We start from the raw sequence: 230,686 nt of genomic DNA on the forward strand, positions 1-230,686 counted from the left end.
GCTTGGCGTTGGTTGTCCAAGTTTAAGGTGGTAGGCTGGAATCTTAGGTAAATCCGGGATTCTAAGGCCGAGAGCTGATGACGAGTGTTCTTTTAGAACACGAAGTGGTTGATGCCATGCTTCCAAGAAAAGCTTCTAAGCTTCAGGTAACCAGGAACCGTACCCCAAACCGACACAGGTGGTTGGGTAGAGAATACCAAGGCGCTTGAGAGAACTCGGGTGAAGGAACTAGGCAAAATGGCACCGTAACTTCGGGAGAAGGTGCGCCGGTGAGGGTGAAGGACTTGCTCCGTAAGCTCATGCCGGTCGAAGATACCAGGCCGCTGCGACTGTTTATTAAAAACACAGCACTCTGCAAACACGAAAGTGGACGTATAGGGTGTGACGCCTGCCCGGTGCCGGAAGGTTAATTGATGGGGTTAGCTAACGCGAAGCTCTTGATCGAAGCCCCGGTAAACGGCGGCCGTAACTATAACGGTCCTAAGGTAGCGAAATTCCTTGTCGGGTAAGTTCCGACCTGCACGAATGGCGTAACGATGGCGGCGCTGTCTCCACCCGAGACTCAGTGAAATTGAAATCGCTGTGAAGATGCAGTGTATCCGCGGCTAGACGGAAAGACCCCGTGAACCTTTACTATAGCTTTGCACTGGACTTTGAATTTGCTTGTGTAGGATAGGTGGGAGGCTTTGAAGCGTGGACGCCAGTTCGCGTGGAGCCATCCTTGAAATACCACCCTGGCAACTTTGAGGTTCTAACTCAGGTCCGTTATCCGGATCGAGGACAGTGTATGGTGGGTAGTTTGACTGGGGCGGTCTCCTCCTAAAGAGTAACGGAGGAGTACGAAGGTGCGCTCAGACCGGTCGGAAATCGGTCGTAGAGTATAAAGGCAAAAGCGCGCTTGACTGCGAGACAGACACGTCGAGCAGGTACGAAAGTAGGTCTTAGTGATCCGGTGGTTCTGTATGGAAGGGCCATCGCTCAACGGATAAAAGGTACTCCGGGGATAACAGGCTGATACCGCCCAAGAGTTCATATCGACGGCGGTGTTTGGCACCTCGATGTCGGCTCATCACATCCTGGGGCTGAAGCCGGTCCCAAGGGTATGGCTGTTCGCCATTTAAAGTGGTACGCGAGCTGGGTTTAGAACGTCGTGAGACAGTTCGGTCCCTATCTGCCGTGGACGTTTGAGATTTGAGAGGGGCTGCTCCTAGTACGAGAGGACCGGAGTGGACGAACCTCTGGTGTTCCGGTTGTCACGCCAGTGGCATTGCCGGGTAGCTATGTTCGGGAAAGATAACCGCTGAAAGCATCTAAGCGGGAAACTTGCCTCAAGATGAGATCTCACTGGAACCTTGAGTTCCCTGAAGGGCCGTCGAAGACTACGACGTTGATAGGTTGGGTGTGTAAGCGCTGTGAGGCGTTGAGCTAACCAATACTAATTGCCCGTGAGGCTTGACCATATAACACCCAAGCAATTTGCGTCGAAGAGACCAGATTGCGGTGTGTGAAGACGAAACGAACCGAAAGTTCGATGTTCACAAACACCGAAAGCTATCACATACCCAATTTGCTGAAGCGAGGCCACAAGGCCACGAGTCAGTACCCGAATTTCTTGACGACCATAGAGCGTTGGAACCACCTGATCCCATCCCGAACTCAGCAGTGAAACGATGCATCGCCGATGGTAGTGTGGGGTTTCCCCATGTGAGAGTAGGTCATCGTCAAGATTAAATTCCGAAACCCCAATTGCGAAAGCAGTTGGGGTTTTGTTTTGCCCGCGGGAAAGTTCGTACAGCATTCAAGGATGTCGTCCGGCTGTCATACCCTGTCGACAATGCTAAGGTTCTGCCCTGGCTTTTGTACTTCTCCAAGGAAACCCTTATGCCGGACGCACAGTCCCTCAACGCTGCATTCATGGTGGTCCAGAGCAATAGTCTGGACGAACTGCGCAGCCTTGTGATCAGCATAATGCGGCGCTATCCACTGGCCCCGCTGGAAAACGAAATCGCTCTGGTGCAGAGCAACGGTATTGCGCAGTGGCTCAAACTGGCCTTGGCTGAAGATCCAGAGGACGACGACCTCGGAGGTTGCGGTATTGCTGCCGCGATAGATGTGCAACTGCCGGGCAGTTTCATGTGGCAGCTTTACCGCATGGTATTGGGTCGAGATGAAATTCCTCCCAAATCCCTGCTCGATAAGGCCCCGCTGACCTGGCGCCTTATGCGTCTGCTGCCACAGGTCATTGATCGCCCGCATTTCGAGCCGTTGCAACGCTTCCTTACCCATGACACTGACCTGCGCAAGCGCTATCAATTGTCCGAACGCTTGGCGGATCTGTTCGACCAATATCAGGTGTACCGGGCCGACTGGCTGGAAGACTGGGCCGAAGGCCGGCATCAATTGCGCACTGTCAGAGGTGAAGTAAAACCACTGCCCCCGACCAGTTGCTGGCAGGCAGAACTATGGCGTGCGCTGCTGGATGACGTGGGTGAGCAAGGTATGGCGCAGAGTCGTGCCGGCGTTCATCAACGGTTTATTGAGCGCATCAACAACCTCAACGAAGCACCTGCGGGATTGCCTTCGCGAGTGATCGTTTTCGGGATTTCTTCGCTGCCAGCCCAAGTACTTGAAGCGCTGGCCGGGCTCGCGCGTTTCAGTCAGGTTCTGCTGTGTGTACACAACCCGTGCCGGCACCATTGGGCCGACATTGTCGCCGACAAGGATCTGCTGCGCCATCAATACAAACGGCAATCGCGCAAGACCGGAATGCCAGCAGTGCTGGATCCTGAAACACTGCATCAACACGCCCATCCACTATTGGCTGCGTGGGGCAAACAGGGCCGGGACTACATCAACCTGCTCGACAGTTATGACGATCCCAATAGCTATCGGGCGGCTTTTCGCGACGGCCGCATAGACCTGTTCAGCGAAACTCAGCCGCACAATCTGCTCAATCAACTCCAGGACGATATCCTGGAGTTGCGCCCACTCAACGAAACCCGTGAGCACTGGCCTGCTGTCGATCTGGCACAGGACGAGTCGATCCGCTTTCATATTGCCCACAGCGCACAACGTGAAGTCGAAATACTGCATGACCAGCTCCTGGCACGCTTCAGTGCCAACCCGGATCTGCGTCCGCGCGATGTGATCGTCATGGTGCCTGACGTCGATAGCTATGCCCCGCATATCCGCGCAGTATTTGGTCAGCTTGACCGGCATGATTCGCGGTTTATTCCCTTCACGTTGGCGGATCAGGGGCAACGTGGCCGTGATCCACTGCTGATCGCGGTCGAACACCTGCTCAAGCTTCCCGACAGTCGTTTCCCGGTCAGTGAAATTCTCGACCTGCTCGACGTTCCTGCACTCCGCGCTCGCTTTGGTGTAGAAGAGCGCGACCTGCCGACACTGCATCGCTGGATCGAAGGCGCGGGCGTGCGTTGGGGCATGAATGCCGAGCAGCGAGCGGGTCTGGGTTTACCCGACGAGCTTGAGCAAAACAGCTGGCATTTCGGTCTGCGTCGCATGCTTCTGGGCTACGCCGTCGGCAGTGCCAATGCATGCGAAGGGATTGAACCCTACGATGAGATCGGCGGACTCGACGCCGCACTGATCGGGCCGTTGGTGGCTCTGCTCGATGCGCTGGAACTGGCCCACCAGCAGCTCACCCAACCCGCTCAACCCAAGGAGTGGGGATACCGTTTGCAAGCGCTGATGCAACTGTTCTTCAAGGCCAGTAACGAGCATGACGACTACTTGTTGACCCAACTCGAAGAGCTGCGCGAAACCTGGCTGGAAACCTGTGAGGCTGTAGGTCTGGCGGATGAGCTACCACTGACCGTGGTTCGTGAAGCCTGGCTCGCCGGCCTGGACCAAGGGCGTTTGTCTCAGCGGTTTCTGGCCGGTGCCGTGAATTTTTGTACGCTGATGCCCATGCGCGCCATTCCATTCAAACTGGTCTGCCTGCTGGGGATGAACGACGGCGACTATCCCCGCGCGCAGCCGCCGCTGGACTTCGACCTCATGGGCAGCGACTACCGTCCGGGAGATCGCTCACGACGTGAAGATGACCGTTATCTTTTGCTTGAGGCGCTTTTGTCGGCGCGCAATCAGCTGTACATCAGCTGGGTGGGGCGCAGCATCCGCGACAACAGTGAACGACCGGCCTCCGTGTTGATTGGCCAACTGCGCGATCACCTCGCCAGCGGTTGGCGATTGCTCGACGAAAATCGCGATCTGTTGAGCGACATGACGCAAGAGCACCCGCTGCAACCGTTCAGTGCGCGCTATTTTCATGAGGGCGACCAACTCTTCAGCTATGCCAGCGAATGGCAGGTTCTGCATCAACAGCATGAGCCTCAAAACGAAGCGCAGTTACTCACTCCTTATGTGCAAGAAGACCCGTTGAGCCTAGCGTTGTTGCAGGACTTTTTGCGCAACCCGGTCCGGCATTTTTTCACGCAACGCCTCAAGGTGTATTTCGAAGCGGCCGAAGCCCCCCTGGCCGATGAAGAACCCTTCGTGCTGGACGCATTGCAGCGTTACACGCTCAGCGACAGCCTGCTCGAAGCTGCTCTCAGGCAACCGGACAATGTCGAACAGGCGCTGACTGCCCAGGCACGACGTCTGCAAAACAGCGGTCTGTTGCCAATGGCCGGGTTTGGCGAGTGCCTGCAGCGAGAGCTGATCGAACCTCTGCCGGATCTACTGCAGCGTTATCAGCAACTGCTGACATTGTGGCCGACCCCGTTGAGCAGTGCCACGCCGGTCAACCTTGAATTGCAGGGCTTGCGACTCGAAGGCTGGCTCGCCGGTTTGCATCAGCGCGCCGATAGTGGCCTGTTGTCGGTCACGACCATTCCCAACAGCATTGGCTCGATCAAAAGCCGAAAATGGCATCGCCTGACCAAACCCTGGGTCAATCATCTGGTGGCCTGCGCCAGTGGACTTTCCCTGAGCACCGCATTGGTGGCCAGCGATGACACGCTGCTGCTTGAACCGATGGAGCCGGATCGAGCGGTACGTTTCCTCGGTGATTTGCTCCTCGCCTGGCAGGCCGGGATGCGTCAGCCACTGCCGATCGCGGTAAAAACTGCCTTCGCGTGGCTCGCTCAGAGCGACCCGCTGAAGGCCGAAGCGGCCGCGCGTAAAGCCTATGAAGGTGACGGGCAGACCAGCGAAGGCGAGCGCCGCGAGAGCCCGGCGTTGTCACGGCAATTTGCCGATTTTGAGGCATTGCTTGCCGATGAGACGTTCTCCGGTTGGTGTGACGCCTTGTATCGCCCGTTGTTTGAAGCGCCCTGGCGTTCGCTGTCCACCGAAGGGGCTCGCGCATGAGTACCAAGACACCCCTCGCACTGGCATTCCCGCTACAGGGCAGCCAGTTGATCGAAGCCAGTGCCGGTACCGGTAAAACCTTTACCATTTCGGCTTTGTATCTGCGGCTTATCCTCGGGCATGGTGACGAGGCGTGTGGATTCGGCCGAGAATTGTTGCCACCACAGATTCTGGTGGTGACCTTCACCGATGCCGCGACCAAGGAACTGCGGGAGCGCATACGCACGCGTCTGGCTGAGGCCGCTCGATTCTTTCGTGACGAAACGCCTGCGCCCGACGCGCTGATCGCCGAATTGCGTGATCAATTCGACTCCCCACAATGGCCCGGTTGCGCCAACCGCCTCGATGTCGCCGCGCAATGGATGGACGAGGCAGCTGTCTCGACGATCCACAGTTGGTGTCAGCGCATGCTGCGTGAGCATGCGTTCGACAGCGGCAGCTTGTTCACCCAATCCCTGGAAACCGATCACAGCGAGTTGCTCGGCGAAGTGCTGCGCGATTACTGGCGGCTGTTCTGTTACCCGATGCAGGGCGATGCCTTGAATTGGGTTCGCAGCAATTGGGGTGGGCCGGCGGCGTTGTTGCCTCGCGTGCGCGGCCTGTTCGCCAGCGAGCGTGACAGCGACGAGGGCAAGGCGCCTGCGGAGCTGATCGATGAATGTCTGCAAGAACGCCGTGCCGCGCTGATCGAGCTGAAAATGCCATGGCGTCAGTGGGCAGACGAATTGCTCGCCATCTGTCATCAAAGTGTTGCGAGCAAAACTGTCGACGGTCGCAAGATGCAGGCGCGTTACTTCGAACCGTGGTTCGAAAAGCTCAAGGCATGGGCCGAAGATGAGTCCCTGGAGCAACTGGATATCGGCACCGGTTTCACCCGACTGACTCCCGACGGGATGGCCGAAGCGTGGAAAGGCCAAGCTCCCAGTCACCCCGGCCTGGACGCGATGCCAAAGCTCAAGTCGAGCCTCGATGCATTGCCAACCCCTGATGCCGCAGTGTTGCAACATGCCGCCAAATGGGTAGGCGCGCGCTTTGAAGAAGAGAAGCGGCGTCGCGCCGAGATGGGCTTCGACGACATGTTGTTGCGCCTGGATGCCGCTCTGCAATCCGACGGAGGCGAACGTCTTGCGACGTTGATTCGCGAGCAGTTCCCGGTCGCGCTGATCGATGAGTTTCAGGACACCGACCCGGTGCAGTATCGAATCTTCGAAAGCATCTATCGCATCGAAGACAATAGTCCTGAAACCGGCCTGTTCCTGATTGGTGATCCGAAGCAGGCGATCTACGCTTTCCGCGGTGCAGACATCTATACCTACCTGCGTGCGCGTCAGGCCACCACTGGCCGGCTGCATACGCTGGGCACCAACTTCCGTTCCAGCCACGGCATGGTCAACGCGGTCAATCATGTTTTCGCACGCGCCGAGTCCCGAGAGCAGGGCCGCGGGGCGTTTTTGTTCCGCGAGAAAAACGGCGACAACCCGGTGCCGTTCCTCCCCGTCGAATCTCAAGGTCGCAAGGAACAGCTGCAAGTTGCCGGGCAAGCTGTCGCGGCGTTGAATGTCTGGCACTTGTCCACCGACCAGCCACTGTCGGGTGCGGTCTATCGTCAGCAGTTGGCGGCAGCGTGCGCCAGCGAAATCACCTCGCTGCTCAATGGTGGGCAAAACGCTAGCGCAGGGTTCATTCAGGACGGCAAAGACTTCAGAGGCCTGAGGCCGTCCGACATCGCGATTCTCGTGCGCGACGGCAAAGAAGCCCAGGCCGTGCGCGGAGAACTCGCCGCCCGTGGCGTTCGCAGCGTTTACCTGTCGGACAAGGATTCGGTATTCGCGGCACAAGAAGCCCACGACCTGTTGTCCTGGCTCAAGGCCTGTGCCGAGCCGGATGTCGAACGCTCCCTGAAAGCCGCATTGGCCTGCATCACCCTGAACCTGCCATTGGCCGAACTGGAACGTCTGAACCAGGACGAACTGGTCTGGGAAACCCGGGTCATGCAGTTCCGTGGCTATCGCGAGCTATGGCGCAAGCAAGGCGTGCTGCCGATGTTGCGCCGCCTGCTGCACGACTTCCATCTGCCGCAAACCTTGATGACGCGCACCGATGGCGAGCGTGTCCTGACCAACCTTTTGCACCTGTCGGAATTGATGCAGCAAGCAGCAGCGGAGCTGGACGGTGAACAAGCGCTGATTCGCCATCTGGCTGAACTGCTGGCAGTGTCTGGCCAGGCCGGCGAAGAGCAGATTCTGCGTCTGGAAAGTGATGAGCAATTGGTCAAGGTCGTGACCATCCACAAGTCCAAAGGCCTGGAATATCCATTGGTGTTCTTGCCGTTCATTTGTTCGGCAAAACCCGTGGATGGCAGTCGCCTGCCACTGCATTACCACGATGCAGAGGGCAAGGCTCAGATGAGTTTGAAACCAACTGCCGAGTTGGTAGCGCAAGCGGACGATGAGCGTCTGGCCGAAGACTTGCGCTTGCTCTACGTTGCGTTGACTCGCGCACAACATGCCTGCTGGTTGGGCGTGACGGATCTCAAACGGGGCAATAACAACAGCTCGGTGCTGCACCTCTCGGCGCTGGGTTATCTGCTTGGTGGCGGCGCATCGCTTGGCGAGTCCAGCGAACTGAAACGCTGGCTGCAAGACCTGCAACTAGACTGCCCGGCTATCCATATCAATGAAATGCCCCAACCTACCGACGAGCATTACCAGCCGCCACGCAATGACGCCGTGCTGAGTGCCACACTGTTGCCCAAGCGCAAGGCCAGCGAGAACTGGTGGATCGCCTCCTACAGCGCTCTGCGCATCAGCGACGTGTTGAGTGGCGGCAGCGATGAAGCACCGGACAGCCCACAAGCGCAAAAGCTGTTTGATGACGAACGCCTCGACCCCGATGCGCCGCGGGAAATCATTGCCGGCGGCGCCGATATCCACCGCTTTCCGCGCGGTCCCAATCCGGGAACATTTCTCCACGGTTTGCTGGAATGGGCGGGAGATGACGGCTTTGCCGTTTCCCGCGAGGCGCTGGAGGATGCGATTGCCCGACGCTGCAACCTTCGCGGTTGGGAGGGTTGGATCACCACCTTGAGTGACTGGTTGCAGCATTTGCTCAAATCGCCACTACCGATTGCCGGCGGGCAGCCACCGGTTGTACTCGAACAGCTGAAGCAATATCGGGTCGAAATGGAATTCTGGTTCGCCAGCCATAAAGTCGATGTACTCAAACTCGACGAACTGGTGCGTCAGCATACGCATCGGGGCGTGGCCCGCGTGGCAGCCGAACCGGTGCAACTCAATGGCATGTTCAAAGGCTTCATCGACCTGACCTTTGAACACGATGGCCGTTATTACGTGGCGGACTACAAATCCAACTGGCTCGGTGTGGATGATCAGGCCTACACGGAGCAGGCCATGGAACAGTCGATCCTCGACAACCGCTATGACCTGCAATACGTGTTGTACCTGCTGGCGTTGCATCGCCAGCTCAAGGCGCGGCTGCCTGATTACGATTACGACCGACATGTCGGCGGCGCGTTGTATCTGTTCCTGCGTGGCACGCGTGCTGACAGTCGTGGTGTGTATTTCGCCCGTCCCCCTCGTGAACTGATCGAGCGTCTCGACCGTATGTTTCAAGGAAAACCCGAACCCAAGTCCGAACCCGCCTGGGAACAGGGAGTCCTGCTATGAGCCGCACCTTTGCCGATCTGCTACCCATACCGCTCGCAGCCGACAGCCTGTCGAGGCTTTCGCCGCTGACCAGCGCCGATGACCTGTTGATATTGCTGACTCGTTGGGTCGAGCGTGGCTGGCTGCGTGCGCTGGACAAAGCGTTCGTCGCGTTCCTGCACGAACTTGAGCGCGACACGGATCCGCTGGTGCTGTTGGCTGCCGCCCTGACCAGCCATCAACTGGGCCACGGTCATGTCTGTCTTGATCTGTACGAAACCCTGAAAGCTCCTGACTTCGCGCTGTCACTGCCCCCCGAAGGCGACGTGCAAGGCGGTGTGCTGTTGCTGCCGTCGCAATTGCTTGAGGCGCTCGACGGTGCTCATTGGTGCAGGGTGCTGGCGGGCAGCTCCTTGGTCGCGCTGGCGGCGGATTCCAGCGATTTCGCACAGCAACGCCCGCTGGTATTGTCGGGCAAACGTCTGTATCTGCGACGCTACTGGACCTACGAGCGGCGCATTGATACGGCGTTGCGCCAGCGCCTGGAGCAAGTCGAACCAACACCGGACGATCTGCCGCAGCGCTTGAACGAACTGTTCGGATCAGCCAGAACCGGCGAGGTAATCGACTGGCAGAAACTCGCCTGCGCCCTTGCCACTCGCGGTGCCTTCAGCATCGTCACCGGCGGTCCGGGTACCGGCAAAACCACCACGGTGGTGCGTTTGCTGGCCCTGCTTCAAGCGCCCGCAGTCGCTACCGGTCATCCGCTGCGGATTCGTCTGGCGGCACCGACAGGCAAGGCCGCGGCGCGGTTGACCGAGTCCATCAGCCAGCAGGTGCAGTCGCTGAAAGTTACCGAAGAGGTGCGGGCGAAGATTCCTTGTGACGTCACCACCGTGCATCGCTTGCTGGGCAGCCGTCCCGGCACCCGCCATTTCCGCCACCACGCCGGCAATCGCTTGCCACTGGATGTGCTGGTGGTCGACGAAGCCTCGATGATCGACCTGGAAATGATGGCCAATCTGCTCGATGCCTTGCCACCCCATGCACGCCTGGTTCTGTTGGGCGACAAGGACCAACTGGCCTCTGTGGAGGCCGGCGCTGTACTGGGGGATTTGTGCCGTGACGCCGAGGGTGGCTGGTACAGCCCGCAGACCCGACAGTGGCTGGAGTCGGTCAGCGGTGAGTCGTTGCAGGGCAGCGGCTTGCATGAAGACGTCGATGGCGCCCACCCGCTGGCCCAGCAGGTGGTCATGCTGCGCCACTCCCGGCGCTTCGGCGAGGGCAGCGGGATCGGTCAGCTCGCGCGTCGGGTCAATCAACAGTTGCCGGATGAAGCGCGTCAGTTGCTCACCGCCGGACACCATGACGATGTGTATTCGTTGCCACTCAAGGGTGAACACGATCACAAGCTGGAGCGCCTGCTGCTGGAAGGGCACGGCGACGGCCCGCAGGGTTACCGCCATTATCTGAGTGTGCTGCGTGATCAGCGCCCACCCTCGGCTCGGCCCCTCGAACATCCGGACTGGGTCGTTTGGGCCCGCGAGGTCTTGCAAGCTTTCGACACTTTCCAGTTGCTGTGCGCCGTGCGCAAAGGGCCATGGGGTGTCGAAGGTCTGAATCAACGAATCACCGCCGCATTGCTCAAAGCACGTCTGATTGAAAACGATCAGCAATGGTACGAAGGCCGTCCGGTTCTGATGACTCGCAACGATTACGGTCTGGGCTTGATGAACGGCGACATCGGGATCGCCCTCAAGCTGCCCGAGCGCGAAGGGCCGGACGCGGGAAAACCGGTATTGCGCGTGGCGTTCCCGCGCAACGACGGGCAGGGTGGCGTGCGTTTTGTATTGCCAAGCCGCCTCAACGACGTCGAAACCGTCTACGCCATGACGGTGCACAAGTCTCAGGGCTCGGAGTTTGCCCACACCGCGCTGATCCTTCCCGATGCCTTGAACCCGGTGCTTACCAAAGAATTGATCTACACCGGCATCACCCGCGCAAAGCACTGGTTCACCCTGATCGAATCCCGCCCGGGGGTGTTCGAGGAGGCAGTGCAGCGCAAGGTCAAACGCCTGAGCGGGCTGATGCTGGAACTGGAAGAGGGTGCCGTGCCTCGGGGGTGAAAATCCAGACGATTGACGGCGATTACTGACCGACCGGTCAGAGGTCGCTGTCTCGCTGGCGTTCCAGTGCTGTGCTATCGTTGCGGCATCATTTCGCTACGATCCAAGAGAATCCCTGCATGAAGGTGTCTGTCTGGGCGACAGGGCGCGTAGTTGTCTGCAAGCACGCGTTGCTTGTCGGTCTGCTCTGGTTGTTGACGGGTGCGGCTGTCGCACAGTCGCAAGCGCCGACGGGCATGGCCGAACAACGGGCCAAATCTGTCACTCAGGTCGTTCTTGGCATTCTCAGCTACGCGCGCTGGCCGGTGGAGCCGGCGCAATTGCGCCTGTGCATCGTTGGCCCGACCGAATACACCGACGACTTGGTCAAAGGCACCACTCAAGCCACCGGCCGGCCGGTGACCGTACGTCGCCTGCTGGCCGACAACCCGGCCATCATCAGCGAATGCGATGCGGTGTACATCGGCAAACTCACGACGGATGAACGCGCTCGCTTGTTCTCTTCGCTGATCGGTCACCCGGTATTGAGCATCAGCGAAGGCGGCGATCAATGCACGGTCGGCAGTCTGTTCTGTCTACGCATTGGCGATGAACAGGTGTCTTTCGAGGTCAACCTCGACTCCGTTGCCCGCAGCGGCGTGCGTATTCACCCAAGCGTGCTGCAATTGTCGCGTCGCAAACCGGCGGCGCCATGAAACTGTTCCGAGCGGAAAAACGCCCGACGTTGGGGTCGGTCATCGGCCGAGGGCATTTGATTGTTGCGCTGGTGGGCGTGGCGATGGCCAGTGTTTCGCTGACGTTGCTCGGCGTACTGGCTTTACGGGTGTACGCCGATCACAACCTGCACTTGATCGCCCGTTCGATCAGCTACACCGTGGAAGCTGCGGTGGTGTTCAACGACAAGACGGCCGCCAACGAATCGCTGGCGCTGATTGCTTCCGCCGAAGAGGTCGCTGATGCCCAGGTGCTGGACAGCCAGGGACAACTGCTCGCGCATTGGCAGCGACCGGAAAACGGCTTGTTCTCTGAGCTGGAAATGCAGATCACCCGCGCCGTCCTGGAGAAACCCATCAGCCTGCCGATCGAGCATCAGGACCGTGAAATCGGTCGCGTATTGCTCACGGGTCATGGCGGTAGCCTGATGCGCTTTCTGCTCAGTGGTCTGGCGGGGATCATCCTCTGTACCGCGATTAGCGCCTGGGTCGCGCTCTACCTGGCGCGGCGCCAGTTACGCGGCATCACCGGCCCCCTGCGCAGCCTGGCCGCCGTCGCCCACGCCGCACGCAGTGAACGCGCGCTGGACCGCCGTGTGCCGCCGGCGAAGATCGCCGAACTCGACAACCTCGGCAATGACTTCAACGCCTTGCTCGACGAACTGGAATCGTGGCAAACCCATCTGCAAAACGAAAATGAAACCCTCGCTCACCAAGCCAGTCACGACAGCCTGACCGGTTTGCCAAACCGCGCCTTTTTCGAAGGGCGGTTGATCCGCGCGTTGCGCAATGCCGGCAAACACGATGAGCGCGTGGCCGTGTTGTTTCTCGACAGTGACCGTTTCAAAGGCATCAACGACAACTTCGGCCACGCCGCCGGTGATGCGGTGTTGGTGGCCGTGGCCAACCGCGTCCGTGCGCAATTGCGCGAAGAGGATCTGGTGGCGCGGCTGGGCGGTGACGAGTTCGCGGTTCTGCTCACGCCGCTGCACAAGGTCGAAGATGCCGAGCGAATTGCCGACAAGATCCTCGCCAGCATGGACATGCCCATCGCGTTGCCGGGCGACACCAGTGTGGTGACCTCGCTCAGTATCGGCATTGCGGTTTTTCCCGATCATGGTGCCACGCCGGGGGCCTTGCTCGATGCCGCCGATGCTGCGATGTATCAAGCCAAGCGCCTGTCGCGCGGCGCCCAATTCACGGCCGGGGCGGAGCACCCGGTCGATTCCGTGCAAACCAGGAGCTGACTCTCGTGTCCACACTGACCATTCGATCTTTTTACGCTGTGCTGTTGATGGCCGTACTGGCCCTGACCGGTTGCCAGACAGCGCCGCAAAAAGGCCTGACCCCGGCGCAAGTTGCGGTCCTCAAACAACAGGGCTTTGAATTGACTGACGAGGGCTGGGAGTTTGGCCTGTCCGGCAAAGTGCTGTTTGGCAGCGACGTCGAAAGCCTGAACACGCAAAGCACCGAGATCGTTGAACGCATCGGCAAGGCATTGCTGGGCGTCGGTATCGAGCGCGTGCGCGTCGACGGTCACACCGATGCATCGGGCAAGGAAACCTACAACCAGCAACTGTCCCTGCGCCGTGCGAAAAGTGTCGCCAACGTCCTGCGCACAGTCGGCATGAAGGACGAGAACATCCAGCTGCAGGGCCTGGGCAGCAAAGAGCCGGTGGCGTCCAACGATACGGCAGCGGGTCGCACGGAAAACCGCCGGGTCTCGATTGTGGTCAGCGCCGACTAATCGGCGAACTGCATGTCGCGGGTTTGCCCCATCAGCAGGCCCTGATTACGCTCGGTCACCTCGCGGATGTAATCCCACAACAGGGTGATCCGCTTGAGCTTGCGCAGGTCCTCCCGGCAGTACATCCAGAACTGCCGGGTGATGTCGATGTCCTCCGGCAACACCGGCAGCAGGCGCGGGTCCTGCGCGGCGAGGAAGCACGGCAGAATCGCCAGAGAACGCCCCTGCTGTGCGGCGACGAACTGCGCAATCACGCTGGTGCTGCGCAAATGCGCACTGGCGCCTGGCAGCACGTTCGCCAGGTACAGCAGCTCCGAGCTGAACGCCAGGTCATCCACATAACTGATGAATTGATGCTTGCTCAAATCGGCCGGGCGGCGGATCGGTGGGTGTTGGTCCAGATAGTCCTGGGTTGCGTAGAGCTGCAAACGGTAGTCGCATAATTTGCAGCAGACGTACGGTCCATGCTCCGGGCGTTCCAGGGCAATGACGATATCGGCCTCGCGCTTGGACAGGCTGATGAAGTGCGGCAGCGGCAGGATGTCCACCGAGATCGCCGGGTAGGCGTCGACGAAATGGCTCAGCTGCGGGGTGATGAAAAAACTGCCGAAGCCTTCGGTGCAACCCATGCGCACGTGCCCGGAGAGTGCCACACCAGAGCCGGATACCTGCTCGCAGGCCATGTGCAATGTGCTTTCAATCGACTCGGCATAACCGAGCAAGCGCTGACCTTCGCTGGTCAGGACGAAGCCACTGGTGCGCGACTTTTCAAACAACAGCGTGCCGAGTGCCGCTTCCAGCGAACTGATCCGCCGCGACACCGTGGTGTAGTCGACAGCCAGCCGTTTGGCCGCGGTGCTGGCCTTGCGGGTGCGGGCGACTTCGAGGAAAAACTTGAGGTCGTCCCAGTTCAGCGAACCGAGGGAGGTGATGTTTTTTTGCATGATGGACGGGCTTATATGTGCGTTCTTATTAGAAGTTTGCACATCTATACTCCAAAAACAGTCCGACAACCAATTCGTGACACACGCCTCATCTCAAGGCGAACCTTTCGCCTTGGCTCCTACGATAAAAACAAGTTTCGGAGACCAGCATGAACGCATCGCTTACGCCCAACGACACCACGCTGCAGAAGGTCAAACTGCTGATCGACGGCGAGTGGGTCGAGTCGCAGACCACCGAATGGCACGACATCGTCAACCCGGCCACCCAACAGGTGCTGGCCAAAGTGCCGTTTGCCACCGCCGCTGAAGTCGATGCCGCCGTCAGCGCCGCCCAGCGCGCTTTCCAGACTTGGAAACTGACTCCGATCGGTGCGCGCATGCGCATCATGCTCAAGCTGCAAGCGCTGATCCGCGAGCACTCCAAACGTATTGCCGTCGTCCTGAGTGCCGAGCAGGGCAAAACCATTGCCGACGCCGAGGGCGATATTTTCCGTGGCCTGGAAGTGGTCGAGCACGCGTGCTCTATCGGCACGCTGCAAATGGGCGAGTTCGCCGAAAACGTCGCCGGCGGCGTCGATACCTACACCCTGCGTCAGCCGATCGGCGTGTGCGCCGGCATCACGCCGTTCAACTTCCCGGCGATGATTCCGCTGTGGATGTTCCCGATGGCCATCGCCTGCGGCAACACCTTTGTCTTGAAGCCTTCGGAGCAGGATCCGCTGTCGACCATGCTGTTGGTCGAGCTGGCAATCGAGGCCGGTGTACCGGCGGGCGTGTTGAACGTGGTTCACGGCGGTAAAGATGTGGTCGATGGCCTGTGCACGCACAAGGACATTAAAGCCGTGTCCTTCGTCGGTTCGACGGCCGTCGGCACCCACGTTTATGACCTGGCTGGCAAGCACGGCAAACGCGTGCAATCGATGATGGGCGCGAAGAACCACGCCGTGGTGCTGGCCGATGCCAATCGCGAGCAAGCGCTGAATGCGCTGGTCGGCGCCGGTTTCGGTGCCGCCGGGCAACGTTGCATGGCCACCTCGGTGGTGGTGCTGGTCGGCGCGGCGAAACAATGGCTGCCAGATTTGAAAGCGCTGGCGCAGAAACTCACCGTCAACGCCGGTAATGAGCCGGGCACCGATGTCGGCCCGGTGATCTCGAAGAAAGCCAAGGCGCGAATTCTCGACCTGATCGAAAGCGGCATCAAGGAAGGCGCCAAGCTTGAACTGGACGGCCGCGACATCAAGGTGCCGGGCTACGAGCAAGGCAACTTTGTCGGCCCGACCCTGTTCTCGGGCGTGACCACCGACATGCAGATCTACACCCAGGAAATCTTCGGCCCGGTACTGGTGGTGCTGGAAGTCGACACCCTTGATCAGGCGATTGCGCTGGTCAACGCCAACCCGTTCGGCAATGGCACTGGCCTGTTCACCCAGAGCGGTGCGGCGGCGCGTAAATTCCAGACGGAAATCGACGTCGGCCAGGTCGGCATCAACATTCCGATTCCAGTGCCGGTGCCATTCTTCAGCTTTACCGGTTCGCGCGGTTCGAAACTCGGCGACCTTGGTCCGTACGGCAAGCAAGTGGTGCAGTTTTACACGCAGACCAAAACAGTCACGGCGCGCTGGTTCGATGACGACAGCGTCAACGACGGCGTGAATACCACCATCAACCTGCGCTGAGGAATCGATCATGAAAATCGCATTTATCGGTCTGGGCAACATGGGCGCGCCAATGGCGCGCAACCTGATCAAGGCCGGCCACTCGCTGAGTCTGGTCGACCTGAACAAAACCGTGCTGGCGGAACTGGAGCAACTGGGCGGCAGCATTCGTGCTTCGGCCCGTGAAGCTGCTGAAGATGCCGAACTGGTGATCACCATGCTGCCGGCGGCGGTGCATGTGCGCAGTGTCTGGCTCGGTGAGGACGGTGTGCTGGCTGGCATTCGCCAAGGTGTGCCAGCGGTGGATTGCAGCACCATCGATCCGCAGACCGCTCGCGATGTAGCGGCCGCTGCCGCGAAACAAGGCGTGGCCATGGCCGACGCGCCGGTGTCCGGTGGCACGGGCGGTGCCACTGCCGGCACGTTGACCTTCATGGTCGGTGCCACCCCGCAACTGTTCGCCACCCTGCAACCGGTGCTGGCGCAAATGGGCCGCAACATTGTGCATTGCGGCGAAGTCGGCACCGGGCAGATCGCCAAGATCTGCAACAACCTGCTACTGGCGATTTCGATGGTCGGTGTCAGCGAGGCGATGGCGCTGGGCGATGCATTGGGCATCGACACCTCGGTGCTGGCCGGGATCATCAACAGCTCGACCGGGCGTTGCTGGAGTTCGGAGATGTACAACCCGTGGCCGGGCATCGTCGAAACGGCGCCGGCCTCGCGTGGTTATACCGGTGGGTTCGGTGCGGAACTGATGCTCAAGGATCTGGGGCTGGCGACCGAAGCGGCGCGTCAGGCGCACCAACCGGTGGTGCTCGGCGCGGTGGCGCAGCAGTTGTATCAGGCGATGAGCCAGCGCGGTGACGGCGGGAAAGACTTCTCGGCGATCATCAACAGCTATCGCAAGCCTGCAATTGAAGGGCAGCGCTGAACAAACTGTGGGAGCGAGCCTGCTCGCGATGACGGCGGTTGCTTCAACAAGGAAGTGACTGACGGTCCGCTTTCGCGAGCAGGCTCGCTCCCACAGGGGAATTGCGTATATCAGAAATTGTTTGCCGGGAAATCACGTCGGGTGATCTCCCGGCTTTTTTGCATCAGGCAAACACGAAATATTTACGCACGGTCTCGACCACTTCCCACGTGCCTTTCATCCCCGGCTCAACCACGAAAATATCGCCAGCACGCAGGTGGATCGGCGCCATGCCGTCCGGAGTAATCACGCAGTAGCCTTCCTGGAAATGGCAGTACTCCCACTTCACATAATCGACGCGCCATTTGCCCGGGGTGCAGATCCACGTACCCATGATCTTGCTGCCGTCTTCGCTGGTGTAGGCGTTGAGGTTAACGGTGTGCGGGTCGCCTTCGAGTTTTTCCCATTTGCAGGCATCGAGTACCGGCAGCGGATGAGTGTCGCGTAGAACGGTAATAGGGGCGGTCATGTGTCGGCTCCAGACAAGGCGATCAAGCGGAAGCTGCACCCTATAGCGCCGTGCTTCTGCCCAGATGTCTGTGCTCGACATGCAGATATCCATAAACGCTGCCAGGTTTACGGATGGAGACGTAAACCTTCCAGCAAAATCAATTAACGGCAGTATTGATCTAAAACAAAGGCTATGAAGTTATAACTATTTTACTTGTCTGGTTTTTACTTTTAGTACGTCTGTTCCGTTGCGTCCTTAGTTGCTTTCGATAGTCAGCCTGCCCGATAGCGCGGGCGCCCCACCATACCCCGTCTTTGTTAAGTAAATAAGTCGTTCGCCGCACCAAGGAGGTGCGGTGTCTGTGGGGTTTTGCAGACTTTTTTCGAGTTGTAAAAAAACCTTGAATAGTTCGTTGACTCTCCCCTTAAGGGCAGAGTTTAGATTCCCGCCGCGTGAGAAGTTGCTGTGGGAAAAGTTACTTTTCATAAGTCGAATTCATGAAGTAGTCACGACATATAGGGAGATAGAAATGAACAATCCATTGGACTTGGAACATGTCGTTGCCAGCACTCGCGAAATCCTCGCACAGCTGTTGGTGATGGATGCGAATGACATCGAAGAAAACAGCAGCATCGTCGAAGACCTCGGTGCCGACTCGCTGGACATCGTCGACCTGAGCTTCCAACTGGGCCGCCAATATGGCTGCACACTGCCGAAAACCAGCGTGCTTGACCATGCGGTGGCGGTTTGCGGGGATGCCAGCGAGTTTCTCGCCAACGGCCGCATTACCGAAAGCGGCAAGCGCCTGCTTGAGCAAAGCCTCAGCGCCTACACCCCGGATCAACTGAAGGCGGGCATGCAACCGGCTCAGGTGTTCGCCGCGACCACCGTGCGTAACTGGGCCAACCAGTGCCGCAATCTTTTCAACTACCTGCCGGCCACCTGCCCGGATTGCAACGCTCACCAAGCGGTTCTGAACGAACGTCAACAAGTGGTCTGCGGTGCGTGCAGTGCACGTCTGGTGCCGGCGGATGGCGATGAAGTGTCGCGTCAATTGGTTGAGCAGTTTGTCACCACTCACGCCAAAGAAGCGGTGTAGGAGTTCTCATGCGGGCACGAGAAGTCTATGTGGGCGGGTTCGGTCTGGTGGCGCCGATGGCGCTGGACGCTGCCACGTTGTTCGAGCGGATTTGCCGGAAGCAATCCTGTGTCCGCGAACATCCTCGGTTCAAGGCGCTGGGATTCAACAACAGCGCCGCCGGTTTTATCGACGATACGCAGTGGCAGCGGATCGGGGCCGGTTTCGGTGGCAACGCGGCGCTGCACCCACGGCAAAGTGTGCTGGCCGAATACGTTGCCCGACAGGCGCTGGAGCATGCCGGTCTGACACCGGCAGACTTTGCCCACAGTCGCAGCGGTCTGTTTCTGGGCGCCAACAAGTACTGTGCCGACAGCCACGACCTGCAGCGGCTCAGCCGGTGCATGGATGAGGCCGGACGCGTCGACCTCGACCGTCTGCTGGACAGTCCGGCAGCGTCCAGCGCGACTTTCACCCGGCGGGTCGATCAACAGACGCAGCACCTGGCCGATCGGCTCGGCATCCGCGATCACATCTCGACCCATTCCGATGCCTGTGCCGCCGGCACCATGGCCATCGGCAGTGCTTACCGGGCGATCGAGCGCGGAGAGATCGATCTGGCTATCTGCGGCGCCGTCGAACTGATGGCCAACGAACTGCCTTATTACATGTTCAACAGCCTCGGCGCGCTCTGTCAGGCCGACTTGCCGGCGAGCGAACAAAGCCGCCCGTTTATGCCTGACCGTAGCGGTTTTGTCCTCAGCGAAGGCTCGGCGATGGTCATTCTCGAATCCGCTGAACACGCCCAACGGCGCAAGGCTGCGCCACTGGGCCGGGTGTTGGGTTACGCGAATGTCTGCGAGGCGCAGAAAATGACCTCCAGCAGTCGCGACGGCAGTAAATACGAGGAATGCATGGAAGCCGCAATCGAAGACGCCGGGCTGCTGCGCAGCGCCGTGCAACACGTCAACACCCACGGCACCTCCACGCAGGCCAATGACAGTTGTGAAGCGTTGGCGCTGCAGCGTCTGTTCGGCGGCTGCCAGGACTTCATGACCTTCACCGCCAACAAGTCCGCCATCGGGCACTCCCTGGCAGGCAGTGGTGCGATCGAAGCGGTGCTGTCGCTGATGAGCCTGCGTGACGGTGTGCTGCTGCCGACCCTGAATTACGACCCCGAGCGTGCCGAATACCCTTCGCTGAAGTTCTTGAGTGAGCCGGTGCGACAGCCGATCAGCGTGGTGATGTCCAACTCGTTCGGCTTTGGCGGCATCAACAGCTCGCTGGTTCTGGGGAGGGCATGACATGAACCGAGCCATCTACCTGAATGCCGCTGCGGTGCTGAATGTGGCGGGCAGTGAATGCGCTGACTTGCTCGGCACACCCTGTGCGGCGCAACCGTTGGCATTTGACGCACAGCGTCAGGCGTTTGCCTTGCCGACACCGCGACTGGCCAGTGACCTGTTTGATCGCAAGATCCAGCGCAGCGTCGAACCGCAGGGCTTACGGCTGTTGCATTGTGCTGCACGGCTTGCGCCAGCGCTGGCGGCGCTGCAATTGCCCGCGTCACGCATTGCCCTGACAGCGGCCATTCCTGAAGTCGACGCGCCGAGTCCTTGCTGGGATGCGGTGCAGGCGATCATCGAACAGCCGCAAAAACAACTGGCGCAGTTATTGGCCAACACACCGCCCCTGCATGCGCTGACCCTGCTCAACAGCAGCGTCATGGCCTATGTGGCTGAAGCATTGAATTGCCATGGGCCAATGGGTGGATTTTGTTCTCAGGACAACGCCGGGCTGGATGCGCTGATCGAAGCTTGCCAGCAGATTGGCGAGCGACATGCCGACGCCGCGTTGGTGGTCAGCAGCAGCCCGAACCTGACCCCGGCCCTGTATCTGCGCGAGCCCGATCAGGCGAACGAAGCGATTTTCGGTGAGGGCGCCGCCGCGCTGTTGCTGGCGTCGACACCGCCGCCGGGTGCGGCACACGCCGTGCGCATTGCCGGATTTGCCCGCGGTTACAGCAACGATCCGCAACGCTCTGTGGCGGTGGGTCGGCGCGTCATCGATCAGGTCCTGAGCGTCGAAAAACTGCGGGTCGGCGACGTCGAGCATATCGTCGGCAATTGCGCTGACGGGCAAGTGATGAAGTTGCTCGAAGCTTTCCCGCGCGAGATTCGCAGTACCCGCGCCATGACCGGCGAACTGGGCGCCAGCGGCTTGCTGACAGAGGCCGCACTGACTTTGCATCTCAGCGGTGATACGGCGGCGGCACCGGGTTACACGCTGCTCGTCAGCCACACTCGCGCCGGTCACTGGGGCGCATTGCTGTTGGCCAGTGAAACCATGGAGAAGCACGCATGAGTGCGACACGGATTGTGATCACCGGCATGGGCGCCGTCACCGGTTTCGGTTTCGAATGGCAGACCCTCTGGGAAAAAATGCTCGGCGCCGAACATTGCGTGCGGCCATGGCAGCCGGACGACTTGCAAGAGGCGTCGTTCGCGGTGCGTTATGCCGCGCCTGTCGACATGCGCCTGTTGCCGGAAAAACTGCACAGCCATCCGGCCTGGACGATGCCGCTGGAAAAGCGCAGTCGGTTTGGCTGGGTGGCTGCCACGCAGGCAGTCGGTGACAGCGGCTTGCAGCCAGAACAGTTGCGTGGCGCGGCGGTGCTGTGTGCCTCGGGAGCACCGCAGCACATGCTCGCCGACATGCTGCTGACCGAAGCCCCGAATGGTGGCACCCCGAGCTGGTCGTACCTGATGCCACGGGCCGGGCAAGTGAATGCCGATGGCTCACTGCGCCAGAGCAACGATCGTCTGGCGCGGGTAATCGCCGACGACCTGGGCTGTGAAGGACCGGTGATCAATATCAGCAGTGCCTGTGCCGGTGCTTCACAAGCCATTGGCAATGCCTTCCAGATGATTCGTCGCGGAGAAGTCAGCGTTGCGCTGGCGGGTGGCGCCGACTCGGTGCTCAACCTCGACACCATGGCCGCGTTGTATCTACTCGGTGCCGCGTCGGGCGAGCAGCGCTGGGGCGCGGATCTGTGCCGTCCGTTCGATCGTGACCGCAGCGGTCTGATTGCCGGCGAGGGCGGTGGTTTTGTCGTGCTGGAAAGCCTCGAACATGCCTTGGCCCGTGGCGCCACGCCGTATGCCGAGGTGTTGGGTTTCGGCAGCAGTCTGGACGCCTACAAAGTCACCGCACCGCAGCCGGAAGGACGCGGCGCGGCACTGGCTATGCAGGCCGCGCTGGACGACGCCGGTTTGCGTGCACAGCAGATTGATCTGATCAACGCCCACGGCACCTCGACACCGCTCAATGACGTGGCCGAGACCCTGGCGATTAAAAGCGTGTTCGCCGAACACAAGCACTATCAAGCCTTGGCTGTCAGCGCCAACAAATCACAGTTCGGTCACCTGATCGCAGCCGCTGGCGCACCGGAATGCATCGTCACCGCGTTGGCCTGCCTCAACGATCTGGTCACGCCAACAGTGAACCTGCATGACGCCGACGAACAGTGCGATCTGGATTACTGCGCCGGGCAAGCCGTCAGTCGCCGAGTGGATTACGCGCTGAGCAATTCCTTCGGTTTCGGTGGCCTCAATACTTCGCTGGCCCTTGGCAAATATCGGGAGCAGGGACAATGACTGACACCACTGTACGTGTCGCGATCGCCGGCAGCGGCTGTGTCTTGCCCACCGGCTGGGGCGTTGAGGGTTTCTGGTCGTCGGCCCGCGGAGGGCGTAGCGCGATCTCGCCCCTGAACTCGTCGTTGTTCCACAGCGAGCGGGTCATTGCGTTCGGGCACATCGCTGATCGAGATCATCAACGTAGCCGTCAGGACGTTGCGCAAAACCTCCAACGTTACTGCCCGCCGGCGGTGATCTGGGGCGTCAGTGCGGTGCGCCAGGCGTTGGCCGAGGCCGAGCTTGAACCGGGCCGCGACAACGTGCGTTTTGGTCTCTATTGCTGCCAGGGCGGTTACACCCATCCGTCGCTCGCGTCTTACGGCGAACTGTTGCACGAGTGTCAGACCGAGAGCGGTGCCGACATGCAGCGTCTGGCCAAACGCGTGTTGCAGGAACGTGCACTCGATCCGTTCCTGGTGCTCAAGAGCCTGAGCAACGGTTTGCTCGGCGTCGTCAGTCTGGCCTTGAAGCTTGAGTGCGAATGCAACGCCTACATGCAAGGCGTGGCCGGCAATCTGGCGGCGCTGCGCGAAGCCTGCGCGGCGTTGCAGAGCGGGCGGATCGATGCGGCCATTGTGGTGGGCGCGGGCAGTGAACTGGATCCGCTGGCCCTCGCCGCACTGGCCGAGGCGGGGGTGATCAGCACCGACGGTTCGCCAAGCCTGCGTGCCTTTGATCGCCAGGGCCGTGGCGGCATTGCTGGCGAAGGTGCGGCGGCGCTGGTACTGCGCCGCGCCGATGACTTGCCGGCTGGGCCGCAAACTTGCCTGACAGCACTGTTCGCCCATCCGCGTCTGGACTCGCTGAGCTTGCCCGACAAACAGGTGGATCTGCTGATCAGCAGCGCCACTGGCGATCCGCACAAGGATGCCGATCTGGCCCGCACGCTGGCGCGAACCGGCGCCGCGCACATCACCAGCAGCACGCCGCTGACCGGCATGCTCAGTGGTGCACCGAGCCTGGTTGACCTGATCTTTGCCCGGCAGGCTTTGCAGGCGCAGAGCATCCCGCCGGTCAGTGGCCTGGAGCAACCGCTGGATGCGCATCTGCCGTTCGTTATCGGCGGGCCGCGCGATGCCGTGCTGCACGATTGCCTGGTCATCAACCGCGACGACAACGGTTTTAGCGCCGGTTACCAACTCGAATTTCACGCGGCTGACTGACCGTCGGCACGCAACGAAACGCAGCTGATTTTTTACTCAAGGGATAGAACTGTCATGGATTACCGCGATTACGTACGGCCGAAATTCGTTGAATTGATGCAGGCCCTGGGCCTGGAATGCCAATTCCACAGAGCGCTGGGCAGTAAATTGTTTTACCGCGACCGCCAGGGCGAAGAGGTGACGGTTACTGACTTCCTCGGCGGTTACGGCGCCGCGCTGTATGGCCACAACGATCCGCAATTTGTCGATCAACTCGTCGACCTGCTGCGTGCCGATGTGCCGTTCAATGCGCAGATGTCGGTGCGCGGTGCAGCGGGGCAGTTGGGGCGTGAACTCAGTGAAGCGTTCAACCGTGAACTGAACAACAGCGAACGCTACATTTCGACCTTCTCCAACAGCGGTGCCGAGTCGGTGGAAATCGCCGTCAAGCACGCCGAATACCGTCGTCAGAAAAACCTGCAGAAGCAATTCGACGAGCGTGATTTCACTCTCGCCAATCTGGTCGCCAGCGACAAGGCTTACGTCGAGCTGGACGTCGACGATCTCGATTTGCCCGTCGGCCTGCTGCCGCAGAATCTATCCTGCGTCACCGTGCGCCAAGTGGCCGAAGCGGTGCGTCAGCACAACCTGGCGCAACTGCATGTCGAGCCGGTGTTCCTCGCTGTGCGTGGCAGCTTTCACGGCAAACTGGTGAACACCGTTCAACTGACGTACGGCAAGCAGTACCGCAAACCGTTCGCCCGTTTCGGCCTCAACGTCGAGTTCATCGACCCGCAGCAACCCCAGCAATTGCAAGAGCTGCCGGCCCGTCATATCCGTCATTGGTTGAGCCTGGAATGGAGCGGCGAAACCCTGCAGGTTCGCCGTGAGGCGTTCAGTGCGATCACCGCTGTATTGCTGGAGCCGATCCAGGGCGAGGGCGGCATCAACGAGTTTGCCAATGAGTTTTATCTGGGCCTGCGGCGTCTGTGCAACGAGCAGCAATGCCCGCTGATCATCGATGAAGTGCAATCCGGTTTCGGCCGCACCGGCACTTTGCTTGGCGCCAGCCATTTCAACTTGCAGGGTGATTACTACTGCCTGTCGAAAGCCTTGGGCGGTGGCCTGATGAAGATTGCCGCGACGGTGATTCGCGCCAGCCACTACGAAAACGATTTCAGCTACATCCACAGTTCGACCTTTGCCGAAGATGACGCGTCCTGCCATATCGCCCTGTCGGCCTTGCGCCGTCTGTTCGAGAACGACAGCGCGATGCTCAAGGACGTGAACAAGAAGGGCGAGTACCTCAAGGCTTCGCTGCTGGAACTCAAAGCAGCGTACCCGGACGTCATCGCCGACGTGCGTGGGCGCGGCTTGCTGCTGGGCTTCGAACTGCACGACCTGACCGGCACCAGTTCACTGGTTCAGGCATCGGCGCAGTACAACGATGCGCTGGGCTACATCATCGCCGGCTACCTGCTGCAATTCGAATCCCTGCGCGTGGCGCCGTCGGGCAGCAACGCCAATGTGATTCGTCTGGAACCGCCGGTGTGCATCACCTTCGAAGAAATCGACGGCTTGATCGGTTCTTTGCAGAAAGTCTGCGACATGTTGCGCCGCCGCGATGCCTTCCCGCTGGCGGCTGGTGTGTGTGCCGACAGCATCGCGCAAGTGCCGGCCCGCGAGGTCAGCTTCAAGGAGGATGAAAGCCTCCCAAAGTCTGATGAGAACGTGCGCGTGGTGGCGCGCGTGGCGTTCATCAACCATCTGATTGATTCGGACATGCTCAGCGACGTCGATCCTTCACTGTCGACCCTGAGCGCTGAACAGAAACGCGAGTTCATCAAACGCATGGCCCCCGAGCGCCGTGCCGCGCCAATCGGACCGGTGCAGATTCGCTCGAAACTCGGCACCGCCGTGGAATTCACCCTGTACCCGCTGTGCATGGATTCCGATGCGATGGCGGCGTACATCGCCAGCGGTGATCTGCAAACCATCCGCGAAGAAGTCGGCAACCGCATCAAGGATGCCCGCGCCGATGGCTACACCGTCGCCGGGCTGGGCATGTACACCTCGATCGTCACCAACAACTGCCAGGCCCTGCAGATTCCTGACATGGCGCTGACTTCCGGTAATGCACTGACCATCGGCATGGGCCTGGAAGCCATCGAACAGGGCTGCAAGCAACAGGGCCTTGAGCTGGGCGAGCAGACTGCAGCGGTAGTCGGCGCTGCCGGCAACATCGCTTCGACCTATGCCTCGTTGTTGTCGACCAGTGTCGAGCACCTGATCCTCATCGGCAGCGGTCGCGACGGTTCGCTGCGCCGTCTGGAAAAAACCGCGCAACAGATTTACGCCGAAGCCGCCCGCGCGATTCTCAAGGGTGTCGCCGAACACGATCGCCTCGCCCGTCGCCTGCAGCAAATTGATGGAATCGATGGACTCTTGCAGGCCCACGGCAGCAGTGCCGATCTGGGGCTGCGCGTAGCGAAACTGGTCGAAGAACGCTTGGGCGCGAACGCCTTCATCACCGTCAGCAACGATCTTGATGTGCTGAAACAGGCACGCATCGTGCTCTGCGCGGCGAACGCACCGCAGCCGTTTCTCTTTGCCGAGCACTTCGCCGAAAACAGCGTGATCTGCGACATCGCCGTGCCGCTGAACGTCGACCAGAACCTCGCCAGTCAGCGCTCCGACGTGCTCTACATGCACGGCGGCATCGTGCAGACGCCGCTGGGCGATGGCCTGGTGAAAAACGTTCGCGCCTATCTCAAGCAAGGTCAGTTGTACGCGTGCATGGCCGAGTCGGTGCTGATGGGCCTGTCCGGTATGAAACAGCACTACTCCTACGGCGACATCAGCCGCGAGCAAGTGCAGCAGATTCGTGCACTGGCGGCGACTCACGGCTTCAGCCTCGCGCAGTTCAAAACCGACAACTCGCTTTAAGGAACGGTCATGCCGAATAAAGTAGCAGTAGTGACCGGTGGCAGTCGCGGCATCGGTCGGGCGATTGTCCAGACCCTGGCCGGGGCGGGTTATCAGATCGCGTTCAGTTACGTGCGCGATGAAGTCGCCGCGATGGCTTTGCGCGATGAGGTTCAGGCGTCGGGCATCGATTGCCTGGCGTTGCAGTGCGATGTCAGCAGCGGCGACAGCATCAAGGCGTTTTTCGAACGGGTCGAGGAGCATTTCCAGCGTATCGATCTGTTGGTCAATAACGCCGGCATCACCCGTGATGGCTTGCTGGCGACGATGTCGACGCGCGACCTGGTCGAGGTGATCCAGACCAACCTGATCGGCACGATGCTGTGCTGTCAGCAGGTGGTGCCGGGCATGTTGCGCCAGCGCAGCGGTTGCATCGTCAACATCAGTTCGGTGGCGGCGCAGAAACCCGGTAAAGGCCAAAGCAACTATGCCGCCGCCAAGGGCGGAGTCGAATCGTTGACCCGTGCCTTGGCGGTGGAGCTGGCGCCGCGCAACATTCGCGTCAACGCGGTCGCCCCGGGCATCGTCAAGACCGAGATGAGTACGGCGCTGATTGGCAGTCAGGAGGAAGAAATCCAGTCGCGTCTGTTGATCAAACGCTACGCCGAACCGGAAGAAATCGCCGAAGCGGTGCTGTACCTCGCCGATCGCGGTTTGTACCTGACCGGGGAGGTCCTGTCGGTTAACGGCGGGTTGAAAATGCCATGAGCCGGACGATTCTGATTACCGGAGCGGCGAAAGGCATCGGTCGCGCGGTCGCCGAAAATTTTGCCGCCGACGCCGGCAATCGCCTAATCCTGCTGGATCTCGATCTGGCCGAACTGCAGCGCTGGGTCGACGAGCAGCAGGAGCAGATCAAGGCGCGGGTCGAAACCCATGCGGCGAACATTGCTGACCTGCCGGCCATGGAGGCGTTGTTCAAGACCCTCGGTTCGCAAGTCGAATACGTTGATGTGCTGGTCAACAGCGCCGGCATCTGCAACGAGAACGAACCGGAAGATCTGCACAACTGGCACAAGGTGATTTCGGTCAACCTCAATGGCACGTTCTACGTGACCTCGTTGTGTCTGGCGCTGATGCCTGACCGTGGGCGGATTATCAACATGTCGTCGATCCTCGGCCGTGCCGGCAAGGTGCGCAACACCGCGTACTGCGCCTCCAAGCACGGCATCGTCGGCATGACCAAGGCGCTGGCGTTGGATCTCGCTTCGCGGCAGATCACCGTCAACGCGATTCTGCCAGCGTGGATCGACACGCCGATGTTGCAGGGTGAACTGGCGACGCAAGCGGCGATTGCCGGGCTGACCCAGGAACAGATCGTACGCAACGCGAAGAAGAAACTGCCGATGCGCCGTTTCATCCAGAGCGAGGAGGTGGCGGCGATGGTGCGTTACCTGGCCAGCCCCGAGGCTGGCGGGGTGACCGCGCAGAGTCTGGTGATCGATGGCGGTGTCGGGTTGGGAATGTAGCGATGCCTCGATTTCACAACAGTCACATCGTGTGTGCGGTATGGGCGTGCATGGCTGCGCCCACCGCGATGGCCGAATTTACCGTCGCTGATCTGAAGCCCGATTACGCCGACGGTGAAGTCGGCGTGGCCACGGCCATGCGTCTGCACGGCGACGACCAGATCACGCAAAAAGCCGTGTATTTCAAAGCCAACCTGGAAGACAACTGGGAGGGCGGTTACTACAAGGCCAAGGGCCGCGTGCGTTACGACGCGCGCTACGACGGCAACAATCCGTACAGCGAACGGGCACGCGACAAATACCGTTTCGACGCCGATTGGCGGCACCTCTACGTCGGCCATTCGCTGGGTGACGGAGAGGTGACAGTGGGCTGGCAGCAAGTGGTCTGGGGCCGCGCGGATGAATTGCGTGTGCTCGATCAGATCAACCCGCTGGACTATCGCGACGGTCTGACGCCGCTGCTCGAAGACAGCCGCATCGCCGTGCCCATGGTGCGCTTTGCGCAACCGGTGGGCGAGTGGGAACTGGAGGCGCTGTGGATCACTGACTTCGTGAAAAACCAGGCGCCGGTTGAGGGCAGTGAATTTGCCGCGCCACTGTTTGCTACGCCGGACCCGCAGTATTTCCTGCTCGATTCCAAGCCCGGCTATGACGGCGACAAAGGCTATTCCTATGGCCTGAGCGCCAACGGCCGGATCGGTGCGGTGGACACCAGTTTTGTCGCCTTGAGCGCCCGTCAGCAAGACCCGGTGTACGCGGTCGAAGGCCTCGCCGACGACGGCCGCACGCGGCTGGAACGGCAGTTTCCCCGTTACACCATGGGCGGTGCCGGGCTGGCGATCGACGCCGGGCACAGCATCGTGGTGCGCAGCGAGGTGGCGTATTTCGACAACTGGCGCGTGACCAATCCGACCCGCGCCTACGGTGCCGACAGTACGCCGATGGTCAAGTCGCTGCTGGGTGTCGACTACCTGTTGCGCGACTGGCTGATCTCCGCGCAATGGCAGGAACAAGTGCTGCTCGACTGGCAGGACGGCATGTTGCAGGACAAACACGAACCGCTGTTCACCCTGTCGGCCGAAGGCACTCATTGGCAAGACCGCCTCAAGAGTCGTCTGGTGGTCGCTGGCTCACCGCCGTTTCAGGATGACGCCTTGCTGCAAGGCATCTTCACCTACAAACCGGTCGACTACATCAAGCTCGGGCTGGAAGTGGATGTGTTCTTCGGCAAGCCCGAGAAGACTTTCGGCGAGTACAGCAAGCGCGATCAAGTACGGCTGTCGGCCGGTTATCTGTTCTGACCCATCACGCCTGCCGCTCTCGCGCAGGTGCACTCATCCAACGAAAAGGAAGTTGTTATGTTGCCGTTTTTGAAAAGTCTGACCACCGCCGCACTGATCCTCGGTAGCGCCTGCGCCAGTGCCGCCGAGGCTGGCAATGCCGATGAGATCATCCGTCAGGTACGCGATCGCAATGACGGGAACAGCTTCATGTCCCAGGTCTCGCTGATCCTGCATGACAAGAAAGGCAATACCCGCGTTCGCGAGTTCACCTATCTGCAAAAGGATTACCCGGACAGCGACAAGTTCAGCATGTACTTTTCTGCGCCGACTGACGTGCGTGACGTGGCCTTCCACATCGAAAACCCGCACGAAACCCTTGGCCTGGAAGACAGCCAGTGGATGTACTTGCCGGTCAGCCGCCAGACCCGCCGCATCTCCACCACCGACAAGCGCGGCTCGTTCATGGGCAGCGAGTACTCGTACGCCGATCTGGACAAGATCCGCGTTAAAGACTACTCGCAGAAACTCGTCGGCGAAGAACAGATCAAGGGCCGCGACTGCTACGTGATCGAGCGCGAACCGGCGTCTCCCGAGGTGCTGGCCAAGACCGGTTACAACAAGCTGAAGGTGTGGATCGACAAGCAGAATTTCCTGGTCATGCGTCAGGATTTCTTCGACGTCAAAGGCGTGTTGATCAAGCAGATGCGCACGCAGAAAGTCGCGACCATCGATTCGATCGACAGCATCGTGCTCAGTGAAACCGAGCACTTCATCGACGGTACGCGTTCGGAAATGCGCTTCAACCAGTTGCAGTACAACGTTTCTCTGGAAGACCGCCTCTTCACCCAGACCGCCATCAAACGCGGGCTGAAAACCGGTGACCTGCCGGACTTTGCCGTGTCTGCCCGCTAAGCGCCGACCCCGACGACCTGGAACCGCATGATCATGGAAAGATATCTGAATTTCGTCGAGCGCTATGCGCGGGCGATTGTTTTCCTGCTGGTGGCGATTACGGCGTATTTCACTTATACGCTGGGCGCGCTGGTGTCCGACACCAACCCTTATCTGCTCAAGGAAAGCCACCCGGCGCGCAAGACCATCATCGATTTGCAGGGTGAGTTCACCGGCACGTTCGACTCGGTCATGGTGGCGCTGAACAACCCGCAAACGGTGTTCAACAAATCGACGCTCAACGCGCTGTTTTCGATGTCGCAATCGGTGCGCAAGATGATTCTGGCCAACGATGCCGACAAGGAGCAGTTGGCGCAAATCGTCGCCCGGCATGCAGGCGACAGCCGTGCGCAGTTGTTGACCCGGGATATTCTCGAGGATGGCTTTTCGCAGAACGATTACGCCAACGCCAAGGCATTGCGTGATCATGCCCAAAGCCAGAACTGGGACGCCCATGATCAGTTGTTCCTGACCTTTCTCGCCGAGCGGATCAACCCGATCCGCGAAATGGCCTCGATGGGCGACCTGGAAAACATCGTCCTGACCGACGACGGCGAGCTGTTGATCCACAAAACCCTGAATGCCTATGACATGGACCCGGCGCTGGTCGAGTCGCAGATCATGGGCAACGAATTGATGGTCGACGGGGTGGTGTCCAAGGACAAGAAAGTCGCGATGCTGGTGGCCGAACTCGGCACCAAGCAGGACGACGCTCAGGCGCAACTGCGGGCTTATCAGATCGTGCGCGGCATCGTCGCGCAATATCAGGCCGAACACCCGGAGTACAAGGACGAAATCTTCATTGCCGGCATGCCGATCTTCATCGCCGCGCAACAGGAAATCATCGATCACGACCTGGCCGTGCTGTTCCCGATCGTGTTTTTGCTGATTACCTTGCTGCTGATTTTCTTCTTCCGCAAACCACTGGGCGTGCTGTTGCCGCTGTTCAACATTCTGTTCTGCACCATCTGGACCTTGGGCCTGATGGCGCTGTTGCGGGTGCCGTTCGACCTGCTGACCAGTGTGCTACCGGTGTTCCTGTTCACCATTTGCTGCTCGGATGCGATCCACGTGATGGCTGAATATTACGAGCAGAAAAACGCGGGCAAGAGCAATCGTGAGGCCAACCGTGAAACCCAGCGCTTGATGGTGGTGCCGGTGGTGTTGACGACCGTGACGACCATCGCCACGTTCATGATTTCCACCACCAACAACATTGTCAGCATCCGCAATTTCGGCGTGTTCATGTCGATCGGTCTGACCGCGGCGCTGATCATTTCGCTGTTGCTGATTCCGGCGTGGATTTCCATCTGGGGCAAGGATCAGCCGCAGCAGGCCAAGGCTGAGGTACACAAGGAATCGATCATCTCGCGGTATCTGGTGGCGTTCTGTGCCTGGATGATCCGCTTTCGCAAACCGATCCTGATGGTCATGCTGCCGCTGTTGGCGCTGGCCACCGTGTTCACCTTTCGCGTCGATATCGAAGACTCCGGCATCGCTTACTTCAAGCCGGAAAGCCACATTCGCGTGTCCGATCAGTTCATCAACCACGCCAAAGTAGCGGGCACGGCGCCGGGCTGGATCGCGATCGACAGCAAAGAACCACGCGGCGTGCTGACCACCGAAGTGGTGCAGTTCATCGACAAGCTCGACCACTTCATCAAACAGCAACCGAACGTCAGTTACGGCTACTCGCTGGCCACCTACGTCAAGCGCATGAACCTGGTGCTCAACGACATGAACCCGGAGTATCTGCGCGTACCGAATGCCGTTGAGAAGGTCACGTCGGTCAATGACGACGGGCAGGTCGAGCAGTTTGAAGTGCCGGGCAATTCGCTGATCGAGCAGCACGTGATGCTGTTCGAAAACGGTGGTGGTTCGGACCTGAACAACGTGCTCAACGCCGATTTCTCCAAGGCCTTGACCCTGTACACCATGACCTCGTCGGTCGCCAGCGACTATCAGGGCATGCTCGACCGCCTCGATGCCTGGTTGCTGGTCAACAAACCGGCCAACCTGGAGGTGACCCACGCCGGCACGCCGTTGATCTGGACGGGCGTCCTGCAGGAAATCACTCAGGGCCAGGTGCTGAGTTTTTCCCTGGCCTTGCTGGTCGTCACGCTGATGATGATGTACTGGCTCAAATCGGTGCGCCTCGGTGTGCTCGGCATGCTGACCTTGCTGACCACGTCGGTGACGGTCTATGGCTTCATGTTCCTGTTCGGCATTGAGCTGAACATCGGCACGACGCTGGTGACGTTCCTCGTGGTCGGCGTGGTGGATTACGCGGTGCACCTGCTGTCGCGGATCAAGTTGCTGGTGCAGCAGGGCAATGAGATCGACGCGGCTATTTTGCAGGCGATGCACAGCGTCGGCCGCTCGACGGTGATCAACGTGGTGATCTTCTCCGTAGGCTTCATGGCATTGCTGTTTTCCGACTTCAAGCCGATTGTCGATCTGGGTGCACTGGTGGCGATGGCGCTGTTTTCCAGCGGAGTCATGACCATTGTCCTGGTGACGCTGGTGTCACCGTGGTTCTTTGCGGCGATAGCACCGGTGCATGCGCCGGTTCAAGCGCTGCGCACAGAAGGGGAGGCGGTACCGGGCTGATTCGCCAACGACCGGGCGCGCCTGCCCTGAGACGACAGGCGAACCCGGTCATGCGGCGCAGCAGGGTTTTCAGTTCAGTGTATTGACCGGGTTTTTTTCGCCATAGCGGGCGCTGCGCTCGAACTGACATTCCTGGCGGGCGTCGTTGAGGTTGTGTTCAAACGCCTCAAGGCCATCATGCAATTGCTGCAAATCGCCGATCTGGGTCACCAGTTCGGCTTTTTTTTCGGCAATGGCTCGTTGCGCCATGTCCCACGGGAATTCGTCGCCGCGGTAGTTGTTGAGGATCACCTGCAGCTCTTTGAGCTTGAAGCCCAATTGCTGGGCGCACTTGATGAACGTCAACACCTCGACACTTTGCTGGCTGTAGATGCGGTATTTGCCTTCACGCTTGGGCTCGGGCAACAGGCCGATTTCTTCGTAATGGCGAATGCTTTTGACTGTGGTGCCCGACAGTTGGGCGGCTTTGCCGATATACATAAGGTCCGTCTCGATGATCAAACATAGCGTAGCGCGATCAGGCGTCATGCCGGATCGGCGGCGATTATATGTCCAATACCATCAGAAAATGGCAACTGCGCGTAAATGACGTGCACAGGCGACGGACGGGCTTGAGAAGGGAGCCCGAAGAGGCACTGACGGCGGCTTGTGCGCCGTCAGTTGAGGCGGCAGGAAAGCCTTAGACGGCGGCGGTCACGCGCGCCTGTTCCAGCCAGGCATCGCGCTGGTTTGGCTTGGAGCCAAGGATCGGCCCGAAGGTCAGCGTCTTCAGTGGCTTGATGCCGCAGAATTCCAGCGTGGTCTTGCGCATCTGATTCAGCCCCGGCATCCCATAGATCCATTTGTAGTACCAGTACGGCGTGTCCATGGTCACCAGCAAATGCGCGGTACGGCCCTTGAGCAGCTTGTCGGGGAAGGCTTTGCCTTCGCGATATTTGAAGGCGAAACCCGGCAGGAAAATCCGGTCGACGAAGCCTTTCAACAGTGCCGGAATCCCGCCCCACCAGATCGGATAGACGAATGTCAGGTGCTCGGCCCAGGTGATATCGGCCTGGGCTTGCAGCAGGTCCGGCTCCAGTGGCTGCACCTTGTTGTAGCCTTCGTGCAGGACCGGGTCGAACTCCAGCGCATCCAGACGCAGCAGCCGCACGTCATGCCCGGCGTCCTTGGCGGCCTGAACGTAAGTCTCACTCAATGCCCCGCAAAAGCTGTCGGTGGAGGGGTGACCCAGTATCACGAGCATTCGTTTGCTCATTGTGTGTACTCCTGAAATGAAGCTCGCAGGATAGAGTCTGCCCCTAGCGGTAGAGTCAAGGCACCAGCGCATCAAACAAGGCCCGGGCGTAACCGGGCAGGTGGTCGAAGTCCCGCGCACACAGTTGCAAGGTGCGATGCGCCCAGACTTCGTCCAGCGGCCGGCACGTTACCGAGTGCACCGCCGCCCAGCGCTCGATGGCCACCTTGGGCACGATGGCCAGCCCCGCACCTCGCGCCACCATGCGCATGACGCCCTCGAAGCCATCGGCACGGATCCGGATCGACATGCGCTGGCCGATGTGCAGCGCTTGTTCCTCCAGGTGAATCGCCAGCGCGCTGTGGCTGCCAAGCGCAACATAGTCGTGCGCCAGGGTTTCACCAAACGTCAACGACGCCTGACTCGCCAAAACATGCTCAGGGGGCAGGATCAGCACCAATGGATCGTCGCGAAAGGGCCGGGTCTGCAGACCGTGGGTGTCGACCGCATCGGAGACGATCCCGAGGTCCGCCGCGCCTTGGCGCAAGGCATGGGTGATGCGCGCGCTGGGCAACTCCTGCAAGTCGATGTCGAGATTGGGATGATCGCGCAGGAAGTCCGCGAGTACTTCCGGCAGGTATTCGGTGATCGCCGTGGTGTTGCACAGCAAACGCACCTGACCTTTGACGCCTTGGGCATAGTCGGCCAGATCCTGCTGCAGGCGTTCGGCCTGTTGCAGGAGGATGCGCGCGTGCTGGGCCAACGCTTTACCGGCCGGCGTCGGGGTGACGCCACGACGGCCGCGTTCGAGGAAATCGATGCCGAGCGAGGCTTCCATTGCGCGGATTCTGGCGCTGGCGGCGGCCAGGGATAAATGGCTGCGGACGGCGCCAGCGGTGATGTTGCCGGTGTCGAGGATGTGCAGGTAGAGGCGCAGGTCGGTGAGATCGAAGTGCATGATTGGCAGCCTCTGGTTTTTGTGGTGTCTGGGCTGGCCCCATCGCTGGCAAGCCAGCTCCCACAGGTTTCAGGGTTGATCTCTAAATGTGTGAACAACAAAAATACTGTGGGAGCTGGCTTGCCAGCGATGAGGCCAACAGCTTCAAAAAAATATCAGCCTCTTGTCCAGTGAGAGGCACCCTCAGTATATGGCAGATTTTCAGCCAACCCCGACTGGCGCACAGTAGCGCCATGCACACACTCACAGATTTCTACCAACACCTCGGCCTAGCCCTGTCCCTGCTGGTCATCGTGACGTTCATGCTCGCCGGCCTGATCAAAGGCGTGATCGGCCTCGGCCTGCCTACCGTCGCCATGGGCTTGCTCGGTCTGGCTATGGCACCGTCGCAGGCAGCCGCATTGCTGATCATCCCGGCAACCCTGACCAATGTCTGGCAACTTGCTTTCGGCGGTCATCTGAAAGGACTGATCAAACGCCTCTGGCCGATGCTGCTGATGATTTTCCTCGGCACCGGAATAGGCACGTTATCGATCGGCATGGCGGGCGGGCATTGGGTGGTGCGCGGGCTCGGCGCGGCCCTGTTCCTCTATGCGTTGAGCGGTTTGTTTCTGCCAACGCTGAGCGTCAATCCACGCCATGAAGGTTGGCTGGGGCCGGCGTGTGGTTTGATCACCGGTGTCATCACCTCGGCCACCGGCGTCTTCGTGATTCCGGCGGTGCCGTACCTGCAAGCGCTGGGCTTGAATCGCGATCAACTGGTGCAGGCACTGGGCCTGTCATTCACCGTTTCGACGCTGGCATTGGCCGCTGGATTGCTCTGGCGTGGCGCCCTCGGTGGCGGCGAACTGAGTGCTTCGCTGCTGGCGCTGATCCCGGCCATTCTCGGTATGTTGCTGGGCCAATGGCTGCGCGAACGGATCAGCGCCGTGTTGTTCAAACGGGTGTTCTTTGTCGGTATGGGCGCGCTCGGCGCCCACTTGTTGATCAGCGGTTAGCCGAGGCTTCGCTGAGCATTTCGATCTGGCGGATATCGAAATCGCGCTCCAGATAGTCCATGCGCTGTTCAAAGAAAGCCTTCATGTGCGGCAAATTCGAATGCACGTCCAGGTGCGCCTGGGAGGCCCAGATCTCGTAGAAGATAAACAGCGTCGGATCTTCCTTATCACGCAGCATGTGGTACTCGATGCAACCTGGCTCGGCGCGGCTCGGTTCGACGTAGGCGCGAAACAGCGCTTCGAAAGCCTCGGCTTGTTCCGGGCGGGTCTTGGCGTGCAGGATAAAACCCAAGCGTTCACTCATCACAACGACTCCTCACATTCAGAATGCCGCGGATGTTATTGCAACAATCGGCGATGGATTCGTGCTTTTTGATCAAATGTATTTTGCGCAATCAGGCCTTATTCCGCGCGAGGCGGATCGTTAATCTGCCGCCATTCCAGTTTCCCTTCTCCATCCAGCCCAATGGCTGCGCCGAGGCTTTCTCATGAAAAAAGTGCTGTTGCTCAATGGCGGTAAAAAATTCGCCCACTCTGACGGTCGCTACAACGCCACCCTGCATGAAGCCGCGTTGAGCGTGCTGGATCGCGGCGGTTTCGATGTGAAAACCACCCTTATCGACGAGGGCTACGACGTTGCCGAAGAAGTGGCGAAATTTCTCTGGGCCGACGTGATCATTTATCAGATGCCGGGCTGGTGGATGGGCGCGCCATGGACGGTGAAAAAGTACCTCGACGAAGTCTTCACCGAAGGCCACGGCAGCCTCTACGCCAGCGATGGCCGCACCCGTTCCGATGCGTCGCAGAAGTACGGCAGCGGCGGTCTGATTCAGGGCAAGCAATACATGCTGTCGCTGACCTGGAATGCACCGCAGCAGGCCTTCGATGACCCGACTGATTTCTTTGAGGCCAAAGGTGTCGACGCGGTGTACTTCCCATTCCACAAGGCCAACGAGTTTCTCGGTATGACCGGGTTGCCGACGTTCCTTTGTGTGGATGTGATGAAACGGCCGAATATCGAGGCTGATGTGGCGCGTTATGAGCAGCATCTGACCGAGGTGTTTGGCCTCAAGGCTTGAGTGTTTCAAGCTACTATCGGTGGTAATAGCAAAAGATCGCAGCCTTCGGCAGCTCCTACAGGAACCCATTTCCATGTAGGAGCTGCCGAAGGCTGCGATCTTGGCGATTTCAAAGAGGACACCCGTGAAAGCCAGATCCGATGAGTTGCAGATTTTCGTCTGCGTGATCGAATGCGGTTCGATTTCCGCCGCCGCCGAACAGGTCGGGCAAACGCCTTCTGCGGTCAGTCGCACATTGTCGAAGCTGGAAGCCAAGCTCGACACCACGCTGATCAACCGCACCACGCGGCGCATGGATCTGACCGAAGAGGGCAAGTATTTCTTCGAACAGGCCAAGCTGATTCTCGATCAGATGGATCAACTCGAAGAACGCCTGTCCTCGCGTCAGCAAACGCCGTCCGGGCGCCTGCGGATCAACGCCGCGTCACCGTTCATGCTCCACGCAGTGGTCCCGTACATCGACGAATTCCGCCGCCTCTATCCGGACATCCAGCTCGAACTCAACAGCAATGACCTGATCATTGACCTGCTGGAACAAAGCACCGACATCGCCATCCGTATCGGCACCCTCGCTGACTCGACGCTGCACGCGCGCTCGCTCGGTTGCAGTCCGCTACTGATCGTCGCCAGCCCCGCGTATCTGGAAAAGCATGGCGCGCCACAGCAAGTCGCCGATCTGAGTGAACATACCTTGCTCGGCTTCACCCAGAATGAAGGTCTCAACCAATGGCCGCTGCGCTATGTGCACGGTGACCGCTGGCCAATCACCCCGGCCATCAGCTCCTCCAGCGGCGAGACCGTGCGCCATCTGGCGCTGGAAGGGCAGGGCATCGCTTGCTTGTCGCACTTCATGACCATCGACGACATTCGGGCCGGGCGCCTGAAGGTCCTGCTCGGCGAATTCAACAGCGGTTATCGCCAGCCGATCAACGCCGTGTACTACCGTAACTCCCAACTGGCGCTGCGCATTCAATGCTTCCTCGACTTCATCCAGAGCAAACTCGCCGCTTACGCCAGCGCCGATTTCAAGGGCTGATTCGTGACCTCTGCGCAAGAGTGAATTGGTCGAGGGCGGGTTTTTCCCTGCGGCTCACGGGCAGATACTCGTCCCATCACTTACTCACGCAGGGAGTTTCTCCATGAACGTATTCGTCACCGGCGCTGCCGGTTTTATCGGCGGCTCCATCGCTAGCGGTCTGGTCAAGGCCGGGCATCAAGTCACCGGTCTGGTGCGCAACCCTGAACAAGCGGCTGAGCTCGAGGTACTGGGCATGACCCCGGTCATCGGCACCCTCGACGACAAAGCATTGCTCGCCGAACAGGCCCGTGCTGCCGACGCAGTAATCAACGCCGCCAGCAGCGACCATCGCGGCGCCGTCGAAGCACTGCTCGATGCTTTGCGCGGTTCCAACAAAGTGTTCCTGCACACCAGCGGTTCGAGCATCGTCGGCGATGCATCGGGCGGCAAGTCCAGCGATGTCATCTACTACGAAGACAACTTGCCAGAGCCGACTGTCGACAAAGCTGCGCGCGTGGCAATCGATAACCTGATCCTCGCAGCGGTGCAGGACGGCGTGAACTCGGCGGTGATCTGCAACACGCTGATCTACGGCCACAGCCTGGGCGTTATCCGCGACAGCGTGCAATTGCCGCGTCTGCTCAAACAGGCGCGTAAAAGCGGCGTGGTGCGCCACGTCGGCACCGGCCAGAACATCTGGTCCAACGTGCACATCGAAGACGTCGTCGCCCTGTACCTGCTGGCGCTGACCAAGAACGTACCGGGTACTTTCTACTTCGTCGAAAGCGGCGAAGCATCGTTCATCGACATGACCACCGCCATGGCCGAAGCCCTGAACCTGGGTCAACCACAAGACTGGCCACTGAAAGACGCCGAAGCCGAATGGGGCTACGAAATGGCCAATTACGGCCTCGGCTCCAACAGCCGCGTACGCGGCAAACACGCCCGCGAACTGTTGGGCTGGGCGCCGAAGCGTACGTCGGTGGTTGAATGGATTCGTAACGAAATGGTGTGATTGCAGTTTGAGCCCCGCCGGGCTTTGTGATCACCCTTTAGAACGGCTGCCATCGTGCAGCCGTTTTCGTTTCGGGCTTTGCGCTTGTGTCACGTCAGACCTATGGTGCTCTGAACATTGCCAGTTCAGCAGGTACAAGGATGATTAACCGTTATGACGCAGAAGGGGCGCAAAGCAGCTTTCAGCCCGGCTCGAATGAGCAAGTGCTGAGCAATAAACTGGGAGTTATCGAACCCGAAGACATGGATGATGCAGAGCTGGTTTTGTTGGAAAAGCTCTACCAATCTGTGCTCATCGAGCATTTGCCTGATCGGTCAATCACTGTTCAGGATCTGAAGGATTGGCATCGACACTGGCTCGGGAACATCTATCCATGGGCGGGCGATGTCCGTGCGGTAAATTTGGGCAAGGATGGATTTTTCTTCGCCGCTGCGCCGCAAATTCCTCGGTTGCTCGACGTATTTGAAAGGGACTGTCTTTCCAAATACACGCCATGTCGGCCCGATCTGGACGAGAACCTGATTCGCGCCATTGCTGTCACGCACGTCGAGTTCATCCTGATTCATCCCTTTCGTGAAGGTAACGGACGCTTGTCGCGATTACTGGCGGATGTCATGGCCGTGCAGGCGGGCTACGTGCCGCTGGACTACAGCAGTTGGGAGCGGAATAAAGAGGCTTATTTTGCAGCCATCAACCAAGGGCTGAAATGCAACTACGAACCCATGGAGTATTGGGTACGACAGGCGTTGTGGACTTGAGGCGGGGCTACTTGGCCAGGGACAAATGCAGAAATTTACTGGATCTGAGTTTGAGTTTGCGCTCAATGGTCTCCACGCTTTGACCCGTCTCGATGGCTGTCGAACTGGCAACTGCGCGGATCAACGTTTCGGTTGTCAGTTTTTTTTTGGTGCGAGGTGTGGGGCTCATGGCAGGGACTCCGCGGAGGTTGTCAGGCGAGTATAGCGCTTGGCTGGATTTGAAAAATATAACGTATGGCTGGACACCGAACCGGTGGGAGCTGGCTTGCCAGCGATAGCGGTCGGCCAGTCAGCATTTAAGTTGAATGTGCAGCCATCATCGCTGGCAAGCCAGCTCCCACAGGTTTTACGCATTCTGTCTGGAGGAATGCGATCAAAACTGTGGGAGCGAGCCTGCTCGCGAAAGCGGTGGATCAGTCGGCAAAGATGTTGAATGTGAAGCCGCCTTCGCGAGCAGGCTCGCTCCCACATTGGTTTCTCGTTCACCGAAAAAGTATGTAAATCCCGCCCCGAAATTTTCATTAATCAAGACAAAACATATCTGTTAGCGACATCCCTTGCCTCTCCACGAAAATTACTTTCATGTGGTTTGAAATCTCGATCTCGAAATGATTTATGAGTTTCACAACCCATTCGAACGTGACCCTTTCGAGGAGTACCGCATGACGCCTTCCTTCGGCTATTGGCTGCTGGTCTATGCCGCCGTCGCCATCATTGCGCTGATCGTGTTGATTGCCCGTTACCGGCTCAACCCGTTCATTGTCATCACCCTGATTTCCATCGGCCTGGCACTGGTGGCGGGGATGCCGCCGTCGGGTGTGGTAGGGGCGTATGAGGCCGGGGTGGGCAAGACGCTGGGGCATATTGCGCTGGTGGTCGCGCTGGGGACGATGCTTGGCAAGATGATGGCCGAGTCCGGTGGCGCCGAGCAGATGGCGCGTACGCTGATCGACAAGTTTGGCGAGAAGAACGCGCATTGGGCGATGGTCTGCATCGCTTTTCTGGTCGGTCTGCCGCTGTTCTTCGAAGTCGGTTTCGTCTTGCTGGTGCCGATTGCGTTTACCGTGGCACGGCGCGTCGGCGTGTCGATTCTGATGGTCGGTTTGCCGATGGTCGCCGGCCTGTCGGTGGTGCATGCGCTGGTGCCGCCGCACCCGGCGGCGATGCTCGCGGTGCAGGCCTATCAGGCGTCGGTCGGGCAGACCTTGCTGTATGCGATTGCCATCGGCATTCCCACCGCGATCATTGCCGGGCCGCTGTACGCCAAATTCATCGTGCCGCGCATTCAACTGCCGGCAGATAACCCGCTGGAAAAACAATTTCTCGACCGCGAACCGCGCGACAAACTGCCGGGTTTCGGCATCACCATGGCGACCATTCTATTGCCGGTGGTGCTGATGCTGATCGGCGGCTGGGCCAACCTGATTTCCACCCCGGGCAGCGGTTTCAATCAGTTCCTGTTGTTCATCGGCAACTCGGTGATTGCGCTGCTGCTGGCGACCTTGCTGAGCTTCTGGACGCTGGGCATCGCCCAGGGCTTCAACCGTGAATCGATCCTCAAATTCACCAACGAATGTCTGGCGCCGACCGCCAGTATCACCCTGCTGGTGGGCGCTGGCGGTGGCTTGAACCGCATTCTGGTCGACGCGGGCGTCACCGATCAGATTGTCGGTCTCGCCCACGAATTCCACCTGTCGCCGCTGATCATGGGCTGGTTGTTCGCGGCGTTGATGCGCGTCGCCACCGGTTCCGCGACCGTGGCCATGACCACCGCGTCCGGCGTGGTCGCACCAGTGGCCATTGGTCTGGGTTATCCACACCCTGAACTGTTGGTGCTGGCGACCGGCGCTGGCTCGGTTATCTTTTCCCACGTCAACGACGGCGGCTTCTGGTTAATCAAGGAATACTTCAACATGACGGTCGCGCAGACGTTCAAGACCTGGACCGTGCTCGAGACGTTGATCTCGCTGGTCGCTTTTGGTCTGACCGTCGGCCTTTCTTACCTGCTGTAACCGGAGCCCGCCGCCCATGGACATCCTCTACCAGATCCGCGCCCGCCAGGATTCCTTCAGTGCCGGCGAAGGGCGCATCGCCCGGCTGATGCTCGACGACGTTGGCTTCGCCGCGAGCGCCAGCCTCGAAGACCTCGCGCAACGTGCCGAAGTCAGCACCGCCACGCTGTCGCGTTTTGCCCGCACCGTGGGCTGCCGCGACCTGCGTGATCTGCGCCTGCAACTGGCCCAGGCGAGCGGCGTCGGCAGCCGATTTCTCGACCCGGCGGGCACGCCTGAGCAGTCGGCGTTTTACGGGCAGATCGTCGGCGATATCGAAACCACGCTGCGCCAGCATCTGGCCGGATTCGACGAATCGCGCTTTGCCGATGCGGTGAAAATGCTCGGTCAGGCGCGGATGATTCACGCCTTCGGCATGGGCGGTTGCTCGACCCTGTGCAGCGACGAATTGCAGGTACGCCTGGTGCGCCTCGGCTACCCGATTGCCGTGTGCCATGACGCGGTGATGATGCGCGTCACTGCAGCCAGCCTGAACGCCGAGCAAGTGCTTATCGTCTGTTCGCTGACCGGCATCACCCCGGAGCTTTTGGAAACTGTCGAACTGGCGCGTAACTACGGCGCGCGCATTCTCGCCATCACCCGCGCTGATTCGCCGCTGGCGCAACTGGCCGACATCGTCCTGCCGCTGCAAGGCGCAGAAACCTCGTTCATCTACAAACCGACGGCAGCGCGCTACGGCATGCTGCTCGCCATCGACGTGCTCGCCACCGAGCTGGCGCTGGCCAGTCCTGAAGACAATCAAGAACGTCTGCGGCGGATCAAACTCGCCCTCGACGAATACCGTGGCGGCGACGATCACCTGCCGCTGGGAGACTGACATGCTGTACGACACCCTGATTCGCAATGCCCTGATCATCGATGGCAGCAACGTGCCCGGCTACAAGGCCGACGTGGCGACTCGCGATGGCCGCATCGAGCGTATAGGCGACTTGCATGATGCCTCGGCGACAGAAGAAATCGACGCCGCTGGCCGCGTGCTGGCGCCGGGTTTCATCGATGTGCACACCCACGACGACACCGTGGTGATTCGTCAGCCAGAGATGCTGCCCAAGCTCAGCCAGGGCGTGACCACGGTGATTGTCGGTAACTGCGGGATCAGCGCCTCGCCCGTGACACTGAAGGGCAATCCGCCGGATCCGATGAACCTGCTCGGTACAGCGGCGGCATTCGTTTATCCACGCTTCAGCGATTACCGCGCGGCGGTCGAAGCGGCCAATACAACGCTGAACGTTGCCGCGTTGGTCGGCCATACGGCGCTGCGCAGCAATCATCTGGACGACCTGTTCCGCACCGCGAAGCCGGATGAAATTGCCGCGATGCGCGAGCAGTTACGCGAAAGTCTTGAGGCCGGTGCATTGGGTTTATCCACAGGCCTGGCGTACGCCAGCGCCTACAACGCTTCCACCGATGAAGTGATGCAACTGACTGAAGAACTGACGGCGTTCGGCGCGGTGTACACCACGCACCTGCGCAGCGAATTCGCCCCGGTTCTGGAAGCGATGGAAGAAGCGTTCAGCATCGGCCGTCATTCGCGTTCGCCAGTGATCATTTCCCACCTCAAATGTGCCGGCGTCGGTAACTGGGGGCGCAGTCCGCAACTGCTCGCGTCGTTGGAAGAGGTCGCCAAAACTCACCCGGTCGGCTGCGATTGCTACCCGTATGCGGCGAGTTCATCGACACTGGATTTGAAGCAAGTCACCGATGCGCATCGCATCACCATAACTTGGTCGACGCCGCACCCCGAGGTCAGCGGTCGCGACCTGATCGACATCGCTGCCGAATGGAATCTGCCGCTGCTCGATGCCGCCAAACGCCTGCAACCGGCCGGCGCGGTGTACTACGGCATGGACGAGGCGGATGTACGAAGAATCCTCGCCCACCCGTTATCGATGATCGGGTCTGACGGACTGCCCGAAGATCCGTTCCCCCATCCGCGCCTGTGGGGGGCTTTCCCACGGGTGTTGGGCCATTTCAGTCGTGATGTCGGGCTGTTTCCGCTGCACACGGCCGTACACAAGATGACTGGGCTGTCGGCGGCGCGGTTTGGTTTGAAGGAGCGCGGCGAGATTCGTGAAGGTTATTGGGCGGATCTGGTGTTGTTCGATCCGGCGACCGTGCGTGATGTCGCGGACTTCAGTGATCCGCAACGGGCTGCGCAGGGGATTGATGGGGTTTGGATCAATGGCGTGTTGAGTTACCGCGATGGACAGGCGAATGGCAGGAGAGAAGGGCGTTTTCTGGCACGCGAAGGTGATTTGCGCCAAGGGTTTCATTGATTTTGATGGCGCCAAAAGATCGCAGCCTTCGGCAGCTCCTATAGTGGAACGCATATACCTGTAGGAGCTGCCGAAGGCTGCGATCTTTTGACTCACGTCTCATAGTGGCACTCTGAGATTAAAGAAAGTCATCAACAGGCCGAATTGCTGACATCCACCCCGTCTACACTGTCGGGCTAATCAGTCAGGGAGCACCCCATGAGCTTCGGCAAAACCACCCCGATCCTGCGGATCTTCGATGAAGCCAAAGCCGTAGAATTCTACGTCGACTTCCTCGGCTTCAAGATCGACTGGCAGCACCGTTTCGAGGCGAACTTCCCGTTGTATCTGCAGGTGTCCCGTGGCGAGTGTGTGCTGCACCTGTCCGAGCACCATGGCGATGCGACGCCGGGTTCGGCGCTGCGTATCGAGACGGATGAGCTGGAGGCGTTTCAGCAGCAGTTGGTGGCCAAGGATTACAAGTTTTCGCATCCGGGTATTCAGGCGATGCCGTGGGGGAGCCAGGACATGACGATCGTTGATCCGTTTGGTAATCGGCTGGTGTTTACCAATGCGATTTGTCTCTGAGCTGAACAGCCCCTCACCCTAACCCTCTCCCACAGGGAGAGGGGACTGACCGAGTTGTCTGACGCTATACACCGACCTGAAAGATCTGCAGCGATTATGGATTCACAGCAGCACTTTCAGGTCGGTGTATTTAGCGAACATCCCACTGTTGGCCCCTCACCCTAGCCCTCTCCCAGAGGGAGAGGGGACTGACCGAGTTGTCTGACGCTATACATCGACCTGAAAGATCTGCAGCGATTATGGATTCACAGCAGCACTTTCAGGTCGGTGTATTTAGCGAACATCCCACTGTTGCCCCCTCACCCTAGCCCTCTCCCAGAGGGAGAGGGGACCGACCGAGTTGTCTGGCGCTATACATCGACCTGAAAGATCTGCAGCGATTATGGATTCACAGCAGCACTTTCAGGTCGGTGTATTTAGCGAACATCCCACTGTTGCCCCCTCACCCTAGCCCTCTCCCAGAGGGAGAGGGGACCGACCGAGTTGTCTGGCGCTATACATCGACCTGAAAAATCTGCAGCGATTGTGGATTCACGGCAGCACTTTCAGGTCGGCGTATCTAATCAAGATCCCCCGTTCGGCCCCCTCTCCCTCCGGGAGAGGGCTGGGGTGAGGGGGAAATGACACACCACAAAAAGAAGCCCGCCATCCAACCCTTCCAGTTGGGGTAGCGGGCTTTTTCGTTACTCGGTCGGCACTAACCTGTCCAACACGCGATTGACGGCCATTTCCGCCACCATCACCACTTGCGCAATACCCTGCAGTGTCTTGCGGTGTGTGCCTTCAACCTGCGCGGCATGGTTGTTGAGCATGACGGTCGCCGAGCCAAGAGTTTCGCTGGCGTCGGCCAGCAGGGATTCGGTGCCTGCCTCGGGGTTGGCCATGTACAGCGTGTTGGGGGAGTAGGGCGTTGCCATGAGGTCGGCGTTCGTCGGACCGAGGTAGTGGTCGAGCGCGCGCTCGGCGGCTTCGTGGAATTTCTTTGAATCGGGGGATTCGTAGGGGGAGGCCGGGTCGGTGACCGGCGGGTTTGGCGTTATCTTGAACATAGCTGTGTTCCCTTTGTTGAGCGGCAACCCTTTGGCTACTAAACGAAAGGGTGGCAGCTGTACGCAGGTTAGTAGACCGGGGAACTCAGCTAAAAGCCGGCGCGCCGAAGCGCCCTGCGTACAGCCACCATCAAGCTCAGGTACGCGAGTACCTGTGATGAATGTACGACCAGCAGAATTACCGCCGGGCTACTAAACCCGATCACTGGGAATCAGTGACGCAATCAAGTTACGCAGCATGCTCAGGGCGCACAAGCCGGCGGATTCTGGCTTAGGCGTAGGTTACGGCGCAAGGATTTGTGGGCTGTTTCGCGTAACGCTGAGTGTCTTTAAACACCTGTGGTGCGGGATGTTTATTGCGTTCAAGTATCGAAGATTTACCTGTAGGAATTCTGGGCTGCCACTGACGCCATCGCTGGCAAGCCAGCTCCCACAGGTTTATGTGCAAGCCATGGATTTTGTGGACGACTTGGGCACTATGGGAGCTGGCTTGCCAGCGATGTGGCCGGAATATTCACCCGCGATGCATCTGCCGAAACTCCCCCGGCGGCATCCCGCGTCGGCTCTTGAACGTGCGATGAAACGACCTCGGTTCGGTAAACCCCAGATACTGCGCAATGTCCTGAATCGGCAAGGTGCTATTGAGCAAATAATGCTCAGCCAGCTCCTGGCGCAAATCATCGAGAATCTGCTGATACGACGTCCCCGCCTGATGCAATTGCCGCTGCAACGTGCGCACGGAAACAGCGAGCTGTTCGGCGACCTGTTCTTTGCGCGGCAACCCCTCCTTGAGCAACTGCCGCAGGATGTTTTTTACCTGCTGCTCAAGCGACGCATCCTCCAGCGTCGCCATCAAGCCCAGCGCATGTTCTTCCAGCGTTCGCAGCAACTGCGCATCGGCCTGGCGCAACGGCAACTGCAAATAAGCCAGCGGCACGACCAGCGCCGAATACGGCTGATCGAACAACACCGGGCAATCGAAAAACGCTTCATATTGCGCTGGTGTCGCTTCGGCCGGGCACGAATGTTCGAGCCAGACCCCGGCCGGCGACATCTGCGTGTCGGCGATCCAGCGCGCATAGTGCAGCCACGAACCGAGCACGTTTTCCACCAGATGCCGGCGGATTCGCGGGCGCTGATAACGGCAAGTCCAGATCAGATGCACATGGCCGTCCTGTACCTCGGCGCGGCTGACGCCCATGTCGCCGACCAGTTTCTCGAACGGCATGATCCGGCTCATCGCATCGCCCAACGTCGCGCAGTTCATGGTGATGTAACCGAGCACGCTCCACGAATTGGGCAGGACGAAATTCGCCGCGTTGAGCCCGAACAGCGGATCGCCCGAGTGTTCGCAGAAATAATCCAGCAAGCGTTCATGCGCTTCACCGGGCAAACGCAGGGTGTTGTCGCTCAACTGCTGCGCCTGCAAATCCGCTGCCGCCAACGCCGGCTCGATGGCCATGCCCAGTTGTTCGGCATGGCGCAGGTACTTGAGCAGTGGCGGAACCGAGGTGTAGCCGAGCGATTGCATGATCCCATTCCTTTGATCAACGGCAGCGGAGGCGGACGAAATAGCCTGAAAGGTAATTTGAAACCCCGACTAAAGTAAATGGCTGACGCTTGCGCGACGTTTGACTCAATTGGCTACACGAACTGGCCGGATGCGACCGTGACACTTGGCGGCCGCTGGCTAGTATGGAGGCCTGAAATATCACTGATCTGACGGCAAGAAGGACACACGCATGCGACGCTGGAACGGCTGGGGAGATGCAACCACGGTGGTCGAACTGCCGGCCCAGGGCGCGGAGTTTCTTCATGAGCGCCTGGGCGAGGGGCGCGCGCTGCCCGATGCGACGCTAGAGGCGGCGCTGGCGCGTGTGCCGAATTCGCGGTTGCAGGCGCACACTTTGTACAGCGTCGATGCCCATGACCGTTTACTGCATGCGCGGGGACAAAGCCTGCCGGACTGGCTGGCGTTGCGCGAAGGTGCGCTGGGCAATTATCCCGATGCGGTGGCCTTTCCCGAGACCGCCGAGCACATTCGCCAGTTGCTGGCGCTCGCCCATGAACAAGACTTGTGCCTGATCCCGTATGGCGGCGGCACATCGGTGGCCGGCCACATCAATCCACCGGATTCGGAGCGGCCAGTGGTGACGGTGTCGCTGGCGCGGATGAACCGCCTGATCGACCTCGATGAACAGAGCCTGCTGGCGACGTTCGGCCCCGGCGCGAGTGGGCCGCAGGTCGAAAGTCAGTTGCGTGCGAAAGGCTACACGCTGGGGCATTTTCCGCAGTCGTGGGAGCTGTCGACGCTGGGCGGTTGGGTCGCCAGCCGCTCAAGCGGTCAGCAGTCGTTGCGCTATGGCCGGATCGAGCAGTTATTCGCTGGCGGAACGCTGGAAACCTTCGCCGGGCCGATGCATATCCCAACCTTTCCGGCCTCTGCCGCCGGGCCTGATCTGCGCGAAGTGGTGCTGGGTTGCGAGGGCCGTTTCGGGATCATTTCCGAGGTCCAGGTGCGGGTCAGTGCGCTGCCTGCCGATGAGCGTTTCTACGGTGTATTTCTGCCCTCTTGGACCAAGGCACTGCAAGCCATCCGCCAATTGGCTCAGGCGCGCGTTCCGCTGTCGATGCTGCGCCTGTCCAACGCCGTGGAAACCGAAACGCAACTGGCGCTGGCCGGTCATCCGCAACAAATCGCCTGGCTGGAAAAGTATCTGAAACTGCGCGGCGCCGGTGCGGGCAAGTGCTTGCTGACCTTCGGCGTGACCGGCAATCGTCGGCAAAACGCGCTGTCGCTGAAACAGGCGCGACAACACCTCAAGGCCTTCGGCGGCGTGTTCACCGGCACCTTGCTCGGCAAGAAGTGGGCGCAGAACCGCTTCCGTTTCCCCTACCTGCGCGAGAACCTGTGGAACGCCGGTTACGTGGTCGACACCCTCGAAACCGCCACTGACTGGAGCAATGTCGACCACCTGCTCAACCTCGTTGAAAACAGCCTGCGCGAGGCCTTGGCCGCCGAAGGCGAGCGAGTGCACGTGTTCACCCACCTGTCCCACGTCTACGGCGAAGGTTCGAGCATCTACACCACTTACGTGTTTCGCCCAGCAGCGGATTACCCCGCGACGCTGGCACGCTGGAAAGCGCTGAAACACGTGGCCAGCCAGACCATCGTCGACAACCACGGCACCATCAGTCACCAGCACGGTGTCGGCAAGGATCACGCGCCGTACCTGCTGCGCGAGAAGGGCGCATTGGCGATGGACACCTTACAGGCGCTGAGCAAGCACTTCGATCCGGCCGGGCGCCTCAACCCCGGCACGCTGCTGCCGGAGTGACGGCCATGAGTCAGGACTGGAACGCTGCGTGGCGCCAGCAGATTCTGCCGACGCTGGCCGAGGAAACCTGGGATCTGATCGTCATCGGCGGCGGTATCAGCGGCGCCGGCATCCTGCGTGAAGCGGCGCGTCGAGGCTGGCGCTGTCTGCTGCTGGAACAACGCGATTTCGCCTGGGGCACCTCAAGTCGATCGTCGAAAATGGTCCACGGCGGTTTGCGTTACATCGCCAAGGGCCAGTGGCGCCTGACCCGCGATTCGGTGCGCGAACGTCAGCGCTTGCTCGACGAAGCGCCGGGGCTGGTCGAGCCGATGAGTTTCCTGATGCCGCACTATCGCGGCGGCTTTCCCGGGCCTCGTGTACTGGGCGGTTTGCTGAGCGTGTACGACGCCTTGGCGGGACGGCGCAGCCATCGCTTTCATGATGCGCAACAACTGCGTTATCTGGCGCCGGGCGTGAGGGAAAACGACTTGCTCGGTGGCACCTGTTTTGTCGATGCGCTGACCGATGATGCACGGTTGGTGATGCGTGTGTTGAGCGAAGCGCGGGCCGATGGCGCTTTCGTGGTCAATGGCGTGCGCGTCGAACAACTGCTACGTGAAAACGGCCGAGTGTGTGGCGTTCAGGTCGAGGATTGCGAGGCCGGTTCGTCACTGCAATTGCGCTGCGGCGTGCTCGCGGTGGCTACCGGCGCCTGGGCTGAACGCTTGCGCCCGGCAGCGGCGCCACGGCAATTGCGGCCGTTGCGGGGTAGTCATCTGTTACTGCCAGGTTGGCGTTTGCCGGTGGCGCAGGCGTTCACTTTCATGCATGAGCGCGACCGGCGTCCGGTGTTCGTTTTCCCGTGGGAAGGCGCGACGGTGGTCGGCACCACGGACCTCGATCATCGTGAGGATCTCGATCAGAGCGCGAGCATCAGCGGCGAAGAACTCGACTATCTGCTGGCGGCTTGCACGCAACAGTTTCCCGGAGCGCAAGTGAACGCTTCGGACGTGCTGTCGACATGGTCGGGCGTACGTCCGGTAGTCGGCAGTGCGGCGGGCAATCATCAAGACAAACCGTCGAACGAAACCCGCGAGCATGTGCTGTGGCAGGAGCCCGGTTGCGTGACCCTGGCTGGCGGCAAACTGACCACGTTTCGCCCGCAAGCCATCGAAGTGCTTAAGGCCTGCGCGGCGATGCTCGAGCGTCCTGTCGTTGACGACGCCGCGCCAGTGTTTGCCGCTGTGCCTGCGCTGGCGATCCCTGAATTGAGCAACCATCAGTGGCGACGCCTGGCCGGACGGCATGGCCGCGACCTGCCGAGGCTGGCGCAACTGATCAAAGAAGTCAGCCACGAAACGGTCGATGCTACGGACACGTTGTGGGCAGAACTGGCCTTCGCCTGCGAAGCGGAAATGGTCTTGCACCTCGACGATCTGCTGCTGCGCCGCACGCGTCTGGGCCTGCTGTTGCCGCGCGGTGGCGAAGACTATTTTGTCGCCATCCGCCAACTCTGCCAGCCTCGACTGGGCTGGAGCGACGAACACTGGCAGCAGGAAGAACAGCGTTATCGGGCGTTGTGGCAACGCCATCACGGTTTGCCGGATGCCACGCCTTGATGCCCCCAGAAGAGAGCTCCATGGATAACCACCCGAACAAGCGTTACCTGCTGGCCATCGACAACGGCACCCAGAGCGTGCGTGCGCTGCTCTTCGATTTGCAGGGCAATCTGCTCGGCAAAGGCAAGGTCGAGTTGCAGGCGTATTACTCGACGCAGCCGGGTTGGGCCGAGCAGGATCCGGAGTATTACTGGGCGAAATTGGGGGAGGCGTGCCAGCAAGTCTGGGCGCAGACCGGCATCGACCGTACGCAGATTGCCGGCGTTTCCCTGACCACGCAGCGCGGTACGGTGATTAACGTCGATGCCGAGGGCAAGCCATTGCGCCCGGCGATTCTGTGGCTCGATCAACGCCAGAGCGAAGTCGAAGGCGGGATTAAAGGGCCGTGGGGCTGGCTGTTCAAACTGGTCGGCGCGCAAGCGACTGTGGATTATTTTCGCGCCCAGGCCGAGGCGAACTGGATCGCTCAGCATCAGCCGGAAGTCTGGGCGGCAACAGACAAGTTTTTGCTGTTGTCCGGGTTTCTCACCCATCGATTGTGCGGACGTTTTGTCGACTCGATCGGCTGTTGCGTTGGCTACCTGCCGTTCGATTTCAAACGGCTGAAATGGGCCGCACCGAGTGACTGGAAATGGCAGGCGTTGGCGGTACGTCCCGAGCAACTACCAACCCTGCACAAACCCGGTGAAACCCTCGGCTACATCACCGCTGAAGCCGCTCGCCATACGGGTATTCCCGAAGGCTTGCCGCTGATTGCTGCGGGGGCTGACAAGGCCTGTGAAGTGGTCGGGTCCGGCGTGGTCGATGCGAGCACGGTGTGCTTGTCCTACGGCACCACGGCGACGATCACCAGCACCCGATCGCGCTATCTGGAAATCGTCCCGTTGATCCCACCATATCCATCGGCGGTGCCGGATCAGTACAACTGCGAGGTGATGATTTATCGCGGTTACTGGATGGTCAGTTGGTTCAAGAACGAGTTCGGTTTGCGCGAGATGCAGCAGGCCAAAGAGCAGGGTATCGAGCCTGAGCAGTTGTTCGATGCACTGGTTGATGCGGTGCCGCCGGGTTCGATGGGCCTGATGCTGCAACCGTATTGGTCGCCGGGGATTCGAGAGCCGGGTGTCGAGGCGAAAGGCGCGATGATCGGCTTCGGTGATGTGCATACCCGTGCGCATATTTATCGGGCGATTCTGGAAGGGCTGGCGTATGCGTTGCGCCAGGGCATGGAGAATATCGAGCGGCGTTCGAAGGTCTCGATCAAGCGGTTGCGCGTGGCCGGTGGCGGCTCGCAGAGTGATGCGGCGATGCAGCTGACGGCGAACATTTTCGGCCTGCCTGCGGAGCGTCCGCATGTGTATGAGGCGTCCGGTCTGGGCGCGGCGATTTGTTGTGCGGTGGGGTTGGGGCTGCATGCGGATTTCCCTACGGCGATCGCTTCAATGACCAGAGTAGGGGCTGTCTTCACCCCACAACCCGATGCGCAAAAAATCTACGAGCAACTGTACAAAGAGGTCTACCTGCGCATGTATCGCCAACTCAAACCGCTGTATCAGAGCATCCGCAAAATCACCGGTTACCCCGCCTGAAAGAACACCACAAATCCCCTGTAGGAGTGAGCCTGCTCGCGATAGCGGTGTGTCAGTCAACATCTATTTGACTGACACACCGCTATCGCGAGCAGGCTCACTCCTACAGGGGCGGTGGTGTTTTTGATATCGGGTAATTGGCGCCATCGGAGACTTTTTCTGGTGAGATCGGACAGTGTCAGCGGCGGGGGCGGTTGTTAGGCTCATCCCCCACGGCACCGCCAATAAGAACGAAAAGCAATGAAGCTGACCTTCCTCCTGTTGCTGCTTTGTGCAACCGCCCCGAGCGCCTGGGGCTGGTCGAACCATACGGTCGGCAGCTATCTGGCGTTGCAGGATCTGCCGGCGTTGCGCGATGCACCAGCGGTTGAAGTCGAGCCACTGGAGCAGTTTCTCACCGAGCAATATCCGGCCGTGCTGGCATTGTTGGAACAACAGGAAAGCTTCGCCCGCGCGCACTTCACTCAGTACCCGCCACGACCTGACAACCTGAAATTGCCAGCGGTGCCAAGTGACAATCTGCGCCACGACTTTCTCACGGCACTGCGCATCAACCCCGAGATTAATCTGGCGATGGTCATCCAGCCATTACCCGGTAAAGACCTCCCCGAACGTGAACATTTGCAGGCCAATCAAGTCATGGTCGAACAAACCCTGTCACCGTGGAATCGCCAGCGTTTCATCGTGGTCACCGATCATGAAAAAGTCGCAGCCCTGGCCGTGCTCGCCAGCGCTGCTGATGAGCCGGATTACGGCCACGACATCAATCTGTTCAGCGACAACCCTGGCAACGTCGGCGCGCTCTACGGCTTCGGCCCGCAACCGTTCGGCGATGCGCGTTTCCAGTACAGCTCGCAGGCGCCGTTTCATATGGGCTTCTTCCACGAAAGCGCGGTGGTGTATGCGGCTGCCGGTTTCCTCGAACGCAGCTGGCCGGACTGGCGCGCGTATCAGTACATGGGCCTGGCGCGACTGGCGTTTGCCAGCGGTCATCGGTATTGGGGGTATCGCTTTCTCGGCTGGGGACTGCACCACATTCAGGACCTGACCCAGCCGTATCACGCCAAACCATTGCCGGGCGTCAACCTTGCCAATCTTCTTCTGCTGGAAGGCAAGGCAATCGCCGGTTTCGCCGCCGACAAACAAGCCTCCATCGAGCGCGTCGCGACCCGGCACATGGAAGTGGAGAAATATCAGTCGACCTGGCTGCGCCGCGTGCTGCGTGCCGGTCAGCCGCATCCGATGCTCGCGGCTTACGCCGATGTGGCTCAGGACAAAAGCTACCCGCCGTACTCGGTCGACTACCTGCGCGAAGTGGTCAGCGCCGAAGCCGTCAACGACTCCGCCGCCTTCGACGAAGCCATCGGCCAGTGGCTGGAAACGGTGCCCGTCAGCAGTGATTTCAGCAGCGGCAATCAGCTGCAACGCGAAGACTTCGACCACCCGGCACTCAACCAGCAGTTGTTCAGGTTGCTCGGACATTTCGGCGCTCACAGCCGGATTTACGTCAGCGCGGGTTTGGCGCCGTAGTGCGCCGCAACGCACACCACAACAATAAAAAACAGGCAAGGAGGAACAGATGATCAACACTCGATTGCGCCTGACGGGCGCCGCGCTCCCCGGTGTCGGCCTGGCAGGGCTGCTGCAGTTGTGCGCAGTCGATGCGGCGCACGCGGTGGAGTTCAGCCTGATGGACAAACAGGTCACCGGCTCCCTCGACACGACCTTGTCTTACGGTCGTTTGTGGCGGGTGCAGGGCCGCGACAAGACTAACGATGACGTCAACACCAACGACGGCAATCGCAACTTCGATACCGGGCTGGTTTCCGAGGTGTACAAGATCACCTCCGAGCTTGAGGCCAACTATCAGAACTACGGCGTGTTCGTGCGCGGCACCGCGTTCTACGACACGCAACTGATGGACAAGCGCAACGACTACTACGACAACAACAGCCCCTCGCAACCGAGCCAGAGCTACCCGCAGGACAACCATTTCACCAGCCAGACTCGCGACATCGCCGGCAGCCGCATCGAGATGCTCGACGCCTACGTGCACGGCAGCTGGGACGTCGCGCAGATGCCGGTGACAGCGCGCGTCGGTCGGCAGGTATTCAACTGGGGCGAGGGGATTTTCTATCGCGGCGGGATCAACACCACCAACCCGGTGGATGCCGCCAAGTACCGCTTGCCCGGCGCCGAAGTCAAGGAAGTGCTGGTGCCGGTCGAGGCGCTGAGCTTCAACATCGGCCTGACCGACTCGCTGACCATGGAGAGTTTCTACCAGACCAACTGGAAGGAAACCCGCATCGACCCGGTCGGCACCTTCTACTCGCAGACTGACCTGTTCGCCGACGGTGGCAACACCGGTTACAACAACTTCAGCGGCACGGCGCTCGACACGCCGGTTCCGGGTTCGGCAACGTCATCGGTTTGTACAGCGCGCTGGGCAATAACCCGTTGCTCAACTCCGCCCTGCAAACCACAGGCCTGTACGCCAACGGCGTGACACCGGCCTACGGCAACACACTGAAAGTGGCGAGCATCGGCAAGGACTACAACGCCCGCAACGATGGCCAGTTCGGTTTTGCCTTTCGCTACATCGCCGAACAGCTCAACAGCACCGAGTTCGGTTTGTACATGGTCAACTACCACGCCAAGGAGCCAACCATCGCGGCGGACCTGGGCGGCTACAAAGGCATCGACATGGACGCGCTGACCAACCTGTTGTCCGGTGTCGCCGGCAGTCAGGCCGGGGCGCTGGCCAATGGGTTGGCGACTGCCGACGTGATGGGCAATATCCAGGCGCATCGGCGTTATGCCGAAGACATCCGTATGTACGGTTTCAGCTTCAACACCACATTGGGCGAGGCGTCGGTGTTTGGTGAAATTGCTTATCGGCCGAATCTGCCGATCGGCGTTGCGGCGACCAACGATTTGATTGGCGACCTGGCCAACGGCGCGGCGGCGGCAGTGACGGGCAAGTCGATCAACGTCGGCGGGCAGATGGTCACCCTCGACAGACAGATCAATAACGCCGAGCGCGTCGAAGCGTTCAACACCTCGCTGGGGACCATCTACAACTTCGGCCCCACGGCTTCGTTCGACTCGCTGTTCGGCATCTTCGAACTGGCCTCCGAACACCTGCGCGGCAGCAGTCTGCAGTACACCGCGTATGACGGCAGCCGTCGCTTCTACGCCGGCACCGGTAACTATTCCTATGTGTCTGGCGGTGATCGCGACGATCAGGTCAACCGCAATTCCTACAGCTACACGGCGATGCTCAACGGCACCTGGAACGATGTGTACGCCGGGGTCAACGTCTCGCCGTACATCGTTTACAAGGACGACTTCGAGGGCAACAGCTATCAGGCCGGCAACACCATCGAAGGTCGCAAGGCTTACACGCTGGGGATCAAGGCCAACTACCAGAACAAGCTCGAAGCCGAACTGCAATACACCGAGTTCTATGGCGGCGGGCAAAACAACGGCATTCGCGACCGCGACAACGTCGGGTTCAACCTCAAGTATTTCCTTTGATTGCCCAGAACAAAACTTGCGGCACCCCGTCCCCCTGTGGGAGCGGGCTTGCCCGCGATGACGGCAGCACATTCGACAACAGTGTTGGCTGACCCACCGCTATCGCTGGCAAGTCGAGTCGTCGCACCGCAGCTCCCACATGTTTTTGTATTTTGGAGAAGATCATGGTTCACACGTCAAGATTGACCAAGGCTTCGCTAGGGCTTGTTTTAGGCCTTGCCGCCAGCACCGCTCTGGCCGCCATCACCCCACAACAAGCCGAACAACTGAAAACCACCCTGACCCCCATGGGCGCCGAGCGTGCCGGCAACGCCGCCGGCACCATCCCCGCGTGGACCGGCGGCATCACCCAAGCCCCGGCCGGCTACAAACCCGGCCAGCACCACCCCGATCCCTACGCGGCGGACAAACCGCTGTTCACCATCACCAAAGCCAATCTCGACCAGTACAAAGCCCACCTCAGCCCCGGTCAGATCGCGCTGTTCAACAGCTACCCCGACACTTTCCAGATGCCGATCTACCCATCCCGGCGATCCGGCTCAGCGCCGCAATGGCTGTACGACAACACCCTCAAGAATGCGACCTCGGCCAAATTGCTCGAAGGCGGCAGCGGCTTCTCCGATGCTTACGGCGGCGTGCCGTTCCCGGTGCCCAAGGACGGCGTTGAAGTGCTGTGGAACCACATCACTCGCTATCGCGGTATCTACGTCGTGCGCCGCGCCTCCGAAGCGCCGGTCCAGCGCAACGGCAGTTTCGCGCTGGTGACCTCGCAGCAGGAAGCGCTGTTCAATTACTACCGCCCGAACGGCCAGTTCGCCGACCTGAAGAACATCCTGTTCTACTACCTCGCCTTCGTGAAAAGCCCCGCACGATTGGCCGGCGGTGCCGCACTGGTGCACGAAACCCTCGACCAACTCAAAGACGCACGCCAAGCCTGGATCTACGACGCCGGCCAACGTCGCGTGCGCCGCGCACCGAACCTCGCCTACGACACGCCGATCGCGTCCTCCGATGGACTGCGCACCGCCGACGACACCGACCTGTTCAACGGCTCGCCGGACCGCTACGAGTGGAAGCTCAAGGGCAAACAGGAAATCTACATCCCCTACAACAACTACAAAGTCGCCAGCCCCGAGGTGAAATACGCGCAACTGCTCACCCCGGGCCACCTCAACCCGCAATACACCCGCTATGAACTGCACCGCGTGTGGGTGGTGGAAGGCAACCTGAAACCGGGCTCGCGGCACATCTACTCCAAACGCGTGCTGTTCCTCGATGAGGATAGCTGGGGCGCGGCACTGGTCGATCAGTACGATGGGCGAGGGGAGTTGTGGCGCGTATCGATGGCCTACCTGAAAAACTTCTACGACCTGCCGACCACGTGGAGTGCGCTGGATGTTTTCCACGATTTGCAGGCGCGTCGTTACTACGTGCAGAACCTTGATAACGAAGAAGCGGAGACGGTGGATTTCGCGCAGCCGGTGCCGGAGGATGCGTATTTTATGCCGTCGGCGTTGCGGCAGCGGGGTACGCGGTAAGTGATTGCGCTGGCTGTTCTTGGGCGGATGGATGTTAGTCTCGATCAATGATTTTTAGTTGATAGCAGGAGTCATCATGGCCAGCATCACAATTCGAAATATTGATGGTCCGCTCATGGATCAGTTACGGATTAACGCGGCCCGGAACGGAAATTCCATCGAGGAAGAAGCTCGCATGATTCTGGGGCGAGCATTGATTAGAAGGGATAGCGCTGGAGGCTTGGGTAGCCGGATTCGCCAGCGCTTTTCCTCGGTCGGAGGGATCGACCTTGGTTTGCCTTCACGGCAGGAAAAAGCCAGGGTTATGGATTTTCCAGATTGCTGATGCTCGAAATGCGCACGCGCTGAAGAATACCTTCATGTAGGAGCTGCCGAAGGCTGCGATCTTTTGATCTGGCTTCTGATTTGTTCAAAAGCGAAGATCAAAGGATCGCAGCCTGCGGCAGCTCCTACATTAGGCGGAGTTTTTTCCGGGACATCGGGGTGATGGGGCGGACGCAATCGCGAGCAGGCTCACTCCTACATGGGAATTGGCGTCGCCCACATAATCTGTGATCGACGCGTTACCTGTAGGCCTTCGCCTGCTCGCGATTCGGTTGTAGCTTCAGCGCGAAATCAGGATCAGACGCGGAAATGGCTGACCATCTGCTGCAACTGACCACCCAAACGCGCTAGTTCAACACTCGACGCCGCCGTCTCATCACTCGCCGCAGCGGTCTGTTCCGACACGTCGCGTACGTTGATGATGCTGCGGCTGATCTCTTCAGCCACTGCACTTTGCTGTTCAGCCGCAGCAGCGATCTGCTGGTTCATCGACTGGATGTTCGACACCGTGCGGGTAATGTTTTCCAGCGATGCACCAGCCTTGCGCGTCAGGGCCACGCTGCTGTCGGTCAGGGCGCGGCTGTTGCTCATCACCGCCGAAACCTGCTGGGTGCCGTTCTGCAGACCGGCGACCAGGCCTTCGATTTCTTCGGTGGATTTCTGCGTACGCTGGGCCAGACCACGAACTTCATCGGCGACCACGGCAAAACCACGACCGGCTTCACCGGCACGCGCGGCTTCGATCGCGGCGTTGAGGGCCAGCAGGTTGGTCTGTTCGGCCACTGCCTTGATCACGTCCATGACGCTACCAATCTTGTCGCTTTCCTGTTGCAGCACGCTCATGGCTTCGGTGGAACGCACCACTTCGCTGGCCAGACGTTCGATCTGGGCGATGGCTTCGTTGACCACTTTGTCGCCTTCACGGGCTTCGCCGTCAGCGGCGGCAGCGGCTTGTGAGGCTTCTTCGGCGTTGCGCGCGACTTCCTGCACGGTGGCGGTCATTTCGTGCATCGCGGTGGCGACCTGATCGGTCTCGACTTTCTGGCTGTTCACACCGGCGCTGGTCTGCTCGGTCACAGCGGACAGTTCTTCGGCGGCGCTGGCGATCTGGGTGACGCCGTCGCGGATGCCGCTGATCAAGTCGCGCAGGGTCACGCCCATGCGCGCGATACCTTGTTGCAGTACGCCGAGTTCGTCGCGGCGGGTGACGGTGACGTTCTGGGTCAGGTCGCCGCTGGCGATGCGCTCGACCACGGCGAGGGTTTCTTGCAGCGGACGGGTGATCTGACGGGTGATGATCACCGCAGCAATTACGCCAACCAACAGTGCCAGCAGGGTGCTGATCAACTGGAAAGTACGTGCCTGAGCGCTTTCTACATCACGACGATCAAGCTGGATCTGATACAGCTGCTCGCTCGTAGTGACGATGGCGGCGCCCTGATCAGTCATTTCTTTGCGCGCCTGCACCGCGTCGGTGTTGGCGTTTTTGTACGCCATCAATGCGCTGCGATAGTTGACCAGTGCGGTTTCTAGCTGACGCAGGGCGTCTTGCTGCGAGTCAGCAAAATGCACGTTCAGTTGCTTGAGGCTGGCAATGGCGGCGTCAATCTGGCGGACGGCTTTCTGCTCGGTTTCGGCGTTGCTGGTGGCGGTGTAGCCGCGCACTTCGTAGCGCGCGAGGATGAACGCTTCCTTGGCGGCGGTGATCGCCTGGAACTGTTCGAAACGCTGTTCGCTCATGTCCATCTGCTGCACGCGCTTGCTGATCGACTCGATCTGGTTGTACGCGGTCTCGGCACTCACGCTCATGCTGTCGCGCGCGCTGTTGCCGGTGCGGTAAGCGTTGCGCATTTTGTTCAGCGAGGTCTGGTATTCAGCGATGGTCGCTGCCTGCTCTTTGAGCAGTTTGACGTTTTCCGGGCTCTTGAAGCTGTTGATCAGCTTCTGTTGCTGCGCGGCGAAGCTTTCGAGGGTGGTTTGCACATTCTGTGCGGCGGTTTCATCGCCATTGGTCAGCATGTATTGCAGGCGCACCACGCGCAGTTTGGTCAAACCGGCATTGAGCTGGGTGATGTCACTCATCCAGTTGCTGCGGTCGATCAGGCCACCGAGGCTGGTCCAGCCCGTCAGGGCCAGCACGCAGGTCAGGGCCAGCACGAGGCCGAAGCCCAGGCCCAGTTTCATGTTCACGCTGATGTTGCCGAACCAGCTATTCATCAAAAATCCTCCAGAAACGTTGGGTTTCTTGTCGTCGGTTAGGCTGGAAGATTGTTGTTTTTTTGAGCCAGCAAGGGTGTTAGCAGGACTGTATCGGCCGCATTTCCCAGAGCTGAAAGGATTTTGTCCTACGGAATTTGTAACACCGGATCCCAAGACTTTTTTCACATGGGTTTCACTGGCTGCCCACGCGCGCCTCTGTACCTTCGCCGCATCGAATGAACCCGAGATGCACAGTGGCGAGGCGGTTTTTGTGGAATTGAGACTGAGTCTGTTCGGCGTCAAACGCTCGATCGATCTGAGCTTTTTAGCGCGTTTTCGCAACACTTGGGTGGTGTTGGCGGCATCAGTGTTGGTGATCCCGCTGACTCTGTGGTTGCTGGCGCCGGCGGCGGTGCCGGACCTGGCCCACGGCAATGTCGCCGGTGCGCAAGCGTTGGCGACAGGTTGGGCTAAGGGCGAGATGATCGTGCTGGTGCGTCATGTCGAGCGCTGCGATCACTCCAAAGCTGCCTGCCTGAGTGGCAATGACGGTATTACCGATCGCTCGCGCAGTGTCGCGGTGGCGGTTGGTGCCGGGTTCGAACAACTGGGCCTGAACAACGCCGACATCTACAACAGCCCGTCTATGCGCACGGTGCAGACGGCCGGCTACATGTTCAATCATGCCGCCAGCGGTGACGACTGGTTGATCAACTGCCGGGGGCGCATGTTGCAGGATGCGCTCGCCCACAAGATCCCGGGGCGCAACCTGATTCTGGTGACCCACAGCGAGTGCATGGCGCAAATCGAGAAAGACCTCAACGTACCGACTTCGAGCGCGGGTTATGGCTCGTCGTTGTTTGTCTCCGCTGCCAGCCCGGCGGCTCCCAAGATGCTCGGCTTTATTGAAGCCTCCGACTGGCGCACGGTGAATACCCGATGAAATCCCGCTTCTACGCTTACAACTTTGGTATTCCGCTCGCTTGTGCGGCGCTGGTGTTCCTGATGTTCGACATGACCAAAATCGACATCGCCTTCAGCAACCTGCTGTTCGATCCGCTGACCCAGACCTTCCCGCTCGACAAAATCCACTTCTTTGAAAAGCTCACGCACAAATGGGCGCGGATCATTCCCAACTGGACGGCGGAAATCGCCCTGATCGGCGCGCTGCTATCGGTGCTCTGGCCATTGGTCAATCCGCAGAAACGTCCGCGACTCGGCGCAATACTGGAGCGCAGCAAAGTCGCGCCAGTGCTGCGATTTGCCGCTGATCACCGTAGGGATTTTCTGTTTGTGGTGGTCGCATTTGCCGTTTGCACCGGGGTGATTCACTTCCTCAAATCCCACACCAGCGTTTACTGCCCGATCGAGACCACGCTGTACGGCGGCAAAATGGCTCACGTTGAGTGGTACAGCAATTTTCAACTGTTCCATGAAGCGGGTAGTGGCCGGTGCTGGCCGGGTGGCCATGCGTCGGGCGGCTTCACCATGCTGGCGCTGTATTTCGTGGCGAGACGTTATCAATGGCGTTTTTCCAGTGCCATCTTGTGGGGCTCACTGTTGCTGGGGTTCGTTTATGGCACTACTCGCGTCCTGCAAGGCTGGCACTACATGTCCCACACCTTCTGGGCCGGAATCTTTGTCTGGCTGGCGTGTTTGCTGACAGCGTTGACGTTCTATGGGCGGGCTCGGCTGGATTTGCCAGTGCTGGGCAAGCGTGAGCAGAAAGCTTTCAGTGCTGAGGTCTCTATCTGAGCCCGTTCGAATCAAATGAAAAACCCGCCAATCATCGGCGGGTTTTTTTATGGGGCTGCGCAGGCCCTCAATAGCCGACGAAGTAATACGGTTGTCGTCCGACTATCATGGTCTTGAGCACTTTCAGTGGGGCGGCGGGTTCGCTGTCGCCGGCCATCACCACGACATGCGAGGGTGATGCCGCGAGAAAATTTCGTAACTGCGCTTCGGTATCCAGGCCTTTGAGTACTTGCTGGGTATAGAAGACCGTAGCGCCACCGACCCGCTCATTGGCCTGAAACAGCGCGACTTGATGCCCGGCGGTTTGCAGCGATTGAATCTCTGCACTCAACGGCAGGAACGAAAGCTTTTTGTCGGCATGAGGCAACGCCCACTGCGCGGCGGCGAGGTAACTGCCGATCACCAGCGTGAGCACACCGACTGCCAGTGTCTGACGCTGCCGGGCAATTCGGCCTACGAATCCATTACCGGATTCATACTGCTTCAAGCGCTCGAACAGCACGCCTGCATACTCCGCTGCGATCACCGCGGCGGCCGGTGTCATCGACATCAGGTACACCGTGCGTTTGCTCGACGCCAACGTCAGCATGATGAACTGCGCCACGATCCACAGGCTGAAAAACAGCAGGTAACGGTTGGCCTTCAGGTGTTTGCGGAAATGCCAGAGCCCCAGGTACACCAGAATATTCCACGGCAGAAAGGCTTCCGGCAGTTTGGCGAGGTAGTAGTAGAACGGTTCGTAGTGCCCGGCCTCGACGAACGAACCGCTGAAGCGCCCGACGCTGTTGGTCAGCAGCACCTCTTTGACGGCCTGCGCGCCGCCGTGCTGGAAGAGGATGACGAGCCAGATCAGCAGCGGAATCAAACCGAGCAGGGTCAGGAAACCCGGTCGCAGCCAGTCAGCGATTTTCAGTCGTTTGTCCATCAGGTTGTCGGCCAGCAGATAGGCAAAAATCACCACTCCCGGCATGGCCAGCCCCAGCACACCTTTGCTCAACGTGGCGATGGCGATCCCGACGACAAACAGCAGCGAGTTGCCCAGAGTCGATGCCCGCTGCGCCTGATAAAAGGCCAGCAGCGCGGTGGTCACGCCGAGTGCGAGCAGCGCATCCTCACCGACGCCGCGCACATTGCTCCAATAACTGGCCATGGTCGCGAGCAGAATGCCTGCGGTCCAGGCAATCATTTTCGGTCGCTCGAAACGCCGTAACATGCCGTACAGCAGCATCACACTGAGCAAACCGGCAACGGCCGACGCCAGCCGCACGGCCCACGGTGAAACACCGAACAAGCGCATGGCGCCAGCATCCAGCCACAGGCTCAGCGGTGGTTTTTCCAGAAACGGTTCGCCGAACAACCGAGGCGTCACCCAGTCGTCGTCCAAGTGCATCTCCATGGCGATACCGGCGACGCGGGCCTCAGTGGAGCCTTGCAATTGGTGGCCACCCAGCGCGAAGAAAAACAGCAGGGCGGCAAGCAGAAACAGCGAAGTGGCGGCACGCGACATGGGGTTCAGGCAACCGGAAGGGGCGGGAGGCCTGAGCATACGTCGGCAATCCTGAACAAATTGTGAAGCTAGGCCAGTTGTCGCGACCAACGCTTCTCCGGCGTTTCGAACAGCCGATTGACCAGCGCCGTCAGCACATGATCCTGCCAGCGCCCGGCAATGTTCAGATACGCCTTGGCGTAACCCTCACGTTCGAAGCCCAGGCGCTCAAGCAAGCGCGCACTGCGCTCGTTACCGGGAATGTAGTTGGCCATGATCCGGTGCAGATTCTGGGTATCGAACATGTAAGCGATGCCAGCCTCCAGCGCTTCCTGCATCAAGCCCTGACCCTGTTGGGCCTCGTCGATGTGATAACCCAGATAACACGCCTGAAAGGCTCCGCGAATGATGCCGCTGAAATTGCAGGCGCCGATCATCTGCTGGCCATCCGGGCTCAGCAGCGCGAAATGCATGGCCAGCCCGGCCTCGAATGCACTGGCCTGTACGTCGAGGCGCCGGCGAATTTGCTCAGTGGAAAAATATTCGGTGGTGCGGATCGGCGACCATGGCGCGAGGTGGCGCTGGTTGCGCTGGTAGAACTCGCTTTCCAGCTCGGCCTGCTCCGGTGCAAGTATCGCGAGCGTCAGGCGTTGGCAGGGCAGGGTCAACAGCGGCATCGGGCGCTCCGGCTTGTGGGATCTGCTCGCAGAGTCGCGCAATCACTGGGGTTACGGCAAGTTGTGACGAAGAAGGGGTTTTGTTTCAGGCAAAAAAAAGCCCGCAGGAGCGCGGGCGAACCGTAGTTTCTTGAATGAGCGAGCGGACTGTACAAGGCTTGGCCGCGCAGCTGCAGTGAAGAAAAATTCATCTCGATGGGCGGCTCCAATGCAGTCCGATGCGCAACCGAGCGCCGGGGTTTCGCCCGTCAATGGCGGGTTTCAGGCCCGGTAGTGTTCAGCGGTTTCTGCGGATCAAGATTGTCCCGTGCCCGACAAATCAGGATCTCGGCCAGTGCGCTCAATTGCTTCATGGCCACCGCCACATGGCGTTTCGAACCATCGAACTCATCGGCAAAGGTTGCGCTGATGGCCGCGAGGGAATCGAGGATCTCACTGGCGTGGGTGAGCAGGGTCAGGGTGTCGACATCGTCGCGCACCCTGATGAGCTGATTGAGCGGGATGCTACGGCGCCGCTTGTGCGCTTCGCTGCGTGCGCTGGTATTCGATGGCGGTTGGGTGCTGGACGTTGGCGCATCGGACGGTGCCGGGCCAACCAGCGAAAGGCGGGGGATTTTCTTCATGACGTAGCTCCGTGGAGTGAACATTCACTGCAATTGCGGCTGCCAAACCGTCCGCTGGATGGCAGTGGTCATGGAGCGTAACGCCCTGAGGAACTGTGCACCAGTTCATCAAAGTCGACGCGTGTTGCGGGAATTTTCCTAGGACGTTCGATGTGGGAAGTAGGGTGTGGCGACAAAGCCCATGGCAGTCGCGGTGATCTCAAGGCATATGGTCAGCGGCAAAGTCTGCCTCTGATCGGGCACGCAACTGCCCCTTGCGACAGGCCGTCTGGAAGCGTTCGAAATCACGTTCGTTCTGCGCGGTGTAATGTTGCGCGTACTTCAACAGCGCATCCGCCAGCGCATCGCCTTTGCCGATGTAGCCACTGATCTGCGCAGCGAGACCGGAGGCCTTGGCATGTGCTCGAGCGAGGGCGCGGCCGCAAACGCGACCGTAGGCAGCAAAGGTTTCACCGTCGAAGTTTTCCAGTTCGGCAGAGATCTTCATGTCGCGTAATTGCCGCACGTAGAATTGCCGACCGCTGGGGCCGGTCGTCCAGCCCAGAAACAGGTCGCTGGCCGCCTGCATCAGGCGCTGCCCCTCGACCACGCGCTGCCCTTCATGACGCACCCTGGATTTGCTTTTGACGTAGTCGGCGAGCACCGAACGCCGGGCTTCCTTGAATTGCAGGAACAGCGGGAACTCCTGATCGTCCGTCAGCAGCGCCACCAGACAACGCGTGCCGACACTGCCGACGCCCACCACTTTGAACGCCAGATCCTGCACGTGAAACCGCGACAACAACTCGCGGCGGTCGGGTTGCAACGTGCTGCGATACTCGCGCATGAAGGTGCCGAAGAGCGGCCGCCAGTCCGCGAGCCGCAGCCAGTCATCCTCGGCATCCAGCAGCGTGGTGTTTTTGTGCAGGTGAAAAATTTCCGGCAGGTCATCGCGAATGATCAGACGCCCGTGGGTATCGCGCTCGCTGATTTTCGGCAGCAGCTCGGCGTGTGTGCGCCGTTCGGCCTTCTCGATGGCGCGCTCCACATGTTCAAGGGTACTTTTGCGTGCCTGCGCCAGCAGGTCGTTGTAGCTGATCGACTCGTACCAGTTTTCCAGCGTGCTCTGCTCGGCGCACTCCAGAAGCGTGGTCTGATAGGCGCCGACCATTTCACGACACACCTGTTCCTCGACCGACTCACCGTGGCGCAGGTCGCGGGCGGCCACCACGCAACTTGCCGCCAGACGCTTCAGATCCCACTCCCACGGCCCGGGATGTGCTTCGTCGAAATCGTTGACGCTGAACAGCAGATTGCGCTCAGGCGTGGCGAAACCGCCGAAATTCATCAGATGGCTGTCACCACAGATGGGCAAGTTCAGGCCCATGTTCGCCGTGCCCGACAAATCGTGCGCCTGCAACAAGGCATTGCCGCGAAAGAACGTGAACGGCGACACCAGCATGCGCCCGTAACGCAGTTCGACCAGCGACGCGACGCGGCCCTGGCTGGAGGCCTTGATCAACGGAATCGGGTCACGGTTCATTTTGCCGGTGGATGCCTGAGCGCTGCGCGAGCACTGCTTGCGGGCGTCTTTGCCTTGTTGCATGCGGTCTTTGAGTGCGGTCATGGGGGCTCGGTGTGGCGGAAGGGGCGCTGTAAGTGTAGAAGCGCTTTTGGGGTTTATCCGTTGGCGTGAGCCCGGTGACGTCAACTCAATACTCCGCCACCTTATCTTCGCGCAAAACCCACCCGGCCTCGCCCGCCATCAACGTGTATTGAACCTGGCGCATCTTCCCCGTGCGGCCTGCGCCTGCGTCAGTGCTGTCATACACCGGGAAGCGCTGCACCAGCGCGTTTTCCACCACTGCAAACGAATCCTCGCCCTGATAGCCTTCGGCGATTTTCGGATTGTCGCTGACCGGCGGCAGGTAAATTTCGCTCAGGGATTTCTTGTTGTTGGCGGAATAGGCGATCAGATCGCTCGGCATGCCGCGTCCGGGCGAGCGGGTAAACACGTAGAGTTCGGGGGAGCCGTCGTTATTGAGGTCAGCAACCTCGGCACGCACGACCTCACCGGTGAGCGCCCGGCTGATGACCGCGTTATCGATCTCCAGACCTTTGGGGGTGATGCGCAGCGTCGGTTTGCCATCGACCTGTTCGGTGCTGACGTGAAAGGCAATGCCCTGCCATTCCAGCGTCTGCTCGAATGGCTGTCTCCCGCTGGTGGCGTCGCCATTGACCCGTCTCAGAGACAGCTCGTAGTTGGCCACTTCGTTGCGCCGTGCGGCATTGCGCATGAGATAGACCTGAACCGTGTACTCGCCATCGGCCGGCAGTGTTCCGAGGAAATGATTGCCCATGATCGAACCGTTGAACAGCGCGTAATCCGCGCCCTTGGCGGTGATGTTGAAGTAAGCGGAGGTGTTGGACGGTTTGAAATCGACGGTGAGCAACTGGCCGGCCTTGGCGTTGAATCTGTACTCCGCCGTCTGGTCGCCCTTGATCGACTGTTTGCGCTGAACACTGTCGGCGCTGGTTGGGAAATCGATCGGTTCGACGCGCACAGCGCCAGTATCTGCTGCGAGGACCGGCAGAGAAATCAGTGCGGCCAACGCGGCGGCAATCCAGGTTTTCATCTTCAACTCCATTGCATCTCGATGTACGCAGCATAGAGGCTGCGTCGAGCAGGCCCCCACTGATTACGCGGTTTATATGTTGCTGGATTTGAGCGCGTGCTTGAGGTGATGTTTCTGACACGAATCAGCTGTTCACATAATTCTCACCTCAGTTTTGCCATGATCATTACCGGCATTCCATCAGCCCGAGTGAGTGATTCCGTCATGAATGTGAGCGTTCTCTACGCTTTGGTTGCGGCAGCATTGTTTGGCGCCAGTACGCCACTCGCCAAGCTCCTTGGCGTACAGATTTCACCGATTCTATTGGCCGGTTTGCTCTATCTGGGCAGCGGTCTGGGTTTGGCCGTCCTGCGTTTCGCCCGCGATCGAGGCTGGCAGCGTTCCGGACTGGGCACAGGCGAATGGCCGTGGCTGGTCGGAGCGATTGGCTTCGGCGGTGTGCTGGCGCCAGTGGCATTGATGTTCGGTTTGACCAGAACGTCCGGCGCGAGCGCGTCACTGATGCTCAATCTGGAATCAGTGCTCACGGCACTGCTGGCCTGGGTCGTGTTCAAGGAAAACGCTGATCGACGAATCGTGATCGGCATGCTCGCCATCGTGGCCGGCGGTGTCGTGTTGTCATGGCCGCAAGAGGCCATGTCGGCGCAGGACTGGACAGGCCCGCTGGCCGTCGCCTTCGCCTGCTTTTGCTGGGCCATCGACAATAACCTCACGCGGAAAGTCTCTGCCTCGGACGCACTGTTCATCGCCGGCAGCAAAGGCCTGGTCGCCGGTCTGGTCAACTGCGGCCTGGCCTTGCTCATCGGCACGCAAATGCCTGCGGCCACCACGCTGGTGCCCATCCTGCTGGTCGGATTTCTCGGCTACGGCGTCAGCCTGGTGATGTTCGTCTTCGCCCTGCGCGGGCTGGGCAGTGCACGCACCGGCGCATACTTTTCCACCGCACCGTTTCTGGGCGCAGCGATCTCGATTCTGCTGCTGGGCGAGTCGGTATCGCTGATGTTCCTGCTCGCAGCAGCGTTAATGGCCGTGGGGGTGTGGATTCACCTGATGGAGAACCATATTCATGAGCATCAGCACGAACGGCTCGAGCATGATCATCGCCATACCCACGACGAGCATCACCAGCATACGCACGGGGCTGACTGGGATGGAACGGAGCCGCACAGTCATCCGCATGTGCATACGCCGATGCGGCATAGCCATGCGCATTTTCCGGATGTGCATCATCGGCATGAGCATTGATTAAATGTCTGAAGTCTGGCGATTGATATCATTGTGATATCATTTTTTTGTCTTCAGTCTTTCATTCGAGTCATTCCATGAAACCCTTTTTCCTGCTGCCCCTTGTGACCCTGTTTTCTGCTTTCAGCGTTGCCGCTGCACCCTCACCGGTAGCGTCGTTTGCCGCTTGTGACGATCACTCACTGGCCGTTGTGCAATCACCTTTGATCAAGGATCTGGTGCCAAGCACCGTTGAAAATGGCCAGATCAGATTGTCCGGCGGCACCAAGAGCGACATGGGCCAGCGCTGGATGTTTGCCAAGCCAGTCGAGATCGATGGCATGTCGTTGACCGGCTTTTACGCCGAAGACATGGACCTGATGGGCACGCGCATCATCAGTTGGGGCTTCTACGCCAAACAGACGCCGAACGAACTCCACACTCAACTGGAAAAAGCGGGCGGGCCACGCCTGGACATGTCGCAGGGACTCTACGCTCGCGCGGAAATCTGGTCTCATGGCAAATCCAGCTGGCAGCCGGAAGATCCTGCCGCCACTGCCGGTAAGCTGGTGGTCGACAGTGCCGAGCGGGTGTTCTTGATTGAACCGGCTCCGGAAGAGCTGAGTGCTGGGAGTAAGGGGATGTTTACTTGCTCGATTCAGGGCAAGGTTAATGAGGCGATGCTTAAGTCTAGTCGTCCGGATTTGCTTGGCGTTGCTCATTGATTGTTTATGAGTGCAGGTATGGAAAAGGACGACATTAGGTCGTCCTTTTTTTGGGGTGGGTAAAGCATTGCCGGGGTATCGAGCCTGATCGAGTGCAGGCTGCGGTCTTTAGTGCGCAGCGTGGTAGATGCCCAGATGCGACAAAGCCCGCACTTGGCGGGCTTTGTCGTTGAGAGTTGGTGGGCCGGGGGGATTTGAACCCCCGTCCTGGGCACGGACGACGATGGCTGTAGGCTCAAAGTTGGCATAAGGCTTTCATTATGCTCAGTATCACTGCCCGCCTGGGCAAGCGTTGTGACACCATCCCAGCCATCCCAGCCATCCCAGCGGACTTCGAGCACGGCAAACGCTGGTACTGCCTCCTTATTCATCTCCAAGCGGCTGATGTATCGCCGAAGCAGCACCGCATTGTTTTGCTCAGCCGGGCGCGGGTCGGCAGACTCTTCCTACCTTTAAAGGAGTCGACCTGCTCTTGAAATGGCGGATTGCTATGGGATACTGCCATTGCTGCACCTATTCAATACGGAAGCCTATGGAGGGCGTTAAATGAGCATCAATCAAGACCTGGAAAGAGTTTCCCGTGATGCCCAGACGGTGATGCTTTTAACTATCTTTGCAACTTCTGCCGTTTCGGAACCTGATTTCGACAAAGGTAGTTATTTGATAAAGCTTGAAGGCAGCCTCGACAAGATGGAGAAGGCGAAGAAACCGTTCGACAAGGATCTTCTCGAAATGGCCCGCATCGTGATCGCAGCAATCAAAAAACCCTGATTACACCATAGAGATCAACCAGACCCACCGCCGTTTTTTATCACTCACGGAGTTGAAGATGGGAATATCGCTTTATTACGATTTCCAAGAGTGCCAATGCCTAAACACTACAGGGCAACTTGTAACTATCCCCGCAGGGCGTTACGTCGTCACCGAGCTGAGTTCGGTAACTGTCGTTGTAGGCTCAAATAGCCTTGACCTAGAAAAAAACGCTTTCAACCAACTCAAAGCACAGCGAAAAGTCAACATACCGCTGGGCTAGTAGCTCTGCACAGAGATTTTGACCGGTGGAACACGGTTGCTTGGACATGCGCGATACCTGCTGCTTTTACAAGTACGGTGATCAACTGGTTAAAATCTCTACAGAGCCATTAGCCGTTCACCCTTTGCGATAATGGTGGTTTAGAGAATACTTGCTTTGCTTTCATCCCTGCCAGAGCGTCAGATGCTGGCATCCATCGTCCATATACCTTGGCAAACATGGTCCAATCGGTGTGCCCCATCTGTTTAGCCACCCACATTGGATGCTCACCAGCCGACAGCATCATCGACGCGTAGGTGTGGCGAGTCTGATAGGGCCGGCGGTAGCGGACGCCAGCTTTTTTCATCGCTGGTACCCACATTGCTTTCCGGATCGGGCCATCGCCCGCCCCTCGCTCCAGTGTGCGCGGGTTCTGAAACACCTCGGCATCTGCGAGGAACGTGTGCGCCTTCTGCGCCACCATAGCTGGATGAAGCAGTTTCACGCTGCGCCTACCTGCAGCGGTTTTCGTCGTCTCGGCCTCCTTTTCCAGTCTGGGTCATTGCGCGACTCACCATGACCTCTTCCCGCAGCCAATCGATATCGCCCCAGTCCAGTGCGACGAGCTCGCTGGTGCGCAGCCCGGTCCATAAGGCGAACTGCATCATGTTGCGCGCCTGGCCGGTGAGGGCGCCCAGCACTGCCTGCTGTTCCTCTGGGCTGAACGGATCGACGTCATCCTCTTTTGGCGGCGCTGCCTTGCGCGTATAAGTCCAACCCGCCAATGGGTTTTGCTTGATCAATTCCTCCTCAGTCGCATCGTTAAGTGCGGAGCGGAGACAGCTCTGTATATTGCTGAGTGTCTTGTTGCCCACCTCCAGTGTGTCCAGCCAGCCTGACCGATGACTTGGCGCTGGTGATCGATGGCGCCGTGGCACGTCTGATCAATCGGGACTCGCAGATGGGTGATTTCATCTGGCTCTACTTCGTTGCGAGTGGCCGGCACTGCGTATCGCTCGGGCGGCTGGCATCGGTGAAGCCAAGGCTCGGGAGGTGATCAGGTCCGGAGTAGCATGGGGTGATTGCGCGCTGGAGCGAATTATAGAGGCTGCGTAAAAAGTCTTTCCACGCGGATAAACACCTGTTTTCATGGCATCGTGTTCAGCTTTTCAAGCGCGACTCCAAGACAAAGAAACCCCGGCCAAACGCTGGATTTTTTGCTTTCCATCAGATGTGAAATCATCATTCCCTACTTTTCTGTTGGGGAAAAATAATGAACCGTAATGCGCACATTGAGATAAGAAGGATGGCTGATGCCGTTGAAGACATGGCAACTCAGCAGTTTGCGAACGATCGGTCCAGGTTTGATCCTTTCGAGACATCCCTTGATTTCGTCGACGATCAACCTGATCAAATTAAATTGATCAGCGAAGCCCTTCGATTGAGTTTGAGCGAGACATACAGCCCGTCGAGAGTACATGTCAGCATTGCCGAATCACATTATTTGTTGAAAATCGATAAAAACTGGCGTCCAGCTTCGTAAAGACCAGACACAGTGTCGGCACTCTCGAATATGACGAAAAGAAAAAATACGTCTATGGTCTGAATGCCGCGAGTAGCGCTTTGGCTGCCTGCAATGACTGAGATGAAGAAATGGAATTTTCAAATTCTGAAAAGCTGATCGTCGCTTTACTCACGGAGATCCATTCCGCGCTTAAGATTAAAGATGGCCTTGATCCAGATTTAATTCAGAGTGCCGTTTCATCCGGGCAAACATGGGCACTTCATTGGCAGTACCCAGGATTGTTTCAAGGTGCGAATGACACGCCGAATGAAGTTTTAGAGGTTGCTAAGATCCTGGATCTTTGGGAACGGCTTGAGCGTTCTTATGCCGCCTATCCTGCAGATGCTCGCGAAGAGCTTGCCGGTCTGTCTATCTACGGTGAGAACGTGCGCTTTCTTGGCTTCGACGGAAATGGTGGGGACGGTTACTCGGAAGCACACATTTTGATCAATGACCTAGGTCGCTGGGGATCTTTTAAAGGCCGAGACCTCAACTCCCACGCGCCGATGCGAGATGCATACGTTAGGATGTTGGGCACTCTCGAAGACATGAACAAAGGGCCAATGGATTACGCATTTTCGGTAGAGGAAGCCGCACAGCTTCTCAATTCAATGACCCACCCTTCGAATCGGTGACTCTCGTTCTAACTGAAAGCCCGGCCATTGAGTCGGGCTTTTTTCTGCATGTTGTTTGTAGTGTTACTCTCGACGCACGATCAGGGATTGGCCCCTGCTCAATATCGAGACTGAATAATGGAACGTGACAAAACAGTTGCCCTGGGACTGCTGACTAGCATTCAGGATTTAGACGGTATTCATGGCGTTGATGAGCGGAACCTTGAAGCCAGTATCTACGGGGAAAACCACAACTTTGAAAATACCGATTACTACCACTTGGGATTGCTTGTAAGTGGCGGATTTCTAACTGCAGAGCAGCAAGAACTGACACACGTCACTACGTACAGATTGACTTGGTCAGGACACGATTTGATCGACCAGCTCCAAAAAGAAATCTTCAAAATTTAAGCGACACACCCTCTTCAAGCCTCGCCATCGTGCGTAATGCTGTTCACTTAAGCGGAGCAGCCTTACGGTCCACCGGAAACCGGGTTTTTGAGATCTTCACCGTCCTTGGCCTCGAAGGCCTTGGGCGGTGATCCAGAAACAGCCCGCCAACGCCTTTTCTAAGTTCCGCCAACCGTCTACCCGTCGCTGAAACAGGATTGGCTGCAGCCATCACGATCAACTGCACGGCGATGTACTGGCAAACCGGCTTGAAACGGATGTCCGACGGCGCTCGACCAAGCGCCACTGCTGCCTGACTTGCCTCCCGACGAATCACGTTGTAAGCCAGCAACAACCCCCACACTTCCTGGTAGATCAGATCGATCTTTTTGCTGCGCAAGGTCATTGCGTTTTGCTGTATTGAGCTTTTGATATCCCTGAAGCCCAATTCGATTTCCCAGCGCTCCTGATAAAGCTTGGCAACAGACTTGGTGCTGTAGATCTTGGCCGGCAACGACGTCATGACTGTTTTTACTTTGCCTTGAATTTCATAACTGACTTCACGCGCCTCCCAGTGTGTGGGAAGAGTCGGATTTCGCTTTCTGGCTTGCGGCGACACTTTCATACGCACCAAACGGTCGTGCTGGTTGTAACGGGCTATCTCCTCGCAAACCAATCCCTTTTTTGCCGGAATCAGCCAGTGGCGCTGGTTGCCGTCTCCTCTCAGGCTGAGCATGAGATCGGCGCTCCAGAATCCCTTATCGAACAGCGTCACGGAGTGGTCCGGGATCTGCTGCAAAAACTCATCGGCCAGACGCATTTCGCTGCGTCGGTAAGGGCTAAGCTGTGCATCCAGGATCAGGTGTGAACGCACATTCATCAGCGCCACCAGGCGCAGCATGGGAAAGGGAGTCTGGCGGTCGGTCGAGGTGTTTCCAGAACCGAAATGGTCTCGCAACTCCGGCGTATCCGGCGTGCGCAGAAGCGCACCATCGACTGCAAATACTTGCAGATCCTGCCAGGCATCATCGGGATAGCGCTGCGCGCCCCATTGAGTACCCGTTTTGCGAAACAACCACTCAACCGGGTCGGCCCCCAGCCGCTTGCGGGCCTCGGTCACACCGCTACGGGCCAACAGATGGTCAGAAGCCAGACCTTGGGCGCAGATGTTCAAACGTCGGGCGACCTCATGAACGGGCTCGTCGCGAAACAATGCCATGCCTAGCACCAGCCAGAGCACTTGGTCGGCAGGCAAGCGACGCCGCCGGATAGTGGCCTGGCTAGACAGATCCAGCGCAGACACAACCCACTCGATGGGAATATTTTGAGTGAAAGTACTCAAGTCACAGAAGTTGAAAAGGTCGCCGAGGTCGAGCAAGTCCTGTTGAACAGACATAAAAAATCCGATGCCAGAGGTCTGGCATCGGATTTTCGAAGAAGCCCGGCGAGGATTCAAATGCTTAAGTGAACAGCATTACGCCATATCGGCGGGCCTTTTTCGTTTTCGGCTCCACCACACCCATCTCTCTGAGCTGGGAGTGGTCTATGAGAGTCAACAAACCATCTAGGCTACGCCGATTCTACGTGGGCGCGTGTCGTCCAACCGCTCGCGAGATGCGCGCAAAACCATGGACACGAAGGAGTTCGAGGGTGGTTCATGCAGCCTTACGAGCCAGACTTGACCCTGCGCATGCTCAAAGAATTATCGCCATCACCGACGCCGGCGACCGCGGACTGATAGCGCTGCAGGCGTGTCAGGCCTATGTCAGGACTATTTCTCACTGACATACATTCGCGGAGGCAAAAATGAGCACGACCTCAATCCGTATAAGAAAGGCGGACCAGGTTAGCGTTCGTTTGGCAGACCCCGAGACTTGCTCCGTCAGGTGGATTAGTTTAGAAGGGGCAGGAGTAAGGCCGTTACAGCAGGTGCAGCGATCTGCGCGGCGGTTTGATAACCAGAAATCATATCGTTAACCTTGCCCAATACGTCAAAGAATTTTTGAATGATCACTTTCCCCGATTCTGCCTCAGCGTTGATCGGTCCGCTATTCCGGTGAATAGAACCAATTATCGCGTCCATTGCATCTTCAAGCCCTGACATCCCCTCTACACGGAATTTCATGAGAGCTGCTCTGAGTGACTCAAGATGCTTGATGAATAGACTTTTCAGCTCTGCGCTAAGGTCGGAGGTCAAACACTCTTCTAAGAGTACATCCAGTTTTTGGACAAAGTCTCGAATTTGCTCGGAGCCTTCAGCGGATGCTCCGGGATAATACTGTGACATTGCATAAACACCGAAATCGAGAGCTACCATCGTGCCGTCGTCTAGGTAAGGCTTGAACTGCGCCCACGGCCTAGCCAGATGCTGGCTTTTTAATAGCTTGTCAATTCTGTCTAAAGGCGCAAGAAATCTTGTCTTATCCCCTGGTATGAACCTCTCAGCTGCAGCTCTTGCTTCAGACACAAGATCCAGCAACGCGCTAAAATGGTTCACAAGTAGAGCTGAGTTCGATGCGTCGCACTTGAATACGCTAGCCCAGACATCAATTGTTGCGGCAGTCCCAGAGAGGTTGCGTGCCGCGGTGAGCTGCTCGTTCAGGCGGTGAAACGGATTTTGGATTTCGTCCATGCTCTGTCCCTTGAAAAATTCACGCTGTATGTAAGCTAAATGCTGTCATTAAGCTGGCATAACCGAGCCAAAACCACCCATCCAAGCACAAAAAAGGCACTTGCGATATACGCTAAGTGCCTAATTTATAAATCTTATTTGGTGGAGCCGGGGGGATTTGAACCCCCGTCCGCCAGTACTCCGCTGTCGGTACTACATGCGTAGCCGTTTCTATTAAGTTAACCCTCAGCGACCCGAAGGGCAGGGTGCTTTGGGCGAGTTGTGTAAGTTTTAGCCGCTTCGTCCACAACGTACTGCACGGCGATTCTGTTCTATATGACAATCATTTCGGGTTTACAGACATCCCCTGATGATTGCTGGACCCGAAGGTACCAGGAGCATTGTCAGCTGCAATTAAGCAGCGAGAGCAACACCGTATTGGTCGTCATTGGCAACTATAAGTAGTTGCAACAGTGGATTTACGACTTCTGTTACCAAGTCGGCATGCACCTAAAGTTTCGCAACCGGCGTCGAATCCTAAACGGCCCCGAACTCATTGCTCAGTACATCTGTTTGAGCAACAAGCGTGTGCAGTGTACGCCAATCGGCCCGCAAGGCCAACCCGAAGGTTGGCCGGGACGCTGATCAGTTGTTGGTACCGGTGGACTTGCGCAATTCCACGATGGTTTGCGACGTTTCCGCAATGCAATCGTCGATTTTGCCTTGAGCCTTGAGCGCCTCGGCCTTGCTCACACTGGCGTTAGCACGCTGACTCAGTTCCGGGTTCGCTGACAGCTGCCCCTTGGCATTGTTGATGGTCTGAATATTGGCATCGCACAGGTCGGCAGGCTTGCCGTCAGCAAACGAAGCGGACGCCATCATCGATGCAGTAACGAACAGACCTAACAGTACAGAACGTTTCATGTGTATCTCCTTGAACCGAGTGGGTCCAGACTTCGCTGGCCGTCAGGACGGGCAACCGTATGGAAGAAAAACCCCGATCAGTCGGGGTTATTCTGTGGACTACAGTCGAACTCAAGGGTTCTATTTTTCTTCAGCGAGCCTTCGCCCGGGTCACTCGATCCACCAGATAGACCAGTCCGTGGTAGTCAATTCCGCCATGTTGCGTCAGACCGATCTCACAGGTGCGGCTGGTGGAAATCCCCTCGCTGCAATGCTGCACCGCGTCCTTGAGCGTGCGCAGCGAATGGCTGTTCAGCTCCGGCGTGGTGAAGCCTTTGTCCCCGGCAAACCCACAGCAATGAATGCCTTCCGGGATCACCACGTTGTTGCTGCACTTGCGCGCCAGATCGATCAACGCCTGGCTTTCGCCCAGATGCTGCGTGCTGCAGGTCACGTGTACGGCAATCGGTGCCTCTTGCGGGGTGAAGTCGAGTCGATCAAGAAGGTGCGTTCGGATGAAGCGCACCGGATCGTACAGATCAAGACGAACATCACCGACATCCTGCACCAGGCGCAACGTGCACGGACTGGTGTCGCAGTAGATCGGATCGAGTCCGCCGCGACTCGCATGCAGCAGTGCGCTGATCAACTCTTGGCGTTTGTGTTCGGCCTGTTCGGCGTAGCCTTTTGAGGCGAAGGGCTGGCCGCAGCAGAGATTGTCCTGATTGTCCGGGAAGACCACTTGGTAGCCGGCCTTCTCCAGCAAGCCACGGGTTTTGTCGTAGAGCGACATTTGCTCTTTGTCACCCGCCGCCGGGCCCATCACCCGCGACACACACGCGGCCAGATAGACAACGCGCGGGCGCTCGTCCGACATGCTGGGGCTGAAGCGAATGGCCTTCTCCGGTTGCGGCATCGCATTCGTCCACAACGGCACCTGGCCTTTGGACAGGCGCGTAATGGTTGCCGAAAGTTTCGCCAGACGCGGCGCGCCGAGCATCATTCGTGCGCCGTTGGCCACATGCAGGGTGAAGCGTGCGCCTTGCAGGGTCTTGGCGAAATTTCCTTCGATCCAGTCAGCGGTTTTCTGATGCGTCGCGTGTCGGCCACGGAGCTTTTTCACCAGCTCACCGGTATTGATGCCTACAGGGCAACGTTGCGCGCACAGACCGGTGGCGGCGCAGGTTTCGATGCCTTGGTACTCGTAGGCTCTTTCCAGCTCGGTGGTATCGACGCCGGCACGTTTTTTCGCCTGAATATCGCGCCAGATGACAATGCGCTGGCGCGGGCTGAGGGTCAGGCCTTTTGACGGGCAGACCGGTTCGCAGAAGCCGCACTCTATGCACTTATCGACAATCTCGTCGGCTGCTGGCAGCGGCTTCAGATGTTTGAGGTGGATCTGCGGATCTTCGCTGAGCACCACGTCGGGATTGAGAATGCCATTCGGGTCGAACAGACGTTTGAGCTGCCACATCAACTGATAGGCGTCGCTGCCCCATTCCAGTTCCACGAACGGCGCCATGTTGCGGCCGGTGCCGTGTTCGGCTTTCAGCGAGCCGCCGAATTCCACTGCGACCAGTTGCGCGACGTCATCCATGAACGCTTGATAGCGTGCGACTTCTTCTGGGTTGTTGAAGCCTTGGGTGAAGACAAAGTGCAGATTGCCTTCCAGTGCGTGTCCGAAAAGGATCGCTTCGTCGTAGGCATGTTTGTCGAACAGCTCGATGAGGCGATTGACGCCGATCGCCAGTTGTTCGACCGGGAAGGTCACGTCTTCGATGATCACCGTGGTGCCGGTTTTGCGCACTGCGCCGACGGCGGGGAAGGTGTCCTTGCGGATCGCCCAGAGCTTGGCGTTCTCGGCAGGGTCTTCGGTGAAGTCGACCTGCTTCTCCACTGGGAAGCCGCTGAGCGACGCCATGATCTGCCCCAGTTGCTCCTGCAGCAAAGTGGACGATGCGGCGCGGGATTCGATCAGCAGTGCGCAGGCATTGTTCGACAGCTGTTGTACGAAAGCAGGCATGCCCGGTTTGTCTTGCACCGAGCGCAGGCTGCGTCGATCGAGCAGCTCTACGGCGGACACCGGTTGGCTTTTCAGCACGGTGACCGCGTTGCAGCAGGTTTCCACATCCGGGAATACGATCAGCGCCGAAGCCTTGTTTGGGTGATCGATCACCGTGTCGTAAGTCACCGCGCTGATAAAGCCGAGGGTGCCTTCGGAACCGACCAGCAAGTGGCTCAAGATATCCACAGGCTCATCGAAATCCACCAAGGCGTTGAGTGACAGGCCGGTGGTATTTTTCAGACGGTATTTGTGGCGGATTCGTGCAGCCAGTTCGGCGTTGGCGCGGGTCTCGCGGCCCAATGTCGCCAAGCGTTCGAGCAGATCGCCGTGGCTTACGCGGAATGCCGCGACACTTGTAGCGTCTTCGGTATCCAGGCGCGTGCCATCGGCCAGCACCAGGCGAATCCCGGCCAGCGTGTGGTAGGTGTTTTGCGCGGTGCCGCAGCACATGCCGCTGGCATTGTTAGCGACGATGCCGCCGATTTTGCAGGCGTTGATCGACGCCGGATCCGGGCCGATCTTGCGCCCGAACGGTGCCAGCCATGCGTTGGCCTGTGCGCCGATCACCCCGGGTTGCAGGCGTATTTGCGTGCCTTGGCCGCGAATCTCGCGAGCGTTCCAGTTATCCCCAAGCACGATCAAAACGGAATCGCTGATCGCCTGACCGGAAAGGCTGGTGCCCGCCGCACGGAAGGTCACTGGAACATGGTCGCGCTGAGCCAGTTTTAGCAGCGCCACCACTTCATCTTCGGACTCGACGCGGATTACCAGTTGCGGGATCAGTCGATAAAAACTGGCATCCGTACCAAAGGCCAGAGTCGATAACGGATCATCAAAACGGCGCTCGGCCGGAATCAGTTGTTGCGCATCACGCAGGAAATTCACCGGAAGCGTCATTGGTCCTCCAGGATCAGCACCACGAGGTCTTTCGGGCCGTGGGCGCCGTAAGCCAGCACTTGCTCAATGTCAGCGGTTTTCGACGGGCCGGACACCAGCAACGCATTGGTCGGCATGCCCTGGGCCCACGCGAATTCCTCTTGCACCTGATAGAAGTTGTCACGGATTTCGCTGGCCTTGAGCAGGGCGAAATGCACCGGCGGGACCAGGCTCATCAAACGCGGTTCTTCGCGGGTTGGCCAGAGGATCAGGCTGCCGGTGGCGGCGATTGCACCGAGGGTGCCGGTGAGGCTGGCCGGGGTGTCGTTGAACAGTTCGGCTTTCCACTCTTCCATTGGCCGGTCGTAGGATTTCAGTGTCGGCAGATCAGGATTGTTCGCCCAATGCTGTGTGATTTTCTGCCCGTGCGCTGTCGTCGGTGCGATCAACAGACTCGGCAACTGGCGGTCGCGCAACAATTGCGCAAGCAGTGCCGGCCATTCTGCGTCGGAGGTCAGGTGGATTTCGGTGTGCACCGCTTCCATCAATTTGCGCAGTTGCGGGATGCGTTGTTCGGCGCTGTAGGTGTAAGGCTGCGTCACCAGATCGACATCGAAGTTGTCGGCAATCGGTGTGGCGCCAGTCAGACTTTTCCGCAGTTTGCCGAGGATATTTTGCTTGGCGCTCATCAGCGGTCTCCCTGTTTGGCCAGATGCTCGCGGGCCATGTCGTGCAGTGAGCGGGCAGCGGGTTTCGGCGCGCTGTGATTTTGTGTCCATGGGCCGACATTGCTCGGGGTCAGGGCACGCAGGCGCGTGGCGAAGAAGCCGAACAATCGATACAAGGTCGGCGAGCTGTTGAGCTTGGCCCAGGCGTTCCAGATGAAACGTTCCTTGCGCGAATACTTGCTGCCCTGACCGCGCATCACTTGATTCGGGCTGTCCGGGGCTTTGACGTTCTCTTCGCGCAGGCGCCGCAGGATTGCCGGGATCGGAATTTTTACTGGGCACACTTCACCGCAGGCACCGCACAGCGACGAAGCGCTCGGGTGATCGGGGACTTTGGCCAGACCGACCATGTGCGGGGTGATGATTTTGCCGATCGGTCCCGGGTACACCTCGCCATAGGTGTGGCCACCGACGCGGGTGTAGACCGGGCAATGGTTCATGCAGGCGCCGCAGCGGATGCAGTTCAAGGTCTGACGCAGTTCACTGTCGGCGAAGGCCTGACTGCGCCCGTTGTCGAGCAGCACCAGGTGCACTTCCTGCGGGCCGTCGAGTTCGTGCTCCTTGCGCGGGCCGGAGATCATGTTGACGTAGGTGGTGATCGGAATGCCCAGCGCCGAGCGCGTCAGCAGTGACAGCAGCGGCACCACGTCACGCAGGTTTTCCACGACTTTTTCGATGCCGGTGACGGCGATGTGCACCGGCGGCACGGTGGTGGTCATGCGGCCGTTGCCTTCGTTTTCCACCAGCAGCAGGGTGCCGGTTTCGGCGACGGCGAAGTTGACACCGGAGACGCCGATGTCCGCTTCGAAGAATTTCTGCCGCAGGACTCTGCGACCGATCTGAATGAGTTGGTCAACGTCCTTGGTGTATTCCACGCCAAGTTTGTCGTGGAACAAGGACGCGACCTGACCGGCATTCTTGTGGATCGCCGGCATAATGATGTGTGAAGGCTTCTCGTGGTCGAGCTGGACGATGTATTCCCCCATATCGGACTCCAGACATTCAATGTCCCGAGCCTCGAGGAAATGGTTCATCTCCATCTCTTCGCTGACCATCGATTTGCCCTTGATCACTTGCCGCGCCTCGTGAGCGCGGATGATCGATAAGACGATGCCATTGGCCTCGTCCACCGTTTCCGCCCAGTGCACTGTCACACCGTTGCGGGTCAGGTTCTGTTCCAGTTGCTCGAGCAGGTCGGGCAACTTGGACAGCGCGCGGGCCTTGATCGAATTGCCCAGTGCGCGCAAATGTTCTCTTTCGTGGGCATCGCTGAAAGCGGCTGCCCGCTTGGCCATCAGTGAGTCCATGGCAGTACGGAAGTTGTTCCGCAGTTGCTGATCACCCAGAGCATTGTGTGCCCGGGTGCGGAAATCTTCTTCTACGGCGACCGTAGGAATAATCGCGGAAGTGCTCATTGCGCACCTCCGGTTCGTTGCCACAGAAAGCTGGCGAGATGTTGCCCGCGTAGCGCTTCTTTTTGTTTCTCCAATGCGCCGTTGATGTTCATCAAACAGCCACAGTCGGCGCTCAACACCTTGTGCGCGCCTGAATCCTTCAGCGCTTGGGTCTTGTCAGCCACCATCGCGCCGGAAATGTCTGGCATACGGACGCTGAATGTCCCACCGAAGCCACAGCATTCGCTTTCGTGGTCATGGTTGACCCGTTCCACGTTGCTCAACTGCGCCAACAACTCGCGGCCGTGCAGGTGGGTGTTCATTTCGCGGCGTGCCGAACACGAAGTGTGCAGCGCGACTTTGACCGGTTCACCGCTGTCCTTGAGTTGCACCTTGCAGACGAACAGCAGAAATTCGGCCAGTTCATAGGTGCGGGCCGCGAGGGCCAGAACCTGTTTCAACGTCTCCGGTTCGTCCTTGAACAAGTCGGCGTAATGCTCGCGCAGCATGCCAGCGCAGGAACCCGACGGCACCACCACCGGATAATCCCCGGCAAACAGCGCCAGTTGCGAGCGCGCTACCGTCCGCGCCTGCTCGGTGTAACCCGAGGTGTAGGCCGGTTGGCCGCAGCAACTTTGCCCTTGCGGATACTCGACCCGGATCCCTTCGCGCTCCAGCAAGTGGATCGCGTCCATCCCGGCTTCGGGGTAGAACAGGTCGACCACACACGTGCCGAACAGGTAGACCCGCGACGGTTTCTCGCTGGGGTATTGCCGAGGTTCGGGCAGTGGCGGTGCCACGCGGGTCGCGTTTGGCACAGCGTTGTAAAAAAGCTCGCTCATCAGGCGTGTCTCCGGGTGGGCCCGGTTATCCGTCTGTGCGGCTGCTGAATATAAAGAGCGTTGCTTTCAGCAGCCTTACAGACCGGGTTGTGAATTGCTGACGCCGGCATCACGTAACCGGCGTCGGTTTTTTCCATGCTTCTTGTAGGTTTAGTGCACCAGCATGCCGGTGAACCAGTAGGCCTGAGCCAAGGTGATCAGACCGACAATCGTTGCAAAGAATAGGCTGTGCTTGAGGGTGAAGCGGAACAGATCCGATTCCTTGCCCACCAGTCCGGTCGCGGCGCAAGCCACGGCGATCGATTGTGGCGAGATCATCTTGCCGGTCACGCCGCCGCTGGTGTTCGCTGCCACCAGCAGGGTGTCGTTGACGCCGATCTGGTGAGCGGTGGTCGCCTGCAGCGAGCTGAACAGGGCGTTGGATGAAGTATCCGAACCGGTGAGGAATACGCCCAGCCAGCCGAGGAATGGCGAGAAGAACGGGAACGCTGCGCCCGTACCGGCCAGCACCAGCGCCATGGTCGAAGACATGCCGGAGTAGTTGGTGACGAAGGCGAACGCCAGCACCATGCCGATCGACAGGATTGGCCAGCGCAGTTCGTAGAAGGTCTCTTTCAAAGTGGTCAGACCAGTTTTGAAATTGATCTTCAAGACCAGCATCGAGATCAGCGCGGAGAAGAAAATCGCCGTGCCGGTCGCGGAAATCGGATCGAGTTTGAACACCGCTGGAATGGCAGTCGGGACGGCTACGATCGGTGCGGTTTTGATCACTAATTGATCAAGGTGTGGGATCGCGAAGTTGAACACCCAGCTGTACATCGAACCGCCAGCGGCGAACATCGCCTTGAAAGGCTTCAGCGTCCAGATCGTTACCAGCACGGTGAGGATCAGGAACGGTGACCAGGCTTTGAAAATTTCCCCGAGGCTGTAAGGCGACGCCACGGTGGTGCGCTTCTGGCCGAAACCGCCGACGCTGGCGGTGATCGCTGCGCTCGACGTGGCGCCGGCGATTTGCGCGCCTGCGGTGCGTTTTGGCTGCCAGATTTTCAGGAACAGGGTCAGCGATATCAGGCTGGCCAGCGCCGAGGTGATGTCCGGCAATTCTGGCCCAATGAAGTTCGAGGTGAAGTATTGGGTGATGGCGAAGCTCAGGCCCGCAACCAACGCCGCTGGCCAAGTTTCACGTACGCCGCGCAGGCCGTCCATCATGAACACCAGCCAGAACGGCACGAACAGCGACAGCAGCGGCAGTTGGCGACCGGTCATGGCGCCGATCTTGAACGCGTCGATACCGGTGACTTGGCCGGCGACGATGATCGGGATCCCCAGTGCACCGAACGCTACCGGTGCGGTGTTGGCGATCAGGCACAGGCCAGCGGCGTACAGGGGGTTGAAGCCCAGTCCGACCAGCAACGCGGCAGTAATCGCCACGGGTGCGCCGAAACCGGCGGCACCTTCCAGGAACGCTCCGAAGCAGAAACCGATCAGCAGCACTTGCAGGCGCTGGTCGTCAGTAATCGATAACACCGAGCTGCGAATGACCTCGAACTGACCACTTTTGACCGTCAGTTTGTAGAGGAACACCGCCGCGACAATGATCCAGGCAATCGGCCACAGGCCGTAGGCGAAGCCATACCCGGCAGCGGCGAAGGCCATGTCGACCGGCATGTGGAACGCGAAGATCGCCACGGCAATCGACAGGCCGAGGGTGATGCTCCCGGCCACATGGCCTTTGAGGCGGAACACCGCCAATGCGAGGAAAAAGAACACGATGGGAATGACGGCCGCGAGTGCGGACACGCCGAGACTGCCGAGCGGGCTGTAGAGCTGTTGCCAGGTTTGCATATGAGGTGGCCCCTAATTGTTGTTGGTCAGGCACTGTCAGCGTTCTTGGATAATTGGTAAGACCAATTTACAATCGCTGTTGGCTAGGGTAAAAGCCTTGGTGTCGGTGTGTCAATTTGTCGCCCTGAAACTTTTGTCGAACAAGCGGTGCAGATCGCATCTGATCTGGTTTGCGCAAGTGGTGTCTGGTAGGTGTCGGCAAGGCGCCGATAGGCCAGAATAGAGAGCCCGGCGAGCGGTCGGGATCGTGGAGAAATGAGTTATGGGGTTTGATCAGATACGTCAGCGCCGTTTGTCTGACGATATTGTCGAGCGACTTGAGGGGATGATCCTTGAGGGCACACTGAAGTCCGGCGAACGGCTGCCGGCGGAGCGCACGCTCGCCGAACAATTTGGCGTATCACGGCCGTCGCTGCGCGAAGCGATTCAGAAACTTGCGGCCAAGGGGTTGCTGGTCAGTCGTCAGGGTGGCGGCAACTATGTGGTGGAAAGTCTGGGTTCGACGTTCAGTGATCCGCTGTTGCAGCTGCTTGAAAGCAACCCCGAGGCACAACGCGATCTACTGGAGTTTCGGCATACTTTGGAGGCATCGTGCGCCTATTACGCCGCATTGCGCGCCACCGATGTCGATCGTGAGCGGCTGACCGCCGCGTTTGAAGAGCTGCAGGACTGCTATTCGCGTCACGATGAAGTCAGCCGGGCGGAGGAGGGCGCGGCGGATGCGAAATTCCACCTGGCGATTGCTGAAGCCAGTCATAACGCGGTGTTGCTGCACACCATTCGTGGCTTGTTTGATCTGCTCAAGCGTAACGTCGTTACCAACATCGGCGGCATGTATAAGCAGCGCACGGAAACCCGCGACATGCTGATCACCCAGCATCGGGAATTGTATCTGGCGATTATTGAAGGTCGCGCGGAGCAGGCGCGAGAAGTCTCCAGCCGACATATCTTGTATGTGCAGGAAGTGCTGGAAGAGGTGCGGCAAGAGGTTCAGCGCATGGCCCGGGCGGAGCGGCGCAAGGGGATGTGATTTTCAAAGCAAAAGATCGCAGCCTGCGACAGCGCCTACATTGGAATATGTATTCCCCTGTAGGCGCTGTCGCAGGCCGCGATCTTTGCTTTCGGGGGGAAGACTAGTCTTCCTTGCCCTTGTTGCGCACCGCGCGCTGCAATTCACGACCAGCATCGCGCTCGCGCTCGGTATCACGCTTGTCGTATTCCTTCTTGCCCTTGCCCAGAGCAATTTCGCACTTGACCATGTGCTTGCTCCAGTACCAGGACAGGCAGACGCAGGCGTAACCCTTTTGCTGCACAGCGGCGGCGAGCTTTTCCAGCTCGCGGCGGTTGAGCAGCAATTTGCGTGTGCGCACCGGGTCAGCGATGACGTGGGTACTTGCGGTCATCAGAGGCGTGATGTGGCTGCCGAGCAACCATGCTTCGCCATCCTTGAGCAGAACGTAGCTGTCGACCAGCTGTAGCTTGCTTGCCCGCAGACTTTTTACTTCCCAGCCGGCCAGGACCAGACCAGCCTCGAACTTGTGCTCGATGAAGTAATCGTGTCGCGCCTTTTTGTTCTGCGCGATGGTCCCTGTTGGGTGTTTCTTCTGTTTAGCCATAGGGGCGGCATTATATGGAGATAAACCGCCGTCGGCTACGGTGATGCTGCGTGCTTGAGCAGGTTGAGTGAATCCCGGACAATGCGGCCTCTTTTTCTAACGCTTGGGCGTGATAAACGATGTCGACAGACAAGGTTTCTGTCCACGGCAGTTGGGCTAGCCGCTGGGTATTCATACTCGCCGCGACCGGTTCGGCCGTGGGACTGGGTAGTATCTGGAAGTTCCCCTACATGGTCGGGGTCTACGGCGGCGGCGCCTTTGTGCTGATGTTTCTGGCGTGCATCGCGCTGATCGGCATCCCGGTCATGCTCGCTGAAACCCTGATCGGCCGGCGCGCCCGCCAGAGTCCGGCGAACGCCTTGAAGGTGCTGGCACTGGAAGCCGGGCACTCGGGCAAATGGTCGTGGGGCGCATTTGCCGGGATGATCACGGCATTGTTGATCCTGTCTTTCTATAGTGTGGTCGGCGGCTGGTCGCTCGACTACATTGTCGATATGGGTCGCGGCGACTTCCAGGGCGCCACAGCCGATCAAGTCGGCGCTTATTTCGGCAATGTCATCTCCAATCCATGGCGTCTGACACTTTGGCATACGATTTTCATGCTGCTGTCGGCATTCGTCATCGCCAAGGGGGTGGTCGCCGGGCTTGAGCGCAGCCTGCGCATCATGATGCCGCTGCTGTTCGTGATGATTCTGGTGTTGCTGGGTTACAGCATGACCACCGGGCATTTCATGGAAGGCGTGCATTTCATGTTCGACTTCCACCCGGAAAAAGTCCTCGACGGCTTGTTGCCGGCCATGGGGCACGCGTTCTTCTCGCTGAGCGTCGGTGTCGGTTCGATCATGATCTACGGTGCTTATATGCCGAAGAGTTCATCGTTGTCGGGCACCGTTGTCGGCGTGGCACTGCTCGATACCTTTGTTTCGCTGATCGCCGGTCTGGCCTTGTTCCCGATTGTATTTGCCGGAGGCCTGAACCCTAGCGAAGGGCCGGGGCTGATGTTCGTCAGTCTGCCATTTGCCTTTGGTAACGTGGCGTTCGGTCAGTTGATGGGCGTGGTGTTCTTTGTGCTGGTGGCGATCGCTGCTTGGAGTTCGGCGATCTCCCTTCTGGAGCCGATGGTTGCCTATCTGGTTGAGCGGACCAAAGTCAGCCGCGCGTGGGTGACTTTCTGGCTTGCCTTCACTTGCTGGTTCGTCGGTCTGGGCACGGTGTTCTCCTTCAATATCTGGAAGGAAGCCAAATTTTTCGTGAACGAAGGCGGGATGTTCCATCTCTACCAATGGGGTGCGCAGAGCGGTCTGGACTTCTTTGGTGTGATCGATTTCTTCACCTCACGGATCATGCTGCCGCTCGGTGGCCTGTGTTTCGTGCTGTTTGCCGGATGGGTGATGGGGCGTGAAGCGGTACGCGACGAGTTGTCGATCCGCAATCCGCTACTGTTCGCCCTGTCTTTGTTCTTGATGCGCTACGTGGCGCCCATCGGCATTCTTGTAGTGTTTGCCGCTCAGCTCTGGAAGTAACGCTCACATGACGACACATATTCAACGATCGGCGTTGCTGCCGTACCCGGCGCAATTTCTCTATGACTTGGTCAACGACGTGGCGCGCTACCCGGAATTTCTGCCGTGGTGCTCCTCGGCGGAAGTGCTGGAAAGCTCGCCGGAGCATATGCGCGCCAGTGTTGGCGTAGCCAAGGGCGGGCTCAGTCAGCATTTCGTGACGCGTAATACGCTGGTGCCGGGGCAGTCGATTGAAATGAACCTGGAAGAAGGCCCGTTCAATCAGTTGCACGGCGTCTGGGTGTTCAAGGCTTTGAACGAGAAGGCCTGCAAGATCAGTCTGGATCTGTCGTTCGATTACGCCGGGCCGCTAGTGCGCGCGACGTTGGGGCCGCTGTTCAATCAGGCTGCGAATACGCTAGTGGACGCGTTCTGCCAGCGCGCCAAGCAGATGCATGGTTGAGCCGGTGATCGAGATAGAGGTGGTATACGCGGCCGTGGATCGTCAGGTATTGCGCTCATTCAGCGTCAATGAAGGCGCGACGGTGCGGGCTGCGGTGCTTGCATCGGGTATCGCTAGCGAGTTTCCCGAGTTGAATCTGGCGGAGTGCCCGCTGGGCATCTTTGGCAAAGTGGTTGCTGACCCGGACTCGCGGGTTATTCAGGCAGGGGAGCGCATCGAGATTTATCGCCCATTGCTTGCCGATCCGAAAGAGGTTCGACGCTTGCGAGCAGCCAAGGCTGCCGAAGCCAAGGCTCGAAACGCGTAAAAAGCCAAATTGCAGGCAATAAAAAACCCGGAATTTCCGGGTTTTTTATTGCCTCGCCAATTATTGCGGCGAGGTGTCCAGCGGCTCAGGTGTCGGAACCGGAACGGTTTCCACACCATCGACGTCCTTCTGGATCTGATCCAGCAAGGAACCTGGCTTGACCGGTTTTTCCGGTTCTGGCTTCTCGGCGTTTTCAGCAGGAGCAGACACGGTCGTGCCACTGTCCTTGCCGAGAATGGCTTCGTCACGGCTTACGCCCGGCATAAAGTCACCGGACAGGCTGACAAGCTGGTCGTTTGAGTTGAAAATAACGCTGATGCGTTCCTGTTGGCGTTCACCGCCACCCGGTTGCAGGCTGTACAGATAATCCCAGCGATCGGCATGGAACGTGTCGACAAGCAGAGGGTTACCCATGATAAACCGTACTTGCGGCCGGGTCATTCCCGGGCGTAACTGGTCTATCATGTCCTGCGTGACGACATTGCCCTGCTGGATGTCGATTTTGTAAACCCCGGGGAATGAACAACCGGCGAGTGCGAGCAGTCCCACAAAGGTGAAACTGGTTAGCAAGAGCTTGGTGTTTTGCATCGGTGGGCGACTTCCACTATCTTGGCTGGGACAACGTAAACGCCGATCATACCCGCATTAAGAGAAGCTGCGAAGCAGCATCGCGAGAAAGCTGACCATGGTTGAAAATAGCGAACTACGCAAAGCCGGCCTCAAAGTGACCCTGCCACGGGTCAAGATCCTGCAAATGCTCGACTCCACCGAGCAGCGTCACATGAGTGCCGAGGACGTCTACAAGGCGTTGATGGAAGCTGGCGAGGACGTCGGTCTGGCCACGGTTTACCGTGTTCTGACCCAGTTCGAAGCGGCTGGCCTCGTGGTCCGTCACAACTTCGACGGCGGCCATGCGGTATTCGAATTGGCCGACGGTGGCCACCACGACCATATGGTCAACGTGGAAACCGGTGAAGTCGTCGAATTCGTCAGCCCGGAAATCGAAAAGCTCCAGAAGGCAATTGCCGAGGAGCACGGTGTTGATCTGGTAGATCACAATCTGGTGCTGTACGTGCGCAAGAAAAAGTAAGCATGTCGCGCGAATTTCACATTCGCGAAACGAACGAAGGCGACCCAAGGGTCGCCTTCGTGCTTTCTGTCATTGCTAAACCTTGGCAGTGACCACCATTTTTTTCGCGTGGGCCAGGGATTCCTTGGTCAGATCGATGCCGCCGAGCATCCGTGCCACTTCTTCTATACGGTCATTCTTGCTTAGTTTGGAAACGGCAGTGTGCGTCGCCTCTTCACCGCGCACCTTGTGCACGAACAGATGCTGATGGCCTTGCGCGGCCACTTGCGGCAAGTGCGTGACAGTCAGTACCTGGCCGCGATCGCCGAGACGGCGCAACAGTTGGCCGACAATTTCTGCGGTCGGGCCACCGATGCCGACGTCCACTTCGTCGAATACCAGCGTCGGAACACGGGATGTCTGTGCGGTGATGACCTGAATCGCCAGGCTGATCCGTGACAGCTCACCGCCGGAAGCGACTTTCGCCAGCGCCTTCAGCGGCTGGCCCGGGTTGGCGCTGACCAGCAATTCGACCTGCTCCAGCCCGTTGGGCAATAACTCGTCGCTGCTGTTGGCCTTCAATTCGATGGTGAATCGTCCCCCCGGCATGCCCAGTCGCTGAATTTCCTGCTCAACAGCACTGGCGAGACTGCCGGCAGCCTGATGACGCAAATCGCTCAGTTCTCGGGCTTTCTCCTGATAGTGGCGGGCGTAGGAGGCCAGTTCTTCACCCAGGCGCTCAATGGATTCGTCATTGGCGTTGAGGGTTTCGATCTCATCCAGCAGTTTCTGCTGCATTTCGCCGACTTCGGTGGGTTGAATCCGGTGTTTGCGCGCCAGGGTATAAATAGCGTCGAGACGTTCTTCCAGATATTGCAGGCGCGCCGGATCGGCATCGAAGTTATCGAGGAAGCGATTGAGTTCGCCAACGGCTTCTTCGACCTGAATCTGTGCGCTGGTGAGCAAACTGCTTGCTTCGCCCAATGCGCCAACGGAATTGTTCACGCTCGAAAGGCGATTAAGGCTGGCGGTCAGTGCATTCAATACATTGCCGGAATCGCTTTCGCTGCATTGTTCGACCACTTGCCGACAAATGCCCAGCAAGGTTTCGGCGTTGGTCAGGTTTTTGTGTTCCTGCTCCAGTTGCTCCAGCTCGTTATCACCGAGGCCGAGGTTTTCCAGCTCTTCAAGCTGATAGCTCAGCAATTGATGGCGTGCGCGTTGTTCGTCGCCAGAATTGGAGAGGCGCTCCAGCTCCTGGCGAGTCTGGCGCCAGCGCTGGGCGGCGAGCTGAACCTGGCGGGCCAGGTCGGTAGCGCCGGCGTACTCGTCCAGCAAGCGGCGGTGAGTATCGGTTTTCAGCAGGGACTGGTGTTCATGCTGGCTGTGGATATCGATCAACAACTCGCCCAATGACTTGAGGTCGCCGAGCGGGCAGGGAGTGCCGTTGATGTAGCCGCGTGAACGACCTTCGGAGGTGATCACCCGGCGCAGAATGCACGGGCCGTCGGTCTCCAGGTCACGCTCGGCCAGCCACGTGCTGGCTTCAGGAATGTCAGCCAGATCGAAGGTCGCAAGGATATCGGCCTTGTCGGCGCCGGGACGAACCACACCGCTGTCGGCGCGATCGCCGAGGGTCAGGCCCAGTGCGTCGAGCATGATCGACTTGCCGGCGCCGGTTTCACCCGTGATCACGCTCATCCCGCGATCAAGTTCGAGATCGAGATGTTCAACGATGGCGTAGTTATGTACGGACAGGTGCACCAGCATAAAGGCCGCTCCCAAGCTAAAGGTCTGGTTATTTATACAGTGTTTTGTTTCGCGCTGACAATGCCCTCCCTTAGCTCGATTTGCTTGAACCACAAATCTGCTTAGTGCATCGAGGAATGAGGATTCGGCACTTTTTTGTAGGGTTAATGTTTGAAGGCCCTTGAAGCCTGATTTTGCGGCCCCATATATCGGGGCAGAAGCGCGAGTCAGGCTCGCGGACGAAATTGAAAGGAGAACTCTATGGCTGACGAACAGACAGTAGATACGCAAAACCCAGAAGCCAATCAGGCGCCCGAAGGTTCGGGTGATGACCTGGCGACCCGTGTACAAGTGCTCGAAGAGCAATTGGCCGCCGCGCAGGATCAATCTCTGCGTGTTGCTGCTGATCTGCAGAACGTCCGTCGCCGTGCCGAGCAGGACGTCGAGAAGGCGCACAAGTTTGCCCTGGAAAAATTTGCCGGCGACCTGTTGCCGATCGTCGACAGCCTGGAGCGCGGCCTCGAGCTGTCGAACCCGGACGACGAAAGCATTCGTCCGATGCGCGAAGGCATCGAGCTGACGCTGAAAATGTTCCACGACACCCTCAAGCGTTATCAGCTGGAAGCGATCGATCCGCACGGCGAACCGTTCAACGCCGTTCAGCATCAAGCGATGGCCATGCAAGAAAGCGCCGACGTAGAACCGAACAGCGTTCTGAAGGTGTTCCAGAAGGGCTACCAGCTCAACGGTCGCCTGCTGCGTCCGGCCATGGTTGTGGTCAGCAAGGCGCCTGCGCCAATTTCGCCTTCGATTGACGAGAAGGCTTGAAATTAGCCGCAAGGCCCCCATTTAGAAGTCAAGCGTTTAAGTATTACCGCAGTCAGCCACCACTGCTGCGGCAAAAAAATCCAAAGTTTCGGGAGAGTTAACATGGGCAAAATTATCGGTATCGACCTGGGGACCACCAACTCCTGCGTCTCCGTGCTGGAAAACGGCAAAGCAAAAGTTATTGAAAACGCTGAAGGCGCGCGTACCACGCCGTCGATCATCGCTTACGCCAACGATGGCGAAATCCTGGTAGGTCAGTCGGCCAAGCGTCAGGCTGTGACCAACCCGCACAACACCCTGTACGCAGTAAAGCGTCTGATCGGTCGTCGTTTCGACGAAGAAGTTGTGCAGAAAGACATCCAGATGGTCCCTTACAAGATCGTCAAGGCTGACAACAACGACGCCTGGGTTGAAGTGAACGGCCAGAAAATGGCGCCGCCACAAATCTCGGCTGAAATCCTGAAAAAGATGAAGAAGACCGCCGAAGACTATCTCGGCGAGACCGTGACCGAAGCGGTGATCACCGTTCCGGCCTACTTCAACGACAGTCAGCGTCAGGCGACCAAAGACGCCGGCCGCATCGCGGGTCTGGACGTAAAGCGCATCATCAACGAACCGACCGCAGCTGCTTTGGCTTACGGTATGGACAAGGCTAAGGGCGATCACACCGTGATCGTTTATGACCTGGGTGGCGGTACTTTCGACGTTTCCGTGATCGAGATCGCTGAAGTTGATGGCGAGCACCAGTTCGAAGTTCTGGCCACCAACGGTGACACGTTCCTCGGCGGTGAAGACTTCGACATTCGTCTGATCGACTACCTCGTTGACGAATTCAAGAAAGAAAGCGGCATGAACCTCAAAGGTGACCCGCTGGCCATGCAGCGCCTGAAAGAAGCCGCTGAGAAAGCCAAGATCGAGCTGTCGTCCGCTCAGTCGACCGACGTCAACCTGCCGTACATCACTGCAGACGCGACCGGTCCTAAGCACCTGAACGTGAAGATCTCGCGTGCCAAGCTCGAAGCACTGGTTGAAGACCTGGTTCAGCGCACCATCGAACCTTGCCGTATCGCCATGAAAGACGCCGGTCTGGACGTTGGCGCGATCAACGACGTGATTCTGGTCGGTGGTCAGACCCGTATGCCGCTGGTACAGAAGCTGGTTACCGATTTCTTCGGTAAAGAAGCTCGTAAAGACGTTAACCCGGACGAAGCGGTTGCCATGGGTGCTGCGATTCAGGGCGCCGTTCTGGCTGGTGACGTGAAAGACGTTCTGCTGCTCGACGTTAGCCCGCTGACCCTGGGTATCGAAACCATGGGTGGCGTGATGACCGCGCTGATCGAGAAAAACACCACGATTCCTACCAAGAAATCGCAAGTGTTCTCGACTGCCGACGACAACCAGGGCGCTGTGACCATTCACGTGCTGCAGGGCGAGCGTAAGCAAGCCACTCAGAACAAGTCCCTGGGCAAGTTCGACCTGGCCGACATTCCACCTGCTCCACGTGGCGTGCCGCAGATCGAAGTGACCTTCGACATCGACGCTAACGGCATCCTGCACGTTGGTGCGAAAGACAAGGCTACCGGCAAGACCCAGTCGATCGTGATCAAGGCCAACTCCGGTCTGTCCGACGAAGAAATCGAGCGCATGGTGCGTGACGCCGAAGCCAACGCTGAGGAAGACCGCAAGTTCGAAGAGCTGGCCGCTGCCCGTAACCAGGGTGACGCACTGGTTCACTCGACGCGCAAAATGATTGCTGACGCGGGCGACAAAGTCACCGCCGAAGAGAAGACTGCGATCGAGGCTGCTGTGGTTGCTCTGGAAGCCGCTGTCAAAGGCGACGACAAGGCCGCTATCGAAGCCAAGGTTGAAGAGCTGTCGAAAGTCTCCGCTCCGGTTGCTCAGAAGATGTACGCCGAACAGGCGCAGCCAGCTGATGGCGCAGCCCCGCAAGGCGAATCGGCTGAGAAGGCTGACGACGTTGTCGATGCAGAGTTCGAAGAAGTCAAAGACCACAAGTAAGTTGTTGGTCGGCCGGTTGACTGCCTTTAGGCAGTGACTGGTAGGATGTCGCCGCGCGGGAGCTAGCTCCCGCGTTGGCGTATCTGGAATACGCGAATTTTTACAGCATGCGACAAGGTTCGGATGTTGGCGGTATGGCCGGGAATGCTCCTGCTTTTCGCGCCGCAAGTACCGCAAGAAACAAAGACCAGGATCGTTGAATTGACGTGAGTTGGGTCCGGGCCTGTATTGGGGCTCAACGAGTTTGGCCATCCTCAGGAGGGGTTTGCCGAACGTCCTCAAGAGTGCAGAAGACTTATGGCAAAGCGTGACTATTACGAAGTGTTGGGTGTTGAGCGCGGCTCAAGCGATGCGGACCTGAAGAAGGCTTACCGTCGTCTGGCGATGAAGCACCACCCGGACCGTAATCCCGATGACAAAGCGTCGGAAGAAATGTTCAAAGAGGCCAACGAGGCCTATGAAGTGCTGTCCGACTCGAGCAAGCGTGCGGCGTACGATCAGTACGGCCATGCCGGCGTCGACCCGAGCATGGGTGGCGGTGGCGCCGGTTTCGGCGGTCAGAACTTCTCGGACATCTTTGGTGATGTTTTCAGTGATTTCTTCGGTGGCGGTCGCGGTGGTTCCCGTGGCGGCGCTCAGCGTGGCAGCGACTTGCGCTACACCCTGGAGCTGAATCTGGAAGAAGCGGTGCGCGGCACGTCGGTGAATATCCGCGTTCCGACACTGGTCAACTGCAAGCCGTGCGATGGTTCCGGCGCTAAGAAAGGCTCGTCGCCATCGACCTGCCCGACCTGCGGCGGCATCGGTCAGGTGCGCATGCAGCAGGGCTTCTTCTCGGTGCAGCAAACCTGCCCGCGTTGCCATGGCCAGGGCAAGATCATTTCTGATCCGTGCGACTCCTGCCACGGTGACGGCCGTGTTGAAGAGTACAAAACCCTGTCGGTCAAAGTGCCGGCTGGCGTCGATACCGGTGACCGCATTCGCCTGTCCGGCGAAGGCGAAGCGGGTACGCAGGGCGGCCCGACGGGCGACCTGTATGTGGTTATCAATGTCCGCGAGCACGACATCTTCCAGCGCGATGGCAAGCATCTGTTCTGCGAAGTGCCGATCAGCTTCGTTGATGCGGCGCTGGGCGGCGAGCTGGAAATTCCGACCCTCGACGGTCGCGTCAAACTGAAAATCCCTGAAGGCACCCAGACCGGCAAGCAGTTCCGCGTACGCGGTAAAGGCGTGGCGCCGGTACGTGGCGGCGGTGCGGGCGATTTGATGTGCCGCGTTGCGGTGGAAACTCCGGTCAATCTGAATCGTCGTCAGCGCGAACTGCTGGAAGAATTCCGCAGCTCGCTGGCCGACGACAATAGCCACTCGCCGAAAACCACCGGTTGGTTCGACGGTGTGAAGCGCTTCTTCGGCGATCTGTAAGGAGTCGGCATGCGACGTATAGCTGTGATGGGCGCTGCTGGGCGCATGGGTAAGATTCTGGTCGAGGCCGTGCAGCAGCGCGCGCCGCTGACCGGTTTGACCGCCGCCGTGGTTCGTCCTGGCAGCACGCTGATCGGCGTCGATGCGGGGGAGCTGGCCTCGCTGGGGCGTATCGGTGTGCCGCTGTCCGGGCATATCGAAGCTGTGGCTGAAGAGTTCGATGTGTTGATCGACTTCACGCTGCCGGAAGTGATGCTGAAAAACCTCGCGTTCTGCCGCAAGGCCGGCAAGGCCATGGTCATTGGCACCACCGGGCTGGACGCGGCGCAGAAGCAGTTGCTGGCCGACGCGGGCAAAGATATTCCGATCGTGTTCGCGGCCAACTTCAGTGTCGGTGTCAATCTGTCGCTGAAACTGCTCGACATGGCGGCGCGCGTGCTGGGTGATGAGGCGGATATCGAAATCATCGAAGCCCATCACCGGCACAAGATCGATGCGCCGTCGGGTACGGCGTTGCGCATGGGTGAAGTGATTGCCAGTGCGCTTGATCGTGATTTACAGAAAGTCGCGGTGTACGGTCGTGAGGGTCATACCGGCGCTCGTGAGCGTGAAACCATCGGCTTCGCCACCGTGCGTGGTGGTGATGTGGTGGGTGATCACACCGTGTTGTTCGCCTGCGAAGGTGAGCGCCTGGAGATCACGCACAAGGCGTCTAGCCGTATGACGTTCGCCAAGGGCGCGGTGCGTGCCGCGCTGTGGCTGGACGGTCGCGAGCCGGGTCTGTATGACATGCAAGACGTGCTTGACCTGCGTTGATACACTGCTGAACCCGGCGCAAACGCCCTGTTTGCGCTGGTTTTTCTCCGCTCGGCGACGACCTGTCGCATTCTCCGGCCTTTTAGGCTCTTTAGCGGTGGACCAAAAAAGCCTTTTTCTGTAAGCTACAGCTTTAGTGTGTCCACTAAAAGCGCGCAGAATAATTCAGTGAAGAAGCGGGGTGACGTGTCCATACGTCACTCCGCTTTTTTACAACCTGCGATCGCCCTTTCATGCGTTATTTACGGGAGGTCTTCTTGACTAAGCCAGCCATACTTGCCCTTGCTGATGGCAGCATTTTTCGCGGCGAAGCCATTGGTGCCGACGGTCAAACCGTTGGTGAGGTGGTGTTCAACACCGCAATGACCGGCTATCAGGAAATCCTTACCGATCCTTCCTACGCCCAACAGATCGTTACCCTGACTTACCCGCACATCGGCAACACCGGCACCACGCCGGAAGATGCCGAGTCCGACCGCGTCTGGTCCGCTGGCCTGGTCATTCGTGACCTGCCGCTGGTAGCGAGCAACTGGCGTAACACGATGTCCCTGTCCGACTACCTGAAAGCCAACAACGTTGTGGCAATCGCCGGTATCGACACCCGTCGCCTGACCCGCATCTTGCGTGAAAAAGGCGCACAGAACGGCTGCATCATGGCCGGCGACAACATCTCCGAAGAAGCGGCCATCGCCGCTGCGCAAGGCTTCCCGGGCCTGAAAGGCATGGATCTGGCGAAAGTCGTCAGCACCAAGACTCAATACGAGTGGCGCTCGACTGTCTGGGATCTGAAAACCGACAGCCACGCGACCATCGACGCTTCCGAGCTGCCTTACCACGTGGTTGCCTACGACTACGGCGTCAAGGTCAACATCCTGCGCATGCTGGTTGAGCGCGGCTGCCGCGTCACCGTCGTACCTGCGCAGACGCCTGCCGCTGATGTGCTGGCACTGAAGCCGGACGGCGTGTTCCTGTCCAACGGCCCTGGTGATCCAGAGCCATGCGACTACGCGATCAAGGCGATCAAGGAAGTGCTGGAAACCGAAATTCCGGTATTCGGCATCTGCCTCGGTCACCAACTGCTGGCTCTGGCCTCCGGCGCCAAGACCCTGAAAATGGGCCACGGCCACCACGGTGCCAACCACCCGGTGCAGGATCTGGACACTGGCGTCGTGATGATCACCAGCCAGAACCACGGTTTTGCGGTAGACGAAGAAACCCTGCCAGCCAACGTGCGTGCGATCCACAAATCGCTGTTCGACGGCACCCTGCAAGGCATCGAGCGCACCGACAAGAGCGCGTTCAGCTTCCAGGGCCACCCTGAAGCGAGCCCGGGCCCGAACGATGTCGCGCCACTGTTCGACCGCTTCATCAACGAGATGGCCAAGCGACGCTAAGCGTTCGCCTTGAGACTGTAGAGAGAAGCCCTCGAGGGCGGCCCCGACACCGGCGGCCCCCTCGGGACTTCAGAAATCGATCAAGACGGCTTGCCGACTGACCTGCGGATTTGAGTGACAAACCCATGCCAAAACGTACAGACATTAAAAGCATCCTGATTCTCGGCGCTGGCCCGATCGTTATCGGCCAGGCCTGCGAATTCGACTACTCCGGCGCCCAGGCCTGTAAAGCCCTGCGCGAAGAGGGTTACCGCGTCATCCTGGTGAACTCCAACCCGGCCACCATCATGACCGACCCGGACATGGCCGACGCGACCTACATCGAGCCGATCAAGTGGCAGACCGTTGCCAAGATCATCGAAAAAGAACGCCCGGACGCCGTGCTGCCAACCATGGGCGGCCAGACTGCTCTGAACTGCGCCCTGGATCTGGAGCGCGAAGGCGTTCTGGAGAAGTTCGGTGTGGAAATGATCGGCGCCAACGCTGACACCATCGACAAGGCTGAAGACCGTTCGCGTTTCGACAAGGCGATGAAGTCCATCGGCCTGGCGTGCCCGCGTTCCGGTATCGCCCACAGCATGGAAGAAGCCAACGCGGTTCTCGAAACCCTGGGTTTCCCGTGCATCATCCGTCCGTCCTTCACCATGGGCGGCACCGGTGGCGGAATCGCGTACAACCGTGAAGAGTTCGAAGAAATCTGCGCCCGTGGTCTGGACCTGTCGCCGACCAAAGAGCTGCTGATCGACGAATCGCTGATCGGCTGGAAAGAATATGAAATGGAAGTTGTCCGCGACAAAAAGGACAACTGCATCATCGTCTGCTCGATCGAAAACTTCGACCCGATGGGCGTGCACACCGGTGACTCGATCACCGTTGCTCCAGCACAAACCCTGACCGACAAGGAATACCAGATCCTGCGTAACGCCTCCCTGGCGGTACTGCGCGAGATCGGCGTCGAGACTGGCGGCTCCAACGTGCAATTCGGTATCTGCCCGAACACTGGCCGTATGGTCGTGATCGAAATGAACCCGCGCGTATCGCGTTCCTCGGCACTGGCTTCGAAAGCCACCGGTTTCCCGATCGCCAAAGTCGCGGCCAAACTGGCTGTGGGTTACACCCTCGACGAACTGTCGAACGACATCACCGGCGGCAAGACCCCGGCGTCCTTCGAACCGTCGATCGACTACGTCGTCACCAAGCTGCCACGTTTCGCCTTCGAGAAATTCGCCAAGGCTGACGCACGCCTGACCACGCAAATGAAGTCGGTTGGTGAAGTCATGGCCATCGGCCGTACCTTCCAGGAATCCCTGCAGAAAGCCCTGCGCGGTCTGGAAGTCGGCGTTTGCGGTCTGGACGAGAAGCTCGACCTGAGCAACCCGGAAAGCATGAGCGTGCTCAAGCGCGAACTGACCGTGCCGGGCGCCGAGCGTATCTGGTACGTGGCAGACGCTTTCCGCGCTGGCCTGTCGGTCGAAGACATCTTCGGCATGAACATGATCGACCCGTGGTTCCTGGTGCAGATCGAAGATCTGATCAAGGAAGAAGAGAAGGTCAAGACCCTCGGTCTGTCCGCTATCGACCGCGACCTGATGTTCAAGCTCAAGCGTAAAGGCTTCTCCGATCAGCGTCTGGCCAAACTGTTGGGCGTGACCGAGAAGAACCTGCGTACTCATCGCCAGAAGCTGGAAGTGTTCCCGGTCTACAAGCGCGTTGACACCTGCGCCGCCGAGTTCGCCACTGACACCGCTTACCTCTACTCCACCTACGAGGAAGAGTGCGAAGCTGCGCCGTCGGGTCGCGACAAGATCATGATTCTGGGCGGTGGTCCGAACCGTATCGGCCAGGGCATCGAGTTCGACTACTGCTGCGTTCACGCTGCTCTCGCCCTGCGCGAAGACGGCTACGAAACCATCATGGTCAACTGCAACCCGGAAACCGTTTCCACCGACTACGACACTTCCGACCGTCTGTACTTCGAACCGGTAACTCTGGAAGACGTGCTGGAAATCTGCCGCGTCGAGAAGCCGAAAGGCGTGATCGTCCAGTACGGCGGTCAGACTCCGCTGAAACTGGCTCGTGCCCTGGAAGCCGCTGGCGTGCCGATCATCGGCACCAGCCCGGACGCCATCGACCGCGCTGAAGACCGTGAGCGTTTCCAGCAAATGGTTGAGCGCCTGAACCTGCGTCAGCCGCCAAACGCCACCGTGCGCAGCGAAGACGAAGCTGTTCGTGCTGCCGCGAAGATCGGTTATCCGCTGGTGGTGCGCCCGTCTTATGTACTGGGCGGCCGTGCGATGGAAATCGTTTACAAGGAAGACGAGCTCAAGCGTTACCTGCGTGACGCGGTGCAAGTGTCCAACGACAGCCCTGTGCTGCTCGACCACTTCCTCAACTGCGCCATCGAAATGGACGTGGATGCGGTCTGTGACGGCAAAGATGTGGTGATCGGCGCGATCATGCAGCACATCGAACAGGCTGGCGTTCACTCCGGTGACTCCGCGTGCTCGCTGCCGCCGTACTCGCTGCCGGCGCACATCCAGGACGAGATGCGCGAACAGGTCAAGAAAATGGCTCTGGAACTGGGCGTTGTCGGCCTGATGAACGTGCAGTTGGCGCTGCAAGGCGAAGACATCTACGTCATCGAAGTCAACCCGCGCGCTTCCCGTACCGTACCGTTCGTGTCGAAGTGCATCGGTGTCTCCCTGGCGATGATCGCTGCCCGCGTGATGGCCGGTAAGACCCTGAAAGAAATCGGCTTCACCAAAGAAATCATCCCGAACTTCTACAGCGTGAAAGAGGCGGTGTTCCCGTTCGCCAAATTCCCTGGCGTTGACCCGATTCTCGGCCCAGAGATGAAGTCGACCGGTGAAGTGATGGGCGTCGGCGACACCTTCGGTGAAGCATTCGCCAAAGCCCAGATGGGCGCCAGCGAAGTGCTGCCGACCGGCGGCACTGCGTTCATCAGCGTGCGTGACGACGACAAGCCACTGGTTGCAGGCGTGGCCCGCGATCTGATCAACTTGGGCTTCGAAGTGGTAGCCACTGCCGGCACTGCCAAGCTGATCGAGGCCGCAGGTCTGAAAGTGCGCCGTGTGAACAAAGTGACCGAGGGTCGTCCGCACGTGGTCGACATGATCAAGAATGACGAAGTCACCCTGATCATCAACACCACTGAAGGTCGTCAGTCGATCGCTGATTCGTACTCCATTCGTCGTAATGCCTTGCAGCACAAGATTTACTGCACAACCACTATTGCTGCTGGCGAAGCTATCTGTGAAGCGCTGAAGTTCGGTCCTGAAAAAACCGTGCGCCGCTTGCAGGATCTACACGCAGGATTGAAGGCATGATCAAATACCCAATGACCGTCCAGGGCGCCAAAGCCCTGGAAGAAGAACACGCTCACCTGACCAAGGTCGTCCGTCCGAAGCTCAGCCAGGACATTGGTACGGCTCGCGAGTTGGGTGACTTGAAGGAAAACGCTGAATACCATGCTGCCCGCGAACAGCAAGGCATGGTCGAGGCGCGGATTCGTGATATCGAAGGCCGGATTCAGAATCAGGTCATCATCGATGTCACGACCATTCCGCATACTGGCAAAGTGATTTTCGGTACCACCGTCGAAATCGCCAACGTCGAGACTGACGAAAGCGTCACTTACCACATCGTGGGTGAGGATGAGGCTGACTTCAAACTTGGCAAGATTTCGGTCGGCTCGCCTTTGGCCCGTGCCTTGATTGGCAAGGAAGAGGGCGATGTGGTCGCCGTGAAAACGCCAAGCGGCGTGATCGAGTACGAGATTGTCGAAGTCCGTCACATCTGAAAAAGGGCGCCCGCTGCATGCGGGCGCCATGCTTTGGCAGCTGACCCAGATGCTTTGGGTTGGCGGTCTATGGCTGATTCATCTCGGTTTGCAGCCGGCGTTGGGCAAGATTGGCTTGGCACCGCTGCTGATCGATGAGGTGGCCAGTGCATTCGAAGTGCTGGTGGTGGGATTCGCCGCCGCATGCGTGATCTTTCAGGCGCTGGTGCTGGTTCAAGCTGAGGGTCTTGCCAGTCTATGGCGGGATTTTCGCGGGCAGGTGTTGCTGATGGCGTTGTATGCGTGTGCGATGTTTGTCGCAGTGCGTGTCGGCTGGCCGGATGCGCAGCGCTGGCAGGTCTTCAGTTATCTGGTTCTGGGCTTTTCCGGGCTGGTGCTGGTGATGCAGCCGGTGCCGGGATGGAGTGGCAGGGTGCGCGAAGCACACCCTTGACCCTTGTCATCACTTGAAGCGATGAACGTTCGACAGCTGCTTGTTGACGCTGAAGTTCTTGCGGTAAACCAGTGCCATCTTGCCGATGACCTGTACCAGGTCCGCTTTGCCGACCTTGCACAGTTCTGCGATATGCGCCAGGCGCGACTCGCGATCGAGGATGTTGAGCTTGATCTTGATCAGCTCGTGGTCCGCCAAAGCGCGTTCAAGTTCGGCTAAAACACCTTCAGTCAAACCGTTGTCAGCCACCGTCAAAACCGGTTTCAGGTGGTGGCCAATGGATTTGTACTGTTTCTTCTGCTCTGGAGTGAGCGGCATAATCTGACCCTTTCGTCTGGATTCTGTAAAATGGCGGCCATTTTACCCGAGGGCTCGTGGATCCGCCCAATTAATCACGACCCTAATCATCGAGGTGCCCAATGGCGCGTTCCAAGACAAGCCTTGGTTGGCTGAAACGACATGTCAACGATCCCTATGTGAAGCAAGCACAGAAGGATGGCTACCGCTCGCGTGCGAGTTACAAACTTCTGGAGATCCAGGAGAAATACAAGCTGATCCGTCCCGGTATGAGCGTTGTCGACCTGGGTGCGGCGCCCGGTGGCTGGTCGCAGGTGACTAGCCGGCTGATCGGTGGTCAGGGACGTCTGATCGCCTCGGACATCCTGGAAATGGACAGCATTCCGGACGTGACTTTCATTCAGGGCGATTTCACCGAGGACGAAGTGCTCGGGCGGATTCTAGAAGCCGTGGGTAATTCGCAGGTGGACCTTGTGATTTCCGATATGGCCCCCAATATGAGTGGTACGCCTGAAGTGGATATGCCCAAAGCCATGTTTCTTTGCGAGCTGGCGCTTGATCTGGCCGAACGGATACTCAAGCCGGGTGGAAATTTTGTGATCAAGATTTTTCAGGGCGAAGGGTTTGATGTTTACCTGAAGGACGCCCGCAAAAAGTTCGACAAGATCCAGATGATCAAGCCGGACTCCTCTCGTGGCAGCTCCCGCGAGCAATACATGCTGGCTTGGGGTTATCGCGGGCGTAGCGAGTAAAACGAGGTTTTTGTGCAGGGTGATAGGTTTTTAGTATTTCGCCCGGCGAGCATTAACGAATATTGTGTAGAAAGTGTTTCACAAAGGGTTACAGACGGCGCCTGCCAGAGTCGTAGGTAATGTAGTAAGTTAGGCCGGTGAATATCATGCGAAGCGCGCGCCAGTAGCGGAGCTTGCTTCAGAGGGTAGTTAATTGAACGATATGGCAAAGAATCTGATCCTGTGGTTGATCATCGCGGCTGTCCTGGTGACGGTGATGAACAACTTCTCCAGCCCTAACGAGCCGCAGACCCTCAACTATTCCGACTTCATCCAGCAGGTCAAGGATGGCAAGGTCGAGCGCGTAGCCGTTGATGGTTATGTGATTACCGGCAAGCGCAATGATGGCGATAGCTTCAAGACCATTCGTCCGGCAATCCAGGACAATGGCCTGATCGGCGACCTGGTCGACAACCACGTTGTGGTTGAAGGCAAGCAGCCTGAGCAGCAAAGTATCTGGACTCAGTTGCTGGTGGCCAGCTTCCCGATCCTGGTGATCATCGCGGTGTTCATGTTCTTCATGCGCCAGATGCAGGGCGGTGCCGGTGGCAAGGGCGGACCGATGAGCTTCGGCAAGAGCAAGGCGCGCCTGCTCTCCGAAGATCAGGTGAAAACCACATTGGCTGACGTTGCCGGTTGCGACGAAGCCAAGGAAGAAGTCGGCGAGCTGGTTGAATTCCTCCGTGACCCGGGCAAATTCCAGCGCTTGGGCGGTCGTATTCCTCGCGGTGTGCTGATGGTCGGTCCTCCGGGTACCGGTAAAACCTTGCTGGCCAAGGCGATTGCTGGTGAAGCCAAGGTTCCGTTCTTCACCATTTCCGGTTCTGACTTCGTCGAGATGTTCGTCGGTGTCGGTGCCAGCCGTGTTCGCGACATGTTCGAGCAGGCCAAGAAGCATGCTCCTTGCATCATCTTTATCGACGAAATCGACGCCGTCGGTCGCCATCGTGGCGCCGGCATGGGTGGTGGTCACGATGAGCGTGAGCAGACCCTCAACCAGTTGCTGGTTGAGATGGACGGCTTCGAAATGAACGATGGCATCATTGTTATCGCTGCGACCAACCGCCCAGACGTCCTCGACCCAGCGCTGCTGCGTCCGGGCCGTTTCGACCGTCAGGTTGTCGTTGGTCTGCCAGATATCCGTGGTCGTGAGCAAATCCTCAAAGTACACATGCGCAAAGTGCCAATGGGTGACGACGTCGCTCCGGCCGTTATCGCGCGTGGTACTCCGGGCTTCTCCGGTGCTGACCTGGCTAACCTGGTCAACGAAGCGTCTTTGTTCGCTGCACGTAGCGGCAAGCGCATCGTCGAAATGAAAGAGTTCGAACTGGCCAAAGACAAGATCATGATGGGCGCCGAGCGCAAATCCATGGTCATGTCCGAGAAAGAGAAGCAGAACACCGCTTATCACGAAGCTGGCCACGCCATTGTCGGTCGGGTCGTGCCTGAGCATGATCCGGTCTACAAGGTGTCGATCATTCCACGTGGTCGTGCGCTGGGTGTGACCATGTTCCTACCGGAAGAAGATCGTTACAGTCTGTCCAAGCGTGCGCTGATCAGCCAGATCTGCTCGCTGTACGGTGGCCGTATCGCTGAGGAAATGACCCTCGGTTTCGACGGTGTGACCACCGGCGCTTCCAACGATATTATGCGTGCTAGTCAGATTGCGCGGAACATGGTCACCAAGTGGGGCCTGTCGGAAAAACTCGGTCCGTTGATGTACGCCGAAGAAGAGGGTGAAGTGTTCCTCGGTCGCGGCGGTGGCGGTCAAGCTGCCAGCTTCTCCGGTGAGACAGCCAAGCTGATCGACTCCGAAGTGCGCAGCATCATTGATCAGTGCTACGGCACGGCCAAACAGATTCTGACGGACAACCGTGACAAGCTTGATGCCATGGCTGATGCGTTGATGAAGTATGAAACGATCGATGCTGAACAGATCGACGACATCATGGCGGGTCGTACACCACGCGAGCCACGTGACTGGTCGGGGGGCACTGGTACACCACCACCTCCGGTGGTTCATGACGAGCGTCCGGAAACACCGATTGGCGGTCCGGCTGCTGACGTTTAAGGTTTGAAATGACTTCTGTACAGTCCCTGACCCGGTTGCCTTGCGGCAACCGGGTTCTTGATTTGGCCCAGACGCATGTCATGGGTATTCTCAATGTCACCCCTGATTCTTTCTCCGACGGCGGCCAATACAGCCAGCTCGATGCGGCTTTGCGCCACGCCGAGGCTATGGTTGCAGCGGGTGCGACGCTGATTGATGTCGGTGGCGAGTCCACTCGCCCAGGCGCGCGCGCAGTGTCACCGCTCGAAGAGCTTGAGCGTGTGGCGCCGATCGTCGAGCTGATCAATCGCGAGTTGGATGTGATCATTTCGGTGGACACTTCTACGCCAGCCGTTATGCGCGAAACCGCACGATTGGGTGCCGGGTTGATCAACGATGTGCGGTCACTGCGGCGCGATGGCGCGCTGGATGCGGCGGCGGCTACGGGGTTGCCGGTGTGTCTCATGCATATGCTCGGTGAGCCTGGAGACATGCAGGACAATCCGCAGTATCAGGATGTCACGCGCGAAGTCGGTGATTTTCTAGCCGAGCGCATGGCGCAATGTGCGGCGGCCGGTATTCCTGAGGAGCGGATCATTCTTGACCCGGGTTTCGGTTTCGCCAAAACCCTGCAGCACAACCTAAGCTTGTTCAAGCACATGGAAGCCCTCCATGCCCTGGGCAGGCCTTTGCTTGTCGGTGTTTCCCGAAAAAGCATGATCGGGCAGGCCTTGAATCGTCCTGTCGGCGAGCGGCTGCATGGTGGTCTGGCACTGGTGGCGCTGGCATCGGTGAAGGGGGCGCGTATATTGCGCGTCCATGATGTAGCGGAAACGGTAGACGTGGTGCGCATGATCGCAGCCGTGGAATCAGCCGAATAAGAATGATGGAGCACTTATGAGCAAGAAATACTTTGGTACTGACGGCATTCGTGGTCGAGTCGGTGAATACCCGATTACTCCTGACTTCATGCTCAAGCTCGGCTGGGCTGCCGGCATGGCGTTCCGCAAAATGGGCGCTTGCAAGGTGCTGGTCGGCAAGGACACGCGGATTTCCGGTTATATGTTCGAGTCGGCACTTGAGGCTGGTCTGACATCGGCGGGGGCCGATGTGATGTTGCTGGGTCCTATGCCGACGCCGGCCATTGCCTATCTGTCGCGCACGTTTCAGGCTGAGGCCGGTATCGTGATCAGTGCCTCGCACAATCCGCATGACGATAACGGCATCAAGTTTTTCTCCGGTAAGGGCACCAAGCTGCCAGATGAGCTGGAGTTGATGATCGAGGAGTTGCTCGATACCCCGATGACTGTGGTCGAGTCGAGCAAGATCGGCAAAGTGTCGCGAATCAACGATGCATCAGGTCGCTACATTGAATTCTGCAAGAGCAGTGTGCCAACCGGGACCAGTTTTTCCGGTCTCAAGATCGTTATCGACTGTGCGCACGGTGCGACCTATAAGGTGGCTCCGAGTGTCTTCCGCGAGTTGGGGGCAGAAGTCGTTGTGCTGTCAGCGCAGCCAAACGGTCTGAATATCAATGAAAACTGCGGCTCGACCCATATGGGTCAGTTGCAGGCTGCGGTGCTCGCCGAGCATGCCGACCTGGGTATCGCTTTCGATGGTGATGGTGATCGGGTGCTGATGGTCGATCACACTGGCGCCATCGTCGATGGTGACGAATTGCTGTTTATCATCGCTCGTGATCTGCATGAGCGGGGTAAATTGCAGGGCGGCGTTGTTGGTACCCTGATGAGTAATCTGGGGCTGGAACTCGCGCTGGCGGATCTTTCGATTCCTTTCATTCGTGCCAATGTGGGTGACCGCTACGTGATAGCCGAGTTGCTTGAACGCAACTGGCTGGTCGGCGGAGAAAACTCGGGGCATATCGTTTGCTTCAATCACACCACGACCGGTGATGCGATCATCGCTGCGTTGCAGGTGCTGATGGCGCTGAAGACCCGTAATGAAGGTTTGGCGCAAACCCGCCAGGCATTGCGCAAGTGTCCTCAGGTACTGATCAATGTGCGTTTTGGTGGTGGCGAAAGTCCGCTGGAACACCCGGCTGTCAAGGAGGCCAGTGCGCGCGTCACCCAGGCAATGGCGGGGCGCGGGCGCGTGCTTTTGCGCAAGTCCGGGACAGAGCCTCTGGTGCGCGTAATGGTCGAAGGCGAGGACGAAACCCAGGTTCGCAACTACGCCGAAGAGCTGGCAAAACTGGTAACTGAAGTTTCTGCCTGATACGGCTTGCAAGCCATGATTGTGTTGGGTAACATCTGCGCCCACTTTGACCGACGAGGTACAGCATGCGTCGCCCTATGGTAGCTGGTAACTGGAAGATGCACGGTACCCGCGCCAGCGTCGCTGAGCTGATCAACGGCCTTCGTCATCTGGCCTTGCCAAGCGGTGTTGATGTCGCGGTATTCCCGCCTTGCTTGTATATCAATCAAGTGATTGATGGCTTGAAAGGCAAATCGATTTCGGTCGGTGCGCAGAATTCTGCGGTGGAATCCATGCAAGGTGCATTGACCGGTGAGATTGCGCCGAGTCAGTTGGTGGATGCAGGTTGTTCCCTTGTGCTTGTCGGGCACTCCGAACGCCGCCAGATAATGGGCGAGCGAGACGGGATGCTGAATCGCAAGTTCGCAGCGGCACAGGCATGTGGCTTGATTCCGGTGTTGTGTATAGGGGAAACCCTGGAGCAACGCGAAGCTGGAAAAACTCTTGAGGTTGTCGGGCGTCAGCTGGGCAGCATCATCGAGGAGCTGGGTGTAGGTGCCTTTGCCAAGGCAGTCATTGCTTACGAGCCGGTCTGGGCTATTGGTACCGGACTGACTGCTACGCCGCAGCAAGCTCAGGATGTGCATAAAGCCATCCGCGAGCAGCTGGCGGCAGAGAATTCTGAAGTCGCACGAGGTGTGCGGCTTCTATACGGCGGCAGCGTGAAGGCGGCCAATGCGGTCGAACTGTTCGGCATGCCGGATATCGATGGGGGGCTCATTGGTGGAGCTTCCCTGAATGCAGATGAGTTCGGTGCGATCTGTCGCGCCGCGGGAAACTGAAAAAATGCTGGAAACAGTCGTAGTCGTTTTTCATCTGCTGGGTGCATTGGGCGTAGTTGCTCTGGTTTTGCTGCAGCAGGGTAAAGGTGCGGACGCTGGCGCGTCTTTCGGAGCAGGTGCTTCAAATACTGTGTTCGGAAGCCAAGGTTCCTCTACCTTTCTTAGTAAGTTTACTGCTATACTTGCCGCCGGTTTCTTCATAACCAGCTTGGGGTTAGGTTACTTTGCTAAAGAGAAGGCTCATCAGCTGACTCAAGCAGGATTGCCAGATCCAGCAGTGTTGGAAGTGCCTAAGCAACAACAACCGGCTTCTGATGATGTCCCGGTGCTTCAAGAGCAAAAGTCGGCTACTCCAGCGACTGACGTGCCTCCAGCTCAAGAGCAGAAGTAAGAAGAGTTTCAAACGTAGTTTTGCCGAGGTGGTGGAATTGGTAGACACGCAACCTTGAGGTGGTTGTGCCCATAGGGTGTAGGGGTTCGAGTCCCCTTCTCGGTACCAATTAGTCAGGAGAGCCCGCTGTTGCGGGCTTTCTTGTAGGTGGAAGGTTACATTGACCCTATAAGGGATCGGTCGTATACTTCCGCCCCAGCTTTGTCGCGGGGTGGAGCAGTCTGGTAGCTCGTCGGGCTCATAACCCGAAGGTCGTCGGTTCAAATCCGGCCCCCGCAACCAGTTTAAGGAGCCCCTTTTAAGGGGCTTTTTGTTAGCTGGACACTTTCAACGCCGCTGTTCGACGGCGTTTCAAGGATGGGCGTTAAGCCCATTTTTTTATTTTGCAAAGCATGCACATATCATGCACTAGGGGGTTCAGGTGTCGAGCAAGCTAGAAGAGTTGCAGGCCTTGCTGGCCCCGGTGGTCGTGGCCCTGGGCTATGAATGCTGGGGTATCGAGTTTTCGGCTCAGGGTCGTCACTCGATGTTGCGCGTTTATATCGATAAAGAGGGTGGCGTGCTGGTGGACGATTGCGCCATTGTCAGCCGTCAGATCAGCGGTGTACTGGATGTTGAAGATCCAATTTCCGTTGAATACACCCTCGAAGTTTCCTCGCCTGGCATGGAGCGCCCACTGTTCACTCTTGAGCAGTTTGCAAAATTTGCCGGTGAACAAGTGAAGATCAAGCTGCGCTCGCCTTTTGAAGGTCGACGCAACTTTCAGGGCCTTCTGCGCGGTGTAGAAGAACAGGATGTCGTGGTGCAGGTAGACGACCATGAGTTCCTGTTGCCGATCGATATGATCGACAAGGCCAACATTATTCCCAGTTTTGACTGAGACGCGGATCCCGCGGATCCAATGGCTTGCGAAAGGCGAGGCGTACGATGAGCAAAGAAGTACTGCTGGTTGTTGAGTCGGTATCCAATGAAAAGGGCGTACCGGCAAGCGTAATTTTTGAAGCGCTGGAGCTGGCTCTGGCCACTGCTACCAAAAAGCGTTTTGAAGACGAAGTAGACCTGCGTGTGGAAATTAACCGCCACACCGGTTCTTACGAAACTTTCCGTCGCTGGACGGTCGTTGAAGAGAATGATCTCGACGATCCGGCCATCGAAACCTGGCCAACCAAGGTTGCTGAAACGCATCCTGGCGCCAAGGTTGGCGACGTCGTTGAAGAAAAGATCGAATCCATCGAGTTCGGCCGCATCGCTGCACAGACTGCCAAGCAGGTCATTGTGCAGAAAGTTCGCGAAGCCGAGCGCGCTCAAGTGGTCGACGCCTATCGCGAGCGCCTGGGAGAAATCATCTCCGGCACCGTGAAAAAAGTCACCCGCGACAACGTGATCGTCGATCTGGGTAACAACGCTGAGGCGTTGCTGGCCCGTGAAGACATCATTTCTCGCGAAACTTTCCGTGTCGGCGTGCGCCTGCGTGCGCTGCTCAAGGAAATCCGCACCGAGAACCGCGGCCCGCAGCTGATCCTGTCGCGTACCGCGCCGGAAATGCTGATCGAGCTGTTCCGCATCGAAGTGCCGGAAATTGCCGAAGGCCTGATCGAGGTAATGGCAGCGTCCCGTGATCCGGGTTCGCGCGCCAAGATCGCCGTCCGCTCCAAGGACAAACGCATCGACCCGCAGGGCGCTTGCATCGGTATGCGCGGTTCGCGCGTCCAGGCAGTGTCGGGTGAGTTGGGCGGTGAGCGTGTTGATATCGTCCTGTGGGATGACAACCCGGCTCAGTTCGTGATCAACGCCATGTCCCCGGCTGAGGTTGCGGCAATTATCGTTGACGAAGATGCCCACGCCATGGACATCGCCGTTGGCGCAGACAATCTGGCTCAGGCCATCGGTCGAGGTGGTCAGAACGTGCGTCTGGCGAGCCAGTTGACTGGCTGGACCCTGAACGTGATGACCGAATCGGACATCCAGGCTAAGCAGCAAGCAGAAACCGGCGACATCCTGCGCAACTTCATCGACGAGCTGGAAGTCGACGAAGAACTGGCTCAGGTGCTGGTAGATGAAGGCTTCACCAGCCTGGAAGAGATTGCCTACGTACCGTTGGAAGAAATGCTCAACATCGACGGCTTTGACGAGGACATCGTCAACGAGCTTCGCGCTCGTGCCAAGGATCGTTTGTTGACCAAAGCCATCGCTACTGAGGAAAAGCTGGCAGACGCCCATCCGGCCGAAGACCTGCTCTCGCTTGAGGGTATGGACAAGGATTTGGCGATGGAACTGGCGGTGCGCGGCGTAATTACCCGCGAAGACCTGGCCGAGCAGTCTATTGACGACCTGCTCGACATCGACGGCATTGACGATGATCGTGCCGGCAAGTTGATCATGGCCGCCCGAGCCCACTGGTTCGAGTAATTAGGCGCGGCCTGAGGAGAGAAGTGCATGACGCAAGTCACGGTGAAACAACTGGCCGATGAGGTCAAAACACCGGTAGAGCGCCTGTTGCAGCAGATGCGTGAGGCAGGTCTGCCGCACACCGCCGCCGAAGAAAATGTGACTGACAGTGAGAAGCAGTCCCTGCTGACTCACTTGAAAAGCAGCCACAAGGCGAAAGTGGAAGAACCACGCAAGATCACGCTGCAGCGTAAAACCACCAGCACCCTGCGTGTGGCTGGTAGCAAAAGCATCAGCGTAGAAGTTCGCAAAAAGAAAGTTTTCGTACAGCGTAGCCCGGAAGAAATCGAAGCCGAACGCAAGCGTGAACTGGATGAGCGTCGCGCAGTAGAAAATGCTGCTCGTCAGAAGGCTGAAGAAGAAGCCAAGCAGCGCGCCGAAGAAGAAGCGCGTCGCCAGCCTGCTGCTGCGCAGACCGCTACCAGCGACGCCGTTGCGGCGCCGGCTGCAGCTGCCGAACCTGTTCGCGAAAGCGCGCCGGTGGTTGCCGCTGCTCCAGCTCCGTCTGCTGAAGTTCGTAACAAGCAGAACGAACAGCGCCGTCCGGACAAACCACGTGCTGACGACAACAATCGTCGCAGCGGTGGTGGTGATGGCGAGCGCAAAAACGCTCCGCATCGCGCATCGGTCAAAGAAAAAGCGCCGGCTCCACGTGTGGCGCCACGCACTACCGACGAAGAAAGCGATGGCTTCCGTCGCGGTGGTCGCGGCAAGGCCAAGCTGAAAAAGCGCAACGCCCACGGTTTCCAGAGCCCTACCGGCCCTGTCGTGCGTGACGTGCAGATCGGCGAGACCATCACTGTTGGCGATCTCGCCAATCAGATGTCGGTCAAGGCTGCTGAAATCATCAAGTTCATGTTCAAACTGGGTACTCCAGCGACCATCAACCAGGTACTTGATCAGGAAACTGCTCAACTGGTTGCTGAAGAGCTGGGCCACAAAGTGACCCTGGTCAGCGACACCGCCCTGGAAGATTCCCTGGCCGAGTCCCTGAAGTTTGAAGGCGAAACGTTCTCCCGTGCACCGGTCGTGACCGTAATGGGCCACGTTGACCACGGTAAAACCTCGCTGCTCGACTACATCCGTCGTGCCAAGGTAGCTGCTGGCGAAGCCGGCGGTATCACTCAGCACATCGGTGCGTACCACGTTGAAACCGAACGCGGCATGGTCACCTTCCTCGATACCCCGGGTCACGCCGCGTTTACCGCAATGCGTGCCCGTGGTGCCAAGGCGACCGACATCGTGATTCTGGTGGTTGCAGCGGACGACGGCGTGATGCCGCAGACCATTGAAGCTGTTCAGCACGCTGTAGCGGCTGGCGTTCCACTGGTTGTTGCAGTGAACAAAATCGACAAGCCGGGCGCCGATCTCGATCGCATCCGTAGCGAACTGTCGGTTCACGGCGTGACTTCTGAAGAGTGGGGCGGTGATACGCCGTTCGTACCGGTGTCGGCGAAAGTCGGTACTGGCGTGGACGAGCTGCTTGAAGCCGTTCTGCTGCAAGCTGAAGTGCTTGAACTGAAAGCGACTCCATCGGCTCCTGGCCGTGGTGTTGTGGTTGAATCGCGTCTCGACAAAGGTCGTGGCCCGGTTGCAACCGTTCTGGTTCAAGACGGTACCCTGCGCCAAGGCGACATGGTACTGGTCGGTTCGAACTATGGCCGCGTTCGCGCCATGCTCGACGAGAACGGCAAGCCAATTAAAGAAGCCGGTCCTTCCATCCCTGTCGAGATTCTCGGCCTGGACGGTACTCCAGACGCTGGCGACGAGATGAGCGTGGTTGCTGACGAGAAGAAAGCCCGCGAAGTGGCTCTGTTCCGTCAAGGCAAGTTCCGCGAAGTCAAACTGGCTCGCGCTCACGCCGGCAAGCTGGAAAACATCTTCGAAAACATGGGTCAGGCCGAGAAGAAGACGCTTAACATCGTCCTCAAATCCGACGTCCGTGGTTCGCTGGAAGCTCTGCAAGGCGCTCTGAATGGCCTGGGCAACGACGAAGTGCAAGTGCGCGTCGTCGGCGGCGGTGTCGGTGGTATCACCGAGTCCGACGCTAACCTGGCACTGGCTTCCAATGCTGTACTGTTCGGCTTCAACGTGCGTGCCGATGCTGGCGCACGGAAGATCGTCGAGCAGGAAGGTCTGGACATGCGTTACTACAACGTGATCTACGACATCATCGAAGACGTCAAGAAAGCCCTGACCGGCATGCTCGGCAGCGATGTTCGCGAGAACATCCTGGGTGTGGCCGAAGTGCGTGACGTGTTCCGTTCGCCGAAGTTTGGCGCGATCGCTGGCTGCATGGTGATCGAAGGTGTTGTGCACCGTAACCGTCCGATCCGTGTACTGCGTGAAGACATCGTTATCTTCGAAGGCGAGCTGGAATCCCTGCGCCGCTTCAAGGATGACGCTTCCGAAGTACGTGCCGGCATGGAATGCGGTATCGGCGTGAAGAGCTACAACGACGTCAAAGTCGGCGACAAGATCGAAGTCTTCGAGAAGGTTCAGGTTGCTCGCAGCCTCTAACTCGCGCACTTCAGGAGCCGTGATGGGCTGCCGTACTCAACGGTGCGGCGCATCACCCGGACTCTAAACGCAACGCCCGGTCTGGCTTTTGTCAGGCCGGGCGTTTGCCGCTTTCAGACCTTGCGGGTTTCACCGCAGGGCAGTAACAGGTAACAAATCATGGCAAAAGAATACAGCCGTACCCAACGTATCGGCGATCAGATGCAGCGTGAGCTGGCCCAACTGATCCGTCGCGAAGTCAAAGATCCACGCGTGGGTCTGGTCACCATTACCGCTGTGGAAGTCAGCCGTGACGTCGGTCACGCCAAGATTTTCATTACCGTGATGGGCCAGGACAACGCTGAAGATATCGCACAAAGCATCAAGGTGCTCAACGCCGCCGCAGGTTTCCTGCGCATGCAGCTGGCCCGTGAAATGAAGCTGCGCAGCGTGCCGCAATTGCACTTCCACTACGACGAATCCGTCGTGCGTGGCGCGCACCTGTCGGCCCTGATCGAGCGCGCCGTGGCTGAAGACAATCAGCACCTGGACGTCGCTGCACCTGAAGACACCAAGGAGTAATTCGGTGGCTCAGGTCAAACGTATCCGTCGTAACGTCAGCGGCATCATCTTGCTCGACAAACCGTTGGGGTTCACCTCCAACGCTGCGTTGCAGAAGGTCCGCTGGCTGCTCAACGCCGAGAAAGCCGGTCACACCGGTAGCCTCGATCCGCTGGCCACCGGCGTCTTGCCGTTGTGCTTCGGTGAGGCCACCAAGTTCTCGCAATACCTGCTCGATTCCGACAAGGGTTATGAAACCCTGGCGCAACTGGGCAAGACCACCACCACGGCTGATGCTGAAGGTGAGGTTTTGCAGGAACGCCCGGTGACCGTTGGTCGCGCCGATGTCGAAGCGGCATTGCCGAAATTTCGCGGGCAAATCAGTCAGATACCGCCGATGTACTCGGCGCTCAAGCGTGATGGCCAACCGCTGTACAAGCTGGCTCGTGCAGGCGAAGTAGTGGAGCGCGAACCGCGTTCTGTTACTATTGCGCGCTTGGAATTACTGGCCTTCGAAGGCGATACTGCGCGTCTTGCGGTGGATTGCAGCAAGGGCACCTATATTCGCACCCTGGTGGAGGATATCGGTGAGCAACTTGGTTGTGGTGCGTACGTCGCTGAATTGCGTCGTACCCAGGCCGGGCCTTTCACCCTGGCGCAGACGGTTACCCTCGAAGAGCTGGAAGCAGTACATGCCGAAGGCGGCAACGAAGCGGTTGATCGCTTCCTGATGCCATCGGACAGCGGCCTGCTGGATTGGCCGTTGCTGCACTTCTCGGAAGCGAGCGCGTTCTACTGGCTCAATGGCCAGCCGGTACGTGCCCCGGATGCTCCGAAGTTCGGCATGGTACGGGTACAGGATCACAATGGTCGCTTCATCGGTATCGGTGAAGTGAGCGAAGACGGGCGCATCGCGCCACGTCGTTTGATTCGGTCAGAATGACCGGAACCGGCCTGTGTAACAGCAGGTCGGCGAGTGTGGCTGTTAACAGGCACGGTCACGACTCATTTATAGATACAGGGATTTGTCCCTGGCCTGTTGAAGCTGTTTCCCTGAAACAGTTTCCTGATAAAAGGATTGCCTCATGGCTCTCGACGTTCAAGAAAAAGCTCAAATCGTTGCTGACTACCAGCAAGCTGTTGGTGACACTGGTTCGCCAGAAGTGCAAGTTGCACTGCTGACCCACAACATCAACAAACTGCAAGGTCACTTCAAGGCCAACGGTAAAGATCACCACTCCCGTCGTGGTCTGATCCGCATGGTAAACCAGCGTCGCAAGCTGCTGGACTACCTGAAAGGCAAGGACGTGAGCCGTTACAGCGCTCTGATCGCTCGCCTGGGTCTGCGTCGCTAATCAGCGATTGCGCTATGAGGTTGGTGGTCTGCAAGACGTCCGCGGTTTACCGCGGTCGCCTTGCAGGCTCCCAGCCTCAAGTTTTATCTGGATGCACGTTTTACCCCGGACAAGGGTTGGGCCGATTCCCGACATTGCCCAAGAATTCGCAAGAAACCAGTTCCCCCAAGAGCCACAAAGAAGGTAGGACACCGTGAACCCGGTAATCAAAAAATTCCAGTTCGGTCAATCGACCGTTACCCTCGAGACTGGCCGTATCGCCCGTCAGGCCTCCGGCGCAGTATTGGTCACCGTTGACGACGACGTCAGCGTATTGGTGACTGTAGTCGGTGCAAAACAAGCCGATCCGGGCAAGGGCTTCTTCCCTCTGTCCGTTCACTACCAGGAAAAGACTTACGCTGCCGGTAAGATCCCTGGCGGTTTCTTCAAGCGCGAAGGCCGTCCTTCCGAGAAAGAAACCCTGACTTCCCGACTGATCGACCGTCCGATCCGTCCACTGTTCCCTGAAGGCTTCATGAACGAAGTGCAGGTTGTCTGCACCGTCGTTTCCACCAGCAAGAAAACCGATCCGGACATCGCTGCGATGATCGGTACCTCGGCTGCCCTGGCCATCTCGGGCATTCCGTTCGACGGCCCGATCGGCGCCGCTCGTGTAGCTTTCCACGAAAGCACCGGCTACCTGCTGAACCCGACTTACGAGCAGCAAGCTGCTTCGAGCCTGGACATGGTCGTTGCCGGTACTTCCGACGCCGTACTGATGGTTGAATCGGAAGCCAAAGAGCTGACCGAAGACCAGATGCTGGGCGCGGTACTGTTTGCTCACGACGAGTTCCAGGTGGTGATCAACGCCGTTAAAGAACTGGCTGCCGAAGCTGCCAAGCCGACCTGGACCTGGGCGCCTGCGCCAGAAGCCACCGAACTGCTGGGCGCTATCCGTGCCGAGTTCGGCGAAGCGATCTCCCAGGCTTACACCATCACCGTCAAGGCCGACCGTTACGCTCGCCTGGGTGAGCTGAAGGATCAAGTCGTTGCCAAGCTGTCCGGTGAAGAAGGCCAGCCTTCGTCCAGCGAAGTCAAAGCTGCTTTCGGCGAAATCGAATACCGCACCGTTCGCGAAAACATCGTAAACGGCAAGCCACGTATCGACGGTCGCGACACCAAAACCGTACGTCCGCTGAACATCGAAGTCGGCGTTCTGCCGAAGACTCACGGTTCGGCGCTGTTCACCCGTGGTGAAACCCAGGCTCTGGTCGTTGCAACACTGGGTACTGCCCGTGACGCACAACTGCTGGACACCCTGGAAGGCGAGAAAAAAGACCCGTTCATGCTGCACTACAACTTCCCTCCGTTCTCGGTGGGCGAGTGTGGTCGCATGGGTGGTGCTGGTCGTCGTGAAATCGGTCACGGCCGTCTGGCCCGTCGTTCGGTTTCGGCCATGCTGCCAGCCGCTGACGTGTTCCCGTACACCATCCGTGTAGTTTCGGAAATCACCGAATCCAACGGTTCGAGCTCGATGGCTTCCGTTTGCGGCGCTTCCCTGGCCCTGATGGATGCTGGTGTGCCGATGAAGGCGCCGGTTGCCGGTATCGCCATGGGTCTGGTTAAAGAAGGCGAGAAATTTGCCGTCCTGACCGACATCCTGGGTGACGAAGACCACCTGGGCGACATGGACTTCAAAGTAGCCGGTACCGCCAAAGGCGTTACTGCGCTGCAGATGGACATCAAGATCAAGGGCATCACCGAAGAGATCATGGAAATCGCTCTGGGCCAAGCCCTGGAAGCGCGCCTGAACATTCTCGGTCAGATGAACCAGATCATCGGCCAGTCGCGTACCGAACTGTCGGCCAACGCTCCGACCATGATCGCGATGAAGATCGACACCGACAAGATCCGTGACGTTATCGGTAAAGGTGGCGCGACCATCCGTGCGATCTGTGAAGAAACCAAGGCTTCGATCGACATCGAAGACGACGGTTCGATCAAGATCTTCGGCGAAACCAAGGAAGCGGCTGAAGCAGCACGTCAGCGCGTTCTGGGTATCACCGCTGAAGCCGAGATCGGCAAGATCTACGTCGGCAAGGTTGAGCGCATCGTCGACTTCGGCGCATTCGTCAACATCCTGCCGGGCAAGGACGGTCTGGTGCACATCTCGATGCTGAGCGACGCTCGCGTAGAGAAAGTGACCGACATCCTGAAAGAAGGCCAGGAAGTGGAAGTGCTGGTACTGGACGTGGACAACCGCGGCCGTATCAAGCTGTCCATCAAAGACGTGGCAGCGGCCAAGGCTTCGGGCGTTTAATCACCCCAAAGCGTTAGCGCAATAAAAATGCCCCGCCGTGAAAACGGCGGGGCATTTTTTTGTCTGCGAAATATCGGGACATTCTGCGAAGTTGCCGGACTTCAAGACCGGTGCTAGGTTTAGCCCACCGCCCGTGTAGCTCAGCCGGTAGAGCAGCGCACTCGTAACGCGAAGGTCGCAGGTTCGATTCCTGTCTCGGGCACCACCTTATTCATCTCTCTCACTTATCGCCATGCGGATTTATGTTCCGCAGGTCAGCTTTTTGTGGGAGAGATGTAAAGACCCATGTAATTCGTCATGCAAACGTCCTATATTCGGTGCCTGCATGAGCATCGCTTAGCAGTTTTCAGATGATCCCGAATGGTTCCGAAGGCCGGTCAATCCGCGTCAGAGAGATCCTTGATGATCCAGATCCATCCTCCATTCCTAAGATCAGCGAGAACGCCATGACCGAATTAACTCAAGAGCAACGTCACGAACAAGCGCTGGGAAAGTACATTCTGGACGTACCGGACCTCAAGGAAGAGATCAAGGATCTCAGTCCCGACGATCAGAAAGACCAGATCCAGTGGGCCTTCGAAGATGAAGCCGAAGCCCAGGGCTTGCAGCCGTGGGAACTGACGCTCAAGTACACGAGCACGCCGGAAGAGTTCGAGGCGCAGCGCCTCGTGCTGCACAAAGAGGCGGCCGAAGTGCTGGGTGTCGAGTGGGAAGAATACTGCGAGATGAATAATCTGGTGGTCTGAAACAAAAACGCCAGCCTCAACCGGGCTGGCGTTTTTTATTGCGTGAAACCTTCAAAGGCTCAAGCGCATCGACAGATCCACCGCTTTGACATCCTTGGTCATCGCACCGATCGAGATGTAATCCACTCCAGTTTCGGCGATCGGCAGCAGCGTGCTTTCGTTGATGCCACCGCTGGCTTCCAGCTTCGCCTTGCCGCCATTCAGGCGCACGGCTTCGCGCATGTCATCCAGGCTCAACTCATCAAGCATGATGATGTCGGCGCCGGCGGTCAGTGCTTCTTTCAGCTCATCCAGACTTTCCACTTCGACTTCCACCGGTTTGCCCGGCGCAATCTTGTGCGCGGCGGCAATGGCTTGTGGAATGCCACCGCTGGCGGCGATGTGGTTTTCCTTGATCAGGAACGCGTCGTACAGACCGATGCGATGGTTATGGCAGCCACCGCAGGTCACCGCGTATTTCTGCGCCAGACGCAGGCCCGGCAGGGTTTTGCGGGTGTCGAGCAACTTGACCTGAGTAGCGCCGACGAAATCCGCCAGGTACTGCGCGCGAGTCGCCACACCCGACAGCAGTTGCAAGAAGTTCAGCGCACTGCGTTCCCCGGTCAGCAGCGAACGGGCCGGCCCTTCCAGATGAAACAGCGGCTGATTGGGTTTTACCCGCTCGCCATCGACCACTTGCCAGTGCACCGCGACCCGTGGATCGAGCTGACGAAACACGGCATCGACCCACGCCGTGCCGCAGATGACGGCTGCATCGCGGGTGATGATGGTGGCTTTGGCCAGTCGTTCGGCCGGGATCAGTTGCGCGGTGATGTCGCCGCTGCCGATGTCTTCGAGCAACGCACGGCGCACGTTGGCTTCGATTTCGGCGGTCAAATCGGCGAGACGTAGATTCGGCATAACGGGCTCCACAAACAAAGTGGTTCGATTATAGGGGCATGGCGCGAGCCAACCCAAGGCGAGAACGCGCGTGCTTGCCTGCATCCGGTCGATTTTCTTTGAGCAAAACGCGCCCGGACAGGGTCATTGAGAGGGCATAGGGGAAACCCTGACGACTATGGCGCCGTGGGCAAGTTATGAAAGATAATCTGCCTTGCATTTGACGTCATAGCTTTGACGTCCTGATTGAACTGGTGGGAGCGAACCTGCTCGCGAATGCATTCTTTCAGTGACATTGCTGCGGCTGACACACCGCCATCGCGAGCAGGCTCGCTCCCACACGGGATCCGGGTTGGCTTACCCGAACGAATCACCGTTTCAGGAGGCTTGGATGCACAACGACGGGAAAGTGGTGCCTTTGCACAAGAGCGCTACCGATCAGGCGAATCACTCGCTGCTCGCCCGCCTGCCTGTGATTCTGCTTCAGGTTCGCGACAAGGCTGCCCAGCAACTGCGCCACGGTTTACAGGAGCTGTTCGATAACGCTGACGACACGCTGTTTGAAATGGCCGACCGGGCGCGCAACGACGTCGAGCAGAACATCTTCTTCGAAGCCATGCGCGACCTGCGCCTCAAGCGCAAAAACATCGAGCGTGGCTTCCTTGAGCAATTTTTCGAAGCCTTCGTCGGCCTGACGCAATACGACCCCACGCACAACACGCTGCCGCACGCCCTGATCTACGACGAACTGGCACCGCGCAGCGACGACATGGAGCGCAGCGTGGCGGTCGAGACCATGGTCGGTCGCGTGCTCAAGCGTGACGGCTTCGCCCTCGATCAACTGACCGCGCGCCTTAACGCGCTGCTCGGCAACACCCTCGACGATCAGCACAACCCGCTCGGCCCGGCGCGGCTCTGTGAGTTTTTCCTCCAGGCCGGGCGTAATCTGGGCGTGGAAATCAAGGTCAAGCTGATCCTGCTCAAACTGTTCGAGCGTTATGTCTTGGCCGACACCGAACAGCTTTACGCCGAAGCCAATCAATTGTTGCTCGCCACCGGTGTGTTGCCCGAGTTGAAAGCAGCCCCTGCACGTCGCGCAATTGATCGTGCGATCGCCAATGTGCACAGCGAGGAACGCGACGACACGCCGCCCGTCGACGAAGGCGTGCAGGAGGTTTTCGCCGCGTTGCAGCAGTTGCTCGCGCAGGTGCGCGGCAGTGTTGCGCCGACCTTGGAGTCCAGCGTCGCGGCGCAACCGATTTCCTCCCGCGACCTGCTGCGCCTGCTCTCGCATTTGCAACAATACGTGCCGGCGCTGGCGGCGCAGGATGACTTCGATCTGCGCAATCAGCTCGAACAACTGTTGACCCGAGTCAGTGTCAGAAGCGGCAAATCGCGGATCGTCGGCGATGCGGACGAAGACGTGATCAACCTGATCGCGATGGTCTTTGACTGCATTCTTGAAGACCGTAATGTGCCGGATTCGCTCAAGGCGCTGATCGCCCGGTTGCAGATCCCGATGCTCAAGGTCGCGGTGCTCGACAAGAGTTTCTTCAGCCGCAGTACCCATCCGGCGCGGCGCCTGCTCAACGAAATCGCCGCGGCGGCCATGGGCTGGGGCGATTGCGACGGTGAGGCACGCGACAGCTTGTACCTGCGGATCGAACAAGTGGTGCAGCGCCTGCTCAACGATTTCGTCGACGACCCGGCGATTTTTTCCGAGTTGCTGGCTGACTTTCTCGCCTTCACCAGCGATGAACGCCGCCGCAGCGAGCTGCTTGAACAGCGCCTGCGTGATGCTGAAGAGGGGCGGGCAAAAACCGAACTGGCGCGGCGTCGGGTCGAGCGCGCGTTGAATCAAGCGCTGCTGGGCAAGACTCTGCCGCCGACCGTGGTCACCTTCGTCCAGGACGCCTGGAGCAAAGTACTGCTGCTGACCTGTCTCAAGCATGGCGATCAGTCCGCTGAATGGCAGGCCGATGTGCAGACCATGGAGCAGCTGATCTGGAGTGTGCAGCGCCATGACGACGCTGAATCCAGCCTGCGCTTGCTGGCACTTGTGCCGGGTTTGCTCAAGGCACTGCGTGATGGTCTGAGCAGTTCGGCGTTCGATCCGTTCGCCACCAGCGAGTTTTTCAGTGAGCTGGAAGCCCTGCATGTGCGGGTGCTAGAGCGCTCCGAGCAGGCCGATCAGGCTTTGCCCATGGTCGAGGTGTCGCAACAGATCATCCTGCAAACCGCTGATGAGGGCAGCGCGGGGCTAACCTCGGTACGTTTGCCCCACGACGCCGCCGGTCTGCGTCAGGTCGAACAACTGCGTCTGGGCAGTTGGGTGGCGTTTCAGGAAGACGAAGACCATAGCCTGCGCTGCAAGCTGGCAGCCATTATCGAAGCCACGGGCAAGTATGTATTTGTCGATCGCACCGGGATGAAGGTGCTCGAGCGCAGCCGCGTTGCGCTGGCCTTGGAGTTCCAGCGTGGCGCGGTGCGTACGCTGGACGACACCTTGTTGTTCGATCGCGCGCTGGAGTCGGTGCTGGGCAATCTGCGACGACTCAATCGCGGCAAGTGATCGCGCGCCGGGGGCCGATCACGGCATACTGGGCGCCAACACAGTCGGCGTTGAAGGAATCGGTATGCAGTTGGATCCCGCTAGCGGGTGGTGTCACGGGGTGCAGGTCTGCCCATCGCCCAACTTCAATGAGCGCCCGGCGGGCGAAATTTCCCTGTTGGTCATCCACAACATCAGCCTGCCGCCGGCGCAGTTCGCCACGGGCAAGGTGCAGGAATTTTTCCAGAATCGTCTGGATGTCACCGAACATCCCTATTTTGCAGGGATTGCTGACCTGCGCGTCTCGGCGCACTTTCTGATTGAACGTGACGGCAAGGTCACCCAGTTTGTCTCCTGTCTTGAGCGCGCGTGGCATGCCGGCGTCTCGGTCTTCGAAGGACGGGAAACCTGTAACGATTTTTCCGTGGGCATCGAGCTCGAAGGCACCGATGATCTGCCGTTCACCGACGCGCAGTATCAGGCGTTGACGGCGTTGACCCGCCAGTTACAAAGAGCATTTCCGGCCATCACCGGCGCCCGCATTTGTGGGCACAGCGACATAGCACCCGGGCGTAAGACCGATCCTGGCCCGGCATTCGACTGGGCGCGTTACCGCGCGGCCCTGGCACAAGAGGAAGGACAATGAGTTTTCTAGTGTTACTGCTGGCGTTGTGGATCGAGAAGTTTTCGGCCCTGCGTCATCGGGTTCAACGCGATGGCGGATGGATCCGCGAACTGAACAAACTCGAAACCAGCACGCGCCTGGCCAGACAGCCTTGGCTGGTGCTGACGATTCTGGTGCTGTTCCCGGTGGCGCTGTTGGCGTTGTTGCTATTGGTATTGGAGCCTGTGGCCTACGGCTTGCTGGCGTTGCCGGTGCATTTGCTGGTGGTGATTTACAGCCTGGGGCGCGGCGATTTGCTCGGCGGTCTCGGGCCGTTCCGTGATGCCTGGCGACGTGAGGATTTGCAAGCCGCAGCGCATGTGGCCAAGCGTGATCTGGATATTTGCGCCGACAGCGGCGAGCAGTTGCTTGAAAACGTGCAGGGGCATCTGCTGTGGCAGGCCTATCAGAGCTTTTTTGCGGTGATCTTCTGGTATTTCGTACTTGGCCCGGTCGCGGCGTTGGCGTATCGCCTGTTGGCGCTGGCGCAGGAGCACGGCCAGAACCCGGCGCTGGTCGAGCGCGCGGCGCAACTGCGGCATGCCTTTGACTGGCTGCCGGTGCGCTTGTTGGCGGCGAGCCTGGCGCTGGTCGGCAATTTTGTCGCGGTCAGTCGGGTGATGCTGCATGAACTGCTGAACTGGAACATCAGCGCTGCGCAATTGATCAACCGGGTAGGTCTGGCGGCGGGCGAGATTCCACCTCCCGTGGTCGGGCCGGACGGCATCAACACCCTCGATTGCTTGTGGGAATTGCTGCTGCGCGCGGCGGTGTTGTGGTATGCCGGGTTTGCCTTGTGGACGGTTCTGGTTCACTGATTTCAAGAAAGATCAAAAGATCGCAGCCTGCGGCAGCTCCTACGAGGAGATCTGTGTGTCGCGGGCTGCGATGTCGTTAACCTTAAGTTACAAAACCTCCCTCCGATTTGAGCTATACAGAGATGGCGCTCGATAGTGGCTATCTGCTGTCGCCCCGCGCCTGCCAATAAAAACAAGAAAAACCAAGGGAGACTTCCAGTGAAGAGCTTGCTCTATCCCGCCGTCTCGCTGATGAACCGTCTGAGCTTCGGCATGAAGTTCAGCCTGATCAGCGTGCTGTTTCTGGTGCCGATGCTGGTGACCAATTTTTATCTGGTGCGCGATTCCTATCGCGAATTCCAGGGCACTCGGGTCGAGCTGCAAAGCCTTGATCTGCTGGGCAGTAGCCTGGCCCTGCGTCGGGATCTGGAAACCCTCAATAACCTGGTACAAATCAACGTCACCCTCGGCCAGTCCGGCAAGGCCGGCAACGTCGAGGCGCAGATAACCACCCTCGAACAAGCCGTTTTGACGCGCCTGCAAGGGCTGACGGCGATGACCGAGGATCCCGAGCAGATTCAGGTCTTCGACGGTAAGCGCGATGAAATGATTGCCGCGTTCAAGGCCCAGCAAACGGAAAACTCGCTGCAAAGCAAAAGTGCGTTGATCGGCAAATTGCTCGCCAGTGCGCAGATTTTCAGCCAGATCATTACCAGCCAGGCCGGCCTGAGCCGCGACAACCAGAGCGATATCCGTCAACTCAGCGAACTGGTCACCCTGATCACGCCGACCGTCACGCAAACCCTCGGTGAAGGCCGGGCCATGGGCTCGTATTCATTGGGCCAGGGTTTTCTCAACAGTTCTTCGAGCACCCGTTTCGATGAGCTGATGGTGCAGATCGAAAAACTCCAGGCCGAGTACGCGCTTAAACTGCAGGACGCCCTCGGCTCCAGCAAAGCCGCGCGGGATACCCTCAGCACGGTGGCCGACAGCAGCAAGGCCTCGCTGAAACAGGCCAGCGAGCTGTTCGAAGAGCAGGTGGTGATGGCCGACACCCTCGATGCGCCGTGGCAGGCGTTCTACGATCAGGTCACCGTGCTGATCGACAGGACTTACCAGCTCAACGAAGCCACCCTCAAATTCCTCGACACGCAATTGCAGCAGCGTCTGGCGCAGAACCGTACACACATGGTCTTGCAGGCGGTGGCGCTGTCGGTGGTGTTCGTACTGATCTTCTATCTCTACGGCGGTTTCTACGCCTCGACCCGCACCACGCTGAAACGCCTCGGGGCGATGATGGACAAGGTCGCGGCCGGCGACATGACCGTCAACTTCAAGGCCAATAGCCGCGATGAGCTGGGCGAGTTGGGCGAAGTCTTCAATGGCACGGTGAGGAAGATTCACGACTTGATCGAGCGCGTAGGTCAGACTGTCGCTGAGGTCGAGCGCCAGGCCGGGCAGGTTGAAAACGTCTCTGCGCAAAGCAATCAGGCGGTCGCCGGGCAACGCACGCAGATCGAGCAAGTGGCGACGGCGATGAACCAGATGTCGGCGACTTCACTGGAGGTGGCACGCAGTGCGGCGGCAGCGGTGAGCAGCGCCCATAGCGTCAATGACGAGACCATCAGTGGCCGTGGCCTGGTCGAGTCGCAGCAGGGCAGCATTGCTGCGCTGGCCAGCGAAATCGACCAGTCGGTGTTGGTGATCAACCAGTTAGCCAGCGACAGCCAGGCGATCAGTCGAGTACTGGAAGTGATCAAGAGTATTGCCGAACAAACCAACCTGCTGGCGCTCAACGCCGCGATCGAAGCCGCCCGTGCTGGCGAGCAGGGGCGCGGTTTTGCTGTGGTCGCCGATGAAGTACGCACCTTGGCCAAACGCACCCAGCAATCAACTGAAGAAATCGAACAGATGATCGCCAAACTGCACGGCGGTGTCGGCGCGGCCGTGAAGGCCATGGGCGTCAGCCATCAGATGGCCAATGGCACGGTCGGGCAGTCGGAAAAGGTCCAGCAGGCGCTGGAAAACATCCTTGGTGCGGTCGGTATGATCGTCGATCAGAACCAGCAGATCGCCGCTGCGGTTGAACAGCAAACTGCGGTGGCCCACGACATCGATCAGAACATCGTCGAGATCAACCGCGCCGGCGAGCGCACGGCGCAAGGTGCGCATCAGACCGAAGATGCCAGCCGGGCGCTGTCAGCCCAGGTCGTTGAGCTTAAACAACTGATCAGCGCGTTCCGCGTCTGAGGCACGCACGAAAACTGTGGGAGCGAGCCTGCTCGCGAATGCAATCTGTCAGTGACATCTCTGTCACCTGACACACCGCCTTCGCGAGCAGGCTCGCTCCCACAGGGTTTTGGGTTTTGTCAGAACCCTTTGTAGTACTTCTTCACTTCCGACCGTAAGCCTAATCCTGTTTCCCTCCAGGCTCTGGCATTTCCCCATCAATGAGCCAGTATCCATACCCAATCGTTCGCGTAGAGGAGGTCGCTCATGTCTGCCGCAACCTTGGGGGTGCGGGGCCGTTGTGCTCATTGCCTGACCACGCTGCTGCTCAAACCTTGGCAGCTCAATGCCATCTCGATCAATGAACCGTTTACCTGCGAGCATTGCCAGAAAGCGCTGGAGCTGCGATGCCCGCAACAGATCAAACGCTTCAAGTCGCTCGACTCACTGGCGCTGCTGCGCTTCAGCGCTTCGTTGGCGGTGTGCACTGCGCTGCTGGTGGCGTTGGTGATGGAGTGGGTGGGGCTACTTAGCGTCACTGAGCAACTGAACGCGTCACTGATCACGATCTTTGTGTACTTCTTGGTCGTCCGTTACGCGCGCCAGCGTCAACACCTGACGCTGATTCTGGAGGCCGCCAAGGCGCACGCCGACTGATTACCAGCCGAATACTTGGCAGCTATTGGCGGTACTGGCCGTCGCCAGTTGTTGCGGGCTGATATTCATCAGTCCGGCCAGCGCCTCGCAGATCGCCGGCAAGTGCGCCGGACTGTTGCGCTGACCGGGAAACATGACAGGTGCCATGTCCGGTGAATCGGTTTCCAGCACAATCGAATCCAGTGGCAGTTCCGCCAGCACCCGATGCATGCGCAACGCTTGTGGCCAGGTCGGTGCGCCGCCGAGGCCCAGTTTGAAACCGAGTTTGATGTATTCCCGAGCCTCTTCACGGCTGCCGGCAAAGGCGTGGATGATCCCCGCGCGTTTGAGCTTGAAGCGCTTGAGCGTCGCAATCACCGCCGCGTGGCTGCGACGCACATGGATCAGCGCCGGTAACTGAAAGTCAGCGGCCAATTGCAGTTGCGCCTCGAACAGCGCCTGTTGCCGCTCGCGGTCGAGGGTTTCGATGAAGTAATCCAGACCGATCTCGCCCACCGCACACAACTGCCGATGACCGCGTAATCGAGTCAGCCAATCACCAAGCGCCGACAAATCCTCAGGACGATGCTGATCGAGATACACCGGGTGCAGACCGAATGCCGCGTACAAATCGACATCGCTCTGCACCAGATCCCACATCCGTTGCCAATTGCCCTCATAGACGCCCAAAACCACCATCCGCCGCACCCCGAGGGCGCGGCTTTCGGCGAGCAACGCTAAGCGATCGGCGTCGAAGTCGGGGAAGTCGAGGTGGGTGTGGCTGTCGATCAGCTCCACGGTTCAGTCCCGGTGAATACGCTGCTTGAAGGTCCGCGCGATAGCTTGCACGCCGGGCTTGTACTCCGACTGCTCGACCGCCGCCAGGGCCAGTTCCAGCGCCTTGTCGGCGATCAACTGGTGCTGCTGTGCCATGGCGTTGACCGGCAGCGGCAGGAAATCCAGTAACTGCGTATCGCCGAAGGTGCCGAGGCGCAGCGGCCGCGATTTCAGCGGGAAGTCATGCAGCGCATCGAACACGCCTTGCAGCAGCACGTAGGACGTTGTCACCAGCGCATCCGGCAAATGCCCCAGACGTTGCAGGAGTTCTTCCATCAATTGCTTGCCGCATTCGCGACTGAAGGATTCGGCGTGTTCGACCAGCACTTCGCCTTTGAAGTCGACCAGCGCTTCTTTGAAACCGGCGGCACGCTCCTGGCTGATGCTCAGTTCCGGGCGCGCACCGAGCAGCACGATCTGCTTCGGTTGCGGATCGAGCAGGCTCTGGGTCAGGTGCAGGCTGGCTTCGCGGTCGTCACTGATCACCGAGCAGAAATGCTCGGGTTCCATGACGCGGTCGATGGCGATGATCGGCAGACCTTTGGCCTGCAACTGCCGATAACTGTCATCGCCGGCCGGAAGGCAACTGGCGACGATCAGCGCATCGCAGCGGCGCGCCTTGAATAGTTGCAGCAACTGCCGCTCGCTGTCTGGCGCATCGTCGGAGCTGGCGATCAGCAATTGATAGCCGCGCGCCCGCGCACCTTGCTCGAGCAGCTTGGCGATCCGCGCGTAACTGGGGTTTTCCAGATCCGGCAGAATAAAGCCCAGCGTGCGCGTGTGCCGACTGCGTAGCCCGGCTGCTTGAGGGTTTGGCGTAAAGCCGTGCAGATCGACCACTGCGCGCACCCGCTCGACGGTGGCGGTGCTGATGCGTTGCTGTTCGGCCTTGCCGTTGATGACGTAGCTGGCGGTGGTCACGGACACTCCGGCCAACCGCGCGATATCACTGAGTTTCAACCCGGGATTTCCTTGTTTTTTCGAGCTTGCCGCGACATTTTCGCCAATCCTACCCGATTAGGGCAGGCGACTATTGTCGCAGCGCATCCGACAAGTTGGACTTCAAGGATGGGACATTATCGAGTAACGTGCCGATCAATCTAGATTAAACGTTTCAGCAAGCGTATTTTCTACGTTTTAGACGTCTTTGGCCGGTTCTGCCGTGAAACCGCCAAAACTGCCGCTGAAAAGCAAAGCGGTAAAGCGCCTAAGCTGCAAACCATCCAAAACAATACCTGGCACTCATACAGCGCCAAAAAGGAGATCGCATGCTCGAGCTCACTATAGAGCAGATATCCATGGGCCAATCGGCTGTGGATAAACCCGCTGCCCTGCAACTGCTCGCCAATCACCTGGTGGCCGATGGTCTGGTTGCCGACGGTTACCTCGCTGGATTGCAGGCACGGGAAGCCCAGGGCTCGACCTTTCTCGGTCAAGGTATTGCCATTCCCCACGGAACGCCGCAAACCCGTGATCAGGTATTCGCCACTGGCGTGCGCCTGATGCAGTTCCCGGAAGGCGTGGATTGGGGCGATGGCCAGATCGTTTATCTGGCCATCGGCATCGCCGCCAAATCCGACGAACACCTGCGCCTGCTGCAACTGCTGACCCGCGCCCTCGGCGAGACCGATCTGGGCCAGGCTCTGCGTCGTGCCAGTTCCCCCGAAGCGCTGCTGAAATTGCTGCAAGGCGCGCCGCAGGAATTGGCGCTGGATGCACAGATGATCGGCCTCGGCGTTTCGGCCGACGATTTCGAAGAACTGGTCTGGCGTGGTGCACGTCTGTTACGGCAGGCCGATTGTGTGAGCAACGGTTTTGCCGGTGTGTTGCAGCAGGTCGAAGCGCTGCCCCTGGGCGATGGCTTGTGGTGGCTGCACAGCGAGCAAACCGTGAAGCGTCCGGGGCTGGCGTTCGTGACGCCGGACAAACCGATGCGCTACCTCGGTCAACCGCTCAGCGGTCTGTTCTGTCTGGCCAGCCTTGGCGAAGCGCATCAGGCGTTGCTTGAACGTCTTTGCGCGTTGTTGATCGAAGGTCGCGGCCATGAGCTCGGTCGCGCCACCAGCAGCCGCAAAGTCCTCGAAGTGCTCGGCGGTGAATTGCCCGCCGACTGGCCGAGCGCGCGTATTGCCCTGGCCAACGCCCATGGTTTGCATGCGCGCCCGGCAAAGATCCTTGCGCAACTGGCGAAGAGTTTTGATGGCGAAATTCGTGTGCGCATCGTCGACAGCCAGGACAGCGCCGTGTCGGTGAAGAGCCTGAGCAAGCTGCTCAGCCTCGGTGCCCGTCGCGGTCAGGTGCTGGAGTTGATCGCTGAACCAAGCGTCGCCGCTGACGCCTTGCCGGCACTCTTGGCCGCGATCGAAGAAGGCCTTGGCGAAGAAGTCGAGCCGCTGCCAGCCGTAAGCCAGCAGCGCGAGGTCATTGCCGACATCGCCGAAGTGCTGATCGCCCCGGCGTCCGGCGCTCAGTTGCAGGCGATCCCGGCAGCCCCTGGCATTGCCATCGGACCTGCGCATATTCAGGTTCAGCAAACCATCGATTACCCGCTGCGCGGCGAGTCTGCCGCCGTTGAGCGCGAACGCCTCAAGCAAGCGCTCAGCGACGTGCGCAGTGACATTCAGGGCCTGATCGAACGCAGCAAAGCCAAAGCCATCCGCGAGATCTTTATCACCCATCAGGAAATGCTCGACGATCCGGAACTCACCGATGAAGTCGACACCCGCCTCAAGCAAGGCGAAAGCGCCGAAGCAGCGTGGATGGCGGTGATCGAAGCGGCGGCCAAACAACAGGAATCGCTACAGGACGCGTTGCTCGCCGAACGGGCGGCGGACCTGCGTGACGTCGGTCGTCGCGTGCTGGCGCAACTGTGTGGCGTGCAAACTCCGAGCGAGCCTGAGCAACCGTACATTCTGGTGATGGACGAGGTCGGTCCGTCCGATGTCGCACGGCTGGATCCGGCGCGCGTGGCGGGGATTCTCACCGCGCGCGGCGGCGCCACGGCGCACAGTGCAATCGTTGCGCGTGCTCTCGGGATTCCAGCGCTGGTCGGCGCTGGCGCAGCGGTGTTGTTGCTGGCGCCGGGCACACCGTTGCTGCTCGACGGCCAACGCGGTCGCCTGCACGTCGACGCCGATGCGGCGACTCTGCAACGCGCCACCGAAGAACGCGACACCCGTGAGCAACGCTTGAAGATTGCCGCCGAACAACGCCATCAACCGGCACACACCACCGATGGCCATGCCGTCGAAGTGTTCGCCAACATCGGCGAAAGCGCTGGCGTGATCAGTGCGGTGGAGCAGGGCGCCGAAGGCATTGGCCTGCTGCGTACCGAACTGATTTTCATGGCCCACCCGCAAGCGCCGGACGAGGCCACGCAAGAAGCCGAATACCGCCGCGTTCTTGATGGTCTCGCCGGTCGACCGCTGGTCGTGCGCACGCTGGACGTCGGCGGCGACAAACCGCTGCCGTATTGGCCGATCGCCAAGGAAGAAAACCCGTTCCTCGGTGTGCGCGGTATTCGCCTGACCCTGCAGCGTCCGCAGATCATGGAAGCGCAATTGCGCGCCTTGCTGCGTTCGGCGGACAACCGTCCGCTGCGGATCATGTTCCCGATGGTTGGCAGCGTCGAAGAGTGGCGTCAGGCCCGCGACATGACTGAACGTCTGCGCCTGGAAATCCCGGTTGCTGATCTGCAACTGGGGATCATGATTGAAGTGCCGTCCGCCGCTCTGCTCGCGCCGGTATTGGCCAAGGAAGTCGACTTCTTCAGCGTCGGCACCAACGACCTGACCCAGTACACACTGGCCATCGACCGTGGTCACCCGACGCTTTCGGCACAGGCTGACGGCCTGCACCCGGCGGTGTTGCAACTGATCGACATCACCGTGCGCGCGGCCCATGCCCACGGCAAATGGGTCGGCGTCTGCGGTGAGCTGGCGGCAGATCCGCTGGCGGTGCCGGTGCTGGTCGGTCTCGGTGTCGATGAACTCAGCGTCTCCGGGCGCAGCATTGCCGAAGTCAAGGCACGCATCCGCGAACTCAGCCTGACCCAGGCGCAAACCCTTGCTCAACACGCCCTGGCCGTGGGCAGCGCGAACGAAGTGCGCGCATTAGTGGAGGCCCTGTAATGGCCAAGATTCTTACCCTGACCCTCAATCCGGCGCTCGACCTCACCGTCGAACTGCCACGCCTGGAGGCGGGTCAGGTCAATCGCAGCGACGAGATGCACACCCACGCTGCCGGCAAAGGCGTGAACGTCGCGCAAGTGCTGGCCGACCTTGGCCATCAACTGACGGTCAGCGGCTTTCTCGGTGAAGACAACCTGCAAGCGTTCGAAACCCTGTTCGCCAAGCGCGGTTTTGTCGACGCGTTTATCCGCGTGCCCGGTGAGACGCGCAGCAACATCAAAGTAGCTGAACAGGATGGGCGCATCACCGACATCAACGGCCCGGGACCGGTGGTCGATGCCGCCGCGCAGCAGGCGTTGCTGGAGCGTCTGGTGCAGATTGCACCAGGTCACGATGCGGTGGTGGTCGCCGGCAGTTTGCCGCGTGGCGTCACGGCGCAGTGGTTGCGTGAATTGATCGAACGGCTCAATCAACTTGGCCTGAAAGTCGCTCTCGACAGCAGCGGCGCAGCATTGCGCGAAGCTTTGAAAGCCAGTCCATGGCTGATCAAGCCGAACACTGAAGAACTCGCCGACGCGCTCGGTTGCGACGTGGTTTCTCACGCGGCCGAGGCTCAGGCAGCGGCGCGCTTGCATGCGCAAGGTATCGAGCACGTGGTGATCTCCCACGGTGCTGACGGCGTGAACTGGTTCAGCGTCGGTTCGGCACTGCATGCCACGCCGCCCAAGGTCAGCGTCGCCAGCACGGTCGGTGCCGGTGATTCGTTGCTGGCCGGCATGCTCCACGGTTTGCTCAGCGCCGATACGCCCGAGCAAACCCTGCGCACGGCCACCGCAATTGCGGCGATGGCGGTGACCCAGATCGGTTTTGGCATCAACGATGCGGCGCAACTGGCGCAGCTCGAACAGGGCGTGCGCGTGCGTCCCCTGACAGAACAATAAGAGGGTTTGTCATGAAATTAGCCATTGTTACGGCTTGCCCGAACGGCATGGTCACCAGTGTGCTGTGCGCACGTTTGCTCGATGCGGCAGCGCAGCGTCAGGGCTGGAGCACCAGCGTGGAAGTGGTCGATGCGGCGCACCCGGAACGCGAGTTGTCGGCGGCGACCATTGCAGCGGCGGAGTGGGTTTTGTTGGTCGCCACAGGCGCGGTCGATATGACGCGTTTTGTCGGCAAACGGGTTTTCCAGATTGCTCCGGCGCAGGCATTGCAAGATGTCGAGGCGGTGCTGCGTCGTGGTGCTGAAGAGGCTGAGGTTTACGTCGCCAGCGCGGCAGAACCGGTTGCTGATGCGCCGCGCGCGCCACGCCTCGTCGCCATCACCGCGTGCCCGACCGGTGTAGCCCACACCTTCATGGCCGCCGAAGCCTTGCAGCAGACCGCCAAGCGTCTGGGCTACGAACTGCAGGTCGAAACCCAAGGCTCGGTGGGCGCGAAAACCCCGTTGAGCGCAGCGGCGATTGCCGAAGCAGACGTGGTGTTGCTGGCGGCGGATATCGAAGTCGCCACCGAGCGTTTTGCCGGCAAGAAGATCTATCGCTGCGGCACCGGGATCGCCTTGAAGCAGTCCGAAGCCACGCTGAAAAAAGCCTTGGCCGAAGGTGCAGTGGAAAGCACTGCGAGTGACGGCAAGGCACCGGCCAAGCAAGAGAAAACCGGCATCTATAAACACCTGCTGACCGGCGTGTCGTTCATGTTGCCGATGGTCGTGGCCGGTGGTTTGATGATCGCGCTGTCGTTCGTCTTCGGCATCACCGCGTTCAAGGAGGAAGGCACGCTGGCGGCGGCGTTGATGCAGATCGGTGGCGAGACCGCGTTCAAGTTGATGGTGCCGTTGTTGGCCGGTTACATCGCTTATTCGATCGCCGACCGTCCGGGCCTGGCGCCGGGGATGATTGGTGGTTTGCTTGCCAGTACGCTGGGCGCCGGGTTTATCGGCGGCATCATTGCCGGGTTTATCGCCGGTTATGCGGCCAAGGCTATCAGTCGATATGTCGCCTTGCCGCAAAGTCTCGAAGCGCTGAAACCGATTCTGATCATCCCGTTGTTTGCCAGCCTGATCACCGGTCTGGTGATGATTTACGTGGTCGGTAAACCGGTCGCCGGCATGCTCGGTGCGCTCACGCATTTCCTCGACAGCATGGGTACCACCAACGCGATTCTGCTCGGTGTGCTGCTCGGTGGCATGATGTGCGTCGACCTTGGCGGGCCGATCAACAAAGCCGCGTACGCGTTCTCGGTAGGTCTGCTGGCGTCGCAGAGTTATGCACCGATGGCCGCGACCATGGCCGCAGGGATGGTGCCGCCGATTGGTCTGGGCATCGCCACATTTATTGCGCGGCGCAAATTCGCCCAGACTGAACGCGAGGCCGGCAAGGCTGCCTTCGTGCTGGGGCTGTGCTTCATCTCCGAAGGGGCGATTCCGTTTGCCGCGAAAGATCCGTTGCGGGTGATTCCGGCGAGCATCGCCGGTGGCGCGCTGACCGGTGCGTTGTCGATGTACTTCGGCTGCAAACTGATGGCGCCGCACGGTGGCTTGTTTGTGCTGGCGATTCCGAATGCGATCAACCATGCGTTGCTGTATTTGCTGGCGATTGTCGCGGGGAGCCTCTTGACCGCCGTTGTCTATGTGACGGTCAAACGCCCGGAAGCCGTTGAGCTGGCGCTGGAACCGGCGAAGGCCTGACTGACAACACAAAACCCTTGTAGGAGTGAGCCTGCTCGCGATAGCGGTCTGTCAGTGACATGAATGTTGGCAGATATACCGATATCGCGAGCAGGCTCACTCCTACAATTGGTTCTGTGGTGTGTCTGGTGTCATGTCTGTTTCATGATCGCGTGCTTAAGTTTTCCTTTTTTCAGGGAGAACACCATGAGCGATTTCAACCCCGGTCGCCGGCGTGTCATGCAAGTCGTTGGTGCCGGTCTGCTGATGCCAAGCCTGGCGCCGGCAGTGATTGCGTCGGTCAAGGATCGCCCGCAGTTGACCGACGGCGTGCAGTCCGGCGATCTGCAAGGCGACCGCGCGATGATCTGGAGCCGCAGCGATCGCCCCGCGCATATGGTGGTCGAGTGGGACACCCGCAGCCAGTTTCGCCACCCGCGCCGGGTAGTCTCGACGCTGGCCGATGCCCGCAGCGACTTTACCGCCCGCGTTGAACTGGCCGGGCTGCCCGCCGATCAGGCGATTTTCTATCGCGTGTATTTCAAGGACGCCCGTACCGGCGTCGCCAGCGAGCCGTGGCTCGGTCACCTGCGCAGCGCTCCGACGGCGCGGCGCAATATTCGTTTCGTCTGGAGCGGCGACACCGTCGGCCAGGGCTTCGGTATCAACCCGGACATCGGCGGCATGCGCATCTACGAAGCGATGCGTTTGCGTCTGCCGGACTTCTTCATCCACAGCGGTGACACCATCTATGCCGACGGCCCGGTGCCGGCCCAGCTCACCACGGAAAACGGTCGCATCTGGCGTAACCTCACCACCGAAGCCAAGAGCAAAGTCGCGCAGACCCTCGCCGACTATCGCGGCAATTACCGCTACAACCTGATGGACGAAAACATCCGCCGCTTCAACGCCGAGGTGCCGCAAATCTGGCAGTGGGACGACCATGAAGTGGTCAACAACTGGTCGCCCGGCAAGCAGCTCGACGAGCGTTATCAGGAAAAAGATATCCACACCCTGGTCGGGCGCGCACGCAAGGCGTGGCTGGAATACTCGCCGATGCGTTTGCAGGCTGCCGATGCTGGCGGAAGGATTTATCGCAAGTTGAGCTATGGGCCAATGCTCGATGTGTTCGTGCTCGACATGCGCAGTTATCGCGGCGCCAATGACGACAACCTCGGCGCGTCGAAACCGTTTTTGGGACGTGAGCAACTGAACTGGCTCAAGCGCGGCTTGAAGAAATCCAAAGCCCAGTGGAAGGTCATTGCCGCCGACATGCCAATCGGCCTTGGCGTGCCGGATGGTGAGGTCAGCCCGGGTGTCCCGCGTTGGGAAGCGGTGGCTAACGGTGACCCGGGACCGGCCCAGGGGCGCGAGGTGGAAATCGCCGAATTGCTCGGCTATCTGCGTGCGCAGCAGGTGCGCAATTTCGTCTTCCTCACGGCGGATGTGCATTACTGCGCGGCGCATCACTATCACCCGGACCGCGCGGCGTTTCAGGATTTCGAACCGTTCTGGGAGTTTGTCGCGGGGCCGCTGAACGCCGGGAGTTTCGGGCCTAATCCACTGGATAAAACCTTTGGCCCGGAGGTGGTGTTCGAGAAGGCGCCGCCGGCGCAGAACACTTCGCCGTTTGCCGGGTTTCAGTTTTTTGGCGAGGTGAATATTGAAGGGGGGAGTGGGGAGATGAGCGTGGTGTTGCGGGATTTGAATGGGGTGGCGGTTTTCGAGAAAAAATTGCAGCCTGCTTAAAGATCAAAGGCTAACCCTCATCGGAACGCCGCCCGCCCAGCCCTCTCCCGGAGGGAGAGGGGGCCGACGGAGGTGTCTAAAGAGGTACGCCGACCTGGAAGACCGTGTCGATTATGGATTCGGCAGAGGACGTTCAGGTCGGCGTATTGCGTGAATCTCTAACGGTCAGTCCCCTCTCCCTTTGGGAGAGGGTTAGGGTGAGGGGCTCTTTAATAGACATCACGCCGATAACGGCCCTGCTCAATCAGGCGTTCGACTTCGGCGGCACCAAGAATATCGTTTAGCACCTGATCAACCCCGAAGCCATTCCCTGCAAGCTGCCACAGATATAAATAACCGCCCCGTCCGCCAGCCATTTCTTCAACTCTGCAGCCGACTCACGCAAGCGATCCTGCACATAAACCTTCTCAGCCTGATCCCGCGAAAACGCCAGATCCAGCCGCTCCAGATCACCATTGATCAACCACTCTTCCAGCTCCGCGCGACAGAGGAAATCGTGTTCACGATTGCGCTCGCCAAACAGCAACCACTGGCGCTGTTGACCATCGGCAATCCGTGCCTTGAGCAAGCTGCGCAGCCCTGCGATGCCGGTGCCGTTGCCCAAAAGAATCATCGGCACTGGTTCGTTCGGCAGATGGAAGCCACTGTTGCGTCGAACCCGCAAACTGATGCTGCCGCCCACAGGCGCGTGCTCAGTCAGCCAGCCGGAACCGATGCCCAGGGTGCCGTCGGCATGCTGTTCCTGACGCACGATCAACTCCAGCACGCCGTCGGCGGCAATCGAGGCGATCGAGTATTCGCGCATGGCCAGCGGCACCATCGCGTCGACCAGCGATTGCGCATGCAGACCGACCAGATGTGCGCGGTGCTCGGGCAATTGCCGCGAGGCCAGCGCAACTTCCAGCGGCTCGTCGAGGCCGTTGATTTTCACAGTGGTTTCGCCACGAATGCCGAGGCCGTCGAGGAAGTGTTCGATGGCCCACGGGCAGTTACGCGGCAGCACTTCGACCAGATCACCGGCCAGCCAACTGCTGGTGTTCGGTGCGCTCAGGCCCAACAAGTAAACCGGCGCACCGCTGCTATCCGGGTTCATCAGTTCGCGGCGTACCAGCGTCCAGTTGTCGTAACTCGGTGCTTGCCAGGTATCGACCGGTGCTTGGCCGGTGAGCAGGCCAAGTTGGGTTTGCCAGTGGCGCAGGGCATAGGGATCACCGCTGTCGACTTCGACCGGCGCGAACAATGTCTTGCCGCCGTGCTCCGCCAACCATTGGTGCAGGCGTTTGGCGAAACCACAGAAGTGCTGATACTGACGATCGCCGAGACCGAGCACCGAGTAATTCAGACTGTCGAGCGTTGCCGCTTTGCCCAGCACTTTGCGCTCGAATCCGCGCGCGCTGTCCGGCGCTTCGCCGTCGCCGAACGTGCTCACCACAAACAGTGCGTTGTTCGATTCACGCAGATCCTGCTCGCTGACATTCGCCAGCGGCTGCACTTTCACCGGCAGTCCGGCGGCCTGCAATTGCCCGGCGGTCTGCCATGCCAGTTGCTCGGCGAAACCGCTCTGGCTGGCGAAACCGATCAGCCATGCCGAAGCATCGCCGCCCGGCTGTGCGAGGCCTTGGCGGGCATCCTTGATCTGCTTTTTCTTGCGCCGACGATCGAGGTACAGCAGCCAGCCGGTGATGAAAAACAGCGGCATGCACACCGCTGCGAGCGTGATGATGATCCGCCCGACCAGACCGAAATAGCTGCCGACGTGCAGCGCATAAATGCTGGTCAGCAGTTGCGCCTTGAAGCTCTTGTCGGCGTAACGGTCGACACGTTTGACGATGCCGGTGGCCGGGTCGAGGGTGATCTGGTTCAGCGCGCGATCATGCGGCGAGCTGTCGAGCAGGTAGAACACGGTCGCCGGTTGGCCAGCGACGGCCGGCATACGGATGTTGTACGCCGCCAGGCCCGGGCCGGCCGCGCTGTAAATGCTGCTCCACATCGCTGCGTAATCGGCGATCGGTGCCGGGCCTTCCGGCGCCGGGCCGCGACCACCGCGCACGCGCTCGTTTTGTTGCGAGTCGGAAAGCAGTCGGGTCAGGCCTTTGTTGTACCACTCGTACGACCACGACAACCCGGTCAGCGCCAGCAACAGATAGACCAGCAGGCACCAGGTGCCCGCCACCGAGTGCAGATCCCAGTTGAAGGCGCGGCCCTTTTTCTTCCAGTCCAGCGTCAGCCAGACGCGCCAGCTATGCCACTGACGCGGCCAGCGCAGGTACAGGCCGGACAGGCAGAAGAACAGCAGGATCAGCGTGCAGGCGCCGGTGATGTTGCGCCCGGTATCGCCCATGGCGAGGAAGCGGTGCAGTTGCAGCATCAGGCCGAAGAAATCCTGGCCGACCGCGTCGCCCATGAACTCGGCGGTGTACGGATCGAAGTAGCGCATCTCGCCGCGACGTTCACCCTTGGGCGGGGTGAAGAACACTTTCGCCGCGTTGCCGCTGTCGGTTTCGACCCAGAGCATCGAGACTTTTTTGCCGGATGTGGCTTCGATACGCTCGACCAGTTCGACGGGCGGCAAGACACCGGCGACTTGTTTCTCTACCTGCAGGACGGAGGGATTCAGCGCCCGCAGGATTTCGTCCTGAAACGAATAGGCCGCGCCGGTGATGCCCATCAACGCCAGCACCAGGCCTGCGGTGATGCCAAAAAACCAGTGCAACTGGAACAGGGTTTTCTTCAACACGTCACTCGCCGTCCATTCGGAAATTGTCTTCACGGCGCGCATTATGCCGTGGGTTATCGAGAAGCGTTCTTTATTACGCACAAAAGCCCCGTTCAATTGAATGAACGGGGCCAAGCCTTGCGGCGCATACCTTGTGGGAGCGAGCCTGCTCGCGAAGGCGTCGTGTCAGTCAGCCTCTACTTGACTGACCCAGCGCTTTCGCGAGCAGGCTCGCTCCCACAGGTTTCCACATCGGTCAGAAGTGGAAGTTGGTGCTCAACAGTGCCGTACGGCCCGCCGCCTGGTTGGCGAAGTGGGTCGAGAAGGCTTTGTCGTAGTAGGTTTCGTTGGTCAGGTTCTGCACATTGAGTTGCAGGTCGACGTTCTTGGTCAGCTTGTACGCGGCCATTGCGTCGTAGCGAACATACGAGTCAACCATGGTGGTGTTGGCCACGCTGCCGTACACGTCGTCGACGTAGAACGCGCCGCCACCGATGGTCAGCTTCGGCGTGACCTGGTAAGTGGTCCACAGGCTGGCGCTGTTTTTTGGCGTGTTAGGCAGTTCGTTGCCGTCGTTGGCTTTGCCCAGCGGGCCGCCATCGACTTGTTCGCTGTCCATGAAGGCGTAACCGGCGAACACTTGCCACTTGTCAGTGATCTTGCCGCTGGCCGAGAGCTCGACACCTTGCACACGGGTCTTGCCGGCGTTTTCGTACGACGTGGTGTCGACTTGCACACGAGCGTTTTCTTTCTCGGTGCGGAAGATGTCAGCGGTCAGCGACAGGCGATCGTTGAGCAGATCCCACTTGGTGCCGATTTCATAGTTCTTGGTGGTTTCCGGCTCCATGTCGCTGCTCAGCAGGTTGCCGCTGCGATCCGGGGTGCCGCCCAAGGGGTTGCCTTCCTGACCCTCGCCCAAGGTGTTGCCCGGTGGCGTGGCCGAGGTGGCGTAGGAGGCGTAGATGCTGCCGTTTTCCGCCGGCTTGTAGACGACGCCGAACTGACCGGTGACGAACTCGCTGGTGTCATCGCCCTTGGACGTGGTGGTGCCAGCGGCGTTGTAGGTCTTGTAGTCGGTGTCGAAGTGGTCGTAACGCAGGCCCATGTTCACCAGCCACTGCTCGTTCAGCTCCAGCGTATCGAACACATACAGCGCGTAGGTGTTGGCCTGGGTGTCGGTGCCGGCGTAGTTACGCGAAATTGCGCCGTTCCACGGATCGTTCGGGTTCGGGTTCGACAGCGAGGTGCAGTTGTAGTTACTCGACGCGCCGATCATCGACGGCGTGCAGTTGCTGCTCGCGGCCACATTAGTGGTGCGCGGTGTGGTGTCGGTGTTGACGTTGTACGAAGACTTCTGGCTTTCCTCACGGGTGTATTCAACGCCGGTGGAAAAGCTGTTCTTGAAGCCGGCAACGTAGAAGTTGCCGAACAGGTCAGTCTGGTTGGTGGTGGTCTCGGTGTTGCTCACCCGAGTATTGGCCCGGCGCCAGAGGCTGCCATTGTTGACGTTGCCCTTGCTGTCGTCAGGTTGGGTCAGGATGTAGTCCTGCATGCTGGTGCCGTGACGCAGGGTGTTCTTGATCGTCAACGAGTCGCTCAGGTCATGCTCGATGGCGAAGGTCGCGGTGTCGGTGCGGCCCTTGCGGAAGTCGCGATCCAGGCCGTAGAAATTGCTGTGGTCACCGCCAGCGTAAGGCTTGTCCGGATTGGACTTGGTGCGTGCAGCGGAGCCGCCGGCCGGAATGGTGTACGGCACGCCCGAGTCCGGGGTGTCGTTGCTTTCGAGGTGGTAGTAGTCGAGGTTGACGCGGGTGTCGGTGCCCAGGCCAAACGCCAGGGACGGGGCGATGCCCCAGCGGTCGTAATCGACTTTGTCGCGACCGGCGACGTTGCTCTCATGGCTCATCAGGTTCAGACGGCCAGCAGCGGTGTCGCTGAACTGGTAGTTGCCGTCGAGGGTGTAGCGCTGAGTCTGGTCGGAGCCCCAGGTGAAGCCGCCGTCGAACGAATTGCCCAGGTGCGCTTTCTTGCTCACCAGGTTGATGCTGCCACCCGCTGCGCCGCGACCACCAATGGCGGAATTCGGGCCCTTGCTGACTTCAATGTTTTCCACGGCGAAGATTTCGCGGCTTTGCGAACCGGTGTCGCGCACGCCGTCGAGGTAGGTGTCGCCCTGCGCGTCGAAACCACGAATGAACGGACGGTCGCCCTGTGGATTGCCGCCTTCACCGGCGCCGAAGGTGATGCCCGGCACGGTGCGCAGCGCGTCCTGCATGTTCAGGGCGCCGGTGTCTTTGAGCACTTGTTGCGGAATAACGGTTACCGAGCGCGGTGTATCGACCAGCGGCGCGGTGTACTTGGGCGAGGAGGCTTTTTCGACCTGATAGGACGTCGAATCCTGGGCTTCGCCCGTGATCGAGGTGGCGTCCAGGGCGATGGCATTGCCGGTGGCTTTGCTGTCGGTTTTTTCAGCGGCGAACACCATCTGGCCAGCGGAACCGGCGGTGATTGCCACACCGATTGCAGAGGCGAGCAGACGTGGTGAACTGACCGGTAATTGTGCGTGTTGACGTGCCATTTTTATTCCCCTCCCCAAGGATTTGAGGCGGCGGAATATAGGTTAAACAAGTATTCGTATCAATTGCGAAACATTGTTATTCGCACTGAATTTACATTCTTTACAATTTAACCTTACGGTTTTTGCCAGTTCATTCGTCTCTCGGGTTTTACACGGTCAATAAGAATCAATACCATTGCCGCTTCTTTGCCATCAGGTGACATCGCCATGCTGCTGCACATCCCCGGACTGTTCGCAAAAGACGAAGTGCAGCGCATTCGTGAGGCGCTAGAGCAGGCCGATTGGGCCGATGGCAAGATCACCGCCGGCTTTCAGTCGGCCAAGGCGAAGCACAATTTGCAGCTGCCCGAAGGCCATCCGCTGGCCAAAGAGATCGGCGCAGCGATGCTGGAGCGTTTGTGGAAAAATCCACTGTTCATGTCCGCCGCGTTGCCGCACAAAGTCTTCCCGCCGTTAGTGAACTGTTACACGGCCGGTGGCAGTTTCGATTTCCACATCGATAACGCCGTGCGCCAACCCAAGGGCAGCATCGAGCGGGTGCGCACCGATCTGTCGGCGACGCTGTTCTTCAGCGAGCCCGATGATTACGACGGCGGCGAGCTGGAGATCCAGGACACCTTCGGCACGCAACGGGTGAAGTTGCCGGCCGGCGACATGGTTTTGTACCCCGGCACCAGCCTGCATAAGGTCAACGCGGTCACGCGTGGCGCGCGTTATGCGTCGTTCTTCTGGACACAAAGTCTGGTGCGTGAAGATAGCCAGCGCGCGCTGTTGTTCGAGATGGACGGGGCGATTCAGCAACTGACTCAAGATCTGCCTGATCACCCGTCACTGATTCGCCTCACCGGCACGTATCACAACTTGCTCCGTCGCTGGGTCGAGGTATGAGTTTTCAACTGCGTCGTGAAGAAGTCCTCGACGGCGAACAACTCAGCTCCATGCTCGCCGAAAGCCCGGCCCGTGCCGCGCAGGCGATTTTGCTAGCGGCGGGCGAGGGTGAAGTTGAAGCACAGGCGTTGCTTGGGCAAATCCTGCTCGACGGCCTAGGCATCGCCCAGGATCAAGCGCTAGCGCTGCGCTGGTTCGGCATCGCTGCCGGGCGTGGGCACCTGATGGCGCGCAACATGCTCGGGCGTTGTCATGAGCATGGTTGGGGTTGCGTGGCGGATGCGTCGGTTGCTGCGCAGCATTATCGGATTGCAGCGGAGGCCGGACTGGATTGGGCGATGTACAACCTCGCCAATCTGCTGGCGACCGGGCGGGGAGTGGAGGTGGATCATCTGCAGGCGCTGGCGCTGTATCGCCGCGCGGCTGAACTGGGCCATGCGAAATCGATGAATCTGCTGGGGCGGTATCTGGAAGAAGGGCTGGTGTGCCCGGCGGATCCGGTTGCGGCGCGCGATTGGTATCGGCGTTCGGCCGACGGTGGGGATTTTCGTGGGCAGTTCAGTTTCGCTGCAGTTTTAGCGGATGAGGGGCGGATTGATGAGGCGGTCGATTGGCTTGAGAAAGCTTTGGCCGGCGGCAATCTGAATTTTCTGCGGGTGGCGAGTCAGACGTTGGCGAGTGCTGTAGATCCGAAGATTCAGGCGTTGGCTGGGCGGTATGCGCTTCGGTGCCAATAGCCCTCACCCTAACCCTCTCCCAGAGGGATAGGGGACTGACCTGATCTGGCTTAATGATTCTGGACACCCCTAAAGGGCGTTAATCTACGCCCAACGATGAGGTGTGATTTGACCAGACGATATTTTTCAACAGATTTCAAACGGGATGCGGCTTGCCTGGTTTTGGATAAAGACTATTCGGTGAGTGAAGCCTGTGAAGCAATGGGCGTGGGCCCTACAGCTCTGCGCCGCTGGGTTGAACAACTGCGTGCGGAGCGCAGCGGCAAGACGCCTGAGAAGTCCAAGGCCATGACCGTTGACCAACAACGCATCCAAGAACTGGAAGCAACAATTCGACGGATTGAGCGCGAGAAGGAAATTTTAAAAAAGGCTACAGCTCTCTTGATGTCGGATTCCCTCGATCGGTAAGGCTGGTCGAGGAGTTAAGCGAGCAATATCCAAGATCCGAGTTGTGTGGCGTGTTTGGCATCAACCGCAGCAGTTATTACGAGCGTCTGAAACAGCGGGCGAAAGTGCATGTCGGGCGCGATCGCCTAAAGATCAAGGCTGCCGAATTACATGAGCAAAGTCGCGGCTCAATGGGCGCGCGCAGCCTGTCAAAAGCGCTGTGTAACGAAAAAGAGTCGGTAGGTCGTTACATGGCTCGTAGCCTGATGCGCGAGCTCGGTTTGAAGAGCCAGCAACGGCGCAGGCATCGGTACAAACCCAGCGGTGCGGAGGCGCAATACGCCCCCAATCATTTGGAGCGTAAATTCAATGTCGAGGCCCCCAATCGAGTGTGGTGTGGCGACGTGACTTACATTTGGGCCGGTACTTACTGGGTTTATCTGGCTGCTGTACTTGATCTGCATGCCCGCCGCATCGTCGGCTGGGCGATGTCCAGAAGTCCGGATTCAGCTCTGACCTGTCGAGCGTTAAAGATGGCTTTCGAGTCGCGAGGACGCCCTGAAAACCTAATGTTCCATTCGGATCAGGGCTGTCATTACAGCAGTAAAGTGTTTCGTGAAACGCTGGCGGACATGCGCATAAAACAAAGCATGAGTCGACGGGGAAACTGCTGGGATAACGCTCCGATGGAACGTTTCTTTGGCAGTTTGAAATCTGAATGGATACCCAAGGCTGGTTACCGAAACGAAGACGAAGCCAGCACCGATGTGTTGCGCTACCTGACCCACTATTACAATCGGATCAGGCTGCACAGTTACAACGGATATCGGACTCCGGTAGCAATGGAAGCCTTGGCAGCATGAGAAATGACCTAAACCCTATAACCGTGTCCAGTATCGTTTGACCAGATCAACCGAGTTGGATGTTCCAACTACACCGACCTGAGATATCCAGTCGACCTCAGGTTTTGAAAAGCCCCCGATCTGCTCCCTTTCCCCCTCGCCCCCTTGGGGGAGAGGGCTGGGGTGAGGGGGATAGATCGAAAGCACACCACAAATTTTGAAGCCAGACACAAAAAAGCCCATGACACGTCATGGGCTTTTCACTTGCAGCTAGCAGCTTGAAACTCGCAGCTGCTCTTACACGTAAAACGACTTCAACGGCGGGAAGCCATTGAACTCAACCGCGCTGTAACTGGTGGTGTACGCACCGGTCGACAGCCAGTACAGACGATCACCGATCGCCAGGTTCAGTGGCAGGCCGTACTTGTAGTTCTCGTACATGATGTCGGCGCTGTCACAGGTCGGGCCAGCGATGACGACTTCTTCCATCTCGCCTTTTTTCTCGGTCCAGATCGGGAACTTGATCGCTTCGTCCATGGTTTCGATCAGGCCGGAGAACTTGCCCACATCGGTATACACCCAACGCTCGACGGCGGTGCGCGACTTGCGTGCAACCAGTACCACTTCGCTGACCAGAATACCGGCGTTGGCAATCAGCGAACGGCCCGGCTCGAGAATGATTTCCGGCAGGTCATCACCGAAGTCTTCTTTCAGGAAGCGAATGATTTCTTCGGCGTAGGTTTCCAGGCTGTTGGTGCGGGTGATGTAGTTGGCCGGGAAGCCACCGCCCATGTTGATCAGCTTCAGGTGGATGCCGTCTTCTTCTTTCAGGCGCTCGAAGATTACTTTGACCTTAGCGATCGCCGCATCCCAGACGCTGATGTCGCGCTGTTGCGAACCGACGTGGAAGGAGATGCCGTAAGGCACCAGGCCGAGGTCGCGAGCGAGGATCAGCAGGTCCATGGCCATGTCGGTCTGGCAGCCGAATTTGCGCGACAGTGGCCAGTCAGCCGTGGTCGAGCCTTCGGTGAGGATGCGCACATAGACTTTCGAACCCGGTGCAGCCTTGGCGATGTTGCGCAGGTCGGCTTCGGAGTCGGTGGAGAACAGACGCACGCCCTTCTCGTAGAAGTAGCGGATGTCCTTGGATTTCTTGATGGTGTTGCCGTAGCTGATACGGTCCGGGCTGACGCCACGATCCATCACCTTGTCCAGCTCATAGATCGAGGCGATGTCGAAGCTCGAACCTTTTTCTTTGAGCAGGTCGATGATCTCGACGGCCGGGTTGGCTTTGACCGCGTAGTAGACCTTGGCGAATTCGAAACCGGCGCGCAGGTCATCGTAGGCCTGGGCGATCATCGCGGTGTCGATCACCACGAACGGGGTTTCCTGTTTGTCGGCGAACGCCTTCATTTTGTCGAATGTAGCGCGCGCGAAATAGTCTTCGACCTGGATCGACATACTTGGGACTCCTAGTGGCAAACGTCGTTAATCAATGGGTGCAAATGAACGTCCTCCGTATCCCCACTTTGGTTCGCCTACTTCCCAAGGCATGTCGCCGAAAGCAAAAAGGCCATGGGGCGTTGCCCTTGGCCTTGCTGTCTCGTCGTCAGTACTTGAGCCGGATGGATCGTTTCCAGCATGGACGTTCGGCGCGAACTTTAGGGCGTGAGGGGCGTGAGATCAACTAAAAATGTCGCGTTTTTGCACGCTTCTGACGTGCGTCGCGTTCAGCACTCTTTGTAGCCGACCGAGATGACGGGCAGATGTTCCCCGGGAATTTTCGAGTGTTAAAAATACCTGCACGTTCGCGGCTTTTGTCGGCGAAGTCGTGGGTAAGTGTGATGGCGGCAATATCGGCGACGTTGGCCGCGAGGGGAGAGGGTGAGGGGGATTTTGGCTGTTTCGCGGGTTGTCTCATACATGCTGTTCGATCCGCAGGTGTTGAGATTCTTTTCCGCTAGGCGAATGAAGAAAAAATCACGCAGATCCTGTGGGAGCGAGCCTGCTCGCGAAGGCATTTTCACAGCCAACATCATTGTTGACTGATATTGCGCTTTCGCGAGCAGGCTCGCTCCCACAGGTTTCGTGTTTTATGCGACTACGGCCTCAGCCGGCGAGACTATGCTGGTCTTCATCCCGCGCGAACGACCCGAACTCAGATAAGCGGCAATCGACTCCTGAGTCACTTCCCCGAGGAACACCCGCTCGGCATCCATCACCGGCAGCCACGAACGGTTGAACTCGTACATCCGCGACAGCAGGATGCGCAAATGCTCGTCGTACGCCGCCGTGGCGTTGAACTCACGCAGGAACTGCGCGCACGTGCCGGTCTGGCGGTGCAGATCGCGACGACGCACATAACCCAGCGCCTTGTTCTCGGCACAGGTGACCACCACGTAGCGACGGTCATGCTCGTCCATCAACTCCAGAGCGTCGGCCACCGGCGTCTCCGGGCTCACCGACGGCGCGTTGTCCGCCGCATCTTCGGCTTTCACCAACAGCAGGCGCTTGAGCGTGCTGTCCTGGCCAACAAAGCTGCTGACAAAGTCGTCTGCCGGGTGCGCGAGCAGCGTGTCCGGGTGATCGATCTGCAGCAGTTTGCCGGCGCGGAAGATGGCGATCTTGTCACCGAGTTTGATCGCTTCATCGATGTCGTGGCTGACCATGATCACGGTCTTGTTCAGCGCGCGCTGCATCTCGAAGAATTCGTTCTGGATCATTTCGCGGTTGATCGGGTCGACCGCGCCGAACGGTTCGTCCATCAACAACAGGGGCGCATCAGCAGCCAGTGCGCGGATCACACCGATGCGTTGTTGCTGACCACCGGACAGTTCACGCGGATAACGATGCAGATATTGCTTGGGCTCCAGCTTGATCATGCTCATCAACTCGCGGGCGCGGTCATGGCATCTCTGTTTGTCCCAGCCGAGCAGTTTCGGCACGACCACGATGTTCTCTTCGATGGTCATGTTCGGGAACAGGCCGATCTGCTGGATCACGTAACCGATGTTGCGACGCAGGGTCACTTCGTCGAGATCGGTGGTGTCTTCACCGTTGATGAGGATCTTGCCCGAAGTCGGTTTGATCAGGCGGTTGATCATCTTCAGCGTGGTGCTTTTGCCGCAACCCGATGGCCCGAGGAACACACAGATTTCGCCTTCATTGACGGTCAGGCTCACCGAGTCCACGGCTTTGACGTCTTTGCCGTTGCTTTGGAAAGTTTTGCTGAGGTTTTGAAGTTCGATCATTTGAGCAGTCCTTTTGGAGTCAACGAGCGTTGCAGCCATTGGAGAAACAGGTCAGCGAAAATGGCCAGAAGACTGACCAGCAGCGCGCCGACGATCAGCATCGACATGTCACTGCGGCTGATGGAGGCGAGGATCAACACACCGAGGCCGCCGGCGCCGATGGTCGCGGCGATGGTCATCACGCCGATGTTCATCACCACGGCGGTGCGCACGCCAGCGAGGATGACGGGCACGGCGATCGGCAATTCGACCATGCGCAGGCGCTGGCCGAAGGTCATGCCGATGCCGCGTGCGGCTTCACGGATGCCCGGTTCCACGCCAGTGAGGGCGAGGTAGGTGTTGCGCATGATCGGCAGCAGTGAATAAAGGAACACGGCGGTGATCGCCGGCATCGGCCCGAGGCCCTGGCCGAACTTGGAGTAGAACGGCAACAGCAGACCGAACAGGGCAATCGACGGCACGGTCAGCAGCACCGTGGCGCTGGCCTGCAACGGCCCGGCAAGGGTCGGAAAGCGAGTCATCAGAATGCCCAGCGGCACGCCAACGACAATCGCCAGGGTCACGGCGATGCCGACCAGGGTGATGTGCTGCCAGGTCAGGTGCATCACCTGCTGCCAGTCGAGGTGGGAAAAGGCGTTCAGAAATTCCATGACTTTTCCTCCTTAATCAAGTGGGTGCTGGCGCAGAAAATCGGCGGCAACTTTCGATGGGCTCTCGTGATCGACGTCGACCCGCGCGTTGAGCTGGCGCATGGTTTCGTCATCGAACAGTTCGGCCAATGGCTTGAGTTGCTCGGCCAGTTGCGGGTGCGCGTCGAGGTAAGCCTGACGCACCACCGGTGCGGCGGTGTAGTCGGGGAAGTAATGCTTGTCGTCTTCCAGCAGTTTCAGGCCGAAGGCGTTGAGGCGACCGTCGGTGGTGTAGACCAGACCGGCGAACACCTGACCGTTGCGCAATGCCGTGTAAACCAGCCCGGCATCCATCTGGCGGATATTTTTGCGGGTCAGGTTCATGCCGTAGAGATCGACCATGCCGATCAGACCGTCGGAGCGGTTGGCAAACTCGGTGTCCAGCGCCACCAGATGATTGGTCTTGGCTTCGGCGCGCAGCACTTCGTTCAACTGGCTGATGTTGTTGATCTGCGGATACTCCTCGGCGACTTTCTTCGGCAAGGCGAGAGCGTAGGTGTTGCTGAATTTCGACGGGGTCAGCCAGACCAGGCCTTTTTTCGCGTCGAGTTCTTTCACCCGGGCGTAGGACTGGGCGCTGTCGAGTTTTTCAGTGACATGGTTGTAGGCCACCAGCGACACGCCGGTGTATTCCCAGAGCATGTCCAGTTGTCCGCTTTCGTGGGCGCTGCGGGCGAGGTTGCTGCCCAGACCGCCGGTAATCTGCGCGTCGTAACCTTTGCTGCGCAGGTATTGCGCGGTGATTTCCGCGAGCAGAGTCTGCTCGGTGAACACGCGGGCGCCGAGGCGGATGACCGGTTTTTCAGCGGCTTGCGCGATGCCCGCGAACAGCAGCACGCAACCTAAGATCAAGCTAAGTCGTTTCATAAATATTCCTTCGCAAAAGCCTTAAGACGGGCGCAAACCACGTTCCAGCCAGAGACGGCTGGCGAGGGTGACGACGCCATCGAGCAGCAAGGCCAGCAGCGCGGTGCACGCGGCGCCGAGCAGCAGTTGCGGCTGATTGTTCAGGGCGATGCCAGGGAAGATCAGGCTGCCGAGGCTGTTGGCGCCGATCAGGAACGCCAGCGGCGCGGTGCCGACGTTGATTGCCAGCGCCACGCGCACACCGCCGACGATGATCGGCACGGCGTTGGGCAATTCGACTTTCCACAGCACCTGGCGCGGGGTCATGCCGATGCCGACGGCTGCTTCTTTCAGCGAGCCCTGGACATTTTTCAGGCCTTCGTAGGTGTTGCGCACAATCGGCAGCAACGAAGCGAGGAACAAAGCGAAGATCGCCGGGCCACTACCGATGCCGAGGACGCCCAGGGCAATCGCAAGCACGGCCAGCGGCGGCACGGTGTTGCCGATATTGAAGATTTGCATGAAGCGTTCAGCGCGACCGACCATGGTCGGACGACTGAGGAAGATGCCGGCGGGGATGCCCACGACAAGGGCGGCCAGCATTGAAGCGAGGACGAGAATCAGATGAGCTTGCAGGTAAAACAACAAATCGTCGCGGTAGTGTTCGATCGTGTTGATGCCGATCCAGTGGACCAGCAGGGCCAGGAGCGCGATCACCACCGCACCTCCCATCAGCCCTTTGCCATAGCGGATAGCCACAGGCGGACTCCTTTTTTTGTAGTCGGCGAGCGCCCTCCCGTGTGGCATGCCATACATGGCTGCCGGGAATAAACGTTCGCGAGAAGCAGCTCCCTCAGCACCGGCAAAAAGCGGTCTGAAAGCGAGCCATGAGCGCAGCCTCGTCAGGCTAACTTGCTGATTTTTCAGCCCCTGACGAAAATTCGTAACAGGGGATGGACGTCTCCGTGCTTTAAAAGGTTCCCATCTGCGGCAGCATTTGGCCACCCTTAATGTGCTCAACGGTTCGGTTATTGCGGCGAGTTGGGCTATAATCGCGGCCCTTTTTTGAATCACCGCCAGGCGATTTCCCATGACCAACCAGGCCGCCGAAGTCGCGAAACGCCGCACTTTCGCCATTATTTCCCACCCCGATGCCGGTAAAACCACGATCACCGAAAAGCTCCTGTTGATGGGCAAGGCGATTGCAGTGGCCGGTACGGTGAAATCCCGTAAATCCGATCGCCATGCGACATCCGACTGGATGGAGATGGAGAAGCAACGGGGTATTTCCATTACCACGTCGGTCATGCAGTTCCCGTATCGCGAGCACATGATCAACCTGCTCGACACCCCGGGCCACGAAGACTTCTCCGAAGATACCTACCGCACCTTGACGGCGGTGGACTCGGCATTGATGGTCCTCGACGGCGGTAAAGGTGTCGAGCCACGGACCATTGCGCTGATGGACGTCTGCCGTCTGCGTGACACGCCGATCGTCAGCTTCATCAACAAACTCGACCGTGACATCCGCGACCCGATCGAACTGCTCGACGAGATCGAAGCCGTTCTGAAGATCAAGGCTGCGCCGATCACCTGGCCGATCGGTTGCTACCGTGACTTCAAGGGCGTGTACCACCTGGCTGACGACTACATCATTGTCTACACCGCCGGTCACGGTCACGAACGCACCGAAACCAAAATCATCGAGAAGCTCGATTCCGACGAAGCCCGCGCGCATCTGGGCGACGAGTACGACCGCTTCATCGAACAGCTGGAACTGGTTCAAGGCGCCTGCCACGAATTCAACCAGCAGGAATTCCTCGACGGTCAACTGACCCCGGTGTTCTTCGGTACGGCACTGGGCAACTTCGGTGTTGACCACGTACTTGACGCCGTTGTTGATTGGGCGCCGCGTCCGCTGGCCCGTGTCGCTAACGAGCGTACCGTTGAGCCGGTGGAAGAGAAGTTCTCGGGCTTCATCTTCAAGATCCAGGCGAACATGGACCCGAAACACCGCGACCGTATCGCCTTCATGCGCATTTGCTCCGGCAAGTACGAGAAAGGCATGAAGATGCGCCACGTGCGTACCGGCAAGGACGTGCGCATCGGCGATGCCCTGACGTTTTTCTCCTCCGAGCGTGAACAGCTTGAAGAAGCTTTTGCCGGCGACATCATCGGTCTGCACAACCACGGCACGATCCAGATTGGCGATACCTTCAGTGAAGGTGAAACCCTCGGTTTCACCGGTATTCCGCACTTTGCGCCGGAGCTGTTCCGTCGTGTGCGTCTGCGTGATCCGCTGAAGTCCAAGCAGTTGCGTCAGGGTCTGCAGCAACTGGCTGAAGAGGGCGCGACGCAGGTGTTTTTCCCGGAGCGCAGCAACGACATCATTCTTGGCGCCGTGGGTGTGCTGCAGTTTGATGTGGTCGCCAGCCGTTTGAAGGAGGAATACAAGGTTGAGTGCTCTTACGAGCCGATTACTGTGTATTCCGCGCGCTGGATTGAATGCAGCGACAAGAAGAAGCTTGAGGAGTTTTCCAACAAGGCTGTGGAGAACCTGGCGGTCGACGGCGGTGGTCACCTGACTTACCTTGCGCCGACGCGGGTTAATCTGGCGTTGATGGAAGAGCGTTGGCCGGATGTGAAATTCCGTGCGACGCGTGAGCATCATTAAGTTCTGAATTGGTTTGTCCGAAGCCCTCTAGGTGTGTGCCTAGGGGGCTTTTTTTTGGTTCTTCACGGATTACCGGGAAAGACGCTCTTGATCTTCATGAAAAAGAATTCGCTATCTCGGTAACCGTACGCCATCCGCTTGATGACCTTTATTCGATTGTTTATTCCTTCCAACTGACCGGTGTGCATCGGCCAGCGAACCCGGCTCACGATGCCCCGCCAGTAACCCTTTAGCCGTTTGGCGAACTGGATCAGAGCTGGTATTTCGCTTTCATGCGCATGGCGCAGCCATTGCTTCCAGGCCGATCGCCAACCCCAGGCAGTACTGGGGGTCCAGAGTGTTTTGAGTTCAGCCTTCATCAAGTAGACCGTCATCAACGCTTGGTTGGCCGCCAGCAGATCCTCCAGGCGGACCTGTTGTTCCGGCGTTTTCAAGTTCTGCGGATTGCGCAGCAACAGCCATCGCGCCTGCTTGATAACCTTGCGGGCAGGCTTGTCGTGACGCAACCGGTTAGCCTCGTCGACGCGGACCCGATCAATCACCTCTCGGCCATATTTGGCCACCACATGGAAGAGGTCGTAGACCACTCGCGCGTTGGGACAGTGCTGACGAACCTCCAGGTCAAAAGCGGTGTTCATGTCCATCGCCACCGCTTCGATTCGAGCACAACCCTCTGGCCCCAGTTCTTTGAAGAAAGGCCTGACCGCTGCTCGGCTGCGACCTTCACCGATCCACAGCACTCGCCGTGTATCCGCATCTAGGACAACGCTGGCGTAACGATGACCTTTGAACAGGGCGAACTCGTCCATCACCAGACGTCGCGGTTGCGCCTTTGGCAAAACGCTTAACGCCGCTTGCAAGGCTCGACGCTCCAGCAACCGAACGGTGTCCCAGTGCAGGCCAAACAGTTGAGCCACGTGCAGTGTGGGAAGGCGCTCGCAGGCTTGAATAACCGCCTCGGCCAGACGCCGCGTCATGCGGGCATAGCGGTCCAGCCAACTGACGGCCTCCATACGTTTACCGCAATCACGACAGCCAACACGCCTGAGCAACACGCTGAGGCGCACCGCACGGCCGAGAATCGGTAAATCGCGGACGGTTCGCTCGCAATACTCATGCGTGGTTGAACAGGTCTTTTGGCAGCCGCTACAGGAAGGGAATCGGGTGGCGTGGGGAATCAGGTCGATCTGAAGCGCGTCACCATCAGGCTTGATCGTGACGACAGAAAAGCCCTCCCAAAAAGGAAGGAAAGTATTAATATCGCGCATAAGAACGCCGGTTTGTTAGATGTGTTTGCTCGCACGAACATCATCAATCAAATCGGCGTTCTTGTTTCTGTGTTTCCCGGGATTCCGTGAAGAACCTTTTTTTGCTTTGGTTTTGGGGGTATATCCGTTTTTGGGTGATGGCGGCTTAGGGTTCCGCCCTTACGGCGGGTCACTTTTTACAAACGCCTAAAAAGTAACCAAAAACGCTTGCTCCTACGTGCGGCCCGCTCGCTGGGGCTCGGGGTTCCTTCGCTGCGGGATCGATCCGGGCGCAGCGTCTCCGGTTTGCTTCGCTGCACCTACTCCCGCTGTGTTTGGCTGCGCCAAACGGTCGCTGCGCTCCCACGCCCGGATCAATCCCTCCACTCAGCCTTCCGACGTCGCCCTACAGATCAAGAGCTGCAGCCGAGCTAACGCTCATCCTGTTGAGTGGTGAAGAGCCAAGCGGTGTTCGGCTGTTGATTTGTGTTGTGGCTACCCCTCACCCCAGCCCTCTCCCGAGGGAGAGGGAGCCGATTTGTGGGCCTTTCAAAACCTGAGTTCGACTCGGTATTTCACGTCGGCGTTGCTCTCGTAATCACTGCGGTCAGTCCCCTCTCCCTTCGGGAGAGGGCTAGGGTGAGGGGCTTTTGATCTGTTTCAGAATCTGAGTTCGGCTCGGTATGTCATGTCGGCGTTGCTCTCCCAAGCACCGCGATCAGTCCCCTCTCCCTCCGGGAGAGGGCTAGGGTGAGGGGCTTTTGATCTGTTTCAGAATCTGAGTTCGGCTCGGTATGTCATGTCGGCGTAGCTCTCCCAAGCACCGCGATCAGTCCCCTCTCCCTCCGGGAGAGGGCTAGGGTGAGGGGCTTTTGATCTGTTTCAGAATCTGAGTTCGGCTCGGTATGTCATGTCGGCGTTGCTCTCCCAAGCACCGCGATCAGTTCCCTCTCCCTCCGGGAGAGGGCTAGGGTGAGGGGCTTTTGATCTTCGGCACGGTTTTAACGCGCGCAATGGCTGTAGGACGACTCGGTTTTTTGTGATCTCGATGTTCTCGAACGCGACAACCCGCCTGCTGACCGTTAGTGTTCCAGCTCCACGCAAGTCGTTTTGAGAGGTCAATGGAATGACGAGTCGGCTGACTCACCTGCTACGGCTGAACGGCTATTTCGGCGTGATGGCCTGGGTGCTCGCGGCGCTGTTGTTCATCAATCGCTTGAGCAGCATGGTCAAGCTGTTCATGGCGTTGTACCTGCGTCAGGAGCTGGGGCTGGCGATCGAGACGGTTGGCTGGTTGCTGTCGGCGTACGGCGCGGGTTTGCTGGTGGGGTCGATGCTCGGTGGCTGGCTCAGTGATCATGTGCGCACGGCGCGGCTGACGGCGGCGCTGTTCTTTGTTTCGGTGTGGGTGCTGATTCTGCTGGGACTGGTGACGCAGGTGCCGTTGCTCGCTGCATTGTTGTTGCTCAGTGGGGCCATCGATGGGGCTATTCGCACGCTGCATCAGCGGCTGATCATGGAGTATTGCGAGGTTACACAGCGCTCGCGGGCGCAGGCGTTGAGTCGGGTTGCGCGCAACCTTGGGATGGCCGCCGCCGGTGTGGCGGGCGGGGTGTTGGCGCAGACCGATTTTCGCTGGGTGTTTTTCGGCAGCGCGGCGATGACGTTGTTGGCGCTGCTCTGGTTTGTTCGCACCACGTGGCAGCGTCCGGTGCTGATCAATGACGAAAAGTCCACGGATGACGCAGGCTCCGGGGTGCCGTATCGCGACAAACCGTTCCTGTGGTTGCTGGCGGCGACGGCCGTGCTTGGCATCGCGTTTGATACGGTCTACAGCACGCTGGGCAATTATTTGCGTGATTACTACCAGTTGAGCACCCAGGCGATCGGCTGGCAGTTCGGGCTCAATGCGTTGCTGGTGATCGCGCTGCAGATTCCGCTGTCGCACTGGGGCGAACGTTGGGGGATGCGCCGGCAAATGCTGCTCGGCAGTGTGTTGCTGGCTTGCGGGTTGGGCATGCTGCCGTTCGGTTCCGGGCTGTTTTACGTCTGCCTGTCGACGCTGATCTGGACCTTGGGCGAGGCCTTTTTCATGCCGCCGCTGAATGTGCTGGCCATGCGTTTTGCCCAAGGCGGTAAAAGCGGTCAGTACTTCGGCCTGTTCTTTATGAGCTGGAGCGCCAGTGCGCTGTTGTCACCGGTACTCAGTGGCCAGTTGTACGGTCATTTCGGCGGCCACAGTGTGTGGCTGGCGAGTGCGCTGATGGTGTTGATTTCCATGCCGTTGACGTGGCAGGCCACGCGATCACGCGGCGGCGCTTAGCTGTTGCGGCTATGAGCATTATTCGAAAACTGTCTTTCCATGAAGGGCATTTCTGCCTGCTCCTTAGCGTCCTATCTGGTGAACCCGATGGATCGGAACTAGATTTCACACAGCGCCAGTCAGGCACGAATGTCTCACCTGAAAATGGATGGAGTCGGCTATGAAAAGCAGGTTGCTACGGGTTTTATTGCTGTTGAAAGTGATGGTCATGCTGTCCCTCGGCACCGCGACGGCCTGGGCCGAGTGCGAGGATCACGATTCCCAGGCCTTCAACGGCCAGGTCGGGCATAGCGGCTTGATGCTCGCCAAGTCTGAGTCCGAGCCGGGCGATCAGGACCAGGGCGGCAGTAAAGACGATGACGACTCGACCACCGACGAGCCGGACACTGATGACGACGACGGCGACAGCCAGACGTAAGTTGCAGACAAAAGAAAACCCCTTCCGCCTCGACTGATGCGCAATCGAGGTGGGAGGGGTTTGGTTAACACGTCACTCTCTTTGAAATGCGATCACTGTGGGAGCGAGCTTGCTCGCGAAAGCGGTGTATCAGGCGACATCTATGTTGAATGATTCAATGCCTTCGCGAGCAAGCTCGCTCCCACAGTGTTTTGTATCGCTCTCCAGTTTTGCTTACGCCGCGCCATCAAGGAACTGCTCGGCGTAGTGGCAAGCCACCTGCCGGCTGTCGAGCTGGCGCAAGGCTGGCTCTTCAGTGCTGCAACGCTCGGTCGCGTACGGGCAGCGCTTGTGGAAAGCGCAGCCCGGTGGCGGGTTCAGCGGGTTAGGCAGTTCGCCGACGATCTTGATTTTCGGCTTGTTCGGATCCGGGTGAATGGTCGGGGTCGCCGACAGCAGCGCCTGGGTATATGGGTGCAACGGACGCTCGTAGATGTCGTTCTTCGGCCCCAGTTCTACCGGGCGACCGAGGTACATCACCATCACGTCATCGGCCACGTGTTGCACCACCGCGAGGTTGTGCGAGATGAACACGTACGCGGTGTTGAACTCCTGCTGCAGATCCATGAACAGGTTGAGCACCTGCGCCTGAATCGACACGTCCAGTGCCGAGGTCGGTTCGTCCGCCACCAGCACTTTCGGTTGCAGCATCATGGCGCGAGCCAGGGCGATACGCTGACGCTGACCGCCGGAGAACATGTGCGGATAGCGCTGATAGTGCTCAGGGCGCAAGCCGACCTGCTTCATCATCGCCTGGACTTTCTCGCGACGCTCAGCGGCGGAGAGGTTGGTGTTGATCAGCAGCGGCTCGCCGAGCTGGTCACCGACTTTCTGCCGTGGGTTCAACGAGGCGTACGGGCTTTGGAAGACCATCTGCACGTCTTTGCGCAGTTGCTTGCGCTGGGCCTTGTCGGCGCCGGCGACTTCCTGGCCGGCGATTTTCAAGGATCCGGAAGACGGATCTTCAATCAGCGTCAACGCACGGGCGAGGGTGGATTTGCCGCAGCCCGACTCGCCAACTACGGCGAGGGTCTTGCCGGCTTCCAGTTCGAACGACACGCCGTTCAGTGCGCGCACGGTCGCATGGCCCTTGAACAGGCCACGGGAGACTTCGTAGTGACGGGTCAGATCGCGGGCGGTAAGTACGACGGCCATTACGCCACCTCCTGGTTGAGCGGGAAGAAGCAGCGGGCGAGGCTGTGGCTTTTCGGATCAAGGCCTGGACGCTGCGCGCGGCAGCTGTCCTGCACGTACGGGCAGCGCGGCGACAGCAGGCAGCCCTGCGGACGGTCGTAGCGGCCCGGGACGATACCCGGCAGGGTCGACAGGCGTGAGGCGCCGAGGCTGTGCTCGGGAATCGCCTTGAGCAGCGCTTCGCTGTACGGGTGCGCCGGGATGTCGAACAGTTGCGGCACCTGACCGACTTCAACGGCTTGCCCTGCGTACATCACGCAGACGCGCTGGGCGGTTTCTGCCACGACCGCGAGGTCGTGGGTGATCAGCACCAGGCCCATGTTCTGTTCTTTCTGCAACGCCAGCAGCAGATCCATGATCTGTGCCTGAATCGTCACGTCCAGTGCAGTGGTCGGTTCGTCGGCGATCAGCAGTTTCGGTTCGCCGGCAATCGCCATGGCGATCGCAACGCGCTGGCTCATACCGCCGGACAGTTGATGCGGGTAGGCGTCCATACGGCTGGCGGCGCCCGGGATTTCGACTTTTTCCAGCAGTTCGATCGCACGTTTGCGCGCTTGCTTGCCGGACATTTTCAGGTGCAGACGCAGCACTTCTTCGATCTGGAAACCGACGGTGTAGCTCGGGTTCAGTGCGGTCATCGGGTCCTGAAAGACCATCGACAGGTCTTTGCCGACGATTTGCCGACGCTGACGATTGCTCAGCTTGAGCATGTCTTTGCCGTCAAAGCTGAGCGAGTCGGCGGTGACGATGCCGGGATGCTCGATCAGGCCCATCAGCGCCATCATGGTCACGGATTTACCCGAACCCGACTCGCCAACGATGGCCAGTACTTCGCCTTTGTCGACTTTCAGGTCGAGGCCGTCGACCACCGGGGTCGCGGTCTTGTCGCCGAAGCGAACGTTGAGATTCTTGATTTCTAGCAGTGACATGGGAATCTCCTCAGGCGGCGTTCTTGAGTTTCGGGTCCAGCGCATCGCGCAGACCGTCGCCCATCAAGTTGATTGCCAGCACGCTGAGCAAAATGGTCAAACCAGGCAGGCTCACCACCCACCAGGCGCGTTCGATGTAGTCACGGGCCGAGGCCAGCATGGTGCCCCACTCAGGGGTTGGCGGTTGTACGCCAAGGCCGAGGAAGCCCAACGCTGCGGCATCGAGAATCGCCGACGAGAAGCTCAGGGTCGCCTGCACGATCAGCGGCGCCATGCAGTTCGGCAACACGGTGATGAACATCAGACGTGGCAGACCGGCACCGGCCAGGCGCGCGGCGGTCACGTAGTCGCGGTTCAGTTCGCCCATCACGGCCGCACGGGTCAGACGCACATAGGACGGCAGCGAAACCACAGCGATAGCGATCACGGTGTTGATCAGGCCAGGGCCGAGGATGGCAACAATCGCCACCGCCAGCAGCAGCGACGGCAGGGCCAGCATGATGTCCATCAGACGCATGATGGTCGGGCCAATCATCTTCGGGAAGAAACCGGCGAACAGACCGAGGAGGATCCCTGGAATCAGCGACATCACCACCGACGACAAACCGATCAGCAGCGACAGGCGCGAGCCCTGGATCAGACGCGACAGCAGGTCACGACCCAGTTCATCGGTGCCGAGCAGGAATTGCATCTGACCGCCTTCCAGCCACGCCGGCGGCGTCAGCAGGAAATCACGGTATTGCTCGCTCGGGTTATGCGGCGCAACCCACGGCGCGAACAGCGCGCAGAAGATGATCAACAGCATGAACAGCAGGCCGGCAACTGCGCCCTTGTTCTTCGAGAAGGCTTGCCAGAATTCTTTGTACGGTGACGGGTACAGCAGGCTTTGATCCGCGCTGGTGGCGGAAGTCGCTACTGAGGATGTTGGAGTGCTCATGGTTATTGACCTCAGCGCTGATGACGGATGCGTGGGTTGGCAAAGCCGTAGAGGATGTCCACTACGAAGTTGACCAGAATCACCAGGCAGGCGATTAACAGGATGCCGTTTTGCACAACCGGGTAGTCCCGGGCGCCGATGGCTTCGATCAGCCATTTACCGATGCCGGGCCAGGAGAAAATCGTTTCGGTCAGAACCGCACCAGCGAGCAGAGTGCCGACTTGCAGGCCGACCACGGTGAGTACCGGAATCAGTGCGTTACGCAGACCGTGGACGAACACCACGCGCGACGGCGACAGGCCTTTGGCCCTGGCGGTGCGGATGTAGTCTTCGCGCAGCACTTCGAGCATCGACGAACGGGTCATCCGCGCGATCACTGCCAGCGGAATGGTGCCGAGGACGATGGCCGGCAGGATCAGGTGATGCAGCGCGTCGAAGAACGCCCCGACGTCATCGGCCAGCAGCGTGTCGATCAGCATGAAGCCGGTGCGCGGCTCGATGTCGTAGAGCAGGTCGATCCGCCCGGAAACCGGGGTCCAGCCCAGGCTCACCGAGAAGAACATGATCAGGATCAGGCCCCACCAGAAGATCGGCATCGAATAACCCGCGAGGGAGATGCCCATCACCCCGTGGTCGAACAATGATCCTCGCTTGAGTGCCGCGATCACCCCGGCCAGAAGGCCCAGAATGCCGGCGAACAGCAGGGCGGCCATGGACAGTTCCAGGGTCGCCGGGAAGAGGGAGGTGAACTCGGTCCATACGCTTTCACGCGTGCGCAGGGATTCGCCGAGATCGCCGTGAGCCAGTTTGCCGATGTAGTCCAGATACTGGGCATACAGCGGCTTGTTCAGACCTAGGCGTTCCATTGCCTGAGCGTGCATTTCGGGGTCGACCCGACGTTCGCCCATCATCACTTCCACGGGGTCGCCCGGAATCATGCGAATCAACGCGAAAGTCAGCAAGGTGATGCCGAAAAACGTGGGGATCAACAACCCCAGTCGGCGGGCAATAAAACTAAACATCGTGTGTGGTACCTCATCAGCCGGTTAGGCGTGCCCGGCATCCCTGGGGTCAGGGACGCCGGGAGTTTCTTATCTACTTCACCTGGGTGGTGGCGAAGTTATTAGTGGTGAGAGGGCTGATGTGATAGCCCTCTACGTTGTTACGCATTGCAGTAAACATCCTGGTGTGGGCCATGCTGATCCATGGCTGATCCTGATTAAACAGCACTTGCGCCTGTTCGTAGAGCTTTGCGCGTTCGGCCGGATCTACTTTAGCCCGTGCTTCATCCAGCAGTGCCTGGAATTTCTCGTTGCACCAGCGAGCATAGTTCTCGCCATTTTTTGCCGCTTCGCAACTGAGCATAGGCGTCAGGAAGTTATCCGGGTCGCCGTTGTCGCCCGCCCATCCGGCCGAGACCATATCGTGTTCGCCGGCCTTGGCGCGTTTGAGCATTTCGCCCCATTCCATCACGCGAATGTCGATCTTGATCCCGACTTTCGCCAGGTCAGCCTGCATCATTTGCGCGCCGAGCATCGGGTTGGGGTTGGTCGGGCCGCCGCCGTTGCGGGTAAACAGGGTAAACACGGTGCCTTCCGGAACCCCGGCTTCCTTGAGCAGCTTGCGGGCGGCGTCGAGGTCACGTGGCGGGTTCTTCAGATCGTGGTTGTAGCCGAGCAGGGTCGGCGGGTACGGGTTGACCGCGACCGAAGCGTTGCCTTTGCCGAACAGCGCGTTGACGTAGGCTTCCTTGTCGAAAGCGATGTCGATCGCTTTGCGCACGCGCACGTCGCTCATGTACTTGTGCTGAGTGTTCATGGCGATATAGGACACGGTCATCGCGTCCAGTTCTTCGACTTTCAGGTTGCTGTCTTTCTTGATGCTCGGGATGTCATCCGGTTTCGGATACAGGGCGATCTGGCACTCGTTGGCCTTGAGCTTCTGCAGGCGCACGTTGTTGTCGGTGGCGATCGCCAGGATCAGCGCATCAGCCGGCGCCTTGCCACGGAAGTAATCTGGGTTGGCCTTGAAACGCACCTGCGCGTCTTTTGCATAACGCTGGAAGATGAACGGGCCGGTGCCGATCGGCTTGTTGTTCAAGTCACCTGTCTTGTTGGCCTTGAGCAATTGGTCGGCGTATTCGGCCGGGTAGATCGAGGAGAACGCCATCGCGATGTCGGCCAGGAATGGCGCTTCGCGGCGGGTCAGGGTGAACTTGACCGTGTTGTCGTCGACTTTTTCGACGTTTTTCAGCAGTTCCTTGAAGCCCATGCTTTCAAAGTACGGGAAGCCCACGCTCGACAGTTTGTGCCATGGGTGATTCGGGTCCAGCTGACGCTGGAAGCTCCAGACCACGTCGTCGGCGTTCATGTCGCGGGTCGGCTTGAAATATTCGGTGGTGTGAAACTTGACGCCTTTGCGCAGGTGGAACGTGTAGGTCAGGCCGTCTTCGCTGATGTCCCAGGACTCGGCGAGAGCCGGGATCACTTCAGTGGTGCCGGGCTTGAAGTCGGCCAGGCGGTTGAAGATGGTTTCGGCCACAGCGTCCGCCGTGACTGCAGTTGTGTACTGGACCATATCGAAGCCTTCCGGACTGGCTTCGGTGCAGACCACCAAGGGTTTGGCCGAGACGCCGACAGCGACACTCAGCAACGCAGCCGCGATGGCCGCACGTAGGGGAAGCATTTTCATCGATAACCCTCTGCAATCGGTTGAAGACAAAAAGCCGAACGGCCGACTCATCATGAGTCAGCCGTCGGCTGGCGTTTTTACAGGATGTTGAATGGAATCGTGGTCACGAGACGGAACTCGTTGATGTTGCCGTCAGCCTGATGCTCGCTGGCGCGGTGCGTGGTGTACGTCGCGCGAATCGCGGTGGCTTTGAGCGGACCGCTCTGCACGGCGTAGGAAGCACCGATGCCGTATTCGTAGTGGGATTCGCCGTCCATCAGACTCAGATCGCCGCGCTTGTCATCTGGAATGGTGTAAGCGGTGCCACGGTAGTGAGTACCGTCGATGCCCCAGCCGCGAGCCTGGTAGATGTTGAACTTCAGACCTGGCACGCCATACTCGGCCATGTTGATGCCGTAGGCGATCTGGAAGGATTTCTCGTTCGGGCCGTTGAAGTCCGACAGCAGGGAGTTGGCCAGGTAGATGCCGTTGGTTTCGTGCAGGTAGTCGAAGTACTCGTTACCGTTCACTTGCTGATACGAGAAGGTCAGGCTGTGGGCCTGGTGGGTCAGTCCCAAGGACAGCGAGTAGGTATCGTTGTCGATGTTGCCCATCAACTTTTTGCCTTCGTCGACGGTCTTGTAGTAGTTCAGGCCGGTGGTCAGGCTCAATACCTGGCTGTCACCCAATTCGTGGGTTCCGCCGAAGTAGTACTGGTTCCAGAAGTCTTCGACGTTGGCGACGTACAGGCTGGTTTTCAGGCTTTTGAGCGGCTGATAGTTCACGCCCGCGGTGTAGACCTTGTCGGTTTCTTCGCCGTTGGCGCCGTATTCGGAACGGAATTTCGACAGGCTCTGCTCGGTACGTGGCGAGACGCGGTCGAAACCGGCGAGGTCGAACGACAGGTTGTTCAACTCTTCGCTATGCAGACTGATCCCTTCAAAGCTCGAAGGCAGCGGACGGTTGCCGATAACATCGACAATCGGCGTGCTGAAGTTCTGGCGACCTGCGGTCAACGTGGTGTTGGACACGCGGAACTTGACGTTGGCCAGACCCAGTTTGCTCCACTGGTCGACCGCATCACCGTCGGAATGGGCGAGGGTGCGGTTGGAGCCGCCAGCAATATCCTTGCGGTCACGGTCGAGAACGATGGCGTTGTAAGCGGCAACTTCGGTGCTCACGCCAACGGTGCCTTGGGTGAAGCCCGAGGTGTAGTTGACGATGGTGCCCTGAACCCAGTTGATACGACGCGGGGTCTTTGTTCTTACCGTTGGCGAGGTGTATTTGTCGCTGTTTTTCACGTAGCTGAAGCTGTCGTCACGACGACGCAGTTCATTGGCGTACCAGTTACGGGTTGTGCCGCCCAGGCTTTGTCCATCGATAAAGCCTTTGGCCTCGCTTTGGGCGCTACTGCCGGCCAATGTGGTAGGGACGAACTCCTGACTTGCAGGTTCTGCGTACGCCGTGGCGGTGATGCTGCTAATGGCCAGGGCCAGTATCGCGGTGCTGCTCAGTTTCATGGGTGAAGCTCCTTTACTTTCTTTTTATGCCGGCTTTTTTTTGGTATGCCGGTTATTGGTTTAGAACTCGTTCACACATCGCAAACGTTTGCCAAAAGCCAGATTGGCGAATTTCGGCAAAGCGCTTGCGTGAGGGGCTAGACAGCGCCCCCCAGCATTGCGGCTAATCATCTGGTTTAATCGATACCGACACCCGAGAACACGTTGCGACCGAACGGGCTGACTTTGAAGCCCTCGATCCTGGCGCTTAACGGTTGGTTGACCGTCGAGTGGGCGACAGGCGTGATCGGCACTTGCTGTTTAAGCAATTGCTGAGCCTGTTTGTAGAGCACGGTGCGTTGGTCGCGGTCGGTGACGACCTTGGCCTCTTTGATCAGCTTGTCGTAAGCCGGATCGCACCACATGGAGTAGTTGTTGCCGCCGATGGCATCGCAGCTGTACAGCGTGCCGAGCCAGTTGTCCGGATCCCCGTTGTCACCGGTCCAGCCGATCAGGCTGACGTCGTGCTCGCCGTTCTTGGTGCGTTTGATGTACTCGCCCCATTCATAGCTGACGATCTTCACTTTCAGACCGATCTTGGCCCAGTCCGCCTGGAGCATTTCGGCCATCAGTTTGGCGTTCGGGTTGTACGGGCGCTGCACCGGCATCGCCCACAGGGTGATCTCGGTGCCTTCCTTGACGCCGGCAGCCTTGAGCAGCTCTTTGGCTTTTTCCGGGTTGTAGGCGGCGTCCTTGATGCTGTCGTCGTAGGACCATTGAGTCGGCGGCATGGCGTTGACGGCCAGTTGGCCGGCGCCTTGATAAACAGCGTTGAGAATCCCTTGTTTATTCACCGCCATGTCCAGCGCCTGGCGCACTTCGAGCTGGTCGAATGGCTTGTGGCGAACGTTGTAGGCGATGTAGCCGAGGTTGAAACCCGGCTTGGAAATCAGTTGCAGTTTCGGGTCGGCCTTCAACGCTTCAACATCGGCAGGGCGCGGATGCAAGGTGATCTGGCATTCGCCAGCCTTGAGCTTCTGCACGCGCACCGAGGCGTCGGTGTTGATCGCGAAGATCAGGTTGTCGAGTTTGACCCGGCTCGGATCCCAGTAATGTTTATTACCGGTGTAACGAATGTTCGAGTCTTTCTGATAACTCTTGAACACGAACGGCCCGGTGCCGATCGGTTTCTGGTTGATGTCGCTTGGCTTGCCTTCGGCCAGCAGCTTGTCGGCGTATTCGGCGGACAGGATGGCGGCGAAGCTCATGGCGATGTTCTGGATGAACGCGGCGTCGACGCTGTTGAGCGTGAACTCCACGGTCAGCGGCCCTGTCTTCTCGACCTTGGCGATGTTCTTGTTCAGGCTCATCCCGTTGAAATACGGGAATTCGGTGGGGTACGCCTTACGGAAAGGTTGCTGGGCATCGAGCATGCGATTAAACGTGAACAGCACGTCGTCGGCGTTGAAATCGCGGGTTGGTTTGAAGTACGGCGTTGTATGAAATTTCACACCTTCACGCAGGTGAAAGGTGTACTTGAGGCCGTCCTCGGAAATGTCCCACGTGGTTGCCAGGCCCGGAACGACATTGGTCGCGCCTTTTTCGAACTCGACCAGACGGTTGTAGATCGGTTCTGCGGCGTCGTTATCGGTCGCTGTCGTGTACTGCGCAGTGTCAAAGCCCGCCGGGCTGCCTTCAGAGCAGAACACCAGACTTTTGCTGGCGGCGAAACTGGCGGACGAGGCGGCCAACAGGCCGGCACCCAGCAATGCGGAATAAATCAAGGTATGGCGCATGACGCTCCCTCTTTTTTTAGTGTTGTTCAATGCACCGTCACCTCATCCAGAGACGTTTTGGTTGCATCGAGCTCAATCCAGTACGTACGGCAAACCGGTGGCCCACGCAGACACTGGTCAGTACCCGACGGTAGGGGCCGCGGTTCTGGCAGTAAATGCGTAAATGCCTTAAATCTCGTAGGAAAAGGCGACGCGTCCTATACCTCTGCGGTAATCCGCAGCGGAATTGGTTGTAGGCAATTTCCTAGCTTCCCGGCAGGTAAAACAACGGCGACGTTAAAAACGTCGCCGCTGCAGTGCCTTATTTGCTGACGCTGACGCCGTAGAAGGAGTTCAAGCCAAATGGGCTGATCTTGAAATCCTGCACGTTGGCGCGCATGGGTTGGTACACCGTCGAGTGAGCGATAGGTGTCATAGGGACTGCATCTTTGAGGACGTGTTGCGCCTGTTTGTACAGTTCGGTGCGCTTGCCCTGATCGGTCGTGCGCTTGGCTTCTTTGACGAGGCCATCGAACTTCTTGTCGCACCACTTGGAGAAGTTGTTGCCGCTGAGCGAGTCGCAACCGAACAGCACGTTCAGCCAGTTGTCCGGATCACCATTGTCACCGCTCCAGCCAATGATCATGGCCTGGTTCTCGCCACCTTTGGAGCGCTTGATGTACTCGCCCCATTCGTAGCTGGTGATCTTCACTTTCAAGCCGATCTTGGCCCAGTCGGACTGGAGCATTTCAGCCATCAGTTTGGCGTTCGGGTTGTACGGACGCTGCACCGGCATCGCCCACAGAACGATTTCGGTACCTTCCTTGACGCCAGCTTCCTTCAGCAGTTGCTTGGCTTTCTCAGGATCGTACTTGGCGTCCTTGATGGTGGTGTCGTAAGACCACTGGGTCGGCGGCATAGCGTTGACGGCCAGTTGGCCGGCGCCCTGGTAAACCGAGTCGATGATCTGTGGCTTGTTGACGGCCATGTCCAGCGCCTGACGTACGCGCAGGTCTGCCAGCGGGTTGGCCTCGTTGCTGCCCTTGACCTTGTCCATCACGTTGTAGGCGATGTAACCCAGGTTGAAGCCAGCCTGGTCAGGCATCTTCAGGGTCTTGTCTTCTTTCAGCGCTTTCAGATCGGCCGGACGCGGGAACAGGGTGACTTGGCACTCGTTCTTTTTCAGCTTCTGAATACGTACCGACGGGTCAGTGGTGATGGCGAAGATCAGGTTGTCGATCTTCACATCCTCAGGCTTCCAGTAATCCTTATTGCCGGTGTAACGGATGTTGGAGTCTTTCTGATAGCTCTTGAACACGAACGGACCAGTGCCGATCGGCTTCTGGTTGATGTCGGCAGCCTTGCCTTCTTTCAGCAGCTGCGCTGCGTACTCGGCGGACTGTACCGAGGCGAAGCTCATCGCCATGTTCTGGATGAACGCGGCATCAACTTCTTTCAGAGTGAACTTGACGGTGTGGTCGTCGACTTTATCGATCTTGGTGATGTTGGTGTCCATCCCCATGTCGGTGAAGTACGGGAATTCGGTCGGGTACGCCTTACGGAACGGGTCATCCTTGTTAATCATGCGATTGAAGGTGAACAGCACGTCGTCGGCGTTGAACTCACGAGTCGGCTTGAAATACGGGGTGGTGTGGAACTTGACGCCTTCACGCAGGTGGAAGGTGTAAGTCAGGCCGTCATCGGAGATGTCCCACTTGGTCGCCAGACCAGGAATCACGGCGGTGCCGCCGCGCTCGAACTGGGTCAGACGGTTGAACATGGTTTCGGCTGAGGCGTCGAAGTCGGTTCCGGTGGTGTACTGGCCTGGGTCGAAACCGGCCGGGCTGCCTTCGGAGCAGAACACCAGGTTAGTCGCAGCGGATGCGAAAGGTGCGGAGGCTAACAAGCCTGCGCCGACTAAAAACGGAATGACCGCGTGTTTAAGCATGTTGGCCTCATGATTTGTTGTCATTTTTTAGTTGTGAGGTACGACCTCGTGAGTCGTGCCTGCGGATACTTATGCAGGGGCCATACCCATTGCAAGATCCAGAACGACTGCTGGCCTCAAAGCGTGGCACGAACGTACCTTAATGTCGCATCTGTATAACTTCTGACGCATTTGACCGTTTGCGGGTGGTTTTTACGGTGCAAATGAAGCCCCAAAACGGTGCGCTGGTCACGTTGTGCGCGCCGCCTTGGGGCTTGGTGTTACTTATTTATACCCACGCCATAGAAGGGGGTTAGACCGAACGGGCTGATCCGGAAGTCAGTGACTTCCTTGCGCAGCGGCTGGAACACCGTGGAGTTGGCAATCGGTGTGATCGGCACCTGCTGTTTGAGGATCAGTTGCGCCTGTTGATACAGTTTTACCCGTTGATCTTTGTCGGTGGACAACTTGGCCTGTTGCACCAGTTTGTCGTAGGCCGGATCGCACCATTTGGCGTAGTTGCTGCCTTTTACCGCCGCGCAGCTGTAGAGCACGCCCAGCCAGTTGTCCGGGTCACCGTTGTCACCTGTCCAGCCATAGATCATGGCGTCGTGTTCGCCATTTTTTGCGCGTTTGATGTACTCGCCCCATTCGTAGCTGACGATGTTGGCCTTGATGCCGATTTTCTCCCAATCCTGCTGGATCATCTGCGCCGACATCCGCGCATTCGGGTTTGAGGCGCGTTGCACTGTCATCGCCCAAAGGTTGATGGTTGTACCCGGCGCAACCCCTGCTTCTTTCAGTAGCACCCGTGCTTTTGCCGGGTCGTAGGGAGCGTCCTTGATGTTCGGGTCATACGACCATTGCGCCGGCGGCAAGGCGTTTTGGGCCAGCTGGCCGGCGCTTTGGTAGACGGCTTTGATGATTGCCGGTTTGTCGATGGCCATGTCCAGCGCCTGTCGCACCTTGAGCTGGTCGAGTGGCGCGTGGGTGGTGTTGTAGGCGAGGAAACCGAGGTTGAAACCGGCCTGTTTGAGCACGCGCAGATTCGGGTCTTTTTCCATCACTTCGATATCGGCCGGGCGTGGGTAGCCGCTGACCTGGCATTCGCCGGCCTTGAGTTTTTGCAGGCGCACGGCGGCGTCCGGGGTGATCGAGAAAATCAGGTTGTCGATCTTCACGTCTTCGGGTTTCCAGTAGGCCGTGTTGGCGGCGTAGCGGATTTGCGAGTCCTTTTGGTAGCGCTTGAACACGAACGGGCCGGTGCCGATCGGTTTCTGGTTGAGGTCGGCGGCTTTGCCTTCCTTCAACAGTTGCGCGGCGTATTCGGCAGATTGCACCGAGGCGAAGCTCATGGCGAGGTTTTGCACGAAGGCGGCGTCGACGTTGTTGAGGTTGAAGCGCACGGTTTGCTCGTCGATTTTTTCTACCGATTTGATTGTGGTGTTGAGGCCCATGTCGGTGAAGTACGGGGACTCGGCGGGGTAGGCCTTGCGGAAGGCGTTATCCGGGTCGAGCAGGCGCTGGAAGGTGAAGAGGACGTCGTCGGCGTTGAAGTCGCGGGTGGGTTTGAAGTAGTCGGTGGTGTGGAATTTTACGTTTTGGCGCAGGTGGAAGGTGTATTGCAGGCCGTCGCTGGAGACGTCCCATTTTGTCGCCAGGCCGGGTTCGATGTCGGTGCCGCCGCGTTTGAATTGGGTGAGGCGGTTGAAGACGGTTTCGGCGGAGGCGTCGAAGTCGGTGCCGCTGGTGTATTGGCTGGGGTCGAAGCCGGCGGGGCTGGCTTCGGAGCAGTAGACCAGGGTTGTGGCGGCGTTGGCGATTGGGGCTATGGCGGTTAGTGCGAGGGAGATCAAGAGCGGTTTTAGGGTGGATCTTGGCATGGGGTCCCCGGGGAATCGGCGGTGGTAATCGTGGAAGAGTAGCTGGGGCGGGGGTGTTGGCGGAAATATCGTTTTTCCTGTTGAAGTGTCTATCTCGGTATATCTAGCGCTTGTGTGTATATCCGTTGGTGCGGTAACGGCGGCTTAGGGTTTCGCCCTTACGGCGACTCACTTTTTTTCAAACGCCAAAAAAAGTAAGCAAAAAACGCTTGCTCCTACGTGCGGCCCGCTCGCTGGGGCTCGGGGTCCCTTCGCTGCGGGAACGATCCGGGCGCAGCGTCTCCGGTTTGCTTCGCTGCACCTACTCCCGCTGTGTTTGGCTTCGCCAAACGGTCGCTGCGCTCCCACGCCCGGATCAATCCCTCCGCTCAGCCTTCCGACGTCGCCCGTGGATCAAGATCAAAAGCAGGCGAGCTGACACTCGGCCTAGTGAGTGGTGAAGAGCGGGTGTTCGGCTTTGGTTTTTTGGTGGATTCGCCCCTCACCCCAGCCCTCTCCCGGAGGGAGAGGGGGCCGATTTGTGTGTTTTTCAAAGCCTCAGTTCGACGCGGTATCGCACGTCGGCGTAGTTCTCCCAAACAACTCGGTCAGTCCCCTCTCCCTCCGGGAGAGGGCTAGGGTGAGGGGCTTTTGATCTGTTTCAGAATCTGAGTTCAACACGGCAATCGCACGTCGGCGTAACTCTCCCAAACAACACGGTCAGTCCCCTCTCCCTCTGTGAGAGGGCTAGGGTGAGGGGCTTTTGATCTGTTGCAGAATCTGAGTTCAACACGGCAATCGCACGTCGGCGTAACTCTCCCAAACAACACGGTCAGTCCCCTCACCCTATGGGAGAAGGCTAGGGTGAGGGGCTTTTGATCTGTTTCAGAATCTGAGTTCAACACGGCAATCGCACGTCGGCGTAACTCTCCCAAACAACACGGTCAGTCCCCTCACCCTATGGGAGAAGGCTAGGGTGAGGGGCTTTTGATCTGTTTCAGAATCTGAGTTCAACACGGCAATCGCACGTCGGCGTAACTCTCCCAAACAACACGGTCAGTCCCCTCTCCCTCTGGGAGAGGGCTAGGGTGAGGGTTGGCTTTTGGCTGTTTAAATCTGATGCAAATAACCAGAACCTTCCCACAAGGTTTTCAGGTTGTCCGTCGGACGTGCGCTCTTTAGGCTCTGGGTGTCGCTGAAGACTCAGCGATCGGGAGGTGAGATTCCCGGTTATTGAATTTGGAAACCTGCACAAGCCCCTCCATAATCGCCGCCAGCTCATGCTGTCAGTAGTTTTTATGGCGGCTATGTACGGGCGGACTTTTGTCCGGCCGGGTTGGTTTCCTTACCGGTAATCTCACTCCGTACATAGTTGCCACCTCATTTCTCGAGTGAGATCGGAAATGAATGGCGTCAGTTCATAAGGAAATTTTCCATGGATAAATTGATACCTGACCCACCCCTCGATACCCCACTCGAAGACGCCATCCGCGCCGAAGACCAGATCAAAACCCGCGAAGCCATCAAACGCGCCCTGGATTTCTACCTCAGCCCCGACCCGGTCAAACCCCGGCAGCCCAGCACGATGTTCCTGATCCAGCCGAACATCGACACCGAAAGCCTGCTGACGCATGCCTGTGAGTCACTGGCGTCGGCGAACACGTTAACCGGTAACTTTGCCGATCAACTGGGTCGGCCCGAGCGTAATACGGCGTTGGCGATTCAGCAGATCATTATGCTGGCCGAGTTGGCGGTGAATCGGGCGCTGGATCGGGTTGATCCGCAGACCTGAGACCGCTTTATCGTTCTTCGCGAGCAGGCTCGCTCCCACAGGTGGAACGCGTTCCCCTTGTAGGAGCGAGCGTGCTCGCTATGGAGCCGGTTCATTCACCAGAAATTCCAGGTACAAGAATGGTGATTGTCACCAGTAACGGCCCGGTTTTTTGGTTTCATAAGCAGATGAATGCTTGACTCAATGGCTTATTTCAATTCGATATGAAGTTCACCGAAAACCTGTAATTTATGACAGTAGATAATCTTTCCAATGCGCCTGAGTATTTCTTCAAGCCGAGTACGTTCCGCTACTGCAAGGAGCGACTTAGAGGCTTGAACGAAAACACATAAGGACTTGACCATGAGTTATCCGATTATTACTGACTACAAAGCCTTCAAGATTTACGAATATGAATGGGGCGCCTCCCGCTTTCAAGTTTGTTATAAGGACGGAACCCCTTATTCACAGTTATGCGCTACGAGGGAAGATGCACAGCGCATCGTCGATGCGATTGGGACTTAAACCTCTAGAACAGTAGAAGGCTTGTCTGACCTATCAACGTTGTCGCCTGCTTTGCGGGGGTTGTAGGGTGGAACCGGCGACCATGCTCTGATCGCCGGTTTTTCATTCAGCGCAGATCAAATCACTGCATCAACACTTCAATCGAGCCATCTGCCGTCATGCTCACCTGGCTGGTGCCCGCTTCAACTTCCGGTGTCACCGGCGCCGAATCCATCGCCGCCGCTTTCATCATCATCGGTGCGCGCAGGTACGGCTGCGGATAACCGTTGCTGTTGAGGTTCAGGTTGACGATTTTGTAGCCCTTGCCGCCCAGTGCGTCGGTGGCCAGTTGGGCGCGGGCCTTGAAGGCGGTCACTGCTTCTTTGAGCAACTGGTCTTCACTGGATTTGCGGGTCGGGTCGGCGATGGCGAAGTCCATGCCGCCCATTTTCAGGTCGCCCAGCAGTTCGCCGGTGAGTTTGGACAGGGCGGCGAAGTCGGCGCTTTCCAGGCGCAGTTCGGCGCGTTCACGCCAGCCGGTGATCTTCTGGCCTTTGGTGTCGTAGATCGGGTAGCTGTTGCGGCTGCCTTGGCGCAAGGTGATGTCTTTGACTTGCTTGGCCTGGGCCATGGCCTTGTTCATGGTGGTGCTGACGTCGGCGGCGAGTTTGGCCGGGTCGGTGTTTTGTTCTTCGGTGTAGAGGGTGACGATCATCAGGTCGCGGGCCACTTCCGTGCTGACTTCGGCGCGCAGGGAAATCTGGTTGTAGTGCAGCTCATCGGCGGCCAGGGCCGGAAGGCTGGCGATGCTGCCGACGGTCAGGGCGAGAAGGGCGGCGCTGCGGCGAAATGTGTGCATGAAAGCTCCTTGATGAGGGCGCAGGTGATGGTTCGGGGGCCTGCGTGAAACCATCAGACTCTAGCTTTTATGATCCGGTTCGCCCAGTTACAACTTCTATACAGATGGCCGGGGCTGCTGCGCAGCCCTTCGCGAGCAGGTTCGCTCCCACAGGGGAATGCATTTCAAAGGTGGGAGCGAGCCTGCTCGCGAAGGCGTCCTTATAGCCGCCGAAGATGTTTCCGCCATGTGGTCGTTTGCCGCACTTTCGCCTCTCAAGGCCGCGCGTTGGTTATACTCCGTGCGATCCGCCTGGAGCGCTCATCAGGAGAGCTCATGCTCGCCCCCGTACAACTGACTTCCGCCACTCGCCAGAACCTCTGGCGGCTGACTTTCATCCGCACCCTGGTGCTCGCCGCGCAGGCTGGCTCCGTAGGCCTGGCCTACTGGCTGCAATTGTTGCCGTTGCCGTGGGTGCAACTGGCGATGACCCTTGGCTGCTCGACGCTGCTCTGCGTGTTCACTGCCGTGCGTTTGCGCACTTCGTGGCCGGTGACCGAACTCGAATATGCGCTGCAACTGGCCTGTGATCTGGTGATCCACAGTGCGCTGCTGTATTTCTCCGGCGGTTCGACCAATCCGTTTGTTTCCTACTACCTGGTGCCGCTGACCATCGCCGCCGTGACGCTGCCATGGCGCTATTCGGTGATCCTGTCCGGCATCGCGCTGGCGCTGTACACCGTGATGCTGACGCGTTTCTATCCGCTGGAAACCTTGCCGGTCGCCCGTGAAAACCTGCAGATCTACGGCATGTGGCTGAGCTTTGCGCTGGCCGCTGCGGTGATCACCTTCTTCGCCGCGCGCATGGCTGAGGAGCTGCGCCGTCAGGAAGAGTTACGGGCGATCCGTCGTGAAGAAGGTCTGCGCGATCAGCAATTGCTCGCCGTCGCCACCCAGGCCGCTGGCGCTGCCCATGAACTGGGCACGCCGCTGGCGACCATGAGCGTGTTGCTCAAGGAAATGCAGCAGGACCATCCCGACCCGATGCTGCAGGACGATCTGAAGGTGCTGCAGGATCAGGTCAAACTCTGCAAGGAGACCTTGCAACAACTGGTGCGGGCCGCCGAAGCCAACCGGCGTCTGGCTGTCGAGATGCAGGACGTCACTGACTGGCTCGACGAAGCGCTGAACCGCTGGCATCTGATGCGTCCGGAGGCCAGTTATCGCTTCCACCGCCTCGGCCAAGGCACTGTGCCGCGCATGGCGCCGCCGCCGGACCTGACTCAGGCGCTGTTGAATCTGCTCAACAACGCCGCCGACGCCTGCCCGGAAAACCTCAAGGTGACCCTGGACTGGGACGCGGAAACCGTGACCATCAGCATTCGTGACCACGGCGCCGGTGTGCCGCTGGCCATCGCCGAGCAAATCGGCAAACCGTTTTTTACCACCAAGGGCAAAGGTTTCGGCCTGGGCCTGTTTTTGAGCAAGGCCAGCGTGACACGCGCCGGCGGCTCAGTGAAACTCTATAGTCATGAGGAAGGCGGCACGCTCACCGAGCTGCGCCTGCCCCACGGCGCCCGAGGAGACCAACATGAGTGACGAAATCCAAGTCGAAGGCGAAGAACTGCCGCATTTGCTGCTGGTCGACGACGACGCAACGTTCACCCGAGTAATGGCCCGTGCCATGGCTCGTCGTGGCTTTCGCGTCAGCACTGCCGGCTCGGCCGAAGAAGGCCTGACCATCGCCCAGGCAGACCTGCCTGATTATGCCGCGCTCGACTTGAAAATGGACGGCGACTCCGGCCTGGTGCTGCTGCCCAAACTGCTGGAGCTGGACCCGGAAATGCGCGTGGTGATCCTCACCGGTTACTCGAGCATTGCCACCGCCGTCGAGGCTATCAAGCGCGGCGCCTGCAACTATCTGTGCAAACCGGCCGACGCCGACGATGTGCTGGCTGCGTTGCTCTCCGAGCACGCCGACCTCGACAGTCTGGTGCCGGAAAACCCGATGTCGGTCGATCGCCTGCAGTGGGAACACATCCAGCGTGTACTCACCGAACACGAAGGCAACATCTCCGCCACTGCCCGCGCCCTGGGCATGCACCGCCGCACCCTGCAGCGCAAACTGCAGAAGCGCCCGGTTCGTCGCTGAACCTGCGCTGAACGACTATCGCCAGCCCTCGCGATAAAACGCACCGATCATCTATGATCGGTGCGTGTCTGTTCTTTCCTATTTCGAGCCTTATCCATGAATCAGAACGCTGAATATTCCGCGGTCAACGATGCTGTGCGCGGGCAGTTTTTTCGCAAGGTTTGGGCGATGATCACGCCTTACTGGCGCAGCGAAGAGAAGGGCAAGGCCTGGACGCTGCTGATTGCCGTGATCGCGCTTACGCTGTTCAGCGTATGGATCGCGGTGTGGCTCAACAGTTGGTACAAGGATTTTTACAACGCCTTGCAGAAGAAGGACGAGGCGGCCTTCTGGCAGTTGATCCTGTATTTCTGCGGTATCGCGGCGGTGGCGATTCTCGGCTCCGTGTATCGCCAGTATCTGACGCAAATGCTGACCATCCGCTGGCGTGCCTGGCTCACCGAAAAGCATTTCACCCGGTGGCTGGAGCACAAGAACTACTACCAGCTGGAGCAGGGTGGCTATACCGATAACCCGGACCAGCGGATCTCCGAAGACCTTAATAAATTCACGGCCAACACACTGGCCCTTGGCTTGGGTCTGATCCGCACAGTCGTCAGTCTGGTGTCGTTCTCGATCATCCTGTGGGGCGTTTCCGGAAGCATTGAGGTGTTCGGTTTCACGGTTCCCGGTTACATGTTCTGGTGTGCATTGGTGTACGCGGTGATTGGTAGTTGGCTGACGCATTTGATTGGCAGGCGTCTGATCGGTTTGAACAACAACCAGCAACGTTTTGAAGCCGACCTGCGTTTCTCGATGGTGCGGGTTCGCGAGAATGCAGAGAGTATCGCCTTGTACAACGGCGAACCGAATGAAAACCGGCGCCTGAGTAACCGTTTCGGGCTGGTCTGGCACAATTTCTGGGACATCATGCGAGTGTCCAAGCGGCTGACGTTTTTTACCTCGGGTTATGAGCAGATCGCGATCATTTTTCCGTTCATGGTGGCTGCCCCACGGTACTTCAGCGGCAAAATCGAACTCGGTGAGCTGATGCAAATCAACTCGGCCTTCGGCAATGTGCAAGAGAACTTCAGCTGGTTCATCAGTGCTTATCAGGGACTGGCAGAGTGGCGCGCTACGTGTGACCGGTTGCTGAGTTTCCGCAATGCGATGAGCAACAACGAAGAACGCACCCCGGCCATCGATGTGCAGAATCAGGGCAGCGAATTGAAGGTGCACAACCTCGGTCTGGATCTGGCCGATGGTCGCCATCTGTTGACCAATGCCGATATGACTGTGGAACCCGGTGAGCGGGTGATGCTCAGCGGCCGTTCCGGCAGCGGCAAGTCGACGCTGCTGCGGGCGATGGGGCATTTGTGGCCGGCGGGGCACGGCAACATTCGTTTGCCGGCGGCGCGGTATCTGTTCCTGCCGCAGAAACCGTATCTGCCGATCGGCACTCTGCGCGAGGCGTTGAGTTACCCACAGCCGGGCGACAGTTACGCGCCGGAGCGTTATGCACAAGTGCTGGAAACCTGCCGCTTGCCGCATCTGATTGGGCGACTGGACGAGGCCAATCACTGGCAACGCATGCTCTCGCCGGGTGAGCAGCAACGACTGGCTTTCGCCCGTGCGTTGCTTTATGCACCGCAGTGGCTGTACATGGATGAGGCGACTTCGGCGATGGATGAAGAGGATGAAGCGACGCTGTATCAGGCGCTGATCGATCAGTTGCCGGGGCTGAGTATTGTCAGCGTTGGCCATCGCAGCAGCTTGAAACGCTTCCATCCACGGCACGTGCGGATCGACAGCGGCCATTTGGTTGAACAGACCGTGACCGCCTGATCACCGCTAACCCCCTGTAGGAGTGAGCCTGCTCGCGATAGCGTTGGGTCAGTCACATTGATGCTGAATGTGCGGACGTCATCGCGAGCAGGCTCACTCCTACATAAAGCGATGTAAACCGGAAAGTGATCGTACAACCCGCTTGAGCTATCATGCCCACAAGCCGAATTTTCGAGACAAGATGCACACCATGGAAAACCTGATCGACACCCCGCGTCTCCCGCGCAAGCGCCGCAGCCTGGCCCAGGAACTGGTGACGGTGCTGAGCGAGCAGATCCGCGATGGCCTGCTCAAGCGCGGTGACAAACTGCCTACCGAGTCGGCGATCATGGAAGCCCATGGCGTCAGCCGCACCGTGGTGCGCGAGGCGATCTCGCGTTTGCAGGCTGCAGGGCAAGTGGAAACCCGCCACGGCATCGGCACTTTCGTGCTCGACACGCCAAGCCCGAGTGGTTTCCGCATCGACCCGGCCACCGTCGTTACCCTGCGTGATGTTCTGGCGATTCTCGAATTGCGCATCAGCCTTGAAGTGGAATCTGCCGGCCTTGCCGCGCAACGTCGCAGCGCCGAGCAACTGGCGACCATGCGTGCCGCCCTTGATGCGCTCAACGAAAGCGCTGCCCATGCCAGTGATGCTGTTGCTTCGGACTTTGCCTTCCATCTGGAAATCGCGCTGTCCACCGGCAACCGTTACTTCACCGACATCATGACCCACCTGGGCACCAGCATCATTCCGCGTACGCGGCTGAATTCGGCACGACTGGCCCACGATGACCAACAGCACTACATGAGTCGCCTGAGCCGTGAGCACGAAGAAATCTACGACGCGATTGCCCGTCAGGATTCCGATGCGGCGCGTGCGGCGATGCGTCTGCACCTGACCAACAGCCGTGAAAGACTGCGCCAGGCTCATGAAGAGGCGCAGGCGCAGCGGGGTTAAGCCGTCAGGCCTCGATCCGCAACATCAACACCTGCGAAAACGGCTCCATACTCGACTCATCGACAAACTTGTAGCGCAATTCGACATCCGTGTTCAGGTACGGACGCAGTGCCTCTTTGGGGATCTGCAATTCGATCCCCATTAGTTTCTCCATCTCGTCTTCGGCATCGTCCCAGGTGCCGGTATCCACTTCTTCGCCTGCCCACAGGGGCGTTTCCGGGTCGTCGCCGAGAATCGGGTAAACGCTCCAGTTCGCCGGGAAGTCGCTGGAATCCGGGACGAGTGCGGTCAACACATCGGGCAGTGTCGATAGCTGAAGCGTGAGGATGTCGGAGGACGAAGCGGCGATTTGCGAAAGGGTCGGGGCAGCGTAATTCGTGGACATTTCGGTTTCCTTCGGTGGTCCGCCACGATCCTTCGTGGCAGTCGTCGCACCTTACCCGGCGTGGTAGCTGCGCTCAGTAAACGAATCTTGACCAGACATTTCTGCAATGTAGCCCAGTAAAAACGGGCCTTTACGCTGATTCGCCATTTGGCTTAAACACTTTTGTCCGACAAAAAAACACCCCCAACGATGAAATGCAGTTGACGGTTATCTTTTAAGTTGTACGATGACCTACAACTTCAGCGAAGGCTGAACGGACCAATCACAAAAAACGTTGCTACCAGGGTGTTCGAATAATGAATCCACAAGAACTGAAGTCCATCCTCTCTGCCGGCCTGCTGTCTTTCCCGGTGACCGATTTCAACGCGCAGGGTGATTTCAACCGCGCGGGCTACATCAAACGCCTGGAATGGCTGGCTCCGTATGGCGCTTCAGCCTTGTTCGCCGCCGGCGGCACCGGTGAGTTCTTCTCCCTGGCCGCCAGCGAATACTCGGAAATCATCAAGACTGCCGTCGACACCTGCGAAACCAGCGTGCCGATTCTGGCCGGCGTCGGCGGTTCGACTCGCCAGGCCATCGAATACGCTCAGGAAGCCGAGCGTCTGGGCGCCAAAGGCTTGTTGCTGCTGCCGCACTACTTGACCGAAGCCAGCCAGGACGGCGTTGCCGCTCACGTTGAAGCCGTGTGTAAATCGGTCAACATCGGCGTGGTCGTCTACAACCGCAACGTTTGCCGCCTCAACGCGCCGCTGCTGGAACGTCTGGCCGAGCGCTGCCCGAACCTGATCGGTTACAAGGATGGCTTGGGCGATATCGAGTTGATGGTGTCGATCCGTCGCCGCCTCGGTGATCGCTTCAGCTACTTGGGTGGTCTGCCGACCGCCGAAGTCTACGCCGCTGCCTACAAGGCGCTGGGCGTGCCGGTTTACTCCTCGGCGGTGTTCAACTTCATCCCGAAAACCGCGATGGACTTCTACCACGCGATCGCCCGTGAAGATCACGCCACTGTCGGTAAGATCATCGACGACTTCTTCCTGCCTTACCTCGACATCCGCAACCGCAAGGCCGGTTACGCCGTGAGCATCGTCAAGGCAGGCGCGAAAATCGCCGGTTATGACGCAGGCCCGGTGCGGGCGCCGCTGACCGATCTGACCGGCGAAGAGTACGAAATGCTCGCCGCGCTGATCGACAAGCAAGGTGCGCAGTAACACCCGATAAAAGCGAGGCCGCTGAGCAATCAGCGGCTTTTTGCGTGAAGGCTTTGAGATGTGAGGGCTGCCCCTGTGACAACTGCAAAACGCTACGACAACTACATCAACGGTGAATGGGTTGCCGGTGCCGACTACTCGGCCAACATCAACCCTTCGGAACTGAGCGACACCATCGGCGACTACGCCAAGGCTGATCTGACTCAGGTTCACGCCGCCATCGACGCCGCCCGCGCCGCGTTCCCGGCGTACTCGACTTCGGGCATTCAGGCCCGTCACGATTCGCTGGATAAAGTCGGCAGCGAAATTCTCGCCCGTCGCGAAGAGCTCGGCACCCTGCTGGCCCGGGAAGAGGGCAAGACCCTGCCCGAAGCCATCGGTGAAGTGACCCGCGCCGGCAACATCTTCAAATTCTTCGCCGGTGAATGCCTGCGCTTGTCCGGCGACTACGTGCCTTCGGTGCGTCCGGGCGTCAATGTAGAAGTGACTCGCGAAGCGCTGGGCGTGGTCGGTCTGATCACCCCGTGGAACTTCCCGATCGCGATTCCTGCGTGGAAAATCGCCCCGGCCCTGGCCTACGGCAACTGCGTGGTATTGAAACCCGCCGATCTGGTTCCGGGCTGCGCCTGGGCACTGGCGGAAATCATTTCCCGCGCAGGTTTCCCGGCTGGCGTGTTCAACCTGGTGATGGGCAGCGGTCGCGTGGTTGGCGATGCGTTGGTGCAGAGCCCGAAAGTCGACGGCATCAGCTTCACCGGTTCGGTGGGTGTGGGTCGTCAGATCGCGGTCAACTGCGTGTCGCGCCAGGCCAAGGTTCAGCTGGAAATGGGCGGCAAGAACCCGCAGATCATTCTCGATGACGCCGACCTCAAACAAGCGGTCGAGCTGTCGGTGCAGAGCGCGTTCTACTCCACCGGCCAGCGTTGCACCGCGTCGAGCCGCTTGATCGTGACTGCCGGGATCCACGACAAATTCGTCGAAGCCATGGCCGAGCGCATGAAGTCGATCAAGGTCGGCCACGCGCTGAAATCCGGCACTGATATCGGCCCAGTGGTTTCGCAAGCGCAGCTGGAACAGGACATGAAGTACATCGATATCGGCCAGTCCGAAGGTGCGCGTCTGGTCAGCGGCGGTGGCTTGGTGACCTGCGACACCGAAGGCTACTTCCTCGCGCCAACCCTGTTTGCCGACAGTGAAGCGTCGATGCGCATCAGCCGCGAAGAAATCTTTGGCCCGGTGGCCAACATTGTTCGCGTGGCCGATTACGACGCGGCGCTGGCGATGGCCAACGACACCGAGTTCGGTCTGTCGGCGGGTATTGCGACCACCTCGCTGAAGTACGCCAACCACTTCAAACGTCATTCGCAAGCCGGGATGGTGATGGTCAACCTGCCGACCGCTGGCGTCGATTACCACGTTCCGTTCGGCGGCCGTAAAGGTTCATCCTATGGATCACGTGAGCAAGGCCGCTATGCGCAAGAGTTCTACACGGTCGTGAAGACCAGCTACATCGGTTCCTGATAAGGCAATACCCCTGTAGGAGTTGCCGAAGGCTGCGATCTTTTAAGATCAAAAGATCGCAGCCTTCGGCAGCTCCTACAGGGAATAGATGCAAGACCAAAGAAGATTCACCCGCGCATAAAAATAATCAGTGGGAGTACATCTACATGCAATCGTCCAAGCCGACTCACGTCCGCTATTTGATCCTGCTCATGCTGTTTCTGGTGACCACGATCAACTACGCCGACCGCGCCACGATCGCCATCGCCGGCTCCAGCCTGCAAAAAGATCTGGGCATTGACGCGGTCACCCTCGGCTATATCTTCTCCGCATTCGGTTGGGCCTATGTGGCCGGGCAAATTCCCGGCGGCTGGCTGCTCGATCGCTTCGGCTCGAAAAAAGTCTATGCCCTGAGCATTTTCACTTGGTCGCTGTTCACCGTGCTGCAAGGCTTTGTCGGTGAGTTCGGCATGTCCACCGCCATCGTTGCGCTGTTCATGCTGCGCTTCCTCGTGGGCCTGGCTGAAGCGCCTTCGTTCCCCGGCAACGCGCGCATCGTCGCCGCGTGGTTCCCGACCGCTGAACGCGGTACCGCTTCGGCGATCTTCAACTCGGCGCAATACTTTGCCACCGTGTTGTTCGCACCGCTGATGGGCTGGATCGTTTACTCCTTTGGCTGGGAGCACGTGTTCATCGTTATGGGGATTCTCGGGATCATCTTCTCGCTGGTCTGGCTGAAAGTGATCTACAGCCCGCGTGAACACCCGCGTATCAACGAAGCCGAGTTCAAACACATCGCTGAAAACGGCGGCATGGTCGATATGGACCAAAAGGGCAAAAAGTCCGACGGTCCGAAGTGGGATTACATCCGTCAGTTACTGACCAATCGCATGATGCTCGGCGTGTATCTGGGCCAGTACTGCATCAACGGCATCACCTATTTCTTCCTGACCTGGTTCCCGGTGTATCTGGTGCAAGAGCGTGGCATGACCATTCTCAAGGCCGGTTTCATTGCCTCGTTACCGGCAATCTGCGGCTTTATCGGCGGCGTACTCGGCGGGGTGATTTCCGACTATCTGCTGCGCAAGGGCCACTCGCTGACCTTCGCGCGCAAAGCGCCGATCATTGCCGGCCTGCTGGTTTCCAGCAGCATCGTTGCCTGCAACTATGTTGAAGTGGAATGGATGGTCGTTGGCTTCATGGCTTTGGCCTTCTTCGGCAAAGGCGTTGGTGCACTCGGCTGGGCAGTGGTTTCCGACACTTCGCCAAAACAGATCGCCGGCCTGAGTGGAGGCCTGTTCAACACCTTCGGCAACATTGCATCGATCACCACGCCGATCGTGATTGGCTACATCATCAGCTCCACTGGCTCCTTCAAATGGGCGCTGGTGTTTGTCGGTGCCAACGCACTGGTCGCGGTGTTCAGCTATCTGGTCATCGTTGGCCCGATCAAACGTGTGGTCCTCAAAGAGCCGCCAACCAATGGCGGTACTGAAGCCACCGGTAAATTGTCTCAAGCGCATTCCTGAGGAGCGGCGTCATGCAGTTGATTGAACATTCCGACTCGCCGCGCCACATCCGCCTGCACGAGCGGGACAATGTGGTGGTCGTGGTCAACGACCAGGGCGCTCCGGCCGGCACTGAATTTGCCGATGGCCTGGTGACGCTGGAATTTGTGCCGCAGAGCCACAAGGTCACCCTTGAAGACATTCCCGAGGGCGGCCAGGTGATTCGCTACGGTCAGGTGATTGGCTACGCGTTGCAGCCGATTCGCCGAGGCAGTTGGGTCAAGGAAGATCAACTGCGCATGCCGACCGCGCCGCCGCTGGACAGCTTGCCGCTGTCCACCGAGGTGCCGGACGCGCAGGCACCGCTGGAAGGTTTCACGTTCGAGGGTTATCGCAACGCCGACGGCACCGTCGGCACGCGCAACATTCTCGGCATCACTACGACCGTGCAGTGCGTCACCGGCGTGCTTGATCACGCGGTAAAACGCATCAAGGAAGAGCTGCTGCCGAAGTATCCGCACGTCGATGATGTGGTGGCGCTGACTCATAGCTATGGCTGCGGCGTGGCGATTACCGCCACCGACGCCTACATCCCGATTCGTACCGTGCGCAACCTGGCGCGCAACCCGAACCTCGGTGGTGAAGCGCTGGTGATCAGTCTGGGCTGCGAGAAATTGCAGGCCGGGCAGGTCATGCACGAGGACGATGCTTCGGTGGATCTCAGCGATCCGTGGCTGTATCGCTTGCAGGATTCCAGTCACGGTTTCACCGAGATGATCGAGCAGATCATGGCGCTGGCCGAAGTCCGTTTGAAGAAACTCGACCAGCGCCGCCGCGAAACCGTGCCAGCGTCCGAGTTGATCCTCGGCATGCAGTGCGGCGGCAGCGATGCGTTTTCCGGCATCACCGCCAACCCGGCGCTGGGCTACGCCTCGGATTTGCTGTTGCGGGCGGGGGCGACGGTGATGTTTTCCGAAGTCACCGAAGTGCGCGATGCGATTTACCTGCTGACTTCACGCGCCGAAAGCAAAACCGTTGCCGAGGAGCTGGTGCGCGAGATGGACTGGTACGACCGTTACCTGGCCAAGGGCGAAGCGGATCGCAGCGCCAACACCACGCCAGGCAACAAGAAGGGCGGGCTGTCGAACATTGTCGAGAAGTCGCTGGGTTCGATCGTCAAGTCCGGCAGCAGCGCAATCAATGGCGTACTTGGCCCTGGCGAGCGCTTCAAGCAGAAGGGTTTGATTTTCTGTGCGACCCCAGCGAGTGATTTTGTTTGCGGGACGTTGCAGTTGGCGGCGGGGATGAACCTGCATGTGTTCACCACCGGGCGGGGTACGCCGTATGGTTTGGCGATGGCGCCAGTGGTGAAGGTCTCGACGCGTACGGAGTTGGCGCAGCGCTGGCCGGATCTGATCGATATCGACGCCGGGCGGATTGCTACCGGGCGGGCGACCATCGAGGAGTTGGGTTGGGAGCTGTTTCACTATTACCTGGATGTGGCGAGCGGCAAGCAGCAGACATGGGCGGAGAAGCACAAGCTGCATAACGACATTACGTTGTTCAATCCGGCGCCGATTACCTGATGGTTTTTTGAAGGGGGGAGTAAAAGCTACCCTCATCGGAACGCCGCCCGCCCATCCCTCTCCCGGGGGGAGAGGGGGCCGATCCGGGAATATTTAAGAAGTACATCGACCTGAAAGTGCTTTGCCGAATCCATAATCGACTCGGTCTTGCAGGTCGATGTATGCCGCAAAACACCTCGGTCAGTCCCCTCTCCCTCGGGGAGAGGGTTAGGGTGAGGGGCTTTTCAAGCTTTTGGCTTATCATTAGCCCCCTAACGACGCTCACCCAAGGCTCCCCGGCATGCTGGCAATCTTTCTCGAAACCCTGAACATCACCGCGCCGGTTTTTGCCATGCTGTTTCTCGGTGTGCTGCTCAAGCGCATCGACTGGATCAACGACAACTTCATCCACACGGCCTCGTCGCTGGTGTTCAACGTCACCATGCCGGCGCTGCTGTTCCTCGGCATTCTGCATGCCGACCTGCACGCCGCGTTGCAACCGTCCCTGCTGATCTACTTTTCCCTCGCCACGCTGGTGAGTTTTGCCCTGGCCTGGGGCTGGGCGATTTTCAAATGCCCGCGCGAAGATCGCGGCATCTACACCCAGGGCGCGTTTCGCGGCAATAACGGCGTGATCGGTCTGGCGCTGGCGGCGAGCATGTACGGCGATTACGGGATTTCCCTCGGGGCGATTCTCGCGGCGCTGGTGATCCTGTTTTACAACACGCTGTCGACCATCGTGCTCGCGGTATACAGCCCGGTGATCAAATCCGATCCGTGGAGCATCTGCAAAAGCGTGTTCAGCAATCCGTTGATCATCAGCGTGATTGCGGCAGCACCGTTTGCCTATTTCAAGATCGGTTTGCCGGGCTGGCTGGAAACTTCCGGCCAGTATCTGGCGCAGACCACCTTGCCATTGGCGCTGATCTGCATTGGCGGCACTCTGTCGCTGGCGGCGCTGCGCAAGAGCGGCAACATGGCGCTGAGTTCGAGTCTGGTGAAGATGGTTGGTTTGCCAGTGCTGGCGACCCTGGGGGCGTGGTTGTGGGGCTTTCGTGGGGCGGAGTTGGGGATTCTGTTTCTGTATTTCGGTAGCCCGACGGCGGCGGCAAGTTTCGTCATGGCGCGGGCGGCGCAGGGCAATCATGAACTGGCGGCGGCGATTATCGTAATGACCACGTTGATGGCGGCGATTACCACCAACGTCGGGATCTTCGTTTTGCAGTGGGGTGGGTGGATATAAAGGCAAGATCAAAAGATCGCAGCCTGCGGCAGCTCCTACAGGAGACCGCATTTCCATGTAGGAGCTGCCGAAGGCTGCGATCTTTTAGCTTTTCTCGTAACTGTCGATCACTTCCTGCGCTGCCCGAAACGCATCGATCGCCGCCGGCACGCCGGCATACACTGCGCAATGCAGCAACGCCTCACGGATCTCGTCCACCGTGCAGCCGTTGTTCAGCGCGCCGCGCACATGACCTTTCAACTCTTGCGGGCACTTCAATGCGGTCAGCGCGGCGAGGGTGATCAAACTGCGGGTTTTCAGCGGCAAACCTTCACGATTCCACACGCCACCCCAGGCATGTTCATTGACGAAATCCTGCAACGGCTGGGTGAACTCGGTGGCGTTGCCCAGCGCGCGATCAACAAACGCATCGCCCATTACCTGGCGGCGGACTTCAACCCCGGACTTCTTCGATTCGGTCATGGTTTATCACTCTTGTGGTGTTGGCGGCGCCAGGCGCGGATCGACGTGAACAGCAGGAACGTCAACAGCGTCGGCAAGACATAAAACAGCATCAGCCGCTCAAGCTTGCCGGCCAGCGGCATGCCGGTGGTAAACGACACCACGTGCAGCCCGTACGCCAGGTACAAACCGAGCAACAGCAAACCTTCGGCGCGCGTCACGCGGTAGCCGGAATAGAACACCGGCAGGCACAGTGCGGCAACGCCGAGCATCACCGGCAAGTCGAAATCCAGTGCGTTCGGCGACACCGACAGCGGCGTCGGTGCGATCAATGCGGTCAGGCCGAGCACCCCGAGCAGGTTGAACAGGTTGGCGCCGATCACGTTGCCGACGGCGATGTCGCGTTGTCCGCGCAAGGCTGCGATCAATGACGTAGCCAGTTCCGGCAGCGACGTGCCGACGGCCACCACGGTCAGGCCGATGACGCGCTCGGAGAATCCAAGATCAGTAGCTACCACAACCGCGGCGCCCAGCAGCAGATGCCCGGCAAACACCAGCATCGCCAGACCGATAACGATCATTAACAGGCTGCTGAACCACGAGGCTTGCGCCGTTTCAGGATGTTCCGAATGCGGTCGCGTCGAATGCCGTGACTGGCGCAGCAGTAAACCGAGATACAACGCCAAAGCCGCCAACAACAGGATGCCGTCGAAGCGCCCGATCTCTTCATTCCATGCCAGTACGAATACCAGCAGGCTGGCACCGATCATCAGCGGAATATCCAGGCGCACCAGTTGCCGCGAGACGCGCAGAGGAATGATCAGCGCGGAAAGCCCTAGGGTGACAAGGATATTGAAGATGCTGCTGCCGACCACACTGCCTACGGCAATGTCCGGGTTATGCGCCAGCGCCGCTTGCAGGCTCACGGCCATTTGTGGCGCGCTGCTGCCGAGGGCGACGATGGTCAGGCCGATGATCAGCGGTCGCACATGCAGGCGTGCTGCCAGGCGCACCGCCGCGCGCACCATCAGTTCGGCGCCGAAGATCAGCAGGCACAGGCCGGCGAGCAGTTCGATCACGCTGATCAGGGGTAAATCGGCTAATCCGAAAATGGTCAGCGCTCCATCAGTCGTCGAGAGCCTGCACGCGAACCCGCGCGGTGCCGCTGCGCAGCATGCCGAGTTGTTCGGCGGCCTCACGGGACACATCGATCAGGCGTCCACGGGTATGCGGGCCACGGTCGTTGATGCGGACCACAACAGATTCATCGTTTTTCAGGTTGGTGACCTTCACCCGCGTGCCAAAGGGTAGCTGGCGGTGGGCGGCGGTCAGGGAATTCTGGTTGAACGGCTCGCCACTGGCGGTCCGTTTACCGTGGTGCTTGGCACCGTAATAAGAGGCGACACCGGTCTGGTCGTAACCGTGCGGGTCGATAATGTCGGTGCTGGCGCAACCGGCCAGCAAGGAGAGCAGGGCGCAGGCGCCGAGCAGACGTTTCATTCAGATACTCCAAAGTGATCGTTCCCACGCTCCAGCGTGGGAATGCATCCCGTGACGCTCTGCGTCACACCGCAATGGACGCGGAGCGTCCGGGGCGGCATTCCCACGCAGAGCGTGGGAACGATCCCCGAGCGCGGGGCCAGAATCAGCCTTCGAGCTTGCTTTTCAGCAGTTCGTTCACTTGCTGCGGGTTGGCTTTGCCTTTCGACGCTTTCATCGCCTGACCGACAAAGAAGCCGAACATCTTGCCGCGTTTGGCTTCATCAGCCGCACGGTATTGTTCAACTTGCTCGGCGTTGGCCGCGAGCATTTCGTCGAGCACGGCCGAGATCGCGCCGCTGTCGGTAACCTGCTTCAGGCCACGTTTTTCGATGATCTCGTCTGCGCTGCCCTCACCGTTGGCCATCGCTTCGAACACAACCTTGGCAATCTTGCCGGAGATGGTGTTGTCCTTGATGCGCAGCAGCATGCCGCCCAGCAGTTCAGCGGAAACCGGCGACTCGTCGATGTCCAGGCCTTGCTTGTTGAGCAGGCTGCCCAACTCGACCATCACCCAGTTCGCCGCCAGTTTCGCGTCGCCGCCGATGGCTGCGACTTTCTCGAAGTAGTCCGCTTGCTCACGGCTGGTGGCCAGCACGTTGGCGTCGTACGCCGACAGACCGAACTGGCTCTGGAAGCGCTCGCGTTTTTGCGGTGGCAGTTCCGGCAGAGTGGCGCGCACCTCGCCGAGGAACGACTCTTCGATGACCACCGGCAGCAGGTCCGGATCGGGGAAGTAACGGTAGTCGTTGGCTTCCTCTTTCGAACGCATCGGACGGGTCTCGTCCTTGTTCGGATCGTACAGACGGGTCTGCTGGATCACTTTGCCGCCGTCTTCGATCAGCTCGATCTGACGCTGGATCTCGGAGTTGATCGCCTTCTCGATGAAGCGGAACGAGTTGACGTTCTTGATCTCGCAGCGCGTGCCGAACTCAACCTGGCCTTTCGGACGGATCGACACGTTGCAGTCGCAACGCAGCGAGCCTTCGGCCATGTTGCCGTCGCAGATCCCCAGATAACGTACCAGCGCGTGGATCGCCTTGACGTAAGCCACGGCTTCCTTGGCGCTGCGCATGTCCGGCTCGGACACGATTTCCAGCAGCGGTGTGCCGGCACGGTTCAGGTCGATGCCGGTGGCACCGTTGAACTCTTCGTGCAGGCTCTTGCCGGCGTCTTCTTCCAGGTGCGCGCGGGTGATGCCGACACGTTTGACCGTGCCGTCTTCCAGGGCGATGTCCAGGTGGCCCTTGCCGACGATCGGCAACTCCATCTGGCTGATCTGGTAGCCCTTCGGCAGGTCCGGGTAGAAGTAGTTCTTGCGCGCGAACACGTTGTGCTGACCGATCTCGGCGTCAATCGCCAGACCGAACATCACCGCCATGCGCACCGCTTCCTGGTTCAGCACCGGCAGAACGCCGGGCATACCCAGGTCGATCAGGCTGGCCTGAGTGTTCGGCTCGGAACCGAATGTGGTGGAACTACCGGAAAAGATTTTCGACCGGGTAGTGAGCTGAGTGTGAATCTCCAGCCCGATCACGACTTCCCATTGCATGTGTGTCTCCTCAGAAGCCGGTTGGGGTGCGGGTGTGCCAGTCAGTGTTGAGCTGATACTGGTGGGCAACGTTCAACAGGCGACCTTCCTGGAAATACGGCGCGAGCAACTGCACGCCCACCGGCAGACCGTCGACAAAACCGGCCGGCATCGACAGGCCCGGCAGGCCCGCGAGGTTGGCGGTGATGGTGTAGACGTCTTCCAGATAGGCAGCGACCGGGTCGCTGTTCTTAGCGCCGAGTTTCCAGGCCGGGTTCGGCGTGGTTGGGCCGAGGATGATGTCGACCTCATTAAAGGCAGCCATGAAATCGTTCTTCACCAGGCGACGGATCTTCTGCGCTTTCAGGTAGTAGGCGTCGTAGTAACCGGCGGACAGCGCGTAGGCACCGACCATGATCCGGCGCTGCACTTCCGCGCCGAAGCCTTCGCCACGGGAGCGCTTGTACAGGTCGATCAGGTCTTTCGGTTGCTCGCAGCGATGGCCGAAACGCACGCCGTCGAAACGCGACAGGTTCGAAGACGCTTCTGCCGGCGCGATCACGTAGTACGCAGGGATCGCGTGCTGCATGTTCGGCAGGCTGATTTCCTTGATCACCGCACCGAGCTTCTGCAGCTCTTTGATGCTGTTCTGGATCAGCTCGGCGATGCGCGGGTCGAGACCGGCGCTGAAGTATTCCTTCGGCACGCCGATGCGCAGGCCTTGCAGCGAGTCGCCGAGGCTTGCGGAGTAATCCGGCACCGGCTCATCGATGCTGGTGGAGTCGTTCTGATCGAAGCCGGCCATACCTTGCAACAAAATCGCGCAGTCTTCGGCGGTGCGCGCCAACGGGCCGCCCTGATCAAGGCTGGAGGCGTAAGCAATCATGCCCCAGCGCGAAACACGACCGTAGGTCGGTTTCAGGCCGGTGAGGTTGGTGAACGCAGCTGGCTGACGGATCGAGCCGCCGGTGTCGGTGGCCGTGGCCGCAGGCAACAGACGAGCGGCTACTGCCGCCGCCGAACCGCCGGACGAACCGCCCGGCACGTGTTCCAGGTTCCACGGGTTTTTCACCGCGCCGTACCAGCTCGACTCGTTGGCCGAACCCATGGCGAATTCGTCCATGTTGGTCTTGCCCAGGGTCACAGCGCCGGCAGCCGCCAGTTTTGCAACCACGGTGGCGTCGTACGGAGCCTTGAAGTTGTCGAGCATCTTCGAGCCACAGCTGGTGCGAATGCCCTGGGTGCAGAACAGGTCTTTGTGAGCGATCGGCGCGCCGAGCAGGGCGCCGCTCTCACCGTTGGCCCGGCGTGCATCGGCGGCTTTCGCCTGCTCGAGCGCCAGCTCTTCGGTGAGGCTGATGAAACTGTTGAGCTGCGGATCGAGCTGGGTGATGCGCGCCAGCAGGACTTTGGTCAGCTCTTCGGAGGAAAACTTTTTATCGGCGAGACCGCGGGCGATCTCGGCCAGAGTCATTTGATGCATTGCAGGCTCTTTCCCTTTAGTCGATGACTTTCGGAACCAGATACAGGCCGTTTTCGACCGCTGGTGCGATGGATTGGTAGGCCTCGCGGTGATTGGTCTCGGTCACAACGTCGGCGCGCAGGCGCTGACTGGCTTCCAGCGGGTGGGCCAGAGGCTCGATTCCGTCGGTATTAACAGCCTGCATTTCGTCGACCAGACCGAGAATGCTGTTGAGGGCGGAAGTAATGTGTGGAAGATCGGCATCATTAAGGCCAAGGCAGGCCAGATGAGCGATTTTTTCCACGTCGGAGCGTTCTAGCGCCATCGGGATTCTCCTGTGGAAAACAGAACGGACGGCGTCCGTGTGTTAGATTGTCGGAACACTACCGCACTTCTACGGTCATAAGGCCGCGATTGTGGGGCTTGGTGCACAGAAAAGCGGCCAATTTAACATATTGGCGCCTTGCCCAAAATCCCTGTCGTTGTTAGAGTTTGCCGCACTTTTTTACCCACGCGTTGCCTAGGGTCCCTTTCCCATGTTCAAGAAACTGCGTGGCATGTTTTCCAGCGATCTTTCCATTGACCTGGGCACTGCCAACACCCTTATTTACGTGCGCGAGCGCGGTATCGTCCTGAATGAGCCATCGGTTGTGGCCATTCGGACACACGGTAACCAGAAAAGTGTCGTTGCTGTCGGCACCGAAGCCAAGCGCATGCTCGGCCGTACGCCGGGCAACATTGCGGCCATTCGTCCGATGAAAGACGGCGTGATCGCCGACTTCAGCGTCTGCGAAAAGATGCTGCAATACTTTATTAACAAGGTTCACGAAAACAGCTTTCTGCAGCCTAGCCCTCGTGTGCTGATCTGCGTTCCATGCAAATCCACCCAGGTTGAGCGTCGCGCCATCCGTGAATCGGCCCTCGGTGCCGGTGCCCGTGAAGTGTTCCTGATCGAAGAGCCAATGGCGGCTGCGATCGGTGCCGGCCTGCCGGTCGAAGAAGCGCGCGGCTCGATGGTCGTGGATATCGGTGGTGGTACCACTGAAATAGCGCTGATCTCCCTGAACGGTGTGGTGTATGCCGAATCCGTCCGCGTTGGCGGCGACCGCTTCGACGAGGCGATCATCACTTACGTGCGTCGTAACTACGGCAGCCTGATCGGTGAATCCACCGCTGAGCGCATCAAACAGGAAATCGGCACGGCCTACCCGGGCGGCGAAGTTCGCGAAGTCGACGTTCGCGGTCGCAACCTGGCCGAAGGCGTTCCACGCGCATTCACCCTGAACTCCAACGAAGTGCTGGAAGCTCTGCAAGAGTCCCTGGCAACCATCGTTCAGGCTGTGAAAAGTGCCCTGGAGCAATCGCCGCCGGAACTGGCTTCCGACATCGCCGAGCGTGGCCTGGTGCTGACCGGTGGTGGTGCGCTGCTGCGTGACCTCGACAAGTTGCTGGCCCAGGAAACCGGTCTGCCAGTGATCGTTGCCGAAGATCCGCTGACCTGTGTGGCTCGCGGCGGTGGCCGTGCATTGGAAATGATGGATAAGCACACCATGGACCTGCTCTCGAGCGAATAAGTCGCCGAGTGCAATACGTGGGTGAGCGCGCAGGCAGCACTTTGCAGTGCTGCCTGTTGGCGTTTATCTTCTGTCAGTCTTCATCCAGGCCGGTTTGATGCCGTATGAATAAACAGAACATTTGCTTGGGAGGAGCGGCTTATTAAACCGCTTTTCGCCAAGGGCCCTTCGTTGGGCGTGCGCCTGTTGGTGCTGGCCGTGCTATCGATCGCGCTGATGGTGGTCGATGCCCGCTTTGACCTGCTCAAGCCTGCGCGCAAGCAAGCGTCGCTGGTGCTGATGGATGCCTACTGGATCACCGACCTGCCGGGTCGCTTGTGGGAAGGTGTCGCCAGCCAGTTTGGCAGCCGCACCGAGCTTGTCGCCGAAAACGAAAAACTCAAAACCGAAAACCTGCTGCTGCAGGGGCGCATGCAAAAGCTTGCCGCCCTCACCGAGCAGAACGTTCGGTTGCGCGAGTTGCTCAATTCCTCTGCACTGGTCAACGAAAAGGTCGAAGTGGCCGAGTTGATCGGCATGGACCCCAACCCGTTCACCCATCGCATCATCATCAATAAAGGTGAGCGTGACGGTGTGGTGCTCGGTCAGCCGGTGCTCGATGCGCGCGGTCTGATGGGCCAGGTGGTCGAGTTGATGCCTTACACCTCGCGTGTCTTGCTGCTCACTGACAGCACACACAGCATTCCGGTACAGGTCAATCGCAACGGGCTGCGGGCCATTGCCAGCGGCACCGGCAACCCTGAGCGCCTGGAGTTGCGCCACGTCGCCGACACGGCCGATATCAAGGAAGGCGATCTGCTGGTCAGCTCCGGCCTTGGTCAGCGTTTCCCGGCAGGCTATCCGGTCGCGACGGTGAAGGAAGTGATCCACGATTCCGGTCAGCCGTTCGCCATCGTTCGCGCCGTACCGACCGCCGCGCTGAACCGCAGCCGCTACATGTTGCTGGTGTTCAGCGACAACCGCACCGCCGAAGAGCGTGCCAACGATGCGGCGCAAGCGCAGGAAAATCTTGATGCTTTTGGCGGCGGCCCGATTATTCCGGCCACTGTACCGAAAACCGTGACCCCGCCTGCCGCAGCCACTGCGACGCCCGCGACGCCTGCCGCACCGACCGCCGCCGCTAGCGCCACACCGGCCAAGCCCGCGGTAAGCAAACCGCCAGCGGCGGCCAAACCTCCAGCTGCCCAGCCGGCTGCGCGACCTGCGGCCAAACCGCCCGTCAATGCACCAGCGACAACCGGGAGACAAGAATAATGGTCGGGGCTACCGCATCGCGTAACGGCTGGATTGTCTGGCTGACGTTTGTTGTCGGCATACTCCTGAGCGTGTCGCCATTGCCGATTTTCATGGAGATCCTGCGCCCGCTTTGGCTGGCTTTGCTCCTGACATTCTGGGCTTTGTATATGCCGCACACGGTGGGCATGGTCACGGCGTTTTGCCTGGGCCTGGCCGAAGACGTGCTGCAGGGCGATCTGCTCGGTCAGAATGCGCTGATCCTGACCCTGATCACCTTCCTCGTATTGTCATTGCAACAACGCCTGCGGATGTTCCCGATGTGGCAGCAATGCCTGGTAATTCTGGTGATTTTCGGCCTCGCGCAACTGGTGCAATTGTGGCTCAGTGCCTTGACCGGTAACCGTCAACCAACCCTGGCGCTGGTACTTCCGGCGCTGGTCAGCGCCTTGCTCTGGCCTTGGGTCAGCTTTGCCCTACGCGGATTGCGCCGACGCTACAAAATCAATTGAGCCGGTGAAGTTGGGCACTGAACAGGGAGATGTTTTGATGAAGCCGCTTTACCTCGCCTCCGGATCGCCGCGTCGCCGTGAATTGCTCACGCAGATCGGCGTTGCGTTCTCCGCCATCAGTGCGGATATCGACGAAACCCCATCACCCGAAGAATTGCCCTCGGCCTATGTCGAACGCTTGGCGCGCGGCAAAGCCGAGGCCGGACGCCACACGGTCGTGTCCACTCAGCCATTCTGCGTGCTGGGTGCCGATACTGCCGTGGTGCTGGACGGCAAAATTCTGGGCAAACCGGTGGACGAAGCCGATGCATGCGCCATGCTGATGATGTTGTCCGGCAAGGAGCATGAAGTGCTGACCGCCATCGCCGTGCTTGAAGACGAGCGCTGCGAGTCGCGGGTGGTGCGCAGTCTGGTGCGGTTTCGCGCGATCAGCATTGAGGAAGCGGCCGCTTACTGGGCCAGTGGCGAGCCACGGGACAAGGCCGGTGGTTATGGCATTCAGGGACTCGGCGCGGTGTTTGTCGCGGGCCTCAATGGCAGTTACTCGGCGGTGGTCGGGTTGCCTGTTTGCGAAACCGCAGAACTGTTAGGCCATTTCGGCATACCCTGTTGGCAAAACCTGAACGCGCCATAAGCGTCGTACCCATCCAGATGCGGCCATTATCGTGAACATGCCTGAACGAGATCCTGCCATGAGTGAAGAGATTCTGATCAACATCACGCCGATGGAGTCGCGCGTGGCGGTGGTCGAAAACGGTGTGCTGCAAGAAGTCCACGTTGAGCGCACACAAAAGCGCGGGATTGTCGGCAACATCTATAAAGGCAAGATCGTCCGCGTGCTGCCGGGTATGCAGGCAGCGTTTGTCGACATCGGCCTGGACCGCGCGGCATTCATTCACGCCGCCGAAATCTCTCTACGTGAAGGTCCTGCGGTCGAAAGTATCAGCGCGCTGGTGCACGAAGGTCAAAGCCTGGTGGTGCAAGTCACCAAGGACCCGATCGGTTCCAAAGGCGCGCGCTTGACCACGCAGCTGTCGATACCTTCGCGTTATCTGGTGTACATGCCACGCACCGCCCACGTCGGCATCTCTTTGAAAATCGAAGACGAAGCCGAACGCGAACGCCTCAAGCAGGTGGTCAGTGATTGCGTGGCCAAGGAAGGCATCAAGGAGGCCGGTGGTTTCATTCTGCGCACCGCCGCCGAAGGCGCTGGCGCCGATGAAATCCTCATGGACATCCGTTACCTGCGACGTCTGTGGGATCAGATCAACGAACAGATCAAAACCATTGCCGCGCCAAGTGTGATTTACGAAGACCTCGGCCTGGCGCTGCGTACATTGCGCGATCTGGTTAACCCGAAAATCGAGAAGATTCGCATCGATTCCCGGGAAACCTTCCAGAAAACCACGCAGTTCGTCGCCGAACTGATGCCGGAAATCGCCGATCGTCTGGAACACTACCCGGGTGAACGACCGATTTTCGACCTCTATGGCGTCGAAGACGAAATCCAAAAAGCCCTCGAACGCAAGGTGCCGCTGAAATCCGGTGGCTATCTGGTGGTGGATCCGGCGGAAGCCATGACCACCATCGATGTGAACACCGGGGCTTTCGTCGGCCATCGCAACCTCGAAGAAACCATCTTCAAGACCAATCTCGAAGCGGCCACCGCGATTGCCCGGCAAATGCGCCTGCGCAACCTGGGCGGGATCATCATCATCGACTTCATCGACATGGAAGATGAAGAGCATCAACGCCAAGTGTTGCGCACGCTGGAAAAACAACTGGAACGAGATCACGCCAAGACCAACATCATCGGCATCACCGAATTGGGCCTGGTGCAGATGACGCGCAAGCGTACTCGGGAAAGTCTGGAGCAGGTGCTGTGCGAACCGTGCAGCAGCTGTCAGGGGCGCGGCAAACTGAAGACTGCAGAAACCATCTGTTACGAGATTTTCCGCGAGATTCTCCGCGAGGCCCGGGCCTATCAGGCTGAGGGTTATCGTGTGTTGGCGAACCAGAAAGTGGTGGATCGCTTGCTTGACGAAGAATCCGGTAACGTCGCCGAGCTTGAAGGGTTTATCGGTCGCACCATACGCTTCCAGGTGGAAACCATGTATTCCCAGGAACAATATGACGTGGTGCTGCTCTGATCCCCTGCGTCACTTTTATTCCACCGCGGCTGGCCTCAGCTTTTCGCAGTATTTTTGCCATGGGAGCCAACTGACATGGAGCGTCTGACACGCATTTTGGCCACATTCACCCGCTGGGGGCTGGGCCTGTGCGCGTTGGTTCTGGTGTTGATGGCGTTGTACGTCAGTCTCGGTCGTGAGCTGACCCCGTTGGTGGCCGAATATCGCGCCGACATCGAAGACAAGGCCAGTGCCGCCCTCGGCATGCCGTTGCAGATCGGCGAACTTGAAGGCAACTGGAGCGGTTTTGCGCCGATCCTGCTGGCCCATGATGTAATGGTCGGCGCTGGCGCCAATGCGTTGCGTCTGGATCGGGTACGGGCGGTACCGGATCTGTGGGCCAGCCTGCTGGCGCGCGAAGTGCGCATTGCCCACCTTGAACTCAACGGCCTGAAAATCAGCCTCAAGGAAGCCGAGGACGGCAGTTGGGCGCTGGAAGGCTTGCCGGTGCAGAACGATCAACCGCTCGACCCGCAGCAACTGTTCAATCGCTCGCAAATGATTCAGCAACTGTCGGTGCTCGACAGTCAGGTGACCCTGCAACCGCTGGATCACGCGCCGCTGACCCTAACTTATGTCGGCCTTAATCTGAAAACCGGCGCCAGCCGTCAACGGCTCGATGCGCGTTTGACCTTGCCGGATGGCCAGCCCGTTGCACTGAGCCTGCGCACGCGGATTCGCCCCGAGCAATTGAAGGACAGTGTGGTGGACGGTTACGCCAGCCTGCCGCAAAGCGACTGGTCGAAATGGCTGCCAGAGCGTCTTACCCAACAATGGAATTTTTCCGAGATCAAAGCCGGCGGCGAACTCTGGGTCAATTGGGCCAAGGGCACGCTGCAGAGTGCTGCGTTACGCTTGAATGCTCCGCAACTGACCGGCGCCTATGCCGATCGCAAGCCGATCCAGATCAATAATCTGGCGCTTAACGCCTACTACCAGAACAGTGCCGAGGGCGCGACCGTTACCCTCGATGCACTGGCGATGAGTTTCGGCGAAAGCCGTTGGGAGTCGCATGTACAACTGAAGCAGACGCGCGCGACCGACAAGGTGGACGAGCTCTGGCACTTGCAAGCGGATCGTCTGGATCTGACTCCGATCACCCCGTTGCTCAATGCGTTGGGGCCGTTGCCGCAAGGTTTCGCTACGGCTGTCGATCATCTGAAAGTCACCGGTGGCCTGCGTAACGTGCTGCTGGATTTCCGCCCCAATGCCACCGATGGCAATAAGTTCAGTTTCGCCACCAATCTGGACAATGTCGGTTTCGACGCCTATCACGGCGCTCCGGCGGCTCGAAACGTCAGCGGTAGCCTCAGCGGCAACCTCGACGGTGGCGAGTTGCGCATGGACAGCAAGGATTTTGTCCTGCACCTCGACCCGATTTTCGCTAAGCCATGGCAGTACATTCAGGCCAATGCACGCCTGACCTGGAAGCTCGACAAAGACGGCTTCACCCTGATCGCTCCGTACCTGAAGGTGCTTGGCGAGGAGGGCAAGATTGCCGGCGATTTCCTGATACGCCTGCATTTCGACCATAGCCAGGAAGACTACATGGACCTGCGGGTCGGTCTGGTCGATGGCGACGGTCGTTATACCGCCAAATATCTCCCCGAAGTGCTTAGTCCAGCACTCGACGAGTGGCTGCGTACGGCCATTCTCAAAGGTGCGGTCGACCAGGGTTTCTTCCAGTATCAGGGATCGCTGAGCAAAAATGCCGGGGAGGCCGACCGCAGCATCAGCCTGTTCTTCAAAGTGCACGACGCTGAACTGGCCTTCCAGCCGGGCTGGCCGCACGTAAGCAAGGTCAGTGGCGATGTGTTTATCGAAGACAGCGGTGTGCGGATCTGGGCTGACAAGGGCCAGTTGCTCGACACTCAGGTCAGCGATGTCTTCGTCAATATTCCCCATGTGCCGGCCGGACAACATACGCACATGTATCTCGATGGCGGGTTTGCCGGCGGCCTCGGTGATGGTCTGAAAATTCTTCAGGACGCACCGATCGGCACCGGTGAAACCTTTGCCGGATGGGAAGGGGCGGGGGATCTGCAAGGCAAGCTCAAACTGGACATCCCGCTGGACAAGGGCGGCGATCTGCCGAAGATTCTGGTCGACTTCAAAACCGCCAATGCGCGCCTGAAACTCGCCGAGCCAAAGCTGGAGCTGACTCAACTCAAAGGCGATTTCCGCTTCGACAGCGCCAAAGGACTCAGCGGGCAGAACATCGCCGCGCGGGCGTTCGACAAACCGGTAACCGCACAGATCTTCGCCGATGGCAGCCCCGGCAAGCTCAAGACCCGGGTCGCCGCATCCGGTCAGGTCGAAGTGAAGAAGCTCACCGACTGGCTGGGCGTGACACAACCACTGCCGGTCTCCGGAACCATTCCTTATCAGTTGCAATTGAATCTGGACGGCGCCGACAGCCAGTTGATGGTCAGCTCCAGCATGAAGGGTGTGGCGGTGGATCTGCCGGCACCGTTCGGTATGGCGGCAGATGTCGGACGCGATACCGTGTTCCGCATGACCTTGCAGGGGCAGGAGCGGCGTTATTGGTTCAACTACGACCAACTGGCCAATTTCACCTTCGCGGCACCGCCGAGCAATTTTGCCGAGGGCCGGGGTGAATTGTTCCTCGGTGCCGGCGAAGCGGTGCTGCCGGGCGCCAAAGGCTTGCGGATTCGCGGAGTGCTCTCGGAACTGGACGTCGCGCCGTGGCAGGATCTGGTGAACAAATACGCCGGGCAGGATCCGGGCGGCAGCGCCAAGCAATTGCTCAACAGTGCTGATTTCAAGGTCGGTAAGCTCACGGCATTCGGGACCACGCTGGATCAGGCGTCGGTTCAGGTCAATCGCAAGCCGGGCGCGTGGAATCTGTCCCTCGATAGCCAGCAGGCCAAAGGCTCGGCGAACCTGCCGGATGCCAAAGCCGTGCCGATTGCGGTCAATCTGCAATACGTGAAGCTGCCGGCGCCGGACCCGACGGTGCAGGCTGACGAGAATTCGCCGGACCCTTTGGTTTCGGTGGATCCGACGAAGATTCCAGCGCTGGATATCACGATCAATCAACTGTTTCTGGGGCCGGATCTGGTCGGTGGCTGGTCTTTGAAAGTGCGACCAACCGCCAAGGGCATCGCCCTGAATAATCTCGACATGGGCCTCAAAGGCATCCTGTTGCAGGGCAATGGCGGCTGGGAGGGTGCGCCCGGGGCGACCAATAGCTGGTTCAAGGGCCGGATTGGCGGCAAGAACCTCGCCGATGTGCTCAAGGGCTGGGGCTTTGCGCCGAGCGTGACCAGCGAAGAATTTCATATGGACGTCGACGGCCGTTGGCCGGGCTCGCCGGCCTGGCTGGCGACCAAGCGCTTCTCCGGCACGCTCGATGCGTCGTTGAACAAAGGTCAGTTTGTTGAAGTAGAGGGCGGCGCGCAGGCGTTGCGAGTATTTGGCCTGCTTAACTTCAACTCCATCGGCCGGCGTCTGCGTCTGGACTTCTCCGATCTGTTCGGCAAAGGCTTGAGCTACGACCGGGTCAAAGGCCTGTTGGTGGCGAACAATGGTGTGTATGTCACCCGTGAGCCGATTCGCCTGACCGGTCCTTCGAGCAACCTTGAGCTGGACGGTACGCTGGACCTAGTCGGCGACAAGGTCGATGCCAAGTTGCTGGTGACCTTGCCGGTGACCAACAACCTGCCGATTGCCGCGTTGATCGTTGGCGCACCGGCGGTCGGCGGCGCGTTGTTCCTGATCGACAAACTGATCGGTGACCGTGTGGCGCGCTTTGCCAGTGTGAAATACACCGTCAAAGGCCCATGGAAAGAGCCGAAAATCACCTTCGACAAGCCTTTTTGAACAGCCAGCCACTGAACCGATGGAGTAGCATGGCCGCATATCTCTTGCGGAGTTCGCCATGTCTTTAGCGGTGATTCAAATGGTCAGCCAGAGCGACGTGCTGGCCAATCTGGCTCAGGCCCGGCGCCTGCTCGAACAGGCAGCGGCCGGTGGCGCGAAGCTGGCGGTGCTGCCGGAAAACTTCGCCGCCATGGGCCGTCGCGACGTCGCTGACATCGGCCGTGCCGAAGCATTGGGCGAAGGACCGATCCTGCCGTGGTTGAAACAGACCGCCCGCGACCTCAAGTTATGGATAGTGGCCGGTACTTTGCCCTTGCCTCCAGTGGATCAGCCGACGGCCAAAGCCAATGCCTGCTCGCTGCTGGTCGATGAACAGGGCGAAGTCGTTGCACGCTATGACAAGTTGCATCTGTTCGATGTCGATGTGGCGGACAATCGCGGCCGTTATCGCGAATCCGATGACTATGCTTATGGCAGTGGCGTTGTCGTTGCCGATACGCCCGTGGGGCGAGTCGGTCTGACCGTGTGTTATGACTTGCGCTTTCCCGAGCTGTACAGCGAATTACGTGCCGCCGGTGCAGAGTTGATTACCGCACCGTCAGCTTTTACTGCGGTGACCGGCGCAGCGCATTGGGATGTGCTGATTCGCGCACGCGCCATCGAGACACAGTGTTATGTGCTTGCCGCAGCACAAGGCGGAACCCATCCGGGACCGCGAGAAACCTTCGGCCATGCGGCGATTATCGATCCGTGGGGCCGTGTGCTGGCGAGTCAGGATCAAGGCGAAGCGGTGTTGTTGGCCGAGCGCGATAGCAATGAACAAGCGTCCATCAGGGCGCGAATGCCGGTGACGCGTCATCGGCGGTTTTTCTCGCAGGGCGCACAGCGGCCTGCCTCAGAACACGAATTTAAGGCGTAAACCTATGAGCGAGTTGTTGTCCTCAGTCAGTGATCACCTGTTGGCGCCCGGCGGCGTGACGATCGAGAGTCTGCAAGGCGTGCTCGGCGATCTGGCCGGCCCCGGCATCGATGCGGCGGATCTGTATTTCCAAGGGCAGATTTCCGAGTCCTGGGCGCTGGAAGACGGCATCGTCAAGGAAGGCAGCTTCAACCTTGATCAGGGTGTCGGCGTACGCGCGCAGTCCGGTGAGAAAACCGGTTTCGCCTACAGCAACGCGATCACCCTCGAAGCCCTCGGCGCAGCCGCCCGCGCGGCGCGGTCGATCTCCCGGGCCGGGCAGAACGGCACAGTCCAGGCGTTTACCACTCAAGATGTTGCACAGTTATACGCGCCGGATAACCCGCTGGAAGTGTTGAGCCGCGCCGAGAAAGTCGAGCTGCTCAAGCGCATCGATGTCGCCACCCGCGCGCTCGACCCGCGTATCCAGCAGGTCAGTGTGAGCATGGCAGGGGTCTGGGAGCGGATTCTGGTGGCCTCCACCGACGGCGGGCTGGCGGCGGATGTACGGCCGCTGGTGCGATTCAATGTCAGCGTGATCGTTGAGCAGAATGGCCGTCGCGAGCGTGGCGGGCATGGCGGCGGCGGGCGTACCGATTACCGTTATTTCCTTGCCGAGGACCGCGCCATGGGCTATGCCCGTGAAGCGTTGCGCCAGGCGCTGGTGAATCTGGAAGCGATTCCGGCGCCGGCCGGTACGTTGCCGGTGGTGTTGGGTTCGGGCTGGTCTGGCGTGCTGTTGCACGAAGCGGTCGGCCACGGTCTGGAAGGCGATTTCAACCGCAAGGGCAGCTCGGCGTACAGCGGTCGCATGGGTGAAATGGTTGCGTCGAAACTCTGCACCATCGTCGATGACGGCACCTTGAGCGGCCGTCGCGGTTCGCTGAGCGTTGACGACGAGGGCACGCCGACCGAGTGCACCACGCTGATCGAAAATGGCGTACTCAAAGGCTACATGCAGGACAAACTCAACGCGCGCCTGATGGGCGTGGCTCGCACCGGCAACGGGCGCCGGGAGTCCTATGCGCATCTGCCGATGCCGCGAATGACCAACACCTACATGCTCGGCGGCGAAAGCGATCCGGCGGAAATCATTGCTTCGGTGAAGAAGGGCATTTACTGCGCCAACCTCGGCGGTGGTCAGGTCGACATCACCAGCGGCAAGTTCGTGTTCTCCACCAGTGAGGCGTATCTGATCGAAGACGGCAAGATCACTGCGCCGGTCAAAGGCGCGACGTTGATCGGCAACGGCCCCGAGGCGATGAGCCGGGTGTCGATGGTCGGTAACGATCTGGCGCTGGACAGCGGCGTAGGCACGTGTGGCAAGGATGGGCAGTCGGTGCCGGTAGGCGTCGGTCAGCCGACGTTGAAGATCGATGCGATCACCGTGGGTGGCACGGGCGCATAAGAAGAGGTGGAGCTTCGGGTGGCGCGCAGGGCGGCCACCCGGTGGCGAATATCAACGCAGACCGCGTTGAGTTTCGTCCAGCTCACGGATGTACTTGAAGATCTTGCGGCTGGAAGCAGGAGGTTTGTTTTGCGCAACCTCATGCTGAGCCTGACGGATCAGGGAACGCAGTTGCTGGCGATCGGCGTCCGGATACTCGACGACGAATTTTTCCAGCACGGCATCGTCGCCCGCGATCAGGCGATCACGCCAGCGTTCGAGATTGTGGAAACGCTCGTTGTACTGGCGAGTGGAGGCATCAAGTTGATCGAGCAAGGTCAGAATCGCGTCAGTGTCCTGATCGCGCATCAGTTTGCCGATGAACTGCAGGTGCCGTTTACGCGCGATGTTCGCGGTGTGCTTGGGCGCATCGGCCAAAGCCCGGCGCATGGCGTCGGTCAGCGGCAGTTTTGCGATCAAGTCTGGCTTGAGTGTTGTCAGGCGCTCGCCGAGGTCAACCAGAGCATGCAGCTCGCGTTTGACCTGAGATTTGCTTTTTTCTCCCGTATCGAGGGAGTCGTCGTAAGAATCAACCATGGTGGCAGTCCGCAAAGAAACGCCGCCATGATAACCAGTCGGGGGCCGCTTGTCCGGCCCGGTCGCTCGATGACCCCAGCCGAAAGCAGAATTTGAGTGGAGATGAGCATGAGTGCAGTTCAAAGCGTCGGCCCGCAGGCATTGCCGGCACTGCAGGAACAAGTCGAGCAGATCATCGCCGAAGCCAAGCGTCAGGGCGCCAGTGCCTGTGAAGTCGCGGTGTCGCTGGAGCAGGGACTGTCGACGTCGGTGCGTCAGCGCGAAGTCGAAACGGTCGAATTCAACCGCGATCAGGGTTTTGGCATCACGTTGTATGTGGGCCAGCGCAAGGGCTCGGCCAGCACGTCCGCCACCGGGCCTGACGCGATTCGCGAAACCGTCGCTGCCGCACTGGCAATCGCCAAACACACTTCCGAAGACGAAGCCTCGGGCCTGGCTGATGCGGCGTTGATGGCCAAGGAACAACACGATTTTGACCTGTTCCACGAGTGGGATATCACCCCGGAGCAGGCCATCGAGAAGGCCTTGCTCTGTGAAGCGGCGGCATTCGACGCCGATGCGCGGATCAAGAACGCCGACGGCACCACGCTCAGCACTCATCAGGGCTGCCGCGTGTACGGCAACAGCCACGGATTCATTGGTGGCTACGCATCGACGCGGCACAGCCTGAGTTGCGTGATGATTGCCGAGGCCGATGGCCAGATGCAGCGCGATTACTGGTATGACGTAAACCGTCAGGGCACTTTGCTCGCGGATCCGGTAAGCATCGGCCAGCGTGCTGCGCAACGGGCGGCGAGCCGTCTGGGCGCGCGTCCGGTGCCGACTTGCGAAGTGCCGGTGCTGTTTTCCGCAGAACTGGCGGGTGGTCTGTTTGGCAGTTTCCTCTCGGCGGTGTCCGGCGGCAGCCTGTATCGCAAGTCGTCCTTCCTTGAAGGCACTCTGGGGCAGAAGCTGTTCCCGGAATGGCTGACCATCGATGAGCGTCCGCACCTGATGCGCGCGATGGGCAGTGCTTCCTACGACGGTGATGGTCTGGCGACGTATGCCAAACCGTTCGTCGAAAAGGGCGAGTTGGTGTCGTACATCCTCGGCACGTACTCCGGACGTAAACTCGGTATGCCGAGCACGGCCAACGCAGGCGGCGTACACAACCTGTTCGTCACCCATGGCGATGAAGACCAGGCTGCACTGTTGAAGCGCATGGGCCGTGGCTTGCTGGTCACTGAATTGATGGGCCATGGCTTGAACATGGTCACCGGCGACTATTCGCGCGGGGCGGCGGGTTTCTGGGTCGAGAACGGTGAAATTCAGTTCGCCGTGCAGGAAGTGACCATCGCCGGCAATATGCGCGACATGTTCAAGCAGATCGTCGCGGTCGGTAATGATCTGGAGCTGCGCAGCAACATTCGCACCGGTTCGGTGTTGATCGAGCGGATGACCGTCGCGGGCAGCTAAACCCCGGCCGTCACACACAAAAGGCGCGCCACCTCATCGGGTGGCGCGCCTTTTTTATTGGCTCCATACAAAACCAATGTGGGAGCGAGCCTGCTCGCGAAAGCGATTTCACGGCCGACCGCAGTGGTGACTGACAGGACGCCTTCGCGAGCAGGCTCGCTCCCACCCTGAAATCTGCATCGCTCGGTGCTCTTGTTTTGGTTCTCATTATCATCTAATAATAAATCTCATTATCGGATGAGCCCCGGATCATGAGTTCTGCCTTGCACGAGCAGCCGTACCTCGAAAGCTGGCGCTGGATGAGTCGCCAGATCCGTTGCGCGATGGATCCCGACGAACCGCGCCTGATCGAACACTATCTGGCCGAGGGCCGGTATCTGGCCTGTTGTACGGCGACTTCTCCCTGGACCATCGCTGAAACTTCCTTCCGTCTGCTGCTCGACACGGCCACCGATATCGCCTTGCCGTGGCACTGGCGCAGCTTCTGTCTCGATCAAGCTTGGCGTCCGCTGCGTGAAATGGAGCGCCTGTCCCTGTGCAAATGCCGGCTCCAACGTTGGCAACGCTACACCTGGCAGCTCGCCACCTGCGAACTGCTGCCCTCGATTCCTCTTATTGAACTGGTGCAAGGATTTTCAGATGACCAAGACACGTATTGAGCGCGACAGCATGGGCGAACTGCAGGTGCCGGTGGACGCTCTCTACGGCGCGCAAACCCAGCGCGCGGTGGATAACTTCCCGATTAGCGGCAAACCGATGCCGACGCAATTCATCCGCGCGCTGATCCTCGCCAAAGCCGCCGCCGCCCGCGCCAACGTTGAACTCAACCAGATCAGCGCCGCCCAGGGCAAAGCCATCAGCGACGCCGCGCAAGGTCTGCTCGAAGGCGACTTCATGCAGCATTTCCCGGTGGACATCTTCCAGACCGGTTCCGGCACCAGTTCCAACATGAACGCCAACGAAGTGATCGCCACCCTGGCCAGCCGTCTGCTCGGCGAGCCGGTCAACGCCAACGATCACGTCAACTGCGGGCAGAGCAGCAACGACATCATCCCGACCACCATCCACGTCAGCGCTGCGCTGGCCCTGCACGAACAACTGCTGCCGGCGCTGCTGCACCTGGTGCAAGTGATCGAGCACAAAGCCACGCACGTACATCACCACGTCAAAACCGGTCGCACGCATTTGATGGACGCGATGCCGGTGCGCATGAGCCAGGTACTGAACGGTTGGGCGCAGCAGCTCAAGGCCAACTTCAGTCATCTGCAGGATTTGCTTCCAAGCCTGCAATCCCTAGCGCAGGGCGGCACGGCGGTCGGCACCGGGATCAACGCGCATCCTGAATTCGCCGCGCGTTTCAGCCGCCAGTTGAGTCAATTGACCGACGTGGAATTCACCCCGGGCAAGGATCTGTTCGCGCTGATCGGCTCGCAGGACACCGCCGTCGCCGTCTCCGGCCAGCTCAAGGCCACTGCGGTGTCGCTGATGAAAATCGCCAACGACCTGCGCTGGATGAACTCCGGCCCGCTCGCCGGCCTCGGCGAAATCGAACTGGAAGCCCTGCAACCGGGTTCGTCGATCATGCCGGGCAAGGTCAATCCGGTGATCCCGGAAGCCACCGCCATGGTCGCCGCGCAAGTGATCGGCAACGACTCGGTGATTACCATCGCCGGTCAGTCGGGCAATTTCGAACTGAATGTGATGCTGCCGATCATCGCGCAGAACCTACTGAGCAGCATCGAGCTGCTGGCCAATTCCAGCCGCTTGCTCGGCGACAAAGCCATCGCCAGCTTCAAGGTGAACGAGTCGCGCCTTAAAGAAGCGTTGTCGCGCAACCCGATTCTGGTGACCGCGCTCAACCCGATCATCGGTTACCAGAAAGCCGCCGAAATCGCCAAGCAGGCCTACAAGGAAGGCCGTGCGGTGATCGACGTCGCCCTGGAACACACCGACCTGTCGCGCAGCCAACTGGAAGAGTTGCTCAACCCAGAGAAACTCACCGCCGGCGGCGTGTAAACCCCGCAACCGCTTTGGAGGCTCACCATGGAGCACTGGAAACGCACGATCGAACGGGCCAATCGCTGCTTCATGCTCGGCGAACTGATCGACGCCCGTGAGGCTTACCTGCAAGCCCTGGCCCTGGCGCAAGTGTTGTTCGAACGCTGGGCGGATGCCGACGAGGCGGTGGCGGCTTGCGTCATCTCCCACCACAACCTGGCCGATCTGCACTTGCGCCTGAATCAGCCGGAGGAGAGCGCCGAATACCTCTGCGCCATCCATCAACGCTTGTTGCAGACCATGCAGGACGAACGTCAGCGCCTGGCCTTGCGTGAAGCAGCGCTGCGCCAGAGCAGCAAGACTTACGTCGAGCTGTTGAATTTCATCAGCGAGCACGGTGAATACCCGCGCACCCAACGCCTGCTGCATCCGGATACCGGCAATGCGCGCCGCGCGCCTGCCCCCCATCACCATGGAGTCCATTGAAATGGCTTTTACCTTGCCTGCCTTGCCTTACGCCTACGACGCGCTCGAACCGCACATCGATGCGCAGACTATGGAGATCCACTACACCAAGCATCACCAGACCTACATCAACAACCTCAACGCCGCCGTTGAAGGCACTGAATACGCCGAGTGGCCGGTGGAAAAACTCGTCGCCAGTGTTCAGCAATTGCCGGAAAAACTGCGTGCGGCGGTGATCAATCAAGGCGGCGGTCACGCCAACCACTCATTGTTCTGGGAGGTCATGGTACCCAACGGTGGCGGCAAACCCGACGGTGCGCTGGCCAAAGCCATCGATGAGCAATTGGGTGGTCTCGACAGCTTCAAGGAAGCCTTCACCAAAGCCGCGTTGACCCGTTTCGGCAGCGGCTGGGCTTGGCTGAGCGTGACCCCGGAGAAAAAACTGGTGGTGGAAAGCAGCGGCAACCAGGACAGTCCGTTGATGAATGGCAATACGCCGATTCTCGGACTCGATGTCTGGGAGCACGCCTACTACCTGCGGTATCAGAACCGTCGGCCGGAATACATCAACGCTTTTTACAACGTGATCAATTGGCCTGAAGTCGCTGCGCGTTATCAGGCTGCGCTGGTTTAAGTCTTCTATAAAAACAATCCAAGGCTGACTATGGGCACTGAAACACTGGCGATCGGAAGTGGGCGTATGTTTCGTTACGCAGTAGGATCGCTGTTGCTGTTGGCGGGCATGACTTTGCTGGTCGCCCACGGACTGGAATGGCTGAATCTGGAACCGAGGCTGTTGCGGGCGTTGCAGGGCGGCGCGATCTGCGCCCTCGGCACGGCGCTCGGAGCTGTGCCAGTGCTGGTGATTCGGCGGATGCCGCAGACACTCAGTGATACGTTGCTGGGTTTTGGTGCCGGGGTGATGCTCGCGGCGACGGCGTTTTCGCTGATCGTGCCGGGCATTGCTGCCGCCGAAAACCTCGGACTGACACCGTGGGGCGCCAGCGGCCTGATCTGCTTAGGCATCATGCTGGGTGCGTTCGGGCTGTATCTGGTCGATCGCAAGGTTTCCGGCGCGTCCCCGGAAATGCTCGTCGGCACCGTCGAGCATCCGGTGATTCCACCACGTATCTGGCTGTTCGTGTTCGCCATCATTGCCCATAACATCCCTGAAGGCATGGCCGTCGGCGTTTCTGCTGGCGGCGGCATGCCGGATGCGGACAGCCTGGCCATGGGTATCGCTTTGCAGGATGTGCCGGAAGGTCTGGTGATTGCGCTGGTGTTGGCCGGGGCGGGGATGTCGCGGGTCAGGGCGTTTCTGATCGGCGCGGCGTCAGGTCTGGTCGAACCGGTGTTTGCGCTGTTGTGTGCCTGGCTGGTCAGTCTGGCGCAGGTGTTGTTGCCGTTAGGTCTGGCATTGGCTGCGGGGGCGATGTTGCTGGTGGTGACGCACGAAGTGATTCCCGAGTCGCGACGCAATGGTCATGACAAACTGGCCAGTCTTGGTCTGTTGATCGGGTTTTGTCTGATGATGGTGATGGATACGGCGTTGGGTTGAAGATCAAAAGATCGCAGCCTGCGGCAGCTCCTACGAGGGGATTGGTGCGACATGGGCTGCGACTTTTTGATTTTGGCTGTCAGCCGCCTTCTTCGAAGTAGTTGTTGATCAACGCCACCAGCGCATCCAGCGCTTCCTGTTCCTGATGCCCTTCGGTACTCAGATAGATCTTGGTGCCCTTGCCAGCCGCCAGCATCATCATCGCCATGATGCTTTTGCCATCAACCGTGGTCTCTGGTGTACGACCCACTCTGATCGTGCAATCCGGATACTGCCCGGCCACTCCAACAAACTTGGCCGATGCGCGGGCATGCAGGCCCAGCTTGTTGATGATTTCGATTTCCAGAGCAGGCATCGCGGTGTGAATCCTTTAAGTGAGGTCGCGGTGGCGAACCTGGACGTTCTTCAGGGTTTTCTGCAGGGCCTGACCCAGACGTTCGGTCAGGTAGACGGAGCGGTGATGCCCGCCGGTGCAGCCAATGGCAATGGTGACGTAAGCGCGGTTGCTCGCGGCGAAGCGCGGCAGCCACTTGTGCAGGTAGGTGAAGATGTCCTGAAACATTTCTTCGACCTCCGGCTGTGCCGCCAGGTATTCAGCCACCGGCGCATCGAGACCCGATTGCGCGCGCAGTTCCGGCTTCCAGTATGGATTGGGCAGGCAGCGCACATCGAATACCAGATCCGCGTCTACCGGCATGCCGCGCTTGAAGCCAAAGGACTCGACCAGAAATGCGGTCCCCGGCTCCGGTTGGTTCAGCAGACGCAGCTTGATGGAGTCGCGCAACTGGTACAGGTTCAGATTGGTGGTGTTGATCTTCAGGTCGGCGAGGTCGGCAATCGGGCCGAGCAGGGCGGTTTCATCCTGGATCGCCTCGGCCAGTGAGCGGTTGGCGTTGCTCAGCGGGTGACGACGGCGGGTTTCGGAGAAACGCTTGAGCAGGGTTTCTTCGTCGGCGTCCAGATACAGGACGTCGCATTGGATGTGTTTGGCCCGGACATCTTCAAGCAGTTCGGGAAAGCGTGTCAGGTGGCTCGGCAGGTTGCGCGCATCGATGGACACGGCTACCAGCGGCTGCGCCAGTTCCGTGTGAATCAGCGCGCGTTCGGCCAGTTCCGGCAGCAAACCTGCGGGCAGGTTGTCGATGCAGTAATAGCCGTTGTCCTCAAGGACATCCAGAGCCGTACTTTTACCCGAGCCGGAACGGCCGCTGACGATGATCAAGCGCATGATTAGTGCCCGTTCTGCTCGTCCAGGACAACCTGATACAAGGCTTCATTGCTTGGAGCGCTGCGCAGTTTTTCACGCACTTCCTTGCGATCGAGCATGCTCGCGATCTGGCGCAGCAGCTCCAGGTGCGCATCGGTGGCAGCCTCCGGGACCAGCAAAACAAACAGCAGGTCAACCGGTGCGCCGTCAATGGCGTCGAAATCAATCGGAGCATCAAGGTGCATCAGCGCACTGATCGGTGCAGTGCAACCCTTGAGGCGGCAATGGGGAATGGCGATGCCGTTACCAAAACCGGTGGAACCGAGTTTTTCACGGGCAATCAACGCCTCGAAGACATCTTGCATCTCCAGATCCGCCACTTCGCGGGCGATCAGGTTGGCAATTTGTTCGAGGGCTTTCTTTTTACTGCCGCCCGGCACGTTCACGAGGGAACGGCCGGGGGTCAGGATACTTTCAAGTCGGATCATGGGGTGGGGGGTTATCGACCGGTAGCGCCCTGGAGCAGGCTCTGGGTCTTTTCCTTATGCTTTTTGAGTTGTTTATCCAGCTTGTCGGTCAAGGCGTCGATCGCCGCGTACATATCGGTATGTTCCGCGTTGGCGACCACTTCGCTGCCGGGTATATGCAAGGTGGCTTCGATTTTCTGCTTCAGCTTTTCGACGCACATCGTGACTTGCACGTTGGTGATCTTGTCGAAATGGCGCTCCAGTCGTTGGAGTTTTTCCTCGATGTAGGAACGCAGAGGTTGGGTCACTTCCAGTTGGTGTCCACTGATGTTGACTTGCATACAGCTTCTCCTTCGTTGCCAGTGCATAAAGCGGCAGGCCGGATAGCCTGCCACTGGAACGCTGTAACGTGGCTTACATCAACCGCTTGCGTTCGCTCGAAGGCGCGATCCCGAGGGATTCGCGGTACTTGGCGACGGTGCGGCGAGCCACCTGAATGCCTTGTGCCTCCAGTAAACCAGCGATCTTGCTGTCACTCAACGGCTTTTTCTGATTTTCCGCGGCAACCAGTTTTTTGATGATCGCGCGGATCGCCGTGGACGAGCATTCGCCGCCTTCGGAGGTGCTGACGTGGCTTGAGAAAAAGTATTTCAGTTCATAAATACCGCGCGGGGTATGCATGAATTTCTGTGTGGTCACCCGGGAAATGGTCGATTCGTGCATGCCGACCGCTTCAGCGATGTCGTGCAGAACCAACGGCTTCATGGCTTCGTCGCCGTACTCCAGAAAACCGCGTTGATGCTCGACGATCTGGGTAGCTACTTTCATCAGGGTTTCGTTGCGGCTCTGCAGGCTCTTGATGAACCAGCGGGCTTCCTGCAACTGATTGCGCATGAAGGTGTTGTCGGCGCTGGTGTCGGCGCGACGGACGAAACCGGCGTACTGGGCGTTGACGCGCAGGCGCGGTACCGATTCCTGATTCAGCTCGACCAGCCAGCGCTCGTTGTCCTTGCGCACGATGACGTCAGGGACAACGTATTCGGCTTCAGTGGATTCGATTTGCGAGCCAGGGCGCGGATTGAGGCTTTGCACCAGTTCGATGACCTGGCGCAGCTCGTCTTCCTTGAGCTTCATGCGGCGCATCAACTGGCTGTAGTCGCGACTGCCGAGCAGGTCGATGTAATCGCTGACCAGACGTTTCGCTTCCGCCAGCCACGGCGTCTTGGCGGGTAGCTGACGCAATTGCAGCAGCAGGCATTCGCCAAGGTTGCGCGCGCCGATACCGGCCGGTTCGAATTGCTGGATGCGGTGCAGGACGGCTTCGATTTCATCGAGTTCGATGTCGAGTTCCGGATCGAACGCCTCGAGGATTTCCTCGAGGGTTTCGTCCAGGTAGCCCTGATTGTTGATGCAATCGATCAGGGTCACGGCGATCAGGCGATCGGTGTCGGACATCGGTGCCAGGTTCAGTTGCCACAGCAGGTGGCTTTGCAGGCTCTCGCCGGCGGACGTGCGGGTGGTGAAGTCCCATTCGTCGTCATCGCTGCTGGGCAGGCTGCTGGCGCTGGTCTGGTAGACGTCTTCCCAGGCGGTGTCGACCGGAAGTTCGTTGGGGATACGCTCGCTCCAGTCACCTTCCTCCAGGTTGTCCACCGTGGGCGCGGTTTCCTGATACGAGGGTTCCTGGATCTCGGTGTTGGGCTTCTGTTCGGCGTTGTCGGCCATGGGATCGGAATTGTCGAAGTCGTCGCCTTCTTCCTGGCGTTCGAGCATCGGATTGGATTCCAGAGCCTCCTGGATTTCCTGTTGCAGATCCAGGGTCGACAATTGGAGCAGGCGGATGGCCTGTTGCAGCTGCGGTGTCATCGTCAGCTGCTGGCCCATTCTCAAGACTAGCGATGGTTTCATGGCAGGGGCTTAACACCTTATTCGCCGGCGCTATGCGCCATCCACTACAGGGCGCCGGGGCGCCAAACTTAAGCAAATTATATGCCTGAAACTGAAGTGTTTGCCTAGAGCGCTGTAACAATTAAAGCGTATTAATTCCTGCTTGAATCGATACAGCGCCCGGGCGGCGCACCGGGCACTGTTACGCTTACAAGCGGAACTCGTGGCCCAGATACACTTCCTTGACCAGATCGTTGGCCAGGATGGTTTCTGCATCGCCTTCGGCGATCAGTTGACCATCGTTGACGATGTAAGCGGTTTCGCAGATGTCCAGCGTCTCACGGACGTTGTGGTCGGTGATCAATACACCGATGCCCTTGGCCTTGAGGTGGTGGATGATCTGCTTGATATCGCCGACCGAGATCGGATCGACACCGGCGAACGGTTCGTCGAGCAGGATGAATTTCGGTGCCGTTGCCAATGCACGAGCGATTTCCACCCGGCGACGTTCACCACCGGACAGGCTCATGCCAAGGTTGTCGCGGATGTGGCTGATGTGGAATTCCTGCAGCAGGCTTTCCAGCTCCTTGCGACGGCCGGCCTTGTCGAGCTCCTGACGGGTCTCGAGGATGGCCATGATGTTGTCGGCCACCGACAGTTTGCGGAAGATCGACGCCTCTTGCGGCAGATAGCCAATACCGGCCTTGGCGCGACCGTGCATCGGCTGGTGGCTGACGTCCAGATCGTCGATCAGCACGCGACCCTGATCGGCCTGTACCAGGCCGACGATCATGTAGAAACACGTGGTCTTGCCGGCGCCGTTCGGGCCGAGCAGGCCGACGATCTGGCCGCTGTCGATCGACAGGCTGACGTCACGCACGACCTGGCGGCTTTTATAGGCCTTGGCCAGGTGCTGAGCTTTCAGAGTTGCCATTACTGGGTTTTCTCGTCGGTTTTCTTCTTCGGCTGGATCACCATGTCGATGCGCGGACGCGCCTCGGTGACCTTGCTGCCGGTAGCACGACCAGCGCTGGCCAGTTTCTTCACGGTGTCGTAGACGATTTTCTCGCCCTGAGTGACGTTGCCGTCTTTGTCGACGACCTTGGCCTTATCGATCAGCACGACGCGGTTTTGCTGGGCGTGGTATTGAATCGTCACGCCGTAGCCTTGAACCGGTTTGGTGTCGCCCTGGGTTTGCAGCTGCTCGAAATAAGCCAGGTTGCCCACGGAGGTCACTACGTCGATATCTCCATTCGGGGCGCGAGTCATGGTGACGGTGTTGCCTTTAACGATCATCGAACCTTGGGTGATGATCACATCACCTTTATAGGTGGCGATGCCGTTCTTGTCGTCCAGTTGGGCGTCGTCGGCCTGAATGCGGATAGGTTGCTGCTGATCGTTCGGCAGAGCCCAGGCGCTCACGCTTCCCAGTGCTGCGCCCAGACTGAGCAAAATAGGGAGGGTTTTAACGAGCCTCATACTGTCCTCTTACGTTCGATAGCAGGTGTATCCTGCTTTCCTTCAGGTACGCTTTCATTCCAACGCCAGTCGATACACCGCCAGCGCCGTCGATTCTAACGGGTTGCTCGGTCTGCGCATATTCCTGCTGCGGGAACACGGTCATGCGAGTGGAAGTGATCAGGATGTCACGCTTCTTTTCATCGGTGCGCGCAACGCGTACCGAATCGATCAGTTCGACTTCGGTGCCGCCTGAGTTCACTTCACCGCGCTCACTGGTCACGTGCCACGGGAATTCTGTTCCGCGATACATGTTCAGGTCGGGTTTGGTCACGAGCGTGACGTCGGTTGCCTTAACGTGCTCGGCTTTTTCGGACGTCATTTCATACTGCACCTTGCCATCCGGCAGGTATTGCAGGGTATGCGTGTTGGTTGCATACCAGTCGATAGGCGTTTCAACCGAGGTGACCGGTGGTTTGTCGAGAAAGCGTTCCGGGCTGATATTCCAATAGCCGACCGCTGCGAAAATCGCAGCGATGCAGCCAAACAGCAGGAAGTTACGAAATTTTTTGCTGAACATGGTTTGGCTCACAGGTACGCGGCGTTGGCCGCATCGAGGCGGCCCTGGGCGCGCAGGATCAATTCGCAGAATTCGCGGGCGGCGCCTTCGCCACCACGGGCCCGGGTTACGCCATGGGCGTGTTCGCGGACGAAATCGGCGGCGTTGGCTACGGCCATGCCCAGACCAACACGGCGAATCACCGGAAGGTCGGGCAGATCGTCACCGAGGTAGGCGACTTCTTCATAGCTTAGGCCCAGTTGCGCAAGCAGGCCGTCGAGCACGACCAGTTTGTCTTCACGGCCCTGAAACAGGTGGGGAATCCCCAGGTTTTTCGCTCGACGTTCAACGACGGGTGTCTTGCGGCCGCTGATGATAGCGGTCTGCACGCCGGCGTTCATCAGCATTTTGATGCCTTGACCGTCGAGGGTGTTGAAGGTCTTGAACTCGCTGCCGTCTTCAAGGAAGTACAGGCGACCGTCGGTGAGGACGCCGTCGACGTCGAAAACCGCCAGTTTGATCGCTTTGCCGCGTTGCAGCAGATCGTTGCTCATTACATGACTCCTGCGCGCAGCAGATCGGAGAGGTTGAAGGCGCCGACCGGGCGATCTTCCTCGTCTACGACTACCAATGCGTTGATTCGGTGATCTTCCATGATTTTCAGGGCTTCGGCGGCCAGCATTTCCGGGCGGGCAGTCTTGCCGTGGGCCGTCATTACCTGGTCGATGGTGGCGCTGCGGATGTCGATGCTGCGATCCAGCGTGCGGCGCAAGTCGCCGTCGGTGAAGATCCCGGCGAGTTTGCCGTCGGTTTCAAGGATGACGGTCATGCCCAGACCTTTACGAGTCATTTCCATCAATGCGTCTTTGAGCAGCGTGCCGCGTTGGACTTGCGGCAACTCTTGTCCGGCGTGCATGACGTTTTCCACTTTCAGCAGCAGGCGACGGCCGAGGGCGCCACCCGGGTGCGAGAAAGCGAAATCTTCGGCGGTGAAGCCGCGTGCTTCCAGCAGTGCCACGGCCAGTGCATCGCCCATGACCAGTGCTGCGGTCGTCGACGAGGTCGGTGCCAGGTTCAGCGGGCAGGCTTCATGCTCGACATGAACATTGAGATTGACCTCGGCAGCCTTGGCCAGCGGCGATTGCGGGTTGCCGGTGACGCTGATCAACTGGATGCCCAGACGTTTGATCAACGGCAGCAGGGTTACGATTTCATTGGTCGAGCCGGAGTTCGACAGGGCCAGAATCACATCGTCACGAGTGATCATGCCCATGTCGCCATGACTGGCTTCGGCCGGGTGGACAAAAAAGGCTGGGGTGCCGGTGCTGGCCAGGGTGGCGGCAATCTTGTTGCCGATGTGCCCGGACTTGCCCATGCCGACCACGACTACACGGCCTTTACTGGCCAGAATCATCTCGCAAGCGCGTACGAAATCGGCGTCGATATGGGGCAACAAGCCTTGTACGGCTTCCACTTCGAGTTGGATGGTGCGTTGTGCCGATTGAATCAGGTCGCTGGATTGGCTCATGTCAGAAATCGTATAGCCCGATGAAAAGGCGGCGATTATAGCGGTTATGTTGCAAAGCCTCACGCAAGTTCGTCGTGCTTTGTCATTACTCGTTACCAAAACCCGGGAAAAGAGCCTGCGCACCTGTCATATCGCCGAACGCAGGCTGGTACAAGCCTTGGGCGCGTAGCCTTTGCAGTGATATAGTTCGCCGCCAGTTCGGCCTGCCCGGGATGTACGTACTTTTTAAGTAAAGACAGGCGTCCGAGTGAGAGGCTGCATCGCAAGGAGTTTAGATGAGTGCCGATAACGCCTACGCGGTCGAGCTGAAGGGAGTCTCCTTCAAGCGCGGTGCGCGCAGCATTTTCAATAACGTCGATATTCGCATACCGCGCGGCAAGGTCACCGGCATCATGGGACCTTCCGGGTGTGGCAAGACCACGCTGCTGCGATTGATGGGGGCACAACTGCGCCCTGCCAGCGGCGAAGTCTGGGTCAACGGCCAGAATCTGCCTGCGCTTTCGCGCAGTGATCTGTTCGATGCGCGAAAGCACATGGGTGTGCTGTTTCAAAGCGGCGCGCTGTTCACCGATCTCGATGTTTTCGAGAACGTGGCTTTCCCCCTGCGTGTTCATACCGATTTGCCGGAAGAAATGATCCGCGACATCGTCCTGCTCAAATTGCAGGCGGTCGGTCTGCGCGGTGCCATCGAGTTGATGCCGGATGAACTGTCCGGTGGCATGAAGCGCCGCGTCGCACTGGCGCGAGCGATTGCGCTCGATCCGCAGATCCTCATGTACGACGAACCGTTCGTCGGGCAGGACCCGATCGCCATGGGCGTGCTGGTCCGTCTGATTCGCCTGCTCAACGACGCGCTGGGGATCACCAGTATCGTGGTGTCCCACGATCTGGCCGAAACCGCGAGCATTGCCGACTACATCTATGTCGTCGGTGATGGTCAGGTGCTGGGGCAGGGTACGCCGGACGAGTTGATGAACTCGGACGAGCCGCGTATCCGTCAGTTCATGACCGGCGATCCCGATGGCCCGGTGCCGTACCATTTTCCAGCGACGGATTACCGCGCAGATCTTCTGGGGAAGCGCTGATGCGCAGAATTTCATTAATAGAACGCGTACGCCGGTTCGGCGAGTCTGCGATCGACGCCGTCGCGGTGTTCGGTCGTGCGACGCTGTTCCTGTTTCATGCCTTGCTGGGGCGTGGTGGTATCAGCGGCGGTTTTGGTCTGTTGGTCAAACAGTTGCACTCGGTCGGCGTGATGTCGCTGGTGATCATCGTCGTTTCGGGTATTTTCATCGGCATGGTGCTGGCGCTGCAGGGCTTCAGCATTCTGTCGAGCTACGGTTCGGAGCAGGCCGTGGGGCAGATGGTTGCGCTGACCTTGCTGCGTGAGCTGGGGCCGGTGGTGACTGCGCTGTTGTTTGCCGGTCGTGCCGGTTCGGCACTGACCGCCGAGATCGGCAACATGAAGTCCACCGAACAGCTGTCCAGCCTGGAAATGATCGGTGTCGATCCGCTCAAGTACATCATTGCCCCGCGCCTGTGGGCCGGCTTCATTTCCCTGCCGGTGCTGGCGATGATTTTCAGCGTGGTAGGCATCTGGGGCGGCTCGTGGGTGGCCGTCGACTGGCTGGGTGTGTATGAAGGCTCTTATTGGGCGAACATGCAGAACAGCGTGAATTTCACCAGTGATGTGCTCAATGGCGTGATCAAAAGTATTGTTTTCGCCTTTGTAGTGACCTGGATTGCCGTATTCCAAGGCTATGACTGTGAGCCCACTTCCGAGGGTATCAGTCGTGCTACCACCAAGACCGTGGTGTTTGCCTCGCTGGCAGTGCTCGGCCTGGACTTTATTCTGACCGCTTTGATGTTTGGAGATTTCTGATGCAAAACCGCACCCTGGAAATCGGTGTCGGCCTGTTCCTGCTGGCAGGGATCCTGGCTTTGTTGCTGCTTGCTTTGCGGGTCAGTGGTCTGTCTCCGACGTCGACCACCGACACCTATAAACTTTATGCCTACTTTGACAATATTGCCGGTTTGACGGTCAGAGCCAAAGTGACCATGGCCGGTGTAACTATCGGCAAGGTCACGGCGATCGATCTGGATCGCGACAGCTTCACCGGTCGGGTCACTCTGCAAGTGGATAAAAAGGTCGACAATCTTCCGACCGACTCCACAGCGTCTATCCTGACCGCTGGTCTGCTGGGCGAGAAGTACATCGGTATCAGCGTCGGCGGGGAAGACAAACCGTTAAAGGATGGTGGAACCATCCATGACACGCAGTCGTCACTGGTACTGGAAGACCTTATCGGTAAATTCCTGCTCAATACCGTTAGCAAAGACGCCAAATGAGGAGCTTTTGAATGATCTCTATCTTGCGACGCAGCCTGTTGGTGCTGTTGGCGGCCTTGCCGTTGATGGGTAACGCCGTGGCTGCTGCGACTTCGGCACATGATCTGGTGCAGGACACCACCACCCGGTTGCTGGCCGACCTGGCTGCCAACAAAGAGAAATACAAGCAGGACCCGACGGATTTCTACACGGCGCTCAACGACATCGTCGGGCCAGTGGTGGATGCCGAAGGCATTTCCAAGAGCATCATGACGGTCAAGTACTCGCGCAAGGCCACGCCTGCGCAGATGCAGACCTTCCAGGAAAACTTCAAGAAAGGCCTGTTCCAGTTCTACGGCAACGCTTTGCTTGAGTACAACAACCAGGGCATCACCGTTGACCCTGCCAAGGACGAATCGGGCGATCGCACCAGCGTAAACATGACCGTCAAGGGCAGCAGCGGCGCAATCTATCCTGTGCAGTACACGCTGGAGAAGATCAACGGCGAGTGGAAACTGCGCAACGTGATCATCAACGGCATCAACATCGGCAAACTGTTCCGCGATCAGTTCGCCGACGCGATGCAGCGCAATGGCAACGATCTGGACAAGACCATCAATGGTTGGGCCGGGGAAGTGGCCAAGGCCAAAGAAGCCACCGAAAAGAACCCCGCGCAATGAATGAGGCCGCAGTTCGTATGAGTGATGTCGACGAGCTTCTGCTTAGCGGAGTGCTTGACTATCGCACCGGCGCTGACCTGCGCAAGCAAGGCCAGGCGCTGATCAAGTCCAGCAAGGCCTCTTCGCTGGTGATCGATTGCTCGGCGGTGAAGAAGTCCAGCAGCGTCGGTTTATCGTTGCTGCTGTGCTTCATGCGCGATGCGAATGCGGCCGGCAAGGCTGTCAGCATCCGTGCGATGCCCGAAGATATGCGCGAAATTGCTCAGGTCAGTGAACTGACCGAACTGTTGGCGCACCCCTGAACCCACATCTATAAAGAAGCCCCCCGTCAGAGTCCTGCCATGCGGGGTTCGCAGGCGCGGGGCTTTTTTGTATGATGTCCGACCCGTGCGCACAGGGCGCCGATTGAGGTTGAGCATGCAGGCCGTAGAAGTGAAGAGCTTCCTTGAAGGAAAGCTGCCCGGAACGTTGGTAGAAGTTGAGGGCGAAGGCTGCAATTTCCAGCTGAACGTGATTAGCGATGAACTGGCGGCGTTGAGCCCGGTGAAGCGTCAGCAGCAGGTCTATGCCCATTTGAACCCATGGATCACCGATGGCAGCATCCATGCGGTCACTATGAAATTTTTCAGCAGCGCGGCCTGGGCCGAGCGCACCTGAGCCTAAGGGCGTCGAGATTCTTATGGATAAATTGATTATTACCGGTGGCGCTCGTCTCGATGGCGAGATCCGCATTTCCGGCGCAAAAAACTCCGCCCTGCCGATCCTGGCCGCCACCCTGCTGTGCGATGGCCCGGTGACCGTTGGCAACCTGCCGCACCTGCACGACATCACCACCATGATCGAGCTGTTCGGTCGCATGGGCATCGAGCCGGTGATCGACGAAAAACTCAGCGTCGAAATCGACCCGCGCACCATCAAGACCCTGATCGCCCCGTACGAACTGGTGAAAACCATGCGTGCGTCGATCCTGGTACTGGGCCCGATGGTTGCTCGTTTCGGTGAAGCCGAAGTCGCACTGCCTGGCGGTTGCGCCATCGGTTCGCGTCCGGTCGACCTGCACATCCGTGGCCTCGAAGCCATGGGCGCGGTGATCGACGTCGAAGGCGGCTACATCAAGGCCAAGGCGCCTGAAGGTGGCCTGCGCGGTGCACACTTCTTCTTCGATACCGTCAGTGTGACCGGTACCGAGAACATCATGATGGCCGCTGCTCTGGCCAAGGGCCGCAGCGTGTTGCAGAACGCCGCCCGTGAACCAGAAGTGGTTGACCTGGCGAACTTCCTCAACGCCATGGGCGCCAAGGTGTCCGGCGCTGGTACTGACACCATCACCATTGATGGCGTCGAGCGTCTGGGTTCGGCTTTCTATAAGGTCATGCCTGACCGTATCGAAACCGGCACTTACCTGGTCGCCGCTGCCGTGACCGGCGGTCGCGTCAAGGTCAAGGACACCGATCCGACCATCCTCGAAGCCGTTCTGGAAAAACTCCGTGAAGCCGGCGCAGAAATCACCTGCGGTGAAGACTGGATCGAGCTGAACATGCACGGCAAGCGTCCGAAAGCCGTCAACGTGCGCACCGCGCCGTACCCGGCGTTCCCGACTGACATGCAAGCGCAGTTCATCTCGCTCAATGCCATTGCCGAAGGCACCGGTGCCGTGATCGAGACGATCTTCGAAAACCGTTTCATGCACGTGTACGAACTGCACCGCATGGGTGCCAAGATCCAGGTCGAAGGCAATACCGCCATCGTCACCGGTACTGAAGTTCTGAAAGGCGCGCCAGTGATGGCGACCGACCTGCGTGCTTCGGCCAGCCTAGTAATCTCGGCACTGGTTGCCGAAGGCGATACTTTGATCGACCGCATCTACCACATAGACCGTGGTTACGAGTGCATCGAAGAAAAACTGCAGATGCTGGGCGCCAAGATCCGTCGCGTTCCGGGCTGATTGCTGCATTGGGACACAGGGACGTGTCCACTGATTTTAAGAGTCGAGCCGGTTTCCGGCTCGATGTATGTCCGGCGCCGATTGCGACCGGACATGAGTACCTTGATAAGGACTGACGTTTCCCATGTTGACCATCGCACTGTCCAAGGGCCGCATCCTTGACGACACCCTGCCGCTTCTTGCCGAAGCGGGCATCGTGCCGACCGAGAATCCGGACAAGAGCCGCAAGCTGATCATTCCCACGACCCAGGACGACGTTCGTCTGCTGATCGTGCGCGCCACCGATGTGCCGACCTATGTCGAGCATGGCGCGGCCGACCTTGGCGTTGCCGGTAAAGACGTGTTGATGGAATACACCGGCCAGGGTCTGTACGAGCCACTGGATCTGCAGATCGCCCAGTGCAAGCTGATGACCGCCGGCAAGATCGGCGCGCCGGAGCCAAAAGGCCGTCTGCGCGTGGCGACCAAATTCGTCAATGTGGCCAAGCGTTACTACGCCGAGCAGGGCCGTCAGGTCGACATCATCAAGCTCTACGGCTCAATGGAGCTGGCGCCACTGATCGGTCTGGCCGACAAGATCATCGACGTGGTCGACACCGGCAACACCCTGCGCGCCAACGGCCTGGAACCTCAGGAACTGATCGCCACGATCAGCTCGCGCCTGGTGGTCAACAAGGCTTCGATGAAAATGCAACACGCCCGAATCCAGGCGTTGATCGATACCCTGCGCAACGCAGTGGAATCGCGACACCGCGGCTGATTCACCTGCGCGACGTTAAGTCGCGCCCGTCTATCCGCCTCATAGCCAGAATCTCAGGTGCCCAAGCGGAAACGACTGCTAAGTTAGGGCGCCTGAGTTTTTGCCATTCCTATGAGGCTCTCGCTATGACCGCACCGACTGCAATTCGCCGACTCAACGCTGCTGACCCGGATTTTGCGCATCATCTGGATCATCTGCTGAGCTGGGAAAGTGTGTCTGACGACTCGGTCAATCAGCGCGTGCTAGACATCATCAAGGCTGTGCGCGAACGCGGCGACGCGGCGCTGGTCGAGTTCACCCAAAAGTTTGATGGCCTTGAAGTCGCTTCGATGGCTGACCTGATCCTGCCGCGTGAGCGTCTGGAACTGGCTTTGACCCGCATCACCGTGCCCCAGCGCGAAGCCCTGGAAAAAGCCGCGGCCCGTGTGCGCAGCTACCACGAAAAACAGAAGCAGGATTCCTGGAGCTACACCGAAGCTGACGGCACTGTACTGGGCCAGAAGGTCACGCCGCTGGATCGCGCAGGCCTGTACGTGCCGGGTGGCAAGGCGTCGTACCCGTCGTCGGTGCTGATGAACGCGATTCCGGCCAAGGTCGCCGGCGTGACCGAAGTGGTCATGGTCGTGCCGACCCCGCGTGGTGAAATCAATGAACTGGTGCTGGCGGCCGCATGCATCGCTGGCGTCGACCGGGTGTTCACCATCGGTGGTGCGCAAGCCGTCGCTGCGTTGGCCTACGGCACCGAAAGTGTTCCGCAAGTCGACAAAGTCGTTGGCCCGGGCAACATCTATGTCGCCACTGCCAAGCGTCACGTGTTCGGTCAGGTCGGCATCGACATGATTGCCGGCCCTTCGGAGATCCTCGTGGTGTGCGACGGCCAGACCGATCCGGACTGGATCGCCATGGACTTGTTCTCGCAAGCCGAGCACGACGAAGACGCCCAGGCGATTCTGGTCAGCCCGGATGCCGAATTCCTCGACAAGGTCGCTGCGAGCATCGACAAGCTGCTGCCGACCATGGATCGCTCCACCATCATCCAAACCTCGATCAATGGTCGTGGTGCGTTGATTCACGTGAAGGACATGGCCCAAGCCATCGAAGTCGCCAATCGCATTGCACCGGAGCACCTGGAATTGTCGGTCGCCGATCCGCAAGCCTGGCTGCCGCAGATCCGCCACGCCGGCGCGATCTTCATGGGCCGTCACACCTCCGAAGCGCTGGGCGACTACTGCGCAGGCCCGAACCACGTACTGCCGACCTCGGGCACCGCGCGGTTTTCTTCGCCGCTGGGCGTATACGACTTCCAGAAGCGTTCGTCGATCATCTTCTGCTCGGAGGCCGGAGCTTCCGAACTGGGTAAAACTGCATCGGTGCTGGCCCGTGGCGAGTCGCTGAGCGCCCACGCGCGCAGTGCTGAATACCGCATCAAAGACGAAGACTTTCTAAAAGGGCAGGGGAACTGAGCGATGAGTAAATTCTGGAGCCCGTTCGTCAAGGATCTGGTGCCCTACGTGCCGGGCGAACAACCGAAGCTGACCAAACTGGTCAAGCTCAACACCAATGAAAACCCGTACGGCCCGTCGCCAAAAGCCTTGGCAGCGATGCAGACCGAACTGAATGACAACCTGCGTCTGTACCCGGACCCGAACAGCGACCTGCTGAAAACCGCCGTCGCCCAGTATTACGGTGTGCAGAGCAATCAGGTTTTCCTCGGCAACGGTTCGGACGAAGTGCTCGCGCACATCTTCCACGGTCTGCTGCAACACGATCAGCCACTGCTGTTCCCGGACATCAGCTACAGCTTCTATCCGGTTTACTGCGGTTTGTACGGCATCGAGTTTGATGCGGTGCCGCTGGACGCGCAGTTCCAGATCGATCCGGCCGACTACGCCAAGCCGAATGGCGGGATCATCTTCCCTAACCCGAACGCGCCAACCGGCTGCCTGCTGGCGCTGGACGCGGTTGAGCAGATCCTCAAGGCCAGCCCGGATTCAGTAGTGGTTGTGGATGAGGCGTACATCGACTTCGGCGGCGAGACGGCGATCAGTCTGGTGGACCGTTATCCGAACCTGCTGGTTACACAGACCCTGTCCAAGTCGCGTTCGCTGGCTGGTTTGCGCGTTGGTCTGGCGGTCGGCCATCCCGATCTCATCGAGGCGCTGGAGCGGATCAAGAACAGCTTCAACTCCTATCCGTTGGATCGTCTGGCGATTGTCGGTGCGGCAGCGGCGTTCGAAGATCGTGAGTATTTCGACAAGACTTGCCGTCTGGTCATCGAGAGCCGTGAGTGGGTGATTGCACAGTTGCAGGCCAAGGGGTTTGAAGTGCTGCCGTCGGCGGCGAACTTCATTTTCGCTCGGCACCCGCAGCATGATGCGGCGGGGCTGGCGGCCAAGCTGCGTGAGCAGGGCGTGATCGTGCGGCACTTCAAGCAGGAGCGGATTGCGCAGTTCCTGCGGATTTCGATTGGCACGCCGGAGCAGAATCAGGCGTTGATCGATGGCCTCGGCGACCTATAAAAGCAAAAGCCCCTCACCCTAGCCCTCTCCCAGAGGGAGAGGGGACTGATTGGGGGATGCTGTTGAATTGCACCGACCTGATGCTGCTTTCCCGAATCCATAATCGACTCGGTCTTTCAGGTCGATGTACCTCACAAGATCCCCTCACCCTAACCCTCTCCCAAAGGGAGAGGTGACTGATTGGGGGATGCTGTTGAATTGCACCGACCTGATGCTGCTTTACCGAATCCATAATCGACTCGGTCTTTCAGGTCGATGTACTTCGCAAGACAACTCGGTCGGCTCCCTCTCCCTCCGGGAGAGGGCTGGGGTGAGGGTGGGTTTTTATTCGTGATGCGGTTCGCCGAGGAAGGTCAGTGAGGTGAACAAGCCGCGGCTATCCACATCTGCGCTGCCTTTCACCGGCACCTCGACCTGCGCCGCAATCACATTCAACCCTTCATTCCTCACCAACACCTGCGCCCGACCATCCTTGTCAGTCTCGGTGCTCAACGTGTTCGGTGCACTGCGATAATCGCCAATCAACTTCACCCCCGCCGCCGGTTTGCCATCGAGCAGCACCCGCACCGGTAATGATTTCCCTGGCCCCACGGTGAGCGGATCAACCTCCGGAAGAATCAGCAATTTGATCTGATCCAGTTTTGGCAACTTCGCTCCCGGCTGATAAATCGCCAGGCTGTATTTGAACGTCTGCGTCGCTTCGACAGCGCCCGGCACTTTGCTCCGGCCTTCGTTGACCCACTTTTTGTCAGCAGTCTGCGACCACATGCCGTTGTTCAGCGCCACGGCCAGGACGGCCGGAGCTTTCAGTGGTTTCAGTCGTGCGTGATCCGTCAGGCGCTCGACGCTCACCGGAATCATCTTGCCGCTCGCGTTGTAAGCCCACGCGCCGCTGATCTTCTGCGCCTTGAACGCGTTGTCCTCAGCGCCATGACCGTAGACCACTTCGATGTTGCCACGACGTTGTTCGGTCCACAGGCCATGGGCCGAGACCTGACCGGCGAACAGCGCGGCGATAAGCACAAGGGATTTGCCGTATTGCATGGTGACGTCCTTTTACAGGTTGAGAGTCAGGCTGACGGTGAAATTGCGCGGCTCGCCGGGGTTGACCCAGTAGTTGCTGTAGGAGCGCTCGTAATACTTCTCGTCGAAGAGGTTGTTCAGGTTCAGGCCGACAGTGACGTTGTCGCTGGCCTTGTAATGCGCGAGCAGGTCGACGGTGTGATACGCCGGCAATTTGAAGTCGCTGCCGGATTCTCCCGAGCGATCGCCGACGTAGGTGAACGCTGCACCGACGTCCGAACCACGCAAATGGCCGTCCTGAAATTCGTAAACACCGAGTAGGCTGCCGCTACGCTTGGCCACGCCGAGGATGCGGCTGCCGGTGGAAATCACCGCGTCGCCCTTGGTCACTTCGGCGTCGATGTAGGCGAAGGCGCCGATGACTCGCACCGCATCGGTGACTTGCCCGGTGACCTGCCAATCGAAGCCGCGACTGCGTGCCTTGCCCATGGCGCGGCTGGTGTCGGTGGCCGGGTCGAGGGCGAGAACGTTTTCTTTGTCGATGTGGAAGAAGGCGAGGGTGCTGCTCAGGCGTTCGTCGAACAGTTCGTTCTTGATGCCGATTTCGTAGCCGACGCCTTCTTCCGGGTCGAAGGATTTGCCGGCGGCGTCGAGGCCATTGTTCGGTTTGAACGAGGTCGAGGCGTTGGCGAACAACCCGGTTTCCGGCGTCAGTTGATAGAGCAGGCCGACCCGCTGGGTGAGCGCGTCGTGACGTTGATTACTGGTGGCGTTGCGGCTGTGATCGTCGATGTGCTGATCGAAATGCTCGAAGCGTGCGCCGACCATCCCGCGCAGTTTGTCGGTGAAGACGATCTGGTCTTGCAGGTTCAGTGCATGACTTTCGACCTGTTCGAAGAAGTCAGTACCCGAACGCGCGCCGTTGGGTTTCGGCTGGCCGTAGATCGGCTTGTAGATGTCGAGGGCGTAGGGGCCGCCAGCAATAGTGGTGACGCGCTCGTTCTTGCGGAAGTTTTCGTACTCGGTGCCAATCAGCAATTCGTGTTGCCACGGGCCGAGATCGAACAGACCGCGCAGTTCCAGTTGGGTGATGCTGTCGTGCCAGTTCGTGTCGCGCTCGCGATAGCGGCGGTTGACGGTGCGGCCGTTGGCGTTCAATGGACGACTTTCCGAAGCATCGCCCCAGAGTTTGCCTTCCTTGTAATGACTGGCCAGACGCAGCTTCCAGCTGTCGTTGAGGTGATGTTCCAGCGTGGCCTGAAGCAGATTGTTGTGGTTATCGATGTTTCCGTCGTTGGGTTCGCCAAGGAAAGTCGAGCGCGAAACACCGCTCCATTTATTGTTGGGCGCGACGATGCCGCGATCAAAGGTCGAGCTGTGACGAACGATTTCGCTTTCCACCAGCAGCGACGTGTCCGGGTTCAATTGCCAGCTGATCGAGGGCGCGACGAATACGCGCTGGCTGTCGACGTGATCGCGAAAACTGTTGTTGTCCTCAACCGCGAGGTTGATTCGCGACAGCACATCACCCTCATCATCCAGCGGTGTGTTGACGTCCAGCGCGGTGCGATAGCGATCCCAACTGCCGGCGCTGGTTTGCAGAGTGGTGAAGGCTTCGGGCTGCGGTTTTTTGGTGACGATGTTCACCGTGCCGCCGGGATCGCCTCGACCATACAGACTGGCGGCGGGGCCTTTGAGTACTTCGATGCGCTCGATATTCGCCGCGTCCGGCGTGCTCGGATAACCCCGGTTGGCGCTGAAGCCGTCCTTGTAGAACTCCGACGTGGTGAAGCCGCGCACGCTGTATTCGTACAGCGTCAGGCCGCCGAAGTTGTTTTGCTTGGATACGCCACCGGCAAAATCCAGCGCGCGCTCGACACTGGTGCTGCCCAGATCCTTGAGCACGCTGGCGGGCACTACGCTGATCGCCTGCGGTATATCGCGGATCGCGGTGTCGGTTTTGGTTGCGCTGGACGAACGCGTGGCGCGATAGCCCTTGACCGGGCCGGTCGGCGATTCGTAGTCGGAGATGACGCTGATGGCGTCGAGTTCAAGCGGCTTGGGTTCTTCGGCGAAGGCTGGATCGACCAGCAGACCAAGGCTCAGGCCGAGCAGGGAAGCCTTTGTTCGAGACGACATGTTATGTTGTTCCAATTCTTAGAATTGAAACAATATAACATGCCTTTTGAGAATGTCTTTTATTAGCGCGATTGGCGCGAACGAAGTTTTATTCTTCTTTTTCTTTCACCGGCGCCGGTGGCGGACGCAGGCCGATTTCTGCGGTGAGCTTCAGTTCTTTGCCGTTGCGCATCACCTGGATCGTCACTTTGTCGGTCGGTTTGATCCGCGCAACCTGGTTCATCGAACGACGGCCATCTCCGGCCGGCTCGCCATCGATGCTCAGAATCACATCACCCAGTTGCAGGCCAGCCTTCTGCGCCGGGCCATCGCGGAAAATCCCCGCCACAACAATCCCCGGACGCCCGGACAAGCCGAACGACTCGGCCAGTTCCTGGGTCAGCGGCTGCACCTCGATGCCCAGCCAGCCACGAATTACCTGACCGTGCTCGATGATCGACTTCATCACTTCCATTGCCAGCTTCACTGGAATCGCAAAGCCGATGCCTTGCGAGCCGCCGGACTTGGAAAAGATCGCCGTGTTGATGCCGGTGAGGTTGCCATTGGCGTCGACCAGCGCACCGCCGGAGTTACCCGGGTTGATCGCCGCGTCGGTCTGGATGAAGTCTTCGTAGTTGTTCAGGCCCAACTGGTTACGCCCGGTGGCGCTGATGATGCCCATGGTCACGGTCTGGCCAACGCCGAACGGGTTGCCGATGGCCAATGCAACGTCGCCGATGCGAATGTTGTCGGAGCGGCCGACAGTGATGGCCGGCAGGGTTTTCAGATCGATTTTCAACACCGCGAGATCGGTTTCCGGGTCGCTGCCGATGACGCGGGCGAGGGTTTCGCGGCCATCTTTCAGGGCGACCACAATCTGATCCGCGCCGCTGGTCACGTGATTGTTGGTCAGAATGTAGCCTTCCGGGCTCATGATCACGCCGGAACCGAGGCTTGATTCCATGCGTTTCTGCTTTGGCGAGTTGTCACCGAAGAAGCGCCGAAACTGCGGATCCTCAAACAGCGGATGCGCCGGTTTGTTGATGACTTTGGTGGTGTAGAGGTTGACCACCGAAGGCGCGGCAATGGTCACCGCGTCGGCATAGGACACCGGGCCCTGTTGCACGCTGGTGGTTTGCGGGGCCTGTTGCAGGTTGACGTCGAGGCTCGGAAGCCCGACCCACTGCGGGTAACGCTGAATAATCAACAGAGCGATAAGCACACCGGCCAACAACGGCCAGCCGAAAAAACGCAGCGCCTTGAGCATTAAGCACGTCCTGGAAAAGTTGCAGGCGGGGTCAGACCGCCCATAATGTCGCGCATTATACGAGGCCGCGCGCGCCTCTGAACGGGATATTTAGGAGTCTTTCATGGCCGTTGCCCTCAGCACCCTCGTCGAAGAAGCCGACCGTTACCTCAGCAGCTCGAAAATTGCCGATTATTGCCCCAACGGCTTGCAGGTCGAAGGCCGGCCGCAAGTGATGCGCATCGTCAGCGGCGTCACCGCCAGTCAGGCGTTGCTGGATGCCGCCGTCGAAGCCGAGGCGGATCTGGTGCTGGTGCACCACGGTTACTTCTGGAAGGGCGAGAACCCGTGCATCACTGGCATGAAGCAGCGTCGACTGAAGACATTGCTCAAGCACGACATCAGTCTGCTCGCTTACCATTTGCCGCTGGATCTGCATCCTGATGTCGGCAACAACGTGCAACTGGCGCGTCAACTGGACATCACTGTGGAAGGGCCGCTGGACCCGGATAATCTGAAAATCGTTGGTCTGGTCGGGTCTTTGAAAGAACCGATGACCGCACGCGATTTCGCCCGCAAGGTGCAAGAAGTCATGGGTCGCGAACCTTTGCTGATAGAAGGTAATCCGATGATCCGTCGGGTTGGCTGGTGCACCGGTGGCGGTCAGGGCTATATCGATCAGGCCGTCGCGGCAGGCGTTGATCTGTACCTGAGCGGAGAAGCCTCCGAGCAGACCTTCCACAGCGCCCGCGAGAACGACATCAGCTTCATCGCCGCCGGCCACCACGCCACCGAACGCTACGGCGTACAGGCCCTGGGTGACTATCTGGCAAAACGCTTTGCTGTCGAACACATCTTCATCGACTGCCCCAACCCGATCTGATCATCACCACTCCCCTGTGTAGGAGCAGCCTTCGGCAGCTCCTACACGGGATCGTCGCCCAAACGAGTGGGCATATTCATATGCCCTTTCGATCTAGCTGGCGTCCTGATTAGAAGAAGGTCGCTGTGCTAGGATTCCCCGCTCGAACACGGCCCGCTGGCCGTTCATAAGAAAGTTTTCGTGAGTAGCCATGGTCGACAAACTGACGCATCTGAAACAGCTGGAGGCGGAAAGCATCCACATCATCCGCGAGGTGGCCGCCGAGTTCGATAACCCGGTGATGCTGTACTCCATCGGTAAAGACTCCGCCGTGATGCTGCACCTGGCACGCAAGGCGTTCTTCCCGGGCAAACTGCCGTTTCCGGTGATGCACGTCGACACCCGCTGGAAATTCCAGGAGATGTACAAGTTCCGCGACAAGATGGTCGAAGAACTGGGCCTGGACCTGATCACCCACATCAACCCCGATGGCGTGGCGCAGAACATCAACCCGTTCACCCACGGCAGCGCCAAGCACACCGACATCATGAAGACCGAGGGCCTGAAACAGGCACTCGACAAGCATGGTTTCGACGCAGCCTTCGGCGGCGCCCGTCGCGATGAAGAGAAATCCCGTGCCAAAGAGCGCGTGTACTCGTTCCGCGACAGCAAGCACCGCTGGGACCCGAAAAACCAGCGTCCAGAGCTGTGGAACGTCTACAACGGCAAGGTCAACAAGGGCGAATCCATTCGTGTGTTCCCTCTGTCGAACTGGACCGAACTGGACATCTGGCAGTACATCTACCTCGAAGGCATCCCGATTGTGCCGCTGTACTTCGCCGCTGAACGCGAAGTGATCGAGAAGAACGGCACGTTGATCATGATCGACGACGAGCGCATCCTCGAGCACCTGTCCGATGAGGACAAGGCTCGCATCGTCAAAAAGAAAGTGCGTTTCCGTACCCTTGGCTGCTACCCGTTGACGGGCGCGGTGGAGTCCGAGGCCGAAAGCCTCACGGACATCATTCAGGAAATGCTCCTGACGCGAACTTCCGAGCGCCAGGGCCGAGTCATCGACCACGATGGCGCAGGCTCGATGGAAGATAAAAAACGTCAAGGCTATTTCTAAGGGGCTGTCATGTCGCATGTTTCTGATTTGATCAGCGAGGACATCCTCGCCTACTTGGGCCAGCACGAACGTAAAGAACTGCTGCGCTTTTTGACCTGCGGTAACGTCGATGACGGCAAGAGCACCCTGATCGGGCGCCTGCTGCACGACTCGAAGATGATCTACGAAGATCACCTCGAAGCGATCACCCGCGACTCGAAGAAAGTTGGCACCACCGGTGACGACATCGATCTGGCGTTGCTGGTCGACGGCCTGCAGGCCGAGCGCGAGCAGGGCATCACCATCGATGTCGCCTACCGCTATTTCTCCACCGCCAAACGCAAATTCATCATCGCCGACACCCCCGGCCATGAGCAGTACACCCGCAACATGGCCACCGGAGCGTCCACCTGTGACCTGGCGATCATTCTGGTCGACGCGCGTTACGGCGTGCAGACCCAGACCCGTCGCCACAGCTTCATTGCGTCCTTGCTGGGGATCAAACACATCGTCGTCGCCATCAACAAGATGGACCTGAAAGACTTCGATGAAGGCGTGTTCGAGTCGATCAAGGCTGACTACCTGAAGTTCGCCGAAGGCTTGAAGATGAAGCCGACCAGCATGCACTTCGTGCCGATGTCTGCCCTCAAGGGCGACAACGTGGTGAACAAGTCCGAGCGCTCGCCGTGGTACACCGGCCAGTCGCTGATGGAAATCCTCGAGACCGTGGAAGTGGCGGGCGATCGCAACTTCACCGATCTGCGTTTCCCGGTGCAGTACGTCAACCGTCCGAACCTGAACTTCCGTGGTTTCGCCGGCACCCTGGCCAGCGGCATCGTGCACAAGGGTGACGAAGTCGTGGTGCTGCCGTCGGGCAAAAGCAGTCGGGTGAAATCCATCGTCACCTTCGAAGGTGAATTGGAACACGCCGGTCCAGGTCAGGCCGTAACGCTGACCATGGAAGACGAAATCGACATCTCCCGTGGCGACCTGTTGGTGCATGCCGACAACGTGCCGCCGGTCACCGACAGCTTCGAAGCGATGCTGGTGTGGATGGCTGAAGAGCCGATGCTGCCGGGCAAGAAATACGACATCAAACGCGCCACCAGCTACGTGCCGGGCTCGATTGCCAGCATCGTCAACAAGGTCGACGTGAACACGTTGGAAGAAGGCCCGGCGAGCGCGTTGCAGCTCAACGAAATCGGCAAGGTGAAGATTGCGCTCGACGCGCCGATCGCCCTCGACGGTTACGAAAGCAACCGCACCACCGGCGCGTTCATCGTCATCGATCGCTTGACCAACGGCACCGTCGGCGCCGGCATGATCGTCGCGCAACCGGTGACGCATGGCACTGCCACGCATCACGGCAAACTGGCGCACGTGGCCACTGAAGAACGCGCCCAGCGCTTCGGCCAGCAACCGGCGACCGTGCTGTTCAGCGGCCTGTCGGGCGCGGGCAAGAGCACGCTGGCTTACGCCGTCGAGCGCAAGTTGTTCGACATGGGGCGTGCGGTGTTTGTACTGGATGGTCAGAACCTGCGTCATGACTTGAACAAAGGTCTGCCACAGGATCGCGCCGGGCGTACCGAAAACTGGCGTCGTGCCGCGCACGTCGCGCGTCAGTTCAACGAAGCCGGTTTGCTGACGTTGGCGGCGTTCGTCGCGCCAAGCGCTGAAGGTCGCGAGCAGGCCAAGGATCTGATCGGCAAGGAACGTCTGCTGACGGTCTACGTGCAGGCCTCGCCGGCTGTCTGCGCCGAGCGTGATCCGCAAGGTCTGTATGCCGCCGCTGGCGACAACATCCCGGGCGAATCCTTCCCGTACGACGTGCCGCTGGATGCCGATCTGGTGATCGACACGCAGACGCTGAGTCTGGAAGACAGCGTCAAGCAAGTGCTGGATCTGCTGCGCAAGCGTGGCGCGATCTAAGCGTTAGCGACAAACAAAAAGCCCGCCGATGAGCAATCATCGGCGGGCTTTTTTATTGGGGCCAACTCGGTCCATTGTAGGAGTGAGCCTGCTCGCGATAGCGGTGGATCAGCCACCAACAATGTTGAATGACACACCGCTATCGCGAGCAGGCTCACTCCTACAGGGGGTTAGTGTTTGCCCGGATATTGTGATCGTTCCCACGCTCTGCGTGGGAATGCAGCCCGGGACGCTCCGCGTCCCATCTAAAGCGGACGCAGAGCGTCCAGTGAGGCATTCCCACGAGGAGCGTGGGAACGATCATACGGAAGGATATTCGCGGTGCATCTGTTCGAGCAGCGCATCCTTGTCCAGCCACAGCTGATTGATCCAGCCTTGGAACTGCAGGCGATATTCACCGTCCTGATCGTAGTTCTTGTCAATGAACTGCTGCGGAATCTTCAGTTCTTCAAAGTGCACCACTACATCGCGCACATTACCGCAGAGCAAATCCCAGAACCCCGGACGCCCGGCCGGGTAGTGGATCGTCACGTTGACGATCGACTCCAGCTGTTCGCCCATTGCATCCAGCACAAAGGCGATCCCACCAGCCTTGGGCTTGAGCAAATATTTGAACGGCGACTGCTGCTGCGCATGTTTGCCTTCGGTGAAGCGTGTGCCTTCGACGAAGTTGAAAATCCCCACCGGGTTATTGCGAAATTTCGCACACGTCTTGCGGGTGGTTTCGAGGTCTTTGCCTTTCTTCTCCGGATGCTTGGTCAGATACGCCTTGGAGTAGCGCTTCATGAACGGAAAGCCCAGCGCCCACCACGCCAGACCGATCACCGGCACCCAGATCAGCTCCTGTTTGAGGAAGAATTTCAACGGTTGGATCTTTCGGTTGAGCACGTATTGCAGCACCAGAATATCCACCCAGCTCTGATGATTGCTGGTGATCAGGTACGAGTGTTGGTAATCGAGTCCTTGCAGACCGCTGAGGTGCCAGCGTGTACGCCGAACCAGATTCATCCAGCCCTTGTTGTTGCTGATCCACGCTTCGTGGGTGTGGCTCATCAGCCACAGCGAGGCGCGTCGGGCGAGGTCGAATGGCAGCACTTTGATCAGCGCCACGCAAAACAGAAACGAGCACAGCAGAATCGTATTGAGTGCTAACAGCAGCGAAGCGATCACGCCGCGCACGGGTGCAGGTAGAAAGTCCAGCATTTACACATCCATAGGTCGGTTGGCGGCTTGAATCGCGGTGAGGGCGATGGTGTAGACGATGTCATCGACCTGCGCGCCACGTGGCAAATCGTTCACCGGTTTGCGCAGGCCCTGCAGCATCGGGCCGAGGCTGACGCAATCGGCGCTGCGTTGTACGGCTTTGTGCGTGGTGTTGCCAGTGTTCAGATCGGGGAAGACGAACACCGTGGCGCGACCAGCCACCTGACTGTTTGGCGCCAGTTGCCGGGCGACTTCTGCGT

Annotated in this window: 191 protein-coding genes, 3 tRNA genes, 2 rRNA genes, 1 other RNA gene and 6 pseudogenes (2 of these 203 only partly in view); 130 read left to right on the forward strand and 73 right to left on the reverse strand. The window is 59.1% G+C overall.

Annotation, left to right across the window (positions count from 1 at the left end; genetic code table 11):
* The 8 genes from LOY43_RS03485 to LOY43_RS03520 form a co-directional block, all read left to right on the forward strand.
* Window positions 1-1,460, forward strand: a 23S ribosomal RNA gene (locus LOY43_RS03485); it begins 1,434 nt to the left of the window's first position.
* A 151-nt stretch (window positions 1,461-1,611) separates the two neighbouring features.
* Window positions 1,612-1,727, forward strand: a 5S ribosomal RNA gene (gene rrf, locus LOY43_RS03490).
* Between the two features lie 154 nt (window positions 1,728-1,881).
* Window positions 1,882-5,334, forward strand: a complete 3,453-nt coding sequence (gene recC, locus LOY43_RS03495; protein ID WP_258709202.1) for an exodeoxyribonuclease V subunit gamma — start codon at window positions 1,882-1,884, stop codon at window positions 5,332-5,334.
* Window positions 5,331-9,020: an exodeoxyribonuclease V subunit beta gene (gene recB, locus LOY43_RS03500; RefSeq protein WP_258709203.1), complete on the forward strand. Its 3,690-nt coding sequence runs from the start codon at window positions 5,331-5,333 to the stop codon at window positions 9,018-9,020. The genes recC and recB overlap by 4 nt, the downstream gene beginning before the upstream one ends.
* On the forward strand, window positions 9,017-11,125 hold the full coding sequence (gene recD, locus LOY43_RS03505; protein WP_095126606.1) for an exodeoxyribonuclease V subunit alpha: 2,109 nt from the start codon (window positions 9,017-9,019) through the stop codon (window positions 11,123-11,125). Before recB ends, recD begins: the two co-directional genes overlap by 4 nt.
* Before the next feature lie 119 nt (window positions 11,126-11,244).
* The gene (locus LOY43_RS03510; protein ID WP_095051048.1) at window positions 11,245-11,820 is read left to right on the forward strand and encodes a YfiR family protein; all 576 of its coding nucleotides are present in this window, start codon (window positions 11,245-11,247) and stop codon (window positions 11,818-11,820) included.
* The gene (locus tag LOY43_RS03515; RefSeq protein ID WP_095051047.1) at window positions 11,817-13,085 is read left to right on the forward strand and encodes a diguanylate cyclase domain-containing protein; all 1,269 of its coding nucleotides are present in this window, start codon (window positions 11,817-11,819) and stop codon (window positions 13,083-13,085) included. The genes LOY43_RS03510 and LOY43_RS03515 overlap by 4 nt, the downstream gene beginning before the upstream one ends.
* A 47-nt stretch (window positions 13,086-13,132) precedes the next feature.
* Complete coding sequence (locus tag LOY43_RS03520; protein WP_095051054.1) at window positions 13,133-13,585, forward strand: OmpA family protein; 453 nt, start codon at window positions 13,133-13,135, stop codon at window positions 13,583-13,585.
* Here LOY43_RS03520 and LOY43_RS03525 read toward each other — a convergent pair.
* Window positions 13,582-14,529, reverse strand: a complete 948-nt coding sequence (locus tag LOY43_RS03525; protein WP_095126604.1) for a LysR family transcriptional regulator — start codon at window positions 14,527-14,529, stop codon at window positions 13,582-13,584. The genes LOY43_RS03520 and LOY43_RS03525 overlap by 4 nt on opposite strands.
* Window positions 14,530-14,678: 149 nt before the next feature.
* Between LOY43_RS03525 and LOY43_RS03530 the strand changes: the two genes are divergently transcribed.
* Together LOY43_RS03530 and mmsB are read left to right on the forward strand one after the other, a co-directional pair.
* Window positions 14,679-16,205 (forward strand): CoA-acylating methylmalonate-semialdehyde dehydrogenase, encoded by a 1,527-nt coding sequence (locus LOY43_RS03530; protein WP_095051045.1) that lies wholly within the window; start codon window positions 14,679-14,681, stop codon window positions 16,203-16,205.
* A gap of 10 nt (window positions 16,206-16,215) precedes the next feature.
* Complete coding sequence (gene mmsB, locus LOY43_RS03535) at window positions 16,216-17,118, forward strand: 3-hydroxyisobutyrate dehydrogenase (RefSeq protein ID WP_093442369.1); 903 nt, start codon at window positions 16,216-16,218, stop codon at window positions 17,116-17,118.
* 163 nt (window positions 17,119-17,281) lie between these two features.
* Here mmsB and LOY43_RS03540 read toward each other — a convergent pair whose 3' ends face one another.
* Complete coding sequence (locus tag LOY43_RS03540) at window positions 17,282-17,626, reverse strand: cupin domain-containing protein (RefSeq protein ID WP_003177747.1); 345 nt, start codon at window positions 17,624-17,626, stop codon at window positions 17,282-17,284.
* Between the two features lie 511 nt (window positions 17,627-18,137).
* Here LOY43_RS03540 and LOY43_RS03545 point away from each other — a divergent pair.
* The 11 genes from LOY43_RS03545 to LOY43_RS03595 all read left to right on the forward strand — a co-directional run bounded on the left by LOY43_RS03545 (window position 18,138) and on the right by LOY43_RS03595 (window position 32,824).
* A complete protein-coding gene (locus tag LOY43_RS03545) occupies window positions 18,138-18,707 on the forward strand; it encodes an acyl carrier protein (protein WP_077570911.1) in 570 nt (189 codons plus the stop codon).
* Between the two features lie 8 nt (window positions 18,708-18,715).
* Window positions 18,716-19,990: a beta-ketoacyl-[acyl-carrier-protein] synthase family protein gene (locus LOY43_RS03550; RefSeq protein WP_258709204.1), complete on the forward strand. Its 1,275-nt coding sequence runs from the start codon at window positions 18,716-18,718 to the stop codon at window positions 19,988-19,990.
* Between the two features lies 1 nt (window position 19,991).
* Window positions 19,992-21,050: a beta-ketoacyl synthase gene (locus tag LOY43_RS03555; protein WP_095051041.1), complete on the forward strand. Its 1,059-nt coding sequence runs from the start codon at window positions 19,992-19,994 to the stop codon at window positions 21,048-21,050.
* Entirely contained in the window at window positions 21,047-22,342 is a 1,296-nt protein-coding gene (locus tag LOY43_RS03560; protein WP_258709205.1) for a beta-ketoacyl synthase, read from the forward strand. Before LOY43_RS03555 ends, LOY43_RS03560 begins: the two co-directional genes overlap by 4 nt.
* Entirely contained in the window at window positions 22,339-23,547 is a 1,209-nt protein-coding gene (locus LOY43_RS03565; protein ID WP_095051039.1) for a beta-ketoacyl synthase N-terminal-like domain-containing protein, read from the forward strand. Before LOY43_RS03560 ends, LOY43_RS03565 begins: the two co-directional genes overlap by 4 nt.
* A 54-nt stretch (window positions 23,548-23,601) precedes the next feature.
* Entirely contained in the window at window positions 23,602-26,472 is a 2,871-nt protein-coding gene (locus LOY43_RS03570; RefSeq protein ID WP_258709206.1) for an aminotransferase class III-fold pyridoxal phosphate-dependent enzyme, read from the forward strand.
* Between the two features lie 9 nt (window positions 26,473-26,481).
* The gene (locus LOY43_RS03575) at window positions 26,482-27,219 is read left to right on the forward strand and encodes a 3-oxoacyl-ACP reductase family protein (protein ID WP_258709207.1); all 738 of its coding nucleotides are present in this window, start codon (window positions 26,482-26,484) and stop codon (window positions 27,217-27,219) included.
* Window positions 27,216-27,980 carry an SDR family NAD(P)-dependent oxidoreductase gene (locus tag LOY43_RS03580; RefSeq protein ID WP_095126599.1) on the forward strand — a complete coding sequence of 255 codons (765 nt, stop codon included), beginning with the start codon at window positions 27,216-27,218 and terminating at the stop codon, window positions 27,978-27,980. Before LOY43_RS03575 ends, LOY43_RS03580 begins: the two co-directional genes overlap by 4 nt.
* A 68-nt stretch (window positions 27,981-28,048) precedes the next feature.
* Window positions 28,049-29,281, forward strand: coding sequence for a DUF1302 family protein (locus LOY43_RS03585; RefSeq protein ID WP_371857766.1), 1,233 nt, complete (start codon window positions 28,049-28,051; stop codon window positions 29,279-29,281).
* Window positions 29,282-29,338: 57 nt separating this feature from the next.
* Window positions 29,339-30,175: an outer membrane lipoprotein-sorting protein gene (locus tag LOY43_RS03590; protein ID WP_093442334.1), complete on the forward strand. Its 837-nt coding sequence runs from the start codon at window positions 29,339-29,341 to the stop codon at window positions 30,173-30,175.
* A gap of 33 nt (window positions 30,176-30,208) precedes the next feature.
* Window positions 30,209-32,824 (forward strand): RND family transporter, encoded by a 2,616-nt coding sequence (locus LOY43_RS03595; protein ID WP_258709208.1) that lies wholly within the window; start codon window positions 30,209-30,211, stop codon window positions 32,822-32,824.
* A 69-nt stretch (window positions 32,825-32,893) separates the two neighbouring features.
* Here the strand turns inward: LOY43_RS03595 and LOY43_RS03600 are convergent, their stop codons facing one another.
* From LOY43_RS03600 to LOY43_RS03610, 3 genes are all read right to left on the reverse strand, one after another.
* Window positions 32,894-33,304 (reverse strand): MerR family transcriptional regulator, encoded by a 411-nt coding sequence (locus LOY43_RS03600; RefSeq protein WP_258709209.1) that lies wholly within the window; start codon window positions 33,302-33,304, stop codon window positions 32,894-32,896.
* A 199-nt stretch (window positions 33,305-33,503) separates the two neighbouring features.
* Window positions 33,504-34,079 carry an NAD(P)H-dependent oxidoreductase gene (locus LOY43_RS03605; protein ID WP_095051034.1) on the reverse strand — a complete coding sequence of 192 codons (576 nt, stop codon included), beginning with the start codon at window positions 34,077-34,079 and terminating at the stop codon, window positions 33,504-33,506.
* 55 nt (window positions 34,080-34,134) lie between these two features.
* Window positions 34,135-35,016 carry a LysR substrate-binding domain-containing protein gene (locus LOY43_RS03610; protein WP_093442329.1) on the reverse strand — a complete coding sequence of 294 codons (882 nt, stop codon included), beginning with the start codon at window positions 35,014-35,016 and terminating at the stop codon, window positions 34,135-34,137.
* 233 nt (window positions 35,017-35,249) lie between these two features.
* Here LOY43_RS03610 and LOY43_RS03615 point away from each other — a divergent pair, with 233 nt between their 5' ends.
* A complete protein-coding gene (locus LOY43_RS03615; RefSeq protein ID WP_095126597.1) occupies window positions 35,250-36,014 on the forward strand; it encodes a sulfite exporter TauE/SafE family protein in 765 nt (254 codons plus the stop codon).
* On the opposite strand, the gene LOY43_RS03620 is transcribed toward LOY43_RS03615, so the two are convergent.
* Window positions 36,004-36,318 carry a putative quinol monooxygenase gene (locus LOY43_RS03620; RefSeq protein WP_095051032.1) on the reverse strand — a complete coding sequence of 105 codons (315 nt, stop codon included), beginning with the start codon at window positions 36,316-36,318 and terminating at the stop codon, window positions 36,004-36,006. The genes LOY43_RS03615 and LOY43_RS03620 overlap by 11 nt on opposite strands.
* Window positions 36,319-36,502: 184 nt before the next feature.
* Here LOY43_RS03620 and LOY43_RS03625 point away from each other — a divergent pair, with 184 nt between their 5' ends.
* The 8 genes from LOY43_RS03625 (at window position 36,503) to LOY43_RS03660 (ending at window position 44,799) form a co-directional block, all read left to right on the forward strand.
* A complete protein-coding gene (locus LOY43_RS03625) occupies window positions 36,503-37,093 on the forward strand; it encodes an NAD(P)H-dependent oxidoreductase (RefSeq protein WP_258709210.1) in 591 nt (196 codons plus the stop codon).
* A 124-nt stretch (window positions 37,094-37,217) separates the two neighbouring features.
* Window positions 37,218-38,129: a LysR family transcriptional regulator gene (locus tag LOY43_RS03630; RefSeq protein WP_258709211.1), complete on the forward strand. Its 912-nt coding sequence runs from the start codon at window positions 37,218-37,220 to the stop codon at window positions 38,127-38,129.
* A 103-nt stretch (window positions 38,130-38,232) separates the two neighbouring features.
* The gene (locus LOY43_RS03635; protein ID WP_258709212.1) at window positions 38,233-39,126 is read left to right on the forward strand and encodes an NAD-dependent epimerase/dehydratase family protein; all 894 of its coding nucleotides are present in this window, start codon (window positions 38,233-38,235) and stop codon (window positions 39,124-39,126) included.
* Between the two features lie 140 nt (window positions 39,127-39,266).
* Window positions 39,267-39,884: a Fic family protein gene (locus LOY43_RS03640; RefSeq protein WP_258709213.1), complete on the forward strand. Its 618-nt coding sequence runs from the start codon at window positions 39,267-39,269 to the stop codon at window positions 39,882-39,884.
* 662 nt (window positions 39,885-40,546) lie between these two features.
* Window positions 40,547-41,896: a GntP family permease gene (locus LOY43_RS03645; RefSeq protein WP_095051052.1), complete on the forward strand. Its 1,350-nt coding sequence runs from the start codon at window positions 40,547-40,549 to the stop codon at window positions 41,894-41,896.
* Between the two features lie 16 nt (window positions 41,897-41,912).
* Window positions 41,913-42,773: a MurR/RpiR family transcriptional regulator gene (locus tag LOY43_RS03650; RefSeq protein WP_258709214.1), complete on the forward strand. Its 861-nt coding sequence runs from the start codon at window positions 41,913-41,915 to the stop codon at window positions 42,771-42,773.
* A 1-nt stretch (window position 42,774) separates the two neighbouring features.
* Window positions 42,775-44,232, forward strand: coding sequence for an amidohydrolase family protein (locus tag LOY43_RS03655; RefSeq protein ID WP_258709215.1), 1,458 nt, complete (start codon window positions 42,775-42,777; stop codon window positions 44,230-44,232).
* 198 nt (window positions 44,233-44,430) lie between these two features.
* Window positions 44,431-44,799 (forward strand): glyoxalase superfamily protein, encoded by a 369-nt coding sequence (locus LOY43_RS03660; RefSeq protein WP_095051026.1) that lies wholly within the window; start codon window positions 44,431-44,433, stop codon window positions 44,797-44,799.
* 683 nt (window positions 44,800-45,482) lie between these two features.
* Here LOY43_RS03660 and LOY43_RS03665 read toward each other — a convergent pair.
* On the reverse strand, window positions 45,483-45,848 hold the full coding sequence (locus LOY43_RS03665; RefSeq protein ID WP_095049681.1) for a DUF6124 family protein: 366 nt from the start codon (window positions 45,846-45,848) through the stop codon (window positions 45,483-45,485).
* A 514-nt stretch (window positions 45,849-46,362) separates the two neighbouring features.
* Window positions 46,363-47,379, reverse strand: a complete 1,017-nt coding sequence (locus LOY43_RS03670) for an AraC family transcriptional regulator (RefSeq protein ID WP_258709216.1) — start codon at window positions 47,377-47,379, stop codon at window positions 46,363-46,365.
* A gap of 211 nt (window positions 47,380-47,590) precedes the next feature.
* Between LOY43_RS03670 and LOY43_RS03675 the strand changes: the two genes are divergently transcribed.
* The 7 genes and pseudogenes from LOY43_RS03675 (at window position 47,591) to LOY43_RS03705 (ending at window position 57,776) form a co-directional block, all read left to right on the forward strand.
* The gene (locus LOY43_RS03675; protein WP_258709217.1) at window positions 47,591-49,186 is read left to right on the forward strand and encodes an FAD-binding oxidoreductase; all 1,596 of its coding nucleotides are present in this window, start codon (window positions 47,591-47,593) and stop codon (window positions 49,184-49,186) included.
* Window positions 49,187-49,191: 5 nt separating this feature from the next.
* Window positions 49,192-50,787, forward strand: coding sequence for a glycerol-3-phosphate dehydrogenase/oxidase (locus LOY43_RS03680; protein WP_258709218.1), 1,596 nt, complete (start codon window positions 49,192-49,194; stop codon window positions 50,785-50,787).
* A 20-nt stretch (window positions 50,788-50,807) separates the two neighbouring features.
* The gene (locus LOY43_RS03685; protein WP_258709219.1) at window positions 50,808-52,376 is read left to right on the forward strand and encodes an FGGY-family carbohydrate kinase; all 1,569 of its coding nucleotides are present in this window, start codon (window positions 50,808-50,810) and stop codon (window positions 52,374-52,376) included.
* A 240-nt stretch (window positions 52,377-52,616) separates the two neighbouring features.
* The gene (locus tag LOY43_RS03690) at window positions 52,617-53,906 is read left to right on the forward strand and encodes a phospholipase (RefSeq protein WP_258709220.1); all 1,290 of its coding nucleotides are present in this window, start codon (window positions 52,617-52,619) and stop codon (window positions 53,904-53,906) included.
* Window positions 53,907-53,955: 49 nt separating this feature from the next.
* Window positions 53,956-55,913: pseudogene (locus LOY43_RS03695) on the forward strand (DUF1302 domain-containing protein).
* Window positions 55,914-56,077: 164 nt separating this feature from the next.
* Window positions 56,078-57,451 (forward strand): DUF1329 domain-containing protein, encoded by a 1,374-nt coding sequence (locus LOY43_RS03700; RefSeq protein ID WP_258709221.1) that lies wholly within the window; start codon window positions 56,078-56,080, stop codon window positions 57,449-57,451.
* Between the two features lie 76 nt (window positions 57,452-57,527).
* The gene (locus tag LOY43_RS03705; RefSeq protein ID WP_095049689.1) at window positions 57,528-57,776 is read left to right on the forward strand and encodes a FitA-like ribbon-helix-helix domain-containing protein; all 249 of its coding nucleotides are present in this window, start codon (window positions 57,528-57,530) and stop codon (window positions 57,774-57,776) included.
* A gap of 296 nt (window positions 57,777-58,072) precedes the next feature.
* Here the strand turns inward: LOY43_RS03705 and LOY43_RS28795 are convergent, their stop codons facing one another.
* Both LOY43_RS28795 and LOY43_RS28800 read right to left on the reverse strand, forming a co-directional pair.
* Window positions 58,073-58,936 carry a methyl-accepting chemotaxis protein gene (locus tag LOY43_RS28795; RefSeq protein WP_371748303.1) on the reverse strand — a complete coding sequence of 288 codons (864 nt, stop codon included), beginning with the start codon at window positions 58,934-58,936 and terminating at the stop codon, window positions 58,073-58,075.
* Window positions 58,931-59,992, reverse strand: a pseudogene (locus LOY43_RS28800) (methyl-accepting chemotaxis protein); the annotation flags it as partial. The gene LOY43_RS28795 and the pseudogene LOY43_RS28800, both read right to left, overlap by 6 nt.
* A 253-nt stretch (window positions 59,993-60,245) precedes the next feature.
* On the opposite strand from LOY43_RS28800, the gene LOY43_RS03715 reads away from it, so the two are divergent.
* A complete protein-coding gene (locus LOY43_RS03715; RefSeq protein WP_095126609.1) occupies window positions 60,246-60,917 on the forward strand; it encodes a histidine phosphatase family protein in 672 nt (223 codons plus the stop codon).
* Window positions 60,914-61,729 (forward strand): phosphatase PAP2 family protein, encoded by an 816-nt coding sequence (locus LOY43_RS03720; protein ID WP_258709222.1) that lies wholly within the window; start codon window positions 60,914-60,916, stop codon window positions 61,727-61,729. Before LOY43_RS03715 ends, LOY43_RS03720 begins: the two co-directional genes overlap by 4 nt.
* 67 nt (window positions 61,730-61,796) lie before the next feature.
* On the opposite strand, the gene LOY43_RS03725 is transcribed toward LOY43_RS03720, so the two are convergent.
* From LOY43_RS03725 to LOY43_RS03745, 5 genes are all read right to left on the reverse strand, one after another.
* Entirely contained in the window at window positions 61,797-63,275 is a 1,479-nt protein-coding gene (locus LOY43_RS03725; protein WP_408980825.1) for an ArnT family glycosyltransferase, read from the reverse strand.
* A gap of 29 nt (window positions 63,276-63,304) precedes the next feature.
* Window positions 63,305-63,892 (reverse strand): ribosomal protein S5-alanine N-acetyltransferase, encoded by a 588-nt coding sequence (gene rimJ, locus LOY43_RS03730; protein ID WP_258709223.1) that lies wholly within the window; start codon window positions 63,890-63,892, stop codon window positions 63,305-63,307.
* Window positions 63,893-64,140: 248 nt separating this feature from the next.
* Window positions 64,141-64,515, reverse strand: a complete 375-nt coding sequence (locus LOY43_RS03735) for a DUF6124 family protein (protein WP_095049694.1) — start codon at window positions 64,513-64,515, stop codon at window positions 64,141-64,143.
* Between the two features lie 199 nt (window positions 64,516-64,714).
* The gene (locus tag LOY43_RS03740) at window positions 64,715-66,121 is read right to left on the reverse strand and encodes a DUF2252 domain-containing protein (RefSeq protein ID WP_258709224.1); all 1,407 of its coding nucleotides are present in this window, start codon (window positions 66,119-66,121) and stop codon (window positions 64,715-64,717) included.
* Between the two features lie 85 nt (window positions 66,122-66,206).
* Window positions 66,207-67,130 (reverse strand): hypothetical protein, encoded by a 924-nt coding sequence (locus LOY43_RS03745; RefSeq protein ID WP_258709225.1) that lies wholly within the window; start codon window positions 67,128-67,130, stop codon window positions 66,207-66,209.
* Window positions 67,131-67,334: 204 nt separating this feature from the next.
* Here LOY43_RS03745 and LOY43_RS03750 point away from each other — a divergent pair, with 204 nt between their 5' ends.
* From LOY43_RS03750 to LOY43_RS03760, 3 genes are all read left to right on the forward strand, one after another.
* A complete protein-coding gene (locus tag LOY43_RS03750; RefSeq protein WP_258709226.1) occupies window positions 67,335-68,375 on the forward strand; it encodes a DMT family transporter in 1,041 nt (346 codons plus the stop codon).
* 77 nt (window positions 68,376-68,452) lie between these two features.
* Window positions 68,453-69,079, forward strand: a complete 627-nt coding sequence (locus tag LOY43_RS03755; RefSeq protein WP_258709227.1) for a hypothetical protein — start codon at window positions 68,453-68,455, stop codon at window positions 69,077-69,079.
* A gap of 546 nt (window positions 69,080-69,625) precedes the next feature.
* Entirely contained in the window at window positions 69,626-69,850 is a 225-nt protein-coding gene (locus LOY43_RS03760; RefSeq protein WP_258709228.1) for a hypothetical protein, read from the forward strand.
* Window positions 69,851-70,221: 371 nt separating this feature from the next.
* On the opposite strand, the pseudogene xerC reads toward LOY43_RS03760, so the two are convergent.
* A pseudogene (gene xerC / locus LOY43_RS28805) lies at window positions 70,222-70,984 on the reverse strand (tyrosine recombinase XerC); the annotation flags it as partial.
* A 2-nt stretch (window positions 70,985-70,986) separates the two neighbouring features.
* Here xerC and LOY43_RS03775 point away from each other — a divergent pair.
* From LOY43_RS03775 to LOY43_RS03790, 4 genes and pseudogenes are all read left to right on the forward strand, one after another.
* A pseudogene (locus LOY43_RS03775) lies at window positions 70,987-71,207 on the forward strand (antitermination protein Q); the annotation flags it as partial.
* A gap of 157 nt (window positions 71,208-71,364) precedes the next feature.
* Entirely contained in the window at window positions 71,365-71,634 is a 270-nt protein-coding gene (locus LOY43_RS03780; RefSeq protein WP_258709231.1) for a hypothetical protein, read from the forward strand.
* A 110-nt stretch (window positions 71,635-71,744) separates the two neighbouring features.
* The gene (locus tag LOY43_RS03785; RefSeq protein WP_258709232.1) at window positions 71,745-72,290 is read left to right on the forward strand and encodes a YfbU family protein; all 546 of its coding nucleotides are present in this window, start codon (window positions 71,745-71,747) and stop codon (window positions 72,288-72,290) included.
* Window positions 72,291-72,407: 117 nt separating this feature from the next.
* On the forward strand, window positions 72,408-72,680 hold the full coding sequence (locus LOY43_RS03790) for a DUF2513 domain-containing protein (protein ID WP_258709233.1): 273 nt from the start codon (window positions 72,408-72,410) through the stop codon (window positions 72,678-72,680).
* A 43-nt stretch (window positions 72,681-72,723) separates the two neighbouring features.
* Here LOY43_RS03790 and LOY43_RS03795 read toward each other — a convergent pair whose 3' ends face one another.
* Window positions 72,724-74,055, reverse strand: a complete 1,332-nt coding sequence (locus LOY43_RS03795; protein ID WP_258709234.1) for an IS4 family transposase — start codon at window positions 74,053-74,055, stop codon at window positions 72,724-72,726.
* Between the two features lie 251 nt (window positions 74,056-74,306).
* Between LOY43_RS03795 and LOY43_RS03805 the strand changes: the two are divergent.
* Window positions 74,307-74,444: pseudogene (locus LOY43_RS03805) on the forward strand (lysis protein); the annotation flags it as partial.
* Window positions 74,445-74,550: 106 nt separating this feature from the next.
* Here LOY43_RS03805 and LOY43_RS03810 read toward each other — a convergent pair.
* The 8 genes from LOY43_RS03810 to LOY43_RS03845 form a co-directional block, all read right to left on the reverse strand.
* Window positions 74,551-75,291, reverse strand: a complete 741-nt coding sequence (locus LOY43_RS03810) for a hypothetical protein (protein WP_258709235.1) — start codon at window positions 75,289-75,291, stop codon at window positions 74,551-74,553.
* 139 nt (window positions 75,292-75,430) lie between these two features.
* Window positions 75,431-75,819, reverse strand: a transfer-messenger RNA (tmRNA) gene (ssrA, locus tag LOY43_RS03815).
* Between the two features lie 96 nt (window positions 75,820-75,915).
* Window positions 75,916-76,194 (reverse strand): hypothetical protein, encoded by a 279-nt coding sequence (locus tag LOY43_RS03820; protein WP_194933448.1) that lies wholly within the window; start codon window positions 76,192-76,194, stop codon window positions 75,916-75,918.
* Window positions 76,195-76,324: 130 nt separating this feature from the next.
* Window positions 76,325-79,135: an FAD-binding and (Fe-S)-binding domain-containing protein gene (locus LOY43_RS03825; protein WP_258709236.1), complete on the reverse strand. Its 2,811-nt coding sequence runs from the start codon at window positions 79,133-79,135 to the stop codon at window positions 76,325-76,327.
* Window positions 79,132-79,803 (reverse strand): lactate utilization protein, encoded by a 672-nt coding sequence (locus tag LOY43_RS03830; protein ID WP_095125366.1) that lies wholly within the window; start codon window positions 79,801-79,803, stop codon window positions 79,132-79,134. Before LOY43_RS03830 ends, LOY43_RS03825 begins: the two co-directional genes overlap by 4 nt.
* On the reverse strand, window positions 79,803-81,257 hold the full coding sequence (locus tag LOY43_RS03835; RefSeq protein ID WP_095049702.1) for a LutB/LldF family L-lactate oxidation iron-sulfur protein: 1,455 nt from the start codon (window positions 81,255-81,257) through the stop codon (window positions 79,803-79,805). Before LOY43_RS03835 ends, LOY43_RS03830 begins: the two co-directional genes overlap by 1 nt.
* Window positions 81,254-82,078 carry a (Fe-S)-binding protein gene (locus LOY43_RS03840; RefSeq protein ID WP_258709237.1) on the reverse strand — a complete coding sequence of 275 codons (825 nt, stop codon included), beginning with the start codon at window positions 82,076-82,078 and terminating at the stop codon, window positions 81,254-81,256. Before LOY43_RS03840 ends, LOY43_RS03835 begins: the two co-directional genes overlap by 4 nt.
* 150 nt (window positions 82,079-82,228) lie before the next feature.
* Window positions 82,229-83,923 (reverse strand): lactate permease LctP family transporter, encoded by a 1,695-nt coding sequence (locus tag LOY43_RS03845; RefSeq protein ID WP_258709238.1) that lies wholly within the window; start codon window positions 83,921-83,923, stop codon window positions 82,229-82,231.
* Between the two features lie 262 nt (window positions 83,924-84,185).
* Here LOY43_RS03845 and LOY43_RS03850 point away from each other — a divergent pair, with 262 nt between their 5' ends.
* Window positions 84,186-84,953: an FCD domain-containing protein gene (locus LOY43_RS03850; RefSeq protein ID WP_007915207.1), complete on the forward strand. Its 768-nt coding sequence runs from the start codon at window positions 84,186-84,188 to the stop codon at window positions 84,951-84,953.
* A 103-nt stretch (window positions 84,954-85,056) separates the two neighbouring features.
* Here LOY43_RS03850 and smpB read toward each other — a convergent pair whose 3' ends face one another.
* Entirely contained in the window at window positions 85,057-85,539 is a 483-nt protein-coding gene (gene smpB / locus LOY43_RS03855; protein WP_007915208.1) for an SsrA-binding protein SmpB, read from the reverse strand.
* A gap of 119 nt (window positions 85,540-85,658) precedes the next feature.
* On the opposite strand from smpB, the gene LOY43_RS03860 reads away from it, so the two are divergent.
* The 3 genes from LOY43_RS03860 to LOY43_RS03870 are packed head-to-tail and all read left to right on the forward strand — an operon-like array spanning window position 85,659 to window position 87,811.
* Window positions 85,659-87,062: a sodium-dependent transporter gene (locus LOY43_RS03860; RefSeq protein WP_093435729.1), complete on the forward strand. Its 1,404-nt coding sequence runs from the start codon at window positions 85,659-85,661 to the stop codon at window positions 87,060-87,062.
* A 7-nt stretch (window positions 87,063-87,069) separates the two neighbouring features.
* Window positions 87,070-87,504: a type II toxin-antitoxin system RatA family toxin gene (locus LOY43_RS03865; RefSeq protein WP_003221509.1), complete on the forward strand. Its 435-nt coding sequence runs from the start codon at window positions 87,070-87,072 to the stop codon at window positions 87,502-87,504.
* Window positions 87,497-87,811, forward strand: coding sequence for an RnfH family protein (locus LOY43_RS03870; RefSeq protein ID WP_095049704.1), 315 nt, complete (start codon window positions 87,497-87,499; stop codon window positions 87,809-87,811). Before LOY43_RS03865 ends, LOY43_RS03870 begins: the two co-directional genes overlap by 8 nt.
* A gap of 60 nt (window positions 87,812-87,871) precedes the next feature.
* On the opposite strand, the gene LOY43_RS03875 is transcribed toward LOY43_RS03870, so the two are convergent.
* Window positions 87,872-88,399 carry an outer membrane protein assembly factor BamE gene (locus tag LOY43_RS03875; protein ID WP_095049705.1) on the reverse strand — a complete coding sequence of 176 codons (528 nt, stop codon included), beginning with the start codon at window positions 88,397-88,399 and terminating at the stop codon, window positions 87,872-87,874.
* 97 nt (window positions 88,400-88,496) lie between these two features.
* On the opposite strand from LOY43_RS03875, the gene fur reads away from it, so the two are divergent.
* On the forward strand, window positions 88,497-88,901 hold the full coding sequence (fur, locus tag LOY43_RS03880) for a ferric iron uptake transcriptional regulator (protein WP_003221515.1): 405 nt from the start codon (window positions 88,497-88,499) through the stop codon (window positions 88,899-88,901).
* A gap of 75 nt (window positions 88,902-88,976) precedes the next feature.
* On the opposite strand, the gene recN is transcribed toward fur, so the two are convergent.
* Window positions 88,977-90,650, reverse strand: coding sequence for a DNA repair protein RecN (gene recN / locus LOY43_RS03885; protein WP_095049706.1), 1,674 nt, complete (start codon window positions 90,648-90,650; stop codon window positions 88,977-88,979).
* Between the two features lie 240 nt (window positions 90,651-90,890).
* Between recN and grpE the strand changes: the two genes are divergently transcribed.
* The 8 genes from grpE (at window position 90,891) to LOY43_RS03925 (ending at window position 101,361) form a co-directional block, all read left to right on the forward strand.
* Window positions 90,891-91,457: a nucleotide exchange factor GrpE gene (gene grpE, locus LOY43_RS03890; protein WP_007915219.1), complete on the forward strand. Its 567-nt coding sequence runs from the start codon at window positions 90,891-90,893 to the stop codon at window positions 91,455-91,457.
* A gap of 102 nt (window positions 91,458-91,559) precedes the next feature.
* Window positions 91,560-93,476, forward strand: a complete 1,917-nt coding sequence (gene dnaK, locus LOY43_RS03895; RefSeq protein WP_007915221.1) for a molecular chaperone DnaK — start codon at window positions 91,560-91,562, stop codon at window positions 93,474-93,476.
* A 297-nt stretch (window positions 93,477-93,773) separates the two neighbouring features.
* A complete protein-coding gene (dnaJ, locus tag LOY43_RS03900) occupies window positions 93,774-94,898 on the forward strand; it encodes a molecular chaperone DnaJ (RefSeq protein WP_016986506.1) in 1,125 nt (374 codons plus the stop codon).
* Between the two features lie 9 nt (window positions 94,899-94,907).
* Complete coding sequence (dapB, locus tag LOY43_RS03905) at window positions 94,908-95,714, forward strand: 4-hydroxy-tetrahydrodipicolinate reductase (RefSeq protein WP_095049709.1); 807 nt, start codon at window positions 94,908-94,910, stop codon at window positions 95,712-95,714.
* A 257-nt stretch (window positions 95,715-95,971) separates the two neighbouring features.
* On the forward strand, window positions 95,972-97,108 hold the full coding sequence (gene carA, locus LOY43_RS03910; RefSeq protein WP_007915228.1) for a glutamine-hydrolyzing carbamoyl-phosphate synthase small subunit: 1,137 nt from the start codon (window positions 95,972-95,974) through the stop codon (window positions 97,106-97,108).
* A 125-nt stretch (window positions 97,109-97,233) separates the two neighbouring features.
* Window positions 97,234-100,455: a carbamoyl-phosphate synthase large subunit gene (gene carB, locus LOY43_RS03915; RefSeq protein WP_007915231.1), complete on the forward strand. Its 3,222-nt coding sequence runs from the start codon at window positions 97,234-97,236 to the stop codon at window positions 100,453-100,455.
* Entirely contained in the window at window positions 100,452-100,928 is a 477-nt protein-coding gene (greA, locus tag LOY43_RS03920) for a transcription elongation factor GreA (RefSeq protein WP_003221530.1), read from the forward strand. Before carB ends, greA begins: the two co-directional genes overlap by 4 nt.
* 28 nt (window positions 100,929-100,956) lie before the next feature.
* On the forward strand, window positions 100,957-101,361 hold the full coding sequence (locus LOY43_RS03925) for an MFS transporter (RefSeq protein WP_095049710.1): 405 nt from the start codon (window positions 100,957-100,959) through the stop codon (window positions 101,359-101,361).
* A 9-nt stretch (window positions 101,362-101,370) separates the two neighbouring features.
* Here LOY43_RS03925 and LOY43_RS03930 read toward each other — a convergent pair whose 3' ends face one another.
* Window positions 101,371-101,679, reverse strand: a complete 309-nt coding sequence (locus LOY43_RS03930; protein WP_003221534.1) for a YhbY family RNA-binding protein — start codon at window positions 101,677-101,679, stop codon at window positions 101,371-101,373.
* Between the two features lie 101 nt (window positions 101,680-101,780).
* Here LOY43_RS03930 and rlmE point away from each other — a divergent pair, with 101 nt between their 5' ends.
* The 17 genes from rlmE (at window position 101,781) to LOY43_RS04015 (ending at window position 117,854) form a co-directional block, all read left to right on the forward strand.
* Window positions 101,781-102,410 (forward strand): 23S rRNA (uridine(2552)-2'-O)-methyltransferase RlmE, encoded by a 630-nt coding sequence (gene rlmE / locus LOY43_RS03935; RefSeq protein WP_007915237.1) that lies wholly within the window; start codon window positions 101,781-101,783, stop codon window positions 102,408-102,410.
* A 202-nt stretch (window positions 102,411-102,612) separates the two neighbouring features.
* Window positions 102,613-104,520, forward strand: coding sequence for an ATP-dependent zinc metalloprotease FtsH (ftsH, locus tag LOY43_RS03940; RefSeq protein WP_095049711.1), 1,908 nt, complete (start codon window positions 102,613-102,615; stop codon window positions 104,518-104,520).
* 8 nt (window positions 104,521-104,528) lie between these two features.
* Window positions 104,529-105,380 (forward strand): dihydropteroate synthase, encoded by an 852-nt coding sequence (folP, locus tag LOY43_RS03945; protein WP_258709239.1) that lies wholly within the window; start codon window positions 104,529-104,531, stop codon window positions 105,378-105,380.
* Between the two features lie 16 nt (window positions 105,381-105,396).
* On the forward strand, window positions 105,397-106,734 hold the full coding sequence (gene glmM / locus LOY43_RS03950) for a phosphoglucosamine mutase (protein WP_064119464.1): 1,338 nt from the start codon (window positions 105,397-105,399) through the stop codon (window positions 106,732-106,734).
* 65 nt (window positions 106,735-106,799) lie between these two features.
* Window positions 106,800-107,555: a triose-phosphate isomerase gene (gene tpiA / locus LOY43_RS03955; protein ID WP_016986498.1), complete on the forward strand. Its 756-nt coding sequence runs from the start codon at window positions 106,800-106,802 to the stop codon at window positions 107,553-107,555.
* A 4-nt stretch (window positions 107,556-107,559) separates the two neighbouring features.
* Window positions 107,560-107,946, forward strand: coding sequence for a preprotein translocase subunit SecG (gene secG, locus LOY43_RS03960; protein WP_027610782.1), 387 nt, complete (start codon window positions 107,560-107,562; stop codon window positions 107,944-107,946).
* 22 nt (window positions 107,947-107,968) lie between these two features.
* Window positions 107,969-108,054: transfer RNA gene (locus tag LOY43_RS03965), tRNA-Leu, on the forward strand.
* A gap of 97 nt (window positions 108,055-108,151) precedes the next feature.
* Window positions 108,152-108,228, forward strand: a tRNA-Met gene (locus LOY43_RS03970).
* 139 nt (window positions 108,229-108,367) lie between these two features.
* Window positions 108,368-108,826 (forward strand): ribosome maturation factor RimP, encoded by a 459-nt coding sequence (gene rimP / locus LOY43_RS03975; RefSeq protein WP_007915250.1) that lies wholly within the window; start codon window positions 108,368-108,370, stop codon window positions 108,824-108,826.
* 47 nt (window positions 108,827-108,873) lie between these two features.
* Window positions 108,874-110,355, forward strand: a complete 1,482-nt coding sequence (gene nusA, locus LOY43_RS03980) for a transcription termination factor NusA (RefSeq protein ID WP_093435760.1) — start codon at window positions 108,874-108,876, stop codon at window positions 110,353-110,355.
* 27 nt (window positions 110,356-110,382) lie between these two features.
* Window positions 110,383-112,914 carry a translation initiation factor IF-2 gene (infB, locus tag LOY43_RS03985; RefSeq protein ID WP_095049713.1) on the forward strand — a complete coding sequence of 844 codons (2,532 nt, stop codon included), beginning with the start codon at window positions 110,383-110,385 and terminating at the stop codon, window positions 112,912-112,914.
* A gap of 159 nt (window positions 112,915-113,073) precedes the next feature.
* Window positions 113,074-113,475, forward strand: a complete 402-nt coding sequence (gene rbfA / locus LOY43_RS03990; RefSeq protein ID WP_095049714.1) for a 30S ribosome-binding factor RbfA — start codon at window positions 113,074-113,076, stop codon at window positions 113,473-113,475.
* Between the two features lie 4 nt (window positions 113,476-113,479).
* Window positions 113,480-114,397, forward strand: coding sequence for a tRNA pseudouridine(55) synthase TruB (truB, locus tag LOY43_RS03995; RefSeq protein ID WP_034154423.1), 918 nt, complete (start codon window positions 113,480-113,482; stop codon window positions 114,395-114,397).
* Window positions 114,398-114,539: 142 nt separating this feature from the next.
* A complete protein-coding gene (gene rpsO, locus LOY43_RS04000; RefSeq protein ID WP_003197723.1) occupies window positions 114,540-114,809 on the forward strand; it encodes a 30S ribosomal protein S15 in 270 nt (89 codons plus the stop codon).
* 193 nt (window positions 114,810-115,002) lie between these two features.
* The gene (gene pnp, locus LOY43_RS04005; protein ID WP_007915263.1) at window positions 115,003-117,108 is read left to right on the forward strand and encodes a polyribonucleotide nucleotidyltransferase; all 2,106 of its coding nucleotides are present in this window, start codon (window positions 115,003-115,005) and stop codon (window positions 117,106-117,108) included.
* Window positions 117,109-117,237: 129 nt separating this feature from the next.
* A tRNA-Thr gene (locus LOY43_RS04010) sits at window positions 117,238-117,313 on the forward strand.
* A gap of 241 nt (window positions 117,314-117,554) precedes the next feature.
* Entirely contained in the window at window positions 117,555-117,854 is a 300-nt protein-coding gene (locus LOY43_RS04015) for a DUF6388 family protein (RefSeq protein ID WP_220557721.1), read from the forward strand.
* Between the two features lie 51 nt (window positions 117,855-117,905).
* On the opposite strand, the gene nadC is transcribed toward LOY43_RS04015, so the two are convergent.
* Complete coding sequence (gene nadC / locus LOY43_RS04020; protein WP_095125372.1) at window positions 117,906-118,754, reverse strand: carboxylating nicotinate-nucleotide diphosphorylase; 849 nt, start codon at window positions 118,752-118,754, stop codon at window positions 117,906-117,908.
* A gap of 370 nt (window positions 118,755-119,124) precedes the next feature.
* On the opposite strand from nadC, the gene LOY43_RS04025 reads away from it, so the two are divergent.
* The 5 genes from LOY43_RS04025 to LOY43_RS04045 all read left to right on the forward strand — a co-directional run bounded on the left by LOY43_RS04025 (window position 119,125) and on the right by LOY43_RS04045 (window position 125,631).
* Window positions 119,125-121,305: a DUF1631 domain-containing protein gene (locus LOY43_RS04025; protein WP_258709240.1), complete on the forward strand. Its 2,181-nt coding sequence runs from the start codon at window positions 119,125-119,127 to the stop codon at window positions 121,303-121,305.
* 64 nt (window positions 121,306-121,369) lie between these two features.
* Complete coding sequence (ampD, locus tag LOY43_RS04030; RefSeq protein WP_258709241.1) at window positions 121,370-121,930, forward strand: 1,6-anhydro-N-acetylmuramyl-L-alanine amidase AmpD; 561 nt, start codon at window positions 121,370-121,372, stop codon at window positions 121,928-121,930.
* The gene (ampE, locus tag LOY43_RS04035; RefSeq protein WP_258709242.1) at window positions 121,927-122,766 is read left to right on the forward strand and encodes a regulatory signaling modulator protein AmpE; all 840 of its coding nucleotides are present in this window, start codon (window positions 121,927-121,929) and stop codon (window positions 122,764-122,766) included. The genes ampD and ampE overlap by 4 nt, the downstream gene beginning before the upstream one ends.
* Window positions 122,767-122,964: 198 nt before the next feature.
* On the forward strand, window positions 122,965-124,995 hold the full coding sequence (locus LOY43_RS04040) for a methyl-accepting chemotaxis protein (protein ID WP_258709243.1): 2,031 nt from the start codon (window positions 122,965-122,967) through the stop codon (window positions 124,993-124,995).
* 246 nt (window positions 124,996-125,241) lie between these two features.
* Window positions 125,242-125,631, forward strand: a complete 390-nt coding sequence (locus tag LOY43_RS04045; RefSeq protein ID WP_095049720.1) for a hypothetical protein — start codon at window positions 125,242-125,244, stop codon at window positions 125,629-125,631.
* Here LOY43_RS04045 and LOY43_RS04050 read toward each other — a convergent pair whose 3' ends face one another.
* Both LOY43_RS04050 and cra read right to left on the reverse strand, forming a co-directional pair.
* Window positions 125,632-126,408, reverse strand: coding sequence for a TatD family hydrolase (locus LOY43_RS04050; protein ID WP_095049721.1), 777 nt, complete (start codon window positions 126,406-126,408; stop codon window positions 125,632-125,634).
* Window positions 126,409-126,411: 3 nt separating this feature from the next.
* A complete protein-coding gene (cra, locus tag LOY43_RS04055) occupies window positions 126,412-127,407 on the reverse strand; it encodes a catabolite repressor/activator (RefSeq protein ID WP_093435805.1) in 996 nt (331 codons plus the stop codon).
* Window positions 127,408-127,715: 308 nt separating this feature from the next.
* Here cra and ptsP point away from each other — a divergent pair, with 308 nt between their 5' ends.
* From ptsP to LOY43_RS04075, 4 genes are all read left to right on the forward strand, one after another.
* Window positions 127,716-130,577, forward strand: a complete 2,862-nt coding sequence (gene ptsP, locus LOY43_RS04060; protein ID WP_220557768.1) for a phosphoenolpyruvate--protein phosphotransferase — start codon at window positions 127,716-127,718, stop codon at window positions 130,575-130,577.
* Entirely contained in the window at window positions 130,577-131,518 is a 942-nt protein-coding gene (gene pfkB, locus LOY43_RS04065) for a 1-phosphofructokinase (protein WP_258709244.1), read from the forward strand. The genes ptsP and pfkB overlap by 1 nt, the downstream gene beginning before the upstream one ends.
* A gap of 11 nt (window positions 131,519-131,529) precedes the next feature.
* Window positions 131,530-133,263, forward strand: a complete 1,734-nt coding sequence (locus tag LOY43_RS04070) for a PTS fructose-like transporter subunit IIB (RefSeq protein WP_258709245.1) — start codon at window positions 131,530-131,532, stop codon at window positions 133,261-133,263.
* 186 nt (window positions 133,264-133,449) lie between these two features.
* Complete coding sequence (locus tag LOY43_RS04075; RefSeq protein ID WP_095049724.1) at window positions 133,450-134,991, forward strand: alkaline phosphatase; 1,542 nt, start codon at window positions 133,450-133,452, stop codon at window positions 134,989-134,991.
* A gap of 209 nt (window positions 134,992-135,200) precedes the next feature.
* On the opposite strand, the pseudogene LOY43_RS04080 reads toward LOY43_RS04075, so the two are convergent.
* Together LOY43_RS04080 and LOY43_RS04085 are read right to left on the reverse strand one after the other, a co-directional pair.
* Window positions 135,201-137,728: pseudogene (locus LOY43_RS04080) on the reverse strand (PepSY domain-containing protein).
* A gap of 235 nt (window positions 137,729-137,963) precedes the next feature.
* Entirely contained in the window at window positions 137,964-140,285 is a 2,322-nt protein-coding gene (locus LOY43_RS04085; protein ID WP_095049725.1) for a TonB-dependent siderophore receptor, read from the reverse strand.
* 207 nt (window positions 140,286-140,492) lie between these two features.
* On the opposite strand from LOY43_RS04085, the gene LOY43_RS04090 reads away from it, so the two are divergent.
* From LOY43_RS04090 to LOY43_RS04100, 3 genes are all read left to right on the forward strand, one after another.
* Window positions 140,493-141,173 (forward strand): Fe2+-dependent dioxygenase, encoded by a 681-nt coding sequence (locus tag LOY43_RS04090; protein WP_095049726.1) that lies wholly within the window; start codon window positions 140,493-140,495, stop codon window positions 141,171-141,173.
* Complete coding sequence (locus tag LOY43_RS04095; RefSeq protein WP_095049727.1) at window positions 141,170-141,910, forward strand: tetratricopeptide repeat protein; 741 nt, start codon at window positions 141,170-141,172, stop codon at window positions 141,908-141,910. Before LOY43_RS04090 ends, LOY43_RS04095 begins: the two co-directional genes overlap by 4 nt.
* A gap of 96 nt (window positions 141,911-142,006) precedes the next feature.
* A protein-coding gene (locus tag LOY43_RS04100) for an IS3 family transposase (RefSeq protein ID WP_320413737.1) occupies window positions 142,007-143,160 on the forward strand; the annotation gives its coding sequence in 2 pieces (ribosomal slippage) (window positions 142,007-142,280 and window positions 142,280-143,160; 1,155 coding nt in all).
* Window positions 143,161-143,436: 276 nt separating this feature from the next.
* Here LOY43_RS04100 and LOY43_RS04105 read toward each other — a convergent pair.
* From LOY43_RS04105 to LOY43_RS04125, 5 genes are all read right to left on the reverse strand, one after another.
* A complete protein-coding gene (locus LOY43_RS04105; protein ID WP_007915304.1) occupies window positions 143,437-144,600 on the reverse strand; it encodes a type III PLP-dependent enzyme in 1,164 nt (387 codons plus the stop codon).
* Window positions 144,601-145,232: 632 nt separating this feature from the next.
* A complete protein-coding gene (locus LOY43_RS04110; protein WP_095125383.1) occupies window positions 145,233-146,390 on the reverse strand; it encodes a betaine/proline/choline family ABC transporter ATP-binding protein in 1,158 nt (385 codons plus the stop codon).
* Window positions 146,387-147,040: an ABC transporter permease gene (locus tag LOY43_RS04115; protein WP_007915307.1), complete on the reverse strand. Its 654-nt coding sequence runs from the start codon at window positions 147,038-147,040 to the stop codon at window positions 146,387-146,389. Before LOY43_RS04115 ends, LOY43_RS04110 begins: the two co-directional genes overlap by 4 nt.
* Before the next feature lie 12 nt (window positions 147,041-147,052).
* The gene (locus LOY43_RS04120; protein WP_258709246.1) at window positions 147,053-147,946 is read right to left on the reverse strand and encodes a glycine betaine ABC transporter substrate-binding protein; all 894 of its coding nucleotides are present in this window, start codon (window positions 147,944-147,946) and stop codon (window positions 147,053-147,055) included.
* A 21-nt stretch (window positions 147,947-147,967) separates the two neighbouring features.
* Complete coding sequence (locus LOY43_RS04125; RefSeq protein ID WP_169844036.1) at window positions 147,968-148,657, reverse strand: ABC transporter permease; 690 nt, start codon at window positions 148,655-148,657, stop codon at window positions 147,968-147,970.
* A 358-nt stretch (window positions 148,658-149,015) separates the two neighbouring features.
* Between LOY43_RS04125 and LOY43_RS04130 the strand changes: the two genes are divergently transcribed.
* Window positions 149,016-150,599 (forward strand): peptide chain release factor 3, encoded by a 1,584-nt coding sequence (locus LOY43_RS04130; protein ID WP_095049730.1) that lies wholly within the window; start codon window positions 149,016-149,018, stop codon window positions 150,597-150,599.
* Window positions 150,600-150,661: 62 nt separating this feature from the next.
* Here LOY43_RS04130 and LOY43_RS04135 read toward each other — a convergent pair whose 3' ends face one another.
* Window positions 150,662-151,867, reverse strand: coding sequence for an ISL3 family transposase (locus LOY43_RS04135; protein ID WP_095125809.1), 1,206 nt, complete (start codon window positions 151,865-151,867; stop codon window positions 150,662-150,664).
* A 1,105-nt stretch (window positions 151,868-152,972) separates the two neighbouring features.
* On the opposite strand from LOY43_RS04135, the gene LOY43_RS04140 reads away from it, so the two are divergent.
* Complete coding sequence (locus LOY43_RS04140; protein ID WP_258709247.1) at window positions 152,973-154,169, forward strand: MFS transporter; 1,197 nt, start codon at window positions 152,973-152,975, stop codon at window positions 154,167-154,169.
* A 160-nt stretch (window positions 154,170-154,329) separates the two neighbouring features.
* Window positions 154,330-154,587, forward strand: coding sequence for a hypothetical protein (locus LOY43_RS04145; protein WP_064119438.1), 258 nt, complete (start codon window positions 154,330-154,332; stop codon window positions 154,585-154,587).
* A gap of 213 nt (window positions 154,588-154,800) precedes the next feature.
* On the opposite strand, the gene LOY43_RS04150 is transcribed toward LOY43_RS04145, so the two are convergent.
* The 9 genes from LOY43_RS04150 to LOY43_RS04190 form a co-directional block, all read right to left on the reverse strand.
* Complete coding sequence (locus LOY43_RS04150) at window positions 154,801-155,781, reverse strand: peptide ABC transporter ATP-binding protein (RefSeq protein ID WP_007917625.1); 981 nt, start codon at window positions 155,779-155,781, stop codon at window positions 154,801-154,803.
* Window positions 155,781-156,749, reverse strand: coding sequence for an ABC transporter ATP-binding protein (locus tag LOY43_RS04155; protein ID WP_095125386.1), 969 nt, complete (start codon window positions 156,747-156,749; stop codon window positions 155,781-155,783). The genes LOY43_RS04150 and LOY43_RS04155 overlap by 1 nt, the downstream gene beginning before the upstream one ends.
* A 10-nt stretch (window positions 156,750-156,759) precedes the next feature.
* The gene (locus LOY43_RS04160) at window positions 156,760-157,686 is read right to left on the reverse strand and encodes an ABC transporter permease subunit (protein ID WP_095049734.1); all 927 of its coding nucleotides are present in this window, start codon (window positions 157,684-157,686) and stop codon (window positions 156,760-156,762) included.
* Between the two features lie 11 nt (window positions 157,687-157,697).
* Entirely contained in the window at window positions 157,698-158,708 is a 1,011-nt protein-coding gene (locus tag LOY43_RS04165; protein WP_075947650.1) for an ABC transporter permease subunit, read from the reverse strand.
* Between the two features lie 73 nt (window positions 158,709-158,781).
* Window positions 158,782-160,377 (reverse strand): ABC transporter substrate-binding protein, encoded by a 1,596-nt coding sequence (locus LOY43_RS04170; protein WP_258709248.1) that lies wholly within the window; start codon window positions 160,375-160,377, stop codon window positions 158,782-158,784.
* 77 nt (window positions 160,378-160,454) lie between these two features.
* Window positions 160,455-161,876, reverse strand: coding sequence for an OprD family porin (locus LOY43_RS04175; RefSeq protein WP_093435862.1), 1,422 nt, complete (start codon window positions 161,874-161,876; stop codon window positions 160,455-160,457).
* A 176-nt stretch (window positions 161,877-162,052) separates the two neighbouring features.
* Window positions 162,053-163,651, reverse strand: coding sequence for an ABC transporter substrate-binding protein (locus LOY43_RS04180; protein WP_095049736.1), 1,599 nt, complete (start codon window positions 163,649-163,651; stop codon window positions 162,053-162,055).
* Window positions 163,652-163,952: 301 nt separating this feature from the next.
* Window positions 163,953-165,578, reverse strand: coding sequence for an ABC transporter substrate-binding protein (locus LOY43_RS04185; RefSeq protein WP_007917611.1), 1,626 nt, complete (start codon window positions 165,576-165,578; stop codon window positions 163,953-163,955).
* Between the two features lie 260 nt (window positions 165,579-165,838).
* The gene (locus tag LOY43_RS04190; RefSeq protein WP_095125388.1) at window positions 165,839-167,440 is read right to left on the reverse strand and encodes an ABC transporter substrate-binding protein; all 1,602 of its coding nucleotides are present in this window, start codon (window positions 167,438-167,440) and stop codon (window positions 165,839-165,841) included.
* A 1,414-nt stretch (window positions 167,441-168,854) separates the two neighbouring features.
* Between LOY43_RS04190 and LOY43_RS04195 the strand changes: the two genes are divergently transcribed.
* Window positions 168,855-169,211 carry a DUF6124 family protein gene (locus LOY43_RS04195; RefSeq protein WP_095049738.1) on the forward strand — a complete coding sequence of 119 codons (357 nt, stop codon included), beginning with the start codon at window positions 168,855-168,857 and terminating at the stop codon, window positions 169,209-169,211.
* Window positions 169,212-169,553: 342 nt separating this feature from the next.
* The gene (locus tag LOY43_RS04200; RefSeq protein WP_176471283.1) at window positions 169,554-169,715 is read left to right on the forward strand and encodes a hypothetical protein; all 162 of its coding nucleotides are present in this window, start codon (window positions 169,554-169,556) and stop codon (window positions 169,713-169,715) included.
* A 121-nt stretch (window positions 169,716-169,836) separates the two neighbouring features.
* Here LOY43_RS04200 and LOY43_RS04205 read toward each other — a convergent pair whose 3' ends face one another.
* Window positions 169,837-170,553, reverse strand: a complete 717-nt coding sequence (locus LOY43_RS04205; RefSeq protein WP_258709249.1) for an SIMPL domain-containing protein — start codon at window positions 170,551-170,553, stop codon at window positions 169,837-169,839.
* Window positions 170,554-170,868: 315 nt separating this feature from the next.
* On the opposite strand from LOY43_RS04205, the gene LOY43_RS04210 reads away from it, so the two are divergent.
* From LOY43_RS04210 to LOY43_RS04225, 4 genes are all read left to right on the forward strand, one after another.
* Window positions 170,869-172,131, forward strand: coding sequence for an ATP-binding protein (locus tag LOY43_RS04210; protein WP_038357512.1), 1,263 nt, complete (start codon window positions 170,869-170,871; stop codon window positions 172,129-172,131).
* Window positions 172,124-172,684: a response regulator transcription factor gene (locus LOY43_RS04215; RefSeq protein ID WP_003221630.1), complete on the forward strand. Its 561-nt coding sequence runs from the start codon at window positions 172,124-172,126 to the stop codon at window positions 172,682-172,684. Before LOY43_RS04210 ends, LOY43_RS04215 begins: the two co-directional genes overlap by 8 nt.
* 96 nt (window positions 172,685-172,780) lie before the next feature.
* Window positions 172,781-174,508 carry an ABC transporter ATP-binding protein/permease gene (locus LOY43_RS04220; protein ID WP_095125389.1) on the forward strand — a complete coding sequence of 576 codons (1,728 nt, stop codon included), beginning with the start codon at window positions 172,781-172,783 and terminating at the stop codon, window positions 174,506-174,508.
* 190 nt (window positions 174,509-174,698) lie between these two features.
* Window positions 174,699-175,448 (forward strand): FadR/GntR family transcriptional regulator, encoded by a 750-nt coding sequence (locus LOY43_RS04225; RefSeq protein WP_175559635.1) that lies wholly within the window; start codon window positions 174,699-174,701, stop codon window positions 175,446-175,448.
* A 4-nt stretch (window positions 175,449-175,452) separates the two neighbouring features.
* Here the strand turns inward: LOY43_RS04225 and LOY43_RS04230 are convergent, their stop codons facing one another.
* Window positions 175,453-175,833: a hypothetical protein gene (locus LOY43_RS04230; protein ID WP_095049740.1), complete on the reverse strand. Its 381-nt coding sequence runs from the start codon at window positions 175,831-175,833 to the stop codon at window positions 175,453-175,455.
* Between the two features lie 296 nt (window positions 175,834-176,129).
* Here LOY43_RS04230 and kdgD point away from each other — a divergent pair, with 296 nt between their 5' ends.
* The 5 genes from kdgD (at window position 176,130) to LOY43_RS04255 (ending at window position 182,857) form a co-directional block, all read left to right on the forward strand.
* Window positions 176,130-177,041, forward strand: a complete 912-nt coding sequence (kdgD, locus tag LOY43_RS04235; protein WP_093435890.1) for a 5-dehydro-4-deoxyglucarate dehydratase — start codon at window positions 176,130-176,132, stop codon at window positions 177,039-177,041.
* Between the two features lie 75 nt (window positions 177,042-177,116).
* The gene (locus LOY43_RS04240; protein WP_093435896.1) at window positions 177,117-178,562 is read left to right on the forward strand and encodes an aldehyde dehydrogenase family protein; all 1,446 of its coding nucleotides are present in this window, start codon (window positions 177,117-177,119) and stop codon (window positions 178,560-178,562) included.
* Window positions 178,563-178,708: 146 nt separating this feature from the next.
* Entirely contained in the window at window positions 178,709-180,070 is a 1,362-nt protein-coding gene (locus tag LOY43_RS04245) for an MFS transporter (protein WP_095049741.1), read from the forward strand.
* Between the two features lie 11 nt (window positions 180,071-180,081).
* Window positions 180,082-181,635, forward strand: a complete 1,554-nt coding sequence (garD, locus tag LOY43_RS04250) for a galactarate dehydratase (RefSeq protein WP_034154460.1) — start codon at window positions 180,082-180,084, stop codon at window positions 181,633-181,635.
* Between the two features lie 280 nt (window positions 181,636-181,915).
* Complete coding sequence (locus LOY43_RS04255; RefSeq protein ID WP_016984178.1) at window positions 181,916-182,857, forward strand: AEC family transporter; 942 nt, start codon at window positions 181,916-181,918, stop codon at window positions 182,855-182,857.
* A gap of 84 nt (window positions 182,858-182,941) precedes the next feature.
* Here the strand turns inward: LOY43_RS04255 and LOY43_RS04260 are convergent, their stop codons facing one another.
* The 6 genes from LOY43_RS04260 to gatC form a co-directional block, all read right to left on the reverse strand.
* Window positions 182,942-183,319, reverse strand: coding sequence for a carboxymuconolactone decarboxylase family protein (locus LOY43_RS04260; RefSeq protein ID WP_007915345.1), 378 nt, complete (start codon window positions 183,317-183,319; stop codon window positions 182,942-182,944).
* Entirely contained in the window at window positions 183,316-184,377 is a 1,062-nt protein-coding gene (locus tag LOY43_RS04265; RefSeq protein WP_095049742.1) for a calcium/sodium antiporter, read from the reverse strand. Before LOY43_RS04265 ends, LOY43_RS04260 begins: the two co-directional genes overlap by 4 nt.
* Window positions 184,378-184,423: 46 nt before the next feature.
* Entirely contained in the window at window positions 184,424-184,798 is a 375-nt protein-coding gene (locus LOY43_RS04270) for a septal ring lytic transglycosylase RlpA family protein (RefSeq protein ID WP_095112682.1), read from the reverse strand.
* A gap of 145 nt (window positions 184,799-184,943) precedes the next feature.
* On the reverse strand, window positions 184,944-186,389 hold the full coding sequence (gene gatB, locus LOY43_RS04275; RefSeq protein ID WP_095125392.1) for an Asp-tRNA(Asn)/Glu-tRNA(Gln) amidotransferase subunit GatB: 1,446 nt from the start codon (window positions 186,387-186,389) through the stop codon (window positions 184,944-184,946).
* A gap of 10 nt (window positions 186,390-186,399) precedes the next feature.
* Complete coding sequence (gene gatA / locus LOY43_RS04280) at window positions 186,400-187,851, reverse strand: Asp-tRNA(Asn)/Glu-tRNA(Gln) amidotransferase subunit GatA (RefSeq protein ID WP_220557806.1); 1,452 nt, start codon at window positions 187,849-187,851, stop codon at window positions 186,400-186,402.
* Between the two features lie 16 nt (window positions 187,852-187,867).
* The gene (gatC, locus tag LOY43_RS04285) at window positions 187,868-188,155 is read right to left on the reverse strand and encodes an Asp-tRNA(Asn)/Glu-tRNA(Gln) amidotransferase subunit GatC (protein WP_007901429.1); all 288 of its coding nucleotides are present in this window, start codon (window positions 188,153-188,155) and stop codon (window positions 187,868-187,870) included.
* Window positions 188,156-188,366: 211 nt separating this feature from the next.
* On the opposite strand from gatC, the gene mreB reads away from it, so the two are divergent.
* From mreB to tldD, 8 genes are all read left to right on the forward strand, one after another.
* Complete coding sequence (gene mreB / locus LOY43_RS04290) at window positions 188,367-189,404, forward strand: rod shape-determining protein MreB (protein ID WP_002555108.1); 1,038 nt, start codon at window positions 188,367-188,369, stop codon at window positions 189,402-189,404.
* Window positions 189,405-189,545: 141 nt separating this feature from the next.
* On the forward strand, window positions 189,546-190,658 hold the full coding sequence (gene mreC, locus LOY43_RS04295) for a rod shape-determining protein MreC (protein WP_095125394.1): 1,113 nt from the start codon (window positions 189,546-189,548) through the stop codon (window positions 190,656-190,658).
* Entirely contained in the window at window positions 190,658-191,149 is a 492-nt protein-coding gene (gene mreD, locus LOY43_RS04300; protein ID WP_034154468.1) for a rod shape-determining protein MreD, read from the forward strand. Before mreC ends, mreD begins: the two co-directional genes overlap by 1 nt.
* A gap of 37 nt (window positions 191,150-191,186) precedes the next feature.
* Entirely contained in the window at window positions 191,187-191,783 is a 597-nt protein-coding gene (locus LOY43_RS04305) for a nucleoside triphosphate pyrophosphatase (RefSeq protein ID WP_258709250.1), read from the forward strand.
* 58 nt (window positions 191,784-191,841) lie between these two features.
* A complete protein-coding gene (gene rng, locus LOY43_RS04310) occupies window positions 191,842-193,299 on the forward strand; it encodes a ribonuclease G (protein ID WP_007915369.1) in 1,458 nt (485 codons plus the stop codon).
* A 75-nt stretch (window positions 193,300-193,374) separates the two neighbouring features.
* Window positions 193,375-197,181 (forward strand): YhdP family protein, encoded by a 3,807-nt coding sequence (locus LOY43_RS04315; RefSeq protein ID WP_258709251.1) that lies wholly within the window; start codon window positions 193,375-193,377, stop codon window positions 197,179-197,181.
* Between the two features lie 58 nt (window positions 197,182-197,239).
* Window positions 197,240-198,100, forward strand: a complete 861-nt coding sequence (locus LOY43_RS04320) for a carbon-nitrogen hydrolase family protein (RefSeq protein WP_095049749.1) — start codon at window positions 197,240-197,242, stop codon at window positions 198,098-198,100.
* A 4-nt stretch (window positions 198,101-198,104) separates the two neighbouring features.
* Window positions 198,105-199,547, forward strand: a complete 1,443-nt coding sequence (tldD, locus tag LOY43_RS04325) for a metalloprotease TldD (protein ID WP_034154473.1) — start codon at window positions 198,105-198,107, stop codon at window positions 199,545-199,547.
* Between the two features lie 51 nt (window positions 199,548-199,598).
* Here tldD and yjgA read toward each other — a convergent pair whose 3' ends face one another.
* Window positions 199,599-200,123 carry a ribosome biogenesis factor YjgA gene (gene yjgA / locus LOY43_RS04330; RefSeq protein ID WP_007915377.1) on the reverse strand — a complete coding sequence of 175 codons (525 nt, stop codon included), beginning with the start codon at window positions 200,121-200,123 and terminating at the stop codon, window positions 199,599-199,601.
* Window positions 200,124-200,231: 108 nt separating this feature from the next.
* On the opposite strand from yjgA, the gene pmbA reads away from it, so the two are divergent.
* From pmbA to LOY43_RS04360, 6 genes are all read left to right on the forward strand, one after another.
* A complete protein-coding gene (pmbA, locus tag LOY43_RS04335) occupies window positions 200,232-201,578 on the forward strand; it encodes a metalloprotease PmbA (RefSeq protein ID WP_093435945.1) in 1,347 nt (448 codons plus the stop codon).
* Between the two features lie 251 nt (window positions 201,579-201,829).
* On the forward strand, window positions 201,830-202,237 hold the full coding sequence (locus LOY43_RS04340) for a FagA protein (protein ID WP_095049750.1): 408 nt from the start codon (window positions 201,830-201,832) through the stop codon (window positions 202,235-202,237).
* A complete protein-coding gene (locus LOY43_RS04345; RefSeq protein ID WP_258709252.1) occupies window positions 202,218-203,594 on the forward strand; it encodes an aspartate ammonia-lyase in 1,377 nt (458 codons plus the stop codon). Before LOY43_RS04340 ends, LOY43_RS04345 begins: the two co-directional genes overlap by 20 nt.
* A gap of 27 nt (window positions 203,595-203,621) precedes the next feature.
* Window positions 203,622-204,062, forward strand: coding sequence for a hypothetical protein (locus LOY43_RS04350; RefSeq protein ID WP_016984162.1), 441 nt, complete (start codon window positions 203,622-203,624; stop codon window positions 204,060-204,062).
* A 1-nt stretch (window position 204,063) separates the two neighbouring features.
* Window positions 204,064-204,675 (forward strand): superoxide dismutase, encoded by a 612-nt coding sequence (locus LOY43_RS04355; RefSeq protein ID WP_095049752.1) that lies wholly within the window; start codon window positions 204,064-204,066, stop codon window positions 204,673-204,675.
* Between the two features lie 30 nt (window positions 204,676-204,705).
* Window positions 204,706-205,599: a ZIP family metal transporter gene (locus LOY43_RS04360; protein WP_095049753.1), complete on the forward strand. Its 894-nt coding sequence runs from the start codon at window positions 204,706-204,708 to the stop codon at window positions 205,597-205,599.
* 79 nt (window positions 205,600-205,678) lie between these two features.
* On the opposite strand, the gene LOY43_RS04365 is transcribed toward LOY43_RS04360, so the two are convergent.
* From LOY43_RS04365 to LOY43_RS04410, 10 genes are all read right to left on the reverse strand, one after another.
* Window positions 205,679-205,954, reverse strand: a complete 276-nt coding sequence (locus LOY43_RS04365; RefSeq protein ID WP_258709253.1) for an HPr family phosphocarrier protein — start codon at window positions 205,952-205,954, stop codon at window positions 205,679-205,681.
* 15 nt (window positions 205,955-205,969) lie between these two features.
* Window positions 205,970-206,827, reverse strand: a complete 858-nt coding sequence (gene rapZ / locus LOY43_RS04370) for an RNase adapter RapZ (protein ID WP_038357533.1) — start codon at window positions 206,825-206,827, stop codon at window positions 205,970-205,972.
* 2 nt (window positions 206,828-206,829) lie between these two features.
* Window positions 206,830-207,294 (reverse strand): PTS IIA-like nitrogen regulatory protein PtsN, encoded by a 465-nt coding sequence (gene ptsN, locus LOY43_RS04375; protein WP_095049754.1) that lies wholly within the window; start codon window positions 207,292-207,294, stop codon window positions 206,830-206,832.
* An 11-nt stretch (window positions 207,295-207,305) separates the two neighbouring features.
* Entirely contained in the window at window positions 207,306-207,614 is a 309-nt protein-coding gene (gene hpf / locus LOY43_RS04380) for a ribosome hibernation-promoting factor, HPF/YfiA family (RefSeq protein ID WP_008085073.1), read from the reverse strand.
* Window positions 207,615-207,687: 73 nt separating this feature from the next.
* Window positions 207,688-209,181: an RNA polymerase factor sigma-54 gene (locus LOY43_RS04385; protein ID WP_038357535.1), complete on the reverse strand. Its 1,494-nt coding sequence runs from the start codon at window positions 209,179-209,181 to the stop codon at window positions 207,688-207,690.
* Window positions 209,182-209,368: 187 nt separating this feature from the next.
* The gene (gene lptB, locus LOY43_RS04390) at window positions 209,369-210,094 is read right to left on the reverse strand and encodes an LPS export ABC transporter ATP-binding protein (RefSeq protein ID WP_008085069.1); all 726 of its coding nucleotides are present in this window, start codon (window positions 210,092-210,094) and stop codon (window positions 209,369-209,371) included.
* Window positions 210,094-210,639, reverse strand: coding sequence for a lipopolysaccharide transport periplasmic protein LptA (lptA, locus tag LOY43_RS04395; RefSeq protein ID WP_038357536.1), 546 nt, complete (start codon window positions 210,637-210,639; stop codon window positions 210,094-210,096). Before lptA ends, lptB begins: the two co-directional genes overlap by 1 nt.
* Complete coding sequence (gene lptC / locus LOY43_RS04400; RefSeq protein WP_038357537.1) at window positions 210,626-211,198, reverse strand: LPS export ABC transporter periplasmic protein LptC; 573 nt, start codon at window positions 211,196-211,198, stop codon at window positions 210,626-210,628. The genes lptA and lptC overlap by 14 nt, the downstream gene beginning before the upstream one ends.
* An 8-nt stretch (window positions 211,199-211,206) precedes the next feature.
* Window positions 211,207-211,731, reverse strand: a complete 525-nt coding sequence (locus tag LOY43_RS04405; protein ID WP_095049755.1) for an HAD family hydrolase — start codon at window positions 211,729-211,731, stop codon at window positions 211,207-211,209.
* On the reverse strand, window positions 211,731-212,705 hold the full coding sequence (locus LOY43_RS04410) for a KpsF/GutQ family sugar-phosphate isomerase (RefSeq protein WP_007912405.1): 975 nt from the start codon (window positions 212,703-212,705) through the stop codon (window positions 211,731-211,733). The genes LOY43_RS04405 and LOY43_RS04410 overlap by 1 nt, the downstream gene beginning before the upstream one ends.
* Window positions 212,706-212,980: 275 nt before the next feature.
* On the opposite strand from LOY43_RS04410, the gene LOY43_RS04415 reads away from it, so the two are divergent.
* The 10 genes from LOY43_RS04415 to hisC all read left to right on the forward strand — a co-directional run bounded on the left by LOY43_RS04415 (window position 212,981) and on the right by hisC (window position 220,937).
* On the forward strand, window positions 212,981-213,790 hold the full coding sequence (locus LOY43_RS04415) for an ATP-binding cassette domain-containing protein (protein ID WP_007912403.1): 810 nt from the start codon (window positions 212,981-212,983) through the stop codon (window positions 213,788-213,790).
* The gene (gene mlaE, locus LOY43_RS04420; protein ID WP_064119368.1) at window positions 213,790-214,587 is read left to right on the forward strand and encodes a lipid asymmetry maintenance ABC transporter permease subunit MlaE; all 798 of its coding nucleotides are present in this window, start codon (window positions 213,790-213,792) and stop codon (window positions 214,585-214,587) included. The genes LOY43_RS04415 and mlaE overlap by 1 nt, the downstream gene beginning before the upstream one ends.
* Complete coding sequence (gene mlaD / locus LOY43_RS04425; RefSeq protein WP_007912400.1) at window positions 214,587-215,054, forward strand: outer membrane lipid asymmetry maintenance protein MlaD; 468 nt, start codon at window positions 214,587-214,589, stop codon at window positions 215,052-215,054. The genes mlaE and mlaD overlap by 1 nt, the downstream gene beginning before the upstream one ends.
* An 11-nt stretch (window positions 215,055-215,065) precedes the next feature.
* Window positions 215,066-215,713, forward strand: a complete 648-nt coding sequence (locus LOY43_RS04430; RefSeq protein WP_258709254.1) for a phospholipid-binding protein MlaC — start codon at window positions 215,066-215,068, stop codon at window positions 215,711-215,713.
* Window positions 215,710-216,015 (forward strand): lipid asymmetry maintenance protein MlaB, encoded by a 306-nt coding sequence (locus LOY43_RS04435; RefSeq protein WP_034154488.1) that lies wholly within the window; start codon window positions 215,710-215,712, stop codon window positions 216,013-216,015. Before LOY43_RS04430 ends, LOY43_RS04435 begins: the two co-directional genes overlap by 4 nt.
* 115 nt (window positions 216,016-216,130) lie before the next feature.
* The gene (locus tag LOY43_RS04440; RefSeq protein WP_008085051.1) at window positions 216,131-216,370 is read left to right on the forward strand and encodes a BolA family protein; all 240 of its coding nucleotides are present in this window, start codon (window positions 216,131-216,133) and stop codon (window positions 216,368-216,370) included.
* 22 nt (window positions 216,371-216,392) lie between these two features.
* A complete protein-coding gene (gene murA, locus LOY43_RS04445) occupies window positions 216,393-217,658 on the forward strand; it encodes a UDP-N-acetylglucosamine 1-carboxyvinyltransferase (RefSeq protein WP_007912385.1) in 1,266 nt (421 codons plus the stop codon).
* Window positions 217,659-217,782: 124 nt separating this feature from the next.
* On the forward strand, window positions 217,783-218,418 hold the full coding sequence (hisG, locus tag LOY43_RS04450) for an ATP phosphoribosyltransferase (protein WP_007912384.1): 636 nt from the start codon (window positions 217,783-217,785) through the stop codon (window positions 218,416-218,418).
* Window positions 218,419-218,543: 125 nt separating this feature from the next.
* Entirely contained in the window at window positions 218,544-219,881 is a 1,338-nt protein-coding gene (gene hisD, locus LOY43_RS04455) for a histidinol dehydrogenase (RefSeq protein WP_095049756.1), read from the forward strand.
* 3 nt (window positions 219,882-219,884) lie between these two features.
* A complete protein-coding gene (hisC, locus tag LOY43_RS04460; RefSeq protein ID WP_095125398.1) occupies window positions 219,885-220,937 on the forward strand; it encodes a histidinol-phosphate transaminase in 1,053 nt (350 codons plus the stop codon).
* Window positions 220,938-221,261: 324 nt separating this feature from the next.
* Here hisC and LOY43_RS04465 read toward each other — a convergent pair whose 3' ends face one another.
* From LOY43_RS04465 to algW, 3 genes are all read right to left on the reverse strand, one after another.
* Window positions 221,262-221,981 (reverse strand): DUF4198 domain-containing protein, encoded by a 720-nt coding sequence (locus LOY43_RS04465; RefSeq protein ID WP_095049758.1) that lies wholly within the window; start codon window positions 221,979-221,981, stop codon window positions 221,262-221,264.
* A 12-nt stretch (window positions 221,982-221,993) separates the two neighbouring features.
* Entirely contained in the window at window positions 221,994-224,099 is a 2,106-nt protein-coding gene (locus tag LOY43_RS04470; protein ID WP_258709255.1) for a TonB-dependent siderophore receptor, read from the reverse strand.
* A gap of 88 nt (window positions 224,100-224,187) precedes the next feature.
* Window positions 224,188-225,345 (reverse strand): Do family serine endopeptidase AlgW, encoded by a 1,158-nt coding sequence (gene algW / locus LOY43_RS04475; protein WP_038357545.1) that lies wholly within the window; start codon window positions 225,343-225,345, stop codon window positions 224,188-224,190.
* Window positions 225,346-225,448: 103 nt separating this feature from the next.
* Here algW and LOY43_RS04480 point away from each other — a divergent pair, with 103 nt between their 5' ends.
* The 3 genes from LOY43_RS04480 (at window position 225,449) to cysN (ending at window position 229,223) form a co-directional block, all read left to right on the forward strand.
* Window positions 225,449-226,207 (forward strand): Nif3-like dinuclear metal center hexameric protein, encoded by a 759-nt coding sequence (locus tag LOY43_RS04480; protein ID WP_095049760.1) that lies wholly within the window; start codon window positions 225,449-225,451, stop codon window positions 226,205-226,207.
* Between the two features lie 190 nt (window positions 226,208-226,397).
* Window positions 226,398-227,315 (forward strand): sulfate adenylyltransferase subunit CysD, encoded by a 918-nt coding sequence (gene cysD, locus LOY43_RS04485; RefSeq protein ID WP_007912374.1) that lies wholly within the window; start codon window positions 226,398-226,400, stop codon window positions 227,313-227,315.
* 9 nt (window positions 227,316-227,324) lie between these two features.
* On the forward strand, window positions 227,325-229,223 hold the full coding sequence (cysN, locus tag LOY43_RS04490; protein WP_258709256.1) for a sulfate adenylyltransferase subunit CysN: 1,899 nt from the start codon (window positions 227,325-227,327) through the stop codon (window positions 229,221-229,223).
* A gap of 300 nt (window positions 229,224-229,523) precedes the next feature.
* On the opposite strand, the gene LOY43_RS04495 is transcribed toward cysN, so the two are convergent.
* Window positions 229,524-230,426, reverse strand: coding sequence for an acyltransferase (locus LOY43_RS04495; protein WP_095125402.1), 903 nt, complete (start codon window positions 230,424-230,426; stop codon window positions 229,524-229,526).
* On the reverse strand, window positions 230,427-230,686 hold the 3' portion of the coding sequence (pta, locus tag LOY43_RS04500) for a phosphate acetyltransferase (RefSeq protein ID WP_008085028.1). It continues 1,840 nt past the right edge of the window; only the last 260 of its 2,100 coding nucleotides appear in the window; its start codon lies beyond the right edge, outside the window; it ends in the stop codon at window positions 230,427-230,429.

It is taken from the genome of Pseudomonas sp. B21-041 (assembly GCF_024748675.1).
GTDB lineage: Bacteria > Pseudomonadota > Gammaproteobacteria > Pseudomonadales > Pseudomonadaceae > Aquipseudomonas > Aquipseudomonas neuropathica.

Coding starts and splice junctions, on each gene's coding strand:
- nadC (WP_095125372.1), bottom strand. CDS start 118,754: ATGCCGAATCTACGTCTCGCCGATTTGACCGCCGAAATCGAAGCCAAC.
- hisG (WP_007912384.1), top strand. CDS start 217,783: ATGTTGACCATCGCACTGTCCAAGGGCCGCATCCTTGACGACACCCTG.
- hisD (WP_095049756.1), top strand. CDS start 218,544: ATGACCGCACCGACTGCAATTCGCCGACTCAACGCTGCTGACCCGGAT.
- LOY43_RS03690 (WP_258709220.1), top strand. CDS start 52,617: ATGAAGCTGACCTTCCTCCTGTTGCTGCTTTGTGCAACCGCCCCGAGC.
- LOY43_RS03625 (WP_258709210.1), top strand. CDS start 36,503: ATGAAAAAAGTGCTGTTGCTCAATGGCGGTAAAAAATTCGCCCACTCT.
- yjgA (WP_007915377.1), bottom strand. CDS start 200,123: ATGGTTGATTCTTACGACGACTCCCTCGATACGGGAGAAAAAAGCAAA.
- LOY43_RS04175 (WP_093435862.1), bottom strand. CDS start 161,876: ATGAAACTGAGCAGCACCGCGATACTGGCCCTGGCCATTAGCAGCATC.
- LOY43_RS03835 (WP_095049702.1), bottom strand. CDS start 81,257: ATGAGCACTTCCGCGATTATTCCTACGGTCGCCGTAGAAGAAGATTTC.
- LOY43_RS03735 (WP_095049694.1), bottom strand. CDS start 64,515: ATGAAGAAAATCCCCCGCCTTTCGCTGGTTGGCCCGGCACCGTCCGAT.
- LOY43_RS04045 (WP_095049720.1), top strand. CDS start 125,242: ATGTCTGCCGCAACCTTGGGGGTGCGGGGCCGTTGTGCTCATTGCCTG.
- LOY43_RS03840 (WP_258709237.1), bottom strand. CDS start 82,078: ATGAGCGAGCTTTTTTACAACGCTGTGCCAAACGCGACCCGCGTGGCA.
- LOY43_RS04405 (WP_095049755.1), bottom strand. CDS start 211,731: ATGAGCAACGATCTGCTGCAACGCGGCAAAGCGATCAAACTGGCGGTT.
- fur (WP_003221515.1), top strand. CDS start 88,497: ATGGTTGAAAATAGCGAACTACGCAAAGCCGGCCTCAAAGTGACCCTG.
- infB (WP_095049713.1), top strand. CDS start 110,383: ATGACGCAAGTCACGGTGAAACAACTGGCCGATGAGGTCAAAACACCG.
- LOY43_RS04220 (WP_095125389.1), top strand. CDS start 172,781: ATGAATCAGAACGCTGAATATTCCGCGGTCAACGATGCTGTGCGCGGG.
- pfkB (WP_258709244.1), top strand. CDS start 130,577: ATGGCCAAGATTCTTACCCTGACCCTCAATCCGGCGCTCGACCTCACC.
- LOY43_RS04435 (WP_034154488.1), top strand. CDS start 215,710: ATGAATGAGGCCGCAGTTCGTATGAGTGATGTCGACGAGCTTCTGCTT.
- ampD (WP_258709241.1), top strand. CDS start 121,370: ATGCAGTTGGATCCCGCTAGCGGGTGGTGTCACGGGGTGCAGGTCTGC.
- LOY43_RS04260 (WP_007915345.1), bottom strand. CDS start 183,319: ATGACCGAATCGAAGAAGTCCGGGGTTGAAGTCCGCCGCCAGGTAATG.
- algW (WP_038357545.1), bottom strand. CDS start 225,345: ATGCTCAAGGCGCTGCGTTTTTTCGGCTGGCCGTTGTTGGCCGGTGTG.
- LOY43_RS03655 (WP_258709215.1), top strand. CDS start 42,775: ATGCTGTACGACACCCTGATTCGCAATGCCCTGATCATCGATGGCAGC.
- LOY43_RS04140 (WP_258709247.1), top strand. CDS start 152,973: ATGACGAGTCGGCTGACTCACCTGCTACGGCTGAACGGCTATTTCGGC.
- LOY43_RS04305 (WP_258709250.1), top strand. CDS start 191,187: ATGAAGCCGCTTTACCTCGCCTCCGGATCGCCGCGTCGCCGTGAATTG.
- recB (WP_258709203.1), top strand. CDS start 5,331: ATGAGTACCAAGACACCCCTCGCACTGGCATTCCCGCTACAGGGCAGC.
- LOY43_RS03745 (WP_258709225.1), bottom strand. CDS start 67,130: ATGAAAACCTGGATTGCCGCCGCGTTGGCCGCACTGATTTCTCTGCCG.
- LOY43_RS03515 (WP_095051047.1), top strand. CDS start 11,817: ATGAAACTGTTCCGAGCGGAAAAACGCCCGACGTTGGGGTCGGTCATC.
- LOY43_RS04075 (WP_095049724.1), top strand. CDS start 133,450: ATGAGCGATTTCAACCCCGGTCGCCGGCGTGTCATGCAAGTCGTTGGT.
- tldD (WP_034154473.1), top strand. CDS start 198,105: ATGAGCGAGTTGTTGTCCTCAGTCAGTGATCACCTGTTGGCGCCCGGC.
- LOY43_RS03680 (WP_258709218.1), top strand. CDS start 49,192: ATGAGTCAGGACTGGAACGCTGCGTGGCGCCAGCAGATTCTGCCGACG.
- LOY43_RS04195 (WP_095049738.1), top strand. CDS start 168,855: ATGGATAAATTGATACCTGACCCACCCCTCGATACCCCACTCGAAGAC.
- dnaJ (WP_016986506.1), top strand. CDS start 93,774: ATGGCAAAGCGTGACTATTACGAAGTGTTGGGTGTTGAGCGCGGCTCA.
- LOY43_RS03545 (WP_077570911.1), top strand. CDS start 18,138: ATGAACAATCCATTGGACTTGGAACATGTCGTTGCCAGCACTCGCGAA.
- LOY43_RS03790 (WP_258709233.1), top strand. CDS start 72,408: ATGGAACGTGACAAAACAGTTGCCCTGGGACTGCTGACTAGCATTCAG.
- gatA (WP_220557806.1), bottom strand. CDS start 187,851: ATGCATCAAATGACTCTGGCCGAGATCGCCCGCGGTCTCGCCGATAAA.
- LOY43_RS03700 (WP_258709221.1), top strand. CDS start 56,078: ATGGTTCACACGTCAAGATTGACCAAGGCTTCGCTAGGGCTTGTTTTA.
- LOY43_RS04255 (WP_016984178.1), top strand. CDS start 181,916: ATGCTGGCAATCTTTCTCGAAACCCTGAACATCACCGCGCCGGTTTTT.
- LOY43_RS04205 (WP_258709249.1), bottom strand. CDS start 170,553: ATGCACACATTTCGCCGCAGCGCCGCCCTTCTCGCCCTGACCGTCGGC.
- LOY43_RS04165 (WP_075947650.1), bottom strand. CDS start 158,708: ATGTTTAGTTTTATTGCCCGCCGACTGGGGTTGTTGATCCCCACGTTT.
- LOY43_RS03525 (WP_095126604.1), bottom strand. CDS start 14,529: ATGCAAAAAAACATCACCTCCCTCGGTTCGCTGAACTGGGACGACCTC.
- grpE (WP_007915219.1), top strand. CDS start 90,891: ATGGCTGACGAACAGACAGTAGATACGCAAAACCCAGAAGCCAATCAG.
- LOY43_RS03565 (WP_095051039.1), top strand. CDS start 22,339: ATGACTGACACCACTGTACGTGTCGCGATCGCCGGCAGCGGCTGTGTC.
- LOY43_RS03640 (WP_258709213.1), top strand. CDS start 39,267: ATGATTAACCGTTATGACGCAGAAGGGGCGCAAAGCAGCTTTCAGCCC.
- LOY43_RS03670 (WP_258709216.1), bottom strand. CDS start 47,379: ATGCAATCGCTCGGCTACACCTCGGTTCCGCCACTGCTCAAGTACCTG.
- LOY43_RS03560 (WP_258709205.1), top strand. CDS start 21,047: ATGAGTGCGACACGGATTGTGATCACCGGCATGGGCGCCGTCACCGGT.
- ptsP (WP_220557768.1), top strand. CDS start 127,716: ATGCTCGAGCTCACTATAGAGCAGATATCCATGGGCCAATCGGCTGTG.
- glmM (WP_064119464.1), top strand. CDS start 105,397: ATGAGCAAGAAATACTTTGGTACTGACGGCATTCGTGGTCGAGTCGGT.
- LOY43_RS04270 (WP_095112682.1), bottom strand. CDS start 184,798: ATGAAACGTCTGCTCGGCGCCTGCGCCCTGCTCTCCTTGCTGGCCGGT.
- LOY43_RS03600 (WP_258709209.1), bottom strand. CDS start 33,304: ATGTATATCGGCAAAGCCGCCCAACTGTCGGGCACCACAGTCAAAAGC.
- LOY43_RS04465 (WP_095049758.1), bottom strand. CDS start 221,981: ATGCAATACGGCAAATCCCTTGTGCTTATCGCCGCGCTGTTCGCCGGT.
- LOY43_RS03755 (WP_258709227.1), top strand. CDS start 68,453: ATGAAACCCTTTTTCCTGCTGCCCCTTGTGACCCTGTTTTCTGCTTTC.
- mreD (WP_034154468.1), top strand. CDS start 190,658: ATGGTCGGGGCTACCGCATCGCGTAACGGCTGGATTGTCTGGCTGACG.
- mlaE (WP_064119368.1), top strand. CDS start 213,790: ATGCGCAGAATTTCATTAATAGAACGCGTACGCCGGTTCGGCGAGTCT.
- LOY43_RS03820 (WP_194933448.1), bottom strand. CDS start 76,194: ATGAAACGTTCTGTACTGTTAGGTCTGTTCGTTACTGCATCGATGATG.
- carB (WP_007915231.1), top strand. CDS start 97,234: ATGCCAAAACGTACAGACATTAAAAGCATCCTGATTCTCGGCGCTGGC.
- LOY43_RS04180 (WP_095049736.1), bottom strand. CDS start 163,651: ATGCGCCATACCTTGATTTATTCCGCATTGCTGGGTGCCGGCCTGTTG.
- LOY43_RS03540 (WP_003177747.1), bottom strand. CDS start 17,626: ATGACCGCCCCTATTACCGTTCTACGCGACACTCATCCGCTGCCGGTA.
- recN (WP_095049706.1), bottom strand. CDS start 90,650: ATGCTGGTGCACCTGTCCGTACATAACTACGCCATCGTTGAACATCTC.
- LOY43_RS04070 (WP_258709245.1), top strand. CDS start 131,530: ATGAAATTAGCCATTGTTACGGCTTGCCCGAACGGCATGGTCACCAGT.
- LOY43_RS04160 (WP_095049734.1), bottom strand. CDS start 157,686: ATGAGCACTCCAACATCCTCAGTAGCGACTTCCGCCACCAGCGCGGAT.
- LOY43_RS04385 (WP_038357535.1), bottom strand. CDS start 209,181: ATGAAACCATCGCTAGTCTTGAGAATGGGCCAGCAGCTGACGATGACA.
- LOY43_RS04440 (WP_008085051.1), top strand. CDS start 216,131: ATGCAGGCCGTAGAAGTGAAGAGCTTCCTTGAAGGAAAGCTGCCCGGA.
- LOY43_RS03660 (WP_095051026.1), top strand. CDS start 44,431: ATGAGCTTCGGCAAAACCACCCCGATCCTGCGGATCTTCGATGAAGCC.
- LOY43_RS03725 (WP_408980825.1), bottom strand. CDS start 63,275: ATGCTCAGGCCTCCCGCCCCTTCCGGTTGCCTGAACCCCATGTCGCGT.
- LOY43_RS03860 (WP_093435729.1), top strand. CDS start 85,659: ATGTCGACAGACAAGGTTTCTGTCCACGGCAGTTGGGCTAGCCGCTGG.
- LOY43_RS04120 (WP_258709246.1), bottom strand. CDS start 147,946: ATGAAACGACTTAGCTTGATCTTAGGTTGCGTGCTGCTGTTCGCGGGC.
- LOY43_RS03685 (WP_258709219.1), top strand. CDS start 50,808: ATGGATAACCACCCGAACAAGCGTTACCTGCTGGCCATCGACAACGGC.
- mmsB (WP_093442369.1), top strand. CDS start 16,216: ATGAAAATCGCATTTATCGGTCTGGGCAACATGGGCGCGCCAATGGCG.
- LOY43_RS04230 (WP_095049740.1), bottom strand. CDS start 175,833: ATGTCCACGAATTACGCTGCCCCGACCCTTTCGCAAATCGCCGCTTCG.
- LOY43_RS03610 (WP_093442329.1), bottom strand. CDS start 35,016: ATGCACTTCGATCTCACCGACCTGCGCCTCTACCTGCACATCCTCGAC.
- tpiA (WP_016986498.1), top strand. CDS start 106,800: ATGCGTCGCCCTATGGTAGCTGGTAACTGGAAGATGCACGGTACCCGC.
- LOY43_RS03595 (WP_258709208.1), top strand. CDS start 30,209: ATGGAAAGATATCTGAATTTCGTCGAGCGCTATGCGCGGGCGATTGTT.
- lptB (WP_008085069.1), bottom strand. CDS start 210,094: ATGGCAACTCTGAAAGCTCAGCACCTGGCCAAGGCCTATAAAAGCCGC.
- LOY43_RS04215 (WP_003221630.1), top strand. CDS start 172,124: ATGAGTGACGAAATCCAAGTCGAAGGCGAAGAACTGCCGCATTTGCTG.
- mreB (WP_002555108.1), top strand. CDS start 188,367: ATGTTCAAGAAACTGCGTGGCATGTTTTCCAGCGATCTTTCCATTGAC.
- LOY43_RS04470 (WP_258709255.1), bottom strand. CDS start 224,099: ATGTCGTCTCGAACAAAGGCTTCCCTGCTCGGCCTGAGCCTTGGTCTG.
- LOY43_RS03585 (WP_371857766.1), top strand. CDS start 28,049: ATGGCCGAATTTACCGTCGCTGATCTGAAGCCCGATTACGCCGACGGT.
- LOY43_RS04415 (WP_007912403.1), top strand. CDS start 212,981: ATGAGTGCCGATAACGCCTACGCGGTCGAGCTGAAGGGAGTCTCCTTC.
- LOY43_RS03830 (WP_095125366.1), bottom strand. CDS start 79,803: ATGAGCGCCAAGCAAAATATCCTCGGCAAACTGCGGAAAAGTCTGACT.
- LOY43_RS04105 (WP_007915304.1), bottom strand. CDS start 144,600: ATGTCGATCCAGGTCGAAGACTATTTCGCGCGCGCTACATTCGACAAA.
- LOY43_RS04150 (WP_007917625.1), bottom strand. CDS start 155,781: ATGGCCGTCGTACTTACCGCCCGCGATCTGACCCGTCACTACGAAGTC.
- LOY43_RS04095 (WP_095049727.1), top strand. CDS start 141,170: ATGAGTTTTCAACTGCGTCGTGAAGAAGTCCTCGACGGCGAACAACTC.
- dapB (WP_095049709.1), top strand. CDS start 94,908: ATGCGACGTATAGCTGTGATGGGCGCTGCTGGGCGCATGGGTAAGATT.
- LOY43_RS04410 (WP_007912405.1), bottom strand. CDS start 212,705: ATGAGCCAATCCAGCGACCTGATTCAATCGGCACAACGCACCATCCAA.
- LOY43_RS03785 (WP_258709232.1), top strand. CDS start 71,745: ATGGAATTTTCAAATTCTGAAAAGCTGATCGTCGCTTTACTCACGGAG.
- LOY43_RS04320 (WP_095049749.1), top strand. CDS start 197,240: ATGTCTTTAGCGGTGATTCAAATGGTCAGCCAGAGCGACGTGCTGGCC.
- LOY43_RS03675 (WP_258709217.1), top strand. CDS start 47,591: ATGCGACGCTGGAACGGCTGGGGAGATGCAACCACGGTGGTCGAACTG.
- LOY43_RS03620 (WP_095051032.1), bottom strand. CDS start 36,318: ATGAGTGAACGCTTGGGTTTTATCCTGCACGCCAAGACCCGCCCGGAA.
- LOY43_RS04345 (WP_258709252.1), top strand. CDS start 202,218: ATGACCAAGACACGTATTGAGCGCGACAGCATGGGCGAACTGCAGGTG.
- LOY43_RS03825 (WP_258709236.1), bottom strand. CDS start 79,135: ATGACGCTTCCGGTGAATTTCCTGCGTGATGCGCAACAACTGATTCCG.
- LOY43_RS04085 (WP_095049725.1), bottom strand. CDS start 140,285: ATGGCACGTCAACACGCACAATTACCGGTCAGTTCACCACGTCTGCTC.
- rng (WP_007915369.1), top strand. CDS start 191,842: ATGAGTGAAGAGATTCTGATCAACATCACGCCGATGGAGTCGCGCGTG.
- cysD (WP_007912374.1), top strand. CDS start 226,398: ATGGTCGACAAACTGACGCATCTGAAACAGCTGGAGGCGGAAAGCATC.
- LOY43_RS03925 (WP_095049710.1), top strand. CDS start 100,957: ATGCTTTGGCAGCTGACCCAGATGCTTTGGGTTGGCGGTCTATGGCTG.
- LOY43_RS03740 (WP_258709224.1), bottom strand. CDS start 66,121: ATGACCGCACTCAAAGACCGCATGCAACAAGGCAAAGACGCCCGCAAG.
- LOY43_RS03875 (WP_095049705.1), bottom strand. CDS start 88,399: ATGCAAAACACCAAGCTCTTGCTAACCAGTTTCACCTTTGTGGGACTG.
- LOY43_RS03665 (WP_095049681.1), bottom strand. CDS start 45,848: ATGTTCAAGATAACGCCAAACCCGCCGGTCACCGACCCGGCCTCCCCC.
- LOY43_RS03510 (WP_095051048.1), top strand. CDS start 11,245: ATGAAGGTGTCTGTCTGGGCGACAGGGCGCGTAGTTGTCTGCAAGCAC.
- LOY43_RS04090 (WP_095049726.1), top strand. CDS start 140,493: ATGCTGCTGCACATCCCCGGACTGTTCGCAAAAGACGAAGTGCAGCGC.
- garD (WP_034154460.1), top strand. CDS start 180,082: ATGCAGTTGATTGAACATTCCGACTCGCCGCGCCACATCCGCCTGCAC.
- lptC (WP_038357537.1), bottom strand. CDS start 211,198: ATGTTCAGCAAAAAATTTCGTAACTTCCTGCTGTTTGGCTGCATCGCT.
- LOY43_RS03590 (WP_093442334.1), top strand. CDS start 29,339: ATGTTGCCGTTTTTGAAAAGTCTGACCACCGCCGCACTGATCCTCGGT.
- gatC (WP_007901429.1), bottom strand. CDS start 188,155: ATGGCGCTAGAACGCTCCGACGTGGAAAAAATCGCTCATCTGGCCTGC.
- nusA (WP_093435760.1), top strand. CDS start 108,874: ATGAGCAAAGAAGTACTGCTGGTTGTTGAGTCGGTATCCAATGAAAAG.
- LOY43_RS03570 (WP_258709206.1), top strand. CDS start 23,602: ATGGATTACCGCGATTACGTACGGCCGAAATTCGTTGAATTGATGCAG.
- LOY43_RS03865 (WP_003221509.1), top strand. CDS start 87,070: ATGACGACACATATTCAACGATCGGCGTTGCTGCCGTACCCGGCGCAA.
- LOY43_RS04365 (WP_258709253.1), bottom strand. CDS start 205,954: ATGCCTGCTCTGGAAATCGAAATCATCAACAAGCTGGGCCTGCATGCC.
- LOY43_RS03750 (WP_258709226.1), top strand. CDS start 67,335: ATGAATGTGAGCGTTCTCTACGCTTTGGTTGCGGCAGCATTGTTTGGC.
- LOY43_RS04145 (WP_064119438.1), top strand. CDS start 154,330: ATGAAAAGCAGGTTGCTACGGGTTTTATTGCTGTTGAAAGTGATGGTC.
- LOY43_RS03720 (WP_258709222.1), top strand. CDS start 60,914: ATGAAATCCCGCTTCTACGCTTACAACTTTGGTATTCCGCTCGCTTGT.
- LOY43_RS03550 (WP_258709204.1), top strand. CDS start 18,716: ATGCGGGCACGAGAAGTCTATGTGGGCGGGTTCGGTCTGGTGGCGCCG.
- LOY43_RS03575 (WP_258709207.1), top strand. CDS start 26,482: ATGCCGAATAAAGTAGCAGTAGTGACCGGTGGCAGTCGCGGCATCGGT.
- ptsN (WP_095049754.1), bottom strand. CDS start 207,294: ATGATCCGACTTGAAAGTATCCTGACCCCCGGCCGTTCCCTCGTGAAC.
- LOY43_RS04495 (WP_095125402.1), bottom strand. CDS start 230,426: ATGCTGGACTTTCTACCTGCACCCGTGCGCGGCGTGATCGCTTCGCTG.
- LOY43_RS04315 (WP_258709251.1), top strand. CDS start 193,375: ATGGAGCGTCTGACACGCATTTTGGCCACATTCACCCGCTGGGGGCTG.
- LOY43_RS04355 (WP_095049752.1), top strand. CDS start 204,064: ATGGCTTTTACCTTGCCTGCCTTGCCTTACGCCTACGACGCGCTCGAA.
- LOY43_RS04135 (WP_095125809.1), bottom strand. CDS start 151,867: ATGCGCGATATTAATACTTTCCTTCCTTTTTGGGAGGGCTTTTCTGTC.
- LOY43_RS04015 (WP_220557721.1), top strand. CDS start 117,555: ATGACCGAATTAACTCAAGAGCAACGTCACGAACAAGCGCTGGGAAAG.
- recC (WP_258709202.1), top strand. CDS start 1,882: ATGCCGGACGCACAGTCCCTCAACGCTGCATTCATGGTGGTCCAGAGC.
- LOY43_RS03605 (WP_095051034.1), bottom strand. CDS start 34,079: ATGAGCAAACGAATGCTCGTGATACTGGGTCACCCCTCCACCGACAGC.
- hisC (WP_095125398.1), top strand. CDS start 219,885: ATGAGTAAATTCTGGAGCCCGTTCGTCAAGGATCTGGTGCCCTACGTG.
- LOY43_RS04200 (WP_176471283.1), top strand. CDS start 169,554: ATGAGTTATCCGATTATTACTGACTACAAAGCCTTCAAGATTTACGAA.
- rapZ (WP_038357533.1), bottom strand. CDS start 206,827: ATGCGCTTGATCATCGTCAGCGGCCGTTCCGGCTCGGGTAAAAGTACG.
- LOY43_RS03615 (WP_095126597.1), top strand. CDS start 35,250: ATGCACACACTCACAGATTTCTACCAACACCTCGGCCTAGCCCTGTCC.
- LOY43_RS04025 (WP_258709240.1), top strand. CDS start 119,125: ATGCACAACGACGGGAAAGTGGTGCCTTTGCACAAGAGCGCTACCGAT.
- rpsO (WP_003197723.1), top strand. CDS start 114,540: ATGGCTCTCGACGTTCAAGAAAAAGCTCAAATCGTTGCTGACTACCAG.
- LOY43_RS03520 (WP_095051054.1), top strand. CDS start 13,133: ATGGCCGTACTGGCCCTGACCGGTTGCCAGACAGCGCCGCAAAAAGGC.
- LOY43_RS03930 (WP_003221534.1), bottom strand. CDS start 101,679: ATGCCGCTCACTCCAGAGCAGAAGAAACAGTACAAATCCATTGGCCAC.
- LOY43_RS04340 (WP_095049750.1), top strand. CDS start 201,830: ATGAGTTCTGCCTTGCACGAGCAGCCGTACCTCGAAAGCTGGCGCTGG.
- recD (WP_095126606.1), top strand. CDS start 9,017: ATGAGCCGCACCTTTGCCGATCTGCTACCCATACCGCTCGCAGCCGAC.
- hpf (WP_008085073.1), bottom strand. CDS start 207,614: ATGCAAGTCAACATCAGTGGACACCAACTGGAAGTGACCCAACCTCTG.
- secG (WP_027610782.1), top strand. CDS start 107,560: ATGCTGGAAACAGTCGTAGTCGTTTTTCATCTGCTGGGTGCATTGGGC.
- LOY43_RS04225 (WP_175559635.1), top strand. CDS start 174,699: ATGGAAAACCTGATCGACACCCCGCGTCTCCCGCGCAAGCGCCGCAGC.
- LOY43_RS04350 (WP_016984162.1), top strand. CDS start 203,622: ATGGAGCACTGGAAACGCACGATCGAACGGGCCAATCGCTGCTTCATG.
- LOY43_RS04480 (WP_095049760.1), top strand. CDS start 225,449: ATGGCCGTTGCCCTCAGCACCCTCGTCGAAGAAGCCGACCGTTACCTC.
- rlmE (WP_007915237.1), top strand. CDS start 101,781: ATGGCGCGTTCCAAGACAAGCCTTGGTTGGCTGAAACGACATGTCAAC.
- LOY43_RS04110 (WP_095125383.1), bottom strand. CDS start 146,390: ATGATCGAACTTCAAAACCTCAGCAAAACTTTCCAAAGCAACGGCAAA.
- rbfA (WP_095049714.1), top strand. CDS start 113,074: ATGGCAAAAGAATACAGCCGTACCCAACGTATCGGCGATCAGATGCAG.
- LOY43_RS03555 (WP_095051041.1), top strand. CDS start 19,992: ATGAACCGAGCCATCTACCTGAATGCCGCTGCGGTGCTGAATGTGGCG.
- LOY43_RS03650 (WP_258709214.1), top strand. CDS start 41,913: ATGGACATCCTCTACCAGATCCGCGCCCGCCAGGATTCCTTCAGTGCC.
- cysN (WP_258709256.1), top strand. CDS start 227,325: ATGTCGCATGTTTCTGATTTGATCAGCGAGGACATCCTCGCCTACTTG.
- LOY43_RS04430 (WP_258709254.1), top strand. CDS start 215,066: ATGATCTCTATCTTGCGACGCAGCCTGTTGGTGCTGTTGGCGGCCTTG.
- LOY43_RS03635 (WP_258709212.1), top strand. CDS start 38,233: ATGAACGTATTCGTCACCGGCGCTGCCGGTTTTATCGGCGGCTCCATC.
- mlaD (WP_007912400.1), top strand. CDS start 214,587: ATGCAAAACCGCACCCTGGAAATCGGTGTCGGCCTGTTCCTGCTGGCA.
- LOY43_RS04130 (WP_095049730.1), top strand. CDS start 149,016: ATGACCAACCAGGCCGCCGAAGTCGCGAAACGCCGCACTTTCGCCATT.
- LOY43_RS03810 (WP_258709235.1), bottom strand. CDS start 75,291: ATGGACGAAATCCAAAATCCGTTTCACCGCCTGAACGAGCAGCTCACC.
- LOY43_RS03705 (WP_095049689.1), top strand. CDS start 57,528: ATGGCCAGCATCACAATTCGAAATATTGATGGTCCGCTCATGGATCAG.
- smpB (WP_007915208.1), bottom strand. CDS start 85,539: ATGGCTAAACAGAAGAAACACCCAACAGGGACCATCGCGCAGAACAAA.
- murA (WP_007912385.1), top strand. CDS start 216,393: ATGGATAAATTGATTATTACCGGTGGCGCTCGTCTCGATGGCGAGATC.
- LOY43_RS03870 (WP_095049704.1), top strand. CDS start 87,497: ATGGTTGAGCCGGTGATCGAGATAGAGGTGGTATACGCGGCCGTGGAT.
- LOY43_RS04185 (WP_007917611.1), bottom strand. CDS start 165,578: ATGCTTAAACACGCGGTCATTCCGTTTTTAGTCGGCGCAGGCTTGTTA.
- LOY43_RS04155 (WP_095125386.1), bottom strand. CDS start 156,749: ATGTCACTGCTAGAAATCAAGAATCTCAACGTTCGCTTCGGCGACAAG.
- gatB (WP_095125392.1), bottom strand. CDS start 186,389: ATGCAATGGGAAGTCGTGATCGGGCTGGAGATTCACACTCAGCTCACT.
- LOY43_RS04125 (WP_169844036.1), bottom strand. CDS start 148,657: ATGGGAGGTGCGGTGGTGATCGCGCTCCTGGCCCTGCTGGTCCACTGG.
- kdgD (WP_093435890.1), top strand. CDS start 176,130: ATGAATCCACAAGAACTGAAGTCCATCCTCTCTGCCGGCCTGCTGTCT.
- lptA (WP_038357536.1), bottom strand. CDS start 210,639: ATGAGGCTCGTTAAAACCCTCCCTATTTTGCTCAGTCTGGGCGCAGCA.
- LOY43_RS04210 (WP_038357512.1), top strand. CDS start 170,869: ATGCTCGCCCCCGTACAACTGACTTCCGCCACTCGCCAGAACCTCTGG.
- dnaK (WP_007915221.1), top strand. CDS start 91,560: ATGGGCAAAATTATCGGTATCGACCTGGGGACCACCAACTCCTGCGTC.
- LOY43_RS28795 (WP_371748303.1), bottom strand. CDS start 58,936: ATGGGCGTGACCCTGCGCGACTTGATCAGCGGCATCCGCGACGGCGTC.
- LOY43_RS04170 (WP_258709248.1), bottom strand. CDS start 160,377: ATGAAAATGCTTCCCCTACGTGCGGCCATCGCGGCTGCGTTGCTGAGT.
- LOY43_RS03780 (WP_258709231.1), top strand. CDS start 71,365: ATGAACCGTAATGCGCACATTGAGATAAGAAGGATGGCTGATGCCGTT.
- LOY43_RS03645 (WP_095051052.1), top strand. CDS start 40,547: ATGACGCCTTCCTTCGGCTATTGGCTGCTGGTCTATGCCGCCGTCGCC.
- LOY43_RS03845 (WP_258709238.1), bottom strand. CDS start 83,923: ATGCAAACCTGGCAACAGCTCTACAGCCCGCTCGGCAGTCTCGGCGTG.
- LOY43_RS04115 (WP_007915307.1), bottom strand. CDS start 147,040: ATGGAATTTCTGAACGCCTTTTCCCACCTCGACTGGCAGCAGGTGATG.
- LOY43_RS04360 (WP_095049753.1), top strand. CDS start 204,706: ATGGGCACTGAAACACTGGCGATCGGAAGTGGGCGTATGTTTCGTTAC.
- ftsH (WP_095049711.1), top strand. CDS start 102,613: ATGGCAAAGAATCTGATCCTGTGGTTGATCATCGCGGCTGTCCTGGTG.
- greA (WP_003221530.1), top strand. CDS start 100,452: ATGATCAAATACCCAATGACCGTCCAGGGCGCCAAAGCCCTGGAAGAA.
- folP (WP_258709239.1), top strand. CDS start 104,529: ATGACTTCTGTACAGTCCCTGACCCGGTTGCCTTGCGGCAACCGGGTT.
- pmbA (WP_093435945.1), top strand. CDS start 200,232: ATGAGTGCAGTTCAAAGCGTCGGCCCGCAGGCATTGCCGGCACTGCAG.
- LOY43_RS03850 (WP_007915207.1), top strand. CDS start 84,186: ATGGGGTTTGATCAGATACGTCAGCGCCGTTTGTCTGACGATATTGTC.
- LOY43_RS04190 (WP_095125388.1), bottom strand. CDS start 167,440: ATGCCAAGATCCACCCTAAAACCGCTCTTGATCTCCCTCGCACTAACC.
- LOY43_RS03795 (WP_258709234.1), bottom strand. CDS start 74,055: ATGTCTGTTCAACAGGACTTGCTCGACCTCGGCGACCTTTTCAACTTC.
- LOY43_RS04245 (WP_095049741.1), top strand. CDS start 178,709: ATGCAATCGTCCAAGCCGACTCACGTCCGCTATTTGATCCTGCTCATG.
- ampE (WP_258709242.1), top strand. CDS start 121,927: ATGAGTTTTCTAGTGTTACTGCTGGCGTTGTGGATCGAGAAGTTTTCG.
- LOY43_RS03580 (WP_095126599.1), top strand. CDS start 27,216: ATGAGCCGGACGATTCTGATTACCGGAGCGGCGAAAGGCATCGGTCGC.
- rimJ (WP_258709223.1), bottom strand. CDS start 63,892: ATGCCGCTGTTGACCCTGCCCTGCCAACGCCTGACGCTCGCGATACTT.
- LOY43_RS03530 (WP_095051045.1), top strand. CDS start 14,679: ATGAACGCATCGCTTACGCCCAACGACACCACGCTGCAGAAGGTCAAA.
- LOY43_RS03760 (WP_258709228.1), top strand. CDS start 69,626: ATGAGCATCAATCAAGACCTGGAAAGAGTTTCCCGTGATGCCCAGACG.